This is a genomic window from Thalassotalea profundi (genome assembly GCF_014653195.1).
Lineage (GTDB): Bacteria > Pseudomonadota > Gammaproteobacteria > Enterobacterales > Alteromonadaceae > Thalassotalea_B > Thalassotalea_B profundi.
In genome coordinates this window covers 1-189929 of record NZ_BNAH01000008.1, presented here as the reverse complement: position 1 = coordinate 189929, position 189929 = coordinate 1, and the positions used below count along the sequence as shown (strand labels likewise).

170 protein-coding genes, 1 pseudogene and 1 riboswitch are annotated in these 189929 nt (G+C 36.6%); of the genes and pseudogenes, 70 read left to right on the top strand and 101 right to left on the bottom strand.

Annotated features, from left to right (window positions below; all coding sequences use genetic code 11):
- Nucleotides 1-394: 394 nt before the first annotated feature.
- From IE155_RS11440 to IE155_RS11380, 13 genes are all read right to left on the bottom strand, one after another.
- Nucleotides 395-973: a recombinase family protein gene (locus IE155_RS11440; RefSeq protein WP_189378383.1), complete on the bottom strand. Its 579-nt coding sequence runs from the start codon at nt 971-973 to the stop codon at nt 395-397.
- 1 nt (nt 974) lies between these two features.
- Nucleotides 975-1325, bottom strand: a complete 351-nt coding sequence (locus tag IE155_RS11435) for a hypothetical protein (protein ID WP_184425365.1) — start codon at nt 1323-1325, stop codon at nt 975-977.
- A 136-nt stretch (nt 1326-1461) separates the two neighbouring features.
- Nucleotides 1462-1815, bottom strand: coding sequence for a cupredoxin domain-containing protein (locus tag IE155_RS11430; protein WP_189378382.1), 354 nt, complete (start codon nt 1813-1815; stop codon nt 1462-1464).
- Between the two features lie 11 nt (nt 1816-1826).
- On the bottom strand, nt 1827-4070 hold the full coding sequence (locus tag IE155_RS11425; protein ID WP_189378381.1) for a heavy metal translocating P-type ATPase: 2244 nt from the start codon (nt 4068-4070) through the stop codon (nt 1827-1829).
- Nucleotides 4063-4491 carry a MerR family transcriptional regulator gene (locus tag IE155_RS18075; RefSeq protein ID WP_189378380.1) on the bottom strand — a complete coding sequence of 143 codons (429 nt, stop codon included), beginning with the start codon at nt 4489-4491 and terminating at the stop codon, nt 4063-4065. Before IE155_RS18075 ends, IE155_RS11425 begins: the two co-directional genes overlap by 8 nt.
- 90 nt (nt 4492-4581) lie before the next feature.
- Nucleotides 4582-5052 carry a YybH family protein gene (locus IE155_RS11415; RefSeq protein WP_189378379.1) on the bottom strand — a complete coding sequence of 157 codons (471 nt, stop codon included), beginning with the start codon at nt 5050-5052 and terminating at the stop codon, nt 4582-4584.
- Between the two features lie 15 nt (nt 5053-5067).
- Complete coding sequence (locus IE155_RS11410) at nt 5068-5964, bottom strand: CopD family protein (protein ID WP_189378378.1); 897 nt, start codon at nt 5962-5964, stop codon at nt 5068-5070.
- 18 nt (nt 5965-5982) lie between these two features.
- Nucleotides 5983-6330: a copper resistance CopC family protein gene (locus IE155_RS11405; RefSeq protein ID WP_189378377.1), complete on the bottom strand. Its 348-nt coding sequence runs from the start codon at nt 6328-6330 to the stop codon at nt 5983-5985.
- 53 nt (nt 6331-6383) lie between these two features.
- Nucleotides 6384-9548, bottom strand: coding sequence for an efflux RND transporter permease subunit (locus IE155_RS11400; RefSeq protein WP_189378376.1), 3165 nt, complete (start codon nt 9546-9548; stop codon nt 6384-6386).
- 14 nt (nt 9549-9562) lie between these two features.
- The gene (locus IE155_RS11395; RefSeq protein ID WP_058405789.1) at nt 9563-11305 is read right to left on the bottom strand and encodes an efflux RND transporter periplasmic adaptor subunit; all 1743 of its coding nucleotides are present in this window, start codon (nt 11303-11305) and stop codon (nt 9563-9565) included.
- Nucleotides 11305-12732 (bottom strand): TolC family protein, encoded by a 1428-nt coding sequence (locus IE155_RS11390; RefSeq protein WP_169075970.1) that lies wholly within the window; start codon nt 12730-12732, stop codon nt 11305-11307. Before IE155_RS11390 ends, IE155_RS11395 begins: the two co-directional genes overlap by 1 nt.
- Nucleotides 12732-13229 carry a DUF411 domain-containing protein gene (locus IE155_RS11385; RefSeq protein WP_169075971.1) on the bottom strand — a complete coding sequence of 166 codons (498 nt, stop codon included), beginning with the start codon at nt 13227-13229 and terminating at the stop codon, nt 12732-12734. Before IE155_RS11385 ends, IE155_RS11390 begins: the two co-directional genes overlap by 1 nt.
- A 107-nt stretch (nt 13230-13336) precedes the next feature.
- Nucleotides 13337-13717: a hypothetical protein gene (locus tag IE155_RS11380; protein WP_189378375.1), complete on the bottom strand. Its 381-nt coding sequence runs from the start codon at nt 13715-13717 to the stop codon at nt 13337-13339.
- A 203-nt stretch (nt 13718-13920) separates the two neighbouring features.
- Between IE155_RS11380 and IE155_RS18070 the strand changes: the two genes are divergently transcribed.
- On the top strand, nt 13921-14052 hold the full coding sequence (locus IE155_RS18070) for a hypothetical protein (protein ID WP_268245254.1): 132 nt from the start codon (nt 13921-13923) through the stop codon (nt 14050-14052).
- Nucleotides 14053-14103: 51 nt separating this feature from the next.
- Here the strand turns inward: IE155_RS18070 and cadR are convergent, their stop codons facing one another.
- Complete coding sequence (cadR, locus tag IE155_RS11375) at nt 14104-14493, bottom strand: Cd(II)/Pb(II)-responsive transcriptional regulator (RefSeq protein WP_184424883.1); 390 nt, start codon at nt 14491-14493, stop codon at nt 14104-14106.
- Between the two features lie 79 nt (nt 14494-14572).
- Between cadR and IE155_RS11370 the strand changes: the two genes are divergently transcribed.
- From IE155_RS11370 to IE155_RS17985, 13 genes are all read left to right on the top strand, one after another.
- Nucleotides 14573-15232 carry a cation efflux transmembrane domain-containing protein gene (locus IE155_RS11370; RefSeq protein ID WP_138628190.1) on the top strand — a complete coding sequence of 220 codons (660 nt, stop codon included), beginning with the start codon at nt 14573-14575 and terminating at the stop codon, nt 15230-15232.
- A gap of 10 nt (nt 15233-15242) precedes the next feature.
- The gene (locus IE155_RS11365; protein ID WP_184424881.1) at nt 15243-15968 is read left to right on the top strand and encodes a transglutaminase-like domain-containing protein; all 726 of its coding nucleotides are present in this window, start codon (nt 15243-15245) and stop codon (nt 15966-15968) included.
- Nucleotides 15961-16851 (top strand): cation diffusion facilitator family transporter, encoded by an 891-nt coding sequence (locus IE155_RS11360; RefSeq protein ID WP_189378374.1) that lies wholly within the window; start codon nt 15961-15963, stop codon nt 16849-16851. Before IE155_RS11365 ends, IE155_RS11360 begins: the two co-directional genes overlap by 8 nt.
- 61 nt (nt 16852-16912) lie before the next feature.
- A complete protein-coding gene (locus IE155_RS11355) occupies nt 16913-17263 on the top strand; it encodes a hypothetical protein (protein WP_138628922.1) in 351 nt (116 codons plus the stop codon).
- An 83-nt stretch (nt 17264-17346) separates the two neighbouring features.
- Entirely contained in the window at nt 17347-18564 is a 1218-nt protein-coding gene (locus IE155_RS11350; RefSeq protein WP_184424879.1) for a TolC family protein, read from the top strand.
- A 54-nt stretch (nt 18565-18618) separates the two neighbouring features.
- Nucleotides 18619-19902, top strand: coding sequence for an efflux RND transporter periplasmic adaptor subunit (locus IE155_RS11345; RefSeq protein WP_184424877.1), 1284 nt, complete (start codon nt 18619-18621; stop codon nt 19900-19902).
- Between the two features lie 11 nt (nt 19903-19913).
- Nucleotides 19914-23114, top strand: coding sequence for an efflux RND transporter permease subunit (locus tag IE155_RS11340; protein WP_189378373.1), 3201 nt, complete (start codon nt 19914-19916; stop codon nt 23112-23114).
- Between the two features lie 602 nt (nt 23115-23716).
- Nucleotides 23717-24394 carry a response regulator transcription factor gene (locus IE155_RS11335; RefSeq protein ID WP_184424873.1) on the top strand — a complete coding sequence of 226 codons (678 nt, stop codon included), beginning with the start codon at nt 23717-23719 and terminating at the stop codon, nt 24392-24394.
- Nucleotides 24391-25809 (top strand): sensor histidine kinase, encoded by a 1419-nt coding sequence (locus IE155_RS11330; protein ID WP_189378372.1) that lies wholly within the window; start codon nt 24391-24393, stop codon nt 25807-25809. Before IE155_RS11335 ends, IE155_RS11330 begins: the two co-directional genes overlap by 4 nt.
- Nucleotides 25809-28034, top strand: a complete 2226-nt coding sequence (locus IE155_RS11325) for a DUF5916 domain-containing protein (RefSeq protein WP_229817241.1) — start codon at nt 25809-25811, stop codon at nt 28032-28034. Before IE155_RS11330 ends, IE155_RS11325 begins: the two co-directional genes overlap by 1 nt.
- A gap of 222 nt (nt 28035-28256) precedes the next feature.
- Entirely contained in the window at nt 28257-28634 is a 378-nt protein-coding gene (locus tag IE155_RS11320) for a MerR family transcriptional regulator (protein ID WP_189378371.1), read from the top strand.
- Nucleotides 28635-28690: 56 nt separating this feature from the next.
- Nucleotides 28691-29080, top strand: coding sequence for an organomercurial transporter MerC (merC, locus tag IE155_RS11315; RefSeq protein ID WP_189378370.1), 390 nt, complete (start codon nt 28691-28693; stop codon nt 29078-29080).
- Nucleotides 29068-29286, top strand: a complete 219-nt coding sequence (locus IE155_RS17985) for a GDCCVxC domain-containing (seleno)protein (protein WP_229817239.1) — start codon at nt 29068-29070, stop codon at nt 29284-29286. Before merC ends, IE155_RS17985 begins: the two co-directional genes overlap by 13 nt.
- A gap of 348 nt (nt 29287-29634) precedes the next feature.
- On the opposite strand, the gene IE155_RS11310 is transcribed toward IE155_RS17985, so the two are convergent.
- Nucleotides 29635-30201: a DUF3108 domain-containing protein gene (locus tag IE155_RS11310; protein WP_189378369.1), complete on the bottom strand. Its 567-nt coding sequence runs from the start codon at nt 30199-30201 to the stop codon at nt 29635-29637.
- Between the two features lie 280 nt (nt 30202-30481).
- Here IE155_RS11310 and IE155_RS11305 point away from each other — a divergent pair, with 280 nt between their 5' ends.
- The 7 genes from IE155_RS11305 (at nt 30482) to IE155_RS11275 (ending at nt 39377) form a co-directional block, all read left to right on the top strand.
- Complete coding sequence (locus tag IE155_RS11305; RefSeq protein ID WP_229817237.1) at nt 30482-31222, top strand: phosphatase PAP2 family protein; 741 nt, start codon at nt 30482-30484, stop codon at nt 31220-31222.
- Entirely contained in the window at nt 31219-32811 is a 1593-nt protein-coding gene (gene eptA, locus IE155_RS11300; RefSeq protein ID WP_189378368.1) for a phosphoethanolamine--lipid A transferase EptA, read from the top strand. The genes IE155_RS11305 and eptA overlap by 4 nt, the downstream gene beginning before the upstream one ends.
- 90 nt (nt 32812-32901) lie before the next feature.
- Nucleotides 32902-34506, top strand: a complete 1605-nt coding sequence (locus tag IE155_RS11295) for a ShlB/FhaC/HecB family protein (RefSeq protein ID WP_189378367.1) — start codon at nt 32902-32904, stop codon at nt 34504-34506.
- A 10-nt stretch (nt 34507-34516) separates the two neighbouring features.
- The gene (locus IE155_RS11290; RefSeq protein WP_189378366.1) at nt 34517-36199 is read left to right on the top strand and encodes a phosphoethanolamine transferase; all 1683 of its coding nucleotides are present in this window, start codon (nt 34517-34519) and stop codon (nt 36197-36199) included.
- A 3-nt stretch (nt 36200-36202) separates the two neighbouring features.
- Nucleotides 36203-36568 carry a diacylglycerol kinase gene (locus IE155_RS11285; protein WP_189378365.1) on the top strand — a complete coding sequence of 122 codons (366 nt, stop codon included), beginning with the start codon at nt 36203-36205 and terminating at the stop codon, nt 36566-36568.
- 104 nt (nt 36569-36672) lie between these two features.
- Entirely contained in the window at nt 36673-37344 is a 672-nt protein-coding gene (locus IE155_RS11280; RefSeq protein WP_189378364.1) for a substrate-binding periplasmic protein, read from the top strand.
- 71 nt (nt 37345-37415) lie between these two features.
- Complete coding sequence (locus IE155_RS11275; RefSeq protein WP_189378363.1) at nt 37416-39377, top strand: LTA synthase family protein; 1962 nt, start codon at nt 37416-37418, stop codon at nt 39375-39377.
- Between the two features lie 550 nt (nt 39378-39927).
- Here the strand turns inward: IE155_RS11275 and IE155_RS11270 are convergent.
- The 3 genes from IE155_RS11270 to IE155_RS11260 all read right to left on the bottom strand — a co-directional run bounded on the left by IE155_RS11270 (nt 39928) and on the right by IE155_RS11260 (nt 42146).
- Nucleotides 39928-40230, bottom strand: coding sequence for a hypothetical protein (locus tag IE155_RS11270; protein WP_189378362.1), 303 nt, complete (start codon nt 40228-40230; stop codon nt 39928-39930).
- 219 nt (nt 40231-40449) lie between these two features.
- Complete coding sequence (locus IE155_RS11265) at nt 40450-41595, bottom strand: hypothetical protein (RefSeq protein WP_189378361.1); 1146 nt, start codon at nt 41593-41595, stop codon at nt 40450-40452.
- A gap of 200 nt (nt 41596-41795) precedes the next feature.
- Complete coding sequence (locus IE155_RS11260; RefSeq protein WP_189378360.1) at nt 41796-42146, bottom strand: hypothetical protein; 351 nt, start codon at nt 42144-42146, stop codon at nt 41796-41798.
- A gap of 440 nt (nt 42147-42586) precedes the next feature.
- On the opposite strand from IE155_RS11260, the gene IE155_RS11255 reads away from it, so the two are divergent.
- The gene (locus tag IE155_RS11255) at nt 42587-46753 is read left to right on the top strand and encodes a hypothetical protein (RefSeq protein ID WP_189378359.1); all 4167 of its coding nucleotides are present in this window, start codon (nt 42587-42589) and stop codon (nt 46751-46753) included.
- Between the two features lie 647 nt (nt 46754-47400).
- Nucleotides 47401-47721, top strand: coding sequence for a hypothetical protein (locus IE155_RS11250; protein WP_189378358.1), 321 nt, complete (start codon nt 47401-47403; stop codon nt 47719-47721).
- Between the two features lie 36 nt (nt 47722-47757).
- Here IE155_RS11250 and IE155_RS11245 read toward each other — a convergent pair whose 3' ends face one another.
- The 10 genes and pseudogenes from IE155_RS11245 to rppH form a co-directional block, all read right to left on the bottom strand.
- Nucleotides 47758-47988, bottom strand: a complete 231-nt coding sequence (locus IE155_RS11245; RefSeq protein WP_189378357.1) for a hypothetical protein — start codon at nt 47986-47988, stop codon at nt 47758-47760.
- Between the two features lie 98 nt (nt 47989-48086).
- Nucleotides 48087-48920, bottom strand: a complete 834-nt coding sequence (locus tag IE155_RS11240) for a thymidylate synthase (protein WP_189378356.1) — start codon at nt 48918-48920, stop codon at nt 48087-48089.
- The gene (locus tag IE155_RS11235) at nt 48920-49396 is read right to left on the bottom strand and encodes a hypothetical protein (protein ID WP_189378355.1); all 477 of its coding nucleotides are present in this window, start codon (nt 49394-49396) and stop codon (nt 48920-48922) included. Before IE155_RS11235 ends, IE155_RS11240 begins: the two co-directional genes overlap by 1 nt.
- Nucleotides 49393-51462, bottom strand: coding sequence for a site-specific integrase (locus IE155_RS11230; protein WP_189378354.1), 2070 nt, complete (start codon nt 51460-51462; stop codon nt 49393-49395). Before IE155_RS11230 ends, IE155_RS11235 begins: the two co-directional genes overlap by 4 nt.
- The gene (locus IE155_RS11225; protein ID WP_189378353.1) at nt 51462-53810 is read right to left on the bottom strand and encodes a site-specific integrase; all 2349 of its coding nucleotides are present in this window, start codon (nt 53808-53810) and stop codon (nt 51462-51464) included. The genes IE155_RS11230 and IE155_RS11225 overlap by 1 nt, the downstream gene beginning before the upstream one ends.
- 9 nt (nt 53811-53819) lie before the next feature.
- Nucleotides 53820-55049 carry a tyrosine-type recombinase/integrase gene (locus IE155_RS11220; protein ID WP_189378352.1) on the bottom strand — a complete coding sequence of 410 codons (1230 nt, stop codon included), beginning with the start codon at nt 55047-55049 and terminating at the stop codon, nt 53820-53822.
- Between the two features lie 124 nt (nt 55050-55173).
- A pseudogene (locus IE155_RS11215) lies at nt 55174-55752 on the bottom strand (thymidylate synthase); the annotation flags it as partial.
- Nucleotides 55753-55852: 100 nt separating this feature from the next.
- On the bottom strand, nt 55853-56647 hold the full coding sequence (locus IE155_RS11210; protein ID WP_189378351.1) for a sulfite exporter TauE/SafE family protein: 795 nt from the start codon (nt 56645-56647) through the stop codon (nt 55853-55855).
- Between the two features lie 2 nt (nt 56648-56649).
- Entirely contained in the window at nt 56650-58926 is a 2277-nt protein-coding gene (gene ptsP / locus IE155_RS11205; protein WP_189378350.1) for a phosphoenolpyruvate--protein phosphotransferase, read from the bottom strand.
- 219 nt (nt 58927-59145) lie between these two features.
- Nucleotides 59146-59652: an RNA pyrophosphohydrolase gene (rppH, locus tag IE155_RS11200; protein WP_189378349.1), complete on the bottom strand. Its 507-nt coding sequence runs from the start codon at nt 59650-59652 to the stop codon at nt 59146-59148.
- Between the two features lie 246 nt (nt 59653-59898).
- Here rppH and mutH point away from each other — a divergent pair, with 246 nt between their 5' ends.
- Nucleotides 59899-60576, top strand: coding sequence for a DNA mismatch repair endonuclease MutH (gene mutH, locus IE155_RS11195; protein WP_189378348.1), 678 nt, complete (start codon nt 59899-59901; stop codon nt 60574-60576).
- A 31-nt stretch (nt 60577-60607) separates the two neighbouring features.
- Here mutH and IE155_RS11190 read toward each other — a convergent pair whose 3' ends face one another.
- The 12 genes from IE155_RS11190 to IE155_RS11135 all read right to left on the bottom strand — a co-directional run bounded on the left by IE155_RS11190 (nt 60608) and on the right by IE155_RS11135 (nt 71052).
- Nucleotides 60608-61477 carry a D-hexose-6-phosphate mutarotase gene (locus IE155_RS11190; RefSeq protein WP_189378347.1) on the bottom strand — a complete coding sequence of 290 codons (870 nt, stop codon included), beginning with the start codon at nt 61475-61477 and terminating at the stop codon, nt 60608-60610.
- Between the two features lie 174 nt (nt 61478-61651).
- Nucleotides 61652-62881 carry an amidohydrolase family protein gene (locus IE155_RS11185; protein WP_189378346.1) on the bottom strand — a complete coding sequence of 410 codons (1230 nt, stop codon included), beginning with the start codon at nt 62879-62881 and terminating at the stop codon, nt 61652-61654.
- Between the two features lie 11 nt (nt 62882-62892).
- The gene (locus IE155_RS11180; RefSeq protein WP_189378345.1) at nt 62893-64275 is read right to left on the bottom strand and encodes an amidohydrolase family protein; all 1383 of its coding nucleotides are present in this window, start codon (nt 64273-64275) and stop codon (nt 62893-62895) included.
- Between the two features lie 187 nt (nt 64276-64462).
- Entirely contained in the window at nt 64463-65062 is a 600-nt protein-coding gene (gene msrQ / locus IE155_RS11175) for a protein-methionine-sulfoxide reductase heme-binding subunit MsrQ (RefSeq protein WP_189378344.1), read from the bottom strand.
- On the bottom strand, nt 65062-66060 hold the full coding sequence (gene msrP / locus IE155_RS11170; RefSeq protein WP_189378343.1) for a protein-methionine-sulfoxide reductase catalytic subunit MsrP: 999 nt from the start codon (nt 66058-66060) through the stop codon (nt 65062-65064). Before msrP ends, msrQ begins: the two co-directional genes overlap by 1 nt.
- A 76-nt stretch (nt 66061-66136) precedes the next feature.
- Nucleotides 66137-66508 (bottom strand): glutaredoxin family protein, encoded by a 372-nt coding sequence (locus tag IE155_RS11165; protein WP_189378342.1) that lies wholly within the window; start codon nt 66506-66508, stop codon nt 66137-66139.
- Nucleotides 66509-66610: 102 nt separating this feature from the next.
- Nucleotides 66611-67162 carry a DUF2058 domain-containing protein gene (locus tag IE155_RS11160; protein ID WP_189378341.1) on the bottom strand — a complete coding sequence of 184 codons (552 nt, stop codon included), beginning with the start codon at nt 67160-67162 and terminating at the stop codon, nt 66611-66613.
- Nucleotides 67163-67242: 80 nt separating this feature from the next.
- Nucleotides 67243-67860, bottom strand: a complete 618-nt coding sequence (locus IE155_RS11155; protein WP_189378340.1) for a nucleotidyltransferase family protein — start codon at nt 67858-67860, stop codon at nt 67243-67245.
- Entirely contained in the window at nt 67857-68870 is a 1014-nt protein-coding gene (locus IE155_RS11150) for an XdhC family protein (protein WP_189378339.1), read from the bottom strand. Before IE155_RS11150 ends, IE155_RS11155 begins: the two co-directional genes overlap by 4 nt.
- A gap of 73 nt (nt 68871-68943) precedes the next feature.
- On the bottom strand, nt 68944-69393 hold the full coding sequence (locus IE155_RS11145) for an iron-sulfur cluster assembly scaffold protein (protein ID WP_189378338.1): 450 nt from the start codon (nt 69391-69393) through the stop codon (nt 68944-68946).
- Nucleotide 69394: 1 nt separating this feature from the next.
- Nucleotides 69395-70618: an aminotransferase class V-fold PLP-dependent enzyme gene (locus tag IE155_RS11140; protein ID WP_189378337.1), complete on the bottom strand. Its 1224-nt coding sequence runs from the start codon at nt 70616-70618 to the stop codon at nt 69395-69397.
- A 77-nt stretch (nt 70619-70695) separates the two neighbouring features.
- Nucleotides 70696-71052, bottom strand: a complete 357-nt coding sequence (locus IE155_RS11135; RefSeq protein WP_189378336.1) for a hypothetical protein — start codon at nt 71050-71052, stop codon at nt 70696-70698.
- Between the two features lie 401 nt (nt 71053-71453).
- Between IE155_RS11135 and IE155_RS11130 the strand changes: the two genes are divergently transcribed.
- From IE155_RS11130 to IE155_RS11115, 4 genes are all read left to right on the top strand, one after another.
- The gene (locus tag IE155_RS11130) at nt 71454-73859 is read left to right on the top strand and encodes a penicillin acylase family protein (protein ID WP_189378335.1); all 2406 of its coding nucleotides are present in this window, start codon (nt 71454-71456) and stop codon (nt 73857-73859) included.
- A 29-nt stretch (nt 73860-73888) separates the two neighbouring features.
- Nucleotides 73889-74278, top strand: coding sequence for an MAPEG family protein (locus IE155_RS11125; RefSeq protein WP_189378334.1), 390 nt, complete (start codon nt 73889-73891; stop codon nt 74276-74278).
- A gap of 280 nt (nt 74279-74558) precedes the next feature.
- Nucleotides 74559-75740, top strand: coding sequence for a prephenate dehydratase (gene pheA / locus IE155_RS11120; protein ID WP_189378333.1), 1182 nt, complete (start codon nt 74559-74561; stop codon nt 75738-75740).
- 117 nt (nt 75741-75857) lie between these two features.
- The gene (locus IE155_RS11115) at nt 75858-76835 is read left to right on the top strand and encodes a DUF3530 family protein (RefSeq protein ID WP_189378332.1); all 978 of its coding nucleotides are present in this window, start codon (nt 75858-75860) and stop codon (nt 76833-76835) included.
- 73 nt (nt 76836-76908) lie between these two features.
- Here IE155_RS11115 and IE155_RS11110 read toward each other — a convergent pair whose 3' ends face one another.
- The gene (locus IE155_RS11110) at nt 76909-77577 is read right to left on the bottom strand and encodes a PEP-CTERM sorting domain-containing protein (RefSeq protein ID WP_189378331.1); all 669 of its coding nucleotides are present in this window, start codon (nt 77575-77577) and stop codon (nt 76909-76911) included.
- Between the two features lie 460 nt (nt 77578-78037).
- Between IE155_RS11110 and IE155_RS11105 the strand changes: the two genes are divergently transcribed.
- From IE155_RS11105 to arsJ, 5 genes are read left to right on the top strand one after another with little or no spacing between them, the layout of a single operon-like run.
- Nucleotides 78038-78859, top strand: a complete 822-nt coding sequence (locus tag IE155_RS11105; RefSeq protein ID WP_189378330.1) for a metalloregulator ArsR/SmtB family transcription factor — start codon at nt 78038-78040, stop codon at nt 78857-78859.
- 16 nt (nt 78860-78875) lie between these two features.
- Nucleotides 78876-79892, top strand: coding sequence for an ACR3 family arsenite efflux transporter (arsB, locus tag IE155_RS11100; RefSeq protein ID WP_189378329.1), 1017 nt, complete (start codon nt 78876-78878; stop codon nt 79890-79892).
- A gap of 44 nt (nt 79893-79936) precedes the next feature.
- Nucleotides 79937-80428, top strand: coding sequence for a phosphatase domain-containing protein (locus tag IE155_RS11095; RefSeq protein ID WP_189378328.1), 492 nt, complete (start codon nt 79937-79939; stop codon nt 80426-80428).
- A gap of 43 nt (nt 80429-80471) precedes the next feature.
- Nucleotides 80472-81494: an ArsJ-associated glyceraldehyde-3-phosphate dehydrogenase gene (locus IE155_RS11090; protein ID WP_189378327.1), complete on the top strand. Its 1023-nt coding sequence runs from the start codon at nt 80472-80474 to the stop codon at nt 81492-81494.
- 42 nt (nt 81495-81536) lie between these two features.
- The gene (gene arsJ, locus IE155_RS11085) at nt 81537-82799 is read left to right on the top strand and encodes an organoarsenical effux MFS transporter ArsJ (RefSeq protein ID WP_189378326.1); all 1263 of its coding nucleotides are present in this window, start codon (nt 81537-81539) and stop codon (nt 82797-82799) included.
- A 45-nt stretch (nt 82800-82844) separates the two neighbouring features.
- On the opposite strand, the gene djlA is transcribed toward arsJ, so the two are convergent.
- The 3 genes from djlA to IE155_RS11070 are packed head-to-tail and all read right to left on the bottom strand — an operon-like array spanning nt 82845 to nt 85427.
- Nucleotides 82845-83648, bottom strand: coding sequence for a co-chaperone DjlA (gene djlA / locus IE155_RS11080; RefSeq protein ID WP_229817234.1), 804 nt, complete (start codon nt 83646-83648; stop codon nt 82845-82847).
- Nucleotides 83641-84399, bottom strand: coding sequence for an N-acetylmuramate alpha-1-phosphate uridylyltransferase MurU (gene murU / locus IE155_RS11075; RefSeq protein WP_189378325.1), 759 nt, complete (start codon nt 84397-84399; stop codon nt 83641-83643). Before murU ends, djlA begins: the two co-directional genes overlap by 8 nt.
- On the bottom strand, nt 84399-85427 hold the full coding sequence (locus tag IE155_RS11070; RefSeq protein WP_189378324.1) for an aminoglycoside phosphotransferase family protein: 1029 nt from the start codon (nt 85425-85427) through the stop codon (nt 84399-84401). The genes murU and IE155_RS11070 overlap by 1 nt, the downstream gene beginning before the upstream one ends.
- A gap of 139 nt (nt 85428-85566) precedes the next feature.
- On the opposite strand from IE155_RS11070, the gene IE155_RS11065 reads away from it, so the two are divergent.
- The 7 genes from IE155_RS11065 (at nt 85567) to IE155_RS11035 (ending at nt 94335) form a co-directional block, all read left to right on the top strand.
- The gene (locus IE155_RS11065; RefSeq protein ID WP_189378323.1) at nt 85567-87834 is read left to right on the top strand and encodes an LPS-assembly protein LptD; all 2268 of its coding nucleotides are present in this window, start codon (nt 85567-85569) and stop codon (nt 87832-87834) included.
- A 20-nt stretch (nt 87835-87854) separates the two neighbouring features.
- Nucleotides 87855-89147: a peptidylprolyl isomerase SurA gene (gene surA, locus IE155_RS11060; RefSeq protein ID WP_189378322.1), complete on the top strand. Its 1293-nt coding sequence runs from the start codon at nt 87855-87857 to the stop codon at nt 89145-89147.
- Nucleotides 89147-90133 (top strand): 4-hydroxythreonine-4-phosphate dehydrogenase PdxA, encoded by a 987-nt coding sequence (gene pdxA / locus IE155_RS11055; RefSeq protein ID WP_189378390.1) that lies wholly within the window; start codon nt 89147-89149, stop codon nt 90131-90133. Before surA ends, pdxA begins: the two co-directional genes overlap by 1 nt.
- Nucleotides 90134-90143: 10 nt before the next feature.
- Nucleotides 90144-90962 (top strand): 16S rRNA (adenine(1518)-N(6)/adenine(1519)-N(6))-dimethyltransferase RsmA, encoded by an 819-nt coding sequence (rsmA, locus tag IE155_RS11050; RefSeq protein WP_189378321.1) that lies wholly within the window; start codon nt 90144-90146, stop codon nt 90960-90962.
- Nucleotides 90962-91354, top strand: coding sequence for a Co2+/Mg2+ efflux facilitator ApaG/CorD (apaG, locus tag IE155_RS11045; protein ID WP_189378320.1), 393 nt, complete (start codon nt 90962-90964; stop codon nt 91352-91354). The genes rsmA and apaG overlap by 1 nt, the downstream gene beginning before the upstream one ends.
- Before the next feature lie 3 nt (nt 91355-91357).
- The gene (locus tag IE155_RS11040; RefSeq protein ID WP_189378319.1) at nt 91358-92179 is read left to right on the top strand and encodes a symmetrical bis(5'-nucleosyl)-tetraphosphatase; all 822 of its coding nucleotides are present in this window, start codon (nt 91358-91360) and stop codon (nt 92177-92179) included.
- Nucleotides 92180-92316: 137 nt separating this feature from the next.
- Nucleotides 92317-94335: a HAMP domain-containing methyl-accepting chemotaxis protein gene (locus IE155_RS11035; RefSeq protein WP_189378318.1), complete on the top strand. Its 2019-nt coding sequence runs from the start codon at nt 92317-92319 to the stop codon at nt 94333-94335.
- Nucleotides 94336-94417: 82 nt separating this feature from the next.
- Here IE155_RS11035 and IE155_RS11030 read toward each other — a convergent pair whose 3' ends face one another.
- The 6 genes from IE155_RS11030 to rplU all read right to left on the bottom strand — a co-directional run bounded on the left by IE155_RS11030 (nt 94418) and on the right by rplU (nt 98257).
- Complete coding sequence (locus IE155_RS11030) at nt 94418-94780, bottom strand: DUF2750 domain-containing protein (protein WP_189378317.1); 363 nt, start codon at nt 94778-94780, stop codon at nt 94418-94420.
- 48 nt (nt 94781-94828) lie between these two features.
- On the bottom strand, nt 94829-95719 hold the full coding sequence (locus tag IE155_RS11025; RefSeq protein WP_189378316.1) for a radical SAM protein: 891 nt from the start codon (nt 95717-95719) through the stop codon (nt 94829-94831).
- A gap of 24 nt (nt 95720-95743) precedes the next feature.
- On the bottom strand, nt 95744-96235 hold the full coding sequence (folA, locus tag IE155_RS11020; RefSeq protein WP_189378315.1) for a type 3 dihydrofolate reductase: 492 nt from the start codon (nt 96233-96235) through the stop codon (nt 95744-95746).
- 115 nt (nt 96236-96350) lie between these two features.
- Entirely contained in the window at nt 96351-97514 is a 1164-nt protein-coding gene (gene cgtA, locus IE155_RS11015; protein WP_189378314.1) for an Obg family GTPase CgtA, read from the bottom strand.
- Between the two features lie 156 nt (nt 97515-97670).
- Complete coding sequence (gene rpmA / locus IE155_RS11010) at nt 97671-97928, bottom strand: 50S ribosomal protein L27 (RefSeq protein WP_189378313.1); 258 nt, start codon at nt 97926-97928, stop codon at nt 97671-97673.
- A 17-nt stretch (nt 97929-97945) separates the two neighbouring features.
- Nucleotides 97946-98257, bottom strand: coding sequence for a 50S ribosomal protein L21 (gene rplU / locus IE155_RS11005; protein WP_189378312.1), 312 nt, complete (start codon nt 98255-98257; stop codon nt 97946-97948).
- A gap of 216 nt (nt 98258-98473) precedes the next feature.
- Here rplU and ispB point away from each other — a divergent pair, with 216 nt between their 5' ends.
- Together ispB and IE155_RS10995 are read left to right on the top strand one after the other, a co-directional pair.
- Complete coding sequence (ispB, locus tag IE155_RS11000) at nt 98474-99445, top strand: octaprenyl diphosphate synthase (protein WP_189378311.1); 972 nt, start codon at nt 98474-98476, stop codon at nt 99443-99445.
- A gap of 205 nt (nt 99446-99650) precedes the next feature.
- Nucleotides 99651-100403, top strand: a complete 753-nt coding sequence (locus IE155_RS10995; protein ID WP_189378310.1) for a substrate-binding periplasmic protein — start codon at nt 99651-99653, stop codon at nt 100401-100403.
- Between the two features lie 16 nt (nt 100404-100419).
- Here the strand turns inward: IE155_RS10995 and IE155_RS10990 are convergent, their stop codons facing one another.
- The 4 genes from IE155_RS10990 to IE155_RS10975 all read right to left on the bottom strand — a co-directional run bounded on the left by IE155_RS10990 (nt 100420) and on the right by IE155_RS10975 (nt 105553).
- Entirely contained in the window at nt 100420-100839 is a 420-nt protein-coding gene (locus tag IE155_RS10990; RefSeq protein WP_189378309.1) for a tetratricopeptide repeat protein, read from the bottom strand.
- A 145-nt stretch (nt 100840-100984) separates the two neighbouring features.
- On the bottom strand, nt 100985-102025 hold the full coding sequence (locus tag IE155_RS10985; protein WP_189378308.1) for an ACP S-malonyltransferase: 1041 nt from the start codon (nt 102023-102025) through the stop codon (nt 100985-100987).
- The gene (locus IE155_RS10980) at nt 102022-104277 is read right to left on the bottom strand and encodes a thiamine pyrophosphate-dependent enzyme (RefSeq protein WP_189378307.1); all 2256 of its coding nucleotides are present in this window, start codon (nt 104275-104277) and stop codon (nt 102022-102024) included. The genes IE155_RS10985 and IE155_RS10980 overlap by 4 nt, the downstream gene beginning before the upstream one ends.
- A gap of 85 nt (nt 104278-104362) precedes the next feature.
- Nucleotides 104363-105553, bottom strand: a complete 1191-nt coding sequence (locus tag IE155_RS10975) for an acyl-CoA dehydrogenase (RefSeq protein ID WP_189378306.1) — start codon at nt 105551-105553, stop codon at nt 104363-104365.
- A gap of 158 nt (nt 105554-105711) precedes the next feature.
- On the opposite strand from IE155_RS10975, the gene IE155_RS10970 reads away from it, so the two are divergent.
- On the top strand, nt 105712-106551 hold the full coding sequence (locus IE155_RS10970) for a LysR family transcriptional regulator (RefSeq protein ID WP_229817232.1): 840 nt from the start codon (nt 105712-105714) through the stop codon (nt 106549-106551).
- Here the strand turns inward: IE155_RS10970 and IE155_RS10965 are convergent.
- Nucleotides 106520-107173: a lysoplasmalogenase gene (locus IE155_RS10965; RefSeq protein WP_268245253.1), complete on the bottom strand. Its 654-nt coding sequence runs from the start codon at nt 107171-107173 to the stop codon at nt 106520-106522. The genes IE155_RS10970 and IE155_RS10965 overlap by 32 nt on opposite strands.
- Nucleotides 107174-107304: 131 nt before the next feature.
- On the opposite strand from IE155_RS10965, the gene IE155_RS10960 reads away from it, so the two are divergent.
- From IE155_RS10960 to IE155_RS10940, 5 genes are all read left to right on the top strand, one after another.
- Entirely contained in the window at nt 107305-108756 is a 1452-nt protein-coding gene (locus tag IE155_RS10960; RefSeq protein WP_189378304.1) for a Gfo/Idh/MocA family oxidoreductase, read from the top strand.
- A gap of 18 nt (nt 108757-108774) precedes the next feature.
- Nucleotides 108775-109647 (top strand): nucleotidyltransferase family protein, encoded by an 873-nt coding sequence (locus tag IE155_RS10955; RefSeq protein ID WP_189378303.1) that lies wholly within the window; start codon nt 108775-108777, stop codon nt 109645-109647.
- A gap of 24 nt (nt 109648-109671) precedes the next feature.
- On the top strand, nt 109672-110760 hold the full coding sequence (locus tag IE155_RS10950) for a phosphotransferase enzyme family protein (RefSeq protein WP_189378302.1): 1089 nt from the start codon (nt 109672-109674) through the stop codon (nt 110758-110760).
- A gap of 103 nt (nt 110761-110863) precedes the next feature.
- Nucleotides 110864-112489, top strand: a complete 1626-nt coding sequence (locus IE155_RS10945) for a methyl-accepting chemotaxis protein (protein WP_189378301.1) — start codon at nt 110864-110866, stop codon at nt 112487-112489.
- 213 nt (nt 112490-112702) lie between these two features.
- Nucleotides 112703-113647 (top strand): PDC sensor domain-containing protein, encoded by a 945-nt coding sequence (locus IE155_RS10940; protein ID WP_189378300.1) that lies wholly within the window; start codon nt 112703-112705, stop codon nt 113645-113647.
- 110 nt (nt 113648-113757) lie between these two features.
- Here the strand turns inward: IE155_RS10940 and IE155_RS10935 are convergent, their stop codons facing one another.
- Both IE155_RS10935 and IE155_RS10930 read right to left on the bottom strand, forming a co-directional pair.
- The gene (locus IE155_RS10935) at nt 113758-115815 is read right to left on the bottom strand and encodes a TonB-dependent receptor family protein (protein ID WP_189378299.1); all 2058 of its coding nucleotides are present in this window, start codon (nt 115813-115815) and stop codon (nt 113758-113760) included.
- Nucleotides 115816-116000: 185 nt separating this feature from the next.
- Nucleotides 116001-116345, bottom strand: coding sequence for a 5-carboxymethyl-2-hydroxymuconate Delta-isomerase (locus IE155_RS10930; RefSeq protein WP_189378298.1), 345 nt, complete (start codon nt 116343-116345; stop codon nt 116001-116003).
- Between the two features lie 159 nt (nt 116346-116504).
- On the opposite strand from IE155_RS10930, the gene IE155_RS10925 reads away from it, so the two are divergent.
- Nucleotides 116505-116948 (top strand): MarR family winged helix-turn-helix transcriptional regulator, encoded by a 444-nt coding sequence (locus tag IE155_RS10925; RefSeq protein WP_189378297.1) that lies wholly within the window; start codon nt 116505-116507, stop codon nt 116946-116948.
- Nucleotides 116949-116955: 7 nt separating this feature from the next.
- Here the strand turns inward: IE155_RS10925 and IE155_RS10920 are convergent, their stop codons facing one another.
- The 4 genes from IE155_RS10920 to IE155_RS10905 form a co-directional block, all read right to left on the bottom strand.
- On the bottom strand, nt 116956-118101 hold the full coding sequence (locus tag IE155_RS10920) for an HDOD domain-containing protein (RefSeq protein ID WP_189378296.1): 1146 nt from the start codon (nt 118099-118101) through the stop codon (nt 116956-116958).
- Between the two features lie 100 nt (nt 118102-118201).
- Nucleotides 118202-119269, bottom strand: a complete 1068-nt coding sequence (locus tag IE155_RS10915; protein ID WP_189378295.1) for a ketoacyl-ACP synthase III — start codon at nt 119267-119269, stop codon at nt 118202-118204.
- 158 nt (nt 119270-119427) lie between these two features.
- Entirely contained in the window at nt 119428-120594 is a 1167-nt protein-coding gene (gene nspC, locus IE155_RS10910) for a carboxynorspermidine decarboxylase (RefSeq protein ID WP_189378294.1), read from the bottom strand.
- A gap of 26 nt (nt 120595-120620) precedes the next feature.
- Nucleotides 120621-121820: a saccharopine dehydrogenase family protein gene (locus IE155_RS10905; RefSeq protein ID WP_189378293.1), complete on the bottom strand. Its 1200-nt coding sequence runs from the start codon at nt 121818-121820 to the stop codon at nt 120621-120623.
- Between the two features lie 461 nt (nt 121821-122281).
- Between IE155_RS10905 and IE155_RS10900 the strand changes: the two genes are divergently transcribed.
- A complete protein-coding gene (locus tag IE155_RS10900) occupies nt 122282-123745 on the top strand; it encodes a carbon starvation CstA family protein (RefSeq protein ID WP_189378292.1) in 1464 nt (487 codons plus the stop codon).
- A gap of 346 nt (nt 123746-124091) precedes the next feature.
- On the opposite strand, the gene IE155_RS10895 is transcribed toward IE155_RS10900, so the two are convergent.
- The 5 genes from IE155_RS10895 to IE155_RS10875 all read right to left on the bottom strand — a co-directional run bounded on the left by IE155_RS10895 (nt 124092) and on the right by IE155_RS10875 (nt 128133).
- Nucleotides 124092-124688 carry a PEP-CTERM sorting domain-containing protein gene (locus IE155_RS10895; RefSeq protein ID WP_189378291.1) on the bottom strand — a complete coding sequence of 199 codons (597 nt, stop codon included), beginning with the start codon at nt 124686-124688 and terminating at the stop codon, nt 124092-124094.
- 263 nt (nt 124689-124951) lie between these two features.
- On the bottom strand, nt 124952-126556 hold the full coding sequence (locus IE155_RS10890) for a GMC family oxidoreductase (protein ID WP_189378290.1): 1605 nt from the start codon (nt 126554-126556) through the stop codon (nt 124952-124954).
- A gap of 77 nt (nt 126557-126633) precedes the next feature.
- The gene (locus tag IE155_RS10885; RefSeq protein ID WP_189378289.1) at nt 126634-126846 is read right to left on the bottom strand and encodes a hypothetical protein; all 213 of its coding nucleotides are present in this window, start codon (nt 126844-126846) and stop codon (nt 126634-126636) included.
- 84 nt (nt 126847-126930) lie between these two features.
- A complete protein-coding gene (locus tag IE155_RS10880) occupies nt 126931-127875 on the bottom strand; it encodes an HPP family protein (protein WP_189378288.1) in 945 nt (314 codons plus the stop codon).
- Nucleotides 127876-127929: 54 nt separating this feature from the next.
- Nucleotides 127930-128133: a hypothetical protein gene (locus IE155_RS10875; protein WP_229817229.1), complete on the bottom strand. Its 204-nt coding sequence runs from the start codon at nt 128131-128133 to the stop codon at nt 127930-127932.
- Nucleotides 128134-128257: 124 nt separating this feature from the next.
- On the opposite strand from IE155_RS10875, the gene IE155_RS10870 reads away from it, so the two are divergent.
- Nucleotides 128258-129103: a LysR family transcriptional regulator gene (locus tag IE155_RS10870; RefSeq protein ID WP_189378286.1), complete on the top strand. Its 846-nt coding sequence runs from the start codon at nt 128258-128260 to the stop codon at nt 129101-129103.
- 16 nt (nt 129104-129119) lie between these two features.
- Here IE155_RS10870 and olsF read toward each other — a convergent pair whose 3' ends face one another.
- Nucleotides 129120-130832, bottom strand: coding sequence for a bifunctional ornithine lipid synthase OlsF (gene olsF, locus IE155_RS10865; RefSeq protein ID WP_189378285.1), 1713 nt, complete (start codon nt 130830-130832; stop codon nt 129120-129122).
- A 29-nt stretch (nt 130833-130861) separates the two neighbouring features.
- Nucleotides 130862-131662, bottom strand: a complete 801-nt coding sequence (locus tag IE155_RS10860) for a UDP-2,3-diacylglucosamine diphosphatase (protein WP_189378284.1) — start codon at nt 131660-131662, stop codon at nt 130862-130864.
- A gap of 350 nt (nt 131663-132012) precedes the next feature.
- On the opposite strand from IE155_RS10860, the gene IE155_RS10855 reads away from it, so the two are divergent.
- The 3 genes from IE155_RS10855 (at nt 132013) to IE155_RS10845 (ending at nt 136705) form a co-directional block, all read left to right on the top strand.
- Nucleotides 132013-132672: an alpha/beta hydrolase family protein gene (locus IE155_RS10855; protein WP_189378283.1), complete on the top strand. Its 660-nt coding sequence runs from the start codon at nt 132013-132015 to the stop codon at nt 132670-132672.
- Between the two features lie 611 nt (nt 132673-133283).
- A complete protein-coding gene (locus IE155_RS10850; RefSeq protein ID WP_373295367.1) occupies nt 133284-136121 on the top strand; it encodes a TonB-dependent receptor in 2838 nt (945 codons plus the stop codon).
- Between the two features lie 245 nt (nt 136122-136366).
- The gene (locus IE155_RS10845) at nt 136367-136705 is read left to right on the top strand and encodes a hypothetical protein (RefSeq protein WP_189378281.1); all 339 of its coding nucleotides are present in this window, start codon (nt 136367-136369) and stop codon (nt 136703-136705) included.
- Nucleotides 136706-136830: 125 nt separating this feature from the next.
- On the opposite strand, the gene IE155_RS10840 is transcribed toward IE155_RS10845, so the two are convergent.
- The 5 genes from IE155_RS10840 to IE155_RS10820 all read right to left on the bottom strand — a co-directional run bounded on the left by IE155_RS10840 (nt 136831) and on the right by IE155_RS10820 (nt 141348).
- Nucleotides 136831-137295, bottom strand: coding sequence for a group I truncated hemoglobin (locus IE155_RS10840; RefSeq protein ID WP_189378280.1), 465 nt, complete (start codon nt 137293-137295; stop codon nt 136831-136833).
- A complete protein-coding gene (locus IE155_RS10835; RefSeq protein WP_189378279.1) occupies nt 137295-138134 on the bottom strand; it encodes a DUF3034 family protein in 840 nt (279 codons plus the stop codon). The genes IE155_RS10840 and IE155_RS10835 overlap by 1 nt, the downstream gene beginning before the upstream one ends.
- Nucleotides 138118-140463, bottom strand: a complete 2346-nt coding sequence (locus tag IE155_RS10830; protein ID WP_229817227.1) for a bifunctional diguanylate cyclase/phosphodiesterase — start codon at nt 140461-140463, stop codon at nt 138118-138120. Before IE155_RS10830 ends, IE155_RS10835 begins: the two co-directional genes overlap by 17 nt.
- Nucleotides 140435-141124, bottom strand: coding sequence for a methylamine utilization protein (locus IE155_RS10825; RefSeq protein WP_189378277.1), 690 nt, complete (start codon nt 141122-141124; stop codon nt 140435-140437). Before IE155_RS10825 ends, IE155_RS10830 begins: the two co-directional genes overlap by 29 nt.
- A 149-nt stretch (nt 141125-141273) precedes the next feature.
- Entirely contained in the window at nt 141274-141348 is a 75-nt protein-coding gene (locus IE155_RS10820) for a hypothetical protein (RefSeq protein ID WP_229817242.1), read from the bottom strand.
- Nucleotides 141349-141799: 451 nt separating this feature from the next.
- Here IE155_RS10820 and IE155_RS10815 point away from each other — a divergent pair, with 451 nt between their 5' ends.
- Together IE155_RS10815 and IE155_RS10810 are read left to right on the top strand one after the other, a co-directional pair.
- Nucleotides 141800-141979, top strand: coding sequence for a hypothetical protein (locus IE155_RS10815; RefSeq protein WP_189378276.1), 180 nt, complete (start codon nt 141800-141802; stop codon nt 141977-141979).
- 207 nt (nt 141980-142186) lie between these two features.
- Nucleotides 142187-143056 (top strand): hypothetical protein, encoded by an 870-nt coding sequence (locus IE155_RS10810; RefSeq protein ID WP_189378275.1) that lies wholly within the window; start codon nt 142187-142189, stop codon nt 143054-143056.
- Nucleotides 143057-143173: 117 nt separating this feature from the next.
- On the opposite strand, the gene IE155_RS10805 is transcribed toward IE155_RS10810, so the two are convergent.
- Nucleotides 143174-145315 (bottom strand): TonB-dependent receptor, encoded by a 2142-nt coding sequence (locus IE155_RS10805; protein WP_189378274.1) that lies wholly within the window; start codon nt 145313-145315, stop codon nt 143174-143176.
- 206 nt (nt 145316-145521) lie between these two features.
- Here IE155_RS10805 and IE155_RS10800 point away from each other — a divergent pair, with 206 nt between their 5' ends.
- Both IE155_RS10800 and IE155_RS10795 read left to right on the top strand, forming a co-directional pair.
- Entirely contained in the window at nt 145522-146901 is a 1380-nt protein-coding gene (locus IE155_RS10800) for a hypothetical protein (RefSeq protein WP_189378273.1), read from the top strand.
- A 222-nt stretch (nt 146902-147123) separates the two neighbouring features.
- Nucleotides 147124-148233 carry an NF038122 family metalloprotease gene (locus IE155_RS10795; protein WP_189378272.1) on the top strand — a complete coding sequence of 370 codons (1110 nt, stop codon included), beginning with the start codon at nt 147124-147126 and terminating at the stop codon, nt 148231-148233.
- 106 nt (nt 148234-148339) lie between these two features.
- Here IE155_RS10795 and IE155_RS10790 read toward each other — a convergent pair whose 3' ends face one another.
- Entirely contained in the window at nt 148340-149482 is a 1143-nt protein-coding gene (locus IE155_RS10790) for a WD40/YVTN/BNR-like repeat-containing protein (protein ID WP_229817225.1), read from the bottom strand.
- Between the two features lie 245 nt (nt 149483-149727).
- On the opposite strand from IE155_RS10790, the gene IE155_RS10785 reads away from it, so the two are divergent.
- Complete coding sequence (locus IE155_RS10785) at nt 149728-150570, top strand: HDOD domain-containing protein (RefSeq protein ID WP_189378271.1); 843 nt, start codon at nt 149728-149730, stop codon at nt 150568-150570.
- Between the two features lie 54 nt (nt 150571-150624).
- Here the strand turns inward: IE155_RS10785 and IE155_RS10780 are convergent, their stop codons facing one another.
- Entirely contained in the window at nt 150625-151002 is a 378-nt protein-coding gene (locus IE155_RS10780; RefSeq protein ID WP_189378270.1) for a YacL family protein, read from the bottom strand.
- A gap of 251 nt (nt 151003-151253) precedes the next feature.
- Here IE155_RS10780 and IE155_RS10775 point away from each other — a divergent pair, with 251 nt between their 5' ends.
- Nucleotides 151254-151931 carry a hypothetical protein gene (locus IE155_RS10775; RefSeq protein ID WP_189378269.1) on the top strand — a complete coding sequence of 226 codons (678 nt, stop codon included), beginning with the start codon at nt 151254-151256 and terminating at the stop codon, nt 151929-151931.
- A 112-nt stretch (nt 151932-152043) separates the two neighbouring features.
- Entirely contained in the window at nt 152044-153294 is a 1251-nt protein-coding gene (gene moeA / locus IE155_RS10770) for a molybdopterin molybdotransferase MoeA (protein WP_189378268.1), read from the top strand.
- A gap of 69 nt (nt 153295-153363) precedes the next feature.
- On the opposite strand, the gene mobA is transcribed toward moeA, so the two are convergent.
- Entirely contained in the window at nt 153364-153936 is a 573-nt protein-coding gene (gene mobA / locus IE155_RS10765; RefSeq protein WP_189378267.1) for a molybdenum cofactor guanylyltransferase, read from the bottom strand.
- A 57-nt stretch (nt 153937-153993) separates the two neighbouring features.
- Entirely contained in the window at nt 153994-155211 is a 1218-nt protein-coding gene (locus tag IE155_RS10760; RefSeq protein WP_189378266.1) for an alginate export family protein, read from the bottom strand.
- A 268-nt stretch (nt 155212-155479) separates the two neighbouring features.
- On the opposite strand from IE155_RS10760, the gene IE155_RS10755 reads away from it, so the two are divergent.
- Nucleotides 155480-156247, top strand: a complete 768-nt coding sequence (locus IE155_RS10755; protein WP_189378265.1) for a molybdopterin-synthase adenylyltransferase MoeB — start codon at nt 155480-155482, stop codon at nt 156245-156247.
- A 5-nt stretch (nt 156248-156252) separates the two neighbouring features.
- Here the strand turns inward: IE155_RS10755 and IE155_RS10750 are convergent, their stop codons facing one another.
- Both IE155_RS10750 and ubiU read right to left on the bottom strand, forming a co-directional pair.
- On the bottom strand, nt 156253-157119 hold the full coding sequence (locus IE155_RS10750) for a U32 family peptidase (RefSeq protein WP_189378264.1): 867 nt from the start codon (nt 157117-157119) through the stop codon (nt 156253-156255).
- A gap of 224 nt (nt 157120-157343) precedes the next feature.
- A complete protein-coding gene (gene ubiU / locus IE155_RS10745; RefSeq protein ID WP_189378263.1) occupies nt 157344-158336 on the bottom strand; it encodes a ubiquinone anaerobic biosynthesis protein UbiU in 993 nt (330 codons plus the stop codon).
- Nucleotides 158337-158486: 150 nt separating this feature from the next.
- Between ubiU and ubiT the strand changes: the two genes are divergently transcribed.
- Nucleotides 158487-159017, top strand: coding sequence for a ubiquinone anaerobic biosynthesis accessory factor UbiT (gene ubiT, locus IE155_RS10740; RefSeq protein WP_189378262.1), 531 nt, complete (start codon nt 158487-158489; stop codon nt 159015-159017).
- Nucleotides 159018-159086: 69 nt separating this feature from the next.
- Here ubiT and acnB read toward each other — a convergent pair whose 3' ends face one another.
- The 12 genes from acnB to IE155_RS10680 all read right to left on the bottom strand — a co-directional run bounded on the left by acnB (nt 159087) and on the right by IE155_RS10680 (nt 171588).
- On the bottom strand, nt 159087-161678 hold the full coding sequence (acnB, locus tag IE155_RS10735) for a bifunctional aconitate hydratase 2/2-methylisocitrate dehydratase (RefSeq protein WP_189378261.1): 2592 nt from the start codon (nt 161676-161678) through the stop codon (nt 159087-159089).
- Nucleotides 161679-161923: 245 nt separating this feature from the next.
- On the bottom strand, nt 161924-162262 hold the full coding sequence (locus IE155_RS10730) for a hypothetical protein (protein ID WP_189378260.1): 339 nt from the start codon (nt 162260-162262) through the stop codon (nt 161924-161926).
- 41 nt (nt 162263-162303) lie between these two features.
- A complete protein-coding gene (locus IE155_RS10725; protein ID WP_189378259.1) occupies nt 162304-163488 on the bottom strand; it encodes a GGDEF domain-containing protein in 1185 nt (394 codons plus the stop codon).
- A gap of 92 nt (nt 163489-163580) precedes the next feature.
- On the bottom strand, nt 163581-164462 hold the full coding sequence (locus IE155_RS10720) for a cobalamin-binding protein (RefSeq protein WP_189378258.1): 882 nt from the start codon (nt 164460-164462) through the stop codon (nt 163581-163583).
- Nucleotides 164463-164466: 4 nt separating this feature from the next.
- Nucleotides 164467-165069: a cob(I)yrinic acid a,c-diamide adenosyltransferase gene (gene cobO, locus IE155_RS10715; protein ID WP_189378257.1), complete on the bottom strand. Its 603-nt coding sequence runs from the start codon at nt 165067-165069 to the stop codon at nt 164467-164469.
- Nucleotides 165069-166550 (bottom strand): cobyric acid synthase, encoded by a 1482-nt coding sequence (locus tag IE155_RS10710; protein WP_189378387.1) that lies wholly within the window; start codon nt 166548-166550, stop codon nt 165069-165071. Before IE155_RS10710 ends, cobO begins: the two co-directional genes overlap by 1 nt.
- A complete protein-coding gene (locus IE155_RS10705) occupies nt 166537-167241 on the bottom strand; it encodes a histidine phosphatase family protein (protein ID WP_189378256.1) in 705 nt (234 codons plus the stop codon). The genes IE155_RS10710 and IE155_RS10705 overlap by 14 nt, the downstream gene beginning before the upstream one ends.
- Nucleotides 167241-167828, bottom strand: a complete 588-nt coding sequence (gene cobU / locus IE155_RS10700; RefSeq protein ID WP_189378255.1) for a bifunctional adenosylcobinamide kinase/adenosylcobinamide-phosphate guanylyltransferase — start codon at nt 167826-167828, stop codon at nt 167241-167243. The genes IE155_RS10705 and cobU overlap by 1 nt, the downstream gene beginning before the upstream one ends.
- Nucleotides 167825-168691, bottom strand: a complete 867-nt coding sequence (locus IE155_RS10695; protein ID WP_229817223.1) for an adenosylcobinamide-GDP ribazoletransferase — start codon at nt 168689-168691, stop codon at nt 167825-167827. The genes cobU and IE155_RS10695 overlap by 4 nt, the downstream gene beginning before the upstream one ends.
- Entirely contained in the window at nt 168688-169767 is a 1080-nt protein-coding gene (gene cobT, locus IE155_RS10690; protein ID WP_189378254.1) for a nicotinate-nucleotide--dimethylbenzimidazole phosphoribosyltransferase, read from the bottom strand. The genes IE155_RS10695 and cobT overlap by 4 nt, the downstream gene beginning before the upstream one ends.
- Nucleotides 169767-170756: a FecCD family ABC transporter permease gene (locus IE155_RS10685; RefSeq protein WP_189378253.1), complete on the bottom strand. Its 990-nt coding sequence runs from the start codon at nt 170754-170756 to the stop codon at nt 169767-169769. Before IE155_RS10685 ends, cobT begins: the two co-directional genes overlap by 1 nt.
- Complete coding sequence (locus IE155_RS10680; protein WP_189378252.1) at nt 170746-171588, bottom strand: ABC transporter ATP-binding protein; 843 nt, start codon at nt 171586-171588, stop codon at nt 170746-170748. The genes IE155_RS10685 and IE155_RS10680 overlap by 11 nt, the downstream gene beginning before the upstream one ends.
- A gap of 156 nt (nt 171589-171744) precedes the next feature.
- A riboswitch (cobalamin riboswitch) is annotated at nt 171745-171958 on the bottom strand.
- Nucleotides 171959-172097: 139 nt separating this feature from the next.
- Here IE155_RS10680 and fliB point away from each other — a divergent pair.
- A complete protein-coding gene (gene fliB, locus IE155_RS10675) occupies nt 172098-173363 on the top strand; it encodes a flagellin lysine-N-methylase (protein WP_189378251.1) in 1266 nt (421 codons plus the stop codon).
- An 11-nt stretch (nt 173364-173374) separates the two neighbouring features.
- On the opposite strand, the gene IE155_RS10670 is transcribed toward fliB, so the two are convergent.
- Nucleotides 173375-173653, bottom strand: a complete 279-nt coding sequence (locus tag IE155_RS10670) for a hypothetical protein (RefSeq protein WP_189378250.1) — start codon at nt 173651-173653, stop codon at nt 173375-173377.
- Nucleotides 173654-173816: 163 nt separating this feature from the next.
- Between IE155_RS10670 and IE155_RS10665 the strand changes: the two genes are divergently transcribed.
- The 3 genes from IE155_RS10665 (at nt 173817) to IE155_RS10655 (ending at nt 177673) form a co-directional block, all read left to right on the top strand.
- Entirely contained in the window at nt 173817-175208 is a 1392-nt protein-coding gene (locus IE155_RS10665; protein ID WP_229817221.1) for a Na+/H+ antiporter NhaC family protein, read from the top strand.
- Nucleotides 175209-175341: 133 nt separating this feature from the next.
- Nucleotides 175342-175863: a hypothetical protein gene (locus IE155_RS10660; protein ID WP_189378249.1), complete on the top strand. Its 522-nt coding sequence runs from the start codon at nt 175342-175344 to the stop codon at nt 175861-175863.
- Nucleotides 175864-176041: 178 nt separating this feature from the next.
- On the top strand, nt 176042-177673 hold the full coding sequence (locus tag IE155_RS10655; RefSeq protein ID WP_189378248.1) for a methyl-accepting chemotaxis protein: 1632 nt from the start codon (nt 176042-176044) through the stop codon (nt 177671-177673).
- A gap of 102 nt (nt 177674-177775) precedes the next feature.
- On the opposite strand, the gene IE155_RS10650 is transcribed toward IE155_RS10655, so the two are convergent.
- The 7 genes from IE155_RS10650 to IE155_RS10620 all read right to left on the bottom strand — a co-directional run bounded on the left by IE155_RS10650 (nt 177776) and on the right by IE155_RS10620 (nt 184376).
- On the bottom strand, nt 177776-177928 hold the full coding sequence (locus IE155_RS10650) for a hypothetical protein (protein WP_189378247.1): 153 nt from the start codon (nt 177926-177928) through the stop codon (nt 177776-177778).
- A 249-nt stretch (nt 177929-178177) separates the two neighbouring features.
- On the bottom strand, nt 178178-179488 hold the full coding sequence (locus IE155_RS10645) for a M56 family metallopeptidase (protein ID WP_189378246.1): 1311 nt from the start codon (nt 179486-179488) through the stop codon (nt 178178-178180).
- The gene (locus tag IE155_RS10640) at nt 179489-179863 is read right to left on the bottom strand and encodes a BlaI/MecI/CopY family transcriptional regulator (RefSeq protein ID WP_189378245.1); all 375 of its coding nucleotides are present in this window, start codon (nt 179861-179863) and stop codon (nt 179489-179491) included.
- A 477-nt stretch (nt 179864-180340) separates the two neighbouring features.
- The gene (pepN, locus tag IE155_RS10635; RefSeq protein ID WP_189378384.1) at nt 180341-183001 is read right to left on the bottom strand and encodes an aminopeptidase N; all 2661 of its coding nucleotides are present in this window, start codon (nt 182999-183001) and stop codon (nt 180341-180343) included.
- A gap of 262 nt (nt 183002-183263) precedes the next feature.
- Nucleotides 183264-183611, bottom strand: coding sequence for a hypothetical protein (locus tag IE155_RS10630; protein ID WP_189378244.1), 348 nt, complete (start codon nt 183609-183611; stop codon nt 183264-183266).
- Nucleotides 183612-183722: 111 nt separating this feature from the next.
- A complete protein-coding gene (locus IE155_RS10625) occupies nt 183723-184028 on the bottom strand; it encodes a CREC-EF hand family protein (protein WP_189378243.1) in 306 nt (101 codons plus the stop codon).
- Between the two features lie 57 nt (nt 184029-184085).
- Entirely contained in the window at nt 184086-184376 is a 291-nt protein-coding gene (locus tag IE155_RS10620; RefSeq protein WP_189378242.1) for an EF-hand domain-containing protein, read from the bottom strand.
- Between the two features lie 377 nt (nt 184377-184753).
- On the opposite strand from IE155_RS10620, the gene IE155_RS10615 reads away from it, so the two are divergent.
- Genes IE155_RS10615 through IE155_RS10605 form a run of 3 tightly spaced genes read left to right on the top strand, consistent with a single transcriptional unit; the run spans nt 184754 to nt 188192 of the window.
- Nucleotides 184754-186244, top strand: a complete 1491-nt coding sequence (locus tag IE155_RS10615; RefSeq protein ID WP_189378241.1) for a sensor histidine kinase — start codon at nt 184754-184756, stop codon at nt 186242-186244.
- 2 nt (nt 186245-186246) lie between these two features.
- The gene (locus tag IE155_RS10610) at nt 186247-186822 is read left to right on the top strand and encodes a hypothetical protein (protein ID WP_189378240.1); all 576 of its coding nucleotides are present in this window, start codon (nt 186247-186249) and stop codon (nt 186820-186822) included.
- Nucleotides 186819-188192 (top strand): sigma 54-interacting transcriptional regulator, encoded by a 1374-nt coding sequence (locus IE155_RS10605; protein WP_189378239.1) that lies wholly within the window; start codon nt 186819-186821, stop codon nt 188190-188192. Before IE155_RS10610 ends, IE155_RS10605 begins: the two co-directional genes overlap by 4 nt.
- A 937-nt stretch (nt 188193-189129) precedes the next feature.
- Here IE155_RS10605 and IE155_RS10600 read toward each other — a convergent pair.
- Nucleotides 189130-189741, bottom strand: coding sequence for a hypothetical protein (locus tag IE155_RS10600; protein WP_189378238.1), 612 nt, complete (start codon nt 189739-189741; stop codon nt 189130-189132).
- Nucleotides 189742-189929: the final 188 nt, after the last annotated feature.

Here is a 189929-nt window from a genome sequence, read left to right as displayed (position 1 = left end):
TCTTGTCATTTTGTCACCTAAATTATCTATGAGGCGATCATATCAGCCTCTAATTAAGTGGCCAAATTCGTTATACCACTACATCCAGTAATTTGTGCGATTAACGCTAGTAATACAAATACTTGCACTTGGTTGAAATTAAGTCCTAACAAATTTACAACCCCTAATTTATGCACAATACGTTTATTTTTATTATTCATAGAAAAATTAATAGTTGTGCATTTCGAAATTTTGCACAATTGGCATTAAACTAAGCTCCATAACCTATACAAAATAGTTTTCCAAGCCCAACATCTTACTTATAGTAATATTCGACTATATGCTCCTTCTTAAGAAATTTCATTGAAATTTAAAAAGTCTTGTTTTGGCTGCTCACCTTACCACATAGATACTCCTATTTTTTCTTATTATTTTGTTCCATTTTTTTAATGGTTCTGTGCACTGTTGGGCGGCTAACTTTGAACTTTCTAGCTAAAGAAGAAATTGACTCCCCATTTAATTTTGCATTAAATAACTCTCTAGCTTGCTGATCTTTAAGTGCGGGCATTCTCCCCAAGTGTTTTCCTTTTGCTTTTGCTTCAGCTCTGCCTTCGGCTGTTCTCGCTTTTATTAGGTCACGCTCTAGTTGAGCGAATACGCCACATAGATTAATCATTGCGTTTGAAAAAGGATTGTCGTTACTCGTATTTAATGATCCATCGATGATATTCAAGCAAGCGCCTTTTCTATGAATATTGTCTATTGAGTCCAATATTGTTTTTAATGAACGTCCAAGCCGATCTAGTCGAGTAACAATTACTTCATCACCTTCTCTAATGAAATCGATAAGCTCTTTAAGCTTTTCATCATTTTTTATTGATGTACCTGATTGCTTACCTTTGAAAACTTTCTCACAGCCAAAATCTGATAATTTAGAAAGTTGCACTTCTAAATCTTGCTCATTTGTAGAGACTCTAGCAAAACCTACTTTCATTTTATCTAGATTCTGCTAGCTCTAATGACTTAGCAAGCTGATATTCGTCTTCTGTTTGAATACCGTAAATATCCCCACGATGAATATCATAAAAAGAAGCGAAGTCAGGAATATCAGAAATAATATTTTGCCCCCACTTTGCTTTGTGAATGATATTTGATCTACTTAGTTGTCTAATCAAATCATGTGCCGCAGTACTAATCGATACTTCTTCAAGCACCTCACTGGAATCTTGGCCGTATGCACATATATGAATAACACGACCCTCTTCTACCAGAACCCTGAAAGGATCTGTAAGTAACTCTTTTATTTGTTCAAAAGATAATTTTCTTATTTCTGCTTCATTCGTCATCTTCATGCACCAAAGTTATAACTTTCGTACACCTTATCAATTAAATGAACGAAAGTCTATAATTAAGGTTTAGTTCATGTACGAAATAAACTTATGGCTTTCGTTCACCAAGATGTGTAAAAAGATCTATTTAAAACTAAATTACTTTTAAGACGCCGCGATACATTTGCATCTGACAATGAAACTCATGCTCTCCCGGTGACAAGTTCAATAAGGTAATTTGAGTAACTTCATTCAATTTAAGCTGTTTGCTTATATCCAATGAAGGGATAAGGATTGTTTCAGCGCAAGGGGATTGATCTTTGCGCATAAACTTCAAGGTGACAGGTTGGCTAGCAGACACCTGAATTGAAGATGGGGAATACACGCCATCTTTCACTTCAATTAGCACTTCACTGTTTTGCACAATTGTTTTGTTAGGTTTGTACAGCCAAAACCACCAAACAATCAGCGCGATCAACACTAAGCCTAATAAGTTAATTAACATCATCGTTCTTCTCCTTAATGCTCTTTCGCTTTAAACAAGCGAAGTCGATTTGCATTTGACACTACGGTCAATGACGAAAATGCCATTGCAGCTCCAGCTATTACAGGACTAAGCAAAATGCCAAAGAAGGGGTATAGAATCCCCGCAGCAAAAGGAACCCCAGCTACGTTATAGACAAACGCGCCAAATAAGTTTTGTTTGATATTTCGTAAAGTGGCCTTGCTTACCGCTATGGCATCAGCAAGGCCATGAAGTGAGCCACGCATCAGGGTAATATCAGCACTTTCGATTGCTACATCAGTCCCTGTGCCTATGGCGAAACCAACATCGGCTAAGGCAAGTGCAGGGGCATCGTTAATGCCATCACCTGTCATACCAACAGTTTCGCCGCTGTCTTGTAGCTCTTTAACCTTGTTGGCTTTGTCTTCTGGCAGCACTTCAGCAAAAAACTCACTAATACCCGCTTTTTTGGCAACAGCGGCGGCTGTTTCCTTGTTATCGCCCGTTAACATAATGACGCGAATCCCATTGGTCTGAAGCCGTTTAATCGCGGAAATTGAGTCTGACTTAATGGGATCTGCAACAGCAATAATTGCTGCCAGCTCGCCATTAACAGCAAAGTACATAGGTGTTTTGGCTTCTTTTGCTAAAGACTGCGCTTGTTCAACAAAGCCAGTAAGGTCAATACCTTTTAACTTCATTAGTTTATCGTTTCCGAAAAGCAGGGCTTTATTGTTGCAGTTTGCTTCTACACCAAAACCCGTAATGGCGTTAAACGATTCTATTTTTAGTAACTCAATATCCTGTTCTAACGCACTTTCAACAATCGCTTGTGCTAAAGGGTGCTCTGAGCCGCTTTCTAAACTTGCAGCAAGCTGTAACACTTCTTTCTCGTCAGTGGCTTTTGCTAAAACAATATCTGTTACCTTAGGTGCCCCTTCAGTAATAGTGCCCGTTTTATCTAAAATCATGGCCGTGATTTTAGAAGCGGTTTGCAGTGCTTCACCGTTTCGAATAAGCACTCCGGCTTCTGCTGCTTTTCCTACTCCTACCATGACAGACATGGGCGTTGCCAAGCCCAAAGCACACGGGCAGGCAATGATGAGTACGGTAGTTGCTGATACGATGGCAAAAGCAATGGCAGGATCAGGACCAAAGTTAAGCCATGCTAGCGCACTTAATATAGAGATGATCATGACAACAGGAACGAAATACGCTGAAATAACATCGGCCAAGCGGCCAATCGGTGGTTTTGAATTTTGCGCTCGTTTCACCATATTGATGATTTGCGCAAGCGCCGTGTCTTTGCCTACGCGTGTGGCTCTAAATAAAATCATGCCTGATTTGTTCAAAGTACCAGCGACAACCTCATCTTCTTCAGTTTTTTCAACAGGCATAGGTTCGCCCGTAAGCATGGACTCATCAATAGAGGTGTGGCCTTCCAATACCACACCATCTACGGTAATTTTTTCGCCCGGTTTTACCTTCACAACATCATTCAGTAAAACCTGCTCAATACCAATCTGAACCTCTTTGTTGTCACGAATCACAGTTGCAGTTTTAGCCTGCAAGCCGATTAGACGTTTGATGGCTTCAGAGGTTTTTCCTCTGGCTTTTATTTCTAATGCTAGACCTAAATTAATTAAGCTAATGATCATGGCGGTAGCTTCAAAATAAACATGACGAGCCATCAATGGCACCGCATCTGGGGCAAACACAACAACCATTGAATACACCCAAGCTGTACCTGTTCCCAAAGCTATTAGGGTGTCCATATTAGCGGAGTGATTTTTAAAGCTCTTCCATGCGCCTACATAGAAATGCTTACCTGAAAAATACATAACACCAAAAGTTAAAATACCTACAACCAGCCAAGACATGCGCTCAAGGCTGGTTTCAACCGTCATTTCTCCAACTACAATGCTGTAGATCATTAAAGGAACGCCGAGTGAAAGGGCAATAAAAGTATCGCGCATTAGATTTTTGTAATATACCCAATCAGCAGCCTCTTTCTCGTCAAACGTATCAATTGCTGAACTATCATCGATTGGCTTAGCGTTATAGCCGATTGACTCAACAGCTTTAATCAGTTCTTCCGTTTTCACGGCTCCTGTGACTTGAACAGTCCTATCAGCAAAATTCATTTCAGCATTAACTACACCATTGGTTGCTTTCAGCGCACCTTCAATTTTACCTACACAACTTGCGCAGCCAGCACCTTCAATCATGAGGTGATGATCAGGTTTAATATTATTCATGGGAGCCGCCATTCTCTTCTGTAGGTTCAAAACTGTCTATGAGGTGACATACCATAGTGGATGTTGGAGCTTTATCTTCCTTAACTTCCCACTGTGCTAGCGCATCTTTCATGTTTTTACGCAAAGCTAACATTGCCTGAAATTGTTTTTCAGTCTCAGCTAGCCTTTCCTTAATTAAAGACCTAACTAGAGGGCATGCAGCTTTTCCGAGACTCGCCTCATCAACAATGTGTTGTATATCTGACACTGAAAATCCCAGTTGTCTTGCACTTAAAATAAACTTCAGTTTAGAGATTTCTATTGGGGGATAGTACTTATATCCGTTTTCAGACCTAGTTGGATTGAGTAATTTTAATCGAGTGTAGTACCTGACAGTATCGGGTGTTGTACCAAACTCTTTGGCTAATTCAGTAACTTTCATAAACTATCCTGACTTAATAAATGGGTTAACTGAGTTAAGTTTAGACCTGTGTGTAAGACACAGGTCAAGCCTGATATAATAATTTTTGAGCTAGTGTGACCAATGAATGTGCTTGATCTTCCATTCACCGTTTTGTTTTTCCAGCACCATCGTTTCCATGCCTTGATAATCGCGCTCTTTACCTTTGTAAGTACCTTTAGTATGACTGCGCGAAGCAGAGATAGCGGTATTTCCAAGAATCGTTACTTGATGTTCAAGTGTTTCGCTCTTCATAGAAGCGAGATATTTCATGTCCGACAGCATATGGTGATGGGCATATTCATCCGCACTTCTTTCAACACGACCTCCCTCGTAGATGGTCACATCATCAGCCAACTTTGCTCTTGCTAGCTCTTTATTACCAGTTTCTAGTGCTTGATGAAATGCCAAAACAACTTTTGCGGCAGGGGTATCTATACCTTTTAACAAACCTTTGTCTTTGTTCTTATCACCATGAGCGTTTGCTTCGAAACTAAACGTCATTAATAAAACGAGTAATATATTTATTGTTTTCATTTTCATTTTCTCTTTTAAGTTTTAATTTGCAGGGCCAACAACACTAGTAAGCCCAGCCGTTACAGATAAAATAGCAAAAGCTACTACCATTTCTATCGAAATAGATTTAGATAGTGCTTCTCTACCATCATTATTTTTAAGTTGTGGAACGAGTTTTAATTTATGCTTAGCTGCGATGCCCAATATTGAAACGACAAGAGCTAATTTAAGCAACAATGTTTGTCCGTAACTTGAACTAAACAGTGCAGCTAAGGTTCCGACTAATTGAAAAGCTAACCAAAGGCCAGCAACCAACAATAGGCTTACCGCGATACTTGCTTGCCTTCCAAACTTGTCCATCACTGAGTAGAGCTGCTCATAGTCCTGTTCATGGCAAGCTTGTTTAAGCGGAAACAACGATCCGAACCACCAAGCCATAACAAGCACATGGAGCATCAGCAATACTTTTTCGAACACTCCTAGTTCAGATACATGACCGAACAAGCTAAAGGTGTAGGAAAGTACTATAAGGCTAAGTCCTAAAATGCTTTGTTTTATGCTGTTGCTCAGCGAAACAGATTTGAATTTAATGTGTGACGTCATCGCGAATATCGCTAGAACTAATCCAAGACCTTTAAGTAAAGTTCCATCACCGATAGAAGAGTGCCACATTATGTCTAAGATATCAGGGTCGAAAGCTCCTTGAATGCCTTCTTCTGCCATAGCACCAGTATTAGCGAAGAACCAAATGGCATTTGCAATCAAAGCGGTGACTATTGAACCTCTTATCCATTTTAGGTTCGCAATTGCCAAATTTTTATGAGACTCACTTTGCTCAAAAACTTGCCTGAAAAATGTATATCCGGCAATGCAGGCAAAACCAACGTAAAATACAATTTTTGACAGTACAATGACTGTATTCCAGATATACATTTCCATCGCTGTTACTCTTTGTGCTTAGTGAACCATAAAGCCGAAGCTATCTTTCATTTTATGCCCGTCTTTACCTAGGAAGGTCACATCAACGATATAGTTTGCGGGAGCTAATTCAGGTAGTTTCCATGTAAATTCAGCACTGGCTTCTTTAGTAGGTTTAAAGCCAAAATTAACCTTTTTACCTTGCTTATTTTTCAATGTAATTTTGACTACACGAACCTCTTTGGTGAACATCAAAGTTAATTCTTCTGGAGGATTCATTAGCATTGCATTATCAGCAGGCACACTTTTTTCAAGATGCACATGCGCAAATACCGCACTACTAAAAACGACACTGATTACGGTTAAAAATTTAATTAGTTTTTTCATATTTACCTCTATTTTAGTTTATTGAAATTGCTATTTATGGTTTCTTAACTTCGCTAAGCATTACTTTTTAGCTCCGCCTTAGAAAGCTCCTTGTTAAAGGCGTTTAATTCTGGCTTTTTAACGATTGAGTAAATTACTGGGAGCACAATAAGAGTGAGTAGCACAGCACTTGTCATTCCGCCTACCATAGGTGCAGCAATACGACTCATAATCTCCGAACCTGTTCCTGTACCATATAAAATGGGCATCAAGCCGATAATGATTGTTGCAACTGTCATCATTACTGGACGAACTCGTAAGCCTGCACCGTGCAATAATGCATCTTGATATGCATCATCAGAGATAGGTTCAGCTCGCTCTTCAGCTTTTTCCTTAAGCTCAGCAAGTGCCTGATTGAGATAGACCAACATTATCACACCAATCTCAACCGCTACCCCAGCTAGAGCAATAAAGCCCACGCCAACAGCCACAGAGAAGTTAAACCCTTCCAGATACATCAACCATAAGCCACCAATCATCGCCATCGGCAAGGTAACGATAATGATAGCCACCTCACTAAACGCTCTGAAGTTTAAGTAAAGTAGAATAACAATAATGGCGAGTGTTAAAGGCAATACATAGGTGAGCTTTTCTTTCGCTCTTTCCATATATTCGTATTGCCCAGCCCAAGTAATTGAATAACCTGCTGGTAGTTTTAGATTATTAGCCAAGTGTATTTTTGCACTTTCAACATAAGTACCTACGTCAACACCGTCTATATCGATAAACGTCCAGCCATTTAAACGAGCATTTTCACTCTTAATTCCCGGCGGACCGTTCTCAACTCGAATATCTGCGACATCACCTAGTGCAATGCGTTGACCACTTGGTGTTACAACAGGTAATCGTGATAGCTGCTCAGGAGAGTCTCGATAGTCTTGCGGATAGCGTAAGTTAACAGGGTAACGCTCTTGACCTTCTACCGTTTGGGTAACGTTCATACCACCAATAGCTGTAGAAACCACTTGTTGAACATCTTCGATGTTTAACCCAAAGCGACTTGCCTTATCGCGTGAAATATCAACCTTGATATATCGTCCACCTGCAACTCGCTCTGAGTAAACTGATGCTGTGCCTGTAACTTCGGGTAAAATTTGCTCTATTTGTTGGCCGATTTCCTGAATCACATCAAGCTCTGGTCCGGCGACTTTAATACCCACAGGCGTTTTTATGCCTGTTGCTAACATGTCGATTCGGGTCTTGATTGGCATAACCCAAGCATTCGTTAAGCCCGGAAACTTAACCAATTTATCAAACTCAGCTTTTAACGATTCTGTTGTAACTCCCTCACGCCACTCTTCTTGAGGCTTCAACTGAATAAAGGTTTCAATCATGGTTAAAGGTGCAGGATCGGTTGCAGTTTCAGCTCTTCCTACTTTACCAAACACTGTTTCAACTTCTGGCACAGTGCGAATAAGCTTGTCTGTTTGCTGCAATATCTCCCTTGCTTTACCAATTGAAATACCGGGGTAGGTAGTAGGCATATACATGAGATCGCCTTCATCCAATGGCGGAATGAATTCACTACCAATTTTATCTACAGGCCAAAAGCCAACGATAGTCACTAATATTGCTGCTACTATTGTCGATTTTGGAAACTTCATGACTTGCTTTAAAACAGGCATGTAGATAGCAATCAATAATCGGTTTAACGGGTTTTTCTTTTCAGAAACAACTTTGCCTCGAATAAAGTAGCCCATCAAAACAGGCACCAATGTGATCGCCAAACCTGCTGATGCCGCCATTGCATAGGTTTTTGTATAGGCGAGCGGAGAGAACATTCTTCCTTCTTGCGCTTCCAAGATAAATACAGGTAAGAATGAGACTGTAATGATCAGTAAGCTAAAAAATAGTGCAGGGCCTACTTCACTCGAAGCCTTAGCAACAATTTGCCAGCGATTTTCATCTGTTAGTGGTGTTTTCTCCATATGCTTGTGCATATTTTCAATCATCACTATTGCACCATCAGTCATCGCACCAATCGCAATAGCGATACCGCCTAAAGACATAATGTTGGCATTGATGCCTTGCATATACATGATAATGAACGACACCAAGATACCTAATGGCAGAGTAACAACTGCCACAATAGATGAGCGAAGATGAAATAGGAAAGCCACACAGACAATAGCAACGACTGCAAGCTCCTCTAGCAACTTGCTCCAAAGATTATCAACAGCACGATCTATTAACTTCGATCTGTCATAAACAGGGACAATCTCCACCCCCTCTGGTAGAGAAGATTTAAGCGATTCAAGTTTTTCTTTTACCCCGTTTATGGTTTGTTGAGCGTTTTCACCAAAGCGCATAACGACAACACCACCAACAACTTCTCCTTCACCATTTAGCTCTGCGATACCACGGCGCATTTGAGGCCCTAAATTAACGGTAGCAACATCACCAATACGCAATGGCGTGCCTTGTTCGTTAATACCAAGTGGAATTTTCTCAATGTCTCCAACTGATTGAATATACCCCGTAGCAGTAACCATATACTCAGCTTCCGCCATTTCCACAACAGATGCGCCCGTTTCTTTATTGCCTCGTTTAAGTGCCATTTGGATATGACTTAACGGCACGTTATAAGCTCTGAGCTTGTCGGGATCGACTTGTACCTGATATTGCTTAACCATACCGCCAACGGCGGAAACCTCAGACACGCCCGGAACAGTTTGCAATTCATACTTTAAAAACCAGTCTTGAATACTTCTTAATTGGCTTAGATCATGGTTTCCTGACTTATCTGTTAAAGCGTAGATGTATACCCAACCCACACCTGTCGCATCAGGTCCTAATTGTGGTTTTGCCGAATCAGGCAGGCTTGATGCTACTTGGCTTAAGTATTCAAGTACTCTGCTTCTAGCCCAATACAAATCAGTATCATCATCAAAAATGATATAGACGTAGGAATCACCAAAAAATGAGTAACCACGAACAGTTTGCGCTCCCGGTACTGACAACATGGCTGTAGTAAGGGGAAACGTCACTTGATCTTGCACTACTTGTGGTGCCTGTCCCGGATAGCTCGTCTTAATTATCACCTGCACATCAGAAAGATCGGGGAGTGCATCTACTGGCGTTTTTTGTAATGAATACAAACCACCAAACGCGATAATTAAGGTAATCAACAAAACAAAGAAACGATTGCCGATAGACCATCTAATAATTGATTCAATCATTATTTTTCTCCCACTTAATGATTAGAATGATCAACAGCAGCTTTATTTTCCTTGCCGTGTTGTTCATCTGATTCAAGAGAAATGTCAGTGATAACTAAGTCATCTCTAACCTCAAAAGTGAAAGTGACATTATCACCGACATTGAAATCAACCATTTCTATATTGTCCGCGATGATAAAATCCATCGTCGCAGCAGGTCTATCCCATTTCTCTATTGGGCCTCTGCTAATATTTAGAATCCGTGTATCAATATCAATCGCATTGATCAAACCAGATACTGTTGCTGATGATACTTCAGGCTCACTCATGATATGAATTCCAGTAATTTCATATCCACCGTCTTCGGTTTTGCTCACTTCAAAGTGCAAAGATTGACCTGACTTTAATGAGTCAATATCGACTTTTTCAGCCACAGTAAAATCCATAACCATTTCAGGCCAATCCCAAGCTTCAGCAGGGCCATGTGAAATATTAACCATGCGGTGCCCTGCCATAACACTATTAACATCCCCTTGCATCCAAACAGAGTTAGGCACTTCATCATGAGTCATTCGTTTAAAGTCAGAGCTTTTACTTGATTCAGAATCAATCAAGAATTGGGCAGATGTCACCACAACGTCATCTTCATTTAAGCCGTCTAATATTTCGATGCTGTCGATATCAACCCGGCCAATAGTCACTTCAATAGATTTAAATTGCCCATCACCTAACGCAAGTACTACTCTGTCCTGTTTACCTGTTCTAATAACGGCTTCTTTAGGCACGAGGATGGTGCTATCAGCTTGATTAGCGTGAATAGAGACTTGTGCAAACATATTTGGTTTTAATTGATAGTCTGTGTTATCAAATTTCAATCTCACTCGGAGTGTGCGTGTTTTACTGTTCAATGTTGGATAAACATAATCAACGACACCAGCCCAGTCCTCACCGGGTAAATAATCCAGTGTCATTGATACAGGAAGTCCTTTTTTAATTAAGGCTGCGTCACGTTCAAACACTTCTGCTTCAACCCAAACTTGATCTAGCTGGCCAATGCTTAATAAGGTGTTTCCCGGCTTTACATAAAAACCTTCTCTAACCTTCAAACCATCGACAACACCTGCTTGTGGTGAATAAAAGGTAATTGTTTGCTGAACCTTTCGTGTTTGCTCTAATTCTTTAATAAAGTCTGCTGAAAGCTGTAACGCTTTTAGGCGATCTTTGGCTGCTGAAATTAAAGAACTATTGTTGCGCTTTAACGCTATTAACAGCTCTTCCTGAGCATTAACTAACTGAGGAGAATATAGTGTATAAAGAGGCTGCCCTTTCTCTACAGGGTTACCTGCTGCTTTGATGTAAAGTTTATCAATCCAGCCATCAACCCGTGGGTGGATATGAATTAGCTTATCTTCATCATATTGAACGTAACCTACCGTTGAGATTTCAGTATGCATATTTTTCAGTTCAACAGGTGCAGTGCGAACCCCAAGGTTATTCACTACATGAGGCGCAATTTTTACTGCTCCGGGGCCAAAGTCATCACCAGATGATCCTTCCTCATACACAGGAATTAAATCCATCCCCATAGGCGACTTACCGGGCTTGTCCCGGCGGTAATTAGAATCCATCGGTGCAACCCAATACAGCGGTTGTTTCTCTGCTGATGTAGCTTCATCAGTATCACTGTTTGAGCCTGCACCTTGATATAAGCTCAATGCTCCTGCACCTAGTGCTGCCCCAATAATGACGGCAATAATTGTTTTCGTATTCGTTGACATTATTTTTCTCCAAATTGCTTATTGGATAAGTGCTGATTAGTTTTGTGCGAAGTGTGCAATGGCTTATGTTCAGCATTTGATTTAGATTGAGAATGCGCAAAGAAATAGTTGATGCGAGTAACTGTTTTAAGTGCATCAACATCAATTCTTAAAGCTGATATTCTGGTATTTAATTCGGCAATTCTTGCTCGAACAACTTCGGCAAAATCGCCATCATCATTGGTGTAAGCCGTCAAAGACGCTTCCGCTTGGTCATGAGTTTGTTTAAGGAGTTGTTCTTGATAGATAGATTGTCTATCAGATAAACGCTTAAGCTGTCTAAGCTCCTTTTCCACCGCACTGATCATTTGCTTTGTCAGCAATAGTTTCTCGGTTTTAACAGCCTCTGAATCTGCAATAGAAGCTGCAACTTGCTTATCTTGTCTGTTCTCGGTAAACAACGGTAAATCAAACGTTACCCCAACAGAAAATAAATCAGCTCGGCTATCACCAGAAGGCATATTGTCACGATAGGCATAGCTCGCATTAACACCCCATTGCGGCTCATATTGCTGTTTAGCTAATTCAACACCTTTTTCTGAAGATTTGCGTTTTACATCAATTGCAAGTATGGCTGGATGATTAGCAAGAGCCTGAGCCAATAGATTTCTTGAGTAATTAGATGCTTTTAGGACTGTTGGATTATTCAATTGAATCGAAGGCAATTCTTTTGAGACGCTAAACTCTAGTGGTTGCGCGTCAAAGTTGAATGATTCATTCAATCGGTCAGCATCGTAAATATGAAGCCACTCATTAAGGCGAGCGATTGTCGTTTCTAGTTTCTGCTTTTGCGAAGTTAATCTGTCATCTAACTGCACTATTTCCAATTGAGCACGAATAACATCTTGCTGTCTAGTTTTACCAACAACGTTTGAATAGCTAGCTTTAGCCACTTCCGCCATCTGCTCAAAGAGAGACCAATTATCTTCAATCAATTTAATAGTTTTCTGGGCTAAGTAAGCATCTAACCAAAGTTGTGACACTTGGCTTTTCAACTTAGCTTTACGATCCTCTCGTAGCAGTGGAAATTTCGTGGACTCAATTTGTAACTGGTCTTGCTTGATCTTTAGACTGTCGCCTCTCGGAAACATTTGAGAGACGCCAACCTTTAGCTGAGTCATTCCTTCCTGATCTAAATCCCAAGTATCTGTTGGTAAATTCATTATCCCTAGCGATACTTTCGGATCAGGCAAAGTACCTGAAGCAATACTTCTATTTTCAACTGCACTTTGTTTCAATCGGCTACCATGAAGCCAAGGATCATTTTGCTGAGCTAAGGTGATAGCTTGTTCAAGCGACACTACTTTCTCAGCTTGAGCTGAGAATACAGATAAGCCGAGTATTAGTGCAGTTGAAAGTGAAGTAAGGTTTGAAGCGTTCAATTTCATTAGAATTGCTCCTCGTATGTCTTAACTTTTGCATAGACTTTACTCGTTCCATCTTTAAATAGAATTAACACGTTGTATGGCATAAAGCGGTCACCGACTTCCATACCGGGAGAGCCAACTGGCATTGCTGGAACTGAAAGCCCAATGGCATTTGGATGTTCTTCTGTCAAGAACTGCTGAATAAATTTAGCGGGGACATGTCCTTCAAAGGCAAAGCCATTTCGACTAACCGCTGTATGACATGAACGGTAATTAGGTTTGATCCCATACTTAGTTTTGATATTGCTGATGTTTCGGAAATCTTTGGAATGTGCAACGATCCCTTTGTCTTCAATATGAGTTATCCATTTTTTACAACACCCACAAGTAGGGGTTTTATAAACGATTAACTCCAAAGGTGTTACGTCGTGATTGTCTGCATGTTTATGTTCACCTGCGTTTGCAAACGCAGGTGAAAGCAGCATTACAACTGCTATTTTTAAATACTTATTGATCATTTTTGCCCCCAGACATTGCTGGAAAATATCTATAGCGCTATGACGCTATATTGACTAACAGAAAAATTGATTACATGTGTGCGAAATTTGGACGCACTAATCCTGTATTAGGCAAAAATTGGTGGACGATAAAGGGAAGTCGAAATTGAGTGAGGTTGATTAAATTGTAGAACAGCTACAGATTCGCTCAAAAAATGAATATCTGTCGAGTTAACACTGGAATTTAGGACTGTAGTAGATGAACAAGCATTTGCAGGACAAACACATTCAACATCACAACAATCTTCTGATTGACCATTACTGCTTTTATTCATATCCCCATGATTCATTCCTTCATGATGACTCATTTTGGAATGATCCATGTTCATGTGCGATTCGTGAGAACCTGAGGACATTTCGCAAGACATAGCAGAATACGCAAATGCTTGCCCAACAAAGGCAACCAGCATAAGCGTCATTACTAAGACTTTTGAAAATGCTCTAGACATAAAATTCTCACAAAAATATACACTCTCTATGCTAATACAAATTTTTGAAGAAGTAAATTGATGTCATGTGAGCATTTGTGAATATTTGATTAACATCAATTTTTTCAAAGGGGTACATGTAGCATTCATAATTTCATTTGATATACAGCAAAGGAGTATGCTCGCTTATTGATAAACAATACGTCCTTAATGACATTAATTTAATGTCCCGTAAACTCAAAATGGTTGCATTAGGTACTCACGATACAAGCGATAAATCGCTATTGCTAGTTGAAAAGGAGTTTACAGGGGAACTAAAGTCTGTTCGTGTGGGTAAGAAAATAACTATTAATTAGTCTGTATCAATAATCAAGGTGAATTAAAAAAATAGCCTTTTGTACATCACTTTAGCTATCTAATGACTTAATTATCCCACACCTTTCAATAGTATTATCAGAATTACACGTACTAGACATTTGTTGTAATTCGATTTTTAAGGCTTTTAATTCTTTCATGCGTTTATTAACTAAATCTAATTGCTGTTTAATCAGTTCATTTACACTTGAACAACTTTCTTCTGGTTTATTTTTTAGGTCGATAAGACGTTTGATATCAATCAGAGAGATATCGAGACTGCGACAATGTTTTACGAATTCTAATTGCTTCAAAGCGGTAACGTCATACAATCTGAAGTTACCTTCTGTACGCTCTGGATCAGAAAGTAATCCTTCTTTTTCATAGTATCTAATAGTTTGTATAGAACAACCGGATGTTTTCGATAATTCACCTATTTTCATAATATTTTCTTTTTAAACTTGACCCTATAGTTACTATAGGTTTTACACTTGAATTATACAAGTAAGGCGGAGTTAAAAAATGAGCGGTTGTGGCTGTGAAGTAGAATTAAAAGATGACCAACAAAAAACAGTGCTTTATTGGCTTTTAGCTATAAATGCCACGATGTTTGTATTTGAAATTGGTTTAGGTTGGTTATCTGAATCAACCGCATTAATTGCTGATTCGTTAGATATGCTAGCTGATGCTATCGTCTATGCCATTGCCTTATATGCCGTGGGGAAGTCAATCCAACATAAAGCTAATGCAGCATTAGTAAGTGGTTATTTCCAATTGGGGTTAGGGGTTCTAATTCTTCTCGATATAGCTAGGCGACTAGTTGGAGAAAGTGAGCCTCATTCTTGGTTTATGATTGGAGTTGGTTCTGTGGCTTTAATCGCTAATGTCATTTGTTTGATGCTTATACGAAAACACAACAATGATGAAGTGCATATGAGGGCTAGCTGGATATTTTCAGCTAATGATGTGATCGCAAACCTTGGTGTCGTATTTGCTGGCATACTTGTCATGGTGCTAGAACAACGCTGGCCTGATATTGTTATTGGTAGCATCATTTCAATGTTAATTCTTCGAGGTGCTTACATGATATTAACGGATGCCAAACAAGAATTAGTATCGGCTCAATATACATCTGAAGTATCAGATAAAAATAAACAATCAACCTGCTGCAATTCAAAGTAAGGAAGCTCTTATGAATCAAGAATATCTTAAAAAAACTGAGATAGTTAATTTTGAACACCCCACTATCCAATCATTAATAACAGAGCGAAAATGGCATGAACTTGATGACTACAACAAGATTGGCACTGCTTATCAGTTTGTAAAAGACGAAATACTATTTGGCTATAACAAAAGCGACGATATTTCCGCAAGTGAAGTTTTATCTGACGGATACGGGCAATGTAACACTAAGGGCAACCTTTTAATGGCCTTATTACGTGGATTAAGAATTCAGTGCCGATTTCACGGGTTTACAATAGATCAGCAATTACAAAAAGGAGCTATTCCTACCTATGTCTTTTGGTTAGCGCCCAAATACATTATTCACAGTTGGGTTGAAGTTTACTTTGAAGGACGTTGGATCAACTTAGAGGGCTTTATTTTAGACAATCAATATCTCACTTCAATACAGCAAAAGTTTAATCAAATAAAAGACAATTTCTGTGGTTATGGTGTTGCAACAAAATGTTTTTCATCACCAGATACAGGTTGGCGCGGAACCGACACATATATTCAAAAAGAAGGGATTCACGACGACTTTGGACTTTATAATTCCCCTGATGAGTTTTATCTTGAAAAAGGCACTAATTTGTCTGGAGTCAAACGCTGGATGTATCAAAAAGTGATCCGCCACCTAATAAATTTCAATGTCACTAATCTAAGAAAAAATAAAGCGCTGGAGGTACAAAATGCATAGTCATAGTCATCAACATGGAACAGACGACAGGATTGGTTGGGCATTTTTTCTGAATGTTACCTTTACGATCATCGAATTTATTGGTGGTTGGCTCACCAACAGTACCGCTATTATGGCTGATGCGGTGCATGACTTAGGAGATAGTTTATCGATTGGCTTTGCATGGATATTAAGTCGTTTTTCAAACAAAGCAGCGCCAGATAAATACAGCTATGGTTACCGCCGACTTACACTGTTCGGGGCATTGGTAAATGGCGTTGTATTAGTAATTGGCTCAATTTGGGTGTTGTTTGAAGCAATTCCAAGGCTAACCAACCCTGAAATGCCTGTAGTTGAAGGAATGTTAGGGCTTGCGATACTCGGTGTTGCCGTAAATGGGTATGCCGTATTCAAATTAAATGCTGGGGAAACTTTAAATGAAAAAGTACTAACTTGGCACTTACTGGAAGATGTTCTGGGTTGGGTCGCCGTTCTAATTGTTTCAATTGTGTTGTTATTTGTAGAACTGCCAATACTAGACCCACTGCTATCAATTGGTTTTACATTATTTATTTTATTTAATGTTTTCAGAAATCTAAAATCTACACTTGTTTTGTTTCTTCAAGCCGCTCCAGATGAAGAAACTCAACAGAATATCAAACAAACTTTAATTAAATTACCTGAAGTTAATGGGGTTCATCACATGCACTTTTGGTCGTTAGACGGAGAAAGTCATGTACTAACAGCTCATTTGGAGTTATCTAAAAACTCAAGTGTGAATGAACTCGTGGCATTAAAACAAACTATCGCAATTGAACTTTCAGAATATCATTTGTCTCATACAACCATTGAGTTTGAGTTTCCCAAAGAAACTTGCAGAGATGAGCATGAAAAAGAAACATAGAGCTAGTCTCAACTGTCGCTTCTTGTTATAGTTTTATCTCACAATTTTATGGGTGTCTATTTTGAATTTCACTGTTGCTTTAAGGATAATATTAGTTCTTTCGATTGTTCTACAATCGATAAGCTCTATTGCGTCTGCAACTTCTGAGAATCATCAAATCGATGTAGAGCACCTGCAAACTCAACATGACCATAAAAATGATCGCGATATTTTAAATGAAAACGCTGATGATGAACCTCATGATATCAAGGATTGTCATCACTGTGGTCACTGTAGCGGCAGCCACTTATCTTGGATATTAATTAGCAATTCAAATAGTGCAACAAAGTTATATAACAACAACCTAATACCTTATCAATTCGATCAAACAAAAGAATTTTTAGACGCTATATTACGCCCCCCTATTTCTTAAATTTCTAAATTTATGACCGTCCATTTATCGATTAAAAAATCGGTAAATGAGAGATGATTAATACTTAAAATTTAAGAAGTCTTATGTATAAATATATAAAAAATACAGGCACTTGCCTGTCATTCTGCCTACTTGTAAGTATTTCATATGCCGCTTACAGCAAGCAAAAAAGTGAGTCGTGGTTAGACACACAAATAAATAAAGATCCCGAAATAATTGAAGCAAGAGAGTTGTTAATCGCAAGCAATCATCATGCAAAAAGCTTAACTCAGGCAATATATAACCCTGAGTTTGACGCAAGTTTTGAGAAAGAAGGTGATTTTAATAACTATTCAATCGGTTTGAGTCAGACCATTGATTTTTGGGATAAACGCTCTGCCAATACGTCAATTGGCGAGATAACTCTTTATGCCAGCCAGCAGCACTTATTGAATTTAATCGATTCAAAAAAGGCCGATGCGTTAATTGCTTTGACAAATTGGCAATCAGCGAAAGATGCTGCACAGCTCTCTACTGAGAGAGAAAGTCAACTGCAAACCTTACTTAGTATTGTGGAAGACAAACAAAAGGCGGGAATACTTGAGCCTCTAGATGCTGAGCTGGTTTACTTAAACTTGTCTCAAGTTTTTAGTGAAATAGCTGAATATCAAATAGAGCTAAAAAATGCTGAGGTTAAAGTTAAAGAGCTGCTGCCTGATTGGACACCAGAGTTAGCCAGTAAAACCTCTATTGATTTCGATGTTGAAAACTATTCATACAAAGCTGAATGGATTGAACAACACCCCCAAGTACAATTGGCTAAAGCAAAATGGAAAGAGCAACAAGCTAAAGCACAACTAACAACCATAGAGAATAAAGCTAATCCCACCATAGGGATTAGCGCAGGAAAAAATAGTGACGATAATATCGTTGGCTTAACATTCTCTATGCCTTTGAATATCAGAAATAACTATTCCGATACTACTAAAGCGGCATATTCAGAAGCCGTTGCTGCGGAAGCTTATTTCCAATCCATTTATCGAAAACGCTCTTTTGAAGCTCAGGCCAACTATGAATCCCTCATGATCAGTAAAAAATACTATCAGCGATGGCAAAACCTTATACAAAACCGAATTGATAATAGCGCGAGGTTGCTAAACGCTCGTTGGGAGGCTGGAGACATCAATACTTCAGACTATCTAATAGCGTTGAGCCAAAGAGCTGATGGATTGCACTCAGGCATTCAACTAGAAAAACAATTTAGACTCTCTGAAATAGCCTTCATTTGGAGCATGGGTCAATTATCTAAGTTCAAGATTTAATCAGTTAAAACGGCAATTAGAAATCTTAAACTTTAAAAGAATATAGGTAAAAAAATGAATACATTATTTAGCAAAAAAATATTAGCAATACTAATTAGTGGACTTTTTTTAGGTGGGACATTAAGCGGTGAAGTGTATGCTCTACAAGTAAATACAATTGACCCTGTAACAGCAAAACCCAAAGAACATAAACACTCGGAAAGTGAAGAAAATCATGTAGAAGAAGGCCATCAGGAAAATGAAGGCAACCATTCTGAAAAAGACACAGAACATGACGAACATGGTCACGACCAAGAGAGCAAAAATAAAGAAACTGAAGAGGAACATGAAGAAGGTATTACTCTAAGCCCTCAAAAAATGTCACTAGCCAATATTAAAGTTCAAAGCATAAGACCTGATTATCAATTCAGTACAATCTATGCGCCCGGAGAGGTCAAAGTAGATGGTTATAGCAGCTATGTCGTTTCTCCCCGTACCGAGTCAGTGATAATAAGCAGACATACTGCACTCGGTGAACACGTAGAAAAAGGACAAAAGCTGGTCACCCTATTTAGTGAAGCAATGGCTCAAGCTCAAGCTGACTACTTGATTGCGTCAACTGAATGGCAGCGAGTAAAGAAATTAGGCAACAAAACAGTAAGTGAAAGTCGTTTACTTCAGGCTCAAACCACATTTAACGCCACATACGGAAAACTTATCGCACTAGGGTTAACTGAAAAAGCGATAAAAGACATATCAAATAAAGACATAACTTCGTTTGGCCAATATTCGCTAGTAGCTCAGCGAGAAGGAGTAGTTTTACAAGATGACTTCACCCAAGGCCAACGAGTCGATGCGGGTGATACTATCATGCTTTTGGCAGATGAAAATAAGCTGTGGGTGGAAGCTAAAGTATCACCCAACAAAAAGCTCAATCTATCAATCAACTCTCCGGCAATAGTTAAATTAGAAGGAGAGGATTATAAGGCAAAAGTTATTCAGGAAGCCCACACGATTGATCCCATCACTAGAACTCGAATCATTCGCCTAAGTGTTAATAATGCAGATGACAATCTCCATTCAGGCATGTTTGTTAAAGTATATTTTCAATTTGCCACTGAACAAAAAGTTATGGCCGTTCCAGAAGAAGCGCTAATTAGAAGTGCGGACGGAGATTGGACCGTATTTGTTGAGGATCATCCCGGTGAATTCAAAGCGACAGAGGTTGAGTTAGGTCGTTCTCTAGGTAATTTCAGAGAAATATTTGGTTTAGAAAGTGGTACTCGTGTGGTCACTCAAGGAGCGTTTTTTGTTGCTTCTGAAATAGCTAAAGGCGGATTTGATCCGCATAACCATTAAGGAGAGCCGCTATGTTTAATAAAATTATAGATTGGTCTGTAAACAACCGACTCCTTATATTGATTGCCTTATTTGCCACTATTGTTGGCGCAATAATGGTGATCCCAAAACTAAACTTAGATGCTTTCCCTGATGTAACCAATGTTCAAGTCGCGGTTAACACAGAAGCGCCGGGGCTTGCAGCAGAAGAAGTGGAACAACTCATTACTTATCCGATTGAGGCGGTCATGTATGCCTTGCCTGATGTGGAACAAGTTCGTTCAATTTCCAAAACAGGGCTGTCTGGCGTTACTGTGGTCTTTAAAGAAGGGACTGATATCTACTTTGCACGGCAGCTCATATTTGAAAGGCTGCAAGCGGCAAAAGAGTTGATACCTGACGGTGTAGGTACGCCTGAAATGGGACCAAATACTTCTGGGTTAGGACAAGTATTTCAATACTTGCTCGTGTCAGATAAAGACTCAGAATATGACTCAATGGCGCTCAGAAGCCTCAATGATTGGATAATTAAATTGCTGATTATGCCTGTGGATGGTGTCACCGATGTCTTATCTTTCGGAGGTAATGTTAAGCAATATCAAGTGAACGTAGCTCCCTCTAAGCTCCTTGCATATGGATTGTCGCAAGAAGATATCGTAAAAGCACTTGATAGTAACAATGCCAACGTTGGCGGTTGGTATATGAACCGAGGACAAGAGCAACTTGTTATTCGAGGAACTGGCTGGTTCGAAAGTGGTGAAGCAGGCATTAATAATATTAAGCAAGTACCTGTAAAAACCTTAGATGGTACTGTTGTGACGGTTTCTGACGTCGCCAAAGTTGAACTAGGTAGTGAAATTCGGCAAGGTGCGGTCACTATGACCCGTAGAACGTCTGAAGGAAAAGTTGAAAACCTAGGTGAAGTTGTATCAGGTATTGTACTCAAGCGTATGGGGTCCAATACAAAAGCAACCATTGATGGTATTAATGCACGAATTCCACTAATCAATCAGGCATTACCTAAAGGTGTTCGATTCGAACCCTTCTATGATCAAGCTGATTTAATCGAACAAGCTGTCAGTACTGTAGTCAATGCACTAGCACTTGCCTTTATCTTTATTTGTATCGTGCTTGCACTGTTCTTAATGAATTTAAGAGCAACGTTTCTTGTTCTTATTTCTATTCCAATATCGGTAGGTATTGCACTAATGATCATGGCTTGGTGGGGAATTTCTGCCAACCTTATGTCACTAGGTGGCATTGCGGTAGCAATTGGTATGCTTGTGGACGGCTCAGTGGTCATGGTTGAAAATATGTTTAAACATTTAAATCACCCTGATTCAACACACCAACAAAGTGTAGAAGCACGTGTTCCTAGTGATGATACTGATCCCTTTGCAATAGAAAAAGATGATCATGGTATCGAGTTACGACTAAAAGAAGCAGGCAAAGAAGTGGCTCGCCCAGTATTTTTTGCTGCCTCTGTCATTTTAGTTGTATTCTTGCCTTTGTTTAGCTTTGAAGGTGTCGAAGCAAAATTATTCCAGCCAATGGCAATTAGTATTATTCTAGCCATCATTTCAGCTATTGTTGTTGCCTTGTTCATCGTACCAGCGCTCGCTACCTACATGTTCAAAAAAGGCGTAAAAGAAAGAGAAAGTTTTGTCCTTAAACCTTTAGATTTACTTTATAGAAAAGGACTTAAGTTTGCACTTAAACGCACTAAATTGATTGTTGTGGCATCGCTAATTATGGTTATCTCTGCTTTTTCAATCGTACCCTACATAGGCACTGAATTCGTTCCAGAGTTAGAAGAAGGGACAATTAACTTAAGAGCGACTCTTGCTCCTTCTTCTAGTTTGGATACTGCATTGATGGTTTCACCTATATTAGAAGAAAAATTGATGGCATTTCCTGAAGTTACTTATGCGCTAAGCCGTATCGGGCGACCTGATATTGGCGGCGATCCTGAACCAGTTAATAACATCGAGATTTATATCGGACTTAAACCTGTATCCGAGTGGACCAGTGCTTCAAACCGTTATGAACTGCAAAACAAAATGGAACAATCGCTTGAAGAGTTTCCGGGACTTTTACTGAACTTTTCTCAACCAATTGCCACCCGTGTAGATGAGTTACTATCTGGTGTAAAAGCACAACTAGCGATAAAGCTGTTTGGGCCAGACCTCAATCAATTGGCAGTTAAAGGGCAAGAAATAGAATCGGCAATTAAAGAAGTTGAAGGCGCTAGAGATGTTGCGCTTGAACAAATAGCTGGTGAAGCTCAATTAGTTGTAAAGCCAAACAGACAAGAGCTTTCACGTTTTGGCCTATCGGTCGGTGATATAATGGAAGTGATACGAGATGGTATAGGTGGAGTTGAAGCAGGACAAATCATCAACGGGAATGAGCGTTATGATATATATGTGCGTTTAGAAAAAGAATATCGTAGTAATAAAGAAGCTATTTCTGATATTCGCATTCAGTCTCCAACAGGGGCTTGGGTTCGTCTTGGTGATGTTGCAACAATCTCTTTTGAGTCAGGCCCTCCGCAAGTGAGAAGAGATGATGTGCAACGACGTGTTGTTATCCAAGCCAACGTACAGAATCGAGATATGGGCAGTGTTGTTGCCGATATCAGACAAGTAATCGCCGAGAAAGTCGATTTACCTGCTGGCTACTCTGTTGCCATCGGTGGTCAATTTGAAAGTCAACAACGAGCACAACAACGGTTAGCTATAGTGGTTCCTCTATCTTTAACCCTAATTGCTCTTTTGCTTTACTTCGCATTTGGCTCAGTTGGTCAAGCAATGTTGATTTTAGTTAATGTCCCATTAGCTGTTATCGGCGGTGTTTTCTCCTTATATTTGTCTGGGCAATACTTGTCCGTGCCAAGCTCCGTTGGCTTCATTACACTATTTGGTGTTGCCGTGTTAAATGGTGTGGTTATGGTTGAAAGTATTAACCAGCGTATTCAAGATGGTTTGGAAACTACTAATGCAATATTTGACGGGGCTACTTCCCGGTTAAGACCTGTGCTAATGACCGCAATCACCTCAGCGTTAGGGCTAATTCCGATGTTAATGTCTAATGGGGTTGGCGCGGAAATTCAACGCCCCCTAGCAAGCGTTATTGTTGGTGGGTTAATTACAGCAACATTACTCACGTTATTTGTTGTACCAAGCCTATATCAGTTATTTTCTAAAGGAAAATTAAAAGAGATTAGGTCTTAGCAACTCGATATAGCCCCATTCATCCTTTGCGCGGGGCTATTCAAAAGGTCATATAGAAACGTTCTACACGCAGATTAAAAGTACCTTGAAGGTCTCTTAATGGCACAAAGCACACATTTGTTCTAACTCACAATTGTCCATTGGCGAGTTAACTTCTGACTCGCTCCTGCCCCTTAACGAGTAAATGCAAATACTTTAAGGGAAACTTCTAGAGCGAGAAACAGACAGTGACCGTTAAGCTTTTAATGACAGTAATTAGCTTGTTTATAGCAGCAGAGCAGAGATTCTAAAGCTTCCGTTTTCACCTGAAACTAGCTCATTCACAACTAAAATTATGACTACAACTTTTGCATTGCGTTAGATATCGCCCCCCAAAGCAGACATTAGAATCATTTAATTTTGAATAAATATAAGATTAAGTCGAAGGCACAATCGCCCCCTACCGAGATAGAACTAATCTTCACTCTTGCCGAGCTTATGAGCTAAATCAATCCTCAAAATTAATAAAATTAATAAAATTAATAAAATTAAGTATAAATTCAGCTAATCTTAAGTTTAATAGTTTAAGTTAAATAATATTTATTTGTTAGGTAATCCAAACGTTGAAAGTTTTAATTATAGAAGACTCAACCTCGCTAAGAAGAAGTTTAAGGGTTGGCCTATCCAACCTTGGTTTCACCGTTGACGACACTGGTGATGGTTCTGAGGGGCTAAGTATGGCGTTAGCAGGTAATTATTCATTGCTGATACTCGACCTTATGCTTCCTACCCTTAGCGGTACTGCTATCTTAAAGGCAATTCGTCAAGCAAATAAAGATATTAGGGTATTAATATTATCTGCTAAAGATCTAACCGAAGATAAAGTGGACGGCTTACTTAATGGCGCTGATGATTATTTAACTAAACCTTTTTCTTTTGATGAACTTCATGTTCGTTTGCTGTGCCTAATGCGACGCGGCAGTTTAAACGTTAATGATAGTAGTATAAATATTGGTGCTATTTCATTAGACCTTCATTTAAAACAGCTAAAGTGCGGAGGGACTGACGCTAATTTAACACCGAATGAATATAAAGTTGTTGAGTGCCTTTTTTCTAATCAAGGTAAAGTTATCTCACCAGAAAAGCTTAGCGAATATTTAGCGGGGCAATATGATGCTGTAGCTAAAAATTCTATCGAAGCACATTTATCGTCAGCGAGAAAAAAAGTGAAAGCACTGGGGTTCGATTTGCCCATTAAAACTAAACGCGGGTTTGGTTATTTCGTAGAGAGTGATTTGTGAATTCTATTAAAAAGAAGCTCAGCCGCTATTTATCAATTTCGATATCAATACTCTTGGTTTCTATTCTGCTAGCAACAGATATAAGCGTTGACACGTGGATCAGTAGTGAATTTGATCGTGCAATGACTAACAAAGCTAGTTTGCTCGAAACGTTGGTCGAAGAAGACGAGCAAGAGGTTGATTTTGATTTTGCGGGTGAGTTTATGCCTGAGTTTGAAGGTAAAGAAAATCCTGAATATTATCAGCTTTGGCACAAAAATAAGGTATTTGAAAAATCTGACACTTTAGCGCTTTTTGAAGTCAATGAACTACCCAGACTAACGGTTAACCTTGGGGAGTCTAAGTTTAAAAATATTACTCTGCCAGATGGACGCAGTGGTAGGATGATTTTCACCAAATTCCTACCACAAATTGATTCTGATGTAAGAGAGAAACTCGGTATCTCTAGAGATGAATTTGCAAAAACACAACAACCTATGGAATTTGCCTATGCCCTTAGTACAGAAGAGTTAAACTATATTCTTTGGTACGTGGATATTATTTTTATTCTTGTTTCTCTACTAGCGGTATTCACAACAAAAAAAATAGTCTCTGTAGTTGTCGATAAAAGCTTAAAGCCAATCGATAATTTTAATAGTCAATTAGGAGAAATTAATCTTAACTCCGAGCAAATAAAAGTTCCTACCGACCAACTTCCAGAAGAATTACTACCTACAGCTAGCGCGGTAAATCAATTTATTATGGAAACTCACGAACTTTATAAACGAGAAAAACGGGTAACATCAGATATCGCACATGAACTCAAAACCCCTATTGCGGAGTTACTCAGCTTAAGTGAAGTTGCCATTAAGTTTCCACATGAAGAGCAAATCACCAGCCAGTTAGCCTCTGATGTTCAACAAATATCCACTAGGCTTAAAAATATAGTTAATGGAATTTTACTACTTCAAAAAAGCAGTACGACAACAGATCTAGATAAATCAGATATCAATCTAGTGCAGCTAATTGAAGATACATTAAAAAGAGAAAACCTAAATAATAGAGAAATATCTTTCATAAAAAACCCAAATGGCTATACAGTAAGAACAAATAAAGTTGCCCTTGATACTATATTATCGAACCTAATTAATAATGCTTTTTACTATAGTCCAGACAACTCACCTGTAATCGTTGAAATTTCAGAAGACAAAGACAGTACGGTAGTTCAAGTTTCTAATATCTGCGCCAATGGTTGCAACGAGGAAGATCTCAACCGATTTTTTGAACCACTTTGGCAGCAAGATTCATCAAGAACTTCTACACAAAGATATGGCCTAGGGTTGGCAATAGTTAAGTCTTATTGTGAAAGGTTAGGCGCTTCTATCTCCGTGTCACTTGGTCCAGACAAACAAATAACTTTCACCCTCGTTATTTAATGAAAGCGCTTATCTATCTATTTGTTTTATTAATGCTATTGGTGAGCTTCATTAGTAAAGGGGCTGATCGCGATATTACAGTCGATGGTTTACTTGACGAAGAGTTTTGGCAAAAAACGACTAATCTTGTCGAAACTTACCAAGTCTCGCCTCAAACTTTTAGAAAATCAGATAACAACTTTTCTTATAAATTTATTACTTCTGAGAAAGGAATATATATAGCTTTAACGGCAATAAAAAAGAACAAACTGAGGTTAAGAACTCAGGAAAATGACAAGATTTTTACCAATGACCACTTCCAAGTAATGCTCGACATGGATAATTCAGGCCAGACTAGCTATGTATTTTCAATTAACCATCAGGGCAACTATTTTGACGGTATTTATAAACAAGACAAAGAATTAGATCTGGACTGGAGTGCTCAATGGCAATATGCCGTTAATGTTTCTGATGATTTTTGGACAGCAGAAATATTTATTCCTTGGTCATCAATGTCTTTTAGCATTCAAAAGCAAAACCAATTTGGCTTAGCAATTAGCCGCTTAGATGAAGCCAGTAATTCGACTTATGCATCTATTCCCGCCAATTCGACTATGAATAGTTTTTTACAACTTTTTTCCAAACACAATGTTGTTGTTAAAAGTCATTCAGGCTTTGATATTTACCCTCACATTTCACTTAATCGAGATATTATTAACAACGATGAATCTGCGGATATTGGCGCTGAAATATTTTGGAAACCCACAAAAAACCAACAAATAAGCGTCACGCTTAACCCAGACTTTGGACAAGTAGAAACCGATGAACTCGTTGTTAACTTTTCCGCTATCGAAAGTTTTTTCACCGAGAAAAGACCTTTTTTTAATGAAAATCAGAGCATCTTTGATGTATCAGGGCCTGAAACACTCAGAATAGTGCATACGCCAAGAATTGGCGGGGATGCATATTATGATGACGATTATTCCAGCGACCTTGATGCAGCACTTAAATACACCTATGCCAACGATAACTTTGCTTTAGGGCTAATGTCAGCTTTTGAAAGTTCGTTGGATAACAACTCTACCGGGCGAGATTTTTGGCTAATGCGAGGGCAATATTATTTAGGCGAGAATAAATTAGGTATTTCTTTAAATAACGTTTCAACTCCCAGCGTTGAACGACAAGCACAGATATTATCAACCGACTTTATATATACGTTTTCAGACAGTACAGAGTTTAATATCGGTATTATAAATTCGAGAGTTGAGCAGCAAACTTTACCAATAAATGACATTGGTTGGTGGATTACAGGCAGCTCTGAGTTTTCAATAAATCATAGCCATGAGTTTAGCTTATTTAGTTACGGAGAGCACCTACAACTTAATGATATAGGTTACGTCAAACGAGTAAATAGAAAACAGTTTGAATATGAGTATCAATATCAAATTCCAAACTTAAGCCTATGGTCAATTAGAGACATTGCTTTTTCCGTAGAGTCAGAAATAAAGACCAACTTTCAAGATGAAAAGTTACCACTTATATACGGGGTTGGTATTGAATTTGTCACAGAAGATGAATTCGAGTATCAATTTTCTATTGAACATGGCTCATCAGGTTATGATGACTTCCTGACTCGCGGTTATAATTCTTTATGGTTGCCATCATTTTACATAACCGAATTAGAAGTTAGCTCACCAGAATACCTTTGGGGAAAATTTGATTTCCAATTTGAATTAGGCACAGAAGGGTTTTCTGGCCGCTTTTATAATATACAAAGCAGCATTGAACAACAGTTCAATGACAATCTCTATGTTTCATTTACTATGTCGCAATACAATAGTGACAGTTGGCTAGAGTGGGATGAAGGAAACATTATTGATGAGTTTGATTTTACTGAGCAAGGGTTTGAGGTCAGCGCGAATTACCAAATAACGGATAATCATGAAATAAGAATAAAATTAGAATCAGTGATCGGTAAAGCAAAGCACCTTGCAAATTATCAAGTAGATTCTAATGGCAAGGCTATACAAACCGATGAATCAGGTGACTTTTCTTTTGCAGAAAATGCGTTTCAACTGCGATACAAGTATTCGTTTAGTAAGCTCACCGCCTTTTATTTAAGCTATGGTTTTGGCGGAGAATTTGAAGATGACATTGCTAAGTTTGGTAAAAGAAATCTCTACAAAAAAGCGATTGAATCAAAAGAAGCGCATAATATCTTCGCGAAGTTGAGGCTACATTTTTAAATCACTTGAATCACCCTCGACTTTACTAATTGAGTGATTATTTGGATTAGTCACCATTTAATCTGACAAATTAATATAGGAGAGCTAAATTAATTCTGACTGTCTCTTCTGTGCTGTGAGTTCAAAGCTCTTCTTACCAACTGCTGATAAGAGAGATTAACGGAAGTTCAGCTTTTGCCTAATAGTGATAAAATGATGCTAGTTGTTTAAGAGAATCTGCTTATGAAAACCATTGGAAAGCTGGCTAAAGAACTAGGCATTAACATAGAAACAGTCCGATTCTATGAACGTAAAGGACTTATTGTACAGCCACTAAAGCCTGATAGTGGTTATCGCATCTATGACAACACACATGTCAATCAACTTAAATTCATATTAAAAGCTAAAGCTTTGGGTTTTACACTTGATGAAATCGCTTCGCTTATGTCGCTAAGTGGAAGCTGTGCTGATGTCGAGTCTATGGGATTACAGAAACTCAGGTTAATTAGGAAGAAGATTGCTGATTTACAGCGGTTAGAGCAAGTGATTCAAGATATGACAAATTCTTGTAAAGCCAATCAAGACCCCAACTCATGCCCAATCATAAATTCGCTCAGCTAGCTGTTGACTCCGTACCTATGTACGGAGTTTAAACTACCTCAAAACTAGAGGTAGTTATGATTAATAAAATTCTTGATAAAGTAGGCTCTGGAGGCGTTTGGCTAGCCGCACTTAGCTGCACAGCATGTTTTCCAGCACTGGGTTCACTAGCATCAGCTTTAGGGCTTGGTTTCCTATCTCATTTTGAAGGAATAGCAGTTAATACTTTATTACCATTGTTTGCTGCACTCGCTTTATTGGTAAACTCGTACAACTGGTATCAACATAAGTATGTGGTAAGAGGTATATTAAGTGTAATTGGCCCAATTGCAGTATTGATGACCCTTTATCCATTGTGGCAATACGATTGGAGCACTTACTTATTTTACTTTGGGATCACATGGATGATATTTATGTCAGTGTTGGATATCGTTAAGCCAGTTAAGGAACCCGTATGCAAGGTATAGAATTAGAATCTAAGATTACTTGTCCCGAATGCGGGTTTAGTAAGGTCGAGACCATGCCTACAAACGCTTGCCAGTGGTATTACGAATGTGAAGGATGCAAAGCGCTACTCAAGCCGTTAAAAGGTGATTGTTGCGTTTATTGCTCTTACGGGACTCTTAAATGCCCACCTATTCAAAAAGGAAGCAGTTGCTGCAATAAATCTTAAGGTCTGTTTCTGGCACAAAACGGAATTAGCTCATGTGATAATTGAACGGCTGTTATGTGTATTCTTCCGCCGTTTAGCGCTGGTCGACGTCGCTTGTTACTTAATGCTGCCTGTCAGCTTAAGTCGAAACCTAAATCCAAAGTGTCAGATTAAATATGAACTACTACAGATTATTTAACTCTATCGAGTTTATAATCATTGTTGCGACTTCCTCACCATCTTTTTTCTGCAATACTTTAACGGGAATAAAACTATACTTTTCACTAAACCAAAGCGTTGTTTTTCTAGTGCTATTTTTACGTACTCTTGTTACCTTCACGCACTCTAGCTCGCCAACATCAGTGCTAATCACTCTGTTCCTTCATTTACGAAAAGGTAATCTTTAATTTTTGCGTCATCATATACTTTATAGTTTGTGTCAAAATTTTTACTGTTCAGATTTAACCTCAATATTTCAAAAACTAAAAGTGGGTCATACGTTTTAGCTTGCAAGTTTTTTTGCCAACCATTTCCTTCGCTATCACCAACAACAATATTTTTTTTATGATCAAAAAGTATTGTTTGTCGTTTCGCTTTTTTAAAACTTCTATCGTCTAAACTTTTAAAACTTATTTGGTAAAAGTCATTATCATACAATGTGAATTGACTCGTTTGTTTAGTAAAAATATTGTAAAAAAACGCCGATGCTTTTGAAGTCAATTCTAATTTATATACTCCATTTGTGCGAATTAGGGTTCGAGTAGCTTTACCATACTCTTTCCCTTTACGAAGTATTTTATAGTTCGCTGTGTACTGTACTAATTGATTACCTCCAGTTATTGCGTTTGGATCTATATTTTCTTTTGCTACTACAACCGATAGGCATAAAGTGAACATTATCAAGGAGAAAAACACGCGCTTTACTGGCAGATTCATTATATTTTCTTCCTAAAACAATACTTAACGTCACGACTTGTATCACTTGTATCCGCAACATGTGTGTTTGGTCAAATTAAAAGTGCATCTATTGCCAAATTTCAGTTTTCACTAAGCGATACTTAAGTTTCAGTTCATAAAATCATCTCATCAATCTAGAGGTGATTTATGTTAATTAAGCCTGCACTTTACAAAATAAACGTTCATTCCAACAAATCACTTTATTGGAAGCCATTCGCTTTTTTTTTTATTATTTTCGGCATTAGTTTCAAGCATTGCGTTGAACAAAGATCAATATATAGCCAGCCAATTAAAAGTATTCATTTTTGGTAATCAAGCATTCCAGTTTTTACCTCAATACTTTTGGCATAACGTTACTTATTTAGGCGATGCGTTAATTCTCGTTCCTTTGCTTTCATTCATTTGTTTATTTAGCGTTAAAGCATGGGCTGCAATGTTTGGCTCAGTGCCATTTGCATTTATTATCAGTCATGTAGGAAAAGCATTTTTTGCAATTCCCCGACCAGCAGCAGTATTGGGGCATGACCAGTTTACTATTATTGGCCGCACTTTAGCTGCACACACAAGCTTTCCTTCCGGGCATACCATTACAATTTTTACTGCTATGTCAGCACTTATTTTTGTGTATTTGAAGCAGGATAAACATCATTCGAATTTAAGAAACTCTGTAACAGCCATGCTACTGTTTATCGCAACCATCACGGCTATTTCAAGAGTTGCCGTTGGTGCTCATTGGCCTGCTGATTTACTCTTAGGCGCTTTATTGGGTGGTATGGCAGGGATGAGCGGTGAGTATTTAAGTCGCTATTACTCAAAATGGTGGAGCTGGGCAGTGACTAAGCCTATTTATCTTGGGTACTTTATTCTTAATTTTTGTGCGCTATTACTTTATTTAACAGTTAGCGGTGAAACCCCTGCATTATTTATAGTGTGGGTAGCGATAATTGTTAGCGGCACGGTCGGCACCTACGTTTCTCTGAAAGCACTATTATTAAAATGATATTAAAATTAAAGTCATTATTCTTAATGATGAAAGCCAGTAATTATGTGCTCATAACTAGCATAGTAAATACAATTTTTTTCAATCTAGTTTTGTTTTCTTTTGTTGTAGAAAATACAGATGTATTAAGTGCCAGTGGTGCTGTCATTTTGTTTTCTGTGTTCCTCATCGCTTTTACCTTTACTTTTACATTCGCTTCCATTGTTGCGTTAATTTCTCCTATCTTACTTAAAATATTCTTTGGTGTGACCGCGATAATTAATGCCATTGCAATTTACTATATGGCTAATTACCAAGTGGTTTTAGATAAAACCATGATGGGCAATATATTTAATACTGAGTACTCTGAATCATCTGAACTTATTACCTTTAAACTTTTATTATTTATAGTATTTATCGGCTTAATTCCTTCTTATTTTTATATAAAGCTTAAAGTAAATCGAGTAGATAGGGGAAAGGTCGCGATAAATGGAGTTATTGGATTGATAACTTCAATCGTAATCCTCTATTTAAACGCATCAAGCTGGCTATGGATAGACAAATACGCAAGCTTGCTTGGGGGGAAAATATTGCCTTGGTCTTACATCATTAACACTAATCGATATTACGCTTCACTGAATAACTCAACTGACGGACAAATGCCTTTACCGGATGGTCAATTTAGTAATACTAAAAAGATGGTCTTTGTCTTGGTGGTTGGAGAAACCGCTCGTTCAGACAACTTTTCTTTGTATGGTTACCACAGAGAAACAAACCCGAAATTACAGCAAACGTCCAATTTGATAGTGTTGAAAAACACCCAGTCATGCACTACTTACACGACAGGCTCTTTAGCTTGCATGTTGTCGCACACTGAAAACGTCGCCAATTTTGAAGCATTACCAACTTATTTAGCTAGGCATGGCGCTGATGTGATATGGAGAACAAACAACTGGGGAGAGCCAGCAATTGACGTAAGCAGTTATGTTAAAGCTAGTGACTTACGTTCAAGTTGTAAGGGTGAAGGCTGTAAATTGGATGAGGTTCTATTAACAAACTTAATTGAAACTATTGAATCATCAACAAAACAAAAAATATTGATTGTTTTGCATACTAAAGGGAGCCACGGCCCTAGTTACTACTCTAGATATACAGCCAGTTTCAACCAATTTAAGCCAGTTTGTCGAGAAGAGGAAATTAGTAAATGTACTTCTCAAGAATTAATTAATGCCTATGATAATACGATTTTATATACCGATCATTTCTTAGCAGCTTTGATCGCCAAACTTGAGAGTTTGCAGAACATTCCGTCAGCCATGATGTACGTTTCAGATCACGGTGAGTCATTAGGAGAACAAGGACTTTATTTGCACGGAACACCTTATTCTTTCGCCCCTGACTACCAAAAAAACATCCCGTTTTTGTTATGGGCTTCAGATTCGATGCAATCGCATAAGCAAATAGACCTAGAGTTATCACAACAAGGCGCAAGTCATACACACTTCAATGTATTTCATACTGTGTTAGGCGCTTTTGATTTTCAATCACCCATCTATAGAAAAGACCTTGATGTATTAAGCACAAATTTTTCACCTAGCCAGAGCAAATAATCAGTGTAACTTAGGTTAAATATCAGTTTGGACTAAGCCAATCTTAAGTTTAGCTCTTTAACATATAGTCACGTTGAACGAGGTGACTTTATGTATAGAATTATTACTCCCACTGTAATAGTCAGCATATTACTAAATATTAGCTTTACTTCTAAAGCAGAAGATCAAAAGCAAGTCTGTAACCAAACAGAAAATATTGAACTGACCACTAACGATATCTTTGATTTAGAAGATCCTGACACTATTTTTCTGCATCGTTGGGGAAATTTTCTACACATAAAAACCAAAAGTAACACCTTACTAAATGAAGCCGCCTTTTTCATAAAAAAATGTGACATTGATGAACAAGACTTACAAGAGTTAGAGCGACACTTAAGAAGCAAAAAGTATATTAAAGATGCACGAGTTACCGCTAGCGAAAGTTCACCCAAGATAAATATTGAAACTTGGGATAATTGGTCATTAATGCCTACTGTCGATTTTGGCAGAAGGGGCGGAAAAAATAAGTATGCCATTGGCATCAAAGATAGAAATTTTCTTGGCTTAGGCATTGATGCGGAAATTGAATCGTTTACCAATGATCAACGCAGTGGATATAAGTTTTCGTCACATTTCCCACTGTTTTTAAACAACAACATCAATGCAAGTATTCGTTTTACAAGCAATGATGATGGCACATCAGAAGCCATATCAATAGACAAAGACTTTGTAAGTTTCGACACGAACAATGCCTTTAATATTGGTTTCAATAATTTTAATCAGATTGATACTCAATACAAAAATGGTAAGGAATTTAATCGATACAACCATAAACAAAAACTTTCTACGGCAAGCTGGCAATGGCTGCACAAAGATACTACTGCCAATACACTAAGGTTTGGTATTGGCTATACCAGTGAAGCACATCAATTTTCAAACCATGATATTACGAATTTAAACGCGCCAGTATACCTACCTGAAAACAGAGAATTTAACTACCCATTTCTGAACGTAGAATTTCTGCAAAAAGATTATAGAAAGCTCACTAACGTTAATCTAATTAATCGTATTGAAGATTTTAACTTAGGCTGGCATGTAACAGGTAGTTTAGGCTCAGACATCAGTGGTTCAGTTAATTCCCCCGTGCTTATCTGGCAGTCAAATATCTCCAAAGGTATAGATATTTTTGAAAATGCCTTCTGGTTTTTCACGGCATCATTTGAAGGTGAAACGTACAACTCGTCAGACAAAGAATCCAGAATACTTCTGAATATTAGCAACGAGTATTTTCACAAATTCAATAACAATTGGGGCGGCTATTTTAAGAATGTAAGCCAAATTAGTCAGAACCAATTTAAAGACTCTCCAATCGTATTAGGCGGTGAAACTGGGTTGCGAGGCTACCCTCTTCAATATCAACATGGCGACCACAGTACGCTTTTCTCCCTTGAAGCGCGTTATTACCCGCATATCAATATTTACAAACTGGTTGAAGTAGCTGGTGCTGCGTTTATTGACGTAGGAAAAGTTTTTAACCAGCACGAAGCAACCTCTGAAAAAAACTCATGGATGAAATCAATCGGACTTGGTGCCCGATTTTATTCAACCCAAACGAGTGAAGCACGAGTCATCCATGTAGACATTATTAAACCAATAAGCTCCGATGCCAATGTCAATGGCGTTGAGTTTCGCATAACAACTAAACATTCATTTTAAGGCCATAAAAGTGATCCGCACTATTCCCTTTATCAAAAACCTCAAACTCACAACAAACCAACTAGTAATCTATACCTGCCTATATATTACGTTTATTGTGAATATCCCGTTTTTAACCAAAACGGTAACTGTCATTACCGCCTTAGATCAATATAACGGATTGTTTTTAATTTCTGTGCCTTTTTTCTTACTGTCGTTATCAATCATCGTACAAAGTTTTTTTGCTTTTAGATGGATAACTAAGCCGTTTTTAATCTTAGTCGTATTGTTATCATCGATACTATTCTACGCCACTATAAACTACGGTATTGTTTTTGATTACGGCATGATTCAAAACACTGTTGAAACCGATACTGCTGAAGCGTTCTCATATTTCAATTTGTCTGCTATTTTCTTCTTTTTATTTTTTGGGGTTGTGCCTTCCATACTCATCGCAAAAGTGCAATTAACTTATAACTCATTTATAGGGGAATTATTCGCTCGTTTGAAACTAATCAGTGGCAGTATTGGTGTATTATTATTAATAGCGATGGTTTTCTATTCTAGCTATGCATCTGTCGGTAGAAATAACCGCGATCTTGTTGGCTATTTAACACCTTATGCATTAATTGATTCAACAGCCAAATATATTAGGAAGAACTACTTATATCCTCCATTAAAATTTAGCTTATTAGACACCAAACCTGAAATTGTTAAGCCTACACAAAACAAACACGTAACTGTCATGGTATTAGGCGAGACAGCTCGCGCTCAAAACTTTTCACTTAATGGTTATGATAAACCTACCAATCAATATACCGACAAGTTAAATGTTGTTTCATTTGCAAACGTTAGTTCTTGTGGAACAGCAACAGCCGTTTCAGTTCCTTGTATGTTTTCAAGATTAAATAAAGAAAGCTATGACAAACGAATAGCAAGTTCGCAGCAAAATGCTATTGATATTATTCATTTAGCAGGTGCAGACGTATTATGGGTTAGTAACAATAACGGTAGCTGTAAAGGTGTATGCAACCGAGTAAAAACAATAAAGATTGCAACTAAAAAGACAAGTCCATTATGTGATGGAGAGTATTGTTTTGACGAAGCACTACTTCCCCCACTAAGAAAGAAGCTGACTTCGTTAACACATGAAAACACGTTAATTGTGCTTCACATGATTGGCTCTCACGGGCCAACCTATTACAGAAGATACCCAGAAAAAAACCGTATTTTCACCCCGGATTGCCAACGTAGTGATATTCAAAATTGTACCCAAAATGAATTAGTAAATACCTACGACAATACAATAGCCTACACCGATTACGTGTTATCTAGAGTAATAGATGAATTAAATTCCTTAAGTGAACTCAATGATGTTGAAACCTCTATGCTCTATATTTCTGATCATGGGGAGTCATTGGGTGAAAGTGGCGTTTTTCTACATGGCTTGCCTTATGCTTTTGCTCCAAGAGAACAAACCCACGTACCTTTTATCTATTGGTCCGATTCACTACACTTGAAAGGTAGAGCTGATTGCGTAAAAAATGTAAGTGATCTTAATATTTCTCACGACAATATATTTGATATTTTACTTAATGAAATGTCAGTGAAGTCAGACACCTACAAGGAACAAAACAACCCATTAAACCAATGTAAGCTATCGAGTTTAACTGCTCAATCAGCATACCAACCTACTTCTATTGGAGCCAAATAATTGATGTTCGATAATATAAATAAACCGAAAGGTTTAAAAAGAGTTTACTTAGCAACTTTAAACTCACTGAGAGCTTTTAACTGGTTAGTAAAAAACGAAGCTGCTTTTAGACAAGAGCTTTTACTTTTAGTCTTAGTTATCCCAATTACCTTTTTACTTGATATAACAATTAAAGAACAACTCATTTTAATCATCTCAACTTTATTCATCCTTTTTACAGAAGTACTCAATACTGCGATTGAATCTGTTGTTGATAGAGTGGGATTAGAAATTCACCCTTTATCAGGCTTAGCTAAAGATTTAGGCTCTGCGGCAGTTTTTATAAGCCTAGTTATCGCAGTATGTACTTGGGTGGCAATATTGCTATAGTGTAAATGAAAAAGTTATATTTATTCATTTAGAGTTAGATAATGTCAGTAATTAAGTTCACCAGTAAAATTTCCATACTTTTCTTCTGTATTTTATGGGTGAACATGATTTCACCTTTTGCTTACTCAAAAGAAACTTTAAAATGCGCAACAACTCATTATCCCCCATATACTATCTATGATTCAAAAAGCGGTAATTTCACTGGCTATGATATGGATATCATCAATGCTTTTGCTAAGAATTTAAACACTGATATTTCTGTTACAAACCTGCCTTGGGCAAGGCTCAAGTTAGAAATTAAAAAAAATAACTACGATTGTTTTTTCTCATTAGCTAACTTGGTATACAGGGAAGAATATTTAGATTTTACAACCGTACCAACACACGTAACAAAAATAGCTATTTTTTATCCTAAAAATATTGAGTTTGAATCGATAGATTTTTCTCAGAAAGTCATTGGTGTGCATAGAGGAATTAACTTCCATGAAGATGTTACTCATCCTAAAAACCTTCAGCTTGCTAAATTTCATAAACTTCAATCAAATGAAGTATTATTTGAAATGCTTAAATCAAAAAGAGTAGATTTAGTTTTAACTAGTATGAAGGTAGGCCAATACTTATTAGAAAAAAATAATATCAATGACAAATTCAACATGTTTGAAATAGAAGGGTATCAACTGCCCGTATTTATTGCGTTTACTAAGGGTAAATTTGATTTAGAAATTTTTAATTCCGCATTAGAATCTGTTATTGGCAAATCAAAAGCTAAAAATTAAGTTTTCTTTCAGTAAATCTTAAGTTTCATAAAATACAGTAAACATCGTTTTATTAAGAGAGTTTTTCAACGATGTTTGCTTCTGTATATAGTGTTTTAAGACCATTTATTATTTTTTCTGCTGCATTGATTATATTTCTTGCTGCAACAAGATTTGGTTTAGCTATGTGGCAAGTTCAACGATTTGATACGGCTTCTAGCCTTATTCAACTCTTCGTAAATGGTTTACGTATTGACTTAAGTCTGCTCGGCTACCTATGTGCATTACCAGCTTTAGTTCACCCTTGGTTCGTTGCTACTAAATTCAGATTAATCTGGTTAAATTGTTTAAAAATTTTGTTTTTCATTATCGCAATTGCTGTCTTATTTTTTGAATTAGCAACACCTGCTTTCATAATTGAATACGGTTTTAGACCTAATCGTTTATTTATTGAGTATCTAGCTTATCCTGACGAAGTAACAAAAATGCTAGTTAATGGTCATTTACTGACGTTAATCGTAGTTTTTACCGCCTTAATTGTTGCTAGTAAATTTATATGGAAGTACTTAGGAAAATTCCTACCAGCAGGTACAAATACCAATTTAAAAATCTCTATCGTTTCGTTCTTTATGCTTTTTATTGTTTTGTTTTTGTGTGCAAGAGGTACAGTCGGTCATCGACCAATAAACCCTGCATTGGTCTACTTTTCAACAGACCCATTAATAAACTCACTGACCTTAAACTCAACCTACAGCGTTGCTTATGCACTTAATCAGTTTGGCGATGAAAAAAATGCTTCAAAGCTTTACGGTAAAATGAGTGATGAGCGAATTATCGAATTAGTTAGACAAGAAACGAAACAAATTCGAAGTAGCTTTAATGATAGCGAGTATCCAACTCTAGCTAAACGTTCACCTTCATACCAAGGCAAACCCAAAAACCTTGTGATCATTTTAGAAGAAAGTTTAGGCGCACAATATGTTTCATCATTAGGCGGAATTCCAATAACGCCTGAAATAGACAAACTAAATGCACAAGGATGGGCATTTAATCGATTATATGCCACAGGCACACGCTCAGTTCGCGGTATTGAAGCGGTCATCACTGGGTTTACTCCGACCCCATCAAGAGCAGTAGTCAAACTAGATAAGTCTCAAAAAGACTTCTTTACCATTGCATCATTATTAAAACGTAATGGCTATGAAACCCAATTCATTTACGGTGGCGAGAGTCATTTCGATAATATGAAAAGCTTTTTTCTGGGGAATGGTTTTACTGATATCGTTGATTTTGATGATATTGAAACCCCACAATTTGTCGCATCTTGGGGAGCCAGTGATGAAGATTTATTTAATCAAGCTGATATAGAGTTAACTAAATTACACAAAGCTAATAAACCTTTTTTTAGTTTTGTATTTACCTCTAGTAATCACGATCCTTTTGAGATCCCAGAAGGAGTTATTAAACCTATTGAATATACCGAAGAACAACTACAACGATATGATCCTAAAGAATTACTTCGCCATAAAGCAATTCAATATGCTGACTATGCTCTTGGAAAATTTATAGCCAAAGCGAAAACGCAACCATATTGGGAAGATACCGTATTTCTTGTAGTCGCTGATCACGATGCAAGAGCAACAGGCAGTGACTTAGTGCCGATCAATAACTTTCATATACCCGGTGTCATTTTAAATTCAGGAAAAGGCCCAAAGTCAGATGAGCGAATTGTCAGTCAAATTGACTTAGCACCAACATTGTTATCGTTAATGGGCGTAGAAAATCATTCACCTATGCTGGGGCAAGATCTTACCGATCCAAACTCTTCAGGCAGAGCAATGATGCAATACGCAGAAAATTTTGCATATATGATCGATGATGAAGTAACCATATTACAACCAAGTAAACCTGCTTTAAATTTTGAATATAATATTAATGAAAATCAATTAAACCCAAAGGCAGAAAACGTTTATTTATCTGATGTTGCTTTAGCTCATGTTATCTGGGGCAGTTTAGCGTATAAAAACGGGTGGTACTCTTCTTTGTATGACTAAAAATACAACCTATTCATTTTAGTAAGTTCTAGTTACTAAGTCCTACATTAATCAATCACAGCACTTTAAATACTGTGATTGATTACAAGCCTATACAGTTAATAGATAAGTTATTGCTTAAGCTAAAGCATCACTTTAGATCTCGCTTTGTTCACATTCAGGCTGAATGTCTGTACTGAACTTTATGTTCTAGAGTACCCATACTTTGTAATAAGTGCACATAAACCCTACGGTGTAATGTGCCCGAAAGCATCATAGAATTACAAAAATTTAATACTTAAAATCATGTTAATCTAATGTCCGCTTTGGTATTTTTTAATCAAATTAGAGTTTTAGACTTTATAGATTTCTGATGAAATTTAAAACAATTCTATTATCTAAGGCTGGGAGACTTGTATCGATTTAAATGTTGCTAGATATAACAAGGCTTATGTCCGCAATCGTATCATTGTTGTCTTAATCGTTAAGTGTCTAAAGGTCTGTAAATGGCACAAACTTCACAGTCAGGTTTAACACTCGACCGCCTAATTATAGGCTCACAGGAGACTGTCTATCTAACTGAACGTTTTAGATCTAGTCCGAACTTTTCATCCCTTAAATTTTTATTATCATCAAACATGAATATACTTCGGCGCTCATCTCTAAGTGCATAAATTGCTGTTTTAAAACATTTCTCACACAAATCGAGATGGTAAACATTGCCATCTTCATTTGAGCCATAGCCAAAGCTAGCTTTTAACTCACCGGATTCTTCATATTTGTGTTCATTTACTTCAATCATAACGCTCTGTTCACAAACATCACAAATTTTATCTACAATTGTTTCAACCAATTTTTCTGCGTAAACTTTCACTGATTTCTCCTGCCAAAAAAGCTAACAACTGTATGTAATGGTCAATTAAAGTTAGCTACACGTTATTTTAAAGCACATAAGTAGACTAGTTGAATGATTCCCACTCTGAGTTTCGAGAAACAGGATTTATTTATGAAAAGCCATGACCTAACATGATACTAATGTGGTTAAATGGCAATGCGGTAGCATTGAGATATTATATAATTTTTATGAATATAATCACTCGCAATGCTCAACACCAAAGTTATCAACTAATGTAATTGCTGAGTTTTTATTTAAGACATACTCGGCATTAGTCGTAAGTCGCAGATAAGCCTCGTACCGTCTACTATTAATCAGAACATGCTGTCGCGTAGCGCCTTCAAATTTCTGTAACACATCAGATAACTCTGTATAATAACTTTCAGCATCCCCAGTATATTTTCCTTCACTATCGACTTCAAATAGTTCTAAAGCAAGTATATTGTCGCCAATTCCCAATAAACACTTACCATTATTAATATGGCTTTCAGTTAGATAAAACTCAGTATAGTTTTTCAATTCTGCTCGTTCAGAAACAGGAAAACCTACGATGTATAAAAACTCTCGGTCAAAATCACAGTTACGAATGCTCGTTCCTACAAATTCATCTGCTAAAATTTGCATAGATTCATAAACTTTTTGTTCGAATTCTTTCTGAGATTTGGTTTTAGGCTCAACTAGCTTATCAAATAACTTGCCATGTCTAGCTTGTGAAAGATCACGAGTGTTGAAATAAGAAAATACTGTATTTTGCCAACTACTCCAATCATGCCAAAGTATTGGAGTATATTTAAACTTAGATAGCTCATTTTCAAGAATCAACAGTTCATTTTGAGTATTGTTAGTAAACATTTCGGCGTTTACAACTCTTGTGAGTAGTAGTCTAAACGGCACACTATTTATTTTAAAATCATGATAAAGAACACTAACAGAATCTTTATACACTAATGTATAAGGTTGCCAATTTTCCAATGAAAAATGTGGAAAAGCATCCTCTAGCTGGGCGTGATTTTTAAATCCAAATATTTTCCAAATCAGATCCAACAATGAATACTGACTCAACGGACCTGCTAGATATCTAGAAAATTGTTCTGCCAAAGTATCTATATTTTTTAAAATATGGCTTTTAGAGTTTTCATCCGACTGTAAATTTAGCTTACAAAATGGATAAACAGTTGCCTTCAAACTATAGTTGTCTAGCTTGCTACAAAGATCACTAAAATCGTGACATTGGTAGATAGACTGAGCTATCAAATTTTTAGATTGGGTTAATGGTATATCAAGTATTTTCGACGCGCGTTTTGCTTGCAGGAAGATATTTTTAAGTAAATTATTATCAGACATACTCACGTTACTCTCTTTATTTAAAAGTGCATAAAACGAACATCTGCCGAGGCTCATTCTACTAACGTAAATACAAATTTTCTGAATGAATCCACTTTGCCCTATAATGCAATTAACGCATTTGGCAGATGCAGGCTGTCCAGTCAACCAATCTTTATCATAATGACGAATTTACAAAAATGGAAGTATTAAGTTTTATTTTATTCGGAGGGAAAAACAAATATATTCATTAATAACTCCCTTGCAGAACCTGAATATACAGTAGCTATATGACTGTTATGAATAGAGGTTAGTATATCGCCAAACTCACTCAAAAATTGAGTTTGTATTTCTTTACTGTTATTTCGAGAAACAAGCGCTAAAAACATTCTCCCGGTTGACTCATTACGCTTAATTTTAGTTTTAATATCGCTAAAAGAGTTTTCAAGATAGATGTGTTTTGCAAGCAAAAACTGAGCTTGAGTTAAAGGTATATCTAGAGTTTTGGCAAGCCGTTTCGCTTGTCGCTTAATATTATCCAAAGATTGATGGTGTTCATTTTCGAAAGACATACTGATACCACTAGCAGTATGACAGCTCACCACGCTGTTCTACTTTACACAAATAAGGAGAATATTATGACGAGTGAATCCACTTTGTTCAGATGATCACAAGCAGCTCGCCGCCGCTAACTACACTATTATATAAGCTCTAATGAGGATTTCTATTAATTAATATCAAAACTCAACTAAATTGTACAGGTGATTAATCATAACTCTAAAGTCGATGAGGTTGATCATAACTCCTATGAGCGAAAAAAAGACACACTTATATTTGTCTGATAACCTTAGTATGGATCGACTATCAACCCAAAACGAACTTAAAAAACTTGTTTGTTTTAACGCAATAAATGAACAACGCTATTGATAAAAATTTGATATTTATTAAATAGAGTTTTATTTACATTACTTTTTAACGCAAAGTTTACGAATAATAAAATTGAAGGAATAAAGTGGGCAATTCAGGAGCAAAAGCTGCATTAAAAGGTTATAGACTTCAGACTTTATATATCTTACACGAAATTCTATTGTCTAATAGTTCCGAGTTAATCTTCCAGCCAGAAGGGAATGAAGATCTAGCAGTATATCAAGGCAAAAAATTAGTAAGAGCCGTTCAAATCAAGGCATATAGTGACCCTCTAGTTCTATCGAATTTTATCGAGGCGGATAAAAAAGATACTTTTATTCATCGTGCCTGCAAACTATTAAATACTGATGAGTCACCAAAAGTAGAGGTAATCAGCTTTGGTATAATTGGTAATGAAATTAAAAGTGCTTGGTCTACGTCAGATATAAATAAGGAAGCCAATCAAAGCAAGATAAGACAGAAGTTAGGGAATTTAAAAATATCCAATCCTTCAGTAGATATTTTGTTCAAAAAATTAGTGTGGCTATATGCTATTGAAGATGAGTTACATCAAAGTATTTCTCAATGCTTAAGTCAATCAATGACATCTGGTTCAATTGAGCATGCATTGTCATTACTAACCTCTTGGTTATACGAAGCGTCAGAACAAAAATCTAAAATAACTCATGCGGTACTGTTAGAAAAAATTAATTCAATTGGTCGTTATTTCGCGGAACGTGAAGCTCATCATCAAGAATGGTTTAAATCCATCTCGCCTTTAGAGGAAAATAGTGTTGTTGAAAAACAAAAATTAGAAAAGGAATTCTACCAAGGTATATCTGCCAGATTTAGTCATATTCAAGCTAATTTGGATATACTCAGACAGGAACATCTAACAGAAATTGAAAATCATTTTAAAACATTTCAAACAGTTATCGTTCATGGTGCATCTGGTCAAGGAAAAACGTCTTTGGCCTATCGTTATCTCTATCAGTACGTTCCAGAAACTTGGCGTTTACAAATTAATTTTATTGAAAACAGAACTCATGCAAAAAGTATTGCATTGGCAATAGCAGATCATTTAGCCGTCTTCAGTGCAACTCTCTATTTGTATATTGATGTAACTCCCAGAGATTCAGACTGGACAGCCATTATCAAAGCCTTGCTTGAAAAGCCAAATATAAAAATTCTAATAACAATCAGAGAAGAAGATTTAGCTCGCCAAAATATTTCAAATGATCAACTAGGGTTTCCTAAACTGGTTCAACTTAAGTTTTCGCAAGGTGAAGCCAAGCACATATACCATAACCTGCTAGCTAAAGGGATTGCGACCCCCTATCCATCATTTGACCAACTTTGGTTAGGCTTCGGTGGTAGTGGATCGTTGTTGGAGTATATATTCTTTTTAACCCAAACAGAATCGCTTAAGGAAAGGCTTAGATTTCAGGTTAAGCGTTTAAGAACGGAAGTTATAGAAGGCAAATTAGAAGCATCTGCAATTAAATTGCTATTGGCCACTGTCGTTGCAACCTCATTTGAAGCCAGAGTTAATATTCCATTATTGATAAAAGCTATTCAATTAAGAGATCCACAAGGTACTTTTAGTTTGTTTGAAGACGAATATTTAATTCGTCGCTCAGATGACAAGATTCATCTAGTAGCACTACACCCTATTCGCTCAAAACTTCTTGCTGAGTTATTGGTTGAACCTGCCTTTTCCCCTTGGATTGACGCAGCTCTTTGTGTGATGCCAAGCATACCAGAAGCTGACCTTGAAACTTTTCTGCTTTATTCATTTGTCGAGAAACCTAATGAGTTTCAAGAGCTATTCGACAGCCTAAAGAAGCTCAATATTGAAACTTGGGAAGCTGCTGCTGGCATAGGTAGAGCATTACTATGGTTTGGTATTCGCAACCATGTTTTAGAAAATAAAGAGGTTATAAGTTCTGCGCGGTCTATAGCTGGTAACGATGGAGCATCTCTTCTGCTACAAACCGATATTGGCGGGGCTATGGAAATCAACCTAGCAGAAGATTTGATAAATATACTTGGCAAAGATAATCCATTAGCAACCAGAAATGCTTTGGAACTAAGGCAGCAGATAAGTTCATCACAGTCGGTGTATAAATACATAAGTGAGTGGCTTATTCATTTACCTCAGGAATTGGCGATTCCACACAACTACAGTAATTGGTCAGGAATGGGAGAAGTTTTATTATGGATGGGGCGATTAGGCGTTACTAATCAGTTAAATGTATCTTGGTTACTAAATTTAGATATAGAAACTGCATTTGAAGATATTGCCCCTCTAGCTAACTTAACTATAGGGCTATTTTATTTTTCTCCAGATTTATACCATTCATTTATAAATAGAAATAAACTTGCAATAGTTACACTTTTTCAGAAATCCACTCAAACTGTTTGGTTCGATCATCAACCTAATAATCCGATTGCGCACTATATCATCCCTAACGATTACATAGACTCGGCTAACTATACAGGTTCAGACCTGAATAAAATGTCTTGCAATAAAGCTATAATTTTAAAAAAGCTATTTCCCGACCAAGAAAAATATGGAACTCAAGGTTATGGTCATCAAAATATTCTTATGGATTTACCGCTAGACGAAAGCCAGAAGAACATCATTCATTCGGCAATTCCCTTACCACACTTTGTAAGTATTAACTCGACATGGGCTAATTATATAGATTACACATTCAGGCCGAATGATTGGCCTGAGTACGCAAGCAATATTTTATCTATTAGAGAACAAATCGCATTTGGACTAACCAATTTAAATAAAACGCTAATAACTTATTTTAAGAAAAAAAAGTCTCAAGCGCTTATAGGTATCGGAAAAATCGAGCCTGAGTATTGGGAAAATCTTGCCAAAATAAATTGGCAACTAACTAAATTACCAAAATTAGCAGTTGACCCTTGGGGCATTACTAGTGAGGGAACATTAAGAGACCTAAGTAAAAATGAAGTCGAAGGTAAACGTAAAAAAACCTTTGATTGCTTATCGATGCAGAATGACTCAAAAAAATTCAGAGAATCACTCAACGATTATATTCACTCAATGAGTAATTTTTTTAGTCAATCACACTTCATCCTGATTTTTAATGGTCTAATTGGTCGATTACCAAAAGAGCAGCATGTTGAATACTACAAAAAAGCTGAAGAATTAGGACACCCCTATAACGAGCACAATATTCATCTGTCATGCGTTAATCTTAATAATGCTCAAAAGAATTTGGAAAGCTTCCAGCATGAGTTTAGAGCTATTTTTCATGAAATTATTCCAGAACAAAAGCTCAATCAAATAGATAAAAAAGAAAAAGAGAAAATTAACAAAGCATGGGCACTTTGGTATCAATTTGCTCATCACCCTGACAAATATTGGAAAGATTCACCCGATATTAGAGCGTCTGCTATTTTGACCAGCCTAAAAAATAAACTGATTAGCTCAATTACTAATTCGTTAAGCGAATTGTCAAATCCTAGTATGAAAGCATCAATTCTAAGTGAGGGTTATGAATATGAAGGCAAGAAGTCTCTTTGGATTGAAGTCAGTACATCTGAAACGACGGCTATGGATAATGTATTTATCGATACGGTTGATGCATTAACTAGAGCAATAAGACCAGTAAGCTTTACTGATCTTAAGTATTTTGTTTTAACAAATTTGTGGGATAGTTTTGTGATTGTGCCAACTAACAAAACGCAAACAATTTCAAATATTTCTTGGGTGCTATTTACCAACAGTTTTGTTGGCGATGAGCCTGTATTAAGTGAAGAAAAGGCTTTTCTTTACTTACCTAGACCAATTAACTTAAATGCACTAAATCATTTTAAACTTAAGGAAAATGGGGCAGCTTCTTATAAAGTGGTGAAAGAACTCGAAAAAGAACTAAGCGCAACCCTTGCAATAATAAACCATATGCATTGTTTCGTTACTCTCCCGCAAAATGCAAATGATACAGGAATAGAAATACTAGAAAATTATTGTAGTAATTTAATTGAACCGCTAACAGAGCATATCAACGCGGCACAAAAATTGATAAATATAGCAAAAGAATATGATAGCAATGTCACCAACACTTGGATTCAAACATTAGACACATGCCAACAGGCAGTCCAACCTTATGAAGTGCCAGAAGATAATCAAATAAATATTAGTCTAAATGATTGTATGGAATGGGCAGAACTTCTTTGTGTAGCATTAAATCAATTGCATATTTTAAAAAATGAATGTGGTAGCTCGTTGAGCTAGGCGTAATTTTAGACTTAGTCCACCCCATTGATAACTCAATATCTATGGCGTTCAACCTAACAACTAATTTAGACCGTTTTGAGTTGTGAATTCGTAGCGTGACGCAGAAATTCGGAAAGACCACTACTGGAACTGGAACTCCTAGATTTTACTAGACATTCTTTTGTTGCTAAACGAATGTTCGATCTGACCCGCTTTGAGTCCAACTTCATCACCTCGTATTCGCTGTCTAAGCGTTTTTGGGGCCTTTAACTGCTAGTGCTAAGCCTAATACCATGCTTGGTTGCAAATACTTTTAGCTTTTTCTCATACCGAAGCATCTCTTTTTCGTGACGGCAAAAAGAATCGAACGACCTCACCTTCATAGATGGCACGAATATCATTCTCGCCCGCATCTATCGAGTAACTGCCATTGCCTAAGTGATACGCTGCTCGTCCGCCGACGAAGTTCTCGATAGTAAAGGTCGATAATAATGACTCGACTTCATCAGGAGCTATTTGTTGAAAGACAGTATGGCAATAAGGCATATCTCTGACTCTTGAATTGCTGAAGTTTAAGTATAGTAAATGACAAACTTGGAAGATCTATAAATTTCATTTAATGTTGATAGCAATTGAGCATAAATATCACACGCATACTGAAAAATATGAAAAGAAAATTGATGCGTCTGCGTAAAAAACACTTAACTGCATTTTTCAAAAATCAGCATAATATTACTCGCGCTAATAGCACAATTGTTACTTTTGAATCTATCGCTAAAGTAAAAACAATGGGCCAAAGGTATTATCATCAAAGAATTAATCAGCTTCAAAATTTGAACGCGCGTCAACTTAAAAAATATAGAAAAAGACAAATAAATTCTGGGCTGACGGGCAGTAAATACGGTGCTATTTGTAAAACATCTTTAAAACCAGCCTCAGCCGTATTTAAAAAAGTAGCTTTGAATGATCTGAAAGGAACAGTTTAAGTTGTGAGTTCTATTTTTAACAATAACGCTAGTTGACTAATTTTGAGTTACAAACTCTCTGATCAATTGCTCAACATCTAGTTTCTGATTATCTTTACATGCTGCAATTACTCTCTCTATCAGAATAGGATTTATCGATAGGCCGTCAATACGATTGTTAGCAATAGCCTCTCGGACATTTTTGATCATGATGCGCTGATTAAGTGATAATTGATCATTACATAACTGTATATTTTGTTCTGATTGATGAGTATCTACTTTGCTCATTATTTGCCTTTTCGATTAAAGCGGTTATTTAGCTTAATAAGTTGAATAACCTTCCCCACGCAGAAAAGCGCTGCGTGGAATGATAACTATTGTTTCAATTAAATAGCAACAGGAGCTTTGATATTTGGATGTGCATCATAGCCGACAATTTCTAAGTCTTCAAAATTGTAACCGTAAATAGAGTCTGGCTTTCGATTAATTTTCAATTCAGGCAAAGGCCTTGGTTCACGTGACATCTGCTCTTTAATTTGTTCCATGTGATTTGAATAAGCATGTAAATCACCAAAACTTACAACTACTTCACCCGGCTCTAAATCACATTGTTGGCATAGCATATGAACAAGTAATGATAAACTAGCAATGTTATATGGAAGCCCCAAGAAAATATCGGAACTTCTAATATATAATTGTCCTGAGAGCTTTCCGTTGGCTACATAGAACTGATATAGTAGATGGCATGGGGGTAATGCCATCTTACCACTAATAACATTCTCTTGAGGACTTACAGTTTCGTCTGGGAGGTACTCAACATTCCATCCATGAAATATAATTCGGCGACTATTTGGATTGTTCTTCAACGTATCAACAACGTAATCGATCTGATTTATTGTGTCACCGTCTTTTGTCGGCCAAGCAGTCCACTGAGCACCGTATATAGGTCCAAGAGAGCCATCTTCCAGCGCCCACTCGTCCCAAATTTTAACGCCATTCTCGTTTAGCCAATTATTATTGGTGTCACCATTAAGAAACCAGATAAGTTCATTGGCTATGCTTTTAAAATGAAGTTTTTTGGTTGTCAGCAATGGAAAACCTTTAGATAAATCATGTCTTATTTGGCGACCAAACACTGACGTAGTGCCAGTTCCAGTTCGATCACCTTTTTGTGTGCCATTTTCTAGCACGTCTTTTAATAGTTCTATATATGCTTTCATTATTTTACATCTCTTAGTAATTCTTTAAGTTGTTCATTTTTATCTTGAAGAGTTTTTATTTTTTCTTTCTGTTTCTCGAACTCTGTTTTATAAAAGTCTGTATTTTCGATTTGTCTTCTTAACTGAAGTTCTAAATCATCTCTATCTTTATTTGCTTTGGTGAACTCAGAGAACCAATAAACCACTTCTTTAGCAATATTATCACGTTCTTCGGTGAGTTCTTCTGCTTTACTTTTTATATCCTGCTGTTCTTGTTGCTCTTGTTCTTTCCTTTGCTTTTTAATTTCTTTTAAACGAATTGCTGGAAACTCTCGTTCTGATACTGTATTCCTGTGAATGCCTGATATCCTTGCGACTTCTTTTTGAGTAGCTGGCAGGTCAGAATTTTTGCTGATTTTCTCCAGAGCATCGTTTAGTTTTATTGTATTATCATCATAATCTTTAGTATTTTTTTCATCATATGCTTGTTCACTCATTGATCGACAGCCTCTCCAAGATAAATTAAAACCCCTCTAGCTTCCTCTACCGCCGCAATGATTTGGTCCTGCCTATCTTCATATCCTTCTTTGCCAACTAACTCGCTATTTGAGACAAATACCTCTCGCCATTTAGGAGCATTTGCCTTGCTAACAATTGCATTTGAACACCTATTAGGGTTACACCTTAAAGAGCCGATACAAGGAAGACTTTCATCATAATCCTCTACCCCTCCAAAACAGAAGCCTGCACCAACATTAATCACTGCAAGTCCTTGCTCAGCCATAGCATCAAATATCTCATCTTTGCTATAGCCAGCCTCCATATATCCTTGGAACACCTTTTGAACTCTTTCTTTGTGCTCAGTAGCTTTTGGGCCAACATATGTACCATTAGGGTCCATAATGTTCTTTACTCGCTCCACTTCTGCATAACGACGAATTTTTTTGCTTTTCGCTTTATCAAGCACTATGTTGTCTGCGATCTCTCCATACCCTAATGTTGTATTACTCGCCGCTCCCATTGATGTGTAACTACCAACTTTATCTACAATATGCTTTAGTTGAAATGATATAAATGGAAGCCCTAATTCAATACGATGTAATTGATACGCTAACGTATGCCGAATCATGTATGGGGTGAATATTATTTGCTCAGTCCTGTCTTTACCTAGGACTATATTTAAGAAATTTCCAAAAAAGTGCCTGATACCCGTCGGGTTCATATTGGTAGGTATATCATCGGGAGATACTGTATCTACATTACTGAAAAGATAATCATTATTCTTTAAAGACGAAATTAAGGATGCCGCTTGAACAGCATCTTTCATAATTGGAATTGCAACCCACTTATCATCAAATAATTTTAAGTTTTCAAACTTATTCTTCTTTACATTTGAAACCAAGACATCAAATCCATCATGCACATTTAAGCATTTACTTAATATTAACTCGCACATTTCTTCTGGACGCATCCCTGCCAATTGTGAAATTAAATAAGCGGATGAATAGTAAACTTCATTGATATACCTTCTGACTTCATCAAAGTGCTTTATCTGATATTTTTCCTTTATCAGAGGCCTAATCCCCTCGTGGTACATCAAGCTGCCATCAGGTTTTAGGTACTCTTTAGATATAGAGCAAGTTGTCTCGATAAACTCTTTAGAATATCCCTTAGACAAAAGACGAACTAGAGTATAGTCATTTAATAAGTGCTCATTAAATTCAAAATTTAAACGGTGTTCTTTGTTCAAAACGTTGTAATAAGACAATGCTGTTTTATCTTCGACGTTTTTCGAAATTCTGAGTAAGAAATCAACCACAGTAAATGTCGAATGATTTATCAGTTTTTCAAAATCACTATTCTCAAAAATTAGCTTCGCTTTTCTTTTCTTTATATTCTGTTCCGGCCAGTCTAAGGTTGAGAAATCAACCTTAATTTCTGTACCCAATACATTTGAGGAGTATGGGTGGTTCAAATAACCCAAAAACACCATTAATTCTGGACCAACTGTGAAATTAAATTTTTTGGCCGTTTTTCTATAGTCACTATCAAGTATATCGGTCAAACTTTGAAATTTATTGTGGACAAACTCTAGACCCAACCCATTTAAGTCATGAAATACACTGTCGATGTATCTTAAACCAGCTTCAAAATGAGCAATCACGGTATTGGGCTTTATTGATTTTTTAGAACGTTGACCTTTACCATTTTTCCTAAATTGCATTGGGACCAGCATTACTAAATGACATAAGCACTTTAACTCAGTCATTACATAAGCGGGAATATTCGAGTATTTAGAAAAATTAATTTTGAGCTTAGCCCCTTGTACTGACCTAGATGGATTGAGAGTGTCTTTATTGTAATCCCATTCGTTTTCTTTGAATTGATTTACAGAGGTTACAGAAAGACTTAAAAGTTGCGGCAACCAGAAAAATTCAGGTAACTCCAGCTCTTTACTATCTATCTGTTCTTGAGTTTTAGCAAAAAGTGGTATGAGTAGTTTTTTGTTTTCACCAACTTTTTGAATTAGTGAAATGTTGTTCTCTAAATTTGTCTCATTCATTATGCTGTAACTCCATCTACTATTGCCGTCTCTTCAAAAACTGACAGGCGCTTTGCATGCTCTAAATCGCCAATAGAAAAATCAGACTTCTTGGGATTTAGCATTTCATCAAGCAATGCTAGGTTTTCTTCAATTACATAGCCGTATGGTGTATCCATAATTCTATTTCTCTGCATGAGTAATTCATAATCTCGCTGCATAGCAAATAACATCGGTAATTTATCTACGGTGATCATGACGTTTTCACATGACAGGCACTTGTTGTACTGTGAGCATGCTTGGCCTTGGTTGTAACTTGACATACTCCTGATAAAATCTGGTGGTGAAAATATATTCGCACAGCCCCCTAACGGCGTGCTAAATATTATTCTATCTGGGTTTTCTAAAAAATCACTTGATTGGCTATTGTCATTAGCGGGTACTATCGTGCGCTTATGAATTCTAGTTAACGCTTCATTGAGTTTTGCTCTAGCAATACGATTAAAATCCAATTTATCCAGATAATTCATCGTAGTTTCAATGTTGGAATGACCTAACATCAATTGAATTTCTCGAATGCTAACTCCAGCTTCCAACATTTCGCTTACAAAAGTAGGTCTAAAGCGGCTAATACTGAATTTCAAAGGCTTTCCAGCAGCGTTCTGCAATGAATGTCTACTAACAAAATTCGAATAGATACTTGTAGTATTCTTCAGTTCAGAAAATGATTTTATTTCTCCATAGGTTTTTTGCCCTGAACTTTTGAATATAAAAAGTCTACCTTTGATAGAGTTATGAGCATCTTTCCTGATATTTGCAGTAAGGTTAACTACTCCTTCAAATATTTTTTGAACTTCTACGCTTTGTTTTTTAGATAACCACTGAAGCTTCGCTTCAAATAAATCCAGATGTAATTCCTTTTCCCCCGTACTCCTCTCTTTCCAATATCTTAAACACGGCTTACCAGTAATTTCATGCGAAAGGACTAGGTCATCCACGTTAAGATCAAAAATGGGTTCGGCATTCATACCTGTTATTTGTGCGAGTCGAAAAACAAATGGTGCTATAACATTGGCATCTACAACGGATAAAACTCCCCAACTTTTATATATTTCATGAAGCCCAACATCGAGTTTCCCAACTATTTTTAAGAACCCTTTTTCTTCGTTAGTTTTAGCCGTATGATAGTAAACAGGTGAGCAATTCAGGTTATTTTCGAACAAAAACCTAGCATTTTCTATTGTAGCAAGCCCTAATAATAAGTGTCCCCGATTATCTAAAGGATATATACCACTTCCAACTTTAGTGTATGGAGATAGTAGCTCGATTGTTTCTTCAATACTTTCATGTATAGCGTTGTTGATGTCATCGCGTTCCTGCTTGATATATGGTTTATAACTTTCAGTCACTCTACCTTTAACTGCCATTTCAACATCTATAAATCCGTGAAAACCAAGCCCTTTTAAAGATTTAGCTCTTTTTAAAATAATTCTAACAGCACTTATAATGCTAGGGGCTGTAGCAGGAGACATTTCTTCATTATCCATCAAAGGGATAATGTAATCCTGATTGAATCTAACTAACAGGTACTCATTCAATATATCCTTTAAAAACGAAGTAGTTGCTATGTTGTTCTTCAATAGAAACTTGCACAAATGATTATATGCATCTCGAAAGTTATTTTTAGATGACTTAGCAGAATAACTTGCACGAATATGAGCAGCTAACTGTTTAATTTGAACAAATGGCTCATCAGAACTATCGGGAGCGAGCAAGTCTTCGACTGACTCTAAAGATATTAATTCAAGATCACGCCAACGCTGTGCTGTCGCTTTTTGCTTGGGTATGAATTCCTTATCGCGTAACTGTTCTCGTTCTTTAACTGGAATATAATCACCACGAAGCGCACCTAATACAATTAGCTCATTGTTTAATTGTTCCGCCAACTCATTAATGATTTCGTAGTCTTTACCACCTCGCCAGTTTTTAATATATTTATTAAAGCTAATAGAGTTGCCATGTGTTTCGAGGTCGAATTTTTCTTCATCTGACAAGCTTTTCCACCAAATCATTACTGTTCTGCGAAGCTCAAGGGCAGATGAAATTGTTCCTTCAATTAAAATACCTTCGCTAATGAGAATTTCATTAAGCTCATTCATGAGCGGAACATAGCTGTGTGCTGCGCTCGTTGCTCCTTGGAGCGCAGCCTTCGAAATGCCTAACTTATCACTAAGGTAAACATGAGAAGCCATTGCGTAATACTTATCTTTTTTAACCTTGTTGCCTAATGGTATTTCCCATACTTTAACTGGGCTAGCTTTAATCTCATCAATGTAGGCTTTTAGTTTTTTAATTTGTTTAGTTACCATTTTCACTCCCTACGCTCTCACTTTTTTTGTTTTAGTTTTCGTGTTTAATTGCTCCATCAACTGTGATCGCGTGAGAATTTCTCCATTAGAATCAGCTACTAAGCCATATATATCGTAAGGTAGCCGTGTATAAATCTGCGTTGTTTTTAAACTACTGTGTCCAAGACAATGTTGAACTATCACGAGTTTATCTACTGAATGGTTTCCCAAGTCAGGAGACCTTAAGACAGAACCAGCAAAGCCATGTCTTAACATGTGAGGATGGATATGTCTTTTTATAAGTCCCTTCTTTTTTGCTCTCTGGGATAACCGTTCTAACAACTTTCCAACTGAACCGGGGGTATATGGATTTCCGTGAGTATTAAAAAAAGCAGGAGCATCTAAAGAGTGCTTTTTAGCAGTAACACGATATCTAGGGTTTGCAAAATATCGTTTAAGCCTTCCTAATGTATGGATACTGGTAAGTGTCATTCTTTCTTTAATTTCTCTACGCCTACCTTTTGAGCCTTCGACATAAACAGCTTTGTATTCAGATGGTATCGATACGGTGTCCTCATCCACTATAATTTTATGTCGTTCTGAGTTTAAAGCATTATCTATATGCTCTTTTTTGACTTTAGTTACTTCTGTGCGCCTAAGACCGCTATCGTAGATGAACTGAACCAATACCTTCTCACTTTCATGTGGTGTACACATTAATAACGCCGTTAATTCATCTAAACTACACATTTCTACTAATTTAGATTTTGGGGAACCAAAAATCAGCCCCCCCTCATAAGGATTGTCATCTCTCAACGCCTTCCCGTTATGACGCGCAACACAAAGGAACTCTTCAAAAAATGCTTGATAAGTCGCATCTCTATTACTTACCGTTGTAGAGGCTAAACCTTTTTCACTTCTTAAATGTTGGAAGTATTCTTTGAATGTGTGTTGTTGAATATATAGCAATGCATCATCTAACTTCTGATGCTTTAATGTCCTATGCTGCTCTAGATAATCAAGTAAGTAAGAAAAGTTCTTTGCATATGTTTTAACTGTTCCCGGAGGTGTTAATCCACTCATTAGCTTTTCAGTAAGCCAATTTGATATATGTGGCAATACTTGTTGCTTCGAATTGAAAACAACAACCCCAGTCACATTAGGCTCTGTTTGAAAGTCTAACGTCGTATTAGCTTTATGTTTAAAAGCTTCACTATCTCTTATGTTTATTGATTCTCCTTCTACTAATTTAAATCTCATTTCTTTCACTTTGCCCTTATATAGATATTATATTTTCATATTGTGCACTTGATTAATATATCGAATTATCTTTATTCTGATACAAAAAAAAGAAATCACTAACTGCTTCTTTCTCATACTGTGCAATTCTATTATAGGGCAATAAAAGCGGCACATCGCATGAGCGTTGGTAACTGGTTAAGTAAAGCGTATCACCTAATAAAGAAAACGTATGAGTGTGCATGCATGGGCGTAAACACCCCATATGGAATTCACCCGGGTTATAAAAAGATAATATTTCACCGCGATCATCTATGCCATTAGATAAGTCATCAACAAGCTTTTTCAGCTGATCAACAAATCCACCATCAGGTTTTGACCATTTACGTCCTTGAACACCATAAACCCGCCCCATATCGTCTTCGCCTTTACGGTGTGAGTTATTTAGCCATTCAGCATTTTCATTTGCATTAGCATTCCATGTATTACAGCCAATAGAGCGAAAATCTGCCGCATTATCATAGCCACGAATATAACCAAGTAACTCAGCTATAGCTGCTTTCCAGTAACTTTTTCGTGTAGTGATCATTGGAAATTCATTTGCCGCAACATCATAATTTAATTCAGCATTAATCACGGTTAAACAGCGTTTACCGGTACGCTTATTCTCTATCCACGTACCTTCATCAATTAAACGCTGACATAATGCTAAATACTGTTTCATGATGGTATCTCTATGGTAATTAAATCTGAGGAAATGGTTGAATATCTATAATATCAAGCACGATGCTAAAGGTCAGCAATATTTAGTTAATATATTTTCGCTATTTAAAAATCATTTTAATTGCTACTAGTATTAGAAAGGCCGCAAACATTTTCTTTAATGTTTTCACTGGCACTTTTGTTGCCCACTTAACACCCAAAGGAGCAAATAATGATGATGTACTAATAAAACCTAATAATGCAGGTAAATAAATATAACCTAGGCTCCAATTTGGCAAACCTTCTTGGTCAATTCCTGTAACAATAAAACCTATAGCACCAAACGTAGCTACAACAAAACCACATACTGTTGCAGTACCTATAGCATGACGAATTGACATTGAAAAATACGTTAATACAGGGACTAAAATCGCCCCCCCTGCAATTCCCATTAAACTTGAGATCGTGCCAGTTATTAAGCCAATCAACTCAACAGCTTTATCGCCTGGCATAGGTTTTACTTTTGTCATTCGGATAGATAACAACATATATGATGCGAGTAAAATCACTGAAATCGCAAATACAACTTTCAGTGTTTGGCTCGATAAAACATCGGCAATATAGGCTCCAATTAAAGCTCCTAATGCAATAGTTGCGACTAATTTTCGAGTAGTTTTCCATGGTATATTTTTATTTTTATGATGAGCCCAAGCCGCTGAAGAAGAGGTAAACATAATTGAAGCTAATGAAGTAGCTAAGGCAATAGGCATAACAAGATCAGGTTCAACACCGACACTCGGTAATAAATACACAAGCGCTGGCACAATAACTAAGCCGCCGCCGATTCCTAACAAACCTGCAAGGAAACCGGTAACACAACCAAGTAACATACATAAAAGAAACGTACTAACGATCATTACTACATACCTGCACGAACAAAACCACCCAAGCCTAATAATTCGAGCTGTTCATTTATGTAATTATGCACTTGTTTAGCATTAGAAAAAGTCAGTGCATGAGACAAAATAATTTTAGCTCGTTTAAATTCAACGTGCCGTATAACCCATTTGATCCGCAATATATTATGAGGATTCATACTTAATTTATCGTACCCCATCGCCATTAATAGCAAAGCTCCTGCAGGCTCACTGGCTAATTCGCCACATAAACTTAAAGGTACTAAGTGTTGATTAGCTTGCTCGGCAATATAATTCAGCGCTCTTAATACTGATGGGTGATATGAGCTATATAAACTCGACACTCGCGCATTATTTCGGTCAACCGCTAATAAATATTGGGTTAAGTCATTACTCCCCACAGAGAAAAAATCTACCTTTTCAGCCAATTCTTTTAATTGAAAAATACTACTAGGGACCTCAATCATTATACCGACTTTGGGTTTTACTAATAATTTAGCATGGGCGGTATCCAATTCAAGGCTAAGTTCATAATAGGCTTGGTTAATTAACCTTATGGCTTCTTCAACTTCTGTCACGCTTGAAATCATAGGAAGCATTATTTCTAAATTGCCATGACCTGCATTAGCACGAATCATTGCACGAACTTGTACTAAAAATATCTCAGGGTGATCTAAGGTAATACGAATGCCACGCCAACCAAGGAAGGGATTATCTTCAGTGATAGGGAAATAAGGTAAAGACTTATCGCCCCCCACATCAAGGGTACGCATCGTCACTGATTGTTTAGGGAAAGCAGCTAGCACTTTCTGATAAAGTAAAGTTTGTTCATATTCCGAAGGAAAACAACTTCTGTCCATAAAAGGAATTTCAGTTCGATATAAGCCAATACCCACCGCACCAGTATTTTTTGAATGCTCAAAGCCATGAGATAAGCCTGCATTAAGTTGTAACTCAATGGCTTTGCCGTCAGGGGTAATACTGGGCAAGTCTTTTATTTCAAAAACTTTATCGAATAATGCGCCTTCTTCAACAATTAAATGCTGATATTCGCGAATAAGCGATTCGTTTGGTGCTATAAATAATTCACCGTTATAACCATCGACTATAGCAAGTTGTTTATCTAATTTACTATAAGGGACTCTTTCAACGCCCATAATTGCAGGTATAGCGAGTGCCCTAGCTAAAATAGCTGCATGAGAGTTACTTGAACCCGTGAAAGAAACAATGCCTTTTAATCCTTGGTGTTGAAAATCGGCGACCATAGATGCTGTTACGTCATTAGCAAGCAATATAAATTCTTCTGGTGAGGATTGCTGAACGGCATTAAGCGACTGAAGATTGAGTAATAATCGGTTACCTAAATCCCTTATATCTGATGCACGTTCACGTAAGTATTCATCTTCCAAGCTCTCAAATTGCAATATATAACTATCAACAACAAGCTTTAACGCGCTTTCAGCATTCCAGTTTAGGTGTATTTTTTTTGCAATTTCTCCGCCTAAATTTGCAGAATCAAGTAACTGCTTATACATTTCAAAAATATCTAGGCTGTTATCACTAATAATAGTGCCTAGCTGTGATGACATAGTTTCAAAATCGGAAAAGGTTTTTTCAATAGCTTGTTGAAGTCGTTGTAGCTCCACAGCTATATCTTGACACTTTTCAATAGCAACCGTATTTAAATCAGCAACCAATTGCACAACCATAATTGGAGCCATAGCAACACCAGATGCACCTGCCGCCCCTGTTAATGGTTTTAACCATTGGCCGTTTTGAGTATATTTAGACACCAAACCTGAAGCTTCAGCATTCGATAATATGGTTGCTAATTGAGCAGCTAATGTCACTAAAAAAGCTTCTTCAGTTTCAGTAAAGCTTCTCGTTTCTTTTTGCTGGATAGTTAACACACCTAAGACTTTACGTTGATGAATAATAGGTGTGCCTAAAAAGGCATGAAGCTCATCTTCCATTACCTCAGGCGTATAAATAAATTTGGGATGATTTTGCGCATTAGCTATATTTAATGGCTCTTCTCGCCGTCCAACTAAGCCAACTAAACCTTCAGAAAAGTCGATTGTTGTTTGTCCGATAGATTCTTTAGACAAGCCATCTGAAGCCATTAACACAAAATGCTGATACTGATAATCAGCAAGGTAGATAGAACAGCAATCTGTATTCATTGCTAACTTTACTTGCGAAACCATGCGACGCAGTGCGCTTTCTAGCTCACTATCTTGGCTAAACTCCAAAATTATTCGACGCAATGTAGTTAGCATGAAATTCCTCGATAGTTATTAGCTGAAATCAGCAACGCATTGTAACGCTCGATATAAGACCATTAAATGTCACGAAATGAGAATAATACGATATTTCTCTGAAAGTATTTTTTTGAAACGAGATGGTAAATTGTAAGAACTAACTCCGTTTAAAAAGTAATTTGCAAATTGCTCACTAATGTAAGTGAGCAATTTAATATTACGACTACATAATAATAATCAATTTCTACGTTTACGACGATCTGGGCGTTGATATGGCATAGTATGAGGAGCAAACTCTTTCATTACTTTGCGATATACATCTCGCTTAAAAGAAACAACCTGACGTACTGGATACCAGTAACTTACCCAGCGCCAATCATCAAATTCAGGATGATCAGTATGAATTAAATCAAACGCTGATTCATTTGCTGTTAATTTAAGCAAAAACCATTTTTGCTTTTGCCCAATACAAACAGGCTTACTGTCGTGTCTTATTAATCGTTTTGGTAATTTGTATCTTAGCCAATGTTTAGTCGTTGCAACAATTTTAACATGTTCAGGTTTCAGTCCAACTTCCTCATGTAATTCCCTATACATAGTCTGTTCTGCTGATTCACCTTCATCTACGCCACCTTGTGGGTATTGCCATGAATGCTGACCATTACGTCTGGCCCAAAATACTTGTCCCCTGTCATTGATTATTACTATGCCGACATTGGCTCGATAGCCTTCGGCATCTATCACAGGAACCCCTAGTGCATTTTAGTTATACTTTGATTCTTCCATAAACGCGCCATTTGAGCAAATAATAAATGACTTAAAAAGAAGGTTTAATTTTCAATTGATTGCGATAATAGATGAACAAGCAATCACAAAGATAGTTCAGGCTATCAGTTGCAGGTATTTAATCATAAACAAACTTGCATCAATACCCTTGCATTAGGATAATACGCTTTAGATGAATAATAAATTCAATGATCAAACATACCTATGGCTTTAACCCTTCCCCCAAATGATGAGCAAGAACTATTAACTAGAGCGCAAGCACTATCAGGGCTAACGTTAGGAGAGATTGCTCGAAAAGCCGGAATTCAAGTACCTAAGAACTTGAACAAAGAAAAAGGCTGGATCGGCTTATTATTAGAGCATGTGCTAGGAGCAAGTGCAGGTTCAAAACCTGAGCCCGACTTTCCTAGCTTAGGGATAGAGCTAAAATCATTACCCATTAATTATTCAGGCAAGCCCCTTGAAACAACATTTGTTTGTGTGGCTCCTTTAGTCGGACTCACTGGCGTAATATGGGAAAATAGTCATCTAAAAAATAAATTAGCACGTGTTCTTTGGGTGCCTGTCATCTCAGAGCGAGAAATACCTATCGCGGAACGTATAGTAGCAACTCCATTTATTTGGTCGCCCAATATTGAAGAAGAACAGCAACTTGCACAGGACTGGCAAGAGCTAACCGACATGATTGTTTTAGGGAAAGTTGAACAAATTACAGGGAAGCATGGCGATATTTTGCAATTAAGACCTAAAGCCGCGAATTCTAGTGTAAAGACGAAAGCCTTTAATCATAAAGGAGAGCCATTTTTAACCTTACCTCGAGGTTTTTATTTAAAAACAGTTTTTACTCAGCGTCTAATCCATCAGCACCTTAGAGTTGAATAATCTAGTTAATATCTATTACTCTAACTACTTATTAAAAAGGAATAACAGATATTTTTTGCTTGAGAGTTACACTTTTTTGGGCGGGAATATTTTGCCACTCTGTATTAGCCGCTTCTAAACAAACATATTCCGATTCGCCACCAGAATGAAGATCATTCATCGAACTTGCTACTTCTTTTCCCGGATTCCATAAAACCCACTGTTGGCAATGCGTTGATTCAACCTCAATGACTCGTTGCCAACCGGAATCTTTTAATTGTTGAGTATTATGATCATGATAAATTCTATCAATTGGTCCAACACAGTTATCGAGTATATCTTGCTGAGCAGTTAATAATGTATTTTTATCATCAAACTTTACCCCATTTAATCCAGAAACCGACGTATATTCAGGTGAACTCACTTGAAAATAACTATGGAAAGCACTAGTAAATTCAACTGGTTGATCAGATAAATTGCTGATTGTTAATTGTTGCTGAAATTGAGCTGAAAAGGATATTTTTTGAACTAGTTTGAATGGTGTAGGCCATAAATGTGATAAATTTTCCCCTGCTGCTACGAGCGTTAACTCTACTTTATGTTCTGTTATATCAGCCTCTAACAACTCCCAACGCATTTGCCGTGCAAAGCCATGGTTACCTGCATCTTTATAAGCCCCAAACCATGGCCAACATAATGGTATACCACCTCGAATAGCTTTTCCTTGTTGATACTGACTCGTATCACTTAACCATAATACAGGAGGTTGACCTTTAGGTTGCCAATTCAGTACTTGTCCACCATATAAACTTACAGAAGCAGAGCAAAGACTGTGCTGAATGTTAAGAATATCGACACTGTCAGCTTTCTGATATTGAGTGATTTCACCGTATTTATTAGAAACTAAAGGCATATGACTCATAAAACTACCACTGTAAAGTTAACATTATCAGTAGTCTAATAGAGTATCCCAACGGAAGGAAGCGTAAAAACATCCATTAGCACTTTCAACCGCGAGTTCCTCAAGGCAAAAATAAAAAAGCCAAGGGATACCTTGGCTTTGGATTTATAGCGAAACTATTTAATTAAAAATAAATTATTTAGTATAAGCTCGCGGCATATCACTTTGCGCCGTATATCGGTCACGTAGTGCATCTTGTCGAGTTCGCATATTGACCTCTTCACCATTAATCCACATGTGTTCAACACGTGAACTTAACTCGAAAGGATCAGCACTCCATAACACTACGTCAGCTTTTTTCCCTATAGCTATGCGACCTGCATCAAGAGAAAAAACATCAGCAATATTCGCAGTAATTGCAGCTAAAGCTTCATTTTTAGGTAAACCATTAGCAACAGCGACTCCAGTATCAAAACGTAGTTGATACATATTATGTGTTCCACCGCTAATCGTAAGTAATACTTTAACCCCTGCTTTTTGAAGCAACCCAGCATTATCCAAAGAAACATTTAAAGAATCAAAACTGCTGGGTAAATTACTAATTGCATTGACAATAACTGGAATATTAGCATCTGCCAATTGTGGTGCAATACGCACAGCATCCGCTGCACCAGCTAATACAACATTAATACCAAAATCCTTTTTAATGTTAATCAATTCAAGTAAATCGGTAGCACGATCTGCATGGGCAATCAAAGGTAACTCTCCCGCAAGTAATGCATTAATAATTTTTGCATCACGTTTAGGCTCTTTATCTTTACTATCTTTTTTACTCATTGATTTAGCATCTTCTAGTTCAACACGCAATTTTTGTAAATTTAATACGCGTGATCCCTTACTTTGAGAGCCTAAATCAATCAGTACAGCACTACCTTTTTTTACTATACTGTCAGGTTTACCAGACAAGTCTGCAATAAATGCTTGGCCTTTAAACATATCATCGCCACCATTCGGCACTACGATGCTACTTGTGATCCCACCTGATCGACTGAACGGGATCACTGTTGAATTAGGATTAAATGCGATACTTGGATCAAAAGTTATATCTGCTTTTTTATCGCCTGCATCACGACTTCTTGATACGGCAGAGACTTCAACTAATCCTAATTGATTCATCGCGCTAATAAAGCCCGGCGTTAAAATTTGTCCTTTAGCATCAATCACGGTATCTGCATTAACGTTTTCAGGGTTAATTGCAGTTATTACGCCATTATCCATCACAATAGTTGCGTTAGTTAATATGCCTTCGTCAGTAACTGTGTGTACTGTTGCATTAGTGATAGCAACACTTTGTGCAAATAAAGATGTCGAAGCCGCTAATGCTAATGCAACAAGAGAAGACTTAAACAGTGTTAAATTTTTCATAGGTATTCCTCTTATTTCTGGCCTAGCATAAAATCGCTTTTCGCTTGATACTTTTCATCGTGTCTATCATATACCTTAGCCCCATCAACAAAAACTTGTTCTGCTTGAGCATAAACACTAAATGGATTTTGATTCCAGATAACAACATCAGCACGCTTACCAACTTCTAAGCTACCCGTAGTATTTTCAAGGCCTAAAGATTTAGCTGCATTACTCGTGATCCATTTAATCGCATGTTCAGGTTTTATATCAAAACCATTATCATTTGCACGATACATCACTTTTCCTGCTTCTTGATTCAAACGTTGAATAGTCGTATCTGAATCAGAATGTACAATTGCACATGAATTTTTAACTGCATCAACAATTGCTACATTTTCTGGCACCATATCGTAAGCTTCCATTTTAAAGCCCCACCAATCTGGCCACATAGCGGCACAATTACCATTTTCAGCTAACAAATCAGCTATTTTGTAACCTTCTACAGCATGATGAAATGTGCCAGAGTGGTAATTAAACTCTTTTCCTAAATCAATCATCATCGCCATTTCTTCGGCTTTATAACAGTGATTGTGAACTTTAATTTCGCCATCTAGGACACCTTTTAAGGTGTCTAACTCAATATCACGTGTAGGTGCTTCAGCATTTAAGCCATTAGCATAGTCTGCTTCATATTTGTCCCACGCTCTTTTATATTCAGTCGCTTCAGCCCACGCCATACGATAGCCTGCCATATTACCCATTCGTGTAGCAGGTGATACCTTTTTGCCACCATAAACACGTTTAGGGTTTTCACCACACGCCATTTTTAAGCCATAAGGAGCATCAGGAAATTTCATTCCTTGCATGGTATGACTTGGTACATTTCGTAACGTAACGCCACGGCCACCAAATAGATTTGCAGATCCCGGTAATATTTGTAACGTTGTAATGCCACCAGCTCGAGCAGCTTGAAAGCCTGGATCTTGTGGCCAAACACTATGTTCAGCCCAAACCTCAGACGTATTAGGTTGAGTTGCTTCGTTACCATCAGAGTGAGATTCAACTGAAGGACTAGGATAAACGCCTAAATGTGAATGTACATCAATAATACCTGGGGTTACCCATTTACCATTCGCATCCACCTCAATAGCATCGCTTGATGATAAGTTTTCACCTACTTTGACTATTTTGCCATTTTCCATAAGCAAATCAGCGTTATCAAGACGCTCGCCGGTACCAGTAAGAACGATAGCATTTTTTATCAAGGTCATTTGCGAAGGTAATACTTTGTATGCACTGGGATAAGGATTTTTATTGATAAGAACTTTTTCATCTTGCGCATCAGTTTGCAAACAGCCTGTTAATGCAACTGATATCGCCGTCACCAAGATTGACGGTAGATATTTATTCATAGGTAGGGTCTCTTATAAGCCATAATATTATTATTTATAAAAGATATTATGAATTAGAAGATTGAGCAAGCTTGAGGGAAGTGTCAACGAGTGTTCTGCGACAGGCCGTCAAATATATAAGACCAACAGCAACTAAAATCATCACTCGGTAATATTACCAGTATAGTAAGTACTAAATAGAAAATAATTAACGAAAATATTTAAAGAGTTTCTTCCAGCGAAAACTAAGTAATATCAATGAAATTAAGGCATACACTAACGGCTCAGTAATATCTGACTTTACCGACATATAAAAGTGAATACTTGCTAAAACAATTACTAAATAAACCCAATGATGTAGCTTTTGCCAAGACTTTCTCATTTGACGTTTAATTTTATCAATAGAAGTTATTGTCAATAATAATAAAATAACAAATGCTATCATGCCAAAAGTCATATAGGGCCTTTCAATAATTTCATTGAGAAATAATTGCCAATCAAATTGTACTTCAAAAGCAAGAAAGCTGAGTAAATGAGCAAGCACATATAAGAAACAATATAAGCCTAAAAGTCGTCGGTAATGAATGAATGATGTAAATTTAAAAATACGAACTAATGGCGAAATACTCAAACTGAGAATAAGTAAATTAAATGCCCCAATACCAGTAAAGTGCAAGATAGCTTCAACAGGATCTGCTCCTAAATCATCATTAAGTGCCAGCCAGTATTGGTTTACTAACAAAACTAAACACAAGAAATGAATAGCTATTTTAATCATCATAGTGTGTTGATTAAGACTAATAGGCATTAATAATTTTTCCGTAAATCCAAACCTTTATATAGATGAGCAACCTCGTCACCATAACCGTTAAACATTTGTGTTTCGATACGGTTTCGAGCAAGTAAACCACCCGTAGTAATTCGACGCTCACTTGCCTGACTCCATCTAGGATGATCGACTTCAGGATTAACATTGGCATAAAAACCATATTCATTTGCAGCCAAACGATTCCATGTCGTTGGTGGTTGAGTTTTTAATAATTTAATACCCACGATTGATTTGATACTTTTAAAACCATACTTCCAGGGCACCACTAATCGAATGGGCGCGCCATTTTGAGGCGGTAAAGTCTTACCATATAATCCAACAGCCATTAATGTTAATGGATTTGAAGCTTCATCAATTCGTAATCCTTCAACATAAGGATAACTGATGCCACCACCAAGTCTTCGATTGGCTTGTCCTGGCATTTGCTTTGGATCTTCAAGTGTTTCAAAAGCCACATATTGCGCCGTTGATAATGGCTTAGCTTTAGCAATGAGAGAAGACAATTGAAAACCTACCCATGGAATAACCATCGACCATGCTTCCACACAGCGTAATCGGTATATACGCTCTTCCAATGTAAACATTGAGGTTAAATCATCATAATTTAAGGTTATGGGGTTTTCGACTTCACCTGATACTTTTAGTTGCCATGGTTCTACTTTAAAGCCCTGAGAATTATTGAAAGGATCACTTTTTGCTGTACCAAATTCATAAAAATTATTATGGCTAATAACTTTGCTTTCAGGCGTTAACACTTGTTGCCCTAGTGCTTGCTTTTCATATTGTAATGCTTGTGTTTCAAATGTAACTTTAGGCTCTTTTGTAAACCAATCTAACGAATGAGCAGAAGGTGACAATAAAGTTCCTGCGCCTAAAAACCCCATACTTTTAAGTAATGTCCGGCGTTGGCGGTAAACAGATTCATCAGTAACCTCATTAGAAGGAATTTTCCAGTTCGGAGGAAGTTTGATCAGCATAATATCAGCCTATTAATTTATAAGAGATAATTAATAGACCTGATAAACAATAGAAAGTATTCAACGATAGGGTTAATTATGCCGCTTTTACAGAAAACTGCTCTAAATAAGCCACTATATCAGAAGATTCATACATCCAAGTATCAGTACCATCTGCATTAGCAATGCGTAAGCAAGGTACTTTACGTTTACCACCATATTTGATTAATTCATCCTGATAGTTACTCTGCTGATTAATATTTTTTAATTCGATATTAAATCCATTACGTTTCATAGCTCTACGCACTTTTACACAAAATGGGCACGCAGGTAGTTGATATAAACTTAAATGATTAAGTTGCTCGTCAAGTGCACTTTGTTGCGCTTTAGTTAACTTAGGTGATGAGGGAGAAAATATAAAATTTAATACTAAAATAATTCGACCAATAATCCAGCGAATAATAAACATAAATAAAAATCCAAAATAAAATCACGCTACATTTACGTAGCAAAATAGGCTTTCAACCAAGTGAAAGACAAGAAAAATAATATGGTTTAACGCGACAAATATTTACCACATTAAATCATCGGGGATCTGGTAATCAGCATATGGGTCATCTTCATCAACTTGCTCAGTTTCAGTTTTATCATTTTTCACTAAGATAATGTGACTATCGAGTGTTGCTATTTTCTCGGCGGTTTCACGAGTAACCACATAAGTCATATTATCAAAACCACACAGTGCTAATCGGCCATTAACTAGAGCTTTATGAGTAACTTCGTCGACATAAAGTTTTTTAACAACGCCATTAAAATTGTAATTATATACCGCTTCTCCCTGCGGTGCTTTAAATTGATGGCTATTTAAAATTTGTAAAATACGCTGTTGTAATTCTTTCTGCGCAAGTTGCTTTTTTTTCTCTTCATTAAGCGCGTTATCTTTTTCTTGTTTTGCTAAGCGCGCCTTTTCAAGATCTTGTTTTACCTGTTCTTGTAAACTGACCTCTACCTTTACACCACTGCGCTTTTGCTTATTTTTTTTTCGCATATCGGAATTGGCTTGTCGAGTCTTTTGCTTAGTTGTTAAACCCGCTTTTAACAATTGATCTTGAAGTGATGCCATGATGATCCTGTTTAGTCATTATCAAACATTTTTATGTGCGCTATTTTAACAACTAAATGAAAATTTGAAATACTTAGTCATCATTCTGGGTAAATTGATCTTAATTTAGTTAATTGTTCTTGCGTATCTAAATCAACAAACGCTTCTGGTAAGTAAAATGGTGTGATTTTTTGCTTATGTGTTTTCAATACAACTTTTGCACCCGACTCACCTTGTAATAAGCAGAGTTCATTATAATAATTTACAGGAAAAATAACGGGGGGCGATAATTCAGAAAGGGACAGGTTTGTTAAGTTCTGATTATTTGTCGCTATGGTAATTCTGTCTTGGGTTAAATTGTGTGACTGGATAAAAGCATTTAACTTACACGCACTTAATTGCCATTGATCACCTAACACAAATAACAATTGCTCAAATTGATCCTTTAATAAGTCTGTTGCTAAAGCAATAGACCCCCCTAATCCTTCAGACCATTGATTATTGTCAATAAGGTTTATTTTAGGCACTTTTTTTAAAACTAGCTTCATCTCATCTATCTGATAGCCAACAACACAATAAATAGGTAATTCAAGACGAAGTAACTCGCAGCATTGACGTGTAATTAACGCTTGGCCTTCAACACTGATTAATTGTTTATTTTGCCCTAAACGACGAGAACAACCTGCTGCTAGAATGACAATAGCGATAGGCTTTTTCATAATGAATTATTTTTCAAAATGTAAGGCATTACCACATTAAAGCGCGTATTTTCATGACTAAAGTGCTGTTGTATTTGTGCAGCAATTGACAAGGCTATCGCTTGTGGCCCTCTTCCACCTATGTCTAAACCAATAGGCCCATACAAACGCCCTTGTATTTGCTTTTCATTCAACATCAATGGTGCCATTATTTTATTACGACGTCCTTTTGGGCCTAATACACCAATATAAGATAATGAAGATTGCCAGGCTTTTTCAACAATAACTGTGTCAGATGCTAAGTTGTGCGTCATGATCACTGCGCCATCAAACAATGTAAAATCATCCTTATTTATATGCTCTGCTCGGATCTTTCTTTTAGTACAAAGAGCGAAGCATGCTTGGTCAAGGTATTGTTGACGGTGATCCCAAATTTCAACCTGCCAGCCCATTTGCAATAGCAGTTGGACGACAGGTTCTACATCAGGTCCAGCACCGCATATCACAATTGAAATGGGTGGTGTTATGGGAGTCACCAGTAGTTCTGAATTTTCATGCTCTGAAAAATGACTAGTTAATGAATTTGCACAATATTCACCCTCAAGGTAAGTCGAGGATGGTATTTCTTGAGTATTTATTTTTTGACAATATAGACCTGATTTTCTTTGTTTTATCGCCGAGATCACTTGTTCAAAAGCTAAATGATTATTTTCGGGGGTTAACGGTTGCAATAAAATATCAATAGCGCCGTCACAGCCTAACCCCAAGCCCCATAAAAGTTCACTATCCGCTTTTAAGTCGTAATTCACAATTAAAGATTTGTTCTCAGTAAGCACTTGTTGTGCGTGTAAACAAATATCAGCCTCTAAACAGCCACCACTGAGTAACCCGGTACACTTTCCATCAGCTGAAATCAGCATCATAGTACCTGTTTTCCGATAAGTAGAACCTTTTGTGGCACAAATAGTAGCAAGTATGAAACGTTCATTAACGTTAAAATGCTGAATGAGCTGTAACCAGTTTTCTTGCATTGTTTTACTCGATAATTAAAAACAAATTAAATATAAGTTAAATAGGTACGGTTAGATTACTTAAGGCGTGCTCTTAGCTTTCTAATACGGCTTTTACAAAAGTTCGCCAAGGTAAAATAGCACATTGCCTTCTCACGGGAAACTTCCCCACAGCAAGTAAAGGTTGTAAAACTTCAGCACAGATTAATTCATCGGTATGAGTAGAGTTAATAATACTAATGGTATGTTCAATAATAGCTTCAACCTGATCAACTTCTACATTAGTTAAGTAGCTGCACATAATCGAAGCAGAGGCGCGACAAATAGCACAACTATCACCAGAAAATCCAAGTGCAGTAATAGTTCCAGCTTCCACTTGAGCATAAACAACAATTTCATCGCCACAAGCAGCATTAACCCCATCGGCACTATGAGTGTTATTAATTTCAACTTCAAAACCAGTGGGCGTTTTATGATGTTTAAGCAATACTTCTTGATAAAGTTGTAAAGCATCATTTGAAATTTTAGAGGGTTGCGTTGTCATTTTATTCGATCTTTAATAATTGATAAGTATTTGTTAACCCCGTGATCAACCGATCAATATCGGTGTGATCATTATACAAACCTAAAGATACCCGAACACTGGCATTAATACCTAAAGTCTTATGCAACGGTTGGGCACAATGATGACCTGCCCGTACAGCAATACCCTCAATATCTAGCATACTTGCAACATCATGACAGTGCACTTTATTCATCTGGAAACTATATAAATAAGGTGCTGAATCACCAGAGCGCACGATAGGGTGAATAAAGTTAAGTTCAGCTAACCTTTTTTGCATATAACCACTTAATCTTTCTAGGTAGGCATTAATCGCTTGCCAAGAAATATCATTTAAATAATCCAGTGCGGCTAGTAATCCTATGATGCTGACTACGTTATGAGAGCCCGATTCAAATTTTAATGGTCCAGTTAAATAATGACTTGATTGGTAAGAAACATTATCTATTATTCCGCCACCTACTTGATAAGGGCGCATTTGTTCAATCAGCCCCATACGGCAATATAAAACACCACAACCAGTGGGACCATAAAGTTTATGTCCAGAAAAAGCGTAAAAATCACACTCTAAATCATCAACATTAATATTACCATGGCTAACCGCTTGAGCGCCGTCAATCACTGTAATTATGTTATTTTGACGAGCATATTGGCAAATTTGCTTAATAGGGTTAAATTTTCCAATGACATTAGCGCTTTGGCTTATTGCAATTAATAATGTATCACTATCTATTAATGTCACTAACTGAGAAAAATCAATAATTCCATGGTCATTCAAAGGAGCAACCCTCAATGACGCACCATATTGCTGACATAACCGTTGCCATGGTAATAAATTTGCGTGATGCTCTGCCGCACTAATAATGATATTACTTTTGGACGTTATTTTCGTTTCAATATAACTATAAGCAACTAAGTTTAAACTTTCAGTTGTACCTGAGGTAAACACAATTTCGTTTAAGCTTGATGCGCCTAGAAATTCTGCAATACGAGTACGTGCATACTCAACTTTTTCAGTCACATTGGCACTTAAATAGTATAAGCCTTTATGGCTGTTTGCATGTGAATAACATTGATAATTATACATAGCATCAGCAACACGCTTAGGTGTTAAGCATGTTGCAGCACTATCTAAATAGCATAAATTAGGGTAAGCATCAGCGTTAAAAACAGGAAAATCTTGCTTCCAAGGGCTAACAATTGACATAGAAAAGCACAATAACAACAAATATATTAATAAACTAGCAAGCTATGCCAATACAATCAATAAACTGTACGCGCAAATTATTTTACTAAACGAATAGGTTGCGGCTTTGGCTCTTCAGTAGCAGCTTCAAATGCATCTAACATTTTCACATTAGCATCTTTAGTTGATGATTTGCCATTGTGATAACGATGATAAGAAAAACCTTTCAAGCCTAATTTTTTAGAAAACTTCAAAAAGGTCATAAAATCTTCTTTAGTAAACTCATCTTCTTCTTTGGTAAGTAGCCCATCAACATACATGTTATCGCCATTAATGTTGCAATTGGCTATCGCAGTATAAGGTTTACCATATTCATCAACTTTTAAAGCCCTAACCATTTTTAGCTCAAAGATCCAGTCGTCAATCTTAACGTAACGAGGAGTATTATCTTTCATAATTATTTTATAATCCGTATGTGTCATTCTAAACAGTAAAACTTGACACTCATATTTAACAATAGTTATACAAACTATTCACTGAATGCAATGAACAAAAAAGAAAGATTATTTCAAAGAAAATAACCAAGAAAACAAATAATCTACTTTAATTGTTGTCATTATCCTTAACTAACTATTTACATTTGTGAATAGTCGCTAATATCTAATAACAGCTTAATTATTACATGGATAAAGTGATTAAACCATGAATAAACAACTGAAATTAGCAACAATTAATTAAATATTAATCTTTTAAATAATTTTTCCTGTGGTTTATAGCCCCTTACCATTACGTTAGCATTTGTTTAGCGCTTAATTTTAAGCTAATCTTTGATAATATTTTTAACAAAAACAATTAGATGATGTCTATAAAACGCATAGCCCTTATAATTTCTATCATTACTTTCTTTATTTTTGCCATTATAACGACGTGGATCTACAGTCAGTTAGAAGGCTCTCTGCCACTTTTAGAGGGAAAAATTAATGTTTATGGATTAACAAGTGAGGCAAACATTGCCCGTGATGAACAAGGAATTTCTACGATAACAGCTAATAATAGAGAGGATATTGCTGTTGCTACTGGTTTTGTGCATGCCCAAGAACGTTTTTTTCAAATGGATTTATTCAGAAAAAACTCCGCAGGAGAACTTGCAAGTTTATTTGGTAGCGTAGCACTTGATTACGATAAGTCACACCGACTACATAATTTTAGACAACGTGCAATTGACATAGTTAAGCACTTACCCGATCAAGAACGTTCATTATTAACAGCATATACCAAAGGAGTAAACGCCGGTTTACGTGCACTAAAGTCACCACCTTTTGAATATTTATTATTACAACAAGCACCAGCACAATGGCGCGAAGAAGACTCAATATTGGTCATAATGAGTATGTATCTTGATTTACAGTATGGTCAGGGCGAGCGTGAGCAAAGCCTTGCAGCTTTATACAAAATGCTAGAAAAAGATGTCTTTGCCTTTTTAAACCCTAGCGGTAGTCAATGGGATGCACCTATTGATAATACTGAACATAACGAAGAGTTTTCCCCTCCATCTTTACCCATATCAACTTGGCCAAACCTTAGTACTATTGCTAAAAGTAGCCGTCCAACCTCAAACATTAAAACGACAAAAAAATATCACCCTGAAGAAATACCTGGCTCTAATAATTGGGTAATATCAGGAAGTATAAGCTCAACAGGTAGTGCAATTATCGCCAATGATATGCATTTAAGACTCAGTGTCCCTAATACTTGGTATCGCACCTCTTTTAGTTACCCATTAAATACTCAACAAATTGATATCACAGGATTAACGCTACCTGGCACACCATTAATGGTTACAGGTAGTAATGGTAATATCGCTTGGGGCTTTACGAACAGCTATGGTGACTGGAGTGATGTAATTATTTTAGAAACTAATGAAGATAAAACTCAGTATTTAACTCCACAAGGATATAAACCTTTTACGATGCAGCGTCACATGATTGCGGTAAAAGGTGAAAAATCAAAAGAATACATTGTTAAAGAAACGATTTGGGGGCCTGTTATTAACGAAAAAGCAGACGGCACTTTGCTCGCTTATCGCTGGGTTGCTCATGATCGCCAAGCCGTTAATCTTTATGCTCAAGCACTTGAGTATACTAAAACGGCAAAGCAAGCACTTACTATTGCGGCAAAGTCAGGTATTCCTCAGCAGAACTTTGTCGTTGGTGACAGTTCAGGTAATATTGGCTGGACAATAATGGGACCTATCCCACAAAAATCGTCCTCATTTGGGGAGCTACCACAGTCTTGGGCAAATGGTAATTACACATGGAAAGGTTATTTAGCAGCAGAAAATTATCCAAAAGTTCTCAACCCTGAACAACAGCGTATATGGACCGCTAATTCACGTGTGGTTGGCGGTGAAATGTACAAATACTTAGGTAATGGTGGTTATGCATTAGGAGCTCGCAGCAAACAAATAAAACAACGCTTATTTGCCAAAGAACGTTTTAGTGAAAAGGATTTATTAGCTATAGCTTTAGACGACGAGGCTTTATTTTTAAAGCCTTGGCGTGACTTTATAATCAACTCAATACTGAATAAAGAAAACCTAGAAGAAAACTCACAACTACTTGAGGTCAGCAAGATATTACTAGCTGACGACACACTAACAGCCTCGATAGACTCAGTTGCTTACCGTATCGTTAGAAATTTTCGCTTACAACTCAGAGATAACGTATTTTCTCATTTAGAAAAACACTTAACCAGTACCGATAAAAGTTTTGATTTATCAACCATTAGCCATCAGCTTGAAACACCACTATGGCAATTAATTAATGTTCAACCAGATAATTTCATTATTCCCAATCAAAATTGGCAACAGTTGTTTACTAACACACTGAGACAAGTCGTTACCAAGATGACACAAAATCAACCTTTAAGCGCCGCTACTTGGGGACAACAAAATACCAGTAATATTCGCCACCCACTCAGCGCTGGGGTACCTTTAATTGGAAACTGGTTAGATATGCCCAAAGTCCCCTTGTCAGGTGATAGTTATATGCCTAGGGTACAGGGCCGATCTTTTGGAGCCTCACAACGAATGATTGTATCCCCTGGGCATGAAAAAACGGGTATTATGCAAGTTCCCACCAGTCAGTCTGGCCACCCTTGGAGTCCTTACTATCAAAAAGGCCATAAAAATTGGCAAGAAGGACTTCCTTCGTCTTTCTTACCTGGTGAAACTAAATACCAATTAACATTAACTAACTATTAAGTTAATGCAACTGATTTATAAGGATTATTATGGCTACATTAATTTGGTGTTTATTTATTAGCATACTCCTACCCATGTTAAGCAAAGGGCCCGTAGGATATGCGCAAAATAAATTAGGCCGCTACGACAATAAAAACCCTCGCTCTCAGCAAGCAACCTTAACAGGCTTTGGGGCAAGAGCATTAGCTGCTCATCAAAATGCATTTGAAGCCTTAATAATGTTTGCGCCTGCAATTTTGCTTGCTATAGCAACTAATAATACGGGCAAAATAATTGAACAGTTAGCGGTTGTGCATATAATTTCACGACTGTGCTACCACATATTATACCTACTCAATTGGAGTACACTTCGCTCTATAGTGTGGTTCATTGGTTTAGGTACAACATTAGCTATTGTTATTCAATGTTTGCCGGTATAAGGACTAGATAAATACTATCTAGCTATAGCTATTTTATATTGAGTATAAAGAAACACTTGAACTAAACCATGAGCCTATATAAAGTAAAGCCATGAACGACAGAACTTATACTCAATTAGTAGTATCTTTTTTATTTATTCTCTTTATTTTTCCTTAGTTTACTAAGGGAGCGTTTTCTGTCGAATTAAATTTTTAAAGACGAAACCTCCAAATGGAGGTTTTTTTATGTGGTATAGCAAGGGCTATTTAACAAGTATATATGACAAAGTAGGGATCAAACGTGAACGAAGAATTAGATTTAACTAAAATCAGAGAAAAAATAACTCAACTTGATCAAGACTTATTAACTTTATTTGCTCAACGCCGCTCTCTCACGCTAAATGTTGCAAAAAGCAAAGCACATCAAATACGTCCCGTACGTGATCAACAACGAGAACAAGAATTACTTATCCGTTTGATCAAACAAGGAAAGTCATTAGGTTTAGATGCGCATTATGTTACCAGCATCTTTCAAACCATTATTGAAGATTCAGTGCTTAACCAACAAGCCTACTTACAAACTCTAGCAAATCCTAGCATTGAAATGCCCACAGTAAGTGTTGCCTTTTTAGGTGATAAAGGCTCATACAGCTACTTAGCGAGTCATCGATACTTTTCACGACGTGCAGAGAAAATAATTGAATTTGGTTGCCAAAGCTTTGCTGAGATAATGACACAAGTTGAATCAGGACATGTTGATTACGGTATGTTACCCATCGAAAATACCAGTTCCGGTAGTATTAATGAAGTTTATGACCTTCTACAACATACTAACTTATCGATTGTTGGCGAAATAACCCAGCCCATTGAACATTGTTTATTGACCGCAGTAAATACACGATTGGATAAAATTAAAACCATATATGCTCATGGCCAACCCTTTACCCAATGTAGCAATTTTTTAGATAAACAAAGCAATATACGCATTGAGTACTGTGAAAGCACTGCAGATGCTATGGCACAAGCTTATGAGTTACAAAGCGATGAAGTAGCGGTAATTGGTAGTGAAGAAGGTGGAAAATTATATCAATTACACGCACTAGAAAAATCAATCGCAAACCAGAGTGAAAATCATAGTCGTTTTATTTTAGTTGCTCGTAAAGCTGTTGATGTAGCCGAACAAATTCCAGCAAAAACTGCCATAATATTAGCTACAGGCCAAAAGCCTGGGGCTTTAGTTGAGTGCTTAGTAGTGCTAAAAGATAAAGGCATTAATATGTGCAAACTAGAATCTCGACCAATACAAGGTAGACCTTGGGAAGAAATGTTTTATATTGATGTAGAAGCAAATGTAAAAAGCGGAGCATTGCAAGAAGCCATTGCCGAAATAACGCCACAAACAAACTTTATTAAAATACTTGGCTGTTATCCAATTGAGCACATCAGCCCAACCAGTATACCGAGTAGCGCACTTAAGGATTAAATTATAAGAACGACAGGTTTTGCCTGTCGTTTAATCAACTCCCAAGTTAAGCTAATTGTGTTTTTGGTCGATAACATATTATACATTTTAAATACTTCCCCATTAAAAAGGTTATGAATGTTACAACTATCTTCATTTAAGTACTTGCTTTCATTTTTAGCACTATTTTTCCTTTGCTTCAGCCTCTCAGCGAAACAAGAAAATGAGACTTCACCTATCCCTCAGGAACAGACATCAACTGAAGAAGTACCTAAAGGGCAACAAGATGAAATAACACAAGCAACAGAATCAACTGCACCACAAGAGCAAGTAATTCCAGCAATCAATAACCCAAAAAATATTCAAGCTCCCATTAACTTTCTTCAACAACAGCAGGAAGATATTAAACACTACCTTGAACCAGACATTGTTAAACCTATGCTAGTAGGTATGAAAGAGGAAATAACGTTACTGGAAGTTAATAAAACAGGTTTAGCGAAAGGCGTTATGATACTACTCCCTGATTGGCAACAAAATGCCACAGGATCAAGTGCACTTAACTTTTTACGCCAACAATTACCTAAACGAGGTTGGACAACGATAACAATTCAACCACCAGCAAAACCCGCTGATTATCCGTCGACAGCGCTAAACAGAGAAAAGCGTATTGAAAATAACCAAAAAACACTCATTGAATACGGAGAAGACTTGGGGCTTTTACTTGAACAAATTAATGAAAAAGCTAAAGAGTATCCTGGCGTAATAGTTGTTATATCAGAAGGTAGCAATGCTGCCCTTTTAACAAATATTTATCAAAAACAAATTGCACCATCACCCGCAGCACTTATTTTACTCAGTAGTTTTTTACCAACAATAGAAGATAATAAAACAGTCGCGGCAAGTATCACTCAACTCCCTATCCCCATATTAGATCTTACCCTTTTTCGTGATAATAACCATGTTAAAACCGCGGCACAATTACGTTCCGATGCAGTCAAACAAGAAATGAAAGCTTTTTATCGACAGAAACAGCTACATAATGTTATGCCGAGTTATTATCCTAATAAATTATTATTGAAAGAAATTAATGGTTGGTTAGCGTCTATTGGCTGGTAAATACTTGTAATTATCCCATAAAAAAGCGGTAAGTTACTTGGTAACTTACCGCTTTTTTTGTAATTTATATCACTTATTTTTGACGTTTTCTCATCAAACCTAAAGCAATTAAACTAACGCTAAATAAAGCTAATGGTGCTGGCTCAGGTACTTGTGTTGTTTGACCAGTAATCGATAAGGTTGCTGAAGATAAATAAAAATCATCTGCAAGACCAAAGCTGTTTGACTCTTCAGAAAACATTAATGTGAAGTTTTGATCCGTTACCATTCGTTGAAAAACAGCACTATCCATTGTGTTTTCATTGTAGATAAAAGTACCATTCTCAATATTCTTATCATAAGAATAACCATAACCATTGTTTGAACTAGAAGCGGAAGCACCCACTCTTACATTCCAATCTTCTCTATCGTTAAAGAAGAGCCAGTATCTAGCATCATCATTAACGTCAGAAAAGGTTAAGCTTAGTGAAAAATAGTCAACACTTTCAAAATCAAACGCAGAAAAATCAAAGTAATCATAAAAGCGACCACAATTTGTACCAGCTGAGTCATCGTTAATATGAACAGCATTACTTGTTAAACTATCACAAGGGTTATTGCCGTTGGCAATACTTGTAGGTGTATATGTGTCACCATAGTTATGCACGATATCTACAGTTGTTTCAATTAACGTTGCTTGAGAGAATGTAGCAACTAAGCTAAGGGTGGTTACTGCGACAAATTTACTCATTAAATTTTTCATACGACCTACTTTTAAATATTTATATAATCATCAATATCACTGCGACATTGCAACTACCAAAAACAATACAAATATCAGGCCAGACTGAAATTAAAAACATAAAAAAAAATTAAGATATTGTTTTTTAATTTCTTTTTTTTGAAACTTATTGCCCTCTTTTTTAATAAGGGTATTTTAAACTCATTAGACCTGTAAAATTTTTCGACACTTATTTGTACACATAAACAATAAAGTAACTACTCACGTCTATATTTATAGATTTGTGCTAGTTAATACTACACTTTAAAAATCAGCCCTACCTATGCTTATCTTTTTATAATCACTTCTAGATGAAACTCAATAAAAACTTTACATGTGAATTTTCATATATATAATATTTCATATATATAATATTTCATATATATAAAAATATTCATCTAAAGATACTTTTAATTACTTGTGAATCGTTAAGGCAACATCAATGAAAAAAGTTCTATTCCTTTGCACTGGAAATTCTGCTCGCTCTCAAATGGCAGAAGCATTATTACGCCATAAAGCAGGAGATAAATACGACGTTTATAGTGCCGGTACAGCCCCTGATGATATCGACGTTAGAACACTCGAGGCACTAAATAAATTTGGTTTAGATACAAGCGAGCTAATTTCTAAAAATGTTGATGAATTCAAAGGACAAATTTTTGATTATGTAATCACGCTTTGCGATAAAGCTAATAGTGAATGTAGAAGTTACCCAAACGCAGGTAAACAACTTGCTTGGGATTTTCCTGATCCTAAAACACGTACAGATACTAATCCGTTCTCCACCACATTAAACGAATTAAACAATCGCCTATCTATGTTTTTATTGGTAGAAGACAAAGCTCTTAATAATAACAATCAGGAAACTCCGTCAGAAATCACTTTAAATGAAGATAGTGATAGTGCCTCTGAAGGTTTTGATCCATTAAAATTTTATAAAAGTTTGACCGATGAAATCCGTTTAAAAACCTTAATGCTAACGCACTATCACGGAGAGCTTTGTGTTTGTGAATTAATGCAAGCCCTAGACGAAAAAAGCCAACCTAAGGTTTCTCGTAACTTAGCAGTGCTAAAAAAATCAAAAATAATTACCGATCGAAAACATGGAAAATGGGTATTTTATCGTATTAATCCAGAATTACCTCTTTGGACAAAAAATATCATTGCCCAAACTACAGAAAATAATGTGGCCCTAATAAATTTAGAGCTTCAGCGTTTAAACAATATGAAAAGCAGACCTAACAAAACAAGTGTTTGTAAATAAAGCTTAAGGAGTACCTATGGGAATTTTTGAACGATACTTATCTGTTTGGGTAGGTTTAAGCATAATAATTGGCGTTACTTTAGGCCTATGGCAACCTGAAGTGTTCCAAGCAATTGCAAATTTTGAAATTGCGCATGTCAATATCGCTGTAGCCGTATTTATTTGGGTGATGATATACCCGATGATGATACAAATAGATTTTTCTGCAATTAAAGATGTCGGTAAAAATCCAAGAGGCTTGATATTAACTATTATCATAAATTGGCTGATAAAACCTTTTACTATGGCAGCTTTAGGTTGGTTATTTTTTAACTTTTTATTTGCCGACTTAGTCGATCCTGCATCAGCACAAGAATATATCGCCGGTATGATTTTACTTGGCGTAGCACCTTGTACAGCCATGGTATTTGTATGGTCACAACTGACTAAAGGTGATCCTAACTACACCTTAGTGCAAGTGTCAGTAAACGACGTGATTATGATATTTGCCTTTGCCCCTATTTCAGCGCTTTTATTAGGCGTTAGTGATATTCAAGTGCCATGGGAAACCTTACTGATTTCTGTCGTACTCTATGTGTTACTCCCCTTGGTTGCAGGAATTATCACTCGAAAACTATTAAACCGTGGGGAAGGTGAAAAATCTCTTTCTCAGTTTTTATCAGCATTAAAGCCCTGGTCTGTGATCGGCTTGCTCGCTACCGTTGTTTTATTATTTGGTTTTCAAGCCAATACAATTATCAATGAGCCTGAAACTATAGGTTTAATTGCTATTCCATTAATGATTCAAACTTACGGGATATTTCTTATTGCTTATTTAGCGGCAAAATGGATGAAGCTTCCACACAATATCGCAGGGCCTGCATGTCTAATTGGTACATCAAACTTTTTTGAACTCGCTGTTGCTGTGGCTATTTCTTTATTTGGCTTACATTCTGGCGCTGCATTAGCAACAGTTGTTGGCGTATTGGTTGAAGTGCCCGTTATGCTGTCATTAGTTTATATTATTAATCGCACTCAACACTGGTTTAAATAGAGCACTATGTATGCCCATCACTTATCTTATCTTTGGAGTTAATAATGTTGAAACATCCCTATGACACGCTAGTGTTAGCAAATGGTGCTAGGCTTATTTTTACACCTTGCCCTGGTACTAAAGAGACAACTGTAAACAGTGCGATAACAACGCTCAAAGCCGCAGGCACCAATATGCTTATTACATTGATGTTTGATGAAGAAATTGAAAAAAACTCTGCGTTATCGATACCTAATGAATGCGCAAATCAGGATATAGAGTGGCTTCAATTACCAATTTCAGATGATGCTGCACCTAATCAAGTGTTTGAAGACGTATGGCAAGCTCATAAACAAAACATAATTGATTTATTAAACAATAACGGCGTTATTGCAGTTCATTGTAAAGGTGGTTCAGGCCGCACAGGTTTAGTGATTGGGTTGATACTTTTAGCTTTTGGTTGGCCGAGTGAGAAGGTCGTCAAGGAAGTACAAAAAATACGACCTAATGCATTAAAAAACAAGGTTCAACGTGAGTATTTTAATTCATATCTATAGTGGATATGTCGATTAATATTTAGCAATTTTTAAGGTGTAAATGATGGCAATTAAAATAGGTATTAACGGTTTTGGTCGTATGGGTCGCTTGTCAATGCGTGCAGCATTTGATTGGAATGATGTTGAAATAGTGCATATAAACGATCCTGCTGGTAACGCAGAAACACTTGCACATTTGATGAATTTTGATTCGGTTCATGGCCGTTGGCATCACGAAGCAACAAGTGAATCAACAAAAAGTGGCAACTACATGGTCATTAATGGTCAACCGATCCTTTGCACACAAAATAAAGCAACACAAGATACCGATTGGTCGAAATGTGATGTTGTTATTGAAGCATCAGGAAAAATAAAAACCAAAGCTCTGTTACAAGCATATTTAGATCAGGGAGTTAAACGCGTTGTAGTTACAGCCCCTGTAAAAGAAGAAGGCGTACTCAATATTGTTATGGGGGTCAACGACAACTTATACGATAAAAATAGCCAGCCCATTGTGACTGCAGCCTCTTGTACCACCAATTGTTTAGCGCCTGTTGTAAAGGTTATTCATGAGAAAATAGGGATAAAACATGGTTCAATAACTACAATACATGACATTACTAACACGCAAACAATAATTGATGCGCCTCATAAAGACTTACGTCGCGCACGTTCATGCGGTACAAGTTTAATTCCAACGACTACAGGATCAGCTACCGCTATTACGCATATATTTCCTGAGCTTAAAGGCAAGCTCAATGGTCATGCGATACGAGTACCGTTAACTAACGCCTCTATTACTGACTGTGTCTTTGAAGTCAATAGAAACACCACTGTAAAAGAGGTGAACCAATTATTACAAAATGCTGCAGATAACGAGCTTAACGGTATTTTGGGCTTTGAAGAACGCCCTCTAGTGTCCATCGATTATAAAACTGACCCCCGCTCAGGCATTATTGATGCATTATCCACCATGGTAGTTAACGATACACAAGTAAAACTGTACGTATGGTACGACAATGAATGGGGCTATGCCAATAGAACCGCAGAGCTTGCCCGTAAGGTTGGATTGGCTGATCTTGTTTAAGGCAATCTAGTTTAATTGAGTCGAAAGAGGAAGCCAGCTTACATGGGACTTTTATCGTTAAAAACATTATCACCCCAGATAAAGCAGTACTTAATAATAACCGGTAATTATTGGGCATTTACCTTAACCGATGGCGCGCTTCGCATGTTAGTGGTGCTGTATTTCCATCAATTAGGTTACAGCCCATTAAGTATTGCTATGCTATTTTTGTTTTATGAAATATTTGGCGTGATCACCAATCTTATTGGCGGCTGGCTCGGGGCTAGACTTGGTTTAAATAAAACCATGAATATTGGCTTAGCACTCCAAATTATCGCATTAGCTATGCTAGCTGTTCCCGCAGAAATGCTAACAGTCGTTTATGTTATGGCAGCACAAGCTTTATCTGGCATTGCAAAAGATCTCAATAAAATGAGTGCAAAAAGCTCGATAAAACTTCTTGTACCAGCCAATGCAGAAGGAAAGCTTTATCAATGGGTCGCCATTTTAACTGGCTCTAAAAACGCGTTAAAAGGGGTTGGCTTTTTTCTCGGTGGCTTATTACTCACATTATTTGAGTTTAAAGGTGCTGTGATCCTAATGGCTATCATGTTAACTGCCGTGTGGTTCTTTAGCTTAATTTCATTAAAAGAAGATTTAGGCAAAGCAGATAATAAACCGAAATTTAACGATATTTTCTCTAAGAGTCGTGCAATAAATAGTTTATCTGCCGCACGAATGTTTTTATTTGGTGCTAGAGATGTTTGGTTTGTCGTGGCATTACCGGTATTTTTAGCAGTAACGTTTACCTGGGATCACTGGTGGGTGGGTAGTTTTATGGCAAGTTGGGTAATCGGTTATGGCATTGTTCAATCAATTGCTCCTCTAATCACTGGTAACAAAACTAGCGATACAAAGACTAAAAATAAACAAGCACCTTCAGGCCGATCGGCATTTTTATGGGCAAGTTACTTAACAGTAATACCCGTATTAATTGCCCTTGCGTTGCAGTTTAATTTTTATATTCAGATCTCAATTGTCATTGGCTTATTGATTTTTGGTGCTGTATTCGCTATTAATTCTTCGCTACATAGCTACCTTATTGTTAGTTATGCAGGAAGAGACGGCGTATCATTAGATGTTGGTTTTTACTACATGGCTAATGCAATGGGTAGATTAATAGGCACAATACTTTCTGGTTGGGTATATCAAGAGTATGGATTAGCTGCCTGTTTGTGGATCTCAAGCGCATTTATTGTATTAGCAGCATTAATCTCTTTAGCCCTACCTAGCGATAAAAACGTTGAAGAAAAACTAACAATATAAACAGTACCTGAACCTATTAAATTGTAAATAATAAGTTCAGGTCATTTATTTTTGTTTTCCTATTAGCTCATAGGCAGCTTGAATATCTTGCGCTTTTTGTTTGGCTATTTCCATCATTTCAGGTGGTAAGCCTTTCGCAACCAGTTTATCAGGATGGTGCTGAGACATTTGTTTCCGGTAGGCCTTTTTAATCACTTGTGCGCTATCACTCGCATTAACACCTAATAATTTATATGCATTCTCTAATTGTTGTTTACTTGTACTTTGACTGGCACTGCCGCGATTTTGATTAAATTGAGCTCCGGCAATAATCATCTCTAAAAGCTGATCTAGTTGACTAACTGAAAAGCCTAATTGCTTAGCAATACGATGAAGTGCCGTGCGCTCTTCGTTGCCTAATTCACCATCAGCAAAAGCTACTTGTATTTGAATTTCCAAAAACATCAACATGAGATCTTGGCGGTTATAACAATATTTTTTTAACTTGTTTAATTCTTCATCTAAAGGAAATCCTGCCATTTTACCTTCATTAAAGGCATCTTGGGCTTGCTGTCTTAAATGAGTATCTAAACCAAGTTTGTCCATATAGGCATTAGCAAAGGCGATTTCATGTGCCGATACACGACCATCAGCTTTAGCGATATAACCCATAACTGCAAAACTTGTGTAGAAAAATACTTGTTGGCGCTGTCCTTCATTTTTTTGATTTAAAGCATCAAAATCAAACGATAAACCTTTATCAAACTTATGGCCAATCCATGCCCCCAATAAAGCACCAAATATATTCTTGCTAAGCATTAACCCAAATAAAAAGCCGAAAACTTTTCCCCAAATACGCATATTACTCATGTGCTCCCAAATAAGTGTTTACTTGCTTTAATCTCTCAGGTGTTCCTACATCAGTCCAATAACACGTGAGTAGTTCGCCTTTAATCAAACCTTGATTTGCATAATTCTTTAAACTTGGACCTAATTTCATCACATTATCTTTTTCATTGTTTGTATCTGCTAATAATTGATAGAAAAATTTAGCTTTATATAAGCCAATGCCACTGAAGGTATAGTTAGGTATTTGACTATCTTGAGCTTGAGTTTCTAACTCATCATGAGTCGCTGGCAGTAGCGAGATTTTGTTATCGATTAGATAAAAATCGCCTGTTAAGTTATGCGCAGGATTTGGCACTAACCATAAATGTGCTAAATCTGTGTTAGATAATATCGGTAATTCACTAAAATCATAATCCACATAAATATCACCATTGACAACCAAGAAAGTCTCTTCTTTAGCGCATTCATCTTGATGGTTAACCAACAAAGGCAAAGCTTTTATAATCCCACCCGCAGTTTCGAGCGCATACGGCTTTTCCCTACTATAATGTAATTTAACATTCCAACGACTACCATCTTGTAAATATTGTTCTATCTTGTCACCTAACCATGCCAAATTGATCACAATATCGGTAATCCCCACTGAAGCCAATTTAATAATATGGTGCTCAATTAACGGCATACCATTAACTTCTAATAAAGGTTTTGGTGTATGATCTGTTAGTGGTTTTAAGCGCTCTCCCCTTCCTGCAGCTAAGATCATGGCTTTCACTATTGGTATTCCCTAACAACATTAAGAGGTTTTGAAGTTAACTTCGCTAATTTAGGTAATACTTTTTCTGACACTAATTTAGCTAAAAAGGTTAACGAATCATACTGGCTACTAATATCAACAATGTAAGAGAGTGTTAATGGAATATCTTTTAAATAACTCGTTTTATTGTCTCTATGATATAGCCTTGCAAAAATACCACTGGCTTTTATATGGCGCTGTAATCCCATTAAATCAAACCAAATTTGCCATTGTTCCTTCGATATACCGGTTAAGTTGTGCTCGACCGTTTGTAACGCAATAAAATGGTCTAAAAGTTCTGATACATTTTCATTAGGCCACTTAAGATAACAATCTCTTAATAATGACACGATATCGTAGGTAATAGGACCGCGAACAGCATCTTGAAAATCAATAATTGCTAGCTGTTTATCCGCTGTTTGCATGATATTTCGACTATGATAATCCCTATGCATTGTCACTTGAGGCTGTGACAATGCATTGTCTATTAACACAGCAAAACATTGTTCAAGTTGGAAGTTTTCTTGGTCAGTTAACACTATCGCTAAATGCTCATTAAGTAACCATTCAACAAAAATATTTAATTCTGTTTGAATAAAGCTCTCATCAAAAACAGGAAAGCTTTCACACGGTAATTTCGATATTTTAGGTAAAATAGCTATCGCTTGCTGATAATAAAACGCCATTGTCTCTAGAGAGACAATATCACTCAATAAAGTATCACCTAAATCAGATAAACAAAAAAAACCTTCACTTTTATTTTCAGCAATTATTTGGGGAACTTGTATATTCGCTTCCTGTAACAGATGTTGAATTTTATTAAAGGCAACGTTATTACACCATTGTGCTGGGGAGTCTACAGCTATAAATATTTGATTTTTATATTTAAAACGGAAATACCTTCTAAAGCCAGCATCACCATTCATCGCTAATAGCACTATTTTTTTAGCCGAAAATACTTCGCTAAGCCAAGTAATTAATTGCGATTGACGAACATCTTCTATCAAATCAACACTCCATAATAATTTTGTACAATATAACCAATTAAGCTGATAAAGAAAATTGCTATATTATTTCAGAATTTAACGGTAAAATATGCAATCTTGCTTGGTACTTTTTTTCAGAAACCTATTTATCGGATATTAAATGCTTTTTTTTCGCAGAACTTTTTCGCTTTTCGCTTTGCTTTACCTAAGCCAAAGCTCTGCCCAAGAAAATTCTTCTGTGCCTGACATTCGCTCTTGCCCAATCCCTGTTTACGCGCCTATTGATAACCGTGCTTCAGATGCAAAAGACAACGCAGTCACTATTTTCTCACAAAATTCAAATATTATTAAGAATCAGCAAGCCTCTTTTTCTGGGGGCGTTACATTGATGAATAATAATCACGCTATTAATGCCAACGAATTAACAATTAATCGTCAGACCGAATCTATTTCGGCTTTAGGCGATATACATTTTCAGAATCAAGGAATTAATGTATTTGCTTCAAAGTTAATGGCAAGTGAACAAACACAAGAAACGCAATTACTTGATAGTGCATATCAACTCAATGGAAACCCTGGACACGGAAGTGCTGGCAGTATTTATGTAAATTTAGATGGTACTTTAAAGCTTATGGATTCAAGCTTTACCACTTGTTACGGTGAAGTTCCTGATTGGCAAATAGAAGCTAGCGAAATTAATATTTCTGCTAAGGATAATTTGGGGGAAGCTTACCATGCTCGCATCAAGTTATTTGATATACCTGTACTTTATATCCCCTATATCTCTTTTCCAGTAACCAACGAACGTAAGTCAGGTTTCCTTTATCCTGTAGTGAAATCATCAAACCAATCAGGTCTAATTGTTGAAGTACCTTATTATTTCAACATCGCTGAAAATATGGATGCTACTGTTACCCCTCGGCTGATTTCTAAACGAGGATTACAGCTGTTAACCGAATTCCGTTATTTATCGGGACAACAATCAGGTGAAATTAACCTAGAATATTTAGATAAAGACAATAATTTAAAAATTAATCAAGATCCTCGCTATCTCGCACGTTTCGAACATGTGGGTACTTTTTCTGAACGCTTTAGAGCCTATGTAGATTACACAACTATAAGTGATGACAATTACCTCGTCGATTTAGATACTGAGCAATATAATGCCAATGACGCTTATTTGTATCAAGTAGGTGAATTAGCCTATTTTGGTGAAACTTGGCAAGCAAAAATGCAATTTCAAGATTTTGAGGTCCTAGGTGATCATAAAGCCAGTTATAAAACACTGCCTCATATAGAAATAAAAAGCACGACAGCTTTACCTTTCTTAAATGGCCAGTTTGATGTTTATTCTGAGCTCACTAGTTTTAAATCTAGCGATAGAGATATCCCCGAAGCTGAACGCTATCATATTGAAGCAGGCGCGATATTCCCCTTATCTACCCCCGCTTGGTTTTTAACATCTGAATTTAAATTGTTACAAACACACTATGAACAAAAGCGCATTCCAGTAAACAGTCTTCTTGAAGATAGTGTTAACCGTACTCTTCCTAAAGTACGTTTACATGGCGGTATCAACTTAGAACGTGACATCTCTCTTTTTGATGGAAATTTCTTACAAACACTCGAGCCTCAATTACAGTATTTATATGTTCCTAATAAAGATCAAAGTAATATCGGCGTGTATGATACAACCGTATTACAAGACGATTATAGCGGTTTATTTCGCGATAAACGCTTCAGCGGCCTTGACCGTATAGCACAAGCTAATCAGTACTCTTGGGGGGTTACTAGCCGAATATTATCCCAAAGCAACGATGAACTATTTAGACTCAGTTTAGGTCGTATTGTTTATTTAAATGAAGATAATATTACCGCAGGTAAAAATGTTGCAGAAGATGAATCAGCATTAGCCTCAGAGGTTTTTTGGCAGTTTAGTCGTAAATGGCAGTTTAGCAGTGATATTCAATACAACACAAAAACTAATACAACAAACAAGAGTCAGAGTAGCTTAGATTATCAATATTCAAATAATCAGACAATTCAATTGAACCATCGCTACTCAAGTAATGTCTCAGGTACTAGTCTTGAACAAGTTTCAGTGTTGACAAGCTATCAATTGAACCCAGATTGGCAATTTGTCGGCCGAGTGACACAAGATTTACAAAACAAACGTAGCTTAGAAAGCTACTTAGGATTACAGTATGAAAGTTGTTGTTGGGCTATTCGCATAGCTTACCATCGCCATATTAATTCAAAAATTGACGAGCAAGGCTTTATTAATGAAAACCGCGATGAATTTGATAGTGGTTTTATGTTAGAGTTCGTTATCAAAGGATTAAGTGGAGGCAAAGCAAGAGTGAATACAGAAGACATGTTTAACGCAAGTATCTTTGGCTACAAGCGTCCTTACTTTCTCAATAATTAGATTAAAGAAAATTTACCTACATGAAAAATAAATTAAAATTAATTAGCTGCGCTTTTTTACTTTGTACTAGCGCAATAACCTCTGCACAAGAAGTCGTTATTGATAAAGTTGCTGCTATAGTCAACTCAGGTGTTGTATTAGAATCAGAAGTAAGGGACTTAATACAAACAGTTAAAAATCAATCAGCTAAAAGTAATCAAGACTTACCCTCAGATGCAGCTCTACGTGTACAAGTTATGGATAAACTTATTAATGACGCATTAATGGTACAAATTGGCGAACGTATGGGGATTCAAATCAGCGATGCACAACTTGACTCAACTTTAACAAGTATGGCGCAGGAAAATAACTTATCATTAGAACAGTTTCGAACTACCATTGAAGCCGATGGTGTTCAATATGACAAGTTTCGTGAGTCAATTCGTACCGAGTTAATCACAGGTGAGGTCAAACGAGGTAGCCTTCGTCGCCGCATTTACATTTCGCCTCAAGAAGTATCTAACTTACTTAGCGCGATGAAAGAGCAAACTAATAATGATGTTGAATATCATTTAGGTCATATATTAATTGAGTTTCCACCTGAGCCAACACAAGAAGATATGACAGCCGCTAGGGATAGAGCGCAAAAAGTAATAGAATTACTTAACAATGGCAGTGATTTTGCAAAAATAGCTATCGCATCATCTGGTGGAGATAAAGCATTAGAAGGTGGTGATTGGGGCTGGAAAAATATTAATGAAATGCCAACACTATTTTCTGAAATTATAGAAGGTAAAGAAAAAGGCGCTATTATCGGCCCTATCCGAACAGGACTAGGTTTTAGTATCGTAAAAGTTAAAGATATTCGTGGTCGTCAAGTGGTTGAGGTAGAAGAAGTAAGAGCTCGCCATATTCTTATTAAGCCTTCGATTATTTTAAGCGAAGCTAAAGCTGAAGCAATGCTTCAAGATTTTAGAGAGCAAATTATCGCTGGTGAAGCTGACTTTGCTGAACTTGCTAAAGAGCACTCAGAAGGACCGACTTCAGTAAAAGGCGGTGATTTAGGCTGGGCAGATCCTAGTATTTATGATCCTGCTTTTAAAGATGCCCTCGCTAGTTTAAAAGTTGATGAAATACAAAAACCTTTTAGATCTTCGTTTGGTTGGCACTTAGCTCAACTTACTGGCCGTCGAACTCTAGATGCTACAAAACAAATGAATGAGAATAAAGCTTACCAAATGCTATACCAACGTAAGTTTGGTATGGAAAGCACTCGTTGGATTAAAGAATTACGCGACGAAGCTTATATCGAAGTTTTTGAACCGAGTAACTAATTATGACTAAACGCATTGTAATTACCCCTGGTGAACCAGCGGGTATTGGTCCAGATCTTGTAATTGCAATCGCTCAAAAAGCATGGCCTGTACAAATTGTTGTTGTTGCCTCTCCCTCCTTATTAAAGGAACGTGCCCAGCAATTAGGTTTACCGTTGGCATTAGCTAATTACAATGAAAGTGAAGCTGCTACACCTCAAGCGGCAGGTACTCTCACTATCATACCATTAGAATTAAATGCACCTTGTATACCTGGTGAACTTAACCCTGAAAATGGACACTATGTTGTTGAAAGTTTACGTTTAGCCTGCGAAAAAAATATAACAGGTGAGTTTGACGCTGTTGTTACAGGCCCTGTTCATAAAGGTTTAATCAATAAAGCCGGAATTCCATTTAGTGGTCATACTGAATATTTTGCTCACCAAGCCAACTGTTCAGATGTGGTTATGATGCTAGCTACTGAAGGTTTACGCGTTGCTTTAGTCACTACTCACATTCCACTTGCTTATGTTTCCAAAGCGATAACGCGCGAGCGCCTACAAAAAGTTACCAGAATATTAAATAAAGATCTAATTGAAAAGTTTGGCATTCCAGAACCTAAAATATATGTTTGTGGCATAAACCCCCATGCTGGAGAAGATGGTCATTTAGGGCGTGAAGAAATTGAAGTTGTGATCCCTGCTTTAGATGAGTTAAGAGCAGAAGGTATGAAATTAATTGGTCCTCTACCTGCTGACACTATTTTTCAAGAAAAATACCTAAATCAGGCAGATGCCATTTTAAGTATGTTTCACGATCAAGGTTTACCCGTATTAAAATATAAAGGTTTTGGAAAGTCAGTAAACATAACTCTTGGTCTGCCTTTTATTAGAACCTCTGTTGATCACGGCACAGCATTAGAGCTCGCAGGCAAAAAAGGTGCCGATCCTGGTAGTTTTTATGAAGCAATCAACACCGCTATTGCCTTAGCTAACAACCAAAATTAAGTCATTAAAAATGAAAAAAAATGTCCATTTAGGCCATCAAGCAAAAAAAAGATTTGGTCAAAACTTTCTTAATAATGATGCTATCATTAGTAAAATAGTCGATGCAATCAATCCTGAACCAAATGAAAACTTGATTGAAATTGGTCCAGGCCTTGGCGCACTAACCGAACCTGTTATTGAACGTGCGGGCCAACTGTCTGTGGTAGAATTAGACAGAGACTTAGCTCATCGATTAAAGCATCACCCGTTTTTAGCGCCAAAGCTTACTATATATGAACAAGACGCATTAAAGTTTGACTTTGCAAAGTTAGCTACACCAGAGCGTCCCTTACGTATTTTTGGTAACTTGCCTTATAATATTTCAACGCCTTTAATTTTTCATTTACTTACATTTAAAGCGCAAGTAAAAGACATGCACTTTATGTTGCAGAAAGAAGTTGTTGAGCGTATGGCATCAGGACCTGATCGTAAATCTTATGGGCGTTTATCTATTATGACGCAATATCAGTGTCAAGTAATACCAGTCATGGAAATTGGTCCTGAAGCATTTACCCCGCCACCTAAAGTGGATTCGGCTATCGTAAGATTAATTCCTCACAAAACCATTAAAAATCCAGTGAAGGAACTATCATCTCTCAATCGCGTTTGTTTAGCTGCGTTCAATCAGCGTCGAAAAACTATTAGAAATAGTTTTAAAAAACTAATAAGTGCTGAGCAATTAGAGTCGTTAAAGATCGACCCTAGCATTCGCCCTGAAAATTTAACGTTAGAAGATTTCATCAAACTTGCTAACTTTATTACTGATAACCCACCTGTAGAATCAGACTAATGACTGCTGAGCTAGAATCTCTAACCAATAAAATTCAAGTCTCTGTAAATAGCGAGTTTGTCACTAAACTCACTGAGCAAGGAACCCCTCTTTTTGTTTTTAGTTATACAGTAAACATTGAAAATAAAAGCGACCAAGCTGTAAAACTCATTTCTAGGTATTGGCTAATTACCGACGGTGAAGGAAAAGAAATGGAAGTCGCTGGTGATGGGGTTATAGGTAAACAACCCGTGATCCCACCAAAGGGGCACTACCAATATAGCAGTGGTTGTCACTTAAACACTCCTTTTGGCACCATGCAAGGCCACTATAATATGCATACTCAGAAGAATGACTCATTTCGCGTTAGCATTCCTATATTTCAATTAGCTCAACCATACTGCGTTAATTAAAAGATGGCGACTTATTTTGTCGGTGATATCCAAGGTTGTTATCAAGAGCTTATTGCCTTGCTAAGCCAAGTCAATTTTAATAAAAAACATGACCAATTATGGGTTGCAGGTGATATGGTGGCTAGAGGGCCTGATTCACTTGCAACTATTGAATATTTAATGTCGTTAGGTGAATGCGTTAAAGCTGTTTTAGGTAATCACGACTTACATTTACTAGCAATTATTGCTGGTCACAAAAAAGTCAAGAAACAAGATAAGTTAACCGAATTACTCGCAAGTCCTAATATTGATAAAATCGCTGATTGGCTTATCAAAACACCTTTATTAAGAAAGTTACCTAATGAAAATGTTTATATGTCACATGCTGGCATAAGCCCACAATGGTCAATTGTCACAGCTGAAAAACAAGCACGTCTCGCACAAAAAAAATTGCGTTCATCAGAACGAAATTTATGGTTAAAAAAAATGTATGGGGAGCAACCTAATTCTTGGGTTGACGCAATTACAGATGAACAAAAATTTCGCTATACCATTAATGCTTTTACTCGTATGAGATACTGTTTTTCAGATGGTTCATTGGAATTTAATTACAAAGTTCCACCCAATAAAGCTCCCAAAAATATTATCCCTTGGTTCCATTTATCTAAATCTCTTGAGCAATGTTACTGGATTTTTGGTCATTGGGCAGCGTTACAAGGTGACTTTACCCATAAAAATGCTTTTGCGCTCGATACTGGCTGTGTTTGGGGGCAACATTTAACATTACTCCATTGGGAAACTCGCCAGTTATATGCTCAGAATGCGATTAATATAAAAAACAATTAATTAGATCAAAAAATAATTTATATGATTTATACATAATAGGGGTGAAATATTACTCATTATGATTTAAAGTTAATTAATAAAAATTATAAATATACGAAAATTGTATATTCACTAACGTACATAATAAGGTGAGCTTAATGAACCTAACGGTAGCAATGAAAATTATTGGCGGCTTCGCCATTATTTCAATTTTACTTGTGTTATCAAGTGTAATGTCGTATGTCAATTTAAATACGATAGAAAAAGCCACATCAACTCAGAATGAACTAGCGATCCCCACATTAAAAGGAAGTAACTTACTTGCTAGCGATTTATTTGCTATCGGTGGGCTAACTCTTAGAGCTTTTTATCAAACTGAATTAGTTGAACTTAATAAAAATAAAGAGTCGTATAAAGAGTTTCAAACAAGTTTCACCTCTGGTTTAAAAGATTTAACCGTTGTTGTACAAGCAGAAAAAAACCTGTTGAACAACCTAAAAAAAGTTGATGAGGTTTACGCATCAATTGAAAAAGATATCGAACAAGTTTTTGAAAATAGAACAAACAGTATCAACAGTAAACTCAACCTGATTTCAGCTATTGATATACTAGAAGAAAAAGCAGATGATGCTGCTACACTCATGCTTGACTTAGCTGACCACGATTTAGCGGATACGAAACTTCAACGCGCTTTATCGTTAGGCGAATCTATTGAAACATCATTTAATAGTTTAGTTTCTTCAGGTTTTGAATATAGAGATAACATAAACCCTTCATCTGTTGAACTTATTGAAAGCGAAATAGGCCGAGTTCACGAGGAAGTAACCAGAGCATCTAAAGAAATTATTAATGAATTAATTAATAATGGCGCTGATGACATTGCAAATGAATTCAATGTTATTATGGCTCAAATCGAAGAATCTATAACAAGTGAAAATGGAATTTATCGTTATAAAAAATCACAATTAACTGCATTAGAAAACGCAAAAGTGAGTTTAGCGGCTTCTGAAGCTGATATTAACCATGCAAAAGAACTCCTTTCTAAGCAAGTTGATATGGCAAATATCACGACTAATGAAACCAGTGAATTAGTACAAAGCAGAGTCGCTAGTGGTACAACGCAAACCATTATTATATTACTTATTTCAATAGCTTTAGCCGTTGTAATTGCTTGGGCGACATTAATTAGTATTACCCGTCCATTAAGCCGAGTAAATGAAATGCTTAATGTTGTTGCTTCTGGTGACTTATCAAGAAAATTAGATGACAGTGGTAAAGATGAGTTTGCAACACTGTCACGTAATTGTAATACCTTAATAGACAGCTTACGCTCATTAATTCATGGTATTGTTAGCCGTTCAAGTCAACTTGCAACTGCCGCAGAACAAACATCAGCAGTGACAGCACAAAGCACAACCGCTATTGAAGAGCAACGTACGCAAGTTGAACAAGCAGCTTCTGCAACTACTGAAATGAGCAGTACGGCACAAAGTGTTCTATCTGGCGCTAATGATGCGTTAGGTGAAATTAAGCAAGCAGACGATGAAGCAGAGCGCGTTAAAGTTATTTCTGAACGCAACAAATCAACTATTGAATTATTAGCACGAGAAGTTGATGAAGCATCTATTGTTATTAATAAGCTTGAACAAGATAGTGCATCTATTGGTGGTATTTTGGATGTAATTCGCAGCATTGCCGACCAAACTAACCTGCTTGCTTTAAATGCTGCAATAGAGGCTGCACGTGCTGGTGAACATGGTCGTGGTTTTGCTGTTGTTGCAGATGAGGTGAGAACACTTGCCAGCAGAACTCAACAATCTACCCAAGAAATTCGAGATATGATTGAAGTACTACAAACTGGTGCTAATAAAGCTGTTGCAGTAATGGAAACAGGTAAACGACAAGCTGCAGACTGTGTTGCCCAAAGTGATGAAGCTACAGCGGCATTAGAAACAATCACTCATGCAGTGCATGAAGCATTTGACCGTAGTTCTCAAATAGCAACAGCAGCTGAAGAGCAAAGTGTGGTTGCACATGAAATTAGTGAAAACTTAGAATCCATTGTGGCGATTGCGGAACAAACAACAGCTGGTTCACAGCAAACAGCTGAATCAAGCAGTGAAGTTGCTCGCTTAGCCGAAGAGTTACAATCTTCTGTAAGAGAATTTAAACTTTAAATAAGTATAAAACCAAAAAAAAACGCCGAAAGGCGTTTTTTTATTTTATAGTCAAAAAACTTAATAATCATCAATATAGCAATTATTTAAACGATTCAATTTCAGCCAGAGCTTGAGTAAAGTCAGCTAGCTCCATTTCTAAAAATTCATCGTCATTTTGCCAGTCAACTCCAACGATGACATTATCTTCGTTTAAATCTTCAACCCAAAACTCAAACCAATCTGCCAAGCTGATTTCACATGGAATATAGTTTGCCCACTCATCGATACAGTGAGCTTGCGCTAATGATTTACTAGACCATAAAGGCATAACTTCACTGTCTTCAAAATTTATAGAGTCGAGTACAACCCAATCTTCACTCGCTTTATCTTGTAATGCCCATAACGTTTGTGATGTCTGACATTCGGCTAAAAAAGCAGAAAGAGTGGTATTTGTTTGGCTCATAATAAGGTTCTCGTTAGTTATAGAAAGTATCTGTTCCAGCACATGTAATTATAAACCACGTTGCCATTCTTGCCTTAAAGGCATTCGCTCAGGAGATGATAAAGCTGTATTAACCTGTGCAAGCAGGTTTGCTTTATCTTGTCCTAACACTCCTTTCAATACCAAATAATTAGAGGCATGATCAGAACGAAATATTGTTTTTTCTAGTGATAGATGCTCAAGTAGTATTTTCATTTCTTGAAATAATTCATGTTGATTTAACGGGATAAAATCATCATTAAACCCTTGTTCAAACCGCTCTTGACCTAAGGGAAAAGACACAACTAATGTAGATAAGTATTCAGGCTGACATAGGTTCATTAATTTGGCAGAGTTAATAGCATGTTGCTGAGAATACTTTGAACCGCCTAAGCCATTAAGGATCATTACAGAGCTTTTAATTCCAGCAGCTTTAACTTTTTTTAATGCCACGACAGAACTATCAAACGTTTCACCCTTATTTATAAAACCAAGAACCTCGTTATCACCACTCTCACAACCTACATAAAGTAATTTTAAACCTAGTCGCTGTAGCTCCGACAATTGCTCAACGGTTTTATTTTTTAAATTACGAGGTAAACAATAACTCGACACTCGTGTTACTTGGGGAAAGTATTGCTTAATTAAAAGTAGGATCGCTTTTAAGCGCTCAAACGGTAACATCATGGCATCACCATCGGCTAAGAAAACACGCCCAACAGGTAAGTTTGACGAAGCAACTTCAACAATTTCCTGTTCGATTAATTCTAACTTTTTCGGACGAAAATTTTTAGGCTCGCTAGTATACATTTCACAAAAAGTACACTTATTCCATGAACAGCCATTAGTGACTTGTAAAATTAAACTTTTCCACTCACTCGGTGGTCTAAAAACAGGTTCAATATAACTTAACGGATACATAAGATATGCCTATTAAATACTCACTTAAACTCGGTGATAAACACAAAAACCTAGATCATAACTATTTTTGTCATCTGCTTGATAATGATCACAACTTACTTTTTTCCAATGATTACCCGTATCATACTCTGGAAACTGGGTATCACCATCGATAGAGCCTTTAATATGAGTAATATATAAACGATCTGCCGAAGGCAAACAATGTGCATAAATAGCCCCGCCACCGATAACCATCACCTCTTCCACTTTACCTGCCGCTTCGAGCGCTTGCTCAACGGAAGTCACAGTTTTAACACCATCTGCGTGATAACTTTCATCTCGCGAAATAACAATATTCTGCCTACCTGGTAATGGACGACCAATAGACTCAAAGGTTTTACGTCCCATAATAACGGGCTTACCTAAGGTTATTTTTTTAAAGTAAGCAAGGTCTGCTGGTAAATGCCATGGCATGGTATTGTCTTTGCCAATAATACGATTATCTGCATGTGCAACAATCATTGAGAGAATAGTCATTACAACTCACTGCTCCAAATAAGTTAACGAATAACAATAGTGTAAGGGATAACACTGTACGCTTAAACAAAAAAGGCGCAGTATTGTTACTGCGCCTTTAAAAGCAAATAAAAAATTACCTACGGTATTCAACTTCTACATCGTAGTCATCTTCATCCCAGTCATCATCATCATCGAGATCATCATTAAGATCATTAACTGTGTCTTGATGATAGGTATCCCATTTAAATTCAACCGACTTATCTTCAGGACTAATTTCATCTTCTACTGCTGGTAATGAGTCAATAAAATCCATCACTTGAGTACACAAAGTATCAGTACCTAATTTATTAAATGCCGAAATACTATGAACAGGGCCTTGCCAATCAAGTGCTTCAATAATTTTATCAGTAATTTCCTTTGCTTCATCTTCAAACATTAAATCAATTTTATTGAAAATTAACCATCGAGGTTTAGACGCTAACTTTTCTGAATGCTGAGATAATTCATTAATAATAGTCTTAGCGTTTTCGATTGGATCAGAACCATCGACAGGCATAATATCAACAACATGCAGAAGAATTCGACAACGCTCTAAATGCTTTAAAAATTGCGTTCCCAAACCTGCACCATCAGCAGCACCTTCTATAAGCCCTGGAATATCTGCAATAACAAAGCTACGTTCGGCACTTAATCTTACGACCCCTAAATTAGGGACTAAGGTTGTAAAAGGGTAATCAGCTACTTTGGGTTTTGCTGCAGACACACTGCGTATTAATGTAGATTTACCCGCATTAGGTAGTCCAAGTAAACCAACATCAGCAAGTAGTAACAACTCTAATTTAATATTACGAATTTCCCCTGGTGTGCCATCAGTTTTTTGACGAGGGGCCCGATTAGTACTACTTTTAAAGCGTGTATTACCTAAACCATGCCACCCACCTTTAGCAACTAAAAGCTTTTGTTCATGCTTGGTTAAATCACCCAGCTGCTCATCGGTATCAATATCTACAGCACGCGTACCTATAGGTACCTTTAAATAAAGCGCCTCTGAGCTTTTTCCCGTGCAATCACGACTTCTGCCATTTTCTCCACGCTTAGCGCGATGAAAACGTTCAAATTGATAATCAATTAAGGTATTTAGGTTTTCATCAGCAATGAGATAAACATCACCGCCATCGCCACCATCACCGCCATTAGGGCCACCAAACTCTATGTACTTTTCTTTACGAAAACTTACACAGCCGTTGCCGCCGTCACCAGCCTCAACCCTAATTTCAACTTCATCAACAAATTTCATGGTGTTTTAACAAACTCCAATATCATTACTATGCTGGTATTATAAGCGATTTTTACCACTAACAATAACTATCCATAATTAATTTTTTATTTATAGCTTAAATAAGCCAAAAAAAAACCCTGCTGAAATGCAGGGTTTTTCAAATCAGTAGTATTATTATTCAGAAACAATACTTACAAATTTACGGTTTTTAGCACCTTTAACGTCAAACTGAACTTTACCGTCAGTTAATGCGAATAAAGTGTGGTCTTTACCGATACCCATGTTGCTACCCGCGTGGAATTTAGTACCACGTTGACGAACAATAATGTTACCTGCTAATACTGATTCACCACCAAAACGCTTAACACCTAAACGTTTGCTTTCTGAATCACGACCATTTTTGGTACTACCTGCTGCCTTCTTATGTGCCATTTTAAATCGCTCCTAAATTAGCCGTTAATACCAGTAATTTTCACTTCAGTGAACCATTGGCGATGGCCCGCTTGTTTGCGTGAATGCTTACGACGTTTAAATTTAACAATTTTAACTTTATCAGCGCGACCTTGAGTTAACACCTCAGCCACAACTTTACCACCAGCAATGTAAGGCGCACCTACATTGATGTTCTCGCCATCGGCGATCATTAATACGTTATCGAATTCTACTGACGCACCAACTTCAAGTTCAATTTTCTCTAGACGAACTGTTTGGCCTTCAGTTACACGATGCTGTTTACCACCGCTCTGGAATACCGCGTACATAGCTACTCCGTACTGCGTTCATTTATTAAACGCATAAATTTAAAAATATAGGGCGCGAATTCTACTCGAAGGATAAACTTAAGGCAAGCACAAATAACATTTATTATTTAATATTTGAAACATTTAATAGAAACCTTCTTTATCAAAAAAAATCGTGTAAACTTTGTTACAAATTTTACCCTCCAATTATATGTGTATATTTCATCGTTAGGCTTTATGGATATTAAAGACATTCAATCACTTGCTCAGCAAGACATGGCATTAGTTAATGACCTTATTTACTCCCAACTACAATCAGATGTAGCCTTAATCAATCAACTAGGCATTTACATTGTGAACGCCGGTGGGAAACGTATGCGTCCAATGTTAACCACCTTAGCCGCCAGAGCGTTGAATTATAAAGGCACTCAACATATAGACCTTGCAGCTATTATTGAATTTATTCATACAGCAACGCTATTGCATGATGATGTGGTTGATGAATCCGATATGCGCAGAGGACGTGAAACCGCAAATGCCTTATTTGGCAATAGTGCTAGTGTACTCGTAGGAGACTTTCTTTATACCCGCTCTTTTCAAATGATGACTAAATTGCAAAATATGCGGGTAATGGATATTTTATCCGACGTTACAAATATTGTCGCCGAAGGTGAAGTGTTGCAATTAATGAATTGTAACGATGCCAGTACTACTGAAGAAAGTTACATGCAGGTTATTTATTGTAAAACCGCTAAATTATTTGAGGCAGCAACTCAATTAGCCGCAGTTATTGGTGAGCACGACTCTAAAACTGAAGAAGCAATGATAGATTACGGCAAATATCTCGGTACAGCTTTTCAACTTGTTGATGATATTATGGACTACACAGCTGATGCGCAAGCTATGGGTAAAAATGTCGGCGATGATTTATCTGAGGGTAAACCTACACTCCCCTTAATTTATGCGATGCAACATGGTAGTGCTGAACAAGCAAAGTTAATCAAAGAAGCAATTGAAAAATGTAACGGTATGGATAACCTTGACGCTATTCTCACAGCAATGGAAGAAACGGGATCCTTACGCTATGCACAGAAAATTGCAGAGCAAGAAGCCGATAAAGCGATAGATGCTATTTCAATTTTACCTGCATCTGACTACAAACAAGCGTTAATTTCGTTAGCGCATATTGCCGCTAATAGATCCGTATAATCGTCTTATTTTAAGTTTCTGGCATTCTACCATTAAATACTGGATGCCAGCTTATTGGTTATGTTTCACATCGAATTCCCGTAGTGTCGAATAGCCTTAAATGATTATAATTTCAACAATCCAATAAAACAGCTATACTCTTGTAATAGACAAAAAAACATAAAATTATAGCCTTTCAAAATCAAAAATTGGCAATAGCGTTAATATGCAAAAAGTATTGAAGTACCCTTTTATTTTACTCCTATTACTTAGTAGTACATTCCCTAGTAATGCCAATCAGCTCATTTTTGTGGCAGAAGACTTACCACCATTTCATTTTTTAGATGCTAACAATAAGCCTACAGGAGCTTTGGTTGAAGTCATTGAAGCTATGTTGCTTAAAACAAGATACACCGGCTTTATAAACTTAATGCCTTTCGCACATAGTTATGATGCAGCATTAAATCAAAAAAATACTCTTATATTTTCTTTAATGAAAACAACTAAGCGTAGTAAATATTTTCAATGGATTGGCCATATTTATAAAAGCAAAGCTTTTTTAATTGGGTTACGTAGCCGAACAGATATCAATATTCATAGTTTAGAAGAAGCAAAATCATTTGTTGTGGGTACGATACGAGGGTATCACTCTGAGGAGTATTTAAAAAACGCTGGTTTTTCTACCCCGCAAAACTTGCACTTATCTGTTAATTATAAACATATGTGGGGGATGTTATTCGGACGTCATATTGACTTTATTTTAACTAATTTTGTTGCCATAGATAGAGAAATGAAAAGTATTGGATTTGATAAAGAAGAAATTAAACCAATCGTAGAATTATATGACTTTCCCGGAGATTTGTTTATAGCAACGGGATTGACGACATCAGATAAAGTCGTTTCAGAGTTATCTGATGCATTACATAAGATTAAAGACGATGGCACTTACCAAAAAATTATAGATAAATGGGGATTATAAAAGTAAAAAGTTAACTCTAAACCGCTTTTAATTTTTCCAACAAATCATGAATTTCAGCTTTGAGCTCTTTATCTATAATTTTATTACTGCTAATTTTAGCATGTTCTAAATACTCAATCGCCCCTGCTTTATCCCCTAAATCAACTTTTAACGCCGCAATTGAAAACCCAATAGAAGAACGAAAATCTTTATCATTGATCGCTTCAGCTTTTGCTAAGGCTTTTTGATAAATGGTAACTGCTAATGCTAAATCATCAGTAAAATCAGCTAGCGTTTCCCACTGTACCGGATGGTCTTTATCGGTATTTTCATTATCTTCACATAATTGAGTTAATTCTGAATAATAAGAATCAAACGCTGTTTGGTTTTCTTCTTGAGCCGCTGCTAATAATTCGTCCGTTAAAGCAAGTACTTGTTTATATATTTTGGTATTCATGTGTTTATCTATGTGTCACAAGAAGTTACATGGAGTATAACGTTTTTATAATAACTAAACAGAATTATAGATAATAAAGTGACTAAATATCGTTATTTTTAGTCTAACATGATGGTATCTAAAAAAACTCTCTATTGACTCTCCACTAAACCACTATTTTTCTTTGTTCCTCTAGCCCCATTGATAATATAAATGGGTCTTCTTTTTGTTGGCTGATGAAATCTGATTTATTCTGCATACCTAACCAGTGATGTTTAATTAAGTTTTGTGCGACCGAACCACCTAATGTTGATCCTGGTCCTAGTATAATAAGTTTATCTGGCGCAAATTCTTTAATCGCTACCTCTATTGCTTTACTAAAATTATAAGGCTCTGTAACTTGAGTCCCTAAAGTATAGTGATAGAGTTGTTCAACATCAGTTGAATAAGGCTGCCAAATATTACCCAAACCATCGATTAATGGCAGTTTAGGAGCTACAAATTTATCATTACTTAGTAATTTTTTAGCTTTTATTGAGATCTCATTCATTAAAGGTGTATGGAAAGCCGCATGATTAAATAAGTTCATTGGATAACGATCTTGTACTAATGGCAAACTTTGCTCTAACGCTTTTAATCCCGGTTTATTTCCACCAAACACTAAATAACCACCTAAAGTTATTGATAAATAGACCTCATTACCACTTTCTTGATTTACTTGCTCGACGTGCGCCAATACTTCTTGCTGTATTTTTTTATTAATAACCCAGTTTTCATCGACTATAGGATAAATTAATTGACCACCAATAACGCCGTTACTCATCATCGATCCCATAGTGTTAATTAACTCGATTGAGTTTTCAGGATTTAAGGCCCCCGCAACTGCAAGGGCGATATACCATCCCATTGAGTTACCAGTAACGGCAACAATGTCATATTTATCGCGATCTATTGAATAAAAATCAGCTAAAGCACAGCCATAAATTACCGCAGATGCATTCTCGCCTGTGGTATGTTTACGCATTTGATAATTAAGCTCTGAATCTAATTCGCTAATTGGCGGTTGGTTTTGTAATTTCCGATAATCATCTATTATCGAAATAATTTCAGTTTTATCACGATGAAATCGCGATAAATAGCCTAACTCATCTTTGTTATAAGTGCCGCGGCCGGGGCAAATAACAACAGCCGTTAGTTTTTTATTCATTTGCGATCCTTATTGCGTTCACTACTTTTAGCTGTGTTTTTCACCATAGTTGTCACTTTATCGACTATTTCTTGGCATGAGGGCAATACTTCATAAGCCGCACTGCCTAAGGGAATAAAGCTGTCTTGCGCACAAATACGTTCAATCGGTTTACTAGCTAATTGCGCTTCAACTAATAACGCCATTAACGCCTCACTAATTGACCCTGTTTGTCGACATTCATCAACAATAAGTACCTGATCACATAGAGCGACTTGCGCTAAAATACCTTTTTCATCTAATGGGGCCAACCAGCGTAAATCAACCACTCGACAACGAATGCTGTTGTCAGCCAATATTTTTTCGGCTTGTCGTGATAAAAAATAGCCATTACCATAAGTTAAAATACATACATCCTTGCCTGTACCATACGTAGTTATTTGTAAATTTACCGCTTGCTCTATTTCTGGTTTAGGTTCGGGGTAAATATATGTCCATAGACCATCGCCCTCTTGATGTAGGTCTTTCGTCATATACAATGCAATAGGTTCTAAAAACACCACAACTTTTTGCTCTTCTTTGGCTAACCTCACTGATGAGCGCAACATTTCAACGGCATCTTTACCGTTTGATGGACACGCAAGTACAACACCAGGAATATCTCTAAATACAGCAAAAGAGTTGTCATTATGAAAATGACCTCCAAAACCTTTTTGGTAGGCTAGACCAGCAATTCTGATGACCATCGGATTGGTATATTGTCGATTAGAGAAAAATGACAACGTAGCCGCCTCACCACGAATTTGATCTTCTGCATTGTGCACATATGCAAGAAATTGAATTTCCGGAATCGGTAAAAAGCCATTATGCGCTAAACCAATTGCTCCACCTAAAATAGATTGTTCATCAAGTAGTGTATTAAGTACGCGATTTTGTCCAAAGCGCTCATGAAGCTTTGCTGTAACATTATATACACCACCTTTTCGAGCTATATCTTCACCTAGCATCACAATATCATTATGCTTCGCCATTAAATCCATTAATGTCCAATTAATAAGTTTAGCTAGGTGTTGTTTCTTACTTAAATTATGCTTTTCATGCGCAAAAAAACGAGAGCGCTCTTCAGTACTCAAGTTATTGGTATGTTTAGTTATACCACTTTCAACACTTGCTGGTAATAGACTTGCCATTACATCCTCAGCACTAGTCAACCTTGGTTTAGTAATGACACGCTCAGCAATATTTTCAATACGAGTCGCTGCTTGTTGGTAAATTTTAACAATTTGCTCCTTATCTAGAATATGATTTTCTAATAAGAGTGCAGCACTATGTAATAATGGGTCTTGATGCTCTATAGCTTCTATTTCTGATGGTTTACGATATACAAATTCAGCATCTGACCCCGCATGACCTAACAAGCGCACTAGTTTAATATGTAAAAACACAGGACATCGCTTTTCTCTTGCTATTTTTGCGGCTTTAAGTGAAGTTTGGTAAGTATCTATAAGGTTTAAACCATCGCAGGTTAGGTAAACAAGCCCAGCCCTATTTTTATAATTGGCTTCCACCCAACCAGTTGGAGTAGATGTTGAAATACCAATACCATTATCTTCACATATAAATACGATAGGCATTGGCAGTGACTGAAAACTAGCCCAAGCTGCACTATTTATTGCCCCTTGGGCTGTTGAATGATTTTGAGAGGCATCACCAAAACTACATACGACAATGCCGTCTTTTGGTAATTCACTTTCAAAGGCCAAGCGCTTTGCTAAATCAATACTAAAGGCAGTTCCCATCGCTTTTGGCAAATGTGAGGCAATAGTGCTCGTTTGCGGTGGGATAAATAAAGTTTTACTGCCGAGTACCTTATGTCGACCACCTGATATTGGATCGTCTTTAGAAGCTGCGAATGATAACAACATATCGTAAATAGGTGTTTGTCCCGGCACCTTTTTACTCCGCTGAATAACAAACGCACCACTTCGATAATGCAAAAATGCCATATCATCTAAACGAAACGCTTTCGCACAAGCAGCGTTACCTTCATGCCCTGAGCTACCTATAGTATAAAAGCTCTGTCCTTTTTTTTGCATTACTCTGGAATGCAAATCTAAGTGTCGGCTCAACACTTGTGTTTCAAATAAGTCGACAACATCAGCATGACTTAAACCGGCATTTTCTGGTGCTTGGTGTTGGCTCAACGACGGTAAGTTACCCGATAACACTTTACTTACAAAAGCATCTTTTAATAATTGATTACGATCTGACATTACCACTCCAATTACTGAGCTTATAATTAACCATTAACTTGCTCTCAGGTTAATGGTTAAATTGAGGTTGATACTTAAGTAAGAATTAAAAGAAAGCCTGAATGCCCGTTTGTGCTCGTCCTAAGATAAGCGCATGAACATCATGTGTACCTTCATAAGTATTAACGGCTTCTAAGTTCATCATATGGCGAATAATATGAAACTCATCACTAATACCATTACCGCCATGCATATCACGAGCAGTTCGAGCAATCTCCAAGGCTTTACCACATGAATTACGTTTAACTAACGAAATCGCTTCAGGGGCTAAAGTTCCCGCATCCATTAAACGACCAACTTGTAAGCAGGCAAATAACCCCGTAGTTATATCAGTTTGCATATCAGCAAGTTTCTTTTGAATAAGTTGAGTCGCCGCTAATGGTTTACCAAACTGTTCTCTATCTAAGGTGTATTGACGCGCCCCATGCCAGCAAAATTCAGCTGCGCCAAGTGCGCCCCATGCAATACCGTAACGTGCTTTATTTAAACAACCAAATGGTCCTGATAAACCTTTAACATTCGGAAGCATATTTTCATCAGGAACAAACACATTATCCATGACCACTTCACCAGTTATTGAAGCACGTAAGGAGAATTTACCCTCAATTTTGGGCGCTGATAAACCTTCCATGCCTTTCTCTAAAATAAAGCCTTTGATAACGCCGTCTAATTTAGCCCAAATAATAAAAATATCGGCAATAGGAGAGTTTGTGATCCACATTTTATTGCCTGTGATACGATAACCGCCATCAACCTTGGTCGCTTTAGTTGATAAACTCGCTGGATCTGAGCCTGAGTTAGGCTCAGTTAAGCCAAAACAACCGATATATTCAGCACTGGCAAGCTTAGGTAAGTACTTCATTTTTTGCTCTTCATTACCGTAAGCGTAGATTGGATGCATAACTAAAGATGACTGCACACTCATGGCGCTGCGGTAACCACTATCTACACGTTCTATCTCACGTGCAACTAAGCCATAGGTGACATAGTTAACACCCGCACAGCCGTATTTTTCTTCTATAGTACATCCTAGTAAGCCAAGTGCGCCTAGCTCTTTCATTATTTCTACGTCAAATACTTCATTTCTATTCGCCTCTAATACACGCGGCATTAGCTTATCTTGACAATATTGATGAGCACTATCACGGATCATGCGCTCATCTTCTGACAATAAAGAATCGAGTAATAAAGGATCTTGCCAATTAAAGCTTGGACGAGTAGTTGAAGTACCAGACATAGTCATTTCCTAATGTAAGTTAAATAAACCGAATAAATTAAACAGTTATTGTATAGATATTAGAATAAACAAAGCACAGACCAAGTTAAAATATTATTTTTCTTTACCTGTTATAGTTTTAACCTATAATGAGATATCACTTATATTATTTATAAAAAATGATGGATCTGCGTGCATTAAAGTATTTTGTCGCTGTAGTAGAGCAGCAAAGTTTTAGTGGTGCAGCTAAAGCCTGCTTTATTGCTCAACCTTCTATTTCTGCGGCAATTATTCAACTCGAGCAAGAGTTAAAACAAACTTTATTTATCCGCCATACCCGTGGCGTAAAAGTGACCGAACACGGTAAGAGACTGTACCCACTTGCTTCGCAATTACTTGGGCAAGCCGATGCCATTAAGCAAAGCTTTATTCAAAAACAAGATAAAATTACCTTTTTACTAGGCGTTACTCGTGGCTTAGGGGTAAAACGCATGAGTGCCCTCTTGAAAGATTTCACCTCTTCTCAACCGACCATGGAGTTAACACTTGTTCCCCATCAAGACGATGCCGATGCGAGAATTGTACTCAAAGAAGAGCTTAGACCTGACGAAAAGCATTTGAGTTTATGGCAAGAAGATTATGTATTAGCTTTACCAAGTAACCACCCTTTATCTCTACTGGACAAGATATCAATCTCAGATCTTCATCAAGTTGCCGCAATACATCGCTCCCCTTGTTTAGCTTGGCAAGCATTAAATGAAACGCTAGCACTCTCAGGTATTGAATTAGATATTAGGGCAAAAATACAAACCATTGATTATGCCTTAGGTCTAGTGAAAGCAGGATTAGGTTGTGCTTTAGTACCTGTTCATCCTGAAGTTCTAGAGCATAATGATATAGTATTTAAAGCCATTGACGGCCTTAAATTAACACGTGAAATTGTGCTAGCGTATGAGCAAGAATCTCCGATAGTAAATTCACTCACAATTATTGCTCAACAACATCAACTGATTGAATAACCCCTAACAATAATGCAAGTTGAGCAAAATAATACGTCACCATAATAACGCTATGATGAAAATTTAATGGTGAATAAAATTTATCTAAACCTATCATGGTATCTGAGACAACAAAGCTTAAACCACCAAGCATTAACCAATAATTACTCCTTAGAGATAAAACAGTTGAGATTGCCATTAATAATAAAACCAGCATATAAACAAATACAGGCACGAATAGCTCTTGCAATTCGCTTGCAAATAAACAAAAAGTGAACACACCACCAATAAGGTACCCGCTTGCTAATACCATATTTTTCTTAAACTTTAATTTGGATAACTCAGGCTTAAGACTTGCGATATAGCAAACATGAGCGATAAAAAAACTCGCAAGTCCGAAGATAAACCAATTAACTCTGTCGTAATCGAGAAAGAAATCCCCAATACCAGAAAAAACAATGCCCGCTAAAAATAATTTACCCCATGTATTATCTAAGTGCTTAATTGCAATAAATAATAAAATAAACATTGGTATTAATTTTACTAACCAACTTAAAGGGTATGGAGGGAACAAAGTTGAACAGGTAAAGAGCAAAGCAAAGAATATGAATGCCAATAATAAATAGCGATTAATCGATAACATAAATAGTATGGTTCTTGTTCAAATCGTATTTAGCTTAAACACTTTTACGAGTTAAAGCTAATGTAGTCTTATAATTATATTCAAGTTAAACTAATTAGCACAAAAGCCAATAATAAAAATAAGGGACAATAATGAGTACTGACAATAGACGAAATTTTTTAAAGTCAATGGCTGCATTAACTGCCGCAGGGATGGCATCAGGTTGTACGAACACCTCCAACATAAAGTATTCACCTAGCCAAGGAAAAAGTGTTGCAGGTCTTACTGTACCCAAAATGGATATTATTCGAGTTGGCTTTATCGGAGTTGGCGAAAGAGGTTATGGTCATGTGAAACACTTTTGCCATCTTGAAGGTGTCTCTATTACTGCCATATGCGATACCAATGAAAAAGTTATTGATCGCTCTTTGGCGTATGTACAAAAACAAGGCTTGCCTACTCCTGCACGCTATAGCAAAGGAGAGCTAGCTTACAAAGACATGTTAGAACGTCAAGACATCGATATTATTATCATTTCAACACCTTGGCGTTGGCATACGCCCATGGCAGTAGATACCATGGAAAGTGGAAAACATGCCTTTGTTGAAGTGCCAGCAGCAACAACAGTTGATGAATGCTGGCAGTTAGTAAACACTGCTGAACGTACACAAAAAAATTGTATGATGATGGAGAATGTTTGTTACGGCCGTGATGAATTAATGGTGTTAAACATGGTACGCCAAGGGTTATTTGGTCAGTTACTACATGGTGAGGCAGCCTATATTCATGAATTGCGTTGGCAAATGAAAGAAATACACGAAAAAACAGGCTCATGGCGCACTCACTGGCACACCAAGGTTAACGGAAATTTATACCCAACCCATGGTTTAGGTCCTGTTTCTCAATATATGAATATTAACCGAGGCGATCGTTTCGACTACCTCACTTCAACGAGTTCACCAGCATTAGGCCGAAAAGCCTACGCACAGCGAGAATTTCCCGTAGATCACGAGCGCAACCAATTAAATTTTATTGCAGGTGACATGAATACCACCATGATAAAAACCGTCAATGGCAGAAGTATCATGGTGCAACACGATACAACAACGCCACGCCCCTATTCTCGTCATAATTATATCCAAGGAACCAATGGCGCTTTTTCGGGTTTTCCTAATAGAATAGCCCTTGAGAAAATACCCGAAGCAATCAGTAATGTTTATCAACAACAATTTTCTGTCGCACATCAAAAATGGGTGACAAAGGGTAAAAAAGGCAGGGAGCCGTCTCTACACAACTTTCATCATTGGGATTACAACATGGCACATTGGCAACAAAATTTTGATCACCCTTTATGGATACAAATGGGCCAAGAAGCACAACGTAATGGAGGGCACGGAGGTATGGACTTTTTAATGCTTTGGCGAATGGTGTATTGTTTACGAAATGGTGAAGCGTTAGATCAAGACGTTTATGACGCAGCTTCTTGGTCAGTTATTACCCCCTTAAGTGCTGATTCAGTGAGCGATAGAAGTAATAGTAAAGACATTCCTGATTTTACTCGCGGTCACTGGAAAACCAATACACCCCTGACGATCGTAACTTAACTAAAAATAAGAAAACTATTGAAAACACTCATTATTTTAGCTGCAGGAAATGGTAGCCGTTTTGGTGGTCCAAAACAATTAACATGTTTTGGCCCCTTAAACCGCCCCCTAATGTCGTACAATATTGATCACGCACATCAAGCAGGTTATCGAAAATTTATTATCGTTTGCCAGCAAAAGCATGAGCAATTAATACAAACACTGCCTTTATATCAGCATTTTTCCGATAGTGAATACCACACAGTGATTCAAAAAAATCAAAGCTTACCAGACTCACTATCAAAAAAAATTGGACATTCAAAACCATTAGGTACAGCCCATGCCTTATGGTGTTGCCATAATTTAATCGACGATAATTTTACTGTAATTAATGGTGACGATTATTATGGAGCTCACGCATTCACCTTGTTATATAATGCTAATTTACACAATAAAAGTCAGCACTACCTTGTCGGCTACCCACTAAAAAACACCCTTTCGGCACATGGCGGCGTTAATAGAGGTATTTGCAGTATCTCAAAAAATAATACACTACTTGAAATTTCTGAAGTAACAAACATAAGACAATCACCTAAAGGAATAATTAGCGATACTAAAAACAATCGGGCAAGTGACTTAAATGATAACGACTTAGTATCAATGAACTGTTGGTCGTTTCATCCCCAAATTTTTGACACATTAGCTGAGCTCATTAGTCATTCCTTATCTTCACTTAATAACCAACAAGAATGTTATTTACCCGATGCCGCAATGAAAGCAATTAACGATGAAAAAGCCTGTATAGAAGTACTTACTTCACATGACGAATGGTTTGGCGTAACATATGCGGCTGATTCAGATATTGTCCACAATAAATTAGCACTATTAACCGAAAAAGGACTATTTCATTAGTTAATAATGAAGTTCAAAATGCGTATGAGCAAAGCAGTAGAGCGCACCACTTTACAAAGAGTACTTCCCCATTATCACTGTTCTTTAAATAATAGTACTGTGGCTCCTTTAGGAAATGGCTTAATTAATAGCACATTCTTAGTGCGCTCAATTAATACTAACTTTGTATTACAGAAAATTAATCAACATGTTTTTCCTAAACCTGGTGACGTTGTTAATAATGCCGAATTAATTAATAATCATTTATTAAATAAACAAACGCAAGGTCAATATCAATTAACACCTATGCGTCAAATAGAAAACAACGACAATAAGGTATTCTCATTAGTTGATCGTAATTACTGGCGTGCCATAGAATATATTCCTAATTGTTATACCATTGAAGCTGTCGACACCCCTGAGCAAGCACAACAAGTTGCAGCAGCATTTGCTAAATTCACTCATGCACTGGCTGACTTTCCAGCACAAGAGTTAGCCGTTATCATCCCTAGCTTTCACCATCTTGGGCATAGACTATCACAATTAAAAACAGCGGCTAAAAGCAACACAAATGATCGCCTACAACATTGCAGCGAACTACTTGAATTTTGTTTATCTGAGCATGAATTCATTAAAAGCGTAGCGGAATTAGAAGCAAGTTTACCTTTGCGAGTTACTCATAATGACACCAAGATAAATAATCTACTTTTTTGTGCAAGTAATAATAACCCTACTGCTGTTATTGATTTAGATACCTGTATGCCTGGTTTTATAATGCACGACTTTGGCGATATGGTTAGAACCTGCTGCTCAAACTTACCTGAAGACGGTAAAAACATAGAAGAAATGTATGTCCGTGAAGATATCCTTTCAGCCTTAGCAAAAGGATATTTAAGTGAATTAGATAACCACATTAACGAACTTGAAAAGCAAAGTTTAGTTATAGGGGCTCAATTACTGCCATTTATGATTGGTATTCGCTTTCTTACCGACTTTATTGATGGCGATAATTACTTCCACACAAAGTATGAGATGCATAACTTAGATCGCGCGAAAAACCAAATAAAACTCTATTCATTACTCAAGAATATCCAACCTAAAATTCACGACATGATCTATCAACTGTCTAGATAACATACTAATTTCAATATTACCTTTTTCTGTTATAGTTAATTAGAACACCATAGAGAAAACATCTACCATTGCGCAGTTCACGCGCTATATCAGAGGTAATAAAATGAAGTTAAATGTAAAAGTAGGTGGGTTGATTATTGTAATATTAGCCTCATTTTTACTGTTAATGTTTGTAGGTTTGACAACATTACGAATTGCAAGCACTGACGATAATAAAGCGCGTGTAGAGCAACTATTTAAATCAACCTACAACATAGTTACTGAAATGGAAGACTATGTAGAAAGCGGCAAAATCACCGAAGAAGAAGCTAAAACCCTAGCTACCTACTTACTCAGAAATAATAAATATCACCAGTCTGAATATGTTTATGTCGCCGATGAAAATCTTAATTTTATTGCCACCCCCTTAGATCCTCAATTACATGGCACAAGTTTTAATGAATTTAAAGACGGAAAAGGTAATAGTGTCGGTAAAATATTAGAAAATGCAGTAAGACAAAGACCCAATGGAATTGCTGAATACGAATGGACTCAAAAACAAGCTGATGGCAGTATCGAAAATAAACTCTCAATAGCACAACAAACCCCTAAATGGGGCTGGTATGTTGGTACCGGGATCGGCTTTTCAGAAGTTGAAGCTCGCTTTTGGGATAGTGCTAAATGGCAAGTAACAATCTGCTTAATTTTAACCGCAGCAATTGGCTTTATATTGATTTGGTCAACTCGAAAATTATTATCTGATCTAGGCGGTGAGCTAGACGATGTACTCGCCATCGTTCAAAAAGTAGCAAAAGGCGACCTAACCGTTAACGTCAAAAATAATGCAAAACCCGACTCTATCTATGGTTCTATGATTTATCTTAGCGAAGCATTAGCAAAAGTATTAAGTAATGTAGAAAAGTCTACAGCCAAACTACGCCAAGAAGCAGAAGATGCTAACAATCGAACCGGTCAAATAGATATGGCATTTGAATCACAAATGGCTGAAATAGACATGGTAGCGACAGCAATTACTGAAATGGCCGCAACATCTCAAACCGTTGCCGATAATGCCAGCGGCGCAGCGGCATCAACCAAGGAAGCAGATCAACAAGGAGATAGAGCACATAAAATTGTTGATGCAGCGGTGATTTCAATTGAAACACTTGCCTCACAAATCGACGATGCCAGCAATGTTATTACTGAACTAGGTAATGATGTTTCTAATATCGTTTCAGTGCTCGATGTTATTCGCAGTATTGCAGATCAAACCAATCTGCTTGCGCTTAATGCAGCAATTGAAGCGGCCAGAGCAGGAGAACAAGGAAGAGGTTTTGCCGTTGTGGCAGAAGAAGTCAGAAACTTAGCGCAACGCACTCAACAAAGCACTGAAGAAATTCAAAATATGATACAACGCTTACAAGCTGGTTCTAATAGAGGCGTTGAAACAATGTCACTCAGTAAAGCGTCCAGTGAAGGCACTGTAGAGCAAACCCAAGAAGCCGCCAATGCACTCAACCAAGTCGCATTAGCACTCAGCACAATTACAGATATGAACAATCAAATAGCGATTGCTGCCGACGAACAAAATAAGGTGGGTGAAGATATATCACAACGCGTAAACATGATTTCGCAAAGCTCACACAATGCCGTGGAATTAGTTCATTCAGGTAAAAAATCCACGCAAGCATTGATAGAATTAAGTGAAGAGTTAGAATCATTTATGTCACACTTTAAAATGCCAACCTAATAATCGAATAATGTTGCAGAAGGAGGCCGTTCGCTTCTGCAACTCTCCACTTAATAGTTACCTGTCTTATTTATTCTTCTCAACTTCTTCGTTAGTTTAATTAATGGACTTCATAGCTTAATTTTTCTCAAGTCACGCATGTATTTTTGTCGTTTGCCTGTAATTATGTAGCGATATACGATGACAATAGAGAAAAATGTATTGGTTAAGTTTATGAATTATATTAGCGTAATAGAAAGATACCATGAATATAAAGCGCCAATTCATGAGCTAATGGCTTCAATTGTAGCAGGCGCTTTTGATGAAGCTTTTTTTGATGATGAAAACTTACTAAAAACCTCAATGAAATGGTTAGGGCAAAACTACCCTTTTGTTGAACTCATGTTTACGTTAGATAAAGATGGCGTGCAAGTTAGCAACAACATTACTAATAAAAAACAATATTCTAATCACAAAAGCAAAGGAAAGGGGGTAGACCGTTCTTACCGTCCTTATTTTCTTATCGCTAATGAAAGTAATGATATAGTTGTAACGGATCCTTATTTATCCACATCTAGCCATAAGCTCTGTATTTCAACAGCCGTAAAGTATACGAATAAACTAAATGAAGTGGTTGGCTTTCTTGTTATCGATATTGACTTAGAACATGCCATTGAATTTTTAATGGGTGATAGAAAACGTAAAAAATTTCATCCTTTTTTCATCTGTATTTATTCCTTTATTGTCATCGGCCTATTTTTTGTTGTCGGTATACTTTTATACTCAGCAGGTAGTGAAATTTTTCAATTATTAATTGCTCCTACCCCTGAAAATATTCACCTAAAACCCTTTGGGATCATTATATTTCTCACTTTAGCACTAGCGATCTTTGACTTAGGTAAAACAACCATGGAAGAAGAAGTCTTAATGAAAAAAGATATCTTTCGACATAGCTCAACACGAAGAACAATTACCCGCTTTATTGCTACCATATTAATTGCAGTATCAATAGAGGCATTATTGCTTATGTTTAAATCAGTATTAGGGGCACCTGAGTACCTTGGTAATGCTGTAGCTATGATGGCAGCTTCTGTAGGATTATTAATTGGTTTAGGTATTTATGTTTATTTAGGGGCTAAAGCAGAAACCTTGCTCAAACAAAGCCATTTTAATAAATAATAATTTATAGTATCACATGATGTTCTGCCCTAAAAAAAACTCAGATATTTTAGGGCGGAACAAGTATCACTTCCCCCCGGAAAATAGAGGGTTAATAATTAAATTTTCTTTTAAAAACTATAGCTTATGCCCATTTCAACTGAACGTTCTGGCCCTGCATATATACCTTGACGTAGGCCTGTGATATAGCGTTTATCAGTTAAGTTTTTAACTGCACCAAACACTCGTATATTATCAGCAACATTATATTGTGCTGTTAAATCTAATAACGTATACGATGGCATTAATCCCCCCCAAATACCACCAGCTGCATCTGTTGGAATATCTTCAATATTGCTCGCATCACCAAATTGTTCGCCTCTGTGGTGCACTGTAATAGCAGCATTAAAATGCTCATATTCATAATTTAGCGCTAAATTAGCCACAATTTTTGGCGCGTAAGGAAGTCGATTACCTTGATATTCACCACTTTTAAATTCTGATGTAGGCACCCAAGTCGCGTTACTATCGATGCTAAACCCGCCACCAAGCACATAACCTAGCATAAACTCCATGCCTAAGTGCTCTGTTTTACCGCCATTAGACTGCGATAAATTTGGATCACTATTACCAGTAACAACTTGATTGCTGAAATTCATCAAAAACGCAGCAACTTCATAACTAATTTCACCTTGATTACCACGTAAGCCTAACTCATAGTTAGTCGAACGCTCACCATCCAAATTTTGATCCATTAAACCATCAAGAGCAACACCATTCGTAGCAGGTGAAAATGCACGATACACACCACCATATATCTGAGCTGAATCATTAACATTGTAAGTAACTCCAACACCCGGTAAAAACTCAGTATTACTTGTTTTTGCTGTGCTGTTATCATCTGTTAATATCACACGTTTTTGTTCGTATGACTCAACGCGAATACCTGGAGTTACAGCAAACGCATCTGATAATTCAATACGCGTTTGTCCATGTGCTGCAAAACTGTTTGCAGAATCAATTCTATGGCGATCATTAACGCCTGTCCGATCCGCACTACGTACCGCACGAATACGCGTATCATTTGATTCTTCTTGCATAAAGCGCAAACCAAATTCACTACTAGCGGTCATATCAAATAACTGATGTTCTAAATTCAAACGGGTTTCTATTCCCACACGATCAAACGAGCGGTTATTGCCCGATAATGTGTCTTTATAAACCCATTTACCTGCGATGTTCGATGCTGCTGTATCAACATCATATCGCCAGTAATCACGACTCACTTCGCTCCAATATGCCAACGTTTTTAATGTTGCGTTATCAGAAACTTCCCACTCATGATTAATATCAAAAGCAGTACGATCAGTTAAATATTTATCATCTGCCCCAGGATTATAATCGGCTCCTGCTAAATAATCGTCCATCAATAAACCGCGGTAAGATATATCCGCATCATTTTCATAACGTGAAATTTTAATACCAAGCTTTTGACCATTACTAAAAACAACCCCTGCTTTTGCCATCACATCAGTCATTTCGTAGCTTTTATCCATAAATCCATCACTGCTAGCGTGTGTAGCCACAATACCAGCAAAGGCGTCTTCTGATGCACTTTTGCCACCAGCTTCTAAGCTAAGTTCGTGCATATTAAATGAACCAGCTCTTGCTGTGAGCATTACTCCATCATCAGGAGTTTTGGTCTGATAGTTAACTACACCACCAATAGTTGATGGGCCATAGCGAAGAGACGATGAGCCTTTTAGTACTTCAACTTTTTCTATACGTTGAATACGTGGATTAAAGTAACGATCATTACCAATAAATAGACCAGGAGCAACTGGCACACCATCTTCTAACATAAGAGATTTAGATTCACTAGCTGATAAGCCACGAATACCAAAATTTGCAACAATAGCGGTTTCTTCTTCACTTTTCGTATTTATACCAGGAATACGACGAAGTATATCTTCAGTAGATAAAGGTTGAATTTTTTCAATTTGTTGGCGGTTTATTACAACAACGGAGCCTGTATGATCTAATATTACTGAATTAGCATTACCCACCACCTGAATAACTTCCATGGCTGGCATAATAGATTCTTTGTTTTTTTCCTGCTCAGCAACCGTATTTAGTGATACTAAGGCAAATCCAATTGCCAACGAAAGCGACTTCTTTTTTGTCTTCATGATGAGAGTACCTACAATATTTAGTCTAACCTTTAAAATTGGCGAGATTAGAACACATATATAAATACGAATCAATTTCATTAAGACTATTTTTATGTATCGTTTATAAGTGAGGCTGCAGCTTTGTTATTTAAATAAAGAACGAGAGCAATAAATATATTTAGGTATGTTTTATTAAGTAAATATTAAAGCATTGCTTTATTAACATAACTTGCTTTTTCAAAGTCACAGACATTCATAGCAATATTAGGGACATGTGGAAACATTTCCGCTAACTTTTTAACAATAACATTAGAAAGCTTTGCTTTTTGCTCGATTGTTCGCCCTTCCATAATATGAGCAAATACATGAATAAAATCTTCCTGTTTATTCCCCACAAGAAATGTTTTAAATGGATTTACTCTCACTTTTATATCATTTTCGTCAAATAACCCTGTTAAATGGGCAGTAAAATGAATTTGCTCGTTTATCGTACTTTCATCATGCTGTGATAAAATACTTACAGAACAATCAATCACAAAATGCGGCATAGGAATTCCTTTTATATTAAGAAAGGTAGAGTGACTATAAAAATATTTAAAATAGACTAAATAATATCACCAAAGTTAATCTACCTGTATTTTCTAACACACTTTCGCTAATTTTTGGTAAATTAACTATTAATACCATCACTTATAAAACAACATATTATGGCAACTTTAGTTCTAGAAGACTTTTTTCCTTATCAACTAACGCATCTTCAAGCATTAGTAACAAATAACATTGCTCAAATTTATACAGGACAGTTTGAGTTAACTCCTCAACAATGGCGCGTATTAGCGGTCCTTGGTAATAATTCCCCACTTTCTGCGAAAGAAATAAGTATTCAAGCAAATTTAGAAAAAATGCCAACAAGTAGAGCAATAATAGGTATGCTGGAGCAAAAGTTACTGCTTAGAAGTGCACACGATGGCGATAAACGTTCTTCATTACTCAGTTTAACCAAGAAAGCTGAGACTATTTATCAGCAACTAGTACCGCTTGCTTTAAAGAGAGAGCAAGAGCTGCTTTCAGTGCTGACAACTAAAGAGCAGCAACAAATAAAAACAATGTTTGAAAAACTTGCAATTCAATCGAGAAGTCTCGGTAAGTAAAGTATGGCTATCTCCCCTGATGAGACGCCATAAAAGTAGTATAGAGTTGTTTTGATTCGCTCATTTTTAAGAAATAATCGGTACGTAGTTCTAATTCATCCTGATCTATAAGCTTATTCTGCCACATCACATATAGTTCACTCATTTTATTCGCTTCATAGATAAAACACCCTAACTTATTATGTTCAAGCACTTTATTTCTAGGTGTTTCAGCATTTATTTTAAGTTGTAACCCTAATGCTCGAATAATGGGATCTGGCAGTTTCCAATATTTCGCTATTTCAAACGATAAACGCTTAGCATATTTTTCAACCATGAGTTTAAAAGCTAACGAATTAGGTTGTACGTCAGGACTTACATGACTAAAAGCGTCAATCATTATCTGAAATATGATCATTTCACCTAAATTACAAATTAGACCAATAAAATAAGCGGTATTAGCGTGCTCTTTCATTTCACTATTTAGGACGATTAATTTACTTATTGCGCCGCATTTTAAACAATGTTGCCAAATTTTCTCGCCAAATTGCTTATAGTAAACATTACCTTTAGGAGTGAAATTTTTTAAAAAACTATAGAGCACTCCTTCTAAAAGCCCCTGACTTCCCATCGCCATAAATGCAGATTTTAAATCTGTCACAGGTTTATCACTTCGTTGAAAACCCGCACTATTAGCCAATTTTATCACCTCAGCGGCTATACTCGGTTCTTGCTTAATCACTTCTATTAATATATTTACGTCAAAATCAGGGGTATTTATTTCAGACATTAACGTAGTAACTGAACGAGGTAATACGGGTAAGGAATTAAAGATTAACTGAGGTGAATCTTGTGGATATATCAATAGGCCTTCTATCGTTCTACTCACATAATCGCTTAAGGGATCAAGTAAAGTCTGTGTGTTAATCTCACCAAATAAATAGACAAAAAACTGCTCAGAATGAGACGAAGATAACTCAGTTCTCTTAATGACTGATGAAACCTTTATTATTTCGTTATTTTTATTACGGTTAAGATGTTGCTGAATGTGATCGATTGAGTTCTTTGAACTATTAGCCTCTTCAGCACGACTTGTTTCAAAATAATGGTAGTTAATATCTCCCTTCTTTTTTACAAAAGAAGGGAATAACCTATTAATCAAAGCTTTAAACACTCAATAAAACCCGTTATCTCAAACCAATTAATATAAGTGTAATGTATAAATAGTTTTATGGATCTTTTTAGCTAATCAAATTAAATAAAAGTGAAAATACTTAACACTTATTATTAATAATGCTTTTTACTAAAGTTAGGCCAGAATGCTCACATTCAGGTAATTCAGCATCACTTTGGCTAATAGCATCGGTTCTTATCCCCCATTTTATTAAATGAGCGCTCCATGTTAAACCGCCACCAAATGCAGGCATTAAGATCATATCACCCGACTTAACCTTCCCCTCTTCAACAGCCTCAACTAAGGCAACCAATATAGTGGCGGCTGACATATTGCCATATTTTTCAATATTGACAAAAACACTGTCTTTATCCATTTTTAGTTTTTTAACTAAGGTATCAATAATACGTAAATTCGCTTGGTGTGGCACCACTAAGTCAATTTCATCAGCGGAAATTTCTGACTTTTCTAGTACTTTATCACATGCTTGGGCCATGCCTGATACAGCTTTTTTAAAAATTTCTTGTCCTAAAAATGCCCAGTTTGATTCACCAAAATATTTTTGTTGATTGGCATATTTCATTCCCCATCCTTGCACCGACAAAATATCACGGGCTTCACCATAACAACCTAAAGACTCAGCCAATACACCCGTTTGTTCATCAGCACTTTCAAGATATAGCGCTGCTGCTCCGTCACCAAATAGCACAGCAACATCGCGGTTAGTCCAGTCCATAATAGGTGATATACATTCAGCGCCAATAACAAGCGCAGAAGAAACAACACCACTTCGGATCATTGAATTGGCAACAGTTAAACTGTACATGCCCCCAGTACAAGCCGTGCTTACGTCCATACAAGCAGCGTTGTTAGCACCTAAAATACGTTGTACATTTGATGCGGCATTGGGACATATTTCATCAAATGTTGTACTGCCAAAGACAATAAGATCAACATCAGCCACTGTTTTCCCAGCCGCAGCTAAAGCACGCTGACATGCCACAGCAGCTAACTCACTTACATTGACATGAGAGATTCTGCGCTCTTTCATACCAGTTCGAGAGGTGATCCATTCGTCACTCGTATCAAGAAATGTTGCCAGATCATCATTTGTTAAAACCGCAGGAGGTAAACATTTCCCCCAACCACTAATATTGGCATATGTCATGAATAACCTTAATATTTTGTATGCTGCATATAATCAGCAAAAAACTAGTCTATTTTATAGAATAAAGTGGTCGGCAGATAAAGTCTATAAGCAGGGAAGTTGAATTTAATCGATACATTTAATTAATACGAATAAGTTATAGAGCTAAAAATAACGAATTATGATAAACGGCTTCGAAAATCTGCATAACCAAATGTTTTAATAACTTTTAAACTATCCGTTTCTGAATTCCAGACTGCCAACGCTGGTAGTTTAGTCCCATTAAAGGTGGAGGTTTTGACCATAGTATAATGTGCCATATCACTGAACATTAATCGTTGTCCAATAGCTAAAGGTTTTTGAAAACTATAATCATTAATCACGTCACCAGCTAAACAAGTTAAACCACCTAAACGATAGGTATGTACAAACTCTTGAGGTTGAGCTGCGCCAATAATATCTGGGCGATATGGCATTTCTAACGTATCAGGCATATGACAAGTCGCTGAGGTATCTAAAATAGCTTGGTTTAACTGATTAAACGTTAAATCAAGTACCTCGCAAACCAATACCCCGCTACCAATGGCGATAGCTTCACCTGGTTCTAAATAAACCTGTACTTGATACTTTTCACTGAATTCACGAATACGTTTGATCAGTCCGTCAATATTATAACCTGGCGCGGTAATATGATGCCCGCCCCCAAAGTTAATCCATTGCATGCGCTCGAGTAAATGACCAAACTTTGATTCAACAGCATCGAGTGTGCGAGATAAAGGCTCGAAGGCTTGTTCACATAAGGTATGAAAATGTAAACCACTAATGCCTTCAAGCATAGTTTCATCTAACTGATCTAAAGTAATTCCTAATCGAGAGCCGGGTGCACAAGGATCATAAATCGCCACAGTTCCTTCAGAATGTTCAGGGTTAATACGCAAGCCGAACTGCATTTCGGGTCTTAACTTTTTTGCCTTTAGGATCTGCGGTTGAAAGCGCTGCCACTGACTACAACTATTAAAGACAATATGATCAGCAAAAGTTAAAAGCTCTTCTAGATCATTTTGACTATAAGCAGCTGAAAACACGTGTACTTCACCAGGATAAAACTCTTGCCCTAAACGTGCTTCATGCAAACCACTCGCACAAGTTCCATTTAAGTACTGCGACGTTTTTTCGCCTAAATGCCACATTGAAAATGCTTTAAGTGCCGCTAATATCTTAGCGCCACTTATATTTGCAACCTGATGTAAAATGGCTAAGTTACGCTCAATAGCTACTTCGTCCACCACAAAACATGGCGATGGAACTCGTGACAAGTCTAACTTAGTAAAGTCAGTAAACTGCATCTTGATTAACTCGGTTATAGGTTAACTTATTGATCTAAATTAAAATCAGTTAATTCAACGACTTTCCATGGTAGACCATATTTATTCATGGCCTCCATGAACGGATCAGGATCGAATTGCTCAATATTCCAAACACCTGGCTTAACCCAGTCACCCTTTAAAATATTCATCGCCCCTATCATTGCGGGAACGCCTGTCGTATATGAAATAGCTTGCGACTGTACTTCTTCATAACAGGCTTGATGATCACAAATATTATAAATATAAACAATGCGCTCTTTACCGTCTTTTAATCCACGTACCACACATCCAATACAGGTTCTGCCTTTCGTGCGAGGCCCTAAACTTGAAGGATCTGGCAACAGTTTAGCTAAAAATTGGATAGGTACAATTTTTTGGCCTTGATATTCGACTTCTTCAATACCTGTCATACCGACATTACCTAACACTTCAAGGTGATTAAGGTAATTGTCTGAAAAACTCATCCAAAATTGAGCACGCTTTAACGTAGGGTAGTGTTTAGATAACGATTCTAACTCTTCGTGGTACATACGATAAATATTGAAAGTACCCACTTCTTCAGGACAAGTAAATTGAGCTTTTTTCGACATTGCAGGAGTCGTGACAAACTCTCCATTTTCCCAATGGCGACATTCAGCAGTAACTTCACGAATATTAATTTCAGGGTTAAAGTTAGTGGCAAATGGGTAACCATGATCTCCACCATTAACATCAATAATGTCTAATTCATGAATTTCATCAAAATAATGCTTAGCCAGATAAGCGGTGAAAACATTCGTTGCACCAGGATCAAAACCGCTTCCTAGTAATGCTGTTAAACCTGCTTTTTCAAACTTATCGTGATATGCCCATTGCCATTTGTATTCAAATTTAGCCGTATCTAATGGCTCATAGTTTGCGGTATCCATATAATGAACACCTGCTGCTAAACACGCATCCATAATGGTTAAGTCTTGATAAGGTAGCGCAACATTTATCACTAATGAAGGTTTTTCATCATTAATTAGTGCCACTAACTCAGGTACATTATCCGCATCAATTTGTGCCGTTTTAATTGTGCGGTTAAGTTGTGCTGCAATCGCCTTACATTTAGATTCTGTACGGCTAGCAAGCACAATTTCCGAGAATATTTCGGGTAACTGCGCACATTTATGCGTTACCACGCCTCCGACGCCACCAGCGCCAATAATTAATACCTTTGACATTGCCTATCTCCTGCCAAGTTGAGTTACTATGACAATTAAAAATAAGTTAAACACTGCACCTAATTAACGCTTTTAGCGTAATAACCTCAGTGCAAATTTTTTGGAGCGCGATAATATACAAGAATTTAACTTTTAGGAAGAAAGATTTTCAATTTTTGCACAAATAATCATCACAGCATAAAAATCCATTCTATAACTATTATCAATAAGAGTTAACTCATCGCACCTTAATCAAACTAGAAAACAGATAAATTGGGCAACAACTCAAATTAGTTTATTAATTATTCAGATTGGATACGTTTCAAACGTTAAAAGAGTTGGTATTAGCAAAAAGTCTTATTGTGATGGCTAAAATCTTTTGATAGTGTTCGTCGATTATTTTCACTCAGAAAATACACTATAATAAATACACCGCTGACGCATATTTCACCTCTACAAAGACGACAAGAGAAACCAACGTTATGATCATCTTTTTTATCTGCCTTACTATTTTAATAGTAGGTTACAAGTTTTATAGCCCGTTTGTTGAAAAACAAGCCGGTATAGACTCTAGCATTGCAACACCTCAAAAACGCTTTAATGAAGGGGTTGATTATGTTGCTATTCACCCCGTCAGAGCCTTTTTAATTCAATTTTTAAATATAGCAGGTGTAGGCCCTATTTTTGGTCCAATTTTAGGCGCCTTATATGGACCAGTTGCACTCGTTTGGATTGTATTAGGAAATGTTTTAGGCGGTGCGGTACATGACTTTTTCTCCGGTGTCATGAGTATAAAAGAAGACGGTAAAAGCTTACCTGAAATTGCAGGGCATTATTACAACATTGTATTTAAAGGTTTTATGTTGATTTTCACCGCCATGCTACTCTTTTTTGTTGGTGTTGTATTTATAATGAGTCCTGCAGGCTTGTTAAGCCACTTAGATGTGTTCGAAGGAACTTTCTTTGCTAATAATACATTTTGGGTACTTGCTATTTTAGCTTATTATTTCTTAGCCACCTTATTACCTATTGATAAAATTATTACTAAATTTTATCCAATATTTGGCTTGTTAATGATAGTAATGACGGTGTCTATTGCTATTTCATTGTTATTAAATGCGCCTCACTTACCTATCACAAGTGATTTTTTTTCTTATTTTGAAGCAGATCATGCGCACGACTTTCTAGCACCAAATCCTGATGGGTTAACGACATGGCCACTATTATTTATCACAATTACCTGTGGCGCTATTAGCGGCTTTCATTCCACTCAAGCACCAATTATCGCTCGTTGTTTAACTAATGAAAAGTATGTACGCCCGGTATATTACGGAGCAATGGCTTGCGAGGGAGTTGTTGGTTGTGTTTGGGCATTAGCCGGGATAGCAGCCTTTCCTGAAGGTTATGCACAGTTAAAAGCATTGCTCGACCAAGGTGGTCCTGGGTTAGTTGTTAACCATGTCGCTAATAGTTATTTAGGTGTTTTCGGTGGCATTATGGCGATTGTTGCCGTTGCTGTTTTCCCTATTACTTCGGGTGATACTGCGTTTCGCTCACTCCGGTTAACGGTTGTAGATGCGTTTAATATACCGCAAAGTTTACGTAATCGATTACTACTAGCCTTGCCCATATTAACCATTGCCTACTTTATGACAAAGTTAGATTTTTCTATCATTTGGCGCTATTTTGCATTCTCAAATATGCTGTTATCTACTAGTGTTCTATGGCTAGCCACTAAATATTTATTTAACCTTGGTACATTTCATTGGGTTGTTAGTATTCCTGCAGTAATCGCAACCTCGGTAACCTTGTCATATATTATGACAGCAGGAATAGGCTTTAATTTATCCAGTGATTTGGGGCAACCCATTGGAGCAGCAACCGCTGTAATTGGATTGTTTATCTTAGTTGCTTTCCATATAAGACATAGAAAACTTGCACTATGATATGCACGTCATCTGATACTTAGCATGAGCATGCTCAAAGAGTGTCAAGCATTTCGCTTATGTGGCACTCTTTGTATTCCTCTTGCGTAGACTTTAAGCGGTAATTTATCACCAGAAAAGTATTATTTCTAATTCGGTTTTAAACTACTTATTTGATGATAATGTACAGAAATACTAAGAGTTAAGTTCTGAAAATATAGTATGAGCAAATTTTCTGACTAGAATGACTCTCTATTGATGAGTTCACAGTTAACCTAAAATGTTAAAGTTAACGTTTATTAAATCGTTATAATGATCGTAGTCGGTTAATCCTCCTTGAAAAACCTAAATGTAGAATGACTAATTTTTAGTTTTTGGCAGAGTAACGGCGAATACTAAGTAATGCCAAGCCTAAAGCAAAAATAAATAAGGTTGATGGACCAGGGACAGTAGTTGGTATAGATATTCCACCTAATCTAGCTTCAAAAGTACCAAAAATATCAGCATCTTTAAATTCTAGAATACCCCCACTAGTCTCAACAGGAGATCGACTCCATTGCTTTAACTCTGCAGTTGTTGTAATAGGAGCAAGTGAACTAGCAAGGTCAAAATTAAAAGCAGAGCTTTTTAAATTAAATAAATCTAACCCCCCATTAAGTACACGAGAGAAACCAATAATTCCATTTACCGAAAAAGTTCTAGTTTCTGTAATAAAATCAAAAAAACCAACACCTTCAATAGAGATAGTTGTAGTAAGAGCCTTTAAGGTTTTACATGTTGAACTACAAGCTGTTATATCATCAGTATTTGAATGTTCAGTAATTACAAAGGTTGCATTATCAAAATCTACACCATCAATACTACCTGAGCCAGAGCCGGTATAAATAAAATTAATTAAAGTCGCATTGCTTGGTGCTGAAGTCATTAACAATGCAAAAGATAAGAAAAAAGCCGTTATTTTCATTACGTTTCCTAACAAGAGAGGGGGGTTAATAAGAATATAAAATAGTTATATTTGTGTTAATTTTTTGATAATAGTTCAAAAAAACTGATTGTACCAGATGAGAAAATTTATACAAATCAATATAGTATAAATTTTAAGCGCTTTGTAAAAAAGGTGAAACACGCATAATAAATAATTGAATAGGTAGTGAATTAACCACGCATACCGTTCGAATGTAAATAACTTTCAATTAGTTTTAAAGCTGCTTGATTTTTATTCAACCACTAATTTGCTCTTTTAATCATATCAGCCGCTTTTTCTGCGATCATTATTGTCGGTGCATTGGTGTTACCACTAACAATTTTAGGCATAATAGAGGCATCAACAACTCTTAAACCGTTAACGCCGTAAACTTTCAATTGATGATCAACGACCGCAAACGGATCATCTTCAACTCCCATTTTACAAGTACCTACTGGATGATATTGCGTATCAGCATGTTGACGAATCATCTGCTCTAATTGCTGAACATTACCATTTTCAACTGGATATAACATTTTTTGGTTAATATCAGATAATGGTGGGCACTCTAAAATATTTTGCATTATTTTTGCGCCTTTAATTAACACCTTCATATCGTTTGGATGATTGAAAAAATTAGGATCTATGGCTAAAGGAACGCTTGGATCTTTACTTACTAATTTTACTTCCCCTACAGACTGAGGCCTTAACAACGTAAGATGGCAGCTATAGCCATGGCCTAAATTAATAGTTCGCGCATGATTATCAACAATACCAGGAACAAAGATTAACTGTAAATCTGGAGCGGGGAGCCCTGTATCCGAATATAGGAAAGCACCTGATTCGGCGGCTGAACTGGTCATTTTTCCTGTACGCTTTCTTTTCCACTCAAATATCGACTTTACAATGGTACAGGCTCCAGAGAAAGAGATTCCAAACGTATCATGCTGACTTGATACTTTGTAAGTTTGAATATAATCAATATGATCTTGTAAGTTTTGACCAACGCCAGCGAGATCCTTCTCTACATCAATACCCATTTCTGTTAAATGCTCGGCAGGACCAATACCAGAAAGCATTAATAATTGGGGAGATCCAAAAGCACCGCTACTCACTATAACTTCTCGGGTACACTTTACTTCAAGTGTTTGTTTATTCTTACTGTAGCGAATGCCAACCGCTTTTTTGCCTTGTTCAGTTTCTTCAAATAAGATCTTCTCACTATGTGCATGAGTAATAACAGTAAGATTTTTACGTGATAAATTAGGAGTTAAGAATGCTTTAGCGGCACTACAACGTTCACCATTTTTAATAGTGCGTTGATACATAAAACATCCTGCTTGTTCAGCGCCATTATAATCATCATTACGCTTTATAGCTTGCTGTTGGCAAGACGCCAAAAACAAGTCATTTACCGCACTAGAATCCGTCGGATTCGAAACACCAAGAGGACCATCTGTGCCATGATATTCATCATTAAAAAACTCATTACCTTCGGACTTAATAAAATAAGGTAAAACCTCGTAATAGCTCCACCCTGTATTACCTAGTTCAGCCCAATGATCATAATCCCATGGATTACAGCGTACATATAACATTGCATTAGTAGAAGAGCTTCCACCGAGAGTTTTTCCTCTGGGTTGATAACCTTTGCGGCCATTTAAGCCTACTTGAGGAATAGTTTCAAAAGCCCAGTTGTTAATTTTTGTTGGCATCATGGCAGCAACTCCCATAGGAGCTTGCACCAGAACACTAGCATCTGAACCGCCAGCCTCTAATAAACAAACGGAAACCGTTGGATCTTCACTTAAGCGTGCAGCTAGTACACAACCTGCAGAGCCTGCGCCCACAACAATGTAGTCAAACATTTATTTTTCAACTTATCCATTATCACACTAGTATATGTGTAACAAATAAACGCTTTAAGACCAACTAAAATACAACGTTATTGATTTTTTAAATTTTGAGCAATAGAGCGACATAATGTTAAAGTGACATACTCTTCAAATTCATCTGCAGGTTCAAACTCCCCTTCATGAGAAATACAAATAGACTCTAGCTGCGAAATTAAAGACTGAATATTGTCTGCTTTAGCGTTAGTCGATGCTTTTAAATTGTCTGATAATGACAATAGTTGGTTCCAAAAAATATTATTCATTTATATGCTACGAAACAGTAAGAAAAGGGAGGTACATAACGTATTTTATTAAAATTTTAAACTTACACAAGCTAAACAGGTTATTTAGTTCTCAGTTCTTTTTATCCAGCTCCCTTGTACATATTCAACTTCAAACTTTGCCCATTGACGAAAAGCTCGTTGACCACATTCTTCAATTAAACCGTTATTATTACCAAGCATAACTTTATAAGTTATTTTTGAGTTTTCTATATTTGTAATTTGTTTAATATTCCAACCTTCACCTAACGAACCATTACTGTAGAAACTTCCTGTTTTTAACAGTAGTTTTCTTTGTGGTTTATTAGAATCTGCATGCGCCATCGCCCGGTCAAAAATAACCGCTAACTCCTCGGTACTTACATCAACAAATGAATCTAATTGCAATAACGCAGCACTAAAATCTTCATGGCTCAAATAACTTAATGATTGGTTTTTAATATGCCGAAAATTTAAATGAGCAGGATAACGACGCCAAGAAAATAGGCCATTAAATAAAATAGCAACACCAATCAATATAACAACATTTTGTAACAGCGGTTCGATTAGAAAGTTAAAACCTAATTCATGTACTGTTTCACCACCTTGAGTACAAAATAATGCAGTTGCACCACCTGGAGGATGTAAACACCTTAAAAAATACATGACAAGCACAGCCCCACCAACAGCCACTGAACTCGCCAACAGAGTTTCTGAAATATATTGGTAACTTAAAATACCGATAATAGCCGAGACAAAATGCCCGCCCAAAACACTCCAGGGTTGTGACAATGCGCCATGAGGTAACGCATAAATAAGGGTGGCAGTAGCTCCCATAGAAGCAATAAGTAGCAAGGATTCGCCTGTATTAAAATATTGTAGTGTCACAATTTGACAGAGTAATATACCGATCAAAGCGCCGATGCCAGAAATTATTTTCTCTGTTTTAGAGGTACTATTCGCTTCAATCCCTAAATACTTTTTACATTCAGACAAAAAATAGAGTACTTGGGGCTTATCGAATAGTTTCATATTTATTTATACTTTCAACGGCTAGTATTGAGTTAATACTATTGCTAACTATCTCTATTTTTCTTCTTTAGATTTAGAAACCAAAATCATGACATACGACAACTTAAAGGTTAGTCCTGTAAGTAAAATGGTAAAATGCCAAAACATGGTCCAAGGAAAAGACATCATAATATCTGAAATAAATAATAAATATACGGCGGTAATCACTAACAAAAATGAAGTGATCATAGCGCACAATCCGACTCGATATAAATTCAAAAGTCGCCCCCTAGTGATTAATATCGAGCACAGAGTAATGATATTTTAAATTAGTGTATAATGAATATAAACAATATTTAAATGCAATATTTTTGAACTCATTAGATATTAATAGGTAATTAACATGGACATAGAACTCGCTAAAACATTTCTTTCGATTATGAGCTCTGGTACTTTTATCGAGGCGGCTAAGCGACTTAACGTAACACAAACCACGATTACTGCGCGTATAAAAACACTCGAGAGCCATTTAAATTGTCAATTATTTATTAGAAATAGATCGGGGGCAAAACTCACTAGGGAAGGCGAAGTATTCGTAAATCATGCACTAAAGCTGGTACAAACATGGGAGCAGGCGAAATCTCATTTAAACTTACCCAAAGGAAAAATAGATACGATATCTATTGGAGCAGATATTAGTTTATGGAATCCATTAATGGTTGATTGGATGAGCGCTTTTACATTAAACGCCCCTGAACTACATATAAATAATGAAGTAACAGACACAGAAAAGCTAGTTTCTTTGCTTGAGAAGGACATACTAGACATAATATTAATTCATACTCCGTGCTATTTTTCTGGCTTTACTGTTGAACAAGTTGTCGAAGAAAAGCTTATTCATGTCTGTGTTCCAAATAATTCATCACCAGATTTATTCATTGATTGGGGCTCGGAATTTAAACGAAACTTTGACGCAACCTTGCCACAAAAAAGGCAAGCGGCATTAACGTTTAATCTTGGACCTTTAGCACTTAAATTCATGTTAAAAAATGGAGGCAACGGTTATTTTAGAACACGCGTTGTGGCTGATTATTTAGCAAATGGAGCATTAGAACAAGTCAAAGAGTCTCCAGAATTTTCTTACCCTATTTATATTTCTTATCGCGCTAGTAAACACTCTACCTCGTTAAACAAAGCGATCATTTCATTAAAAAATAGCTTAACGCATAATAACAAATGGCAAGTTTAGATAAATGTTAACAACATTAATTACCAATATATCGTTGACGTTTTTTTTCTTTGATCATAGTGACATCTGTCATCACTAAACCGTCTATACAATCATTAAAATCGGGATCGATATTAAAACTTAAAAACTTAACCCCGCCTGGCTCGCATAATTCTGAATATTGTTTATATAAAGTGGGAACAGTTACACCTATATTCGCTAACAGATGTTTTAATAACGTAAACTCTTCTTTGTAATTTGTTCCAGGAAATAAATCTTGTAGCTCTGGTAATAATGTACAGGGGTACTTAGCGTTTGCCAGTTGCTCTTTTTGACCAAAATGAGAATGATAAAACTGCACCATCAAGTCTTTAGCCGTCTGAGGGTAACTATTACTTAAACTAACAGGACCAAATAAGTATTTATATTGAGGATTTTGCTTCAAAAAAGCCCCAATGCCATACCATAAATAATCTAAACTACGTTTCCCCCAATATTGAGGCTGAACAAAGCTTCTTCCTAATTCTAAGCCTTGTTCGAGATAAGGCTGCATAGACTCATTAAAGTCAAATAATGTCGCAGTATATAAACCTGAGTTTGTCCCTGTACTATCATTACTTTGCATAAGTTTTTTAGCATCACCCAATCGATAGGCACCGATAATCTCTAAATCATCTTTATCCCAAAGAATAATATGAAAATAATGGCTATCGAATTGGTCAATATCGCGTCTTTTGTTACTTCCTTCGCCAACAGCTCTAAAGGCAATTTCTCTCAGTCGCCCTATCTCACGCATTATTGTAGAACTGCCCTCGTGAGTGTATAAGTAAATAAGCTTACCATCAGAAGTTTCACCCAGCATGGAACACTTGCTTTTTATCGCTTTACTTAAAGACTTACGTTCTTCAGGTAAAGCTATCGCCTTTTGCGTCTCAAAAATTAACTTTTTGTTAGTACCAATACGATATAAATGCTTTCTAAATAATTTAACTTGCTGCTGAGTGGCAATTTTACCGGCACTATACGATTCATAAGGGATCATCTCACCTATTCGCATAGGCAGATGTTTAAGCCGTTGTTTGAACATTTCTTTAACAAGCAACATGGTTGATAACGGCTTGTATATCATTGACACACCATAAAATAATGGTGAATTTTTCGCGTCAATAAAAATAGGCAATACAGGGGCTTTAGCTTTTTTAGCTATGCGCAAAAAGCCACTTCGCCAGCTAATGTCTCGTACCCCTTCAATACGTAAGCGAGAAACCTCTCCCGCAGGAAAAATAAGTAACACACCTTCGTGCTGTAAATGCGCATTAATTGCACTTAAACATTCTTTAGCTGTGCCGCCTTGCATATTATTTACAGGTAATAAAATATCGTGTAACGGCTTAATTGCCATTAACATTTCATTAGCAACAACTTTAATATCTGAGCGCACTTCGCTGATTAACTTTATTAACGCTAAGCCGTCAATTGAACCAATCGGATGATTAGCAATTATAACCACTCGTCCTTGGCTGGGAATACGCTCTTTTTCGTTATCTCGAATAGAATAGCTAACATTGAAATACTCAAGAACCTGCTCAACAAAGTCGACACCTAATAAATGTGGATAGTCAGCACCAAACTCTGATATTTCTTTTTCATGCAATAAATGTCGTAAGAAAAAAATAAGCGATTTAGACAGCCAAGGTTTATCTGCAACATTTGGATAATGCTTATTTACAACATCATTTACACTAAACATATTTTCTCAACTTTATGTATTTTATACGTCTATGCGACTTTTTGCTCTTTAGACTTTTTGCTACGTATATCAACAAGATTATTGGATTGACTGATTTCAGCCCAATAAACAAGTGATAATTCACCTGAAGATGACTCAACTAATGCTGAACAGTTTTCAATCCAATCGCCATCGTTGAGGTATAATACGCCCTCTTGTTCTACTATTTCGGGGTGATGAATATGACCACAAACCACACCATCAAAGCCTTGACTTTTAGCACTTTCACAACACGCATTTCGGTAACGACTAATAGCTTGATTAGCGCCTTTAATTTTACTTTTGATATGACTGGCTAATGACCAGTAAGGTCGACCTGTTTTAATTCGACACCAGTTGTACCAACGATTAAGAAATAATAGAAAATCGTAAAGTACATCTCCCATCCATGAATGCAACGCACCAAAACACACTTGCTGATCGAATTGGTCGCCGTGTAATACCAATAATTTTTTACCTTGTGCTGTTGTGTGAGTATAAGTGCGGTATATCTCAATATCGCCAAAATTCATGCCATCATATTTTTGTATTGGTGCGTCATGATTACCCGGTAAATAAATCACCTTGGTACCTTGGTTTGGCAAAGACAATAATGTATGAAATAAATCATTATGCGCTTTCGGCCAATGAAAGCGTTTACTCATTGACCACATATCGACAATGTCACCGACTAAATACAATACATCAATTTTGTTATGCTTTAGAAAGTCAAGAAGGTACTCTGCTTTACAGTCTTTATAACCTAAGTGAATGTCAGACAACCATACGGTTTTATGATGTATTTTCGACATAACTCGCCCTTGTAGGAATGGGTTACTTGATAATATTTATAAGTTAAATTAGTGCGTTATTCTTACAATTAAGTGACAGTTTTTTGAACTTGATATGACATGGAATTACGATTTTAAGTATATTATTGCTTTGTACAACTGAGTGCTCTTGCTTATAGTAAAACAATCCAAGAATTAATTATGCAGTTATACATCAGTAGAACATTCCTCTTCTTTGACTATTTATTAATAACCTTCCACTTAAAGAGCTAGAGGTCGGTAACAATCATGAAAAAATATACACGAGCAACAGAAAATTGTGCTTCTAAGTTAGATATAGTTGAAAATTCAAACAAGGGTACTAAATAATTATGCGTAAAATAATACTGTTAGCATTAATTTCAACTAAAGCTTTAGCAGGAGAAATTTTTGACACATTCCCTTTGACAGTTAAAGCAAACGAGAAATATGTTTTTTATTCTCATGGATATATAGTTGAAGGCACCAACCCTCGACCGGTTAACCCCCGTTGGGGAACATATGAATTTCCAATGATAAAACAAGCGCTTTCAGATAAAAATTACAATTTAATTGCCTATCATCGAGCTAAAAACACTAACCCAAATGAATTTGCAAAAAGGTTAGCTGATGATGTTAGATTACTAATTAAAAAAGGCGTACCTGCAAATAATATTTCACTCGTTGGATTCTCTCGTGGTGGCACTATTACCATTATGACATCTAACTTATTAGCTAATAATCAACTTAATTTCATTATTTTAGCTGGATGCAGTAGTTATATTAAGGAAAGCATTAAGATAGTTGTACATGGTAAGATATATTCAATACTTGAGACTTCTGATGACTTAGTTGGTTCATGTCAGTTCTTAATAGATCGAAGTAAAAATGTAACTCGTTTTACTGAACAATCGATCAGCACAGGTAAAGAGCATGGTGCTTTTTACACACCACGACCTGAATGGGTTACACCAGTAAAAAAATGGCTAAAAACGAATAATGAAAATAACTAACTTTTCTTAAGTTATTACCGTTCGCGCTTTGTTACAAATTATTAAAACAAAACCTACAGACCAAAAAACCAAAATTTGTCATACCAGAAAACAATAAAATACATACTTAGTATGATAGAAAGAGTTTACTATCATCTTTTATCTAAACAAAAAGCAATCATCTTACCAATAAAACAAAACAAACTTACCAATAGATACATTCTTGAGTCTACTTTCATAAAATAGTAAACCATTCGTAATAAATATTCTTTATATAGCTTTTCCTTTTATTATAAGCCAGAAAGGTATAATCAATAAAATATAAACCATTAAAAATAAACAACAAAAAATTAAAGCAAAAACTCTAATACCTTACCAAAATGTCATACCGAAAATTTTAATTGGTAATAATATCTTGTAATAACAAAAGAAGTGATTTATAAATATCTCAGACATGATTAAAGTCTATACAATGATATTAGAAAAACTAAACAAATAAAATTGGTTAACCAATTATTAATATAAAAATATCGAGGGGAGAAACTATGAAGCTGAACAAAATAAGTTCTGTATTTAATACGACTAATAAAAACCACACTAATCTAGCTATTTTTGGTGCGGCATTAACAGCAATGTTCGCTATGCCAAGCTATGCCGCTGAAAACGAAACACCTGCTCCAAAAGATGACATCGAAGTTATTGAAGTAACAGGCATGCTAGGAAGTATGAAAGCTGCTGCGCTGCTTAAACGCACTGACGGACGTATAGTAGATGCGATTGTTGCTGAAGATATTGGTAAGTTACCTGACAACAACATCGCTGAAGCGCTTCAACGTGTAACGGGTGTTTCTATTAATAGTGATTTCGGTGTTGGTGATAGTGTTTCAATTCGTGGTTTACCTCAAAACCGTGTGGAATTAAATGGTCGTTCTACCATTGGTGATTCGCGTAATGGTATTAGTCTTCAAGATTTTCCATCAAGCTTCTTAAAGGCCGTTGAAGTAGTTAAATCTCCTACAGCAGACATGATTGAAGGTGCTTTAGGCGGAACCGTCAGCTTAAAAACGGTACGCCCATTAGATTTAGATAAGTTAACAGGCGCATTTTCATTAGATGCTGAGTATGCAGATAAAACTGAGAATATTGCTCCTATTTTTACCGGTTCTATCGGTAATAACTGGGATTTAGGTGATGCAGGTTATTTCGGCGCAATGGCAATGCTCTCTTATCAAGACCGTGAAATTCGTCAAGATCAGTTTTCAAGTAAAGCCCGACCTGTAGATACAGATATTAATGGTGCTGAAGGTAATACACCTAGCGGCAATATTATTTTAAGAGATGAGCACAGTGTTGAGCAATACTTAGAAAGCCGTGAGCGCACAGCATTAAACTTATCGCTTCAATGGGCTCCTCAATCTAATGATGGCATGTTTTATCTTGATTTAAATGTCACAGAGCGCCAAGGTTCACAAGAAGGTAGCTCAATTTTGGGTGTAGTTGGTGCATTAGAAACTAACTCTGGAACAACTCAAGATGCTAACGGTGTAAATAACTATACGCTTGTTAATGAATTTGGTATTCCTAAAACTTATAGTGATTTCCGCCAAACAGACTCTTATTCACATGCCTTTGGTGGTGAATGGAATATTGCTGAAAATGTAATGATCTCAGGTGAAGTTGCTGTAGCATCTTCAGAAAGTGTTAGACCTGACGCTGAATTTACATTACGCCCTGTTCAAAAATCAGTTTTTGAAGCAACAGGCGATTTAGTAAATTATGTGTATGATGGGGTATTTTCTCAAAACGGTAATCAATTACCAAGCATCATTCACTCGCAATCAGACGCATTCACAAGCGAACAAAACTTAGCGCTACGTACGTTTAAAGTTGAAGATAGAAGAACCTATAACGATGAAACCGCAGCACGTTTCGATATTGAAATTAGCGAACCATTAGGCTTAGAGTGGGTATCAACATTAAAAGCGGGTGTTCGAGTAACTGAGCGTGATTATGAATACGAGCAATACAAAGAAGAATTAAATGATATCTATAGGAAAGCATTTAATAACAGTGACGGTTCATTAGCAACTGTTTGGGTTGATGACTACAATGGCGCATTTCCTGGTAGCTTTAGCACTATTAGTTACGATAACTCTTTTGATCAAATAGGGCATACAGGTCAAAACGATCTATTAACTTATTTAATTTATAATAACTTATCTGACCTTGAAGGGACTTATAGTCAACTACAAAAATTACTCGCAGGTACTAACTATGCAACAACCGGTAGCTTAGCAGACAATCAAGAGTTCCAAGAAAGTGCTTATCAAAATGTGGCTGAAGATACTACTGCAGCTTATGTATCAGCCCATTTAAACTTTGACAATATTACCGCTATTGTTGGTGGTCGTTATATTAAGACAGATTTGGAATCAACGGTTTACCTTGATGGCGCAAAAGTTACTGGGGAAAACAACTATAGTGATTTTTTACCTAGCTTAAACGTAACTTATAACTATTCAGACGAAACACTTTTCCGCTTTGCTGCAGCTAAAGTAATGCGTCGTGCAAACTTCAGTGAGTTAAGCCCAGCATTTGTAATTAATAATGACAGAACAGCTGCTACCCAAGGTGCTATTGGTTTAGACCCTTACCGTGCAACTCAATTTGATTTATCTGTAGAGCACTACTTTGACGAAGGTAACATGTTATCTTTTGCTGTATTTTACAAAGATGTTGAATCGTTCTTAAGTAACGAAGTAAGTTGTGTTGCTGACCCAATTACCACTACAGGTCAAAACGTAACCCAATGGAACAACGTTTGTCAGCTTAATACCGCAGGTGTAAGCCAAGATGAAATGGTATTTTCTGATAGCACGCAATTTGGTGATGCTGAAGGTATGGCGCATGTTGCTGCATTACGTGATGCTGGACGAACAGGTATTGCAACCACGCAAGACAAAAATGGTGAAAATGGTAAAGTTCAAGGTTTTGAAGTTGGTTATCAACAATTCTTTACTTTCTTACCGGGTGCATTTTCTGGTTTAGGTGTTAGTGCAAACTATACTTATGCTGATAGTGAGCAACCAAATGGTAGCCCATTATTACAAATTTCTAAAAACACATATAACCTACAAGCGTTCTGGGAATATGAAGACTTAGCGGCACGTTTAGCATATAACTATCGTGACAGTTTCTTAGATACTGAAAACGAAAAACGTGTAGAAAATATTAACTATCTTGGTACGATTAAAACTGATGACGGTACGGTTTACGGTAACAACTACCGTGAAGATAGAGGCCAGTTAGACTTTTCAGCAAGTTGGAATATTAACGAGCACTTCACTGTCGTAGCTAACGCGAGTAACTTAACAGGTGAACCTTCAATTTATTTATCTGAACTTGGTGGTGCTTGGAAGTATACTGAAGCAGATCGTCGTTATTCAGTAGGTATTCGTGGTAAGTTTTAATTAAATTTATCAAACCAAATAAGTAAACCTAAAAAGCCTATTTCTTAATAGGCTTTTTTATTTTCCAATACATCCGTCTAATTATTCTCTCTATTACCAAATCAACAATTCATTAACATTTTGCATTTCATTTATTCATCGAGTAATCTTATATTAGAAATAAATAAAGTAATGTCACTTTAAAAGTGTGACGTTTATCTTTCTAACTCACTATTCCAACAAAATATGCAAAGGATATGCAGTTTATGAATCACACAAAAATTAACTTCCAAGTAGTAATAACTGTCGTAGCAACGCTTTACTTTGCCCTATTTGCCTGCGGGGCTTTTCTAATAATTCAACAGTTTGAAAGTATATTTGTTTCATTTAATGCAGAATTACCTCGCCAAACATCACTACTAATTGGCACTTACCGTTACTGGGGAGTATTAGGGGTAATTTCTACAATAATTTTATGTAGAGTCAGTAAAAGCTCTAGCAGTAAGTCAATGAAATTACTACTTTACCTATTTTTATTGTCATTAATATTAGTGTTATTTGCTGTTTGGGGTATTTACAGTCCAACGTTAGAAGGCACTGTTTAATTGACCGTTGTCGTGTCATATAAAATTAAGTGAACGCTGGCAGATACCACTAGAACTTAAGCTACAATGGCTTTCTTCATTAACCTTAAGGCCCTCTTTTGAACTGACAGCAGACGAGAAAATGTTTATATTTTAATTATTTCTCCCCTTAATGGTGCGAACTTCGCTAACACTTTGTTTTGTATTGGGTAGTCAATTCCAGCTTCTTCCATGGCTAGCACCAACAACTCCACTACCCTATTAAAATCAGCTTCATTAATATTCATTCCCGTATGAATATCTACCATGTTATCCCCTTCGTATTGGCAAGGACCATCTGATGCTTCACAAATATGACTAATAAAGCCTTGTCTAAAATGGCTTACACTCGCTTTAGCAAAATAAGGAAATATTTGTTTATCTTGCCCAAGTTTTTTTATAAATATATTTACTAGGCGCTCAATGCCTTGTTGCTGACCAAGAGCTTGGTATAACGTTTGTTGTTCAGCGCTTTCTTTAATACTGCTACAAGAAAATACTGAAAAAGTTAACAATATAATGACGATGTTGGTTACAAAATTACTGATCGAGCTAATAGTAAAACGACTCATTAATAATACCCCGTTAATGACACATACCAACCATCTTGGTTAGGCAATGCGGCAATTGTATCTAAATCAACATACGCCATGGTTACGCTAACATGCTTATTAGGAAACCATGCAACAAATACATCACGCCAGCGACTTTCATTTAAACCTAAATTATCAGGCTTTTGGCGATATTCCACACCAACAGCTAAATGTTTATTTAAAAGCACTGCAGCAGATACTTCACCTTGTATGCCGCCATTGCCATTAGGTCCGCCAAAACCGAGTAATCCCATTTCATTAGCTTCTGTATATCTAAGAGTTGCGTTCCATAACAGGTTATACCCCGCCAACGCACCTAAATGTAATTTGCTGGCGGCTAAGTATATATCAACACCTTTGTTATCGTGTGCGCCTAAAGCAAAAGCAATATCGTCTGAATCGAGTGCTTTATACTGAATACCTAATGATAGTTGTGGCCAAGCGCTATAAACTAAGTCACCATAAAGGCGCACTTTCGCGCCAAATATCTCTTGAGAAAGTGTCGTTGATAATGGCTCAACATCAAAGTTTTGCTCTGCATACGACAATTCTAATCGATCATAAAAATTTACCTGTGCGCCGCAAGTATCAAGTTGAAAGTCTTGTACGGTTGCTCTAGTACAAAATGCAGAAATAGCTATTTCATCTTCTGTAGCATACCCAGCTAACTGAGCCCAAGGCACTAATCCGCCTCCACCAGAGCCTTCAACTTGAGACACACCAGGTGTAGCAAGAATTTTTCCATTAGCTAAGCAAACAGTCGGCACTATTAAAAGGGCCACACCAATTGTTGTGATAACATTAAATAATTGGTTCATAATCGTCATACCATTGAATAAGTTTATCGGCAGTTACCGGTTTAGATAAGTAGTAACCTTGCGCATAATCACAGTTAAACTCTTTTAACAAGGCTAAACTTTCTTTATTTTCAACACCTTCCGCAACAACACGTAAGCCAAGTTTATGACCTAATAAAATAGTGGAAGAAACAATATCTTGATCTTTTGCACATTGATCTAAGGTCAAAATAAAACATTTATCTATTTTTAGTTCATCTACTGGCAGGCTCTTCAATTTAGCTAATGATGACTGACCTATACCATAATCATCCACTGAAATTTCAAAACCTAATGTTTTTAAGTGATTTAGCCTAGTAGCAACTAAACCTTCATTTTCAGCTAAGTCTCTTTCCGTTAACTCTAATGTTATTTGTGTTGCTTCAACCTCATATTTTTCTACTGTTGTCAGTAAATAATCAACAAATTGTTCATGTTGAATATCTTGTGCTGATAAATTAATTGACACTTGAAAGCGGTAACCAGCTTGATTCCATTGTGCAATTTGTTGAATAACATGCAGAATCACCCAGCGAGTTAACGTTACAATTAATCCCGCTTTTTCTGCTAAACCAACGAACATTTCTGGGTTTACAAACTGTCCTTCACTATTAATCCAGCGGATAAGTGCTTCGAGTTTATCTATTTTTCCTGTGTTTATATTTAATTTCGGCTGATAATTCATAAACAAAGGACTGTTTTCACTTTCAAGTGCTGATTTAAACTCGTCGATTAATCTAATTTTATATAGATAAGCTTCATCTTCACCTTGTTGATAATATCTAACAAAAAGCTGCTCTTTATCCGCCGCCGCAACAGCCATAGTTGAACGCCTCATTAATCGTTCTGCATTGGTGCCATCCATAATAGAGTTAGCAATACCAAAATGCAGCGATAGATTAATTTTAATGCCGTCTAGCCAGTAAGGACGTTCAAGTTCAAGTTGCAATAATTGAATAAAACCTTCAATTTCATCAGGAGAGCTGATCGGAATTGATAACAAAAACTCGTCGGCATTTAATCGAGCGACAGCAACTTGTTGGGAAATATTCATATCAAGTTTATCTACATAAACAAGCAATCGTGCGGCTATTTCTTTCAATATGGCATCACCATTACTAATGCCTACCGTATCATTTAATACCTTGAAGGCTTTAATATTAAACGCAACGAGCACAACATTAATGTTATCAACAAAATAACCATCTATCTTAGTAAGCATAGTATGACGATTATATAACCCCGTAAGTAAATCACGCTCTGCTTGGTATTTTATTTCCTCCTCACGGTGCTCAATAGCACTACCCATTACTGAGAAACCTTGATAAAGCTCTTTAAACTCTGGGGGTAAACGACCGGTTAATTTAGGAACATCTAAACTACCGCTTCCTATTTTTTTCGTTAAATTCATCAAAATATTCAAAGGCGTTGAAATGCCTCGGGATAATATTCGAGAAAAACCAATAGCAATAACGATAACAATAGCAGCAATAATTAAAATAGAAGTAATTAACCGATTAAAGTCCTGATGAATCTCAATAAGGGAAGCTGATAACACGACTGAGACTTCATTCGACCCGCCAAAATCTATCATTTCATGGAAGTAATCTGACGAAGTTAACAATAGGTTATCTGTTTTTTGATTAACATCTAATAAAAGTTGATTAACAATAGTTTTGTCATCAAAGCTAGACTCAATGATAGCGTCGTTTTTCAAGAGTGTTAATTCTAATGCAACCAACTCTTTAAGTTCTTGAAGAACATTTTCATCAAATTCAAATCCTATAACAACGTAAGCAATGGTCCTTGGTGCTTTTACTGGCACTACAATAACTTGAAATACTTTGTTATCGATACTTAATACTTGAGCATAAACACCTCTAAGTGGTATTTTTTTGATACTAGTTTCCACTACGTTTCTTTCAAACTGGTGCAAAGCGCTAGTAGTAATTAATGTACCTTCTAAATCTAATAACATCATAAGGTCTGCTTTTATGCGCTTTCCATGATTAACCAATACACTATTGATGGTATTATTATCTCTCGTCGCAACAGCTTGTTTAAAGCCGAAATCTGCCGCTAAAACGCTTGCTGCGGTAATTAACACTTGTTCTTGTGATGATAGATTTTGATTTAACACATTTTGAGCAAAATGCATTTGCCGTTCAATTTGCTTTTCGGCATAGTCCGCTACCCTAAACCAGTAACTTGCCGTTAGGAATAAAACAGTTAGAAAGATTAAACTCGTCGATAACCAAGTTATTTGTGACTTTAAACTAAACCTAGTGAGCATGTGAGAACTGATCTTCAAAACTGTCTCTTGCTTCAGGCTCGTTAACATTGATGCTGATAGTCACAACATTATCGAGTGGCTTTAATTGTGCGTATGTATAACTCTGTCTATGATAAGCACCTTCAGTAGCGTTTGGGTGCCACACTTGCAAACGTTCAATGCTATTTAGTGTTTGATCAATAGTAATAATTCCATTGTTATCAGTTTTATAATTATTTTTGTTTTCAGATACATAGATATATCCGACCATAGCATCATGAATATTGCAACCTAATACCACAATACCTTCATCAGAAAACTGTAGTGGACTCTTAGGTTTGCCTGCATACAGCTTTAATTCAAAGGTTTTAGCTGCAGAAAATGAATAGACATGATGGCGTAAATCATCACTATTGGGAAAACTGACTAAACTGCCTTTAGGTACTATCAATACACTAGGAACAAAAGATTTATTGATTTGATCCATAATATAAACAGATTCAGTTTTTGTATGGTTTGTATCAGGTTCACGACTGTTATTAAAATATAACTCGACAATCGCATTGGCTAAAGGCTTTTGATGTTGATCAACAATTTTTATCCTACTTGCACCTATAGCATTAGCAACAGTGAAAGGCGCTAAAGTAAAAATGATAACGGAAACAAAGAAATAAATGATGAACGCTCTAAATTGGAACATTAACATAGCTACCTTTATCTAATATGTGCTCTGATAAAAGCATACAGTTACCACTCTTAGGTGTCCAATAAATAAATCTATAACTTTCATCTGAATAAAATTAACTATCTGATTTAGAGCATGAATCTTTATCATGCTTCTTATATAAGTTAAGTTTGCGTCCATTGTCTTAATAAGTTGTGATAAACTCCAGCTAATTGAATAATTTCTTCACTGTCATCCATTTATTTACGCAAACTTTTTATCGGCAACATATGTCCTTATTGACTTTTCTGTGACAATTTAAAAATTGTCATTATATTTAACTCGCGTAATGTCATCTTTATTAGAAGAACTCTGTTCTAACTTATATCTACAAAATAAAATTATTTAAGGATAAATAATGCACAAACACACAAACACACATATTCTGTGTAAAATCTTCACCTTTTCAACGCTTTTCTTACTAATATTACAATTTACTTTAAGTTAGAAAACATACGCAGATACGACTGAAATCATTCAAATAACTGCATCACAATGGGAACTCATACAGGGTCTTGGACGGTAACTTGCGAAGGTTCAGGCTGTAAAAGTGCTGCAGACAACGTACAAAGTACGATTGATAACATGTTACAAAATGCCGCAGAATAGTATGTTGAACAAGAAGAGGTACAAGGGTTATTTTGTACAGAATTGAGTGACGAAAGACCTGATCATTGTCAGTCAATGTTTGGTGGTAATATGCATTGGCCATTCTATGGAGATTCAAGCGCATTATGGAATATCCCCTCAGCAACAAACGGTTGTGGGACTGGAAGTGCTTTAGAATGGGCGTTAGCAAAATACACCCAAGGAACTGGTGGCTTTTCATGATACACTAACTGGAATATGCGGTGCAAATTACGACTGTGAAAAATTTGCAGATGCATATGGCAGTGCTGTCAAAATATTTGGTGAAGACCCCTACGAAAACGCTGGTAAGACTCAAGAATGTAGATAGTTTAAAAATGACATGAAAGAAAATTGCAGTGATGTAAGCGGCATAAGTGGCACTTACATCACTGGTATTTGGAGTAAATAATGAAAATATTAATTACCTTTTTAGCCATATTGGCATGCATTCTTGTTGGGCTGACATATTTTAAAAACAATGACCAACCAGTATCTAATAACATGATCGAAGAAACTATTGAAACTAAGCGTTTGCTACCAGAAAGTAGTTTATCTCAACAACTACCAGAAAAAACTACTGATTCAAGCATTTCAGATGAAATATCAACGCAGCAAACAGTGAATTCTTTTACTCAATTATTAGAAAAGCTAACCCCACATGAGCAAGAAAAATATTTAACACTCAATAAACAATTATTTGGAGCATTAGATTTTACCGATAACAATACTTACGAGATCTGGCTCAAGCAAGGATTTCCATCGGTTAGAGAGATTAACTATTTATCACAATATGATAGGAAGGATTTAGGGTTAACTCTATTTAATGGCGCTAGTTCATATCCTATTTTTACCGACGAACCTTCATTAAACTTACCAGCATTAAGTGCTATTAACTTAATTGAAACCATTGCAGAACTTGAGACAGTAGTTAGATTTTACTTTCCTAATTACCAACAAGGTGAGCCATTCCCTGTTACAAGTAAGTGGCCTAATGGTGAGCGCCCTGAACAGGTAAATGAGGTATTAAGGTCAATCATTACATCTTATGCAAGTGTAAGAGAACAGAATGCGATTGAATATCTCGCTCGAGCGAGATATGAGCAATTAAGTTTTGGAATGGGTGAAGGCCAGAGTAATGCGACAACAGTTTTAACTAAGTTAGCCAAAGCGGATAAAAAACTTGGCGGTAATAACAATTTATTTAACTACGTAAAGCAGCACTACCCTGAGCATATTGAAGAATATGAAAAACTACGTAATGAAAAGGATATCAACTAGTTTGATATATTATTATTTAAATGAAGTTTTTAATTTAAATAATAAATAAATGCCATGATCATTTGATCATGGCATTTATTTTCAGGGTTAAAATGTATAGTTGATAGACCGATATAATTAAAACGAGTAACTTACGCCTAAGTTAACTGAACGCCCTTGCCCTGCTAACTGCATAAAGCCATTAGTATTATCCATTTTATACTCAGCAACACTAACACCACCTAACGGTTGCTGATAATACTCGTCCAATAAATTGGTTACTTCAAACGTAAAAGTTACTGCATCCCAAGTGGCTTTCGAGGTAAAATTAACCAAGTGATAACTATCCGTTTGATTCTCAAAACGATTATTATCAACTCTTGTTTTACTGTCTACCCATTCCCAAGTTAATGTGTTTTCAAAGTTACCTATTTGCTGGCTCAGGCTAAACTTAGTTTGAAGGGGCTTAATTTGATATAAAGCTTGGTTAGTATCATCACGTGTCCCTCGTGTATTAGAAATACTTGCCTGTAATTGTAAATTACCAAGCTCTGTTGACTCATAAATATTAGCTAATAAGTCAATTTTTACGCCATACAATGTCGCATCTACATTAGTAAATTGTAATGCATTTCGATCTTGGGTCACGTCACCAGTAGTATTTAAGTTTCTCACAGGATCAGCATCGATATAATCAGCAACGTCTGTATACCAAACGTTAGCATTTATGCGCCAATTATCATTTGCCTCTAATTTGCTATAAGTTACGCTGACAGTATGCGCGGTTTCTGCATCTAGATCAGGAGTACCAATATAGCCGTTGCCATCACCATACCAACCTATCATTCGAGTAGCCATACTACTAACGCCCCAACTATAACGTTCATATAAATTAGGCGCTCTATTTTTACGGGCTAAGCCAATTTGTAACTCGTCATAATTGCTAATTTGATAGCTAACTAATAAATTAGCATCAGTAAGCGTGTCAGTTTTCTCCCTATCAAGCATATTGAATGCTTTGGCAGCCATCGCATTACTTGGTTCCATAGCCATCATCCCACTCATGCTGGCCATTCCTCCCATACTCATACCATCATTGTATGGTTGTACCTCGCCAGTATCGGTACGTACATTCTCAACACGTATTCCTGCGTTTAACCACCATTTACTATCGAGTTGGTTTTCATATTCAGCAAAAACAGCAATACGCTGTCGCTTACCTTGATTAATATTGACATAATCATCAGGCCCCATCATCATTGAGCCTTCAATTCCTGGCCACCAATCATCAATTTGATAGTCAAAATATTCATGCCCTAATAACAATCGACTATTATGGTCTAAATTTAATAACCATTTAAATTGATAACTTACATCCTCTGCATCGGTTTCCATTGGCATCATCCCCATTTTTTCAGGGGTGAAAAAACCCATTTCATGTTTTACGTTATGCCAGTTCAATTGCCCTTCAAATTCACCATCGTCTAATGAACGTTTGTACTGAGCAATAACCCCAAAACTGGTATTGTCGACCATATCCATATATTGATTAGCAAAGCCTTGATAAGGTATTTTTTGATGCGTGAGTTTCACCACCAGTTGTTGTACTTCATCACGAACAGCTGCAGTAATACTATGATTTTGAGCACGGTATAATGTATCAAGTACAAGATCACCATTACCATCATCATAACTATCAGCATCAGTAAATGAACCTTGATAATTAAAGCTTGTAGTATCACTAGCTAATCGAGCACCAACACCGATGGCACGACCATTATCAACAGAACTATAGCGGCCAGAAAGGTAACCTGAATGCCAAGCTAGTTCACCACTGTTACTATACAAAGGTGAAATAGAATTAACATTAATAACGCCAGCAATATTGTCTCCACCAGCACTAACGGGTGAAATCCCCGCTACAACACTATAGGACGAAATTTGGTTGGCAGAGATATAAGAAAGTGGCGGATTCATTTGATTTGCACAAGCCGCTGTTACATCAGCGCCATCAATTAATACTTTAACTCGGTCTCCCATCATGCCATTTAAAATAGGTAAATTTGAAACACCGCCAGCCGCTGAAAAGTCAACGCCTGAATTGCTCAGTAATGAATCAGACGATCCCAGCGCTAAATGCTTATTTTGTGAGTGCCCTTGAACTTCAATAACTTCTAATGAGTCGTCCTCAGCAAAAGAAACTGGAGATAAAACGGCGCTAATTAACAGCGCAACGGGAGAAATTAAATATTTACTTTGAGAGCTTTTATTATTAACCATTTCGTTATGTACCACTGTGATAAGTGGGCTAAAGTATATAATACTGCCCTCTTTAATATCCGCGACATATTGTCACGCTTTTGCAAATAATAATAAAAATTATCACCACCTTAACCAAAAAACATATTGAATTATCTATTTGTAAAAATATCAAAAATGACAGATACTTAGCTTATCAACCACTTAACAGAGGTAACCATTCACACGTGAAAATAGTCTCTTTAATACAAGATGAAAATTTATCTTTTAAAGTGAGTCAGCAATTGCCATTAAAAGCAACGCAACAGCTAGATTTATATTTTTCAATTCCTGATGACATGGGCATAAACGCAATTACCTTGCCCGAAGACACTTATTTTTACAGTAGCCTTAAAAGTCACTTAGCCTATTTCTCTCAAGAGGTACATTTACCTCTAGTAAGAAGTCGTTTTATCAGTCAAACCAAAGGTGAAGAAAGTGATTATCGCAGCAATTTAAACTTATTCTCATACCAATTTCGTTTAGCTTTAGATAATGATTTAAAACAATCTCTACAAGAACAAGATATTGACGCTTTTTACCAAGGGGCTTCCGAGTTACTTGAACAAACACAAAATCTACTTAAAAAATTAAGACGTTATACACCACCAGATCAAAAACTTAGCTCGTACTTCGAGAATGTTGACAATTACTTAAGTTGGTATACCGAACAATCATTTTTAAATTTATTAGCTAACAGCCCCAAGAGCAGTGAGCAAACAAGTATTCGCGATAAAATTTTTGATTTATGCCGAAGCGAAAGTAAATATCGAGAAGACAATAATTATAATTCACAAATAACGTTAGATGACCCTAACCGCATCACCAATAAAATGCGTTTATTACAAAGACTCAGTGAATTTGGAGTTGTCTTTAAGAAAGAAACATCCAACCTCAATAACCATTTGAAACGCTTAGTGAGAGGCACAGTAACCGCGGTAATTATGGGCTTTATGATGGCAATAGTTCTTAATTCTCGTACGATTTATACTGAAGTAACTTTGTTATTAATTTTATTTCTTGGCTTACTGTACGGTTTACGAGAAGTGTTTCGTGACGATCTTATGCGCATTATTTGGCGCTGGATAGAAAAAGGACGCCCCAAATGGCTCCATATTTTTCATGATAGCTTAAGTAAAGTAAAAATGGCGCAACAAACTATTTGGCTCGAATATATTAATGAAAAAGATTTACCTGAAAAAGTAGATGGCTTGTTACAGAAACGACGCCAACAAAATAAACAATCAGCGCAACTACTACATTTTAGATGTGAAACTAAGATCACAGCTAAAAATTTTAAACCTGGCTTTGAAGAAGTTCAAAATCAGTTATTTTTTAACATGACTCCCTTTGTTCGCTTCTTAAAAAAGGGCGAAGGACGTTTATTTTCTTTCGAGGGAAATAAAGTATCAAATCAAGGCGTAGAACGTCGTTATCAAATGAACTTAGTGCTTGTTCAAAAAAACATGAAAAAAGAAGAATTTTATCAGCGTTATAAAATTACTATTAACCGATCAAAAATAGTGAATATTGAAACCATGGAGAGCGAACAAAACTTTGATGAATAAATGTTAAGTACACTTTCTTAACTTTTCACGCTTTTGGTTGATTTTTAAGCGTCAGATTCTTTTACAGTTAACATTAAACCAACTTTCAAAAAAACAACAAACACATGATTTAAAATGACTTTTAAGTAAAGGCTTGATTTTTGCATTTACAGTGCATTAACAATTTACCGAGAAATTGTTAACTGTATAACAAAACTAAAATAATACATAAGAGACATTCAGATGACTAAAACTAAATTATCAGCAATTTCAGGCGCGATTTTAGCCGCTTCAATGTTGTGCTCGCAAGCCAATGCAACCACTATTGCTTTAGATTATGATCCAGCACAATTTGCTGATGCTAAAGGCCAACAAGCGTTAGCGGGTTTCCAAGAAGCAGCCTCTTTTTGGGAAAGTATGTTTACCGATAATATTACCGTTAATTTATCTATTGCATTTGATTCATTAGGCGCAGGCATTTTAGGAAGTACTGGTTCTACTGCAATACAATGGACTTATCAAGGTTTCGCAAGCACCTTAATTGGTGATGCAACTTCTGCCTTAGATAATGTTGCAATCAATAATTTGTCATGTGACCAAACACAGCCAGCTGGCGACGCACCTTGTGCTCTTATTTTTTTAGATCAAGAAGAATCTAACGGCGATGAAGACGAGCTTGATAATGATGGTTCAATAGATAATTACTGGATCAATGCGAATACTGCTGTTGCAAAAGCAATGGGACTAGACCTCTCTCACTTAGGCATAGCCTCAGATGGTAATGTTACTTTTAGTAGTGATTTTGCTTTTGATTTTGACGCATCAGATGGTATTGACACCGATAAGTGGGATTTTGTCGGAGTTGCTATTCATGAAATAGGTCATGCGTTAGGTTTTACTAGCGGTGTTGATACTTATGATTATGTATACAACTATTTAGATCCTCAAGTTAACGTTGATAGTTACGCTGTTGCTGATATTTTAGATTTATTCCGTTACTCAGAAGAAAGCTATGCCATTGGTTGGGGCGTAAAAGACTTTAGACCTGGTGCTGAAAGCTATTTCTCAGTTGATGGTGGCGCGACCAACCTTGCTAACTTTTCAACAGGGCGACATGGCGGTGATGGTCAACAAGCCAGTCATTGGGAAGATCACCAAGGTATTGGCATTATGGATCCTACAGCAGCTCCTGGTGAAATGCTTCGTCCAACTGCGATGGATTTATTTGCTTTTGACGCTATTGGTTGGGATATAAATACGGCATCAGTTCCTGAGCCTACCACTGTTGCTATTTTTGGTTTAGCACTAGCCGGCTTAGCGACTTCACGTCGCCGTTCGTTAAATACTAAATAGCTCAGCAATACAATAAAATTAATCAAAAGGGGTTATTTCAACACTGAAATAACCCCTTTTATTTTATCGACAATATCATGAGTCAGTTTAAGCTAAATCCGTTAACTTATTTCTTTAGACGAGACTTTACATCTTTAACGCCTTTATCATTCCTTTTAAACGACAACACACCTATTTTTCCGTGCGCGCCCGCCGCGAGAAAAACCATATTATCACTTGCTAACGTATAAAAGCCTCGGTCACCTTTAGTACTTTTTAAATTAGACAGGTTTTTATCATCAAAAGCTTGCCATCTTTTGCCGGCATTATAAGAAATATCACTGCTTGTTTTACCCGTTGCTATACAAATATTGCCTTCACAGCGCATAGCCGTTCTTAAACCGTTTTCACCCGCATTAACCGCTTGCCATTGTCCATTAAGGTAAGTCGCCATATTGCTATACTTTGCTGGACGCTGCTGATAATCACCACCTAAAACAAAAAGTTGCTGCTGATGATTCAATGCTAATCCATACCCGCCAGCCGTTTGGGTTTCATTGTATAAAGGAACAGTTTGTCGTTGCCAGGTTTGTCCGTAGTCATCACTTTCATAAACTGATGCTGAAAAGCCTCCTGTGGTAATCCATGCTTTACCTTGTTTACCGACAATTAATGTATTTCCGCTGGCTGCAAAAGCGGCTTCTTTTTCTAATATTTCGGGGATATTTTTTTTATCAATACGCTGCCACGAGGTCCCGCCATCTTTCGTTAATTTGATGGTATAATAACCATCAACAGGATCACCTAGCAAAACGCCATGGTTGTTATCCCAAAAAGCAATTGAATCGAAAAAGCCTTGTGCATCGGCATTTTGGTAGAGTAAATTCCAACTATTACCGCCATCAGTGGTTTTATAAAGCACTGACTGAACGCCATTACCCACCCCCATTACAATAGCGGTTTTAGTATCAAATAGCTCAATATCACGAAAATCCGTAATTAGTGACGCTTTTATCGATTTGTCATGCCACGTTTTACCACCATCTTGGCTAACGAAAACACTATTATTAGAGCCTGTTACCCATAAAGAGTCGCCTTTAATGGCGCTACCACGAAAAGATAAATTTTTATTAATTTGAATTTTATGCCACTGAGGAAGGTCAACCGTAGTCATAGCGTAGCCACTCACGTTAAAGCTACTTAACGCAACACCATATAAACAACGAAGTAATAAAGTTTTAGTCTTTTTTTTAATAGAAATTTGTCTCACCGATAACCCTTCGTATAATAATTTTGATCTACTATTGTCTATTTAAATATGAAGTACAAGAGCGTCAACAAAATTGAAATTATGATATTTGTCACTGACTTTTATGGTTTTATTATTGAAAAGCCAAATTATTTAAGCGATAGTGGTAATACCTGTTTAAATTGCAACCCTAAATATAACATCCTTGCGATGATATAATGTAGCAGGCTTTCTGCCTCTACTATGACGACATAAGATGTTTAATCATGTTAGAAGTTAACGATAAAATTATCGCAGATATTAGTAAAGGTTTTTCCGTCCCAGCTCAACCAGCGCTATTATTAGAACTCCAAAAACTAATGGCGCAGCCTGAACCAAACTTAAATGTTATTGCAGATATCATTACTAAAGATGTAGCGGTTGCAGCTACAATACTCAAAACTGTCAATTCCCCCATCTACGGTTTAGCACGAAGTATTTCAGATATTCATAAAGCTTCGCGCTATATTGGTCTTAACGGTATTATGCTACTTGTTAGAAATGCTTTACTTAAAAAAAGCTTTGATCAAAATAATTGTAGTATTGCGCTTGAGGAGTTTTGGCAAAACGCTACAAATATAGCAAATACTTGTGTTGCTATTGGAAAAACTATTAAACAAGCAGTTTCAGCTGATGTTATTTATTCACTAGGATTATTTCACGATTGTGGCATTCCCGTTATGGCGATGAGGTATAGTGACTATTCAGAAACCTACGAACACGCCTATAACACACCAAGTGAAACATTAACGTCAATTGAGGACAGTGTTTATCAAGTGAATCATGCAACAATAGGCTACTTTGTTGCCTCTTCGTGGAACTTACCTAAAAATATTTGTCAATTAATATTAGCCCATCACGAGCGGGATTATCTCAAGGTAATAAATGGGAGTATTGAACAGCTTTATTTTGCAATATTAAAATTATCCGAGAACCTTGTTCATACTCACAAGCATTTTAGAGAAAGTGCAGACTGGCCTTATTTAAAAGATTCAATATTTATATTGCTAGAATTAGATGACGATAAATACCAAGACTTGCTTGAAGATTCGGCAGAAATACAAATATAAAGCGCTTAAAAAAATAGTACACTTAATATAATTTAATTAAGCACTTTTATAGAGCTATTTCTTTATGAAATCAGCCCACGATAATAACAGTGTATAAAAATCATCAAGACCGCAACTTGCGCGACTATTTTCATCAATATTTAATTCATCAGAAACTAAATGCTCAGGAACTTCATCAATTGAGCTCATAGAAGCATTAGCATTAATAATAACATCACTGTGTGAAATAGTTACTGAGTACTCTTGACCTGTAAAAACAATTTCTTGCTCTTTTCTTGAAATAACTCGTTCAACTGCTTGTGAAATTTGAGCCAACTTCTTTTCATCTTGCCCTATTTCAACTTCAAGCCAAGGCCCAACAGCCTGATGCTCATATGAAAACTGGGCACTAGCATTGCCGGTGATTATATCGCGTCGAAATTCGTATTCCATATAAACCTCAATAGTATTAGGTATAATAATTAAACTTAGTATAATCGACTAAAATCATTGAAATTATCTTTTGCAGTATTAAATATAAAAGGATGAATGAACTATTTGATACAATTCCCGTCTATAACAAGCTAATGTTTCTATTTAATTGATTATCAAGGCTATAAGTGTTTAAGAAGGCGCATTTTACCATACTTTTGTCCGTGCTACTGCATGTAGTAGTAATAGTATTTCTCAATAATAGCCAAACAATGATCATACCAAAAACCAAATTAACCCCAGTATCAATTAAAAGTTATATTTATAAAAAACCTAAGGAGATAAGAGAGGAGTTACTGCCACAGGAGAAAAATAAAACCAAGAGTACTGAAACAGAAAAGTTATTATCGCAAGAAGAAGTGTTTAATCAACCGGAACACCTCAGTGAACTGAAAGAAGCTCAATCCAAAAAAGTACCAAAACCAGTACCAGAAGTTAAACCTGAACATATTTCAATCTCTAAAACAGATGAGAAATCAATCATTCTGTCTAAACCATCTGAAATAAAAAAAATACCACATCAGGGCTTTAGTTATAAAAGCTTACAACAATTACGTGAAAAAATTCAGAGACAAAACCAAACACAGTTTCAACAAGAACTTTCTCAACCTAATACAGGTTCAGTTATGCATGGTACACCTAATTTGGTGCCTCATTCGACTATACGCCCCACAGTTGACGAAAAAAGAAAGCAAGCAACCTCAACTATCAGTACTCATAAAAGCGTTATTAAAGGAGACAATGGCACCTGTACCATTATTGAAGACTTGTCAGCTATTGGCGTAGATGGAGTAAAAGCGGTAAGTACGTTTGCTTGTGGTGAAACCAAATTTGATAAAAGCTTTCGCGAGCATATGGAAAAAGTACGTAAAAAGTTGGGGAAAAGATAGTTAATTTAACTCCGCTAGTTTATTACAAACATCTGATAACGCCTTGAAAAGTAAACACCTCAAGCATAAACTAGCGACAATACTTATTCAAAGAAAATTAAGTAAAAATAAAATGACAGATTGTTGTAGCACTCCTGGTTTAATGCCAATGAATCAAGCTAAAGAAACATTATTAGCTGACATTACTCCCATTAATGACATTGAAGAAGTTTCGCTTAATGATTGTGATTTTCGCATCTGCGCCGAAAATATGGTATCGCCGGTTAATGTTCCCGCACACAATAATTCAGCTATGGATGGTTACGCACTTTGTGCAGACTTTAATCAAGATAACGAAATCCCTAAAGGCAGTCAATTCAAGCTTGTTGGTACTGCAATGGCTGGCCAGCCTTTTATGGGTGAATTAACAACAGGCCAATGTATCCGTATTATGACAGGTGCTGTTGTACCTAAGTCAGCCACTACTGTTGAAATGCAAGAAAACGTTATTGTGCAAGGCGAAAGTATTATCACTAATCAGTCTATTTCTAAAGTCAATCATATACGGTTAGCAGGAGAAGATATTGCTGTAGGCGAAAAAGTTTTTAGCCAAGGACATAAATTCACCAGCATTGACATAGGTTTACTAGCTTCATTAGGTGTGAGCTCTGTAAAAGTATTTCGTAAACCTGTTATCGCAGTGTTTTCGACTGGCGATGAACTTAAGTCAGCATCTGATACTCTATCTTTAGGTGATATCTATGAAAGTAATCGTCATGTACTAATAGCGATGCTCAAACGCTTGCATGTTGAGGTTCTTGATTTAGGCATAATTGCTGATGATAAAACAAAAATACGTGAAGCCTTCACTATAGCAAATACAAAAGCCGATGCAGTAGTTAGCTCCGGTGGAGTATCAGTAGGCGATGCTGATTACACCAAAGAAGTACTCAACGAGCTAGGAAGTATTTCATTTTGGAAAATAGCAATGAAACCAGGTAAACCCTTTGCTTTTGGTAAGCTTGCCAATAGTATATTTTTTGGTTTGCCAGGCAATCCTGTTTCAGCTAGCGTGACTTTTCATCAATTAGCTATTCCCGCAATTCAAAAAATGTCTGGTCAATCACTCAAAAAGCCCATCAAATTGATTGCTAAAACAACAGATATAATAAAAAAACACCCAGGAAGAATGGATTTTCAGCGTGGCACAGCTTTTACTGCTGAAAATAACACGTTAAACGTAACACCATTATCACACCAAGGTTCAGGGGTTTTATCATCAATGAGCCGTGCAAACTGCTATATAATATTACCACAGCAACATCAGGGGTGTAATGCCGGTGAGTATGTTGAAATAGAGTTGTTTGATCACATTATTGGATAAATTCGCAATGCTATAATCAATTTAATTAAAATAATAGACCAGTGCGATGACTGGTCTATTTTATGTGAGCTAATTTTTCAAAAGAGTAATTGCATTTAACCAGTCTGATTGATTATTTACACTCAATAACTTTTCCACTTCTGTCGAATTAACTTGTGCACTGTTAATAATATTTAAATAGCGCTTGATTGAGCGATCTTCGGTTGACGATGCAACCACCTTAGCAAATTCCCTATTTTCAGCGTTATTAGGTAAATATAAAGGTAGTTGATACCCGCTAAAATTTACAGCGCAGCGCATAGCATCACCAAAACTTAGCAAGTCCTGCATAATTTTTTGATCAAGATATGGCATATCAATAGGTATAACTAACAATGTATTGGCGACTTTAGCTGATTTAGTTTTTGCTAGCGCACTATGAATGCCAGCCATAGGCCCAGCATTTTCATAAATATCTTTCAAATAACCTTCTTCATTACGACAGATAAAAACTTCTTTCACGCTTAAAGATTCAAGTAAACACTTGTTACGATCAAGTAAAGTTTCATCCGCAATACTCAAATGAGCTTTATCTTCGCCCATCAGTGAAGAAGGTCCTCCTGCTAAAATAACACCATAAATTTTTGGTCGCCTTTTTCTCATACGATCAATCCTTATATAGATATTTCACCTTTATTTTTAACTAACTGATTAACATAGCTAAAATAAGAATGTCGCCATTGCCCACAACTTATTAGTATCCGTGCCTAAAGCATTAGCGTCATACGCTGCAAACTTTAATAGGCCTGATACATGTTTATTGAAAGCATATGAAGCGGCTAAGTCGATTTCACTGCCATAATCAGCACTACCGGTTTCTGCAGTAAAATCATGATAGGTTGCCACTAACTTAATATCGCTAACGACTGTTGTCGCACTTATGTACAGATCTTCAATACCTGTGCTTGGTGTACCTAAAAATTTGTCAGCAAAGCCTTGAAATTTATGTAATGTTGCAAGCGGGGTGGAAAAGCCTACGCCATTATCACTTCCTAGCACTTCATAGCCCGCAGTTAATATTACTTGCCCTATTTTCCCTGAAAGCTCTGCTTTGTAATAATCTGCTGAAAAATCTAGTAAGTTGTCATATGCATCAGATTGCTTAGCGTAACTCAAACTAGCCTTCACATTGCCAAAACTTCCTATATAGTCAAAACCGTAGGTATTTGTAGAATTAACGTGCGATTCCTCATTATCTAGAGAATACACAAATGCATTAAACTGATGGTTTTCATTTTGCTGAAAGGTGGCATTAATTAACTGAAAATTCCCATACCAATCAGCTACTTGTACACCGTCGTTTGGTCCAAATATACGATTAACATTAAAGACATAACTATAATCAATTGATACTGCATCAGATGTTTTATATATGAAGCGTGCAGCATCATAGGTTTGTTCATTTTGACGCCAAGCTACACCACCAATAAAGCGTTGATTATTGTGAGTAATACGCTGTCGCCCACCAATAAAAGTTAATGCTTCCCCTGCATATTTAATATTAGCTTGGTTTAAATCTGTTCCTTCAGGATCTGCAATAATAGGATATTGTGTTTTTCCATTGGTTGTTGAATTGTAGTCATCAATAATTACAGCAGTAACATTATCCACTTCAACATTAAATGTTATTTTATTTATTGGTGCTGTAGCCCATGTTAAGCGGCTTTTTAAAGTAGATGCTGTCGCATCTTTTTCAATGCCTTCTTGATCAACGGTTTCTACACGATAACGCAGATTTATATTAACATTAGAATCAGTTACTGCTTTAGCTATATTATCAATAGTGTTAGCTTGTGTAGAACCAATAAAAGCAAAACTTATTGCAGTAGCTATTAAGGTTAATGCTAGAGTTGGATGACGATTAACAATAGTTTTCATGAGAACTCTCCTTAGAGATGTGCATTGCAGCCAACTTTAATTGTGGCTGTTATAATTTATACGCACCTTATTCCTCAAAAAGTACTTTCGTTTTGACCTATATCAACTAATTGAAAATGTCTGCTGATAACTCAAAATACCCTAATTTAGATCAAATTTTACTAGCCATATTTCAAACATTATTGCTTATTTTAATCGTTCAGCGCCCATTTATTGTATAATGCCTTATTTACTCAATAGTCCATTTAAAAAAGCGTCATTGAACATTATGAAAGAATTATCTAACTCACAATTAATGCGTTATAGCCGTCATATTATGCTTAAAGACATGGATATTGATGGGCAAGAAAAACTATGGAACAGCAAAGTATTAATTATTGGACTTGGCGGTTTAGGTTGCGCAGTTGCGCAATATTTAACAGCTTCTGGTATAGGGGAGCTTACATTAGTTGACGATGACACTGTCGATATTACTAACTTACAACGACAAGTTTTACACCATGAAGCCAGTATTGGATTAAGTAAATGTCTATCTGCAAAAGCTTCTTTGCGTGCAATTAATAGTGAAATAAGACTTAACACCATAGAGCAACGCCTTGCCGGCAAGCACTTAGCTGATGTTATAACCAAGCATGATATAGTGATTGATTGCTCTGATAACTTAATAACAAGAAATGAGCTTAACTTACAATGTTATCAACTGAAGAAAACACTAGTTTCAGGTGCTGCAATTCGTATGGAAGGCCAAGTTTCCGTTTATGACATGCAAGCAACAACACCTTGTTATCAATGTTTAAGTCAGCACTTTGGTGAGCAAATACTCACTTGTGTGGAAGCGGGTGTATTATCTCCGGTAGTAGGTATCGTTGGTAATATGCAGGCATGTGAAGCAATTAAAGTGTTAGCAGGAATAGGTCAGCCCCTTATTGGTAAATTAATGCTACTCGATGCCAGTGATATGAGCATAAATACTTTTAGTATCCTAAAATCACCACAATGTTCCGTTTGTGGTGAAATACCTTTTATAAGTGAATGAAAATTTTAAACGTTAACTGTTTTAATACCCGCAATTTGATGCCAATAACCGTTTGTATGATTGCTCATTTTAGTGATGGTTTGTTTTTGCTTTAATTTAGCAATAACATCAAATGCTTCGTCACTTTCAGGACTGACCCTAAAAATATCAATCAAATCGTGCATTTGTGCTTGCTCCGAACTCAGGTTGTAGCAATCTCCTGACATAGTTTGAATACCATTGAGTACAAATAGGTCTTCCCCTTCTTGGCTTTTAGTTAAACGCCCTTGAGGATAATTAATACAGCAATAGCCGCATTCGTCTTTCGTTCTATTTTCTGAGCGTGCTGTAAAACAACGGGCTGAATATGCTAAAGGTAAATGCCCATAACCAACAACTTCAATTTCAAAATTATGTCGAATACCTATCTTTTTGCACTGCTCAACAATTGCATGCAATTTATCTTTTGATAATTCGACAGGAATGCACCAACGAATCATTCCCTGTTTACTTAATAATTTAAGCGTTTGATGGTTATAAATATTTAATGCGCTGCCAGCAACGAAAGGAACTTTCGCTTGTGATAATAACTGTACGGCAGCCATATCGTTAGCCTCAACTAAAAAGTCACCATTTTCACAATAACGCTTAAGTTCATTAATTTCTGATGGTGCTTCAAGTAATACCATAGTCGACAATACCACTTGTTTACCCATGCTAGACAACTCTTTGGCAATAGATAAGTAATCTTTTGAACGTAATTCTCGGCGCTTTGAACAAACAGTTTCCCCTAAATAAATGAGATCTGCATCACTTTTAGCTGCTTGTTGATAGAAGTTCATCATGGTTTGTTTAGGCCAAAAATATAATACTGGCCCTAATGCGTATTTCATCAAATTTCCTCTCGTTATCCTTGTTGCATTAACATTGTGATCTTATTGTGCGCAGGAAAAGCACAACAGGACCCAGGTTATGAGTTCCATATATAACCTAAAGTATTTGCAGCCACGTAAACGAGATACTCAATTAATCAATAACAAACTATTGAATTTGAACGCAACGCCGCCATGGTCTATGTTATCCAGCACAAGTAAGCAATAATTTAATTAAAAGGTATTTACTGCCATTTTTTATGATAAGCGCCTAAGGTGGTTTGAGAGCCTTCCGATAACTTGTCAAGCTCATTGGCCCATTGAGGCTCTATTGAAAATTCATTACTGCTTTTACATCGATCTATCGCCTGACGCCAAGTATGAGTAACCGATTTAACATAAGCGTTACTACGCTGACGACCTTCTATTTTGATCGCAGCAATCCCCATTGTTATTAATTCAGGTAACAACTCCATAGAATTTAAACTCGTTGGCTCTTCTAATACATGATATTTATCATCTCCAACTTCAAAGCGTCCTTTACACAAGGTCGGATATCCCGCTGACTCATCAGGCTGATATACATCAATTAAGATATCATTTAAACGCGACTCTAGCCCTGAAGTCGTCTCTTGCCAACGCACGTGTTTAGCCGGAGAGCAAACGCCATTCATGTTAGGAGATTCTCCCGTTAAATATGATGACAAATGACAACGCCCTTCCGCCATAATGCACAAACTACCAAAAGCGAAAACTTCTAGTTCAACTGAAGTAGTACGTACCAATTGCTTAACCTGATGAATAGATAATACTCGCGGCAATACCACTCTTTTGACATTAAAATTTTGCTGATAATAATTAATAGCTTCGCTATTTGTAGCTGATGCTTGCACTGATAAATGTAATTCAAGCTCTGGATAATTATCTGATGCGTAGGCAAGCACTGAAAGATCAGAAATAATGAGTGCATCAATATTTAGAGATGCGGCTAAATCAACCGTTTTTTGCCAGCACTGCCAATTGTCAGCGTCAGCAAAGGTATTAATAGCTAAATGAAGTTTTTTACCACTGGCTTTCACTAACTCTACTGCTTGTGTTAGTTTTTTATCAGTAAAATTAAGCCCTGCAAAATGCCGAGCGTTCGTTGCGTTTTTCAATCCAATATAAACAGCGTCTGCACCGTGCACTAATGCTGTTTTTAATGAAGATAAATTTCCCGCTGGACACAGTAATTCCACAACCATTCCTTAACCATTCAATATAGTGCAGGCTATGGTAGTTAAATTGTTAGACCACTTTATTGATCTTGCGCAAAGCCAGTAGTTAATATTCGATAGACAATATTGGCTATCAATAATAAAAAATGAATTAACAATATGGCCATAAGCTTGTCCGATATATCTCTGCCATTAGTCCACTGTCTCAAAGAAAAAGCAGATAAAACTCTTAAGCGAGGACTAGAATATGCACCTAAACAAGCATTACTACCATTTTCACTATTACCTAAGGCCGCACAAGAGAAAGCGTTAACTTGGACAATTAATCATTTTTTTAAGGTTGAGCTAGCAGATGAAGAATTAAATTTTCTGCTCAACAAATGGTTAAAGATAACGATCACTGATGTAAATTATCATTGCTTTATAACAGTTAATGAAGCAATGAATATTCAACAATGCAAAGTGACTTTACATCAGGCTCAAGCCGAAGACGTTGCTTTTGAGGCGCATAGTGTCAGCTTATTACAATTAATGGGGCAAACTGTTGACCCTGACACACTCTTCTTTCAACGAAAATTACTAATCACTGGTGATACCGAATTAGGCTTAGAGATTAAAAATTTTTTAGATGACTTAGATCGAAGCTCTTTTCCTTATATAATTAAGCAGTTATTCCAAAAATATAAAGTATTGAGCAATTAAACGTTATACTCCAACAGACATAAAAAAAGCATTGCCTTAGCAATGCTTTTTGTTATATCAAATAAAGTATTATGCTGGTTGTTGCATAATTACACTATCTGCTTTCTTCTTATAAGCATCCATTTTATGGAAGTTTAAGTAACGATAAGTATCAGCTGCTGTTGCATCAATTTGCTTAGCATAGTTCATATACTCTTCAACTGTCGGTAACTTACCTAAAATAGCACCAACGCCTGCTAATTCTGCTGAAGTTAAATAAACATTTGCTCCTGCACCTAAGCGATTAGGGAAGTTACGTGTAGACGTAGACAATACAGTTGACTTAGCAGCTACACGAGCTTGGTTACCCATACATAGTGAACAACCAGGAGTTTCCATACGTGCACCAGCTTTACCATAAATACTGTAATACCCTTCATCCGTTAATTGATCTCTATCCATCTTAGTCGGTGGAGCAACCCATAAACGTGTAGGTAATGTACCATTAAATTTCTCAATCAATTTACCTGCTGCACGGAAATGTCCAATGTTAGTCATACAAGAACCAATAAACACTTCATCAATAGCGGTACCAGCAACATCTGATAATAATTTTGCATCATCAGGGTCGTTAGGACAACAAACAATTGGTTCTTTAATATCAGCTAAGTCAATTTCAATGACGTGTGCATATTCTGCGTCGGCATCAGCTTCCATTAACGATGGATTTGCTAACCATTCTTCCATTGCTTTAATGCGACGCTCAATAGTACGTACATCGCCATAACCTTCACTGATCATCCACTTAAGCATAACTACGTTAGATTGCAGATATTCAGCTACCGCTTCTTCTTCAACTTTAATTGCACAACCTGCAGCTGAACGTTCAGCTGAAGCATCAGACAACTCAAACATTTGCTCGATTGTTAAGCCTTTAAGACCTTCAATTTCGAGTACACGACCTGAAAACTCATTGATTTTCCCTGCTTTTTCAACGGTTAATAAACCATTTTTAATACCATAGTAAGGGATAGCATGAACTAAATCACGTAATGTAATACCTGGCTGCATTTCACCTTTAAAGCGAACTAAAACAGATTCTGGCATATCAAGTGGCATCACCCCTGTTGCAGCAGCAAATGCGACTAAGCCTGAGCCTGCAGGGAACGAAATACCTAATGGAAAACGTGTATGAGAGTCACCACCTGTACCAACTGTATCAGGCAATAACATGCGGTTTAACCAAGAGTGAATAATACCATCACCTGGACGTAACGAAACACCGCCACGATTCATAATAAAATCAGGTAAAGTGTGATGAGTAATCACATCAACTGGCTTAGGGTAAGCAGAAGTATGACAGAAAGACTGCATAGTTAAATCGGCAGAAAAACCTAAACATGCAAGATCTTTAAGTTCATCACGTGTCATTGGTCCTGTTGTATCTTGTGAGCCAACCGTTGTCATTTTAGGTTCACAATACTGCCCAGGACGCACTCCTTCAACACCACACGCTTTACCCACCATTTTCTGTGCTAATGTATAGCCTTTAGTTGATGATGTAGGGTTAACAGGGGTAGCAAATAAATCTGTAGCAGGCAAACCTAACGCTTCACGCGCTCTACCTGTTAAACCACGACCAATAATTAACGGAATACGTCCGCCTGCGCGAACTTCATCTAGTAATACTGGGCTTAATTTAAATGTTGAAATCACTTCACCTGAAGCATTTTTAACAACACCTTCGTATGGATAAATGTCAATCACATCACCCATATTCATTTTTTGAACATCTAATTCAATCGGTAAGGCACCTGAGTCTTCCATAGTGTTATAAAAAATAGGAGCAATTTTACCGCCTAAACAAACCCCACCACTACGCTTATTAGGGATACAAGGAATATCATGTCCCATATACCATAATACTGAGTTAGTCGCTGACTTACGTGAAGAGCCAGTACCAACAACATCACCTACATAAGCTAGTGGGATACCGTCTTTTTGTAATTCTTCTATTTGTTTAATAGGACCGACAACGCTATCTTCATCAGGGATAATACCCTCGCGTTCAATTTTAAGCATTGCTTTAGCGTGTAATGGAATATCAGGACGAGACCAAGCATCAGGTGCTGGAGATAAATCATCCGTATTGGTTTCACCTGTTACTTTAAATACTTTGACGGTAATTTTTTCAGCAACTTTTTCTTTTGATGTAAACCATTCTGCATCGGCCCAAGACTGCATTACTTGTTTTGCAGCCGCATTACCAGCTTCAGCTTTCTCTTGAACATCATGAAAAGCATCAAACATTAATAATGTGTGAGACAAACCTTTAGCAGCAATTGAAGATAATGCGCTATCATCTAAAAGGTCAATCATCGGCTGAATGTTATAACCACCAAGCATAGTGCCTAATAATTCTGTGGCTTTTTCTGCATTTAAAATAGGAGACTTAGCTTCTCCTTTTGTAATAGCAGCTAAAAATCCAGCTTTAACATAAGCCGCATCATCAACACCTGCAGGAACACGATTGGTTAACAAGTCTAGTAAAAATTCTTCTTCACCCGCGGGTGGGTTCTTAACTAACTCAACTAAAGCTGCAGTTTGTTCAGCATCTAAAGCTTTAGGTACGATACCTTCAGCTGCACGTTCTGCAACGTGATTACGATATTCTTGAAGCACGGCGTTCACCCCTGTGATTGATAGCGATATTAAGTCAGCAACTTAACATCAACTTTGATTAGAAAATTTTGCCTAATTATACGTGATGCGTAAAAGCATTTAAATCAATCGTATAATCACCAAATCTATAGCCATTATAATTAATATGAATACCATTTAAAATTCATACTATTAACTAACGAAATCTGGTTAACCAGCCACTTTAACTAGCAGCCACATATTTTACTGATTAGTATAAAGATAGCTTATTCTACCGCACACTCAACTTTTGCAGAAAGAGACGGAGGGATCCAATTTGGACGGGCTTTTTTGTCATCAAACGTTTCTACACCATCAATTATCTTTAAAGAATAATCATACCCTTGACACAAATTATAAGCATGCCTCAATAAAAAAGTGGCAAGCTGTGCAAAATGAGTATCATTGTGACGCAGTACTGTAATAGCGTAGCTATTTTCCGTCAGTTGATTTTGTTGAAACCGTACTTGATGATCAAAGTCCCATTCGCTTAAATTCTCTTGGTTGGTAAGCTGGGCACAACTAGCGGTTAAAACAACGAAAGTTAACCAAAACAGCAAGCGCATAAAGTACCTTAACATCTAAACAAGTAAAGTATGAGTATAACTTATATATTTGAATCCTGTGAATTTTCACTATACATTTTTACTTGATTACGTCCTGCCTTTTTAGCTAAATACAAAGCTTCATCTGCATGCTTTATATTCGCTTCAATATTAATTGAATTATCAAACGTTGCAACGCCGAAACTTACCGTAAAGTTAAGTATTGCTTTTCCTGTTGATACGACAATATTTTCAGCGGTAGTACGCATTCTTTCTGCTGAAATCACGGCGCCTTCGGCATCTGTTTGAGGTAATAACACAATAAATTCTTCACCGCCAAAACGAGCCACAACATCTTCTTCCCTCGCTTGAGATTGCAGTGCTTGTGCAAATGCAACAATCACTTTGTCTCCAGCATTATGCCCATAACTATCATTGACTTGTTTAAATTGATCTATATCACAAAGAATTATAGACATTGGAAATCGATGACGGTTTGCTGAACTAATCATGACACTTGCCTGCTCCATAAAATGTCGACGATTAAATAATCCACTTAGCGAATCAGTTATCGAATTTCTATAATGCATATCAATAACATCAGAAAATAACAGTAACATTAAGCTACCAAATAAGATGATCGTTTGTATGATCATCCAAACAAAATTAAGTGATTGATTCAAAAAGTCATCGGTAAATAAAAAATTGGGCACAATGACAAAAAATGGTAAGGGGATTAATACATACAATATGCGTTGAAATTTTTTCTCTCCCGATGAGGGATGAGATTTATCAATAAAAATATACTTTATCGCGATAATATAGATTAACAATAAGTTTATTGAGCTAACCACTTGGCGTATTTCAAAACTATTTTCAAAGATATAAAAAAGCCACACATTTAAGAAAAGAATGAGAATTAAATTTACCCAAAAATATGCATCCTGATATAAATGATTATTAGTAACATTAGCACGCCAACGCAAGCCAAATCGTAAGCTATGTAATGCAAGCGTGAAAAAGGTATTCGCTAATATTATCGACAATAAATGTGAAACAAATGGTGTTACTAATAGTGCGACATAAAAACAAGAATTTGATAAAAATAATAACGTAAAATAACGAATAGATATTTGCTGATTTTCATCAGACTTTAAAGGATTGAGTAAGAAAAATAACGTGGCTATTACACCAATGATTAGTGCAACAAATAAATAGGTGATCCCTGAAATAAGTTGATGATCCATAATTACATCGACTCAATCGCTTCGTTATAGTTTTTATTGTTAACACACTATAGTCGTATTAATGTACAAATTCTATACATAAATATGAAGAATCACTCAACTTTTCCCTTTCGATATTGATCTATGCTCTGACATAGTAAAGTGAGTTCATCTAATACACGCGATGTCATTCTATACATTTTATCGGCGTTAGGCGTTATAAATGCATTAGTTTTCACCGCAGGTATAGTTGGCCACTGTCGCCAATTTACTGTGTCACTATTATTGTGACCTTCACTCGTTGGTTGAATAATAATTTCAGGTGATTTTAAGACCACTAACTCAACATTAATTTGTGGATAATCCGTTGCGCTTTGAATGAAAGGGTTCTCTCCAGCACAAATAGCAAGTTGTTGTTGTGGCCAAGCATTATTAGCCACCGTTGTTAATGGGCGAGACCACATTTCAAAAAACACTTTAATTGGTGATTTATACTGATATTGCGCTCTAATTTTCGCTAATTTTTTTAAGTATGAATCAGCAACCACTTTCCCTTGCCGCTCTGCACCTGCGATTTTGGCAAATATTTGAATCTCTCTCGCAACATCTTCAAGGTACTCAGGTTCAGAGTAAACAATTTTAATCCCCATTTTTTCTAGTCGCGCTAAATCGTCACTCGGATTCCCTGTGCGCCATGCAATAATCACATCAGGATCAAGTGATAAAATCTGCTCAATACTTAATTTCGCATAATTTCCCACACGTGGAATTTCCTTCGCTTGTTCGGGAAAATCAGCATGATCAGTCGTACCAATAATTAAATCTCCTGCCCCTACTTCATATAACATTTCAACAATGTGTGGCGCTAAAGCAATAATACGTGGTAAATGCTGTTGACTATTTAACTGCTCAGCACCTGCCTGCTTACTCAATGATAAAAAAAATACAACAGCTAATAACAACGTTTTTGTATAGGTAAAAAAATAATGATACATAAGATTACCAATCGATTCCTTTTTGCACTTTAATGCCGTTATCAAAGGCATGTTTGATTGATTGTATCTCTGAAACGGTATCTGCCATTTCAATTAAGCGGCGATGACAAGCACGTCCAGTAACGATAACATGCTGCCCTGAAGGTCTATTAGCTAACGTTTCTAATACCTCATCTATATCTAAATAACGATACGTTAGCATGTAAGTCAATTCGTCTAGCATTACTGTATTGATTGTTTCATCAGTTAATAACTTTTTCGCTTCTTGCCATACTAATTCAGCGGCCGCTATGTCAGTTTCTTTATTTTGTGTTTCCCAGGTAAAGCCTGTTTTCATAACATAAAAAGGGACACCATGTCCTTCTAATAAATTACGCTCACCACATTCCCACGTGCCTTTAATAAATTGACATACGGCGGCTTTCAAACCATGCCCCACAGAACGTGTCACCATACCAAAGCCTGAGGTAGATTTACCTTTTCCATTACCTGTGATCACTAAAAGCAAACCTTTGTCATCAGTGGCATTAGCGATACGTTCATCAACTTTTTCTTTTAATTTTTGTTGTCTTTGTTGATGTTTCTGCGCTTTATCTAGTTCTGTCATTATTTCTTCCACCCTGTTAATAACTTTTCGATGTTGACCAAGTCAAGATGCTCTTGGCAAACATCGGCTAATTTTTCTATTGCTAATTCTTGAATGACCGCTAAGTTTTTCTGCTCGCTAACCTTTACACCACACCAATTAGCCAATGCTATTTGTGCTTGGGCACTATCAAAAACACCATGTAAATAGCACCCCGCTATTTGGTTATCATCGCTAATTAAACCATCTGTACTTTCTGAATTCTTTAACAACGCTTGATAAGAGCCGTCAATAGCTGATTGCCCTTGATGTATTTCATAACCCGATACGTCAACAGACATGCCGCCTAGTGTCATTGTAGTTGTTACATTAGTTAAGGTTTTATTAGGAAAAATGGTCGTTGAGGTAGGTAAGTAGCCTAACCCTTTACCCACTTTTAGCTGACTTTCAATCTGTTCAGGATCCAATATCTCTCGGCCTAGCATTTGATAACCACCACATATACCAAACACTTTACCGCCATAACGAAGGTGGCGCTCAATATCTTTGTCCCAACCTTGCTGCTTTATAAAATTTAAATCAGGCTGAACATTTTTACTACCTGCCAGAATGATCAAATCAGCAGTAGGTAAAGGTGTATCACTAAACTCATTAGCATAAACAAACTGCAGATCAATTTCGGGGTTTACTCTTAAAGCATCAAAATCATTATGGTTACTCATTCTTGGTGTAACAGGCACTATAACTTTTAGCTTAGCCGTAGTATCAACCTGCTGTTGTTCTACCGCATCTTCAGCAGCAATATGTAAACCATGGATATAGGGTAACACGCCAAGAACGGGCTTTTTAGTATAGTTTTCAAGCCACTCTAATCCCGATTCTAAAAGTTTGATATCACCTCGAAAACGATTAATGACAAAACCAACAACTCTATTTTGCTCTGAAGGTGATAATAACGCTAACGTGCCAACAAGGTGTGCAAAAACCCCGCCTTTGTCAATATCGGCAATAATAATTACGGGGCAATCAACCTTCTCGGCAAAGCCCATATTAGCAATATCGCCTTGTCGTAAATTAATTTCAGCAGGGCTCCCTGCGCCTTCTACAATAATACGTTCAAACTGTTCGGCTAATATTTGATGTGAATCAATAACCGCCTCAGCCACCTTTTTTTTGTACGCATGATAATCTTGCGCATCCATTGCCGACAACGCTTTACCTTGAATAATCACTTGGGCGCTAGTATCTGATTGCGGCTTGAGCAATACAGGATTAAAGTGCACTGATAAAGGTACTCTAGCCGCTTGTGCTTGAACCGCCTGCGCACGACCAATTTCCCCGCCACAAGGAGTTACCGCGCTATTCAACGCCATGTTCTGTGGCTTAAACGGCGCAACATTAAGCCCTTGTCTCGCATAAATACGACATAAGGCTGCCACAAACGTGCTTTTGCCAGCATCACTTGTTGTGCCCTGTATCATCAGGGTTTTATTCATCTTCATCACCGTTAAGCACCTGTTCTTTAACTGGCACACTAATAAATTCTTTAATAGGTCGCGCCAATTTATTTACCTCAACGTTAACATTGCTTATCGTCAAATGCGTTAAACTACCATAGGGTACTTTGTAACTTTGATACCAACCACTTTCATTAATATTATCTTTTAAAAGACAGGCAAGAATCATTCGAATAACGCCACCATGACAGACAATCAAAGTATGTGTTTCAGTATCTAGGCTATTAGAATGCTTTTGTTGTTTAATCGCTTCGAAAATACGTCGCCATTGAGTTGCAATGCGTTGATAAAATTTCGTTAATGACTCAGCTTGTGGCAACGTATTTTTACTAGGAGATTGCCAAAAGTGTTCGAGTAGTTGCCACTTAGTTGTATCTTTGTATATATCATCGAAAGGAATACCGTCAAATACACCAAAATTCATCTCTTTTAGATCATTAACGATAAATACGTTATTCAATTGTGGCCTGCTCTCATCTCTAGAAATTAAATCAGCGAGTTTTTGACAGCGCTGTAACGGAGAGCTGTATATATTATCAAACGTGATCTGAGTGTCTTTTAAGGCTGTACATATTGCATCATTCACTTCTGCTAAAACAGGAACATCAGTATCGCCATATAGCGCAGCATTACCTGAAACTATTCCATGACGGAGTAAATAAATATGCTGTTTCATTAACGCTGACTTTTCTTTAAAACAAGTGATTCTGGAGATTTAAGTGATTGCGCAATACCCGCACAAATAAAATCAACACGATCTGCTACTTTCGCGACCCCTTGATTTAACCACCCCATATGATCAACAAATAAACGATTAAGCTCACCTAATGGCACTATGCCCTGACCCACTTCATTACTCACAATCACTAGTTCCGCTTCCGACTTTACTAACCCACTAACTAAAGCCTGAACTTGTTGGTGGAGGTAGCGGTCAATTGCAATAGTGTCTTCTCGATATAAATTAGAGGCTTTTAGTAACAGGTTACTCAGCCATAATGTGAGACATTCTATAAGATAAACTTTATTCCCCGTAAGCTGTGAAATACATTCGGTTAATTCATACGGACATTCAATTAACTCCCACGGGTTATCCGCTCGTTGCTCTTGATGTAATGCTATGCGTTGCTTCATTTCATCATCAAACGCCGTTGCGGTGGCAATATATGCGATATCATCATTAGATACTTCGGCTTTCGCTATTACGCATTGTTCAGCGAAAGATGATTTACCAGAACGCGCCCCACCTATGATTAAATGAATCATAAAATGCCACCATTTATACTTAATAGCGTGTTATTAACGTAATGCTGACTAACCGCTACAATAGTTAAATAAATAAGTAATTCACTCATCTGTTGTGCAGCTCCCAGACAATCACCAGTAAAACCGCCTAAGCGTTTAATTAACCAACGCCGAAAAAGCGTGCGAAAAACAACTAATACCAAAACAATAGCGGTTGCTAAGGTTAAAAACCAAGGCTCGTTAACTAATACTAATAAAGCAAGCCCACCACTCACGACAACAATAATTAACTCACTAAGACTTTGACGGTTAGCTAATGGTTTACTTTTACTTACTGCTGAATCAACAACGTAAGTAGTATTGAAGATTAGGCTAGCGGCTAACGCTCTTGATAAGGTATAAGCTAAGATTAAGCTTGGAATGAGTAATTGTTGATTAGCAAGTGTTAGCAAGAGCGTATATTTTAATAATAATGAAAGGACTAATGTTACAGTACCATAAGTGCCAATACGGCTGTCTTTCATAATAACTAAACGTTGTTCTATCGTTGTTCCACCACCGATACCATCCGCCATGTCAGCCAAACCATCTTCATGAAATGCCCCTGTTAACAATAATGAAGCAATAACAAGTAATATAACGCTGACATTAAGAGGAAGAATAACGCAAAAAGTAAGGTAAATAGCCGATAGAAATAGTGCGATTAAAAAACCTACTAACGGAAAATAACGGTTAGCGTGGTTCATCAAATGCTCTGAATAAGGCGTCGACTTAGGCACAGGAATTCGAGTAAAAAACATAAGCGACAAGCATAATAGCCACCATTGTTTTATCAAAAGTTGTGTAATTCTTCTTGCGAAGCTGTTACTTACGTTTTGACTCACACAGTTACTCCAGCACTTTCAAAACTTGCCATATCATTGTAAAAGCTAACCGCGGCTTTTAATAATGGGAAAGCAAGTGCGGCCCCCGTCCCTTCCCCTAATCGTAATCCCAAATTAAGTATAGGTTCAGCAGCTAAATGAGTTAAGATTGCTTGATGAGCTTGTTCGTCTGACTGATGGGCGAATAGTAAATAATCTTTGCTATTCGGGTGCATTTTAACCGCTAATAACGCAGCGATACTGACAATAAACCCATCAACAAGTACTGGGGTTTTAGCTTGCGCACTTGCTAAAATAGCACCTACCATTTGCACTATTTCAAACCCACCTACTTCTGCCATTATTTCCTTAGGTGATAACGGTACTTCAGCACTTCGAGTATTGATACGACTAACAGCTTGAGTTATTAATTGTTGTTTTAATAATAACTGCTCTTGGTTAATGCCTGTTCCTTGACCTACACAGGTGTTAACAGGTAAATCTAATAACAAAGCCATAATTGCGGAAGCCGAGCTAGTATTTCCTATACCCATTTCCCCTAACATTAAAATATCACAGCCTTGCAATATTTCTTGCATTGCTATTGATGCGCCATAAGCTAAGCTTTGCTCAACTTCAGTGCCGCTCATTGCGGGCAAAGTAGCAAAATCTTGTGTGCCTGAGGCGATTCGTTGTTGATAAAAGCTATTATTATCGGGGATTTCTACGGCTTTAATCGGCTCAATAATCCCCGCATCAACAACTTTCAATACGATATCGTTAGTACGACAGAAACAATTAATAGCCGCACCGCCGGTAAGAAAATTAAGGACCATTTGTCGCGTAACTGCACTTGGTGCAATACTTACACCATGTTTGGCAATACCATGATCCGCAGCAAAAACGAGCATAGTAGGCTTATTCAAAGATATTGCAACAACAGCTTCTTCAAGTGGCTGGCTTTGAATTAAGCCTAATTGTATTGCCAAATTTTCTAACTGCCCTAAAGCCCCCGGCGGCTTGGTTTTATTATTAATTACAGTTTCTAATGCAGACAAATATTTTGTATCTAAAGGTTTAATCGTAAAATTTATCATTACATTTTTCTCATTAACATAAGGAAAAATAGGCTGCCGATCACTGAAGTTATAACACCTATCGGTATTTCTTGACCTGAAATAATCGTGCGAGCAAAGACGTCAATCCAAATAAGAAAACAACCACCAACAATGCCTGCTCCGATTAATAACTTTGCAGTAGTTAATCCAATGAAAGGACGCACAATATGGGGGATCATTAAGCCAACAAAGCCAATACCACCACAATAAGAAACAATTACGGCCGTCATGGCCGCGCAAAGTACAAGGCTTAACAAACGTAAACGATCAACATTCACCCCAAGCGTTTTCGCACTTTCATCACTGAGTAATAATGCATCAAGTTGACGAGAAAACAGTAAAGCGACAATTAAACAAACAGCAATAACTGGGAAAGACCACTGCAATGCACTGTAATCAGCACGAGATAAACTTCCCATTAGCCAAAAAATAACACGATTACTGGCAAAGGCTTCACCAAAATATAAGATAAAACTGGTAATGGCACTGAGTAGAAAAGACACCGCTACACCGGCTAAAAGTAAATGTTCAATTCTGCGCCAATTGTTGTGCATTAATACCAGCATCACAATACTGACCGAAAGCATAGCACCTAAAAAAGCGGCTACAGGCAAAGTAAACATTTGATATTCTTCAGGCAAAAATCCAGATAAGGTTGCCCCCAAGCCCGCGCCGGCAACTATGCCAAATAAATAAGGATCGGCTAGCGGATTACGGGTAACATTTTGCATTAATGCCCCTGCAGCAGCTAATGCAAAACCGGCTAAAAAGCCCATTAATACTCTCGGAAAACGTATATCAATTAAAATAGTAGAATAAATAGGACGTTCACATTCAAGTATTAAACATTCAGTGAGTTCTTTGAAACCAAGTTCAGCCGTACCAAAGCCCATAGCTAAAAACATTGAAAGCATCACAATAGAAATTAACCAAAGGCTGGCTGATAACGTAGATAGTTTAGTTTTCATTCTTTATTCCAACCGTCTTTACACATTCCCTCTTGTCTGGTTCTACAGTTAAATCCGCAAAGTTAGTGCCCGAAAAGGTAATTCGTGGTGACTCAGTAAAAGGGTTTTTATCGACAATACAATCAAGCTTAAATACTTGTTGTAAACGTTCGCGGGTTAATAATTTTTCTGGGGTGTCAATGGCAATTACTTTGCCTTCAGCCATCAACAACAGTCTATCGCAATATTGCGCAGCTAAATTTAAATCATGAATGGTGATCACTAAAGATAATTCTAGTTTATTCACTAACTCTAAAATTTGATGTTGATAAAAAACATCTAGATGATTGGTCGGTTCATCCATTATTAAGATACTTGGGCGTTGCACGATGGCACGAGCAATTAAACAGCGTTGTTGCTCGCCTCCAGATAAGGTTTTAAATATTTGCGTACTTTTCTCAAATAAATCGACTTTTTTTAGCGCCAATTCTATCAGTTGTAAATCTTCACTGTTATCACGATCAAATAAGCCTTTATGAGGAAGCAACCCCATATGAACCACATCAAAAACGGTTAAATCAAACACTGAGTCGTGGTGCTGTGCAACCACTGCAACTTTTTGGGCAATATATTTACGGTCTACATCACCGAGGTTTTTACCGGTAATCTTTATATCACCGTCACTCAATGGATAACCACGATACAGGCATTTAAGTAAAGAGGTTTTACCCGCACCATTAGGGCCAACAATGCCTAAAGTTTCTCCTTTTTTTAATGAAAAACTTATCTGGTCAACAATCTTTTTATTATCAACTTGCCAAGTTAAATTGTTAGCTTCTAGTACCATAGCCATATTGCATCTCAACAATAAAAGTAAGGTGCGGCAAAGAAAGGAAATATTGGAAAGTTATTTCATTGATAAGCAAACATAACATGCTGAACTTTATTCGCTTAAAAATGATGATTAATCTTTTAAATACATCCCCGTGTTACCCGCACGGTTTCGTTTTATTACAAATAAGTTATGGCAGGTTTCCTGACTTATAGAGATACCCCAAATTTACCCTTCCCAACTTAATTGTCAGTGGTTTGTAAATTCAGCCCTAATTACAGTTGCGGGAACAGTTGTGGGATTATAAAAATATGCACCACATTCCCTTTTAAGCTCTTTTTATATCAATTGAATGAATAAAAATTTAAGCACCATAAAAACGCGAATAGTTTAACATAACGATCACAACATAACAGTAAATCATCACCTATTTACTCATTAATTAAATAGGCAATAGTAGATGAGGTTTGCTATGGTGTAATTATTGCTTCTTATTACTATATTTCGACTATAAACAGGTTTTTGACACTATGGCGACACAAGATTTATATAATATGATGACTCCAAACTTCTATAGCGAGTTTAATTGTATAGGCGCGGAATGTGCTGATACATGTTGCCAGGGCTGGCAAATAAATGTAGATAAAAAAGCCTTTAAAAACCTAAAGAAAAATGAAAATATTATCGTTCGCCAACTAGCTAATGAACACTTGTCACTTACTCGGCAGTCTGAAAGTAGTTGGGGGAATATCAAATTAAAAGACAATAATCATTGTCCTTTTTTAGATACCACTAAGTTGTGTGAGATTCACAAACAAATTGGTCATGAAGCATTACCCAAAACGTGCCAAAATTACCCTAAAAGTATATTAATGTTTGGCGATCAAATAGAAGCTAGCATGAGTATATCATGCCCTACAGCAGCTGAAGCAGTTTTACTTAACCCATCGGCATTCACCTTTAAACAAAGTGAAAAAATGCTACAAAGATTAAATCATATTACTATCGGTGGTTACACCAAAAAAACATTGCCAGCCTGGATGCCAATATTAAGAGATTTTTGTTTTTCTGTGGTTTTATTTGAACAGATACCTCTTGAGCATCGTTTATTTGCGATGGGAATGTCGTTGAAACAAGGAGAAAAGCATCTTGATAACCCTTTAAGGTTACAGGAATTTCTCGCTACGGCAGAAGAAATGACTGCCGATGGTTCTTTTAGTAAAATGTATGAAGATTTATCACTTAATGAATCATTCAAATATGTAATGTTTGCCAATCAACATTACAAACTAGACCAAGAATCTCTGCAATATAAAAAGGCGGGCAATACCCCTAGTCATTCAGAAAAACAAACGCGCTTTGATCAGGTGAGAACACCCATATTTGAACTTATCGAACAGCGTAAATTGAAGCAACCTGAAGCAAAAGACGTAGATCTATTTTTTGAAATTTTTAAATCTGGACAAAAAAAAGTAGATTTATTTTTAGCCACTAAAGAACATATTTTAATTAATTACATTCTATATTACTTATTCCATAATCAATTTATGTTTAATCTGGATAAAACACCCTTTCAGTTTTTTAAGATTATGAGCGTTGATCTATTCATGCAACGTACTTACCTTGCAGGAATAGCTGAAAAACAGGGAGAATTAACACAAGAATGGTTAATACAATTATTCCAAAGTTATGCCCGAAGACGCCAACATGACGCCCATTTTGTTGATAATATGGAAATGCAATTAGAACAATCAAATACCAATGGCGCAGGCGACATTTTTAGTTTATTAAAATAAAAATAGTCGCACTATAGTTTACCCACGAGTATGGTTAAATCGTTATGTTGGGGCGCTTTACAAGCGATTGCATCAGGTAAGCATAAAGCTTGCTGGAATGCAGAGCTAATATAAAGCGTTACCTTACAATGGATTTCTCCTGATTCATGGCGATATAGGGCCAGCATTTGCTCACGATTATCTGATTGTTGATAAATAGTAGTCAGCTGATCTTGTAAGCTAAATAAACGCGTTGTAGCGGTAATTGCATCACCTAAGTCAACACAATACCAATTTATTTCATTACTCAAAGTACTCTCCAATGTTTATTTACTTAACTTTAAGTTGTAGTGTCTATTTCAGCCATATATCATCAACAAATATTCTAGACCATTGTGTATAAACAAGTGACCACTTTCTTATCTCGATTGGTATTAGGCCTCAAAATAATAAAAATAATGATTAGGAGTTATTGTGTCTGATTGGATTTCCATTATCCCCCCTATTTTAGCGATTATCATTGTTCTGTGGAAAAAAGAAGTTATCTTGGCACTATTACTCGCCATGGCGAGTTCTGAACTTTTAATTCTGCTAACATCATCAAGTTCAACGAGTCCTTTCGCCGAATTCGGCATCACCACGATTGAACGTATTATTAGCGTTTTTCAATCTGATGGAAATACCCGCATATTAGTATTCTCACTACTAGTAGGGGCTTTATTAGCTTTTATGCGTCAATCTGGCGGGGTTACAGCAACGGTTAATATTTTAATAGAAAAAGGGCTAAGTGGTAGTGCGAGACGCTCAAGATTTTTAGCTTTTTTTACGGGCGTTGTTATCTTTATTGAATCAAATTTAAGTGTCTTAATGTCGGGGATTATTTCTCGGGGGTTATTTGATAAGTTTGGTATGAGTAGAGCACGTCTTGCCTATATTATTGACAGTACCAGCGCACCTATCTGTATTTTATTACTCCTTAATGGTTGGGGAGCTTATGTTTTAGGACTATTAGGTAGTTATGAATTAAACCAATCAGCAGTATCAATTTTAATACAAACTATCCCGCTAAATTTTTATGCATTAATCACTTTAACCATTGTTGTTTACACTTGTTGGACAGACAAAATTCATGGCCCGTTAAAAGAAGCAGAATTAAACCAGCAAAAAAGTACCACAAAATTAGAATTAGATGTGCCAGCAAGTAAACCGCGTTATATGTTACTGCCTTTAATTACCTTATCTTTTTCCATGGTTGCTTTTATGTTTATCACTGGAAATGGTGACTTTATTCAAGGCTCTGGCTCAAAGTCAGTGCTCTATGCAACAACGTTAGCTTGTGTTGTTGCTTATGCCATGATGGTAGGCAGCAAACGTTTTACTCATAAAAAAATGACAGAAATCGGTTTTCAAGGTATATCAGAATTACTGCCATTAGTGATGATTGTTTTATTATCATTAGCGCTAGGCGCAAGTTTAAAAACATTAGGAACAGGTACCTTTATTTCAGGCTTAGTAGCTGAAAATCTTCCCTTATTTTTAGTACCTATGGTGTTATTTCTCGCAGGCGGTTTAATGTCTTTTACTACAGGTACATCATGGGGGACATTTGCTTTACTAATACCAATAGGCATGCCTTTAGTCATTAATTTAGATTTACCCGCGCCTTTGCTATTAGCAGCCATATTAGGGGGTGGCGTCTTTGGCGATCATTGTTCACCTATTTCTGATACTACAGCAGTTAGTGCAGTAGCCTCAGGTTGTGACTTACTTGAACATGTGCGAACACAGTTGCCCTATGCACTATTTGCTGGAGGTTTAACTATGATCAGTTATATCCTTTGTGGATTAGTGTTTATCGGTTTATAAAAATTTCCACATATAAAGCCGTTAACTAAGCTTTAACGGCTTGAATAACCCGCTTACAAAATTCGCGTATTCATGCTCGAAAATTTATTTTATATTTAGTTTATATTTTTTGTACAACTCAATAGTGATGCAAATGTCCTTAACTGTAAAAACCGCTTTTACTTTAGTTATCGTTTGGCTTTTAATCAGCCCCCGTACTGCATTGGCCGATAAATTTATCGGCCAATGGCATATCATTAAAAACAATAAATTAACGACGGCACAAACCATAGATGGCTTAAATAAGTTACAAATAACCGTAAATACGCAACAAGATGTATCGATTATTTTAACCTTACATAATTTTTCCGGTTTTGGCACTAAACACGAAGTCTTCGAGTACCAATCGCCCACCTATGGGAATGTAAGAACGGTCGATTACTATATTAAGGAAGATCAAATAACCTTAAGCACACCTTATGAAGTCAATCGCTTTATTGAAAATTTAAAAGACATAGCCACCCACGCTTTAATTTTAGATGACACGTTAGGTTCTTCCTTTAAAGAAAGGAAAATAAATATAAGTTATTTATCTACCGAGAAAAAGCACATATTAAATCGTGCCGCATTCTCAACCATAGAAATTGATGAGGTATTACAAAGCTTAGGTTTATAATATATAATTCCGACCACTTTTTGACTTTCCCTGCCCCTCTAACAATCAAAATTTTATAACATAAATGTATTAAAGCATCCATCTTCATATTTTTTTCATTTTCTCGATAAAAGACAATAGCTTATTTTTTATTTTAAGCTATGCTCATAAAAACCAGACTAGAGTAAACGGGATCTGAATGATGCTAAACAAACTTACCATGCGTAGTAAATTTATACTTTTATCGGCTTTTATATGCATAATATTTATTGCCGCCATGGCATTTATAAAAATAGCAAATAACCAAATATCGGATAGTTTCAACCGCTTTTACCAACAAAATTTCATGGTAACAAAGCTTAGTGGTGAACTTAAGCAAGCGCAAGACGGTATTTTATCGGGGGTAAGAGGCTTACAAGTGATCTACCTGTTAAACCTAAAAGAGCAGGCACCGGAGTTAATCCAAAGCATAGATCATAATGCGTCATTAACCATGCCGCTAATACAAAAAATTACTAATGCTTACGGCGGAGACCCCGCTTTACTCACCACTTTAAAAAATAATTCTCAACGTTATGAAAAAGCAGCTGTACACTTTAAAGAGGCAATGGAAACTGCTCCTGATAACAGAGCAGAATATGAAATTTATCGCGAATTTGTTGACTCCCATAATGCATTAACCGCATTCTATAAAGAGTTTGATCGGATCAATGTTGCTGAAGTAGATGCAGCACAAAAATCAGCTCAAGAATCAATAGCGTTTGCAGATACCGTTTTTTATTCTTCTATAATTATTACTATTGCATTGGCCGTTGTTTTTAGCCACTTCCTTTCACAGAAAGTTGTGCAAGGCTTAAATATTTTAAACCGTAGTGCCCATGCATTACAACGCGGGGAACTTATTCATTTTTCATCAATTGAAGGCTCTGATGAAGTAGCAGACTTAAGCCGAACACTTGATGCCACAATATCACATCTTAATAGCACCTTATCAAGTATCCATACATCTGTTGATGATGTTAACCGTCATAGTAATGAATTACTTGATGCTAATACCCACATTCAGGCTGCTACAAATGAAGTATCAGATCATACAACTCAAGCAGTTACTGCTATTGAAGAATTGTCAGTAACCAGTAAGAATATTGCTGTGAATACAGCTGAATCTGCAACCGCTTCGGACGGAATGATGACCTTAGCACATAGTGGATTAGATGCCTCAGAGCAAACTAAAGACGCTGTGACTCAACTATTAACTACGTTAAACAAAACTTCAGAAGTCGTTGATCAACTACAAAGCGAATCTAGCCGTATTGAAACAATTTTAGATGTGATCAGAAATATTTCAGAGCAAACAAATTTATTAGCATTAAATGCAGCTATTGAAGCCGCCCGAGCAGGGGAACAAGGCCGAGGTTTTGCCGTTGTTGCCGATGAAGTTCGTACTTTAGCACAACGTTCAAATAGCTCGGTCAACGAAATTGAAACCATGCTAGGTCAGCTACGTTCAGCGGCGCAAAATGCAGTAAGTATGATGGCCGATAGTACAAATGTAGCTGCACAAGCTGAAGACAAGATGGAAGAAAGTAACAGCTTGCTAAAAGAAATTATGGAAATGATAAATGCCGTTAATGATCAAACGCAACAAATAGCAACAGCCGCCGAAGAACAATCAGCAGTAGCTGAAGATATTAGTAAAAATATGCATACTATTCATACCTTAACGGATACAACAGCAAACATATCTGAACAAACAGCAGTTACCAGTAGTAGTATGTCTGAGCAAAGTGAGTCAGTACTTAAACAAGTTGCCTTCTTTAAGTTATCGTAACATTTTTATAACTATTTATGATTAGCAACGCGTGCTAACAATATTGCCGAGTACTTAGGTAAACAAAACTAAGTGCTCGGAAATATTTTTGAAGTAGCCCCTTCACATAGTATCCTCATCAGGCTCGCCACCAACTTCTTTACGCTTACGTTGTTCTTGTTTAGCCTTTTCTGCATTTTTAAATACGGGTGGTGGGATAGGAAAAATAGCAATTAAAGGAAAGATAGCTAAGAACAGGAATACCCCTCTAGACATACCTTTACCCCATAGTACTATCTTGTACATTAACCAAATGAGCAAGATAAAAAACACAGACTCATCACATGAAATAAAATAGGTGGGTAATGTTCAACTAATGCTATCCATTCCATTTTTTCAACACACTCTACCTATATTTTTATAACATTTTGGGTTTCATGCCTAAAACTCAAGACAAATATAGGAGTAATAAAACAAAAAGCCGTAATATACATTACGGCTTCATCTAACTTACTAAATTTATACTTAAGCCTCTGGATTTGTTGTTTTTAAAGGAGTGAACTTGATAGCATAAGCATTAATACTGATATCAGGATTATCAATTTCAATCATAGCTTCTTTACTGTAATTAACGGCCAACCTTGGCGTAGCAACGGTGTTTTCAGCCGATTTATTAATCTCGATTAACTCAATTTCAACAAATGCCAATTCTTCTAAATCTTTAACATTAAGGTTAAATTTAAACTTGTCATGGATCATAAATTCTGCCTTTTTATCAAAGTCTACCCACAGTACTATATTCGAGCTGGTTTCCCTTACCATTCCATTAATAGCTGTTCTATCAATAACGGTTATATCAAAATTCATCAAGGCACCAAGTCTTTTCATTTCAGTTTGTTGAGCTTCATGTTTGTCATTATTAATTGCCGTAGCAATGGTATTCCATGACATCATAGTTAATGTCGACAATGTGATTACGCTATAAAGTATTTTTGTTCTAATGGTCATTTTCCTACTCTCCTTAAGTAATTTTATTCTTGTGATATTATGTTTTTCACTCGAAATGACAGAACACATAACATTATTGATATCTCGTTGATGATGCCGATAATGATTCAACAACAATAGCGAGCTAAGATCCTTAATATATTGATGAACGCCGAAGGTTTTACTTGCCTTTTCGTCACACCTTGCTTCAATTAAAAATCGATTGACCGAAATAAGCTTTAGAACCCACGGATTCCACCAAAATACACATCCACAAAACTCAAGTAAGAAAAGTCTTAGATTGTCATAACTTTTAATATGCTGCTTTTCGTGGGCTATAATGAGATCAAGAAATTGACTTTCTAAAAGTTTGTCAGAAATAATAACCACAGGGTTAAATATTCCTAGAATAAAACCACTATTATCTTGATTTAATGAAAATATATTAACTTTGTGTTTATCACTTAGTTCGCTGCTGTAAGCAAGCGAAGGCTCTGCCATAATGCGTCTCTGACAAGAAATAATTTGTATCATTTGCTTTGCAAAAATTAGAATACCAACACTTAAAAGGCTCCATAGTAACCATTTAACAAACACTCCAATATTTATGATCGATTTTGAAACATCATCATTTACAATTATTGAATTCACTTTTGATAATGAAATAATGGTAGGCTCTGCTAATACTTGATCAGGTATTAATTGTGCAATTAGCGAGTAAGGTATAAACCACGCAATAATAGCTGCCAACGTTAGATAATAATTAGCATTATTAGACCCTTTACCATATTTAATGAGGACTAATACAAGGGTAGAAATAGCAATATTTGCATAGAAGTAACTTTCCATTTACTTAATATCCTTTTTTCTTTCTTTTAAAACGGCTTCTAGGTATTCAATATCTTCTAAATCTAAATCTTCCTGCGCTAAAATGTGTGCAGCCAACGGTCGGCTCTTCCCTAAAAACACCCTATTAATGAAATCCTTAATTAAAGGAGTGCGCACATTCTGTTTCTCCATCACGGGTAAATAATAAATTGTTCGTCCTTCAGATCTGCTGCGTTTTATCGCATCTTTTTTTTCTAGCCTATCAATAATTGTTTTAACCGTTGAATATTTCACATCTCGCTTTTGCATAATTATTTTATGTATTTGAGGTGCGCTAGCTTCACAAATTTCCCAAAATAATTGCATAACCTCTAATTCAAAATCTGATAACGACATACAACACCTTAGCAACACATCTCTACAGTTGTAGATAATAATATCTACAACTGTAGAGATGTCAACAATTAAAATTAATCTTCAAATTTAAATATGCACCTAATATTATTAGAAACAGTAACAGTTACTTCAATGGCTTTTGCTGCACTTATTAGTGCAACTGCTTTTTCGATGGTTTTAATTATTCTGAAAATGAATAGATTGTTGAAGACTTCTTTTTAAGCATATCGGTGAGAAATGGACGTTCATTTTTTAGCTATGCTTGCCATTTTATTATTAGATTTTCATTGATTTTATTGAAATTGCTTTTCTAGTGGTGTCTATATTAACGCCGCCCTTTGGATTTATTTTTTACTTTTACTTTTACTGAACAACTTACCTATACCTAGTTATTCCTCAACTGAAAAAATCAAAAAGCCGTAATATACATTACGGCTTTTAGCTATACTTTCTTAATTTTCTAGGGAAAGCTACGTCTTATTGAATGGAAATCTTATCTTTGATCACCAAACAACGTTTATTGTTTTGATGAGCCACCAATAATGCTCTTCGCGTACCCGTTGACAGTTCTTTATTGTCAGCAATTGCCTTTGCCAAACGCTCTACACTTTTAGTAGTACAACTTGTTGGGATCATAGTACCGGCATACGTACGCATAAATACATGATCATGTAATTTGTCTACTTCTGCCAATGATGCGATGCGACTATCCGCTGTAACTTCATTTAAGGCTGTTTGTTCAGACGGATACATAGACCCCATTGCCGAACGCAGTTTTGCATATGGCATAGCATTTTCTGTCGCATGAATATTGGCTAACCACTGCGCTTTTACTTTAGCATCAGGTCGAATGACTTGAGCTGCGATAGCTGATTTAACTCCAGTATCTGAGCTATCAGCTTGTTGCTCTTGCTCAAGTAATGCTATAGCTTGAGGGTGCTGATAACGATTTAAATGGCGAATAATACTCCAACGTAAATCTTGGTTTATCGTTAAATTATCAATGCTTTGTTCACCATTTAATAATGCAACTAAGGTATTCAAGCCTTTTTCAGAAGTTGCAAACGCTTGATAATAACCAAACCAACGGCGTAGCTTATTGGTATCTTTCGTATTGGCTAACGTATTGTCCCAAGCCATTTTTTCAAGGCGTTGCATTGTAGTTTTAACATAAGCATGATCTAATCCATAAATGCCTTTTATGTAAGACGCACTTTGTCCAAGTTGAGACAAAGCCTGGCCTAACAATGTATAATCTGTTTCTAAAGGTGCATTCACAATGGCAGTATCAATAAAGTCGTTTAATGGTAATTGACCATCGCGCACACTATCCCATAATGCTTGCCATAACATTGAACGTAGTAACGGGTCTGATACTTTGTTTAAGTTATTTTTAGCCGTTTCAAAAGAAGTACTATCTAAATTTACTTTTACAAAACCCCAATCTTGATAATTTGGATACACCATATCAGGGCAATCACTACCGATTAAAACATCAACAGATGTTGAGTTACCACTGTATGTAACTGCAACATTTTTTATTAAATTCACACCATTCGTATCCGATGAGAATAATGCAACTTGAACATGTTGCTCACGTAATGTCGGGAAATTTTCATCTGCAGATTGTAATAAATTAAACTGGGTAATTTTACCATTTTCACAACTAAAATTACTTTGAATGGTGTTTACACCTGCTTTATAGAGCCACTCTTGTTTCCAGTTATCAAGGTTTTTACCTGAAGCATCAGCTAAACTTTCAATAAAGTCGTCTAATTCAGCATTTTGATAAGCATTTTTGGCTAGGTAATTGTGAATACCACGTCTAAAATCAGTTTCACCTAATAGATGGCGCAGTTGATTTAATGTTGATGCCCCTTTTGAATAAGTAATCGCATCAATATTATCAAAAGCATTTGCTGATGAAGGAATAGGTACTTCAATAGGATGTGTGGTTATTTGTTGATCTTGGCGATAAGCAGATTGTTTGCCGTATGCATAAAAAGAACGCCATGCATTATCAAACTCTGTGGCTTCGGCAGTTGCTAACGTTGCCATGAAGGCAGCAAAACTTTCATTTAACCATAAGCCATTCCACCACTTCATGGTCACTAAATTACCAAACCATTGATGTGCCATTTCATGCATAATGACACTAGCTAAACGTTGTTTTTGACTTTGGCTCATTTCACCATTTGTTAAAAACCCGCCTTCACCAAAAGTAATTGCGGCGGCATTCTCCATTGCCCCATAAATAAAATCAGGCACTAAAACTTGATCGTACTTTCTAAAGGGGTAATCAATACCGTAATAATCTTCAAAAAAAGCTAAGCCTTTATGGGTATAATTAAACCAATCACTTGGAACTACTTGCTTTTCAACTGATTGTCTTACAAATAATCTTAACGGATATTTACCACTAGTATCTTCCCACTTATGATAAGGTCCCGCATGTAACGAGAAGTTATAAGGACTTAATTTTAAGGTACGATCAAAATACCAAACCTTTTTATCACCTTTAATTTCTACGCGTGTCTCCTTCATCGCTGAAAATACGTGCCAATCCGTTGGAGATGTTACTGTCATCTGATAATTAGCTTTAAGATCTGGTTGATCAAATAAAGCAAACATTTGCTGTGCGGCTGCAGGTTCAAAATGAGAATATAAATACACTTTGCCGTCAACAGGATCGGTAAAACGGTGTAATCCTTCACCATCAGTGCTGTGTTTACGGGTAAAATTGACTTCGACTGAGTTTTTACCTTTTTGTAAGTTTTCTGCGGCTAAAGTGATAAACCAGTTATTATAATCAGCATTAACTTCATTACCATTAACAATAAGCTTACTAATGTTAGCTTCATTTAAGTCAAGAGTTAAAGGTGTTGATGCATCATTCAGGGCAAAGTTTATTACTGAAGTAGCACTAAAGCTTTCTTCGCCTGTAAGTTCAAATGTTAATTTATAATCAACATCAGACACTCGGCTAGAGCGTTTCATTGCTTGCTCTTCACTTAAATAAGCATCGTTTGCACGAGCAACAAAAGTAGAAGTAGATGATTGGGTTTTAGCTTCGATATTATTAGCGTTATTACTGGCTTGATTACATGCACTCAATAAAAGTGTTGAGGCAAGAATCATCAAAATGGATGATTTCACAAGGACTTCCTATGATTTTATAAAATTGATTAGGATAATTTTGGGCTATTACGTGTTGAACTTAATAGATTGTTAACTGCAGAGCCTTTAGATGATCTATTCAGAATAGCGTGGACTACTATAGAATAATAGTAATCGTAGATAAAGGAAGAGCGGCTGACTTATTTATCAGCACGTTCGTCTCTTTGGAAAGATATACGCACAAATATAATAGCTGAGTAACTAAAAAAATAACGACAGTTTTTTAATTTGCTAATTGAAACAACATTGCCGTACTTTGTTTTTTTAAATTCACCACTTCTGATACTAGGTCTCCGTTTTTAAAACGATCAAAACACGCAGTATCTAACGATAAGTTACGGCAAAAATCTATTACAGTATTGAAGTCTTGCCGAGTAAATTGTTCTTGTTCACGGCTCATCAGTCCATCGATATAAGCATTATTGCCATTAATATTTATATTGGCAATTGCTGAATAAGGCTGTCCATAGTCTTTTACTCGTAAAGCTCTAACTGCTTTAACTTCAAATATCCAATCATCTAATTGGATATATCTGCTTATTGATTGCTGAGAAAAAGCTGACTTTATCATTTATTAATACCTTATAAAAAAGCCAGTTACTTAGTTGGGGGGGCAGTAACTGGCAAAGTAGTGAACAGACTGTGTCTAATCAACGCTAAATAGCGTATGAATTAAATGCCTCTAGCTTTTAAGATCAAATGAGGCAAGTTCTTTTTCACTTAAACCGCCATCATTATTTACGTCAATGTCATCAAAGTTGTCTATTAATACTTTGTTTTTACTAATCGCAACTTCTTCTTTGCTTAATAAACCATTATTGTCATTATCAAATTGACTTAAAAATGAGGTAAGATTTACTTTTGCTACAGTGTCGATCGCTACGGCGTCAACTTCCTTTGCAACTTTTACAGGCTCATTGGCGTTAACAGAAAAAGTAGCAACTAATGAACTAATAACAACTAGGGTAACTTTTTTTAAATTAAACATATTTACATTCCTTCATATTTTCATTAACAAATAACGTACTTTTTAATTAATCTTTACTTAGCTTTCAGTATCAAATGAAGCAAGTTCATTTTCACTTAAACCGCCATCATTGTTTGCGTCAATTTCATCAAAATTATCTAATAAAATTTTGTTTTTACTTACAGCTACTTCAGCTTTGCTAAGCAAACCATTATTATCATTGTCAAATTGGCTTAATAATGATGTTAAGTCGACTTTCGCAATTGTTGGCATCTCTTCTGTAACTTTCACAGGCTCCGTTGCACCTACATGTAAAGTAGCAACTAATGAACTAACAACAACTAGGGTAACTTTCTTTAAACTAAACATATTTATCTTCCTTCATTTGTAGTTAACGTAATTACCTTAGGATTAAGTACCTTAGGATAAACGTAGTAAGTTTTTGTACTGTCATCATAGGTATAGCAGTCAATGTGCCAACTTTGTAACTTACTGATTAATAAAGAGTTTACATTTAAACAGTGGTTTAAAGTGTCGCCAATAAGCAACAGTAAATATTTTTCAATTTAAGTTCATTACCCCTAGCTAAGATCAATTTTTAAATTAGCTATATAAAACAATAAGTAACAAGCAATATTTTTATTGGTAAACACTGTCGCTAATTTGAGACAATGTTGTTTATCCAAGCTAAACAGGGTTAAATCTATACATGGAAATGAGATTTCAACTAAGAAGCATATTTATAAATGCAACAACTAATTAAAAAATTATCGTTTTATCATGTGTCAATTAAAACCCTTACACTGATGGGGTTTGGTTTAGTCGCCTTTCCTTTAGTTTTTGCATTTTTATATAGCGCAAATCAAGTAAATAGCCTTTCTCAGCAAGGAACAACGGCCATTTTTAATGTAGCGGAATTAGTTGAAAATAACCGTAAGCTAAGCCAAACACTTACACGATTAGAACGATTTGCAAGTCAGTTTGTAGTATTAAAAGAGCAAGAACTACTCACACAATACGTAGAGGAAAAGCAAGAACTAATAAATCTATTATCTCAAGAGTTTAGCCGTTATAGTGATGAACAATTTCCTTTACTGATTGAACAGTTCACAAATAAAGTCAATGAAATAGATTCTTTAATACAATCAACAGCGGCTGATTCATTAAGCTTAGACACAGTGCAAAGCCTCTTCAAGCAACTAGCTCAAGTTAACCAGCAACTATCATTACATACGAATGAAGTTATAAATCAACGTGCTAACGCTATGGAAGCATCGGCTAACCATGTTAAAAGAACCATGTTATTTAGTTTGCTGATCATCCCAATAACTTTATTAATTGCAGGTGTGTTTATAGTATTAATTACCCTCCCTCTAAAGGTATTACTCGGTAAAATAAAATTACTAGAGCAAGGTAACTTTCAACAATCAATTACTGTTGATGGTTCTATAGAAATAGAAGAAATAGCTGATGCATTAGAAACAATGCGTAGTAGATTACATGCATTAGAGCTACAAAAATCGAGTTTTATTCGTCATATTTCTCATGAACTAAAAACACCTTTAGCTGCAATTAGAGAAGGTACAGAATTAATTTATGATAAAAGTGTTGGTCCATTAAATAACGATCAACAAGAAATTACCCATATAATTCGTACAAGTGTTAATCGATTACAACGTTTAATTGAAGACTTACTAGATTTCAATATAGTACTCGACTCCACCAGTTTACAAGACGCTGAGGTTATTAATTTAACAACAGAAATAGAACGAGCTTTAACTTTACGAGTGTTAGATATAAAAAGAAAACAGCTAATAGTTAATATGGATGTTGGTAAAATTTCTTTGCAATGTAATAGTAAGCAATTAAGTGTAATATTAGATAATTTATTATCAAATGCTATTAAGTTTTCACCAGACAAAGGTGCTATTACAATAAAAGCTTGGGTTGAACAACACGCGTTATATTTAACAATAACAGATCAAGGTACAGGTATTGCTTCATCACTTCATAGCAAAATATTTGATGCATTTTACCAAGGTCCCGCAAAGCACAACAGTCAAATAAAAAGTAGTGGTTTAGGACTAACTATTGTCAAAGAGTTACTGATGCGTTTAAACGGCAGTATTAGCATTGAAAGTAATACAACTTCACCTAGTTTTACCACCTTTACAATAAAATTACCTAGAGCAAAAGTAATGTCGCTAAACAGCATACCTACTTCGGAAAAAACTTAATCATGAGCACACTTATTATCCCTGTAACAATTATAAGAGCCACTCTATTATCAGCATTTATTATGCTAGTTTCTGGTTGCCAAATACTCAGTACAGCAGAAAATGATACAAATACGGAGTATTCATATTATGGAAGTTATTATTTATGGATTAAAAGCCTTAATGATGAAGAGTTAGTGAAAGAAATTAACGCGCAGCAAGTTAAGGAATCCGAAGGCGATCAAACGGCTGAGTATCATTTATTGCTTTTACATAGCTTACCTAATTCGCCAATACATAATCCTTATATTGCAAAGGCCAAACTTAATCAACAAGCATTAATTCAAGAAGCACAAACCCAATTCAATGTAGGCGATCTCGCTTTTATTGTTATGCTCAGAGATCAGCTAAATCAACAATTGTTGATGTTAAATAAATTAATAAACAAAGAGAAAACCAATACAGAAAACAAAAAACAATTGGCCGTACAACAACAGTCAATTGAAGCGCTTGAACAACGCTCACAAAAGCTACAGCAACAGATTGAACAATTGAAAAAAATAGAAAGTTCCATTAGTGATCATGGTACAACGTTATGAACATAATAGAAGCTACCGATATAAAAGAAAAAATATTAATTGTGGATGACGATCCTAATTTATTACGTTTATTAGGCATACGCCTAAATGCTGCAAACTATGAAGTTGAATCCGCGCAAAGCGCTAAACAAGCCCTAGGTATTTTAAAAAGTTTTCAACCGCAGTTAGTGATCAGTGATTTACGCATGGAAGGCATGGACGGTATGGCATTATTTGAAAAAATACGCCAACAACATCCCAGTTTACCCGTTATTATTATGACCGCCCACGGCACTATTCCTGATGCTATCAGTGCTACCAAGCAAGGCGTATTTAGTTTTTTAACTAAACCGTTTGAAAGCCAAGAGTTACTCGATACTGTAAAACAAGCCATACGCTTACAACCTCGTTCAGATAATGGAAACAATGACCAAGCAGAACATGCATGGCGGGAAAAAATTATTTCACGTAGCGCTGTAATGGAAACCTTATTACAACAAACGTATCAAGTCGCGAAAAGTGACTTTAGTTTATTAATTCATAGCCAAAGTGGCACGGGTAAAGAGTTACTCGCACAAGCTATTCATCAGGCTAGCGAACGTAGAACCAAACCTTTTACCGCTATTAACTGTGCAGCAATTCCTGAACAATTATTAGAGTCTGAACTTTTCGGCCATAAAAAAGGCGCATTTACTGGCGCAGATCAACACCATATAGGCTTATTTGAAGCCAGTGATGGCGGCACCTTATTTCTCGATGAAATTGGTGACATGCCTATGAATTTCCAAGTTAAATTATTACGAGCTCTACAAGAACGAGAAGTACGTCCAGTTGGCAGTACCAGCTCAATAAAAGTTGATGTGCGTATAATAGCAGCCACCCACAAAAACCTGCAAAAAGCCATTAAAGAACAAAACTTTAGAGAGGATTTATACTATCGCTTAAACGTAGTTGAATTAATCCTGCCGCCACTGTCAGACAGACGCGAAGATATTCCTCTACTCGCCCAGCATTTTTTAAGTCAAACATCAGGGCGCACAACCAACCAAGTAAATGGCTTTAGCCAAAGCGCTATGGAAATACTTATTAGCGCCCCTTGGCCAGGAAACATCAGACAATTACAAAATGTCGTTGAGCAAAGCGTTGCGTTATCAACAGAGTCAATAATTAGTGAATCATTAGTGAGAAACGCACTGCGTGAAGCCCCTACTCAACAGCCTTCTTTCCAAGAAGCCCGTGATCAATTTGAACGAGACTACTTAGCTACCTTGTTAAAAACCACCACAGGTAATGTATCGCAAGCCGCTAAAATAGCACAAAGAAACCGAACAGAATTTTATAAGTTACTTAATAAGCATCATTTGAATGCTGAAGCATTTCGGGAAGAATAATCCGTTAACCATTCGTTGGCATCGACTACCAACCACACTAATCAGATTAAATTTTGTGTAGTAGCTCATATTTGATCTGACCGTTTTACTTAGTAAAGTTAGGCTTAACATGACAGACAGTTAGGAGCGAGAAGCAGTCACTGACCGTTAAGCTTTTAATAACAGCAATTAGCCAATTGCTGACATTAGCTTTTAAATATTAACGGCAGTTCAGAGGTCCTAAAGCTTCATATTTCAATTAAAATTCACATCCATTTACAACTAAAATTATGATTAAAACCTTTGCATGGTGTTAGATCTTAAATCCCCAAAGCGGACATAAGAATCATTTAAATTTCAAACGGATTTAGAGTATTAAGTCTAAGGCGCAATCACCCCCAAAGTGAGATAGAAACTATAAAATTTTCACAAGTGAGCCATAGTCTCTTGTTATACCTCAATTCCTAATTTTTTGGCATTTCTTTTTGTTATACAAATGAATATGTCAGGATATTCTTTAAACTCTATTTTAAATTTGAATATCAAATTACCTTTTGCTTTAGAAAAAAACATCATGAATGGGAATAAGTAAGTTTGGCGTAATAAGCTTAAAAAAAGAATTAATTGATAAGTGCATGAATTGATCATTAAAGCCAATATTTAAGATTACATTGCTGTAATTGTTGCTTTTAAAGTTTGCAGTAATATTTTTGATTATTACACCTTTAAATTCTTACTTGTTTTTATATTTCTCACTACGTTTTGACCAACCACTACTTTTAGCAAATGAATAAAATATGAATAAACAAAATGGAATAAAAATAGAGAAGAAAATTAACTCAAAACTCATAGCTCACTCCTTGAGGTACCAACGCCTATTTAACAGGCAAAAAATGGTTGGCTAAAATAGCGACGAAGGAGCGCAAGCCAAGCGTTCAGCGTCCTTTTAAGTAACTTGTTAGGCAACGTTTAGCAAATTCTTGATATCACTTTGATACTGTTCAAAGGAATCCCATTCTAAGGCACTTAATATATTTGACGAATAACTAAGAAGATTGTCATTTTGTAAATCAAATGCTGGGTTTACATAATTATATTCTTCTTTTTCATAATGGGATAAAGCTCTAAATATATTTCGGTTGAGAACCATTAGATCAGAGCCTGCATCTAAATGGTTATATTGATTTCGCCCAGCGAAAACGACCAAGCCTAGCGGGACATTCCTTACATCTCTACCGGCGAAAAACTTTTTGGCGCCATTCCCAACTTTTCGCATTCCATCAAGTAAATTTTGATAACGCTCTTCGAGTTCCTGTTCGTCTTGGTACATCGCAATAGCTTGATATGCGATTTGCAGTATTGATCCCGCGACGACATGCAAAGAAAACAACTTTCCATCCAACTCTTCTTTAGCCAATTGAGCCGCAGCAAACTTTTTTTCTATTTCTGGAGAAGAACGCCATTTCTCATACTCTTCATCAAAGTCTTCTTCATTCGAATACCGAAGTACTGCAACTGGGGATAAAGAGCTTCTAAATAGTTCTCGGTATTCTTGAACTACTTGAAACATTTTCCTTACTGCGTCTTCTGTCTGCTCTAAATATGCTTCTTTACTTAACATAGTTGCCTAACGCCGTGTTAACTGGCCCAGCGTAGCTGGGTCCAGTTGAACACTTTGTATGGATAATAACACCCACATCCATGTTCTTTTTTAAAACCAGTTTAGGTAAAGTGAGGCCCAAGCTTTGGCTGCAACCA

What these genes read in the sequence shown, in the direction of transcription:
- IE155_RS10940 (WP_189378300.1), top strand. Translation starts at nt 112,703, where the DNA reads ATGAATTATATTAGCGTAATAGAAAGATACCATGAATATAAAGCGCCA.
- IE155_RS11400 (WP_189378376.1), bottom strand. Translation starts at nt 9,548, where the DNA reads ATGATTGAATCAATTATTAGATGGTCTATCGGCAATCGTTTCTTTGTT.
- IE155_RS10935 (WP_189378299.1), bottom strand. Translation starts at nt 115,815, where the DNA reads ATGAAGACAAAAAAGAAGTCGCTTTCGTTGGCAATTGGATTTGCCTTA.
- IE155_RS11065 (WP_189378323.1), top strand. Translation starts at nt 85,567, where the DNA reads ATGCTTTTTTTTCGCAGAACTTTTTCGCTTTTCGCTTTGCTTTACCTA.
- IE155_RS10750 (WP_189378264.1), bottom strand. Translation starts at nt 157,119, where the DNA reads ATGAAATACGCATTAGGGCCAGTATTATATTTTTGGCCTAAACAAACC.
- IE155_RS11345 (WP_184424877.1), top strand. Translation starts at nt 18,619, where the DNA reads ATGAATACATTATTTAGCAAAAAAATATTAGCAATACTAATTAGTGGA.
- IE155_RS11115 (WP_189378332.1), top strand. Translation starts at nt 75,858, where the DNA reads ATGTTACAACTATCTTCATTTAAGTACTTGCTTTCATTTTTAGCACTA.
- IE155_RS10775 (WP_189378269.1), top strand. Translation starts at nt 151,254, where the DNA reads ATGATCATACCAAAAACCAAATTAACCCCAGTATCAATTAAAAGTTAT.
- IE155_RS10980 (WP_189378307.1), bottom strand. Translation starts at nt 104,277, where the DNA reads ATGTCAGATCGTAATCAATTATTAAAAGATGCTTTTGTAAGTAAAGTG.
- IE155_RS11295 (WP_189378367.1), top strand. Translation starts at nt 32,902, where the DNA reads ATGTATAGAATTATTACTCCCACTGTAATAGTCAGCATATTACTAAAT.
- IE155_RS11370 (WP_138628190.1), top strand. Translation starts at nt 14,573, where the DNA reads ATGAGCGGTTGTGGCTGTGAAGTAGAATTAAAAGATGACCAACAAAAA.
- IE155_RS11105 (WP_189378330.1), top strand. Translation starts at nt 78,038, where the DNA reads ATGAAAAAAGTTCTATTCCTTTGCACTGGAAATTCTGCTCGCTCTCAA.
- IE155_RS10885 (WP_189378289.1), bottom strand. Translation starts at nt 126,846, where the DNA reads ATGAATAATATTTTTTGGAACCAACTATTGTCATTATCAGACAATTTA.
- IE155_RS10890 (WP_189378290.1), bottom strand. Translation starts at nt 126,556, where the DNA reads ATGTTTGACTACATTGTTGTGGGCGCAGGCTCTGCAGGTTGTGTACTA.
- IE155_RS11310 (WP_189378369.1), bottom strand. Translation starts at nt 30,201, where the DNA reads ATGAATCTGCCAGTAAAGCGCGTGTTTTTCTCCTTGATAATGTTCACT.
- msrP (WP_189378343.1), bottom strand. Translation starts at nt 66,060, where the DNA reads ATGCTGATCAAACTTCCTCCGAACTGGAAAATTCCTTCTAATGAGGTT.
- IE155_RS10640 (WP_189378245.1), bottom strand. Translation starts at nt 179,863, where the DNA reads ATGTCGTTATCAGATTTTGAATTAGAGGTTATGCAATTATTTTGGGAA.
- IE155_RS11405 (WP_189378377.1), bottom strand. Translation starts at nt 6,330, where the DNA reads ATGAAAAAACTAATTAAATTTTTAACCGTAATCAGTGTCGTTTTTAGT.
- IE155_RS10615 (WP_189378241.1), top strand. Translation starts at nt 184,754, where the DNA reads ATGCAACAACTAATTAAAAAATTATCGTTTTATCATGTGTCAATTAAA.
- IE155_RS10965 (WP_268245253.1), bottom strand. Translation starts at nt 107,173, where the DNA reads ATGTTATCGATTAATCGCTATTTATTATTGGCATTCATATTCTTTGCT.
- IE155_RS18070 (WP_268245254.1), top strand. Translation starts at nt 13,921, where the DNA reads ATGTCCCGTAAACTCAAAATGGTTGCATTAGGTACTCACGATACAAGC.
- msrQ (WP_189378344.1), bottom strand. Translation starts at nt 65,062, where the DNA reads ATGCCTATTAGTCTTAATCAACACACTATGATGATTAAAATAGCTATT.
- IE155_RS11150 (WP_189378339.1), bottom strand. Translation starts at nt 68,870, where the DNA reads ATGCAAGAAAACTGGTTACAGCTCATTCAGCATTTTAACGTTAATGAA.
- IE155_RS10845 (WP_189378281.1), top strand. Translation starts at nt 136,367, where the DNA reads ATGAATCACACAAAAATTAACTTCCAAGTAGTAATAACTGTCGTAGCA.
- IE155_RS10985 (WP_189378308.1), bottom strand. Translation starts at nt 102,025, where the DNA reads ATGAATAAAAAACTAACGGCTGTTGTTATTTGCCCCGGCCGCGGCACT.
- cobU (WP_189378255.1), bottom strand. Translation starts at nt 167,828, where the DNA reads ATGATTCATTTAATCATAGGTGGGGCGCGTTCTGGTAAATCATCTTTC.
- IE155_RS10825 (WP_189378277.1), bottom strand. Translation starts at nt 141,124, where the DNA reads ATGTTCCAATTTAGAGCGTTCATCATTTATTTCTTTGTTTCCGTTATC.
- IE155_RS10810 (WP_189378275.1), top strand. Translation starts at nt 142,187, where the DNA reads ATGAAAATATTAATTACCTTTTTAGCCATATTGGCATGCATTCTTGTT.
- rplU (WP_189378312.1), bottom strand. Translation starts at nt 98,257, where the DNA reads ATGTACGCGGTATTCCAGAGCGGTGGTAAACAGCATCGTGTAACTGAA.
- folA (WP_189378315.1), bottom strand. Translation starts at nt 96,235, where the DNA reads ATGACTATTCTCTCAATGATTGTTGCACATGCAGATAATCGTATTATT.
- IE155_RS10870 (WP_189378286.1), top strand. Translation starts at nt 128,258, where the DNA reads ATGGACATAGAACTCGCTAAAACATTTCTTTCGATTATGAGCTCTGGT.
- IE155_RS10970 (WP_229817232.1), top strand. Translation starts at nt 105,712, where the DNA reads ATGATGGATCTGCGTGCATTAAAGTATTTTGTCGCTGTAGTAGAGCAG.
- IE155_RS10685 (WP_189378253.1), bottom strand. Translation starts at nt 170,756, where the DNA reads ATGAAAACTAAACTATCTACGTTATCAGCCAGCCTTTGGTTAATTTCT.
- arsB (WP_189378329.1), top strand. Translation starts at nt 78,876, where the DNA reads ATGGGAATTTTTGAACGATACTTATCTGTTTGGGTAGGTTTAAGCATA.
- IE155_RS11235 (WP_189378355.1), bottom strand. Translation starts at nt 49,396, where the DNA reads ATGAGTGAACAAGCATATGATGAAAAAAATACTAAAGATTATGATGAT.
- olsF (WP_189378285.1), bottom strand. Translation starts at nt 130,832, where the DNA reads ATGTTTAGTGTAAATGATGTTGTAAATAAGCATTATCCAAATGTTGCA.
- IE155_RS11410 (WP_189378378.1), bottom strand. Translation starts at nt 5,964, where the DNA reads ATGGAAATGTATATCTGGAATACAGTCATTGTACTGTCAAAAATTGTA.
- IE155_RS10945 (WP_189378301.1), top strand. Translation starts at nt 110,864, where the DNA reads ATGAAGTTAAATGTAAAAGTAGGTGGGTTGATTATTGTAATATTAGCC.
- IE155_RS11155 (WP_189378340.1), bottom strand. Translation starts at nt 67,860, where the DNA reads ATGAAAAAGCCTATCGCTATTGTCATTCTAGCAGCAGGTTGTTCTCGT.
- IE155_RS11135 (WP_189378336.1), bottom strand. Translation starts at nt 71,052, where the DNA reads ATGAAAGATAATACTCCTCGTTACGTTAAGATTGACGACTGGATCTTT.
- IE155_RS11210 (WP_189378351.1), bottom strand. Translation starts at nt 56,647, where the DNA reads ATGATCGTTAGTACGTTTCTTTTATGTATGTTACTTGGTTGTGTTACC.
- IE155_RS10725 (WP_189378259.1), bottom strand. Translation starts at nt 163,488, where the DNA reads ATGGATCATCAACTTATTTCAGGGATCACCTATTTATTTGTTGCACTA.
- IE155_RS10660 (WP_189378249.1), top strand. Translation starts at nt 175,342, where the DNA reads ATGTCCTTAACTGTAAAAACCGCTTTTACTTTAGTTATCGTTTGGCTT.
- ispB (WP_189378311.1), top strand. Translation starts at nt 98,474, where the DNA reads ATGGATATTAAAGACATTCAATCACTTGCTCAGCAAGACATGGCATTA.
- IE155_RS11385 (WP_169075971.1), bottom strand. Translation starts at nt 13,229, where the DNA reads ATGATCAATAAGTATTTAAAAATAGCAGTTGTAATGCTGCTTTCACCT.
- IE155_RS10655 (WP_189378248.1), top strand. Translation starts at nt 176,042, where the DNA reads ATGATGCTAAACAAACTTACCATGCGTAGTAAATTTATACTTTTATCG.
- IE155_RS10630 (WP_189378244.1), bottom strand. Translation starts at nt 183,611, where the DNA reads ATGATAAAGTCAGCTTTTTCTCAGCAATCAATAAGCAGATATATCCAA.
- IE155_RS10995 (WP_189378310.1), top strand. Translation starts at nt 99,651, where the DNA reads ATGCAAAAAGTATTGAAGTACCCTTTTATTTTACTCCTATTACTTAGT.
- IE155_RS10620 (WP_189378242.1), bottom strand. Translation starts at nt 184,376, where the DNA reads ATGTTTAGTTTAAAGAAAGTTACCCTAGTTGTTGTTAGTTCATTAGTT.
- IE155_RS11390 (WP_169075970.1), bottom strand. Translation starts at nt 12,732, where the DNA reads ATGAAATTGAACGCTTCAAACCTTACTTCACTTTCAACTGCACTAATA.
- IE155_RS10785 (WP_189378271.1), top strand. Translation starts at nt 149,728, where the DNA reads ATGTTAGAAGTTAACGATAAAATTATCGCAGATATTAGTAAAGGTTTT.
- IE155_RS11140 (WP_189378337.1), bottom strand. Translation starts at nt 70,618, where the DNA reads ATGTCAATTGTTAGCCCTTGGAAGCAAGATTTTCCTGTTTTTAACGCT.
- IE155_RS10600 (WP_189378238.1), bottom strand. Translation starts at nt 189,741, where the DNA reads ATGTTTCAAGTAGTTCAAGAATACCGAGAACTATTTAGAAGCTCTTTA.
- IE155_RS11415 (WP_189378379.1), bottom strand. Translation starts at nt 5,052, where the DNA reads ATGAAAATGAAAACAATAAATATATTACTCGTTTTATTAATGACGTTT.
- djlA (WP_229817234.1), bottom strand. Translation starts at nt 83,648, where the DNA reads ATGAGTAATATGCGTATTTGGGGAAAAGTTTTCGGCTTTTTATTTGGG.
- IE155_RS11275 (WP_189378363.1), top strand. Translation starts at nt 37,416, where the DNA reads ATGTTTGCTTCTGTATATAGTGTTTTAAGACCATTTATTATTTTTTCT.
- IE155_RS11220 (WP_189378352.1), bottom strand. Translation starts at nt 55,049, where the DNA reads ATGAGATTTAAATTAGTAGAAGGAGAATCAATAAACATAAGAGATAGT.
- IE155_RS10960 (WP_189378304.1), top strand. Translation starts at nt 107,305, where the DNA reads ATGAGTACTGACAATAGACGAAATTTTTTAAAGTCAATGGCTGCATTA.
- mobA (WP_189378267.1), bottom strand. Translation starts at nt 153,936, where the DNA reads ATGAGAAAAAGGCGACCAAAAATTTATGGTGTTATTTTAGCAGGAGGA.
- IE155_RS11035 (WP_189378318.1), top strand. Translation starts at nt 92,317, where the DNA reads ATGAACCTAACGGTAGCAATGAAAATTATTGGCGGCTTCGCCATTATT.
- IE155_RS11245 (WP_189378357.1), bottom strand. Translation starts at nt 47,988, where the DNA reads ATGAGCAAAGTAGATACTCATCAATCAGAACAAAATATACAGTTATGT.
- IE155_RS11230 (WP_189378354.1), bottom strand. Translation starts at nt 51,462, where the DNA reads ATGAATGAGACAAATTTAGAGAACAACATTTCACTAATTCAAAAAGTT.
- IE155_RS10650 (WP_189378247.1), bottom strand. Translation starts at nt 177,928, where the DNA reads ATGTCTAGAGGGGTATTCCTGTTCTTAGCTATCTTTCCTTTAATTGCT.
- IE155_RS11380 (WP_189378375.1), bottom strand. Translation starts at nt 13,717, where the DNA reads ATGTCTAGAGCATTTTCAAAAGTCTTAGTAATGACGCTTATGCTGGTT.
- IE155_RS10930 (WP_189378298.1), bottom strand. Translation starts at nt 116,345, where the DNA reads ATGCCGCATTTTGTGATTGATTGTTCTGTAAGTATTTTATCACAGCAT.
- IE155_RS11440 (WP_189378383.1), bottom strand. Translation starts at nt 973, where the DNA reads ATGAAAGTAGGTTTTGCTAGAGTCTCTACAAATGAGCAAGATTTAGAA.
- IE155_RS10755 (WP_189378265.1), top strand. Translation starts at nt 155,480, where the DNA reads ATGAAAGAATTATCTAACTCACAATTAATGCGTTATAGCCGTCATATT.
- IE155_RS10840 (WP_189378280.1), bottom strand. Translation starts at nt 137,295, where the DNA reads ATGAGTCGTTTTACTATTAGCTCGATCAGTAATTTTGTAACCAACATC.
- arsJ (WP_189378326.1), top strand. Translation starts at nt 81,537, where the DNA reads ATGGGACTTTTATCGTTAAAAACATTATCACCCCAGATAAAGCAGTAC.
- IE155_RS10645 (WP_189378246.1), bottom strand. Translation starts at nt 179,488, where the DNA reads ATGGAAAGTTACTTCTATGCAAATATTGCTATTTCTACCCTTGTATTA.
- IE155_RS11340 (WP_189378373.1), top strand. Translation starts at nt 19,914, where the DNA reads ATGTTTAATAAAATTATAGATTGGTCTGTAAACAACCGACTCCTTATA.
- IE155_RS11425 (WP_189378381.1), bottom strand. Translation starts at nt 4,070, where the DNA reads ATGAATAATATTAAACCTGATCATCACCTCATGATTGAAGGTGCTGGC.
- IE155_RS11160 (WP_189378341.1), bottom strand. Translation starts at nt 67,162, where the DNA reads ATGGCATCACTTCAAGATCAATTGTTAAAAGCGGGTTTAACAACTAAG.
- mutH (WP_189378348.1), top strand. Translation starts at nt 59,899, where the DNA reads ATGGCTTTAACCCTTCCCCCAAATGATGAGCAAGAACTATTAACTAGA.
- IE155_RS10850 (WP_373295367.1), top strand. Translation starts at nt 133,284, where the DNA reads ATGTTCGCTATGCCAAGCTATGCCGCTGAAAACGAAACACCTGCTCCA.
- IE155_RS10710 (WP_189378387.1), bottom strand. Translation starts at nt 166,550, where the DNA reads ATGAAGATGAATAAAACCCTGATGATACAGGGCACAACAAGTGATGCT.
- IE155_RS10880 (WP_189378288.1), bottom strand. Translation starts at nt 127,875, where the DNA reads ATGAAACTATTCGATAAGCCCCAAGTACTCTATTTTTTGTCTGAATGT.
- IE155_RS17985 (WP_229817239.1), top strand. Translation starts at nt 29,068, where the DNA reads ATGCAAGGTATAGAATTAGAATCTAAGATTACTTGTCCCGAATGCGGG.
- IE155_RS10610 (WP_189378240.1), top strand. Translation starts at nt 186,247, where the DNA reads ATGAGCACACTTATTATCCCTGTAACAATTATAAGAGCCACTCTATTA.
- IE155_RS10895 (WP_189378291.1), bottom strand. Translation starts at nt 124,688, where the DNA reads ATGAAAATAACGGCTTTTTTCTTATCTTTTGCATTGTTAATGACTTCA.
- IE155_RS11435 (WP_184425365.1), bottom strand. Translation starts at nt 1,325, where the DNA reads ATGACGAATGAAGCAGAAATAAGAAAATTATCTTTTGAACAAATAAAA.
- IE155_RS10730 (WP_189378260.1), bottom strand. Translation starts at nt 162,262, where the DNA reads ATGCGCTTGCTGTTTTGGTTAACTTTCGTTGTTTTAACCGCTAGTTGT.
- IE155_RS11260 (WP_189378360.1), bottom strand. Translation starts at nt 42,146, where the DNA reads ATGTCTTTCGAAAATGAACACCATCAATCTTTGGATAATATTAAGCGA.
- IE155_RS11225 (WP_189378353.1), bottom strand. Translation starts at nt 53,810, where the DNA reads ATGGTAACTAAACAAATTAAAAAACTAAAAGCCTACATTGATGAGATT.
- IE155_RS10990 (WP_189378309.1), bottom strand. Translation starts at nt 100,839, where the DNA reads ATGAATACCAAAATATATAAACAAGTACTTGCTTTAACGGACGAATTA.
- IE155_RS10835 (WP_189378279.1), bottom strand. Translation starts at nt 138,134, where the DNA reads ATGAACCAATTATTTAATGTTATCACAACAATTGGTGTGGCCCTTTTA.
- rpmA (WP_189378313.1), bottom strand. Translation starts at nt 97,928, where the DNA reads ATGGCACATAAGAAGGCAGCAGGTAGTACCAAAAATGGTCGTGATTCA.
- IE155_RS11095 (WP_189378328.1), top strand. Translation starts at nt 79,937, where the DNA reads ATGTTGAAACATCCCTATGACACGCTAGTGTTAGCAAATGGTGCTAGG.
- rsmA (WP_189378321.1), top strand. Translation starts at nt 90,144, where the DNA reads ATGAAAAAAAATGTCCATTTAGGCCATCAAGCAAAAAAAAGATTTGGT.
- IE155_RS11265 (WP_189378361.1), bottom strand. Translation starts at nt 41,595, where the DNA reads ATGTCTGATAATAATTTACTTAAAAATATCTTCCTGCAAGCAAAACGC.
- merC (WP_189378370.1), top strand. Translation starts at nt 28,691, where the DNA reads ATGATTAATAAAATTCTTGATAAAGTAGGCTCTGGAGGCGTTTGGCTA.
- IE155_RS11325 (WP_229817241.1), top strand. Translation starts at nt 25,809, where the DNA reads ATGAAAGCGCTTATCTATCTATTTGTTTTATTAATGCTATTGGTGAGC.
- IE155_RS11280 (WP_189378364.1), top strand. Translation starts at nt 36,673, where the DNA reads ATGATTTCACCTTTTGCTTACTCAAAAGAAACTTTAAAATGCGCAACA.
- eptA (WP_189378368.1), top strand. Translation starts at nt 31,219, where the DNA reads ATGATATTAAAATTAAAGTCATTATTCTTAATGATGAAAGCCAGTAAT.
- IE155_RS11025 (WP_189378316.1), bottom strand. Translation starts at nt 95,719, where the DNA reads ATGTATCCGTTAAGTTATATTGAACCTGTTTTTAGACCACCGAGTGAG.
- IE155_RS11030 (WP_189378317.1), bottom strand. Translation starts at nt 94,780, where the DNA reads ATGAGCCAAACAAATACCACTCTTTCTGCTTTTTTAGCCGAATGTCAG.
- IE155_RS11185 (WP_189378346.1), bottom strand. Translation starts at nt 62,881, where the DNA reads ATGAAAAATTTAACACTGTTTAAGTCTTCTCTTGTTGCATTAGCATTA.
- IE155_RS10795 (WP_189378272.1), top strand. Translation starts at nt 147,124, where the DNA reads ATGACTAAAACTAAATTATCAGCAATTTCAGGCGCGATTTTAGCCGCT.
- IE155_RS10720 (WP_189378258.1), bottom strand. Translation starts at nt 164,462, where the DNA reads ATGTATCATTATTTTTTTACCTATACAAAAACGTTGTTATTAGCTGTT.
- IE155_RS11395 (WP_058405789.1), bottom strand. Translation starts at nt 11,305, where the DNA reads ATGTCAACGAATACGAAAACAATTATTGCCGTCATTATTGGGGCAGCA.
- cobT (WP_189378254.1), bottom strand. Translation starts at nt 169,767, where the DNA reads ATGATAAATTTTACGATTAAACCTTTAGATACAAAATATTTGTCTGCA.
- surA (WP_189378322.1), top strand. Translation starts at nt 87,855, where the DNA reads ATGAAAAATAAATTAAAATTAATTAGCTGCGCTTTTTTACTTTGTACT.
- IE155_RS11190 (WP_189378347.1), bottom strand. Translation starts at nt 61,477, where the DNA reads ATGAGTCATATGCCTTTAGTTTCTAATAAATACGGTGAAATCACTCAA.
- IE155_RS11285 (WP_189378365.1), top strand. Translation starts at nt 36,203, where the DNA reads ATGTTCGATAATATAAATAAACCGAAAGGTTTAAAAAGAGTTTACTTA.
- IE155_RS10915 (WP_189378295.1), bottom strand. Translation starts at nt 119,269, where the DNA reads ATGACATATGCCAATATTAGTGGTTGGGGGAAATGTTTACCTCCTGCG.
- IE155_RS11430 (WP_189378382.1), bottom strand. Translation starts at nt 1,815, where the DNA reads ATGATGTTAATTAACTTATTAGGCTTAGTGTTGATCGCGCTGATTGTT.
- IE155_RS11110 (WP_189378331.1), bottom strand. Translation starts at nt 77,577, where the DNA reads ATGAAAAATTTAATGAGTAAATTTGTCGCAGTAACCACCCTTAGCTTA.
- IE155_RS11250 (WP_189378358.1), top strand. Translation starts at nt 47,401, where the DNA reads ATGAAAAGAAAATTGATGCGTCTGCGTAAAAAACACTTAACTGCATTT.
- IE155_RS11145 (WP_189378338.1), bottom strand. Translation starts at nt 69,393, where the DNA reads ATGACAACGCAACCCTCTAAAATTTCAAATGATGCTTTACAACTTTAT.
- moeA (WP_189378268.1), top strand. Translation starts at nt 152,044, where the DNA reads ATGACAGATTGTTGTAGCACTCCTGGTTTAATGCCAATGAATCAAGCT.
- IE155_RS11360 (WP_189378374.1), top strand. Translation starts at nt 15,961, where the DNA reads ATGCATAGTCATAGTCATCAACATGGAACAGACGACAGGATTGGTTGG.
- IE155_RS11180 (WP_189378345.1), bottom strand. Translation starts at nt 64,275, where the DNA reads ATGAATAAATATCTACCGTCAATCTTGGTGACGGCGATATCAGTTGCA.
- IE155_RS10780 (WP_189378270.1), bottom strand. Translation starts at nt 151,002, where the DNA reads ATGGAATACGAATTTCGACGCGATATAATCACCGGCAATGCTAGTGCC.
- IE155_RS10680 (WP_189378252.1), bottom strand. Translation starts at nt 171,588, where the DNA reads ATGGCTATGGTACTAGAAGCTAACAATTTAACTTGGCAAGTTGATAAT.
- IE155_RS11130 (WP_189378335.1), top strand. Translation starts at nt 71,454, where the DNA reads ATGATGTCTATAAAACGCATAGCCCTTATAATTTCTATCATTACTTTC.
- IE155_RS11040 (WP_189378319.1), top strand. Translation starts at nt 91,358, where the DNA reads ATGGCGACTTATTTTGTCGGTGATATCCAAGGTTGTTATCAAGAGCTT.
- cadR (WP_184424883.1), bottom strand. Translation starts at nt 14,493, where the DNA reads ATGAAAATAGGTGAATTATCGAAAACATCCGGTTGTTCTATACAAACT.
- IE155_RS10705 (WP_189378256.1), bottom strand. Translation starts at nt 167,241, where the DNA reads ATGAAACAGCATATTTATTTACTCCGTCATGGAATAGTTTCAGGTAAT.
- nspC (WP_189378294.1), bottom strand. Translation starts at nt 120,594, where the DNA reads ATGCAGTTTACTGACTTTACTAAGTTAGACTTGTCACGAGTTCCATCG.
- IE155_RS10760 (WP_189378266.1), bottom strand. Translation starts at nt 155,211, where the DNA reads ATGAAAACTATTGTTAATCGTCATCCAACTCTAGCATTAACCTTAATA.
- IE155_RS11320 (WP_189378371.1), top strand. Translation starts at nt 28,257, where the DNA reads ATGAAAACCATTGGAAAGCTGGCTAAAGAACTAGGCATTAACATAGAA.
- IE155_RS11350 (WP_184424879.1), top strand. Translation starts at nt 17,347, where the DNA reads ATGTATAAATATATAAAAAATACAGGCACTTGCCTGTCATTCTGCCTA.
- fliB (WP_189378251.1), top strand. Translation starts at nt 172,098, where the DNA reads ATGGCGACACAAGATTTATATAATATGATGACTCCAAACTTCTATAGC.
- IE155_RS10625 (WP_189378243.1), bottom strand. Translation starts at nt 184,028, where the DNA reads ATGTTTAATTTAAAAAAAGTTACCCTAGTTGTTATTAGTTCATTAGTT.
- IE155_RS10855 (WP_189378283.1), top strand. Translation starts at nt 132,013, where the DNA reads ATGCGTAAAATAATACTGTTAGCATTAATTTCAACTAAAGCTTTAGCA.
- cobO (WP_189378257.1), bottom strand. Translation starts at nt 165,069, where the DNA reads ATGACAGAACTAGATAAAGCGCAGAAACATCAACAAAGACAACAAAAA.
- IE155_RS11240 (WP_189378356.1), bottom strand. Translation starts at nt 48,920, where the DNA reads ATGAAAGCATATATAGAACTATTAAAAGACGTGCTAGAAAATGGCACA.
- apaG (WP_189378320.1), top strand. Translation starts at nt 90,962, where the DNA reads ATGACTGCTGAGCTAGAATCTCTAACCAATAAAATTCAAGTCTCTGTA.
- cgtA (WP_189378314.1), bottom strand. Translation starts at nt 97,514, where the DNA reads ATGAAATTTGTTGATGAAGTTGAAATTAGGGTTGAGGCTGGTGACGGC.
- IE155_RS10905 (WP_189378293.1), bottom strand. Translation starts at nt 121,820, where the DNA reads ATGTCAAAGGTATTAATTATTGGCGCTGGTGGCGTCGGAGGCGTGGTA.
- IE155_RS10860 (WP_189378284.1), bottom strand. Translation starts at nt 131,662, where the DNA reads ATGTCGAAAATACATCATAAAACCGTATGGTTGTCTGACATTCACTTA.
- IE155_RS11165 (WP_189378342.1), bottom strand. Translation starts at nt 66,508, where the DNA reads ATGTTTATTATTCGCTGGATTATTGGTCGAATTATTTTAGTATTAAAT.
- IE155_RS11365 (WP_184424881.1), top strand. Translation starts at nt 15,243, where the DNA reads ATGAATCAAGAATATCTTAAAAAAACTGAGATAGTTAATTTTGAACAC.
- IE155_RS10605 (WP_189378239.1), top strand. Translation starts at nt 186,819, where the DNA reads ATGAACATAATAGAAGCTACCGATATAAAAGAAAAAATATTAATTGTG.
- ptsP (WP_189378350.1), bottom strand. Translation starts at nt 58,926, where the DNA reads ATGCTAACTACATTGCGTCGAATAATTTTGGAGTTTAGCCAAGATAGT.
- IE155_RS10950 (WP_189378302.1), top strand. Translation starts at nt 109,672, where the DNA reads ATGAGCAAAGCAGTAGAGCGCACCACTTTACAAAGAGTACTTCCCCAT.
- IE155_RS10975 (WP_189378306.1), bottom strand. Translation starts at nt 105,553, where the DNA reads ATGTCTGGTACTTCAACTACTCGTCCAAGCTTTAATTGGCAAGATCCT.
- IE155_RS10805 (WP_189378274.1), bottom strand. Translation starts at nt 145,315, where the DNA reads ATGGTTAATAATAAAAGCTCTCAAAGTAAATATTTAATTTCTCCCGTT.
- IE155_RS10925 (WP_189378297.1), top strand. Translation starts at nt 116,505, where the DNA reads ATGGCAACTTTAGTTCTAGAAGACTTTTTTCCTTATCAACTAACGCAT.
- IE155_RS11090 (WP_189378327.1), top strand. Translation starts at nt 80,472, where the DNA reads ATGGCAATTAAAATAGGTATTAACGGTTTTGGTCGTATGGGTCGCTTG.
- IE155_RS18075 (WP_189378380.1), bottom strand. Translation starts at nt 4,491, where the DNA reads ATGAAAGTTACTGAATTAGCCAAAGAGTTTGGTACAACACCCGATACT.
- IE155_RS11125 (WP_189378334.1), top strand. Translation starts at nt 73,889, where the DNA reads ATGGCTACATTAATTTGGTGTTTATTTATTAGCATACTCCTACCCATG.
- IE155_RS10900 (WP_189378292.1), top strand. Translation starts at nt 122,282, where the DNA reads ATGATCATCTTTTTTATCTGCCTTACTATTTTAATAGTAGGTTACAAG.
- pepN (WP_189378384.1), bottom strand. Translation starts at nt 183,001, where the DNA reads ATGATTCTTGCCTCAACACTTTTATTGAGTGCATGTAATCAAGCCAGT.